The 223,357-nt window shown below is 63.6% G+C and carries 214 protein-coding genes and 1 other RNA gene (2 of these 215 cut by a window edge); 125 read left to right on the forward strand and 90 right to left on the reverse strand.

From position 1 onward, the window contains the following. On the reverse strand, positions 1 to 353 hold the 5' portion of the coding sequence (dut, locus tag L1O02_RS00785) for a dUTP diphosphatase (protein ID WP_060841716.1). 103 nt of this gene lie to the left of the window's left edge; only the first 353 of its 456 coding nucleotides appear in the window; it begins with the start codon at positions 351 to 353; its stop codon lies beyond the left edge, outside the window. Positions 354 to 358: 5 nt separating this feature from the next. Continuing rightward, positions 359 to 1,567 carry a bifunctional phosphopantothenoylcysteine decarboxylase/phosphopantothenate--cysteine ligase CoaBC gene (gene coaBC / locus L1O02_RS00790; RefSeq protein ID WP_060841715.1) on the reverse strand — a complete coding sequence of 403 codons (1,209 nt, stop codon included), beginning with the start codon at positions 1,565 to 1,567 and terminating at the stop codon, positions 359 to 361. Positions 1,568 to 1,699: 132 nt separating this feature from the next. On the opposite strand from coaBC, the gene radC reads away from it, so the two are divergent. After that, entirely contained in the window at positions 1,700 to 2,374 is a 675-nt protein-coding gene (gene radC, locus L1O02_RS00795; RefSeq protein WP_060841714.1) for a DNA repair protein RadC, read from the forward strand. Between the two features lie 48 nt (positions 2,375 to 2,422). On the opposite strand, the gene L1O02_RS00800 is transcribed toward radC, so the two are convergent. Beyond that, positions 2,423 to 4,006: an ABC transporter substrate-binding protein gene (locus tag L1O02_RS00800; RefSeq protein ID WP_060844960.1), complete on the reverse strand. Its 1,584-nt coding sequence runs from the start codon at positions 4,004 to 4,006 to the stop codon at positions 2,423 to 2,425. 476 nt (positions 4,007 to 4,482) lie between these two features. Here L1O02_RS00800 and rpmB point away from each other — a divergent pair, with 476 nt between their 5' ends. Next, on the forward strand, positions 4,483 to 4,719 hold the full coding sequence (rpmB, locus tag L1O02_RS00805) for a 50S ribosomal protein L28 (protein ID WP_011064219.1): 237 nt from the start codon (positions 4,483 to 4,485) through the stop codon (positions 4,717 to 4,719). Between the two features lie 11 nt (positions 4,720 to 4,730). After that, positions 4,731 to 4,886 (forward strand): 50S ribosomal protein L33, encoded by a 156-nt coding sequence (rpmG, locus tag L1O02_RS00810; RefSeq protein ID WP_003177274.1) that lies wholly within the window; start codon positions 4,731 to 4,733, stop codon positions 4,884 to 4,886. Positions 4,887 to 4,944: 58 nt separating this feature from the next. On the opposite strand, the gene L1O02_RS00815 is transcribed toward rpmG, so the two are convergent. Next, a complete protein-coding gene (locus L1O02_RS00815; protein WP_060841712.1) occupies positions 4,945 to 5,307 on the reverse strand; it encodes a cupin domain-containing protein in 363 nt (120 codons plus the stop codon). Positions 5,308 to 5,545: 238 nt separating this feature from the next. Between L1O02_RS00815 and L1O02_RS00820 the strand changes: the two genes are divergently transcribed. The 3 genes from L1O02_RS00820 to L1O02_RS00830 all read left to right on the forward strand — a co-directional run bounded on the left by L1O02_RS00820 (position 5,546) and on the right by L1O02_RS00830 (position 8,799). Further along, entirely contained in the window at positions 5,546 to 7,039 is a 1,494-nt protein-coding gene (locus L1O02_RS00820) for an aldehyde dehydrogenase (protein ID WP_060841711.1), read from the forward strand. Positions 7,040 to 7,202: 163 nt separating this feature from the next. Further along, entirely contained in the window at positions 7,203 to 8,351 is a 1,149-nt protein-coding gene (locus tag L1O02_RS00825; RefSeq protein ID WP_060841710.1) for an MFS transporter, read from the forward strand. 34 nt (positions 8,352 to 8,385) lie between these two features. Beyond that, a complete protein-coding gene (locus L1O02_RS00830) occupies positions 8,386 to 8,799 on the forward strand; it encodes a hypothetical protein (RefSeq protein ID WP_146189191.1) in 414 nt (137 codons plus the stop codon). A gap of 15 nt (positions 8,800 to 8,814) precedes the next feature. Here L1O02_RS00830 and L1O02_RS00835 read toward each other — a convergent pair whose 3' ends face one another. Both L1O02_RS00835 and L1O02_RS00840 read right to left on the reverse strand, forming a co-directional pair. After that, on the reverse strand, positions 8,815 to 10,380 hold the full coding sequence (locus L1O02_RS00835; RefSeq protein ID WP_060844958.1) for a phospholipase D family protein: 1,566 nt from the start codon (positions 10,378 to 10,380) through the stop codon (positions 8,815 to 8,817). A gap of 66 nt (positions 10,381 to 10,446) precedes the next feature. Continuing rightward, positions 10,447 to 11,871: a PLP-dependent aminotransferase family protein gene (locus L1O02_RS00840; protein ID WP_060841707.1), complete on the reverse strand. Its 1,425-nt coding sequence runs from the start codon at positions 11,869 to 11,871 to the stop codon at positions 10,447 to 10,449. A gap of 180 nt (positions 11,872 to 12,051) precedes the next feature. Here L1O02_RS00840 and L1O02_RS00845 point away from each other — a divergent pair, with 180 nt between their 5' ends. Then, positions 12,052 to 12,294 (forward strand): DUF1127 domain-containing protein, encoded by a 243-nt coding sequence (locus L1O02_RS00845; protein WP_108545011.1) that lies wholly within the window; start codon positions 12,052 to 12,054, stop codon positions 12,292 to 12,294. A 27-nt stretch (positions 12,295 to 12,321) separates the two neighbouring features. Here the strand turns inward: L1O02_RS00845 and L1O02_RS00850 are convergent, their stop codons facing one another. Further along, positions 12,322 to 13,614: an FAD-binding oxidoreductase gene (locus L1O02_RS00850; RefSeq protein WP_235759426.1), complete on the reverse strand. Its 1,293-nt coding sequence runs from the start codon at positions 13,612 to 13,614 to the stop codon at positions 12,322 to 12,324. Positions 13,615 to 13,762: 148 nt separating this feature from the next. Here L1O02_RS00850 and L1O02_RS00855 point away from each other — a divergent pair, with 148 nt between their 5' ends. After that, positions 13,763 to 14,116, forward strand: a complete 354-nt coding sequence (locus L1O02_RS00855) for a YkgJ family cysteine cluster protein (RefSeq protein ID WP_060841704.1) — start codon at positions 13,763 to 13,765, stop codon at positions 14,114 to 14,116. 57 nt (positions 14,117 to 14,173) lie between these two features. Here L1O02_RS00855 and L1O02_RS00860 read toward each other — a convergent pair whose 3' ends face one another. Then, complete coding sequence (locus L1O02_RS00860) at positions 14,174 to 14,662, reverse strand: Lrp/AsnC ligand binding domain-containing protein (RefSeq protein WP_011064210.1); 489 nt, start codon at positions 14,660 to 14,662, stop codon at positions 14,174 to 14,176. A gap of 157 nt (positions 14,663 to 14,819) precedes the next feature. Between L1O02_RS00860 and dadA the strand changes: the two genes are divergently transcribed. From dadA to L1O02_RS00890, 6 genes are all read left to right on the forward strand, one after another. Next, positions 14,820 to 16,121: a D-amino acid dehydrogenase gene (gene dadA, locus L1O02_RS00865; RefSeq protein ID WP_060841703.1), complete on the forward strand. Its 1,302-nt coding sequence runs from the start codon at positions 14,820 to 14,822 to the stop codon at positions 16,119 to 16,121. Then, positions 16,093 to 16,446: a RidA family protein gene (locus tag L1O02_RS00870; RefSeq protein ID WP_060841702.1), complete on the forward strand. Its 354-nt coding sequence runs from the start codon at positions 16,093 to 16,095 to the stop codon at positions 16,444 to 16,446. Before dadA ends, L1O02_RS00870 begins: the two co-directional genes overlap by 29 nt. Before the next feature lie 92 nt (positions 16,447 to 16,538). Next, complete coding sequence (gene alr / locus L1O02_RS00875; RefSeq protein ID WP_060841701.1) at positions 16,539 to 17,612, forward strand: alanine racemase; 1,074 nt, start codon at positions 16,539 to 16,541, stop codon at positions 17,610 to 17,612. Positions 17,613 to 17,744: 132 nt separating this feature from the next. Then, positions 17,745 to 18,293: a cupin domain-containing protein gene (locus L1O02_RS00880; protein WP_015637462.1), complete on the forward strand. Its 549-nt coding sequence runs from the start codon at positions 17,745 to 17,747 to the stop codon at positions 18,291 to 18,293. A gap of 181 nt (positions 18,294 to 18,474) precedes the next feature. Further along, complete coding sequence (locus L1O02_RS00885; protein ID WP_011064205.1) at positions 18,475 to 18,891, forward strand: c-type cytochrome; 417 nt, start codon at positions 18,475 to 18,477, stop codon at positions 18,889 to 18,891. Positions 18,892 to 19,027: 136 nt separating this feature from the next. Then, positions 19,028 to 20,959: an acetyl-CoA hydrolase/transferase C-terminal domain-containing protein gene (locus L1O02_RS00890; protein ID WP_108545013.1), complete on the forward strand. Its 1,932-nt coding sequence runs from the start codon at positions 19,028 to 19,030 to the stop codon at positions 20,957 to 20,959. Between the two features lie 113 nt (positions 20,960 to 21,072). Here the strand turns inward: L1O02_RS00890 and L1O02_RS00895 are convergent, their stop codons facing one another. Further along, entirely contained in the window at positions 21,073 to 21,645 is a 573-nt protein-coding gene (locus L1O02_RS00895; protein ID WP_016968070.1) for a xanthine phosphoribosyltransferase, read from the reverse strand. Positions 21,646 to 21,700: 55 nt separating this feature from the next. Then, a complete protein-coding gene (rep, locus tag L1O02_RS00900) occupies positions 21,701 to 23,710 on the reverse strand; it encodes a DNA helicase Rep (protein WP_060841699.1) in 2,010 nt (669 codons plus the stop codon). A 267-nt stretch (positions 23,711 to 23,977) separates the two neighbouring features. On the opposite strand from rep, the gene L1O02_RS00905 reads away from it, so the two are divergent. Beyond that, a complete protein-coding gene (locus L1O02_RS00905; RefSeq protein ID WP_060841698.1) occupies positions 23,978 to 25,651 on the forward strand; it encodes a bifunctional diguanylate cyclase/phosphodiesterase in 1,674 nt (557 codons plus the stop codon). A gap of 41 nt (positions 25,652 to 25,692) precedes the next feature. Here L1O02_RS00905 and L1O02_RS00910 read toward each other — a convergent pair whose 3' ends face one another. After that, positions 25,693 to 27,093 carry a NorM family multidrug efflux MATE transporter gene (locus L1O02_RS00910; protein WP_181321592.1) on the reverse strand — a complete coding sequence of 467 codons (1,401 nt, stop codon included), beginning with the start codon at positions 27,091 to 27,093 and terminating at the stop codon, positions 25,693 to 25,695. Positions 27,094 to 27,252: 159 nt separating this feature from the next. Here L1O02_RS00910 and L1O02_RS00915 point away from each other — a divergent pair, with 159 nt between their 5' ends. Further along, positions 27,253 to 28,173 carry a LysR substrate-binding domain-containing protein gene (locus L1O02_RS00915; protein ID WP_060841696.1) on the forward strand — a complete coding sequence of 307 codons (921 nt, stop codon included), beginning with the start codon at positions 27,253 to 27,255 and terminating at the stop codon, positions 28,171 to 28,173. Between the two features lie 193 nt (positions 28,174 to 28,366). Then, positions 28,367 to 30,343 (forward strand): methyl-accepting chemotaxis protein, encoded by a 1,977-nt coding sequence (locus tag L1O02_RS00920; protein WP_108545015.1) that lies wholly within the window; start codon positions 28,367 to 28,369, stop codon positions 30,341 to 30,343. Between the two features lie 26 nt (positions 30,344 to 30,369). On the opposite strand, the gene L1O02_RS00925 is transcribed toward L1O02_RS00920, so the two are convergent. Then, the gene (locus tag L1O02_RS00925; protein ID WP_108545016.1) at positions 30,370 to 31,383 is read right to left on the reverse strand and encodes an ABC transporter six-transmembrane domain-containing protein; all 1,014 of its coding nucleotides are present in this window, start codon (positions 31,381 to 31,383) and stop codon (positions 30,370 to 30,372) included. A gap of 26 nt (positions 31,384 to 31,409) precedes the next feature. Here L1O02_RS00925 and L1O02_RS00930 point away from each other — a divergent pair, with 26 nt between their 5' ends. Beyond that, positions 31,410 to 31,988, forward strand: coding sequence for a TetR/AcrR family transcriptional regulator (locus L1O02_RS00930; RefSeq protein WP_060844953.1), 579 nt, complete (start codon positions 31,410 to 31,412; stop codon positions 31,986 to 31,988). A 113-nt stretch (positions 31,989 to 32,101) separates the two neighbouring features. Next, on the forward strand, positions 32,102 to 33,316 hold the full coding sequence (locus tag L1O02_RS00935) for an aldose 1-epimerase family protein (RefSeq protein ID WP_060841692.1): 1,215 nt from the start codon (positions 32,102 to 32,104) through the stop codon (positions 33,314 to 33,316). 4 nt (positions 33,317 to 33,320) lie between these two features. Here the strand turns inward: L1O02_RS00935 and L1O02_RS00940 are convergent, their stop codons facing one another. Further along, a complete protein-coding gene (locus L1O02_RS00940; protein ID WP_060844952.1) occupies positions 33,321 to 34,814 on the reverse strand; it encodes a YifB family Mg chelatase-like AAA ATPase in 1,494 nt (497 codons plus the stop codon). A 189-nt stretch (positions 34,815 to 35,003) separates the two neighbouring features. Further along, the gene (locus tag L1O02_RS00945) at positions 35,004 to 35,264 is read right to left on the reverse strand and encodes an accessory factor UbiK family protein (RefSeq protein WP_016965457.1); all 261 of its coding nucleotides are present in this window, start codon (positions 35,262 to 35,264) and stop codon (positions 35,004 to 35,006) included. A 415-nt stretch (positions 35,265 to 35,679) separates the two neighbouring features. Between L1O02_RS00945 and glnK the strand changes: the two genes are divergently transcribed. The 4 genes from glnK (at position 35,680) to sutA (ending at position 38,451) form a co-directional block, all read left to right on the forward strand. Next, positions 35,680 to 36,018: a P-II family nitrogen regulator gene (gene glnK, locus L1O02_RS00950; protein WP_002555808.1), complete on the forward strand. Its 339-nt coding sequence runs from the start codon at positions 35,680 to 35,682 to the stop codon at positions 36,016 to 36,018. Between the two features lie 33 nt (positions 36,019 to 36,051). Continuing rightward, positions 36,052 to 37,389, forward strand: a complete 1,338-nt coding sequence (locus L1O02_RS00955) for an ammonium transporter (RefSeq protein WP_235759428.1) — start codon at positions 36,052 to 36,054, stop codon at positions 37,387 to 37,389. Positions 37,390 to 37,599: 210 nt separating this feature from the next. Beyond that, positions 37,600 to 38,025, forward strand: a complete 426-nt coding sequence (locus L1O02_RS00960; RefSeq protein ID WP_060841688.1) for a secondary thiamine-phosphate synthase enzyme YjbQ — start codon at positions 37,600 to 37,602, stop codon at positions 38,023 to 38,025. Between the two features lie 102 nt (positions 38,026 to 38,127). Further along, complete coding sequence (sutA, locus tag L1O02_RS00965) at positions 38,128 to 38,451, forward strand: transcriptional regulator SutA (protein WP_016965454.1); 324 nt, start codon at positions 38,128 to 38,130, stop codon at positions 38,449 to 38,451. A 128-nt stretch (positions 38,452 to 38,579) separates the two neighbouring features. On the opposite strand, the gene L1O02_RS00970 is transcribed toward sutA, so the two are convergent. Genes L1O02_RS00970 through L1O02_RS00995 form a run of 6 tightly spaced genes read right to left on the reverse strand, consistent with a single transcriptional unit; the run spans position 38,580 to position 43,163 of the window. Beyond that, a complete protein-coding gene (locus tag L1O02_RS00970) occupies positions 38,580 to 39,275 on the reverse strand; it encodes an HAD family hydrolase (protein ID WP_060841687.1) in 696 nt (231 codons plus the stop codon). Continuing rightward, positions 39,275 to 40,171 (reverse strand): tyrosine recombinase XerC, encoded by an 897-nt coding sequence (gene xerC, locus L1O02_RS00975; protein WP_235759430.1) that lies wholly within the window; start codon positions 40,169 to 40,171, stop codon positions 39,275 to 39,277. Before xerC ends, L1O02_RS00970 begins: the two co-directional genes overlap by 1 nt. Positions 40,172 to 40,173: 2 nt before the next feature. After that, positions 40,174 to 40,899, reverse strand: coding sequence for a DUF484 family protein (locus L1O02_RS00980; protein ID WP_060844951.1), 726 nt, complete (start codon positions 40,897 to 40,899; stop codon positions 40,174 to 40,176). A gap of 13 nt (positions 40,900 to 40,912) precedes the next feature. Continuing rightward, positions 40,913 to 41,743 carry a diaminopimelate epimerase gene (gene dapF, locus L1O02_RS00985; RefSeq protein WP_047306595.1) on the reverse strand — a complete coding sequence of 277 codons (831 nt, stop codon included), beginning with the start codon at positions 41,741 to 41,743 and terminating at the stop codon, positions 40,913 to 40,915. A gap of 4 nt (positions 41,744 to 41,747) precedes the next feature. Continuing rightward, complete coding sequence (gene lysA, locus L1O02_RS00990; RefSeq protein WP_108545018.1) at positions 41,748 to 42,995, reverse strand: diaminopimelate decarboxylase; 1,248 nt, start codon at positions 42,993 to 42,995, stop codon at positions 41,748 to 41,750. Positions 42,996 to 43,004: 9 nt separating this feature from the next. Beyond that, positions 43,005 to 43,163, reverse strand: a complete 159-nt coding sequence (locus L1O02_RS00995; RefSeq protein ID WP_082729310.1) for a lipoprotein — start codon at positions 43,161 to 43,163, stop codon at positions 43,005 to 43,007. 239 nt (positions 43,164 to 43,402) lie between these two features. Here L1O02_RS00995 and cyaY point away from each other — a divergent pair, with 239 nt between their 5' ends. From cyaY to rnk, 3 genes are all read left to right on the forward strand, one after another. After that, entirely contained in the window at positions 43,403 to 43,735 is a 333-nt protein-coding gene (cyaY, locus tag L1O02_RS01000; RefSeq protein ID WP_060841683.1) for an iron donor protein CyaY, read from the forward strand. A 4-nt stretch (positions 43,736 to 43,739) separates the two neighbouring features. Then, on the forward strand, positions 43,740 to 43,973 hold the full coding sequence (locus L1O02_RS01005) for a DUF1289 domain-containing protein (RefSeq protein WP_016966946.1): 234 nt from the start codon (positions 43,740 to 43,742) through the stop codon (positions 43,971 to 43,973). Positions 43,974 to 44,115: 142 nt separating this feature from the next. Then, positions 44,116 to 44,529: a nucleoside diphosphate kinase regulator gene (gene rnk / locus L1O02_RS01010; protein ID WP_011064182.1), complete on the forward strand. Its 414-nt coding sequence runs from the start codon at positions 44,116 to 44,118 to the stop codon at positions 44,527 to 44,529. A 6-nt stretch (positions 44,530 to 44,535) separates the two neighbouring features. On the opposite strand, the gene L1O02_RS01015 is transcribed toward rnk, so the two are convergent. The 3 genes from L1O02_RS01015 to L1O02_RS01025 all read right to left on the reverse strand — a co-directional run bounded on the left by L1O02_RS01015 (position 44,536) and on the right by L1O02_RS01025 (position 48,275). After that, entirely contained in the window at positions 44,536 to 47,382 is a 2,847-nt protein-coding gene (locus L1O02_RS01015) for a class I adenylate cyclase (protein ID WP_060841682.1), read from the reverse strand. 169 nt (positions 47,383 to 47,551) lie between these two features. Continuing rightward, positions 47,552 to 47,797: a TIGR02647 family protein gene (locus L1O02_RS01020; RefSeq protein ID WP_016966944.1), complete on the reverse strand. Its 246-nt coding sequence runs from the start codon at positions 47,795 to 47,797 to the stop codon at positions 47,552 to 47,554. Positions 47,798 to 47,990: 193 nt separating this feature from the next. Next, positions 47,991 to 48,275, reverse strand: a complete 285-nt coding sequence (locus L1O02_RS01025; protein WP_060841681.1) for a hypothetical protein — start codon at positions 48,273 to 48,275, stop codon at positions 47,991 to 47,993. A 125-nt stretch (positions 48,276 to 48,400) separates the two neighbouring features. On the opposite strand from L1O02_RS01025, the gene L1O02_RS01030 reads away from it, so the two are divergent. After that, complete coding sequence (locus L1O02_RS01030) at positions 48,401 to 49,060, forward strand: glutathione S-transferase (protein WP_060844949.1); 660 nt, start codon at positions 48,401 to 48,403, stop codon at positions 49,058 to 49,060. A gap of 64 nt (positions 49,061 to 49,124) precedes the next feature. On the opposite strand, the gene argH is transcribed toward L1O02_RS01030, so the two are convergent. After that, a complete protein-coding gene (argH, locus tag L1O02_RS01035) occupies positions 49,125 to 50,519 on the reverse strand; it encodes an argininosuccinate lyase (protein WP_060841679.1) in 1,395 nt (464 codons plus the stop codon). A gap of 625 nt (positions 50,520 to 51,144) precedes the next feature. Between argH and L1O02_RS01040 the strand changes: the two genes are divergently transcribed. The 7 genes from L1O02_RS01040 (at position 51,145) to L1O02_RS01070 (ending at position 57,470) form a co-directional block, all read left to right on the forward strand. Next, complete coding sequence (locus L1O02_RS01040; RefSeq protein WP_060841678.1) at positions 51,145 to 51,891, forward strand: LytTR family DNA-binding domain-containing protein; 747 nt, start codon at positions 51,145 to 51,147, stop codon at positions 51,889 to 51,891. Positions 51,892 to 52,017: 126 nt separating this feature from the next. After that, complete coding sequence (gene hemC, locus L1O02_RS01045) at positions 52,018 to 52,959, forward strand: hydroxymethylbilane synthase (protein WP_108545019.1); 942 nt, start codon at positions 52,018 to 52,020, stop codon at positions 52,957 to 52,959. After that, a complete protein-coding gene (locus L1O02_RS01050) occupies positions 52,956 to 53,723 on the forward strand; it encodes a uroporphyrinogen-III synthase (protein WP_060844946.1) in 768 nt (255 codons plus the stop codon). Before hemC ends, L1O02_RS01050 begins: the two co-directional genes overlap by 4 nt. Positions 53,724 to 53,739: 16 nt before the next feature. Further along, complete coding sequence (locus L1O02_RS01055) at positions 53,740 to 54,879, forward strand: uroporphyrinogen-III C-methyltransferase (protein ID WP_108545020.1); 1,140 nt, start codon at positions 53,740 to 53,742, stop codon at positions 54,877 to 54,879. Next, entirely contained in the window at positions 54,876 to 56,114 is a 1,239-nt protein-coding gene (locus L1O02_RS01060; RefSeq protein ID WP_060841674.1) for a heme biosynthesis protein HemY, read from the forward strand. Before L1O02_RS01055 ends, L1O02_RS01060 begins: the two co-directional genes overlap by 4 nt. 166 nt (positions 56,115 to 56,280) lie before the next feature. Continuing rightward, entirely contained in the window at positions 56,281 to 56,802 is a 522-nt protein-coding gene (locus L1O02_RS01065; RefSeq protein WP_060841673.1) for a disulfide bond formation protein B, read from the forward strand. 209 nt (positions 56,803 to 57,011) lie between these two features. Then, the gene (locus tag L1O02_RS01070) at positions 57,012 to 57,470 is read left to right on the forward strand and encodes an Rsd/AlgQ family anti-sigma factor (protein ID WP_060841672.1); all 459 of its coding nucleotides are present in this window, start codon (positions 57,012 to 57,014) and stop codon (positions 57,468 to 57,470) included. 59 nt (positions 57,471 to 57,529) lie between these two features. Here the strand turns inward: L1O02_RS01070 and L1O02_RS01075 are convergent, their stop codons facing one another. Continuing rightward, positions 57,530 to 58,195, reverse strand: coding sequence for an FKBP-type peptidyl-prolyl cis-trans isomerase (locus L1O02_RS01075; protein WP_060844944.1), 666 nt, complete (start codon positions 58,193 to 58,195; stop codon positions 57,530 to 57,532). A 193-nt stretch (positions 58,196 to 58,388) separates the two neighbouring features. On the opposite strand from L1O02_RS01075, the gene L1O02_RS01080 reads away from it, so the two are divergent. Further along, positions 58,389 to 59,453 (forward strand): AlgP family protein, encoded by a 1,065-nt coding sequence (locus tag L1O02_RS01080; RefSeq protein WP_108545021.1) that lies wholly within the window; start codon positions 58,389 to 58,391, stop codon positions 59,451 to 59,453. Here the strand turns inward: L1O02_RS01080 and L1O02_RS01085 are convergent. Continuing rightward, positions 59,450 to 59,914 (reverse strand): TIGR02444 family protein, encoded by a 465-nt coding sequence (locus tag L1O02_RS01085; RefSeq protein ID WP_108545022.1) that lies wholly within the window; start codon positions 59,912 to 59,914, stop codon positions 59,450 to 59,452. The genes L1O02_RS01080 and L1O02_RS01085 overlap by 4 nt on opposite strands. Positions 59,915 to 59,964: 50 nt before the next feature. On the opposite strand from L1O02_RS01085, the gene L1O02_RS01090 reads away from it, so the two are divergent. From L1O02_RS01090 to L1O02_RS01100, 3 genes are all read left to right on the forward strand, one after another. Beyond that, complete coding sequence (locus tag L1O02_RS01090; RefSeq protein WP_108545023.1) at positions 59,965 to 61,875, forward strand: ATP-binding cassette domain-containing protein; 1,911 nt, start codon at positions 59,965 to 59,967, stop codon at positions 61,873 to 61,875. Then, positions 61,875 to 62,456: a mechanosensitive ion channel family protein gene (locus L1O02_RS01095; protein WP_025130900.1), complete on the forward strand. Its 582-nt coding sequence runs from the start codon at positions 61,875 to 61,877 to the stop codon at positions 62,454 to 62,456. Before L1O02_RS01090 ends, L1O02_RS01095 begins: the two co-directional genes overlap by 1 nt. A 191-nt stretch (positions 62,457 to 62,647) precedes the next feature. Next, positions 62,648 to 63,280, forward strand: a complete 633-nt coding sequence (locus tag L1O02_RS01100; protein WP_060841668.1) for a LysE family transporter — start codon at positions 62,648 to 62,650, stop codon at positions 63,278 to 63,280. A gap of 58 nt (positions 63,281 to 63,338) precedes the next feature. On the opposite strand, the gene L1O02_RS01105 is transcribed toward L1O02_RS01100, so the two are convergent. Genes L1O02_RS01105 through L1O02_RS01120 form a run of 4 tightly spaced genes read right to left on the reverse strand, consistent with a single transcriptional unit; the run spans position 63,339 to position 66,584 of the window. Beyond that, the gene (locus L1O02_RS01105; RefSeq protein ID WP_060841667.1) at positions 63,339 to 64,082 is read right to left on the reverse strand and encodes a penicillin-binding protein activator LpoB; all 744 of its coding nucleotides are present in this window, start codon (positions 64,080 to 64,082) and stop codon (positions 63,339 to 63,341) included. Positions 64,083 to 64,085: 3 nt separating this feature from the next. Next, the gene (gene lpoB, locus L1O02_RS01110; protein WP_060841666.1) at positions 64,086 to 64,673 is read right to left on the reverse strand and encodes a penicillin-binding protein activator LpoB; all 588 of its coding nucleotides are present in this window, start codon (positions 64,671 to 64,673) and stop codon (positions 64,086 to 64,088) included. A gap of 33 nt (positions 64,674 to 64,706) precedes the next feature. Next, on the reverse strand, positions 64,707 to 65,078 hold the full coding sequence (locus L1O02_RS01115; protein ID WP_060841665.1) for a YcfL family protein: 372 nt from the start codon (positions 65,076 to 65,078) through the stop codon (positions 64,707 to 64,709). Positions 65,079 to 65,090: 12 nt separating this feature from the next. Then, on the reverse strand, positions 65,091 to 66,584 hold the full coding sequence (locus L1O02_RS01120) for a hypothetical protein (protein ID WP_108545024.1): 1,494 nt from the start codon (positions 66,582 to 66,584) through the stop codon (positions 65,091 to 65,093). Between the two features lie 385 nt (positions 66,585 to 66,969). Between L1O02_RS01120 and L1O02_RS01125 the strand changes: the two genes are divergently transcribed. Beyond that, on the forward strand, positions 66,970 to 68,868 hold the full coding sequence (locus tag L1O02_RS01125) for a cytochrome c/FTR1 family iron permease (RefSeq protein WP_108545025.1): 1,899 nt from the start codon (positions 66,970 to 66,972) through the stop codon (positions 68,866 to 68,868). A 77-nt stretch (positions 68,869 to 68,945) separates the two neighbouring features. Then, positions 68,946 to 69,401, forward strand: a complete 456-nt coding sequence (locus tag L1O02_RS01130) for a YaiI/YqxD family protein (protein WP_060841661.1) — start codon at positions 68,946 to 68,948, stop codon at positions 69,399 to 69,401. 144 nt (positions 69,402 to 69,545) lie between these two features. Here L1O02_RS01130 and elbB read toward each other — a convergent pair whose 3' ends face one another. Both elbB and L1O02_RS01140 read right to left on the reverse strand, forming a co-directional pair. Then, positions 69,546 to 70,211 (reverse strand): isoprenoid biosynthesis glyoxalase ElbB, encoded by a 666-nt coding sequence (gene elbB, locus L1O02_RS01135; RefSeq protein ID WP_060841660.1) that lies wholly within the window; start codon positions 70,209 to 70,211, stop codon positions 69,546 to 69,548. A 51-nt stretch (positions 70,212 to 70,262) separates the two neighbouring features. After that, positions 70,263 to 70,889 (reverse strand): DedA family protein, encoded by a 627-nt coding sequence (locus tag L1O02_RS01140; RefSeq protein ID WP_060841659.1) that lies wholly within the window; start codon positions 70,887 to 70,889, stop codon positions 70,263 to 70,265. A 207-nt stretch (positions 70,890 to 71,096) separates the two neighbouring features. On the opposite strand from L1O02_RS01140, the gene hemB reads away from it, so the two are divergent. Further along, entirely contained in the window at positions 71,097 to 72,110 is a 1,014-nt protein-coding gene (gene hemB / locus L1O02_RS01145) for a porphobilinogen synthase (protein ID WP_060841658.1), read from the forward strand. Positions 72,111 to 72,128: 18 nt separating this feature from the next. Beyond that, on the forward strand, positions 72,129 to 74,342 hold the full coding sequence (ppk1, locus tag L1O02_RS01150; protein WP_016965639.1) for a polyphosphate kinase 1: 2,214 nt from the start codon (positions 72,129 to 72,131) through the stop codon (positions 74,340 to 74,342). Between the two features lie 168 nt (positions 74,343 to 74,510). On the opposite strand, the gene ppx is transcribed toward ppk1, so the two are convergent. The 5 genes from ppx to L1O02_RS01175 all read right to left on the reverse strand — a co-directional run bounded on the left by ppx (position 74,511) and on the right by L1O02_RS01175 (position 79,011). Further along, entirely contained in the window at positions 74,511 to 76,013 is a 1,503-nt protein-coding gene (gene ppx / locus L1O02_RS01155; RefSeq protein ID WP_060841657.1) for an exopolyphosphatase, read from the reverse strand. 154 nt (positions 76,014 to 76,167) lie between these two features. Next, positions 76,168 to 76,902, reverse strand: coding sequence for an amino acid ABC transporter ATP-binding protein (locus L1O02_RS01160; RefSeq protein WP_060841656.1), 735 nt, complete (start codon positions 76,900 to 76,902; stop codon positions 76,168 to 76,170). Beyond that, on the reverse strand, positions 76,889 to 77,539 hold the full coding sequence (locus tag L1O02_RS01165) for an amino acid ABC transporter permease (RefSeq protein WP_060844941.1): 651 nt from the start codon (positions 77,537 to 77,539) through the stop codon (positions 76,889 to 76,891). The genes L1O02_RS01160 and L1O02_RS01165 overlap by 14 nt, the downstream gene beginning before the upstream one ends. Then, positions 77,536 to 78,204, reverse strand: a complete 669-nt coding sequence (locus L1O02_RS01170) for an amino acid ABC transporter permease (RefSeq protein ID WP_108545026.1) — start codon at positions 78,202 to 78,204, stop codon at positions 77,536 to 77,538. The genes L1O02_RS01165 and L1O02_RS01170 overlap by 4 nt, the downstream gene beginning before the upstream one ends. A 21-nt stretch (positions 78,205 to 78,225) precedes the next feature. Further along, a complete protein-coding gene (locus tag L1O02_RS01175; RefSeq protein ID WP_108545027.1) occupies positions 78,226 to 79,011 on the reverse strand; it encodes a transporter substrate-binding domain-containing protein in 786 nt (261 codons plus the stop codon). A gap of 254 nt (positions 79,012 to 79,265) precedes the next feature. Between L1O02_RS01175 and L1O02_RS01180 the strand changes: the two genes are divergently transcribed. From L1O02_RS01180 to L1O02_RS01205, 6 genes are all read left to right on the forward strand, one after another. Next, positions 79,266 to 79,970 carry a FadR/GntR family transcriptional regulator gene (locus L1O02_RS01180; protein ID WP_060844939.1) on the forward strand — a complete coding sequence of 235 codons (705 nt, stop codon included), beginning with the start codon at positions 79,266 to 79,268 and terminating at the stop codon, positions 79,968 to 79,970. 120 nt (positions 79,971 to 80,090) lie between these two features. After that, positions 80,091 to 80,420, forward strand: a complete 330-nt coding sequence (gene trxA / locus L1O02_RS01185) for a thioredoxin TrxA (protein WP_060841651.1) — start codon at positions 80,091 to 80,093, stop codon at positions 80,418 to 80,420. 246 nt (positions 80,421 to 80,666) lie between these two features. Then, positions 80,667 to 81,926: a transcription termination factor Rho gene (rho, locus tag L1O02_RS01190; protein ID WP_016967176.1), complete on the forward strand. Its 1,260-nt coding sequence runs from the start codon at positions 80,667 to 80,669 to the stop codon at positions 81,924 to 81,926. Positions 81,927 to 82,051: 125 nt separating this feature from the next. Next, complete coding sequence (gene ubiD, locus L1O02_RS01195; RefSeq protein WP_060841650.1) at positions 82,052 to 83,518, forward strand: 4-hydroxy-3-polyprenylbenzoate decarboxylase; 1,467 nt, start codon at positions 82,052 to 82,054, stop codon at positions 83,516 to 83,518. Then, positions 83,518 to 84,486 carry a CDP-6-deoxy-delta-3,4-glucoseen reductase gene (locus L1O02_RS01200; RefSeq protein ID WP_060841649.1) on the forward strand — a complete coding sequence of 323 codons (969 nt, stop codon included), beginning with the start codon at positions 83,518 to 83,520 and terminating at the stop codon, positions 84,484 to 84,486. The genes ubiD and L1O02_RS01200 overlap by 1 nt, the downstream gene beginning before the upstream one ends. A gap of 212 nt (positions 84,487 to 84,698) precedes the next feature. Then, entirely contained in the window at positions 84,699 to 85,349 is a 651-nt protein-coding gene (locus L1O02_RS01205) for a gamma-glutamylcyclotransferase (RefSeq protein WP_060844938.1), read from the forward strand. Positions 85,350 to 85,361: 12 nt separating this feature from the next. Here the strand turns inward: L1O02_RS01205 and L1O02_RS01210 are convergent, their stop codons facing one another. After that, positions 85,362 to 86,339: an NADPH:quinone oxidoreductase family protein gene (locus L1O02_RS01210; RefSeq protein ID WP_060841647.1), complete on the reverse strand. Its 978-nt coding sequence runs from the start codon at positions 86,337 to 86,339 to the stop codon at positions 85,362 to 85,364. A 158-nt stretch (positions 86,340 to 86,497) separates the two neighbouring features. Between L1O02_RS01210 and L1O02_RS01215 the strand changes: the two genes are divergently transcribed. Beyond that, the gene (locus L1O02_RS01215) at positions 86,498 to 86,905 is read left to right on the forward strand and encodes a flagellar basal body-associated protein FliL (protein ID WP_060841646.1); all 408 of its coding nucleotides are present in this window, start codon (positions 86,498 to 86,500) and stop codon (positions 86,903 to 86,905) included. 101 nt (positions 86,906 to 87,006) lie between these two features. On the opposite strand, the gene L1O02_RS01220 is transcribed toward L1O02_RS01215, so the two are convergent. The 4 genes from L1O02_RS01220 to L1O02_RS01235 all read right to left on the reverse strand — a co-directional run bounded on the left by L1O02_RS01220 (position 87,007) and on the right by L1O02_RS01235 (position 92,438). Next, positions 87,007 to 88,125, reverse strand: coding sequence for an ABC transporter permease (locus tag L1O02_RS01220; protein WP_060841645.1), 1,119 nt, complete (start codon positions 88,123 to 88,125; stop codon positions 87,007 to 87,009). Then, the gene (gene rbbA / locus L1O02_RS01225; RefSeq protein ID WP_108545028.1) at positions 88,125 to 90,845 is read right to left on the reverse strand and encodes a ribosome-associated ATPase/putative transporter RbbA; all 2,721 of its coding nucleotides are present in this window, start codon (positions 90,843 to 90,845) and stop codon (positions 88,125 to 88,127) included. The genes L1O02_RS01220 and rbbA overlap by 1 nt, the downstream gene beginning before the upstream one ends. Further along, positions 90,842 to 91,807 (reverse strand): HlyD family efflux transporter periplasmic adaptor subunit, encoded by a 966-nt coding sequence (locus tag L1O02_RS01230; protein ID WP_060841643.1) that lies wholly within the window; start codon positions 91,805 to 91,807, stop codon positions 90,842 to 90,844. Before L1O02_RS01230 ends, rbbA begins: the two co-directional genes overlap by 4 nt. A gap of 181 nt (positions 91,808 to 91,988) precedes the next feature. Beyond that, positions 91,989 to 92,438, reverse strand: a complete 450-nt coding sequence (locus tag L1O02_RS01235; RefSeq protein WP_060844934.1) for an EVE domain-containing protein — start codon at positions 92,436 to 92,438, stop codon at positions 91,989 to 91,991. 197 nt (positions 92,439 to 92,635) lie between these two features. Between L1O02_RS01235 and L1O02_RS01240 the strand changes: the two genes are divergently transcribed. Beyond that, the gene (locus tag L1O02_RS01240) at positions 92,636 to 92,782 is read left to right on the forward strand and encodes a hypothetical protein (protein WP_085984450.1); all 147 of its coding nucleotides are present in this window, start codon (positions 92,636 to 92,638) and stop codon (positions 92,780 to 92,782) included. A gap of 33 nt (positions 92,783 to 92,815) precedes the next feature. Here L1O02_RS01240 and L1O02_RS01245 read toward each other — a convergent pair whose 3' ends face one another. The 4 genes from L1O02_RS01245 to L1O02_RS01260 form a co-directional block, all read right to left on the reverse strand. Further along, a complete protein-coding gene (locus tag L1O02_RS01245; RefSeq protein ID WP_060841641.1) occupies positions 92,816 to 93,421 on the reverse strand; it encodes a 5-formyltetrahydrofolate cyclo-ligase in 606 nt (201 codons plus the stop codon). An 89-nt stretch (positions 93,422 to 93,510) separates the two neighbouring features. After that, positions 93,511 to 93,689: non-coding RNA, 6S RNA (gene ssrS, locus L1O02_RS01250), on the reverse strand. A gap of 23 nt (positions 93,690 to 93,712) precedes the next feature. After that, the gene (locus tag L1O02_RS01255; RefSeq protein ID WP_016962902.1) at positions 93,713 to 94,036 is read right to left on the reverse strand and encodes a cell division protein ZapA; all 324 of its coding nucleotides are present in this window, start codon (positions 94,034 to 94,036) and stop codon (positions 93,713 to 93,715) included. Next, positions 94,033 to 94,242: a TIGR02449 family protein gene (locus L1O02_RS01260; protein WP_011064144.1), complete on the reverse strand. Its 210-nt coding sequence runs from the start codon at positions 94,240 to 94,242 to the stop codon at positions 94,033 to 94,035. The genes L1O02_RS01255 and L1O02_RS01260 overlap by 4 nt, the downstream gene beginning before the upstream one ends. Before the next feature lie 235 nt (positions 94,243 to 94,477). Here L1O02_RS01260 and L1O02_RS01265 point away from each other — a divergent pair, with 235 nt between their 5' ends. From L1O02_RS01265 to gcvH, 9 genes are all read left to right on the forward strand, one after another. Continuing rightward, a complete protein-coding gene (locus L1O02_RS01265) occupies positions 94,478 to 95,035 on the forward strand; it encodes a YecA family protein (RefSeq protein ID WP_016962903.1) in 558 nt (185 codons plus the stop codon). Positions 95,036 to 95,058: 23 nt separating this feature from the next. Further along, a complete protein-coding gene (gene pepP / locus L1O02_RS01270; RefSeq protein WP_235759432.1) occupies positions 95,059 to 96,393 on the forward strand; it encodes a Xaa-Pro aminopeptidase in 1,335 nt (444 codons plus the stop codon). Beyond that, positions 96,390 to 97,577 carry a 2-octaprenyl-6-methoxyphenyl hydroxylase gene (gene ubiH / locus L1O02_RS01275; RefSeq protein ID WP_060844932.1) on the forward strand — a complete coding sequence of 396 codons (1,188 nt, stop codon included), beginning with the start codon at positions 96,390 to 96,392 and terminating at the stop codon, positions 97,575 to 97,577. The genes pepP and ubiH overlap by 4 nt, the downstream gene beginning before the upstream one ends. Then, on the forward strand, positions 97,570 to 98,055 hold the full coding sequence (locus L1O02_RS01280; RefSeq protein ID WP_108545031.1) for a DUF4442 domain-containing protein: 486 nt from the start codon (positions 97,570 to 97,572) through the stop codon (positions 98,053 to 98,055). Before ubiH ends, L1O02_RS01280 begins: the two co-directional genes overlap by 8 nt. Before the next feature lie 9 nt (positions 98,056 to 98,064). After that, the gene (locus L1O02_RS01285) at positions 98,065 to 99,282 is read left to right on the forward strand and encodes a 2-octaprenyl-3-methyl-6-methoxy-1,4-benzoquinol hydroxylase (protein WP_173664448.1); all 1,218 of its coding nucleotides are present in this window, start codon (positions 98,065 to 98,067) and stop codon (positions 99,280 to 99,282) included. Positions 99,283 to 99,419: 137 nt separating this feature from the next. Further along, a complete protein-coding gene (locus L1O02_RS01290) occupies positions 99,420 to 100,421 on the forward strand; it encodes an extracellular solute-binding protein (protein ID WP_235759434.1) in 1,002 nt (333 codons plus the stop codon). Between the two features lie 241 nt (positions 100,422 to 100,662). Continuing rightward, positions 100,663 to 102,279 (forward strand): iron ABC transporter permease, encoded by a 1,617-nt coding sequence (locus tag L1O02_RS01295; protein WP_060844928.1) that lies wholly within the window; start codon positions 100,663 to 100,665, stop codon positions 102,277 to 102,279. 154 nt (positions 102,280 to 102,433) lie between these two features. Then, a complete protein-coding gene (gcvT, locus tag L1O02_RS01300; protein WP_235759436.1) occupies positions 102,434 to 103,516 on the forward strand; it encodes a glycine cleavage system aminomethyltransferase GcvT in 1,083 nt (360 codons plus the stop codon). Positions 103,517 to 103,568: 52 nt separating this feature from the next. Further along, a complete protein-coding gene (gene gcvH / locus L1O02_RS01305; RefSeq protein ID WP_060841634.1) occupies positions 103,569 to 103,952 on the forward strand; it encodes a glycine cleavage system protein GcvH in 384 nt (127 codons plus the stop codon). A 61-nt stretch (positions 103,953 to 104,013) separates the two neighbouring features. Here gcvH and L1O02_RS01310 read toward each other — a convergent pair whose 3' ends face one another. Further along, positions 104,014 to 105,153, reverse strand: a complete 1,140-nt coding sequence (locus L1O02_RS01310; protein ID WP_060841633.1) for a DegT/DnrJ/EryC1/StrS aminotransferase family protein — start codon at positions 105,151 to 105,153, stop codon at positions 104,014 to 104,016. A gap of 188 nt (positions 105,154 to 105,341) precedes the next feature. Between L1O02_RS01310 and gcvP the strand changes: the two genes are divergently transcribed. Beyond that, on the forward strand, positions 105,342 to 108,215 hold the full coding sequence (gene gcvP / locus L1O02_RS01315; protein WP_235759438.1) for an aminomethyl-transferring glycine dehydrogenase: 2,874 nt from the start codon (positions 105,342 to 105,344) through the stop codon (positions 108,213 to 108,215). Positions 108,216 to 108,222: 7 nt separating this feature from the next. Here the strand turns inward: gcvP and L1O02_RS01320 are convergent, their stop codons facing one another. The 6 genes from L1O02_RS01320 to L1O02_RS01345 all read right to left on the reverse strand — a co-directional run bounded on the left by L1O02_RS01320 (position 108,223) and on the right by L1O02_RS01345 (position 114,575). Then, positions 108,223 to 109,155 (reverse strand): fumarylacetoacetate hydrolase, encoded by a 933-nt coding sequence (locus tag L1O02_RS01320; protein ID WP_235759440.1) that lies wholly within the window; start codon positions 109,153 to 109,155, stop codon positions 108,223 to 108,225. 6 nt (positions 109,156 to 109,161) lie between these two features. Beyond that, positions 109,162 to 110,439 (reverse strand): MFS transporter, encoded by a 1,278-nt coding sequence (locus L1O02_RS01325; protein ID WP_060841630.1) that lies wholly within the window; start codon positions 110,437 to 110,439, stop codon positions 109,162 to 109,164. A 111-nt stretch (positions 110,440 to 110,550) separates the two neighbouring features. Next, positions 110,551 to 111,600, reverse strand: coding sequence for a type III polyketide synthase (locus L1O02_RS01330; RefSeq protein WP_060841629.1), 1,050 nt, complete (start codon positions 111,598 to 111,600; stop codon positions 110,551 to 110,553). Positions 111,601 to 111,807: 207 nt separating this feature from the next. After that, positions 111,808 to 112,248, reverse strand: a complete 441-nt coding sequence (locus tag L1O02_RS01335; RefSeq protein WP_060844923.1) for an OB-fold domain-containing protein — start codon at positions 112,246 to 112,248, stop codon at positions 111,808 to 111,810. Between the two features lie 12 nt (positions 112,249 to 112,260). Next, positions 112,261 to 113,457, reverse strand: coding sequence for a thiolase family protein (locus L1O02_RS01340; protein WP_102862171.1), 1,197 nt, complete (start codon positions 113,455 to 113,457; stop codon positions 112,261 to 112,263). Between the two features lie 29 nt (positions 113,458 to 113,486). Beyond that, positions 113,487 to 114,575: a hydroxymethylglutaryl-CoA synthase gene (locus L1O02_RS01345; protein ID WP_108545035.1), complete on the reverse strand. Its 1,089-nt coding sequence runs from the start codon at positions 114,573 to 114,575 to the stop codon at positions 113,487 to 113,489. A 462-nt stretch (positions 114,576 to 115,037) separates the two neighbouring features. On the opposite strand from L1O02_RS01345, the gene L1O02_RS01350 reads away from it, so the two are divergent. Continuing rightward, positions 115,038 to 115,640 (forward strand): TetR/AcrR family transcriptional regulator, encoded by a 603-nt coding sequence (locus L1O02_RS01350; protein ID WP_016966053.1) that lies wholly within the window; start codon positions 115,038 to 115,040, stop codon positions 115,638 to 115,640. 53 nt (positions 115,641 to 115,693) lie between these two features. Here the strand turns inward: L1O02_RS01350 and L1O02_RS01355 are convergent, their stop codons facing one another. Next, the gene (locus tag L1O02_RS01355) at positions 115,694 to 116,578 is read right to left on the reverse strand and encodes a hypothetical protein (protein ID WP_060841626.1); all 885 of its coding nucleotides are present in this window, start codon (positions 116,576 to 116,578) and stop codon (positions 115,694 to 115,696) included. A gap of 142 nt (positions 116,579 to 116,720) precedes the next feature. On the opposite strand from L1O02_RS01355, the gene L1O02_RS01360 reads away from it, so the two are divergent. Further along, positions 116,721 to 117,395 carry a TetR/AcrR family transcriptional regulator gene (locus L1O02_RS01360; RefSeq protein WP_060841625.1) on the forward strand — a complete coding sequence of 225 codons (675 nt, stop codon included), beginning with the start codon at positions 116,721 to 116,723 and terminating at the stop codon, positions 117,393 to 117,395. A gap of 70 nt (positions 117,396 to 117,465) precedes the next feature. On the opposite strand, the gene L1O02_RS01365 is transcribed toward L1O02_RS01360, so the two are convergent. The 6 genes from L1O02_RS01365 to L1O02_RS01390 form a co-directional block, all read right to left on the reverse strand. Further along, a complete protein-coding gene (locus L1O02_RS01365) occupies positions 117,466 to 117,783 on the reverse strand; it encodes a DUF2388 domain-containing protein (protein WP_016966055.1) in 318 nt (105 codons plus the stop codon). A 71-nt stretch (positions 117,784 to 117,854) separates the two neighbouring features. Continuing rightward, a complete protein-coding gene (locus tag L1O02_RS01370; protein ID WP_060841624.1) occupies positions 117,855 to 118,304 on the reverse strand; it encodes an NfeD family protein in 450 nt (149 codons plus the stop codon). 10 nt (positions 118,305 to 118,314) lie between these two features. Next, positions 118,315 to 119,235, reverse strand: coding sequence for an SPFH domain-containing protein (locus tag L1O02_RS01375; protein ID WP_047306628.1), 921 nt, complete (start codon positions 119,233 to 119,235; stop codon positions 118,315 to 118,317). 124 nt (positions 119,236 to 119,359) lie between these two features. Beyond that, positions 119,360 to 120,967: a methyl-accepting chemotaxis protein gene (locus L1O02_RS01380; RefSeq protein WP_108545036.1), complete on the reverse strand. Its 1,608-nt coding sequence runs from the start codon at positions 120,965 to 120,967 to the stop codon at positions 119,360 to 119,362. A 77-nt stretch (positions 120,968 to 121,044) separates the two neighbouring features. Further along, positions 121,045 to 122,823 (reverse strand): GspE/PulE family protein, encoded by a 1,779-nt coding sequence (locus tag L1O02_RS01385; RefSeq protein WP_235759442.1) that lies wholly within the window; start codon positions 122,821 to 122,823, stop codon positions 121,045 to 121,047. A 111-nt stretch (positions 122,824 to 122,934) separates the two neighbouring features. Beyond that, on the reverse strand, positions 122,935 to 123,264 hold the full coding sequence (locus L1O02_RS01390) for a hypothetical protein (RefSeq protein WP_108545038.1): 330 nt from the start codon (positions 123,262 to 123,264) through the stop codon (positions 122,935 to 122,937). A 123-nt stretch (positions 123,265 to 123,387) separates the two neighbouring features. Here L1O02_RS01390 and L1O02_RS01395 point away from each other — a divergent pair, with 123 nt between their 5' ends. Next, positions 123,388 to 123,858: an Lrp/AsnC family transcriptional regulator gene (locus L1O02_RS01395; protein ID WP_016967645.1), complete on the forward strand. Its 471-nt coding sequence runs from the start codon at positions 123,388 to 123,390 to the stop codon at positions 123,856 to 123,858. Positions 123,859 to 123,868: 10 nt separating this feature from the next. Here L1O02_RS01395 and L1O02_RS01400 read toward each other — a convergent pair whose 3' ends face one another. Beyond that, positions 123,869 to 125,236 (reverse strand): CYTH domain-containing protein, encoded by a 1,368-nt coding sequence (locus L1O02_RS01400; RefSeq protein ID WP_060841620.1) that lies wholly within the window; start codon positions 125,234 to 125,236, stop codon positions 123,869 to 123,871. A gap of 159 nt (positions 125,237 to 125,395) precedes the next feature. Here L1O02_RS01400 and argE point away from each other — a divergent pair, with 159 nt between their 5' ends. From argE to coaA, 11 genes are all read left to right on the forward strand, one after another. Then, positions 125,396 to 126,550, forward strand: coding sequence for an acetylornithine deacetylase (argE, locus tag L1O02_RS01405; protein ID WP_108545039.1), 1,155 nt, complete (start codon positions 125,396 to 125,398; stop codon positions 126,548 to 126,550). A 141-nt stretch (positions 126,551 to 126,691) separates the two neighbouring features. Beyond that, positions 126,692 to 127,990, forward strand: coding sequence for an amino-acid N-acetyltransferase (gene argA / locus L1O02_RS01410; RefSeq protein ID WP_016967643.1), 1,299 nt, complete (start codon positions 126,692 to 126,694; stop codon positions 127,988 to 127,990). A gap of 499 nt (positions 127,991 to 128,489) precedes the next feature. Continuing rightward, the gene (locus tag L1O02_RS01415) at positions 128,490 to 129,833 is read left to right on the forward strand and encodes an OprD family porin (protein ID WP_016967642.1); all 1,344 of its coding nucleotides are present in this window, start codon (positions 128,490 to 128,492) and stop codon (positions 129,831 to 129,833) included. 273 nt (positions 129,834 to 130,106) lie between these two features. Then, positions 130,107 to 130,745: a peroxiredoxin gene (locus L1O02_RS01420; RefSeq protein ID WP_060841617.1), complete on the forward strand. Its 639-nt coding sequence runs from the start codon at positions 130,107 to 130,109 to the stop codon at positions 130,743 to 130,745. 313 nt (positions 130,746 to 131,058) lie between these two features. Continuing rightward, positions 131,059 to 131,652 (forward strand): NADPH-dependent FMN reductase, encoded by a 594-nt coding sequence (gene ssuE, locus L1O02_RS01425; protein WP_060841616.1) that lies wholly within the window; start codon positions 131,059 to 131,061, stop codon positions 131,650 to 131,652. 91 nt (positions 131,653 to 131,743) lie between these two features. After that, the gene (locus L1O02_RS01430) at positions 131,744 to 132,709 is read left to right on the forward strand and encodes a sulfonate ABC transporter substrate-binding protein (RefSeq protein ID WP_060841615.1); all 966 of its coding nucleotides are present in this window, start codon (positions 131,744 to 131,746) and stop codon (positions 132,707 to 132,709) included. Between the two features lie 24 nt (positions 132,710 to 132,733). Further along, positions 132,734 to 133,882 (forward strand): FMNH2-dependent alkanesulfonate monooxygenase, encoded by a 1,149-nt coding sequence (gene ssuD / locus L1O02_RS01435; RefSeq protein ID WP_108545040.1) that lies wholly within the window; start codon positions 132,734 to 132,736, stop codon positions 133,880 to 133,882. 9 nt (positions 133,883 to 133,891) lie between these two features. After that, positions 133,892 to 134,680 carry an aliphatic sulfonate ABC transporter permease SsuC gene (gene ssuC / locus L1O02_RS01440; protein WP_108545041.1) on the forward strand — a complete coding sequence of 263 codons (789 nt, stop codon included), beginning with the start codon at positions 133,892 to 133,894 and terminating at the stop codon, positions 134,678 to 134,680. Beyond that, positions 134,677 to 135,483 (forward strand): aliphatic sulfonates ABC transporter ATP-binding protein, encoded by an 807-nt coding sequence (gene ssuB, locus L1O02_RS01445; RefSeq protein WP_060841612.1) that lies wholly within the window; start codon positions 134,677 to 134,679, stop codon positions 135,481 to 135,483. The genes ssuC and ssuB overlap by 4 nt, the downstream gene beginning before the upstream one ends. A gap of 109 nt (positions 135,484 to 135,592) precedes the next feature. Next, positions 135,593 to 135,808: a TOBE domain-containing protein gene (locus L1O02_RS01450; protein WP_011064106.1), complete on the forward strand. Its 216-nt coding sequence runs from the start codon at positions 135,593 to 135,595 to the stop codon at positions 135,806 to 135,808. A 198-nt stretch (positions 135,809 to 136,006) separates the two neighbouring features. Beyond that, a complete protein-coding gene (gene coaA / locus L1O02_RS01455) occupies positions 136,007 to 136,843 on the forward strand; it encodes a type I pantothenate kinase (RefSeq protein ID WP_231978988.1) in 837 nt (278 codons plus the stop codon). Positions 136,844 to 136,847: 4 nt separating this feature from the next. On the opposite strand, the gene L1O02_RS01460 is transcribed toward coaA, so the two are convergent. Next, positions 136,848 to 137,486 (reverse strand): TetR/AcrR family transcriptional regulator, encoded by a 639-nt coding sequence (locus L1O02_RS01460; RefSeq protein ID WP_060841610.1) that lies wholly within the window; start codon positions 137,484 to 137,486, stop codon positions 136,848 to 136,850. Between the two features lie 136 nt (positions 137,487 to 137,622). Continuing rightward, the gene (locus L1O02_RS01465) at positions 137,623 to 138,999 is read right to left on the reverse strand and encodes a glutamine synthetase family protein (RefSeq protein WP_047306546.1); all 1,377 of its coding nucleotides are present in this window, start codon (positions 138,997 to 138,999) and stop codon (positions 137,623 to 137,625) included. A gap of 278 nt (positions 139,000 to 139,277) precedes the next feature. Here L1O02_RS01465 and L1O02_RS01470 point away from each other — a divergent pair, with 278 nt between their 5' ends. The 8 genes from L1O02_RS01470 (at position 139,278) to L1O02_RS01505 (ending at position 148,461) form a co-directional block, all read left to right on the forward strand. Beyond that, entirely contained in the window at positions 139,278 to 140,060 is a 783-nt protein-coding gene (locus L1O02_RS01470; RefSeq protein WP_060841609.1) for a gamma-glutamyl-gamma-aminobutyrate hydrolase family protein, read from the forward strand. A 38-nt stretch (positions 140,061 to 140,098) separates the two neighbouring features. After that, positions 140,099 to 141,457 (forward strand): glutamine synthetase family protein, encoded by a 1,359-nt coding sequence (locus L1O02_RS01475; RefSeq protein WP_060841608.1) that lies wholly within the window; start codon positions 140,099 to 140,101, stop codon positions 141,455 to 141,457. A 53-nt stretch (positions 141,458 to 141,510) separates the two neighbouring features. Then, positions 141,511 to 142,878: an aspartate aminotransferase family protein gene (locus tag L1O02_RS01480; RefSeq protein ID WP_181321590.1), complete on the forward strand. Its 1,368-nt coding sequence runs from the start codon at positions 141,511 to 141,513 to the stop codon at positions 142,876 to 142,878. A 183-nt stretch (positions 142,879 to 143,061) separates the two neighbouring features. After that, entirely contained in the window at positions 143,062 to 144,159 is a 1,098-nt protein-coding gene (locus L1O02_RS01485) for a polyamine ABC transporter substrate-binding protein (protein ID WP_060841606.1), read from the forward strand. A 189-nt stretch (positions 144,160 to 144,348) separates the two neighbouring features. Then, positions 144,349 to 145,443: a polyamine ABC transporter substrate-binding protein gene (locus L1O02_RS01490; RefSeq protein WP_060844910.1), complete on the forward strand. Its 1,095-nt coding sequence runs from the start codon at positions 144,349 to 144,351 to the stop codon at positions 145,441 to 145,443. 71 nt (positions 145,444 to 145,514) lie between these two features. Next, a complete protein-coding gene (gene potA / locus L1O02_RS01495; protein WP_060841604.1) occupies positions 145,515 to 146,657 on the forward strand; it encodes a polyamine ABC transporter ATP-binding protein in 1,143 nt (380 codons plus the stop codon). Positions 146,658 to 146,692: 35 nt separating this feature from the next. Continuing rightward, positions 146,693 to 147,574, forward strand: coding sequence for an ABC transporter permease subunit (locus L1O02_RS01500; RefSeq protein ID WP_173655965.1), 882 nt, complete (start codon positions 146,693 to 146,695; stop codon positions 147,572 to 147,574). After that, positions 147,571 to 148,461 carry an ABC transporter permease subunit gene (locus L1O02_RS01505; protein ID WP_060841603.1) on the forward strand — a complete coding sequence of 297 codons (891 nt, stop codon included), beginning with the start codon at positions 147,571 to 147,573 and terminating at the stop codon, positions 148,459 to 148,461. Before L1O02_RS01500 ends, L1O02_RS01505 begins: the two co-directional genes overlap by 4 nt. A gap of 189 nt (positions 148,462 to 148,650) precedes the next feature. Here L1O02_RS01505 and L1O02_RS01510 read toward each other — a convergent pair whose 3' ends face one another. Both L1O02_RS01510 and L1O02_RS01515 read right to left on the reverse strand, forming a co-directional pair. Continuing rightward, positions 148,651 to 151,059 carry a penicillin acylase family protein gene (locus tag L1O02_RS01510; RefSeq protein WP_108545043.1) on the reverse strand — a complete coding sequence of 803 codons (2,409 nt, stop codon included), beginning with the start codon at positions 151,057 to 151,059 and terminating at the stop codon, positions 148,651 to 148,653. 105 nt (positions 151,060 to 151,164) lie between these two features. Beyond that, entirely contained in the window at positions 151,165 to 151,743 is a 579-nt protein-coding gene (locus L1O02_RS01515; protein ID WP_060844908.1) for a DUF6436 domain-containing protein, read from the reverse strand. 110 nt (positions 151,744 to 151,853) lie between these two features. Between L1O02_RS01515 and L1O02_RS01520 the strand changes: the two genes are divergently transcribed. Then, entirely contained in the window at positions 151,854 to 152,792 is a 939-nt protein-coding gene (locus tag L1O02_RS01520) for an alpha/beta hydrolase (protein ID WP_108545044.1), read from the forward strand. Between the two features lie 93 nt (positions 152,793 to 152,885). On the opposite strand, the gene L1O02_RS01525 is transcribed toward L1O02_RS01520, so the two are convergent. Further along, entirely contained in the window at positions 152,886 to 153,638 is a 753-nt protein-coding gene (locus L1O02_RS01525; RefSeq protein ID WP_016963463.1) for a DUF2059 domain-containing protein, read from the reverse strand. A 162-nt stretch (positions 153,639 to 153,800) separates the two neighbouring features. Here L1O02_RS01525 and L1O02_RS01530 point away from each other — a divergent pair, with 162 nt between their 5' ends. Further along, positions 153,801 to 154,433, forward strand: a complete 633-nt coding sequence (locus tag L1O02_RS01530; RefSeq protein ID WP_060844906.1) for a 2OG-Fe(II) oxygenase — start codon at positions 153,801 to 153,803, stop codon at positions 154,431 to 154,433. Positions 154,434 to 154,435: 2 nt separating this feature from the next. Further along, a complete protein-coding gene (locus tag L1O02_RS01535; protein WP_108545046.1) occupies positions 154,436 to 154,924 on the forward strand; it encodes a DUF523 domain-containing protein in 489 nt (162 codons plus the stop codon). Between the two features lie 151 nt (positions 154,925 to 155,075). On the opposite strand, the gene L1O02_RS01540 is transcribed toward L1O02_RS01535, so the two are convergent. Further along, entirely contained in the window at positions 155,076 to 155,861 is a 786-nt protein-coding gene (locus L1O02_RS01540) for a transporter substrate-binding domain-containing protein (RefSeq protein WP_060841597.1), read from the reverse strand. 132 nt (positions 155,862 to 155,993) lie between these two features. Here L1O02_RS01540 and L1O02_RS01545 point away from each other — a divergent pair, with 132 nt between their 5' ends. Beyond that, positions 155,994 to 156,431 (forward strand): DUF4399 domain-containing protein, encoded by a 438-nt coding sequence (locus tag L1O02_RS01545; protein ID WP_060841596.1) that lies wholly within the window; start codon positions 155,994 to 155,996, stop codon positions 156,429 to 156,431. A gap of 115 nt (positions 156,432 to 156,546) precedes the next feature. Here the strand turns inward: L1O02_RS01545 and serA are convergent, their stop codons facing one another. After that, a complete protein-coding gene (gene serA / locus L1O02_RS01550; protein WP_016963474.1) occupies positions 156,547 to 157,776 on the reverse strand; it encodes a phosphoglycerate dehydrogenase in 1,230 nt (409 codons plus the stop codon). Between the two features lie 204 nt (positions 157,777 to 157,980). On the opposite strand from serA, the gene L1O02_RS01555 reads away from it, so the two are divergent. The 4 genes from L1O02_RS01555 to L1O02_RS01570 all read left to right on the forward strand — a co-directional run bounded on the left by L1O02_RS01555 (position 157,981) and on the right by L1O02_RS01570 (position 162,186). Next, a complete protein-coding gene (locus L1O02_RS01555; RefSeq protein ID WP_060844903.1) occupies positions 157,981 to 159,375 on the forward strand; it encodes an FAD-binding oxidoreductase in 1,395 nt (464 codons plus the stop codon). A gap of 43 nt (positions 159,376 to 159,418) precedes the next feature. Further along, positions 159,419 to 160,084, forward strand: a complete 666-nt coding sequence (locus L1O02_RS01560; protein ID WP_060844902.1) for a fumarylacetoacetate hydrolase family protein — start codon at positions 159,419 to 159,421, stop codon at positions 160,082 to 160,084. A 164-nt stretch (positions 160,085 to 160,248) separates the two neighbouring features. Next, positions 160,249 to 161,175: an SdiA-regulated domain-containing protein gene (locus L1O02_RS01565; protein WP_235759444.1), complete on the forward strand. Its 927-nt coding sequence runs from the start codon at positions 160,249 to 160,251 to the stop codon at positions 161,173 to 161,175. A gap of 102 nt (positions 161,176 to 161,277) precedes the next feature. Continuing rightward, the gene (locus L1O02_RS01570) at positions 161,278 to 162,186 is read left to right on the forward strand and encodes an SdiA-regulated domain-containing protein (protein ID WP_060841592.1); all 909 of its coding nucleotides are present in this window, start codon (positions 161,278 to 161,280) and stop codon (positions 162,184 to 162,186) included. A gap of 85 nt (positions 162,187 to 162,271) precedes the next feature. Here L1O02_RS01570 and rpiA read toward each other — a convergent pair whose 3' ends face one another. Continuing rightward, on the reverse strand, positions 162,272 to 162,943 hold the full coding sequence (gene rpiA, locus L1O02_RS01575; RefSeq protein WP_016963479.1) for a ribose-5-phosphate isomerase RpiA: 672 nt from the start codon (positions 162,941 to 162,943) through the stop codon (positions 162,272 to 162,274). A gap of 226 nt (positions 162,944 to 163,169) precedes the next feature. Between rpiA and ilvA the strand changes: the two genes are divergently transcribed. The 4 genes from ilvA to L1O02_RS01595 are packed head-to-tail and all read left to right on the forward strand — an operon-like array spanning position 163,170 to position 166,900. Beyond that, positions 163,170 to 164,684 carry a threonine ammonia-lyase, biosynthetic gene (ilvA, locus tag L1O02_RS01580; RefSeq protein ID WP_060841591.1) on the forward strand — a complete coding sequence of 505 codons (1,515 nt, stop codon included), beginning with the start codon at positions 163,170 to 163,172 and terminating at the stop codon, positions 164,682 to 164,684. Positions 164,685 to 164,724: 40 nt separating this feature from the next. Further along, a complete protein-coding gene (locus tag L1O02_RS01585) occupies positions 164,725 to 165,153 on the forward strand; it encodes a DUF2269 family protein (protein WP_060841590.1) in 429 nt (142 codons plus the stop codon). Positions 165,154 to 165,179: 26 nt separating this feature from the next. Next, entirely contained in the window at positions 165,180 to 166,436 is a 1,257-nt protein-coding gene (locus L1O02_RS01590) for an SDR family oxidoreductase (RefSeq protein ID WP_060841589.1), read from the forward strand. Continuing rightward, positions 166,433 to 166,900, forward strand: coding sequence for a DUF2269 domain-containing protein (locus tag L1O02_RS01595; protein ID WP_108545049.1), 468 nt, complete (start codon positions 166,433 to 166,435; stop codon positions 166,898 to 166,900). Before L1O02_RS01590 ends, L1O02_RS01595 begins: the two co-directional genes overlap by 4 nt. 50 nt (positions 166,901 to 166,950) lie before the next feature. On the opposite strand, the gene L1O02_RS01600 is transcribed toward L1O02_RS01595, so the two are convergent. Next, a complete protein-coding gene (locus L1O02_RS01600) occupies positions 166,951 to 167,607 on the reverse strand; it encodes an HAD family hydrolase (protein WP_060841587.1) in 657 nt (218 codons plus the stop codon). Between the two features lie 144 nt (positions 167,608 to 167,751). Between L1O02_RS01600 and L1O02_RS01605 the strand changes: the two genes are divergently transcribed. Continuing rightward, entirely contained in the window at positions 167,752 to 168,231 is a 480-nt protein-coding gene (locus L1O02_RS01605) for an RNA pyrophosphohydrolase (protein ID WP_011064073.1), read from the forward strand. 22 nt (positions 168,232 to 168,253) lie between these two features. Beyond that, entirely contained in the window at positions 168,254 to 170,533 is a 2,280-nt protein-coding gene (gene ptsP, locus L1O02_RS01610; RefSeq protein ID WP_060841586.1) for a phosphoenolpyruvate--protein phosphotransferase, read from the forward strand. Between the two features lie 61 nt (positions 170,534 to 170,594). Here ptsP and L1O02_RS01615 read toward each other — a convergent pair whose 3' ends face one another. Next, positions 170,595 to 171,341, reverse strand: coding sequence for an NRDE family protein (locus L1O02_RS01615; protein ID WP_060841585.1), 747 nt, complete (start codon positions 171,339 to 171,341; stop codon positions 170,595 to 170,597). 123 nt (positions 171,342 to 171,464) lie between these two features. On the opposite strand from L1O02_RS01615, the gene L1O02_RS01620 reads away from it, so the two are divergent. The 4 genes from L1O02_RS01620 (at position 171,465) to L1O02_RS01635 (ending at position 174,934) form a co-directional block, all read left to right on the forward strand. After that, positions 171,465 to 172,247, forward strand: coding sequence for a sulfite exporter TauE/SafE family protein (locus L1O02_RS01620; RefSeq protein WP_060841584.1), 783 nt, complete (start codon positions 171,465 to 171,467; stop codon positions 172,245 to 172,247). Between the two features lie 81 nt (positions 172,248 to 172,328). Next, positions 172,329 to 173,138: a prolipoprotein diacylglyceryl transferase gene (gene lgt, locus L1O02_RS01625; RefSeq protein ID WP_016967543.1), complete on the forward strand. Its 810-nt coding sequence runs from the start codon at positions 172,329 to 172,331 to the stop codon at positions 173,136 to 173,138. Between the two features lie 46 nt (positions 173,139 to 173,184). After that, positions 173,185 to 174,156 carry a thymidylate synthase gene (locus L1O02_RS01630; protein WP_015637397.1) on the forward strand — a complete coding sequence of 324 codons (972 nt, stop codon included), beginning with the start codon at positions 173,185 to 173,187 and terminating at the stop codon, positions 174,154 to 174,156. A 190-nt stretch (positions 174,157 to 174,346) separates the two neighbouring features. Next, on the forward strand, positions 174,347 to 174,934 hold the full coding sequence (locus L1O02_RS01635; protein ID WP_060841583.1) for an undecaprenyl-diphosphatase: 588 nt from the start codon (positions 174,347 to 174,349) through the stop codon (positions 174,932 to 174,934). Between the two features lie 15 nt (positions 174,935 to 174,949). Here the strand turns inward: L1O02_RS01635 and cadR are convergent, their stop codons facing one another. Further along, complete coding sequence (cadR, locus tag L1O02_RS01640; RefSeq protein WP_060844898.1) at positions 174,950 to 175,399, reverse strand: Cd(II)/Pb(II)-responsive transcriptional regulator; 450 nt, start codon at positions 175,397 to 175,399, stop codon at positions 174,950 to 174,952. A gap of 89 nt (positions 175,400 to 175,488) precedes the next feature. Between cadR and L1O02_RS01645 the strand changes: the two genes are divergently transcribed. The 7 genes from L1O02_RS01645 (at position 175,489) to L1O02_RS01675 (ending at position 184,744) form a co-directional block, all read left to right on the forward strand. Further along, positions 175,489 to 177,798 (forward strand): heavy metal translocating P-type ATPase, encoded by a 2,310-nt coding sequence (locus L1O02_RS01645; RefSeq protein ID WP_108545050.1) that lies wholly within the window; start codon positions 175,489 to 175,491, stop codon positions 177,796 to 177,798. 143 nt (positions 177,799 to 177,941) lie between these two features. Next, a complete protein-coding gene (locus tag L1O02_RS01650) occupies positions 177,942 to 178,805 on the forward strand; it encodes a LysR family transcriptional regulator (protein WP_235760230.1) in 864 nt (287 codons plus the stop codon). A 233-nt stretch (positions 178,806 to 179,038) separates the two neighbouring features. Then, the gene (locus L1O02_RS01655) at positions 179,039 to 180,115 is read left to right on the forward strand and encodes a putative 2-aminoethylphosphonate ABC transporter ATP-binding protein (protein WP_108545051.1); all 1,077 of its coding nucleotides are present in this window, start codon (positions 179,039 to 179,041) and stop codon (positions 180,113 to 180,115) included. Between the two features lies 1 nt (position 180,116). After that, positions 180,117 to 181,841, forward strand: a complete 1,725-nt coding sequence (locus L1O02_RS01660) for a putative 2-aminoethylphosphonate ABC transporter permease subunit (RefSeq protein ID WP_108545052.1) — start codon at positions 180,117 to 180,119, stop codon at positions 181,839 to 181,841. A 48-nt stretch (positions 181,842 to 181,889) separates the two neighbouring features. Then, on the forward strand, positions 181,890 to 182,915 hold the full coding sequence (locus L1O02_RS01665; RefSeq protein WP_060841578.1) for a putative 2-aminoethylphosphonate ABC transporter substrate-binding protein: 1,026 nt from the start codon (positions 181,890 to 181,892) through the stop codon (positions 182,913 to 182,915). A gap of 144 nt (positions 182,916 to 183,059) precedes the next feature. Then, entirely contained in the window at positions 183,060 to 184,193 is a 1,134-nt protein-coding gene (locus L1O02_RS01670) for a TIGR03364 family FAD-dependent oxidoreductase (RefSeq protein ID WP_108545053.1), read from the forward strand. Then, positions 184,193 to 184,744 carry a phosphonate degradation HD-domain oxygenase gene (locus L1O02_RS01675; protein ID WP_060841576.1) on the forward strand — a complete coding sequence of 184 codons (552 nt, stop codon included), beginning with the start codon at positions 184,193 to 184,195 and terminating at the stop codon, positions 184,742 to 184,744. The genes L1O02_RS01670 and L1O02_RS01675 overlap by 1 nt, the downstream gene beginning before the upstream one ends. 117 nt (positions 184,745 to 184,861) lie before the next feature. Here L1O02_RS01675 and L1O02_RS01680 read toward each other — a convergent pair whose 3' ends face one another. Together L1O02_RS01680 and L1O02_RS01685 are read right to left on the reverse strand one after the other, a co-directional pair. Next, positions 184,862 to 186,241 carry a GTPase/DUF3482 domain-containing protein gene (locus tag L1O02_RS01680; protein ID WP_108545054.1) on the reverse strand — a complete coding sequence of 460 codons (1,380 nt, stop codon included), beginning with the start codon at positions 186,239 to 186,241 and terminating at the stop codon, positions 184,862 to 184,864. After that, positions 186,234 to 187,613, reverse strand: coding sequence for a DUF2868 domain-containing protein (locus L1O02_RS01685; RefSeq protein ID WP_108545055.1), 1,380 nt, complete (start codon positions 187,611 to 187,613; stop codon positions 186,234 to 186,236). Before L1O02_RS01685 ends, L1O02_RS01680 begins: the two co-directional genes overlap by 8 nt. Positions 187,614 to 187,710: 97 nt before the next feature. Here L1O02_RS01685 and L1O02_RS01690 point away from each other — a divergent pair, with 97 nt between their 5' ends. Then, entirely contained in the window at positions 187,711 to 188,223 is a 513-nt protein-coding gene (locus L1O02_RS01690) for a dihydrofolate reductase (protein ID WP_108545056.1), read from the forward strand. Positions 188,224 to 188,301: 78 nt separating this feature from the next. On the opposite strand, the gene L1O02_RS01695 is transcribed toward L1O02_RS01690, so the two are convergent. Further along, entirely contained in the window at positions 188,302 to 189,693 is a 1,392-nt protein-coding gene (locus L1O02_RS01695; protein WP_108545057.1) for an L-cystine transporter, read from the reverse strand. A gap of 242 nt (positions 189,694 to 189,935) precedes the next feature. Here L1O02_RS01695 and L1O02_RS01700 point away from each other — a divergent pair, with 242 nt between their 5' ends. From L1O02_RS01700 to L1O02_RS01715, 4 genes are all read left to right on the forward strand, one after another. Beyond that, on the forward strand, positions 189,936 to 190,991 hold the full coding sequence (locus tag L1O02_RS01700) for a hypothetical protein (RefSeq protein ID WP_047306514.1): 1,056 nt from the start codon (positions 189,936 to 189,938) through the stop codon (positions 190,989 to 190,991). Positions 190,992 to 191,801: 810 nt separating this feature from the next. Beyond that, positions 191,802 to 193,202 (forward strand): MBOAT family O-acyltransferase, encoded by a 1,401-nt coding sequence (locus tag L1O02_RS01705; RefSeq protein ID WP_231978987.1) that lies wholly within the window; start codon positions 191,802 to 191,804, stop codon positions 193,200 to 193,202. Further along, the gene (locus tag L1O02_RS01710; RefSeq protein WP_235759446.1) at positions 193,189 to 194,334 is read left to right on the forward strand and encodes an SGNH family hydrolase; all 1,146 of its coding nucleotides are present in this window, start codon (positions 193,189 to 193,191) and stop codon (positions 194,332 to 194,334) included. Before L1O02_RS01705 ends, L1O02_RS01710 begins: the two co-directional genes overlap by 14 nt. Before the next feature lies 1 nt (position 194,335). Then, complete coding sequence (locus L1O02_RS01715; protein ID WP_108545058.1) at positions 194,336 to 195,559, forward strand: SGNH/GDSL hydrolase family protein; 1,224 nt, start codon at positions 194,336 to 194,338, stop codon at positions 195,557 to 195,559. Between the two features lie 598 nt (positions 195,560 to 196,157). On the opposite strand, the gene ilvD is transcribed toward L1O02_RS01715, so the two are convergent. Next, positions 196,158 to 197,999 carry a dihydroxy-acid dehydratase gene (ilvD, locus tag L1O02_RS01720; protein ID WP_060844889.1) on the reverse strand — a complete coding sequence of 614 codons (1,842 nt, stop codon included), beginning with the start codon at positions 197,997 to 197,999 and terminating at the stop codon, positions 196,158 to 196,160. A 312-nt stretch (positions 198,000 to 198,311) separates the two neighbouring features. On the opposite strand from ilvD, the gene L1O02_RS01725 reads away from it, so the two are divergent. Continuing rightward, positions 198,312 to 198,878: a hypothetical protein gene (locus tag L1O02_RS01725; RefSeq protein ID WP_060841566.1), complete on the forward strand. Its 567-nt coding sequence runs from the start codon at positions 198,312 to 198,314 to the stop codon at positions 198,876 to 198,878. On the opposite strand, the gene L1O02_RS01730 is transcribed toward L1O02_RS01725, so the two are convergent. Continuing rightward, positions 198,860 to 200,050, reverse strand: a complete 1,191-nt coding sequence (locus tag L1O02_RS01730) for an MFS transporter (RefSeq protein ID WP_108545059.1) — start codon at positions 200,048 to 200,050, stop codon at positions 198,860 to 198,862. The two genes, L1O02_RS01725 and L1O02_RS01730, sit on opposite strands and share 19 nt — an antisense overlap. A 114-nt stretch (positions 200,051 to 200,164) precedes the next feature. Next, positions 200,165 to 201,361 (reverse strand): class I SAM-dependent rRNA methyltransferase, encoded by a 1,197-nt coding sequence (locus L1O02_RS01735; RefSeq protein ID WP_060841564.1) that lies wholly within the window; start codon positions 201,359 to 201,361, stop codon positions 200,165 to 200,167. A 214-nt stretch (positions 201,362 to 201,575) separates the two neighbouring features. On the opposite strand from L1O02_RS01735, the gene L1O02_RS01740 reads away from it, so the two are divergent. Both L1O02_RS01740 and mutM read left to right on the forward strand, forming a co-directional pair. Then, positions 201,576 to 202,388, forward strand: coding sequence for an HDOD domain-containing protein (locus tag L1O02_RS01740; protein WP_235760231.1), 813 nt, complete (start codon positions 201,576 to 201,578; stop codon positions 202,386 to 202,388). Between the two features lie 33 nt (positions 202,389 to 202,421). After that, the gene (gene mutM / locus L1O02_RS01745) at positions 202,422 to 203,234 is read left to right on the forward strand and encodes a bifunctional DNA-formamidopyrimidine glycosylase/DNA-(apurinic or apyrimidinic site) lyase (protein ID WP_060841562.1); all 813 of its coding nucleotides are present in this window, start codon (positions 202,422 to 202,424) and stop codon (positions 203,232 to 203,234) included. A 63-nt stretch (positions 203,235 to 203,297) separates the two neighbouring features. Here mutM and L1O02_RS01750 read toward each other — a convergent pair whose 3' ends face one another. The 5 genes from L1O02_RS01750 to L1O02_RS01770 form a co-directional block, all read right to left on the reverse strand. After that, on the reverse strand, positions 203,298 to 203,549 hold the full coding sequence (locus L1O02_RS01750; protein ID WP_007921257.1) for a YfhL family 4Fe-4S dicluster ferredoxin: 252 nt from the start codon (positions 203,547 to 203,549) through the stop codon (positions 203,298 to 203,300). Positions 203,550 to 203,683: 134 nt separating this feature from the next. Continuing rightward, a complete protein-coding gene (gene coaD / locus L1O02_RS01755) occupies positions 203,684 to 204,163 on the reverse strand; it encodes a pantetheine-phosphate adenylyltransferase (protein ID WP_003176711.1) in 480 nt (159 codons plus the stop codon). A gap of 115 nt (positions 204,164 to 204,278) precedes the next feature. After that, positions 204,279 to 205,874: a GMC family oxidoreductase gene (locus tag L1O02_RS01760; RefSeq protein WP_060841561.1), complete on the reverse strand. Its 1,596-nt coding sequence runs from the start codon at positions 205,872 to 205,874 to the stop codon at positions 204,279 to 204,281. Between the two features lie 172 nt (positions 205,875 to 206,046). Next, on the reverse strand, positions 206,047 to 206,592 hold the full coding sequence (locus L1O02_RS01765) for a hypothetical protein (protein ID WP_060841560.1): 546 nt from the start codon (positions 206,590 to 206,592) through the stop codon (positions 206,047 to 206,049). Between the two features lie 27 nt (positions 206,593 to 206,619). Next, a complete protein-coding gene (locus tag L1O02_RS01770) occupies positions 206,620 to 208,050 on the reverse strand; it encodes a coniferyl aldehyde dehydrogenase (protein ID WP_060841559.1) in 1,431 nt (476 codons plus the stop codon). Between the two features lie 144 nt (positions 208,051 to 208,194). Here L1O02_RS01770 and L1O02_RS01775 point away from each other — a divergent pair, with 144 nt between their 5' ends. Beyond that, positions 208,195 to 208,866: a TetR/AcrR family transcriptional regulator gene (locus tag L1O02_RS01775; protein WP_060841558.1), complete on the forward strand. Its 672-nt coding sequence runs from the start codon at positions 208,195 to 208,197 to the stop codon at positions 208,864 to 208,866. Positions 208,867 to 208,899: 33 nt separating this feature from the next. Next, positions 208,900 to 209,754, forward strand: a complete 855-nt coding sequence (locus L1O02_RS01780) for a sulfurtransferase (protein WP_108545061.1) — start codon at positions 208,900 to 208,902, stop codon at positions 209,752 to 209,754. Positions 209,755 to 209,906: 152 nt separating this feature from the next. Here the strand turns inward: L1O02_RS01780 and L1O02_RS01785 are convergent, their stop codons facing one another. The 5 genes from L1O02_RS01785 to L1O02_RS01805 form a co-directional block, all read right to left on the reverse strand. Then, positions 209,907 to 210,737: an AraC family transcriptional regulator gene (locus L1O02_RS01785; RefSeq protein ID WP_235759449.1), complete on the reverse strand. Its 831-nt coding sequence runs from the start codon at positions 210,735 to 210,737 to the stop codon at positions 209,907 to 209,909. Next, the gene (locus tag L1O02_RS01790; protein WP_060844885.1) at positions 210,730 to 211,731 is read right to left on the reverse strand and encodes a hydrolase; all 1,002 of its coding nucleotides are present in this window, start codon (positions 211,729 to 211,731) and stop codon (positions 210,730 to 210,732) included. Before L1O02_RS01790 ends, L1O02_RS01785 begins: the two co-directional genes overlap by 8 nt. A gap of 74 nt (positions 211,732 to 211,805) precedes the next feature. Then, positions 211,806 to 212,426, reverse strand: coding sequence for a 16S rRNA (guanine(966)-N(2))-methyltransferase RsmD (gene rsmD / locus L1O02_RS01795; RefSeq protein ID WP_060841554.1), 621 nt, complete (start codon positions 212,424 to 212,426; stop codon positions 211,806 to 211,808). Further along, a complete protein-coding gene (locus L1O02_RS01800) occupies positions 212,426 to 213,916 on the reverse strand; it encodes a pitrilysin family protein (RefSeq protein WP_060841553.1) in 1,491 nt (496 codons plus the stop codon). The genes rsmD and L1O02_RS01800 overlap by 1 nt, the downstream gene beginning before the upstream one ends. Then, positions 213,909 to 215,264: a pitrilysin family protein gene (locus L1O02_RS01805; protein ID WP_060841552.1), complete on the reverse strand. Its 1,356-nt coding sequence runs from the start codon at positions 215,262 to 215,264 to the stop codon at positions 213,909 to 213,911. The genes L1O02_RS01800 and L1O02_RS01805 overlap by 8 nt, the downstream gene beginning before the upstream one ends. Before the next feature lie 355 nt (positions 215,265 to 215,619). Between L1O02_RS01805 and ftsY the strand changes: the two genes are divergently transcribed. The 4 genes from ftsY (at position 215,620) to rpoH (ending at position 219,783) form a co-directional block, all read left to right on the forward strand. Next, positions 215,620 to 217,128, forward strand: a complete 1,509-nt coding sequence (gene ftsY / locus L1O02_RS01810) for a signal recognition particle-docking protein FtsY (protein ID WP_235759451.1) — start codon at positions 215,620 to 215,622, stop codon at positions 217,126 to 217,128. Then, positions 217,125 to 217,796, forward strand: a complete 672-nt coding sequence (gene ftsE / locus L1O02_RS01815; protein ID WP_060841550.1) for a cell division ATP-binding protein FtsE — start codon at positions 217,125 to 217,127, stop codon at positions 217,794 to 217,796. The genes ftsY and ftsE overlap by 4 nt, the downstream gene beginning before the upstream one ends. After that, entirely contained in the window at positions 217,793 to 218,815 is a 1,023-nt protein-coding gene (gene ftsX, locus L1O02_RS01820) for a permease-like cell division protein FtsX (RefSeq protein WP_016967615.1), read from the forward strand. Before ftsE ends, ftsX begins: the two co-directional genes overlap by 4 nt. A 113-nt stretch (positions 218,816 to 218,928) precedes the next feature. After that, positions 218,929 to 219,783: an RNA polymerase sigma factor RpoH gene (gene rpoH, locus L1O02_RS01825; protein ID WP_016967616.1), complete on the forward strand. Its 855-nt coding sequence runs from the start codon at positions 218,929 to 218,931 to the stop codon at positions 219,781 to 219,783. A gap of 146 nt (positions 219,784 to 219,929) precedes the next feature. Here the strand turns inward: rpoH and mtgA are convergent, their stop codons facing one another. Then, entirely contained in the window at positions 219,930 to 220,652 is a 723-nt protein-coding gene (gene mtgA / locus L1O02_RS01830) for a monofunctional biosynthetic peptidoglycan transglycosylase (RefSeq protein WP_060841549.1), read from the reverse strand. Between the two features lie 74 nt (positions 220,653 to 220,726). Between mtgA and L1O02_RS01835 the strand changes: the two genes are divergently transcribed. From L1O02_RS01835 to trmB, 4 genes are all read left to right on the forward strand, one after another. Then, complete coding sequence (locus L1O02_RS01835; protein ID WP_060841548.1) at positions 220,727 to 221,107, forward strand: DUF423 domain-containing protein; 381 nt, start codon at positions 220,727 to 220,729, stop codon at positions 221,105 to 221,107. 71 nt (positions 221,108 to 221,178) lie between these two features. Continuing rightward, the gene (gene thiS, locus L1O02_RS01840) at positions 221,179 to 221,379 is read left to right on the forward strand and encodes a sulfur carrier protein ThiS (RefSeq protein WP_060844880.1); all 201 of its coding nucleotides are present in this window, start codon (positions 221,179 to 221,181) and stop codon (positions 221,377 to 221,379) included. Positions 221,380 to 221,541: 162 nt separating this feature from the next. Further along, on the forward strand, positions 221,542 to 222,336 hold the full coding sequence (locus L1O02_RS01845; protein WP_011064024.1) for a thiazole synthase: 795 nt from the start codon (positions 221,542 to 221,544) through the stop codon (positions 222,334 to 222,336). A 9-nt stretch (positions 222,337 to 222,345) separates the two neighbouring features. Beyond that, positions 222,346 to 223,071, forward strand: a complete 726-nt coding sequence (trmB, locus tag L1O02_RS01850; RefSeq protein ID WP_016967620.1) for a tRNA (guanosine(46)-N7)-methyltransferase TrmB — start codon at positions 222,346 to 222,348, stop codon at positions 223,069 to 223,071. Between the two features lie 90 nt (positions 223,072 to 223,161). Here the strand turns inward: trmB and L1O02_RS01855 are convergent, their stop codons facing one another. Then, positions 223,162 to 223,357 carry the 3' end of an RNA 2'-phosphotransferase gene (locus L1O02_RS01855; RefSeq protein ID WP_108545065.1) on the reverse strand. The gene runs 353 nt beyond the window's last position, so only the last 196 of its 549 coding nucleotides appear in the window; its start codon lies beyond the right edge, outside the window — the gene reads right to left on this strand; the stop codon is at positions 223,162 to 223,164.

A 223,357-nucleotide genomic window follows, 5' to 3' on the forward strand; every position in this document is an offset into this window, starting at 1 on the left:
TGGGCAATGCGTTCGCCGACGGCGATATTGAAGGCGGTCTGGCCACGGTTCCAGCAGGACACCATCAGTTCGCCCTGGTAGTCCGAGTCGATCAGGCCCACCAGATTGCCCAGCACAATCCCGTGCTTATGGCCGAGGCCCGAACGCGGCAGGATCAGCGCCGCCAGGCCCGGATCGCCGATATAGACCGACAGGCCGGTTGGAATCAGCAGGGTCTGGCCCGGTTCCAGGACGGTGTCCTGCTGGAGCATGGCCCGCAGGTCGAGCCCGGCGGAGCCCGGCGTGGCGTACTGCGGCAGGGGGAATTCGTTGCCGATGCGTGGGTCGAGGATCTTGGCTTGTAAAGCGTGCATGCGAGTTAAACCTGGTTCAGCCGTTCGGCGATGAAAGAGATCAGTTGGCGGGCGATCTTGCCCTTGCTGGTCTGGGCGAAGAGAGTTGCGTGCAACTCCCGGTCAATCACGCTGCAGGCGTTTTCCTCGCTGTTGAAGCCAATGCTCGGGTTGGCCACGTCGTTGGCGACGATCAGGTCGAGGTTCTTGTCCTTCAATTTGCGTGCAGCGTAGTCGAGCAGATTCTCGGTTTCGGCGGCGAAACCGACACTGAAAGGGCGATCCGGCCGGCTGGCGATGGTGGCCAGGATGTCTGGGTTGCGCACCATCTGTAGTAGCAGGCCGTCACCTTTCGTAGGGTCTTTCTTTAATTTCTGTGGGGCGACGACTTCCGGGCGGTAGTCCGCGACCGCCGCCGAGGCGATGAAAACGTCGCATGGGATGGCCGCTTCACAGGCCGCGAGCATGTCGCGAGCGCTGACCACGTCGATCCGCGTGACTCTGTCGGGGGTTGGCAGGTGCACCGGTCCGGTGATCAGAGTGACCCGGGCACCGGCCTCGACAGCGGCCTCGGCCAGGGCGAAGCCCATTTTTCCTGAGCTATGGTTGGTGATGTAGCGCACCGGATCGATGTTTTCCTGAGTCGGTCCGGCGGTGATCAGCAGGTGTTTGCCGGTCAGTGCCTGGTGCTGGAAGCAGTCGGCGGCGCACAGCGCCAGATCGTTGGCTTCCAGCATGCGGCCCAGGCCGACGTCGCCACAGGCCTGGCTTCCGGAGGCCGGGCCGAAGACCCGCAGGCCGCGACTTTGCAGCAGTTGGGTGTTGGCTTGGGTGGCAGGATCACGCCACATGGCCTGGTTCATGGCTGGAGCGATGGCGACTGTGGCGTCGGTCGCCAGGACCAGGGTCGTCAGCAGGTCGTCGGCGATGCCCTGGGCCAGACGGGCGATCAGGTCGGCGGTAGCGGGAGCGATCAGGACCAGGTCGGCCCATTTGGCCAGTTCGATATGGCCCATGGCGGCTTCAGCGGCCGGATCCAGCAGGTCGAGGTGAACAGGGTGCCCGGAGAGGGCCTGCATGGTCAGCGGGGTGATGAATTCACTGCCGCCCCGGGTCATGACCACGCGCACTTCGGCGCCCTGGTCGAGGAGTCGGCGAACCAGCTCCGCGCTCTTATAGGCGGCAATGCCGCCGCCGACGCCGAGCACGATGCGTTTCCGATACAGCCGCTGCATAGGCCTGTCTTTCCGTTCAGTGATTGCTGCGTGGCATGCCCCCTCCCCAGGTGAAATACCACGCAAAAAGAGGGTGGCTAAGATAGCACAGCGCCCGCTGTGGAACAGCGGCGCCATGCACAGGGAGGTGTGATGAGCATTCGTGATTGGCCCGCGGCGGAGCGCCCGCGGGAGCGGCTTCTGGAGCAGGGCGCCATCAGTCTTTCCGATGCCGAGCTGCTGGCTATTTTCCTGCGAAGCGGGGTGGCCGGAAAAAGCGCGGTGGACCTGGCGCGGCACTTGTTGCAGCGTTTCGGCAGCCTGCGTCGGCTGCTGGAGGCGGATCAAGTGACCTTCACCCGGCAACTGGGGCTAGGCCCGGCCAAGTACGCTCTGCTGCAGGCCGTGCTGGAGATGGCGCGCCGGCATCTGGCGGAAAGGCTCCACCGCCAGTCAGCGCTGGAGAGCCCGCTGGTGGTGCGCGATTACCTGAAGTCGATGCTGCGACACCAGCCCCACGAGGTGTTTGGCTGTCTGTTTCTCGACACCAAGCATCGGGTCCTGGCCTTTGAGGTGTTGTTTCAAGGGTCGATCGACAGCACCACGGTTTACCCGCGACAGGTGCTCAAGCGCACCCTGGCGCATAACGCGGCGGCGGTGATTCTCTGCCATAACCATCCGTCGGGCATCTGTGAGCCCAGCCCGGCCGATCGGATCGTCACCCGGCGCTTGCAGGAGGCGCTGGAGTTGATTGATGTCCGGGTGCTGGACCACTTCATCGTTGGCGAGGGTGATCCGTTGTCCATGGCCGAGTACGGCTGGATATGAGCCTGGTGCGCCTCAAGGCCGGTGTTGGCCCCGAGGCGCCCCCGGGGTTCATTTGACGCTGACCTTCGAGTAGTCCTGGCGGCCGAAGGGGCTCACCTGATAGCCCTCGACCTGCTGGCGGGTCAGGGCGAAAGCGGTCGGATGGGCCAGGGGCAGCCACAGCGCCTGCTGCTGGATCTGGGTCTGGGCCTGCTGGTACAGCTTGCTGCGCACACCCTGTTCGCTGGTGGTCTTGCCGGCGGTGATCAGCTTGTCCAGGTTCTGGTCGCAATAGCGGGCGAAGTTGGTGCCGGACTTGACGGCTGCGCAGGTGAACTGCGGTGTGAGGAAGTTATCCGGGTCGCCATTGTCGCCGGACCAGCCCATGAACAGCAGGTCATGCTCGCCGGCCTTGGCCCGGCGGATCAGCTCGCCCCATTCGATCACGCGGATCTCTGCCTGGATCCCCACTTGGGCCAGGTCGGCTTGCAGCAGTTGTGCGCCCAGGCTGGGGTTGGGGTTGAGCAGGCTGCCGGAGGGGCGGGTCCAGATGGTGGTCTCGAAACCGTTTTTCAGGCCGACCTTGGCCAGCAGTTGGCGCGCTTTTTCCGGGTCGTGGGCGTAGCCGGGCAGTTCCTTGGCGTAGCTCCAGGTGTTGGGTGGATACGGGCCGTTGGCGGCCTCGGCGGTGTCTTCGAACACGGCCTTGAGGTAATGGGGCTTGTCGAAGGCCAGGTTGATGGCCTGGCGCACTTCTGGCTTGTCCAGGGGCGGATGCTGGCTGTTGATCGCGACGAAGGCGGTCATGAATGCCGCGGTTTTCTCGACCTTCAGCGTGGGGTCTTCACTGGCTGCCTGGACGTCCAGGGGCTTGGGTGACAGGGCGATCTGGCACTCGTTGCGCCGCAGTTTCTGCAGGCGCACGTTGGCGTCCGGGGTGATGGCGAAGATCAGCGAGTCCACTGCCGGTTTGCCAGCAAAGTAGTCGCGGTTGGCCTTGTAGCGGATTGACGCGTCCTTCTGGAAGCGCCCGAAAATGAAGGGGCCGCTGCCGATCGGCTGGCTGTTGAGCTTCTCCGGGGTGCCGGCCTTGAGCAGTTGGTCGGCGTATTCCGCAGAGTAGATCGAGGCAAAGCCCATGCTCAGGGTGGCGAGGAAGGTCGAGTCGGCGTGATCCAGGGTGAAGCGCACGGTCAGCGGATCCAGGGCGTCGATTCTCTTGATCAGGCTGGGCAGCTGCAGGGACTGGGCGTGCGGGAAACCGCTCTGGGTGACCTTGTGCCACGGGTGGGCCGGATCGAGCATGCGCTCGAAGCTGAACTTCACGTCTTCGGCGCTCAGCTCGCGGCTGGGGGTGAAGTAGTCGGTGCGGTGGAACTTGACCTTGGGGTGCAGCTTGAAGACATAGCTCAGGCCGTCGGCGGACACCTCCCAGCTGTCGGCCAGGCTGGGGACCACCTTGCCGCTGGCGGCATCGAACTCCACCAGGCGATTCATCAGCACGTCGGCGGACGCATTGGTGGTGGTCAGCGAGTTGTACTGCACCACGTCGAAGCCTTCCGGGCTGGCTTCGGTACAGACGCTCAGTGCGGCGGCCTGGGCCAATGGGCTCAGAAGTGGGGCGAGCAGGAGCGGGAGGGCGGCGAGACGCATGGTCGGGTTCCTTGTGCAGATCGAAGGCCCATCTGCGAGTGCAGTCTGGAAATGCCCTACCCTAGTGGCCTCTTTATGAAATGACTATCCCCTTTTGTATCCGGGGCCAAAACCTGGGGTTGCGCCTGCGCCCCGAAGGTATTCCCGGGTCGATCTGGCGTCGCGGGCGTGGCGAATTCTCTGTTGGAGAATGTCGCAAATATATTCTGCGACGAGCGGTAGATTTCTGCGGTAGCCTTTGCCGCAGGCGTCCGGCGCAAGAAAATCAGGACTTTTCATCATCCTGCGCACAGCGGCTGTTGTTGCTATGGGGTCTTTCTGGTATAAAGCAGCGCTCTTTTCTAGGGGCCCGGTTCCTTCGCTTGTAGGTGTAGCCGGTAAGACCCTAAAGAAACGCGGCGCCTGGCGCCAAATGACTGAGAGATTAAGCGGCCAACCCATGCCGGGTTGGGCATGTGGTTTTAGAGGGCTGAGGCATGTCTAGAGTCTGTCAAGTTACCGGTAAGGGTCCGGTGACTGGGAATAACATTTCCCACGCAAACAACAAAACCCGTCGTCGTTTCCTGCCGAACCTGCAGCATCACCGCTTCTGGGTTGAGTCCGAGAAACGCTTTGTGCGTCTGCGCGTATCTGCCAAAGGCATGCGTATCATCGACAAGCGCGGCATTGATGTCGTGCTGGCCGAAATCCGTCGCGATGGCGGCAAGGTTTAAGGGAGCTAATCATGCGTGAATTGATTCGTTTGATCTCGAGCGCCGGTACTGGTCACTTCTACACTACCGACAAGAACAAGCGTACTACTCCGGACAAAATCGAGATCAAGAAATATGATCCGGTTGTTCGTAAGCACGTGATCTACAAGGAAGGCAAAATCAAGTAATTGATTTTTCTTCTGACAAAAAAACCCGCCTTCAAGCGGGTTTTTTTGTGCCTGGCATTCAGGCTTTCTGTTCGAAGGCCACGTAGACCTTGCGGCAGGGCTCCAGCACTTCCCAGGTGCCCTTGAAGCCGGCCGGAATCACGAAGCGGTCGCCGGCACGCAGGGTCTTGGCGTTGCCATCGTTGTCCCGCAGCACCGACACGCCCTGAAGAATCTCGCAGTATTCGTGTTCGGTGAAGTTCACCGTCCATTGGCCCACGGCGCCTTCCCAGATCCCGGCGTTGAGCTGCCCGCAGGGGCTGCCGTAATGGTTGAACACCGCTTGTTCGGGATCGCCCTTGAGGACTTTCTCTGGAGCAGGGCGGTAGCGTTCGCCCTCGGTGTTGGCCTGGCTGAAGTCGACGACGTTGTGGATGCTCATTCTTGTAATCCCCCGTGATTGCGGCGCGAGTGGCTATGAAGGCCAAAGTCTATGTTTATTAAAATGCACATAGCAATGGCGTTTGCCCGGGCTTTGTCAAATATATTGAAAGTACAGGTGTCGCTGGTTTAGGGTGGCGGGTGCCTTTGGCCGAAAACAGGCTGGCCGGGCAGAATTCTTCATGAGTGCCGGCGTAGTTCGCGTGGCGCTTGTATTCAAATAAGAGGAGGACACTCGTATGACCACCCTGACTCGTGCCGACTGGGAACAACGTGCCCGCGACCTGAAAATCGAAGGCCGCGCCTACATCAACGGTGAATACACCGCAGCCGTTTCCAACGACACTTTCGAGTGCATCAGCCCGGTCGACGGCCGTGTACTGGCGAGCATTGCCAGCTGTGATGCCGTCGATGCCCAGCGCGCCGTGGACAATGCCCGCGCCACCTTCAATTCCGGCGTCTGGTCGCGCCTGGCGCCGGCCAAGCGCAAGTCCGTGATGATCCGTTTTGCCGGCCTGCTCAAGCAGCACGCCGAGGAGCTGGCGCTCCTGGAAACCCTGGACATGGGCAAGCCCATCAGCGACTCCCTGCAAATCGACGTTCCCGGCGCGGCGCAAGCCCTGAGCTGGAGCGGCGAGGCCATCGACAAGATCTACGACGAAGTGGCCGCCACCCCCCATGATCAGCTGGGCCTGGTGACCCGTGAGCCAGTGGGCGTGGTCGCGGCCATCGTGCCGTGGAACTTCCCGCTGATGATGGCCTGCTGGAAACTGGGCCCGGCGCTGTCCACCGGCAACTCGGTGATCCTCAAGCCTTCGGAAAAATCCCCGCTGACCGCCATCCGCATCGCCGCCCTGGCCGTGGAAGCCGGGATCCCGGCTGGCGTGTTCAACGTGCTGCCCGGCTACGGCCACACCGTGGGCAAGGCCCTGGCCCTGCACATGGACGTGGACACCCTGGTGTTCACCGGTTCCACCAAGATCGCCAAGCAGCTCTTGGTCTACTCCGGTGAATCCAACATGAAGCGTGTCTGGCTGGAAGCCGGTGGCAAGAGCCCGAACATCGTGTTCGCCGATGCCCCGGACCTGCAGGCCGCCGCCGAATCGGCCGCCAGCGCCATTGCCTTCAACCAGGGCGAAGTCTGCACCGCCGGTTCCCGCCTGCTGGTGGAGCGTTCCATCAAGGACAAATTCCTGCCGCTGGTGATCGAGGCCCTGAAAGCCTGGAAGCCGGGCAATCCGCTGGACCCAGCCACCAACGTCGGTGCCCTGGTGGACACCCAGCAGATGAACACCGTGCTGTCCTACATCGAGGCCGGTCATGCCGATGGCGCCAAGCTGGTGGCCGGTGGCAAGCGCACCCTGCAGGAAACCGGCGGCACCTACGTGGAGCCGACGATTTTCGATGGCGTCAGCAACGCCATGAAGATTGCCCAGGAAGAGATCTTTGGCCCAGTGCTGTCGGTGATTGCCTTCGACAGCGTGGAAGAGGCGATCCAGATCGCCAACGACACCCCTTACGGACTGGCGGCCGCCGTGTGGACCGCGAACATCTCCAAGGCCCACCAGACCGCCAAGGCCCTGCGTGCCGGCAGCGTCTGGGTCAACCAGTACGACGGCGGCGACATGACTGCGCCCTTCGGCGGCTTCAAGCAGTCGGGCAACGGTCGCGACAAGTCGTTGCATGCGTTTGACAAGTACACCGAGTTGAAAGCGACCTGGATCAAGCTCTGAGCCTTCGGGTTTGAGGTGATGCGCCCCCCCCCGGGGGGCGCTTTCACCGGCCAGCCGGCTTTCAGCCGCAGCCCTCGATCCACAGCGCAGCCGGACTTTCCGCCAGGGAAGTCCGGCTGTGTTGTCTGTGCCTTGCAGAACAATGATCCACAGGAGCGTGGAAATGCGTTGGGCGACCTATTTCGCCGTTTTGGCCGCTGTCCTGAGTGTCGGCCTGGCCCTGGGCGTCAGCATGCCGCTGGTGTCGTTTCGCCTGGAAAGCTGGGGTTATGGGCCCTTTGCCATTGGCGTCATGGCCTCGATGCCGGCCTTTGGCGTGTTGCTTGGGGCCAAGCTCGCCAGCCGCCTGGCGGCGCGTTTCGGCACCGCGGGCCTGATGCGCCTGTGCCTGTGGGGCGGGGCGCTGTCGATTGCATTGCTGGCGTTGTTGCCCAATTACCCGCTGTGGCTGGTGCTGCGCCTGGGCCTGGGCACGGTTCTGACCATCGTCTTCATCCTGGGTGAAAGCTGGATCAACCAGTTGGTGGTCGAGCAGTGGCGTGGGCGGCTGGTTGCGCTGTATGGCAGTTGTTATGCCTTGAGCCAGTTGGCCGGGCCCTTGCTGCTGGGAGTCCTGGGCACCGAGACCGACCACGGCTTCTGGGTCGGGGTCGGGCTGCTGGTGGTATCGCCCTTGCTGTTGATCGGCCGCAGCGGCGCACCGGTCACCGAAGCCTGCAGCGTGACCCTGGTCGACCTGGGGCGCTTTTGCCGTGGGCTGCCGGCGATCGCCTGGGCCGTGGCGCTGTTTGCCGCCTTTGAGGCGATGATCCTGACGCTGTTGCCGGTGTATTGCCTGCGCCAGGGCTTTGCCGAAGACATCGCCCTGGCGATGGTCAGCACCGTGGTCGTCGGCGATGCGGTGCTGCAACTGCCGATTGGCGCCTTGGCTGATCGCTTGTCGCGGCGCTCCCTGTTCACCGGTTGCGCGGTGGCACTGCTGTTGTCGAGCCTGGCGATTCCGCTGTTGCTCCACACGGTGCTGATCTGGCCGTTGTGGGTGCTGTTCGGTGCCAGCGCCGGGGGCTTGTTCACCCTGTCGTTGATTCTGATCGGCGAGCGTTATCGCGATGACGCCCTGGTGCGCGCCAACGCGCATGTGGCGCAGCTTTGGGGGATTGGTTGCCTGATCGGGCCGCTGGTGGCGGGGGCGGGCAGCCAGTGGGTCAGCGGCCATGCCTTGCTGTGGCTGATGGCGGCCGGGGCCCTGGGGCTGATCGTGCTGTTGCTGCGCCAGGGGGCATTGGGTGCTGCGATGCCGCAATCGGTATAGGCTTCTGGGCTGCTGGTTCAATCAGGACGCTCAGATGACGCTCAAGACAAGGATGGGGTTCGGCGCAGCGCTGTGGGTGCTGACGTTTTCGCTCGCCGGCTTCGCCGAGGCGGCGCCCAAGGGCCCGTCGGTGGAGCGGCTCAAGCAGTTGGCGCTCAAGGAGTGCCTGGACGATAACTACGAGCGTTTGCAGTTCTACAAGGCGTTCGACCTGCACGACGCTTCCTACTTCGTCGATCGGGTGCAACTGGACCGCGACGGCTCCGGCCGGCGCCCCCAGGCCCTGAGCCACTTCGTCAAGCGGCAGACGGGCCACTTCCATGTCGGCGGGCCGCCGATGAAGAACGAGGCCGGTTACCCGATCAACGCGATTTTCGAGCGCTGCATGGGCTTCTATCACTCGCCGGGGCTGGAGGCTTTTATCCAGAACCAGCTGCTCAAGCGCTGACCGGCCCGCGTCGGCCTAGAGCATGCGCTCCAGGCCGACGCGGTTGCTCAGCCAGGCGTTGATGCGCCGCCACCAGTTGCCCGGTTCCCGGCTCAGGCTGTGCAACTGCTGGTTGTCTTCGGTCACCCAGATGATCTTGCCGTCCTGCAGCCTGGCCTCGTAGCTCAGGGCCGGAGCCATGCCTTGCAGGGCCAGGGCGCGCAGGTGTCCGGCCAGTTCCGGGCTGTCCACCAGGACCCCGACTTCGGTGTTCCACAGTACCGAGCGCGGGTCGAAGTTGAACGAGCCGACAAAGGATTTCTGCCGGTCGAAAATCATCGCCTTGCTGTGCAGGCTCGAGTCCGAGCCGCGCCAGGTACTGCGCAACAGATGCGGGCCGCTGCCGCCGTGGTCGCCGGGCTGGCGGCGCAATTCGAACAGCCGCACCCCGTGCTCCAGCAGGGCCTTGCGGTAAGGCGCGTAGCCGCCGTGCACCGCGGGCACGTCGGTGGCCTCCAGGGAGTTGGTCAGGAGGCTCACGTGCACCCCGGCGTCGGCGCGTCCGGTGAGGTACACCAGGCCCGGCTGGCCGGGCACGAAGTAGGCCGAGACCATGATCAGCTCCTTGCTGACCCCCTTGAGCTCCGGCGCCAGCTGGGTGGTCAACAGCAGGTGCGGGTCGGGATCGCCCTTGGCCAAGACCTTGGTCGGTGCGTCCCACAGGGCCTGGTTCCAGGCCCAGATCAGCTCCTTGCGCCAGATGTCCATGCGCGGCCGGGTCTGGTAGGTCTTCAGTTGCCGGTACAGCGCCTGGTTTTGCCGGCGGTTGTCCTGCAGCGACTCCTCCAGGCGCTGGCGTGTGTTGTCCAGGGCCCTGGCCGAAGGGGCGCTGGACAGGAATTCGCCGATGGGTCGGCTCAGGGCGCTGTTCCAGTACTGGTCGAAGCTATGGCCCAGTTGCTCGGCCACCGGCCCCACGCTGAGCATGTCGATGTCGGTGAAGTTCAGGTTGGGTTCGGCATCGAAATACTCGTCCCCCAGGTTGCGCCCGCCGACGATGGCCACGCTGTTGTCCGCCAGCCACAGCTTGTTGTGCATCCGCCGGTGCTGCTGCGACAGGTTGAACAGGCGCCCCATGGCCCGGGTCAGGCCGGTGCTGCGGCCCAGGTGCAGCGGGTTGAACAGGCGGATCTGGATCTGTGGGTGGGCGGCCAGGGTGGCGATGATCTGGTCCAGGCCGTCGCTGGTGGTGTCGTCGAGCAAGATGCGCACCCGCACGCCACGGTCGGCGGCCTTGAGCAGCTCGTCCACCAGCATGCGCGTGCTGACCCCGTCGTGGACGATGTAGTACTGCAGGTCGAGGCTGCTCTGCGCGCTGCGGATCAGCTCGGCGCGGGCCATGAAGGCTTCGGTGCTGTTGGACAGCAGGCGAAAGCCCGAGCGCCCCTGGTGGGGGGCGGCCTGGGCCCGGATCGACTGGGCAAAGGTGGAGTCGCTGGCGGGCAGGGCCTGGCTGGGCTGGTAGGGCACTTCCAGGGTGGCGCAGCCGCCCAGCCCGAGGCTCAGCAGCAAAAGCCAGGTGAATGCCTGTAAACGGCTCAAGTCAGGTCATCTCGTATCACGGCACGGGTTGGCATGGGGCGGCCGGCTTCCTGCAACGGCTCGGGATCAGTCCGGGGTCTCGCTGAGCAGCTTGATGGCCGCGGCTCCGACCTTGCGTACCGCGTCTTCGATCTGCGCGGTTGGCTTGGCAGCGTAGTTCATCCGCAGGCAATTGCGGTACTTGCCCGAGGCGGAAAAGATGCTGCCCACGGCGATCTGCACGCCCTGGTCCAGCAGCACCCGATTGAGCTTCAGAGCATCAAACCCCTCGGGAAGTTCGATCCACAGCATGAAACTGCCTTGTGGGCGACTGGCGCGGGTGTCGGCGGGGAAGTAGCGGCTGACCCAGTCGAGCATCAGGTCGCGATTGCGCTGGTACTGAGTGCGCATCTTGCGCAAATGGGGCTCGAAGTGGCCACTCTTGAGAAACTCGGCGATGGCCACCTGCGGCTGCGGGGCCGTGGAGCCGGTGCTGATGTATTTCATGTGCAGCACCCGCTCCAGGTAGCGGCCGGGGGCAACCCAGCCGATGCGCAGGCCCGGGGCCAGGGTCTTGGAGAAGGAGCTGCACAACAGCACCCGGCCGTCGTCGTCGAAGGACTTGATGGTGCGCGGGCGCGGGTAGGTGTAGGCCAGCTCGCCGTACACATCGTCCTCGATGACTGCCACGTCGAAGCGCTGGGCCAGGGTCAGCAGTGCCCGCTTGCGGGACTCCGGCATGATGTAGCCCAGGGGGTTGTTGCAGTTGGGGGTCAACTGTATGGCCTTGATCGGCCACTGTTCCAGGGCCAGTTCCAGGGCTTCCAGGCTGATGCCGGTAATCGGGTCGGTGGGGATTTCCAGGGCCTTCATGCCCAGGCCCTTGAGGGTCTGCATGGCGCCGTGAAAGCTCGGCGAGTCGACGGCGATGATGTCCCCCGGCTCACAGATGGCGCGAATGCTGGTGGACAGCGCCTCGTGGCAGCCGGTGGTGATCACCAGGTCACCGGCCCCCAGCTGGCAGCCGGAATCGAGCATCAGCCGCGCCACCTGCTCGCGCAGCTCAAGCACGCCGTAGATGTTGTCGTAGTGCAGGCCGGGCATGTCCTGGCGCCGGCTGAGGCGGGCCAGGGCTCGCAGCAGGGGCTTCATGGTCGGCGTGGTGATGTCCGGCATGCCGCGGCCCAGCTGCACCACGTCCTTGCGCGGTACGGCGCGGATCAGCTCCAGGACCTGGTCCCATTGAGAGATTTCCACCGGCCTTTGTGCCGGACGCCCGACCGCCGGCAAGGCGGGCAGCTCGCGACTGGGGGGGACGAAGTACCCGGACTTGGGCTTGGGCATCGCCAGCCCGTTGTCCTCCAGCAAGCGATAGGCCTGCTGCACGGTGCTCAGGCTGACCCCATGCTCGACGCTCAGGGCGCGTACCGAGGGCAGGCGATCTCCCGGTCGGTAGAAGCCCTGTTCGATGCGGGTGCCCAGGAGTTCGGCGAGGTTCACATAGAGGGTCATGGCGTGGGCTCGAGGTGACGGTGGCTGAGAACCAGTACAGATGGGGCAAAAATACAGGATTCAGCGCCATTTTTGGCAAAACTGTATGGAGTTAATACCGCTGTTTTGAGTCTGTAATGGTTTTGTGGCGCCACGCATCATGTCTGCTCATGGCAATTTGAGCAAACAGGAGCAATGCAAATGAACGGCTTGAGCGATGTGCGGCTGTCGTTACGCGGTCAGGAGCTGGAGGCGGAGCAGGAATGGTCGGCGGCGACTCTGCCGCGCCGCGCGCCGCCGGGCTTGAGCACCTGGGGGCTGTACTGGCATCGGCTGCGCACCCGCAAGGTGTTGCTGGAGCTGAGCGCCGAGCAGTTGCGTGATGTCGGACTCAGCCCCGAGCAGGCACGGGCCGAGGGCCTCAAGCCGTTCTGGCGTCTGTGACCGGCGGCGACTGGCTGGAGCTGGGCGTCAGACCAGCTCCTTCAGGCGATGCCAGAGCATGCCCAGGGCCAGCAGGGGCGAGCGCAGGTGCTTGCCGCCGGGGAAGGTGATGTGCGGCACCTTGGCGAACAGATCGAAGCCCCCCCCGTGCTGGCCGCTGATCGCCTCGCCCAGCAGTTTGCCCGCCAGGTGCGTGGCATTCAGGCCGTGACCGGAATAGGCCTGGGCGTAATACACATTGGGTTGGTCCTTGAGCCGGCCGATCTGCGGCAGGCGGTTGGCGCCGATGCCGATCATGCCGCCCCATTGGTAGTCGATCTTCACTGCGGCCAGTTGCGGGAACACGTCCAGCATCTTGGGCCGCATGTAGGCGGCAATGTCCTTGGGGTCGCGTCCCGAGTAGTGGCAGGCACCACCGAACAGCAGTCGGCGGTCGGCCGAGAGCCGGTAGTAGTCCAGGGCCACGCGCTGGTCGCAGACCGCCATGTTCTGTGGCAGCAGTTCCCGGGCCTGGGCCGGGCTCAAGGGCTCGGTGGCGATGATGTAGCTGCCGGCAGGCAGGACCTTGCCCCCCAGCTCCGGGTTGAGGTCGTTGAGGTAGGCGTTGCAGCCCAGGACCAGGGTCTTGGCGCGGACCGTGCCTTGGGCGCTGTGCACCTTGACCTCGGGGCCGTAGTCGATGCGGGTGACGGCCGAATGCTCGAACAGTTGCACACCCATCTGCTGCGCCGCCCGGGCTTCGCCCAGGGCCAGGTTGAGCGGGTGCAGATGGCCCGAGCCCATGTCGATCAGGCCGCCAACGTAGCGCTTGGAGCCCACCACGCTGTGCATCTCATCGGCTTGCAACAGGCGGGTTTCATGGCGATAGCCCAGGCTGCGCAGCTCCTCGGCATCTGCGGCGAAGCCTTCAAGGTCCGCCGGCTTCTTGGCCAGGTCGCAGTAGCCCCAGGTCAGGTCGCAGGGGATCTGCAGGCGCTCGATGCGCTGGCGGACGATGTCCACGGCTTCCAGCCCCATGAGCTTCATCTGTCGCACGCCGTCGCTGCCGATCACCTTGGTGAACTGCTCGAGGCCGTGGCCGACCCCGCGGATCAGTTGCCCGCCGTTGCGTCCACTGGCGCCCCAGCCGATCTTGCGGGCCTCCAGCAGGACCACGCTGAACCCGCGTTCGGCCAGTTCCAGTGCGGTATTGAGCCCGGAGAACCCGCCGCCGACCACGCATACGTCCGCCGTCAGCTCGCCCGCCAACACCGGATAGTCGGGCTGCGGCAGGCTGCTGGCGGCGTAGTAGGAAGCGGCGTGCTGAGGGCTGGCGGGCATGGAAAGCGTCCTGATTGTGGCGTCTGGAAAAATGCACGGAGCATAAGCCGGGGCTTTCCGTCGCGGCAACCGCGGGACGCCCGGCCCTGTCTGCTGCGGGGCATTTGAGGCAGAATCCCCGGCTATTCCAGTCCCGGTAGCCTTTTTCATGAGCTGTAACCGTCAAATCGTCCGCAGCCTGCGTCAGCAGATTCCCTCGTTCGAGTGCGTTCCCGGTTGTCACGACTGCTGCGGCCCGGTGACCACCTCGCCAGAGGAAATGTCCCGACTGCCGCGCAAGACCGCCGCCGAGCAGGAGGCTGCCATGGACGAGCTCAACTGTGTGCACCTGGGACCCGATGGTTGCACGGTGTATGACGAGCGTCCGCTGATCTGCCGTCTGTTCGGCACTACGCCGAGCCTGCCGTGCCCCAACGGTCGGCGCCCGGTGGAGATGATCCACCCTCGGGTCGAGAAGCAGATCCACGCCTACATGGCTGGCAATCGCCAGGTCCTGGTCTAGCCGCTCGCACTCCGTAGGAGCCGGCTTGCCGGCGACAGCGCCTGGCGCCGCCTCGACTCAGTCCGGAATCGGCAGGCTCAGGCTCTCCTTCACTTCTTCCATGACGATGTAGCTCTTGGATTCGCGCACGTGGGGCAGCTTGAGCAGGATGTCCCCCAGCAGCTTGCGATAGGACGCCATCTCCGAGATTCGCGCCTTGACCAGGTAGTCGAAGTCGCCGGAGACCAGATGGCACTCCAGCACGTGGGGCAGCTTCAGCACCGCCCGGCGAAACTCCTCGAAGGTATCGCCGGACTTGTAGTCCAGGCTGATCTCGACAAACACCAGCAGGCTGCCCTTGAGGTGCTGCGGGTTGAGGCGGGCGTTGTAGCCCATGATGATTCCCTCGCGCTCCAGGCGCCGCACTCGCTCGGTGCAGGGGGTGGTGGACAGTCCGACCCGCTCTCCCAACTCGGTGAAGGAAATGCGTCCATCGGCCTGGAGAATCCGCAGGATATTGCGATCTATCTTGTCCAGGGCACGACGAGTCTGATGATTGGTGCGCATAGGGGATGCCCCTCCGTGAAAAGCGATATTGCCGAGAATTCTCGCCAAATATAGGCGGTTATATAGTGAAAATCACTGCTCAATGTTTCTTACACTGCACCCATCTGTGCTCTGAATAACAAACGTCAGCGGTCATGCCGCGATGAGGGAAATGAAAATGCGCGTTCTGGTCTTGGGCAGTGGCGTTATCGGAACTACCAGTGCCTATTACCTGGCCCGGGCCGGGTTTGAAGTGACCGTGGTGGACCGCCAGCCGGCTGCAGCCATGGAAACCAGTTTCGCCAACGCCGGCCAGGTATCGCCTGGCTATGCCTCGCCCTGGGCTGCCCCGGGCGTACCGCTCAAGGCCATCAAGTGGCTGCTGCAACGCCACGCGCCGCTGGCGATCAAGGCCACCGCCGATATCGATCAATACCTGTGGATGGCGCAGATGCTGCGCAACTGCACCGCCAGCCGCTATGCAGTGAACAAAGAGCGCATGGTGCGTCTGTCCGAGTACAGCCGCGACTGCCTCGACGAACTGCGGGCGGAAACCGGCATCGCCTACGAAGGCCGCAGCCTGGGCACCACCCAGCTGTTCCGTACCCAGGCGCAACTGGATGGCGCAGCCAAGGACATCGCCGTCCTCAAGGAGTCCGGCGTGCCGTTCGAGTTGCTGGATCGTGACGGCATTGCCCGGGTTGAACCGGCCCTGGCCAGCGTCACCGATATCCTTGCCGGTGCCCTGCGCCTGCCCAACGACCAGACCGGCGACTGCCAGATGTTCACCACGCGCCTGGCGGAAATGGCCAGCAAACTGGGTGTGGAATTCCGTTTTGGCCAGGACATCCAGCGCCTCGACTTCGCCGGTGACCGGATCAACGGCGTGTGGATCGACGGCAAGCTGGAAACCGCCGACCGCTACGTGCTGGCCCTGGGCAGCTACTCGCCGCAACTGCTCAAGCCGCTGGGCATCAAGGCTCCGGTGTACCCGCTCAAGGGCTACTCCCTGACCGTGCCGATCACCAATCCGGCCATGGCCCCGACGTCGACCATCCTCGACGAGACCTACAAGGTCGCAATTACCCGTTTCGACAACCGCATCCGTGTTGGCGGCATGGCTGAGATCGCCGGTTTTGACCTGTCGCTGAACCCGCGCCGGCGTGAAACGCTGGAGATGATCGTCAACGATCTCTATCCTCAGGGCGGCAATCTGGCCGAGGCCAGTTTCTGGACCGGCCTGCGTCCGACCACGCCGGACGGCACGCCGATTGTTGGCGCGACGCCGTTCAAGAACCTGTTCCTCAACACCGGTCACGGCACCCTTGGCTGGACCATGGCTTGCGGTTCCGGTCGTTTGCTGGCGGATCTGATGGCCAAGAAAAAGCCGCAGATCAGCGCCGAAGGCCTCGATATTTCCCGTTATGGCAACCCTCAGGAGTCAGCTAAACATGTCAATCCAGCGCCAGCTCACCAATGAGCGCATGAGCCAGATCGTCGTTCACGGCGGTACGGTGTATCTGTCCGGGCAGGTCGGCGATGACATGAGTGCCGGGATCGAACAGCAAACCCGGGAAACCCTGGCCAACATCGAGCGTCTGCTGGACCTGGCGGGCACCGACAAGAGCAAGCTGCTGTCGGTGACCATCTACCTCAAGGACATCGATGCCCACTTCGCGGGCATGAACAGTGTCTGGGACCAGTGGCTGCCAAAAGGCGTGGCCCCGGCCCGGGCCACTGTGGAGGCCAAGCTCTGCGAGCCGGAAATCCTCATCGAGCTTTCCGTGGTGGCTGCTCTGCCTTAAGCGACAAGATCCCTCTCCCGGTGCCGGTGGCGGCCAGCCGTCATCCAGCACCGGTTTTTTATTCCCCCATGACCGCCTAGAAGTCTGCCGCCATGCGTCCTGCCCGTGCCCTGATCGATCTCCAAGCCCTGCGTCACAACTACCAACTGGCCCGTGAAGTCTCGGGTGTCCGCGCCCTTGCGGTGATCAAGGCCGATGCCTACGGTCATGGCGCGGTGCGTTGCGCCCAGGCGCTGGAGGCCGAGGCCGACGGCTTTGCCGTGGCCTGCATCGAAGAAGCCCTGGAACTGCGCGCCGCCGGTATTCGTGCGCCGATCCTGCTGCTGGAAGGTTTCTTTGAACCCTGCGAGCTGGCGCTGATCGTCGAGCATGATTTCTGGTGCGTGGTGCATTCCCTGTGGCAGCTGGAAGCGATCGAGCAGACAGCCGTGGCCAAGCCGCTGACGGTCTGGCTCAAGCTGGATTCGGGCATGCACCGGGTCGGTCTGCATCCCAAGGATTATCAGGCGGCCTATCAGCGCCTGCAGGCCAGCGGCAAGGTCGAGAAGATTGTGCTGATGAGCCACTTCGCCCGCGCGGACGAGCTGGACTGCCCGCGCAGCAGCGAGCAGGTCGCGGTCTTCGAGGCGGCTCGTCAGGGGCTGGGGGCTGAAATCAGCTTGCGCAACTCGCCGGCGGTCATGGGCTGGCCGAGCGTGCCCAGTGACTGGGTGCGTCCCGGCATCATGCTCTATGGCTCTACGCCGTTCGAAGAAAACAACTCCGTGGCCGAGCGGCTGCAGCCGGTCATGACCCTGGAGTCCAAAGTGATCTGCGTGCGTGAGCTGCCCGCCGGCGAGCCGGTGGGCTACGGCGCCAAGTTCGTCACCGACAAGCCGATGCGCGTCGGCGTGGTCGCCATGGGGTACGCCGACGGCTATCCGCGCCATGCGCCGACCGGCACGCCGGTGCTGGTGGAAGGCCAACGCAGCCGCCTGCTGGGGCGCGTCTCCATGGACATGCTGTGTATCGACCTGACGGACGTGCCGCAGGCCGGGTTGGGTTCCAGGGTGGAGTTGTGGGGCAAGAACATCCTCGCCAGCGAGGTCGCACTGGCCGCCGGGACCATTCCTTATCAGCTGTTCTGCAACCTGCGCCGGGTGCCCCTGGTGTACTGCGAAGGCTGAGATTACGCGGCCTGTACCGAAAGTCGCCTGCCTTTGGGGGAATCGGGACCAAGTGTTGTAAATACTGAACGCTGTCGCCATGATAACGCTCAATTACAACAACGCCTGATTCCCGCCTAGGAGGCTGCCGCATTGGACGTCGGTGAACGACTGCAATCCATCCGTAAACTGAAAGGTCTTTCCCAGCGTGAGCTCGCCAAGCGTGCGGGCGTCACCAACAGCACCATTTCAATGATCGAAAAGAACAGCGTCAGTCCTTCGATCAGCTCGCTGCGAAAGGTGCTGGGTGGCATTCCCATGTCCATGGTCGAGTTCTTTTCCGAGGAAATCCTCCAGGAAACGCCTTCTCAGATCGTCTACAAGGCTCATGAACTGATCGACATCTCCGATGGCGCGGTCACCATGAAGCTGGTGGGCCGGGCTCATCCGAGCCGTGCCATCGCCTTCCTCAATGAAATCTATCCGCCAGGTGCCGACACCGGCGAAGAGATGCTCACCCACGACGGCGAGGAAACCGGCATTCTTCTCGAAGGTCGCCTGGAGCTGGTGGTAGGGCTGGAAACTTTTGTCCTCGAAGCCGGTGACAGCTACTACTTTGAGAGTACGAAGCCACATCGTTTCCGCAATCCGTTCGATGTTCCGGCGCGACTAATCAGCGCAGCCACTCCGGCGAACTTCTAGCTCAAGAGGCGTCCTGCAAGGCTTGCCATGAAGCCCCAGCGACATTTTGCCGCGAATAAGACCCCTTCGACTTTGGGGTTGTTTCAGTGTGGCGGGCTAACCGTTATACTTTCGCCCGCCTGCGAAACCGTGGCCGCAGGCGTGACTAGCCACCATTGAGGGTGTACGCGTGAACCTAATTATGAAAATGCTGGCCGCACCAGCAACCGTATTGGCCCTTTGGGCAGTCAGCGCTCAAGCTGCGACTAATGACGACATTGCCAAGCGTCTTGAGCCTGTCGGCCAGGTCTGCGTCCAGGGGCAGGAATGCAAGGGTATGGAAGTGGCCGCCTCTGCGGGCGGCGGTGGTGGCGCGAAGTCCCCGGATGACGTGATTGCCAAGCACTGCAACGCTTGCCATGGCACTGGCCTGTTGGGCGCACCGAAAATCGGTGACACCGCGGCCTGGAAAGAGCGCGCCGATCACCAGGGCGGCCTCGACGGCATCCTGGCCAAGGCCATCACCGGTATCAACGCCATGCCGCCTAAAGGCACTTGCGCCGATTGCTCCGATGACGAGCTCAAAGGCGCAATCCAGAAGATGTCCGGTTTGAAATAAGCCGCCATCTGCAGCGAAAAAGCCGCTTACGAGCGGCTTTTTTGTGGGCGCAATTCGCCCCGCGCACTGTTCAACGCAGCAAACTCCCGGCAAGCTCGGTCCAACCTCAATACATGGACGGTCCCTGGAGGGTCAGATGCTGCAATCCTGTACTATCGAGCATGCGGTGGATGAAGTGCTTGCCCGTTTGCCGCAACACATTCACCTGGGCATGCCCCTGGGCCTGGGCAAACCCAATCGTTTCGCCAACGCCCTGTACCGGCGCATTGCCCAGTTGCCGGAACGCCAACTGACGATCTACACCGCCCTGAGCCTGGGTCGGCCGTCCCTGGGCGACGGTTTGCAGAAGCGCTTTCTCGAGCCTTTTGTCGAGCGGGTGTTCGGCGATTACCCGGAACTGGACTTCCTCGCCGATCTGCATCGCGACCGCCTGCCGCCGAATATCCGTGTCCAGCAGTTCTTCATGCAGCCCGGCAGCCTTTTGCACAGCGACTCGGCGCAGCAGGACTATGTCAGCAGCAACTACAGCCACGCCGCCCGCGACATCAATGCCGCCGGCCTGAACCTGGTGGCGCAACTGCTGGCCCGTGATTCGCACCACCCCGAACGCCTGAGCCTGAGCTGCAACCCGGACATCACCCTCGACCTGCTGCCGATGATTGCCAAGCGCCGTGCGGCGGGGGAAACCATCCTGATCCTTGGCCAGGTCCACAGCGACCTGCCTTACATGCCGGGGGACTCCGAAATCGACGCCGCGGACCTCGACCTGCTGATCGATGACGAAGAACGCAGCACCCTGTTCTCCACGCCCAACATGCCGGTGGGCATTCAGGATCATTGCATCGGTCTGCATGCCAGCACCCTGGTGCGCGACGGTGGCACCTTGCAGATCGGCATTGGCTCAATGGGTGATGCGCTGACCGCAGCCTTGCTGGCGCGGCAGGCCGACAACCAAGGGTATCGCGCCCTGCTGGCGGATCTGCAGGTGGACCATTGGCAGGCGCTGATCGACCGCGAAGGCGGCGTCCAGCCCTTTGCCCAGGGGCTCTATGGTTGCAGCGAAATGTTCGTCAACGGCCTGCTGGCCCTGGCGGATGCCGGGGTTGTGCGGCGCAAGGTCTACCCGACGCTGGAGCTGCAACGGCAAGCCAACGCCGGCACTCTGGATCCGACGACAGCGCCTGGCGGGGTGTCGATCCACGGCGGATTCTTCCTCGGGCCGCGCAGTTTCTATCAGCGTCTGCGGGAACTGCCCAAGTCCAAGCTGGCGGAGTTCAACATGACCGCCATCAGCTTCATCAACGAGCTGTATGGCCATGAAGAGCTCAAGCGCCTGCAACGCCGGGATGCGCGGTTTATCAACAGTGCCTTCACCATGACCCTGATGGGCGCCGCCGTGTCCGATCAGTTGCAGGGCGGGAAGGTGCTCAGTGGCGTGGGTGGGCAGTACAACTTCGTTGCCCAGGGCCATGCCCTGGCGGATGCTCGCTCGGTGCTGATTCTGCGCAGCTGGCGCGAGTCGGCGGGGGAGGTGAGCTCAAACATCGTCTGGGAGTACGGCCATTGCACCATCCCCCGTCATCTGCGGGACATCGTGATCACCGAGTACGGCATCGCCGACCTGCGAGGCAAGACGGATGCGAAGGTGATCGAGGCGCTGCTCAATATCAGCGATTCACGCTTTCAGCCCGGGTTGCTGGAGCAGGCGCAGAAAGCCGGAAAGCTGCCGAAGGATTTTCGTCTGGATCCGCGTTTTACCGACAACAGCCCACAGCGTCTGCAGAGGATTCAGGCGCGTCATCGCCACCTGTTTCCGGAGTATCCGTTGGGCAGCGATTTCAGCGACGAGGAGCGTGATCTGCTGCGGGCGCTGAACTGGCTCAAGAGCAAGTTCAAGCTCAGCGAGATCCTCGAACTGGGCAAGGCGGCACTCGATGCGCCGGAGCCTGAGGCCTTTGCGGCGCACCTTGAGCGCATGGGGCTGGAGCAGCCCGATGGGCTGCGCGAGGAGCTGTATCAGCGCTTCCTGCTGGCCGGTCTGCAGGCCACTTCGCCAACGCTGTCGTAGGAGCCGGCTTGCCGGCGAATGGGCCATTAAGTCTTGCATTGCTCTCAAGGGCGTCTTCGCTGGCAAGCCAGCTCCTACACAAGCCAGCCTCTACGCAAGGCTGGCGGGCGAGGTTACTCGATGAAGGTGACCACGCCGCCAGCCAGGGATTTGACCCGGGCCAGGGATTCCACGCGGTAGCCCTGGGCGTCCAGTTCGGCGCGGCCGCCCTGGAAGGACTTCTCGATGACGATGCCCAGGCCGGCCACGGTGGCGCCGGCCTGCTTGATGATCGAGATCAGCGCCTGGGACGCCTTACCGTTGGCCAGGAAGTCGTCGATGATCAGCACGCGGTCGCTGCTGGTCAGGTGCCGTGGCGAGATGGCCACGGTGCTTTCCACCTGCTTGGTGAAGGAGTACACGGTGGCCGACAGCAGGTTCTCGGTCAGGGTCAGGGACTGGTGCTTGCGGGCGAAGATCACCGGCACGCCCAGATTGAGGCCGGTCATGATGGCCGGGGCAATCCCCGAGGCTTCGATGGTGACGATCTTGGTGATGCCCGAATCCTTGAACAGTGTGGCGAATTCGTCGCCGATCAGCTTCATCAACTGCGGATCGATCTGATGGTTCAGAAAGGCGTCGACTTTCAGTACTTGATCGGAAAGCACGATGCCTTCTTCGCGAATTTTCTTGTGCAGTGCTTCCACGGAGCTTCCTCAAATAGCGCCAATTGCGCCAAAGGTCAGTTAAAAATAGTCGATTTTAGCGCTTTAACATCGCGCGTATATCCGCCAAAGCGCTATTGCCGCGAACGGCTTTGACTTCGGTCGGCGTGTCGTCGTTGCCTTCCCAGGCGAGATCGTCCGGGGGCAGTTCATCGAGGAAGCGGCTGGGCGCGCAGTCGATGATTTCACCGTATTGCTTGCGCTTGGCGGCAAAGGTGAAGGCCAGGGTCTGGCGGGCGCGGGTGATGCCCACGTAGGCCAGGCGGCGTTCTTCCTCGATGGTGTCGGCTTCGATGCTGGAGCGGTGGGGAAGGATTTCCTCTTCCATGCCCATGATGAACACGTAGGGAAACTCCAGGCCCTTGGAGGCATGCAAGGTCATCATCTGAACACCCTCGGCGCCTTCTTCCTCTTCCTGCTGGCGTTCCAGCATGTCCCGCAGGACCAGCTTGCCGATGGCGTCCTCGACGGTCATTTCGCCGTCTTCGTCTTTTTCCAGGGTGTTCTTCAAGGCCTCGATCAGGAACCAGACGTTGCCCATCCGGTAGTCCGCGGCCTTGTCGCTGGAGCTGTTGGTGCGCAGCCAGTTCTCGTAGTCGATGTCCATGACCATGCTGCGCAGGGCGGAGATCGGGTCTTCGCCGGCGCATTGTTCACGGACCCGGTCCATGAAGCGCTTGAAGCGCGCCAGGCGATCGGTAAAGCGGCTGTCCAAGTGTTCGCCCAGGCCGATCTCGTCGGTGGCGGCGTACATCGAGATCTTGCGTTCGGTGGCGTAGTTGCCGAGTTTTTCCAGGGTCGTGGAGCCGATTTCCCGGCGCGGCACGTTGATCACCCGCAGGAAGGCGTTGTCATCGTCCGGGTTCACGATCAGGCGGAAGTAGGCCATCAGGTCCTTGACTTCCTGGCGTCCGAAGAAGCTGTTGCCGCCGGACAGGCGATAGGGCACCTGATGGTGCTGCAGCTTGAGTTCGATCAGCTTGGCCTGGTAGTTGCCCCGGTAAAGGATGGCGAAATCGCTGTAGGGCCGGTCGGTGCGCAGGTGCAGGCTGAGGATCTCCATGGCCACTCGCTCGGCCTCGGCATCTTCGTTGCGGCAGCGGATCACGCGGATCTCGTCGCCGTGGCCCATCTCGCTCCACAGCTGCTTTTCGAACTCGTGGGGGTTGTTGGAGATCAGCACGTTGGCGCAGCGCAGGATGCGGCTGGTGGAGCGGTAGTTCTGCTCCAGCATCACCACCTTCAGCGACGGGTAGTCGTCCTTGAGCAGCATCAGGTTTTCCGGCCGCGCGCCGCGCCAGGCGTAGATCGACTGGTCGTCGTCGCCCACCACGGTGAACTGGTTGCGCTTGCCGATGAGCATTTTCACCAGCAGGTACTGGCTGGCGTTGGTGTCCTGGTATTCGTCCACCAGCAGGTAGCGCACCTTGTTCTGCCATTTCTCCAGGATGTCGGCGTGTTCTTCGAACAGCTTCACCGGCAGCAGGATCAGGTCGTCGAAGTCCACCGCGTTGAACGCCTTGAGCGTGCGCTGGTAGTGGGTGTAGACGATGGCTGCGGTCTGTTCCTTGGGGTTGCGGGCATTCTCCAGGGCTTGGGCCGGCAGGATCAGGTCGTTCTTCCACGCGCCGATCATGTTCTTGATCTCGTCGACGCCGTCGTCCCCGGAGTACTCCTTCTGCATGATGTCGGTCATCAGGGCCTTGACGTCGGTTTCGTCGAAGATCGAGAAGCCCGGCTTGTAGCCCAGCCGCGCATGCTCCTTGCGGATGATGTTCAGGCCCAGGTTGTGGAAGGTCGACACCGTGAGGCCGCGGCCTTCGCCGGCGCGCAGCAGGGTGCCGACCCGTTCCTTCATTTCTCGCGCGGCCTTGTTGGTAAAGGTCATGGCGACAATGTACTGGGCGCGGATACCACAGTTCTGGATCAGGTGCGCGATCTTGCGGGTGATCACGCTGGTCTTGCCGGAGCCTGCACCGGCGAGCACCAAAAGAGGGCCGCCGACATAGTTCACGGCTTCTTGCTGCCGGGGATTGAGTCGGGACATGACAGTAAAAGGAGATCGGTTGCGAAAAGGGCGGGCATTTTAACAGGCTGGACGGATTCTGCTGCTGTCTCCGACTTGTGACGCACAACGCGATCTAAATTTGCCGGTTTTGATACTTTCCCTCAGGATGCTCGCTGAATATGCGCCTAATGTTCGAGTTAGAGCGGTACAAGAAATTGCGCATGATAATCAATACCATTTGTTATTGTTTATTCGCGCGCCATAATGCCCGCCGCCAACTTATTTTGCAGAGTCTAGGGAGCTAGCTTGTCTAAGCCTGTCGAACCCTTGCGTTTGCTGCTACTGGCCGAAGAGCCTGTGTGGACAGCGTTGTTGCGCGAGTGTGTCGCTCCGTTGGGAGACTCGGTGGTATTGATCAGCGCTCCCAGCTGGGAGTCGGTCAGCCGTTTGTTTGAAGACGACCGCAATGCGGTCTTGTTGACCATTGCCCAACTGCAGCCCGGCCCCGGGCGTTGCAGCCTGCCGACCATTCTGTTGCTGGACCAGGAGCCCGAAGTGGCCCCGGTGGGCGTCAGCGATTGGTTGGTGGGTTCCTGCCTGAGCACCGATGCCTTGCGCCGCTGCCTGCGCCACGTGCGCGAGCGCGGCGTGCTGGAAACCACCCTGCAGCGCCTGGCCGAGCAGGACCCCCTGACCGGCATCGCCAACCGCCAGGGCTTCCAGACCCTGCTGGCCGCGCGCCTGGCGGAAAACGACGGTCGCGGCCTGGCCTTGGGGCATCTGGACCTGGACAACTTTCGCCACGCCAACGATGCCCTCGGTCATCAGGCCGGTGACCGCCTGATCCTGCAGGTGGTGTCGCGGCTCAAGAGCCAATTGGAGGCCGGTGATCAACTGGCCCGTCTGGGCAGCGACGAATTCGCCTTGCTCATCGACACCCGCCGCGCTCCCCAGCGTGCCGAGTGGATGGCCGAGCGCATCACCGAAGCCATGGCCGAACCCTACTGGGTCGACGGTGAAAGCCTGTTGATCGGCTGCAGCCTGGGGATTGCCCATGCCCGGGCCAATGCCGGCGCCGACCCGCTGATGTGGCATGCGCACATCGCCATGCAGCAGGCCAAGAGCACCCAGGGCTGCACCTTTCACATCTTCAACGAGCGGATCAACCGCAATGCCCGCAGCCTCGCCGACCTGGAAAGCGAACTGCGCCGGGCCCTGCGCCGTGACGAGCTGGAGCTGCACTACCAGCCCCGGTTGAACCTGCACGATGGCAAGATCGTCGGCCTCGAAGCCCTGGTGCGCTGGCGCCACGGCGAGCGCGGCTTGCTGCCCCCCAGCGAGTTCGTGCCGCTGGCCGAGCAGAGCGGGCTGATCGTGCCCCTGGGCTACTGGGTGATTTCCCGGGCCCTGCGCGACATGCAGGCCTTGCGCGAGCGCGGGCTGCCGCCGCTGCACATGGCGGTCAACCTGTCGTTCCGTCAGTTCCAGGACAGTCAGTTGCTGTCGACCCTGAGCCGGCTGATTGCCGAACGCGGCGTCGAGGCGCAGTGGCTGGAGTTCGAACTGACGGAAACCGCAGTGATGCGCCGCAGCGATCTGGTGAAGCAGACCATGGATGCCCTCGGGCGCCTGGGGGTGCGTTTTTCCCTGGACGACTTCGGCACCGGGTTTTCCTCCTTCGTCCACCTCAACAGCCTGCCGATCACCCTGCTCAAGGTCGACCGGAGCTTTGTCGGCGGCATGGAGCAGCGGGAGGAGAACCGCAAGCTGGTACACGCCATGATCAACCTGGCCCACAACCTCAACCTGGATGTGGTGGCCGAAGGGGTGGAAACCGCAGAGCAACTGGCGCTGCTGCGGGGCTTTGGCTGCGATCAGGTCCAGGGCTACCTGATCAGCAAGCCGTTGCCCCTGGCGCAACTGATGGATTACCTGACCTTCGGCAGCAGCCAGCAGTCGTTGCAGGACGGCAGGGCCTGAGGCGCCGCTTCACCGCCATGGCCGGCGGTGCGCGGCGCCTGTCACTCCGCGGCGCCGGCCGACAGGCTCGCGGTCCTGACGCGGGGCTCGCGCTTGATCATGCGGTGCATCCGCCATTCGAACGCCAGGGTCAGGCTGATGGCCGCACAGGCCAGGCCCAGGGCCAGTCCCCACCAGACACCGGTCGGTCCCCAGCCCAGGGTAAAGGCCATCAGCCAGGCCGCGGGCGCGCCGATCAGCCAGTAGCAGCCCAGCCCCACCAGGAAGGTGGTCTTGGCGTCCTTGAGGCCGCGAATCGCGCCCATGGCGATGGTCTGGGTGCCATCGAACAGCTCGAACCAGGCCGCCACCGCTAGCAGACTCACCGCCAGTCGGATCACCTCGGCGAACGCCGGGTCGTTGTGGTCGAGGAACAGCCCGATCAGTTGGTTGGGCAGCAGCCAGAAGACCATGGCGAACCCGAGCATCGCCACCGCGCCGAAGGCGATGCCTACCCGCCCGGCCAGCCGCGCATCGGGCAGTTGCCCGGCGCCGTAATGCTGGCCGATGCGCATGGTGATGGCGTAGGAGATACCCGCCGGCACCATGAACGCCACTGACACGATCTGCAGGGCGATCTGGTGCGCCGCCAACTGGGTGCTGCCCATGGTGCCCATGCACAGCGCAGCGAAGGCGAACAACCCGACTTCCACGGCATAGGTGCCGCCAATGGGCAGGCCCAGGCGCCACAGCTCCCGCAGGTACCGGGTATTCAAGCGGGCCAGGCCCCGGCGCAGCGGGTAGGCGGCGTAGGCCGGATGGCGCTTGATGTGCCAGGCCAGGGCCAGGGCCATGCAGTTGGCGACGATGGCAGTCACCAGGCCGATCCCCACCAAGCCCAGTTTCGGCAGGCCGAACATGCCGGTGATCAACGCATAGTTGAGCAGGAAGTTGGCCACCGTCCCCGCCAGGCTGATGACCATCACCGGGGTTGCCCGGCCAATGGCGCTGGTGAAGCCGCGCAGGGCCATGAAACTCAGGTAGCCGGGCAGGGCAAATGGCAGGATCAGCAGGAACTGGCCGGCGGCCTGGACGTTGCTCGGGGTCTGGCCGAACAGCAACAACAGCGGTTTGAGGTTCCACAGCAGCAGGCCGGCGACCAGGGCCATGATCCAGGCCAGCCACAGTCCCGCCTGGGTCAGGCGCGCGGCGCCCTCGATGTCTCCGGCGCCCTGACGAATCGCCACCAGGGTGCCTACCGCGGCAATCACGCCGATGCAGAAAATCGAGACAAAGGAATAGCTGGCGGCACCCAGGCCGCCGCCGGCCAAGGCTTGCGGGCTGATGCGGGCCATCATCAGGGTGTCGGTGAGGACCATCAGCATGTGCGCCAGTTGCGAGGCGATCAACGGCCCCGCCAGCCGCAGGATGGCCCAGAGTTCGGTGCGTGCTGGATGCTGCATGGTCATCAGGCTCGATTCTTGAAAATTCGGGAAGAGCGCTGATTCTCGGTGCTTACAGCGCATAGCACAAAAGGATAAAAATACTTGCTGGCATGATAAAAACTCATGCGAAGCCATTTTCTGCCAGTCTGGCGCCCTGGTGTTGTCCGGAGCACATCCATGTCTCGTCGTTTGCCTCCTCTGTATGCCCTGCGTGCCTTTGAAGCGGCGGCACGCCACAGCTCGTTCACCCGTGCCGCCGAAGAACTGTCGATTACCCAGAGCGCCGTCAGCCGGCATATCCGCACCCTGGAGGAGCATTTCGCCTGCCGACTGTTCCAGCGCAGCGGGCGCAACCTGCAACTGACCGAGGCGGCACGCCTGCTGTTGCCGGGCATCCGTGAAGGCTTCGGCGCGCTGGAACGGGCCTGCAATACCCTGCGCGCCGAAGACGGCATCCTGCGCATGAAGGCGCCCTCGACCCTGACCATGCGCTGGCTGCTGGCGCGCCTCAGCCGCTTCCGCCACCTGCAGCCGGGCAACGAGGTACAGCTCACCAGCGCCTGGATGGACGTGGACTCGGTGGATTTCAACCAGGAACCCTTCGACTGCGCGGTGTTGCTGAGCAATGGCCACTTTCCCCCGGACTGGGAAGCCAGCTACCTGTTCCCCGAGCTGTTGATCCCGGTGGGGGCGCCGAACCTGCTCAACGACCAGCCCTGGGATGTGGCGCGGCTGGCGGCCACCGAGCTCTTGCACCCCACGCCGGACCGCCGTGACTGGCGCAGCTGGCTGGAGCACATGGGGCTCACCGATCAGGTCTCGCTCAAGGGCGGGCAGGTGTTCGACACCCTGGAGCTGGGGATGATCGCGGCGGCTCGGGGTTACGGCGTGTCCATGGGGGATCTGCTGATGGTGGCCGAAGATGTGGCTCAGGGTCGCTTGAGCCTGCCCTGGCCGACGGCTGTGGCCAGTGGCTTGAACTATTACCTGGTGTGGCCCAAGACCCGGCCCGGAGGCGAACGTTTGCGTCGCCTCAGCGACTTTCTCCAGGGCGAGGTCCAGGCCATGCAATTGCCCGAGGTAGAGCGCCTCGGCTGAAACGATGCAGTGCCCGGCCGGCGGGGGCGCGCAGATATCCTTGCAAGGCGCTCAAGTATTTGCCGGCGCCGCCGAATCCATGGGTTATGGAACCAGCGTTCAGGAAGGTCCTAAATTACTAAAAATCCTAGAATTATGACTGCCGAGCGTGCTGACCGATCAGGATGATCCGCCTTCTCGGCAAGGAGCCATCATGTCCCAACCCCGTGCCCGCATAGCCTCCCAGCTTGGGCTTGCCCTTGCCCTGATTCTTGCCCTGGTCATCAGTGGCAGCACCCTGTTTGCCCTGCGCTCACTGGATTCGGCGAACCTCGATACCCGGGAAGAGCACCTGGCCAGCGAGGCGCGGCTGTTGGCAGACCAGCTCAACACCTTCCACGGCAGCCTGCGCGAGAGCACCCAGCGCCTGAGCGGCCTGTTCGAAAACCGCTTCAGCGGCGGCCTGAGCCTGCACCCCGAGCAACCGGTGAGTGTGGCCGGGGTCCAGACCCCGGGCCTGCACCTGGGGGACGTGGTGCTCAACAACAACTTCGAGGAAGTGGACGAGTTCAAGCAGATGACTGCCGGGGTGGCGACCCTGTTCGTGCGCAGCGGCGATGACTTCATCCGGGTCAGTACCTCCCTGAGCAAGCAGGACGGCAGCCGGGCCATCGGCACCTTGCTCGATCATGCCCACCCGGCCTATCAGAAACTCATGGCGGGCCAGGGCTATGTCGGTCGCGCCCTGCTCTTTGAACGCTTCTACATGACCCAGTACACCCCGGTGATGGATCGCGGCGGCAAGGTCATCGCGGTGCTGTTTGTCGGTTTCGATTACACCGATGCGCAGAATGCCCAGTTCGACAATCTCAAGCGTTTTCGCATCGGCCAGAGCGGTTCCCTGGCCCTGCTCGACGAGCAGGACAAGTGGCTGGTGCCGCCGGCCGGTGTGCAGGGGCTGGACCAGGCCGCGCAGGTCATGGCCACTGCGGCGAAGGAACCGGGCAAGGGCCGCTTCTGGAGCGATCAGGGCGAGGACTTCTACAGCCTGGCGGTGCCGTTTGCCGGTGGTCCCTGGTCGGTGGTGGCCAGCATGCCCAAGGCCGAGATCCGTGCGGTGACCTGGAGCGTGGGGATTCGCCTGGTGATCGGCAGCCTGCTGGCGATGCTGCTGGCGGTGGGGGCCACGGTCTGGCTGCTGCGCAGCAAGCTGGCGCCCCTGAGCGATCTGGTGCGCCAGGCCCAGGCCCTGGGGGGCGGCGACCTGAGCGCGCGGCTGAATGTCTCCAGCCATGACGAAATCGGCCAGCTGGCCCGCAGCTTCAACCAGATGGGCGAAGCCCTGTCGACCATGGTCGAGCACATTCGCCGTTCCGCTGCCGAGGTCAATGGCCGGGCCCAGGCCTTGTCCGGTCTGTCCAGCGGCGCCTATGAAGGCATGGAGCAGCAGTCCGGCGAGATCACCAGCATGGCCGGTGCGGTGGAGCAGTTCAGCGCCACTTCGCTGAACATCGCCGACAACATGGGCAGCACCCAGCGTCTGGCTCAGGAAAACGCCGAGCAGACCCATATCGGCCTCGAATCCATGCAGCAGGCTTCGGCGTCCCTGGAGCAGATTGCCGGGGCCCTCAACAGCACGGCCACGGTGATCAATACCCTGGGCCAGCGTTCCCAGGAGATTGGCGGGATTGTCGGGGTGATCACCGCCATTGCCGATCAGACCAACCTGCTGGCCCTCAACGCCGCCATCGAGGCCGCGCGTGCCGGCGAGCAGGGGCGCGGGTTTGCTGTGGTCGCCGATGAGGTGCGCAACCTGGCGTCGCGCACCCGCGAGGCCACTGATGAAATCTCGCAGATGATCAACAGCATCCAGCAGGAAACCGGCAACGCCATCGAAACCATGGAACAGGGCAACCGCCTGATGCAGGAAGGCTTGTCGCGCAACGCCAATGTCGCCTCGGCCCTGGCCCTGATCGACGAGCAGAGCCGCAGCGCCGGTGAACAGTTCGCCGCCATCACCACCGCGACTCAGGAACAGAGCAGCACCGCCACGGTGCTCAGCAGCAACCTGCAGAGCATTGCCCAGGCCAACAGCGAGCAGCGTGAAGTGGTGTCCAACCTGGCGCTCACCGCCCGTGAGCTGGAAACCCTGGCCGCCGACCTGCGCCAGGAGGTCGACCGCTTCCGCTGATCTGGCCCAGCCGGCTGTGCCGGGGCTCAGCGGGGCTCGGCTGACTCAGCCAGGCCCGGATCCACGCGCTTGCCGATATCCCGCAGGCGCGCCAGCTGGTCGACCATGGTGGGCGCCTCATCGACGCTGCTGACGAAGGTCCACAGGTAAGTCATCACCGCATACACGTGGCCGGCCTTGACCTCGGGTGCCAGCGCCAGCTGGCTGATGGCGATGACGAACAGCAGCGCGGCGACCGCACCAAGGAACAGATAGGCCGTCGCTTCCCGGTCCGAGAGGCCGATGCGCAGCCGCGACAGCAGGCGATAGTGGCGCTGTAGCGAGACGGCACCGACCTTGGCCACCAGGCCGATTTCCTTTTCCAGCCGGTTGTTCAGGCGTTCGTGCAGTTGCTGGTTGCGGCGGGCAAAACGCGGCAGCAGGGTCACGCACAGCAACAGCGCCGTGAGGCAGGAGAGGCCGATCCAGGGTTCGATCACCAGCAGCATCACCGCTGCGCCGACGATCGACACCAGGGCCGTGGCGATGGTCGGAACGTGCTTTTCGAAGAAGTCGACGAACTCCCGGGCCAGCACCACCCGCGCCGCGGCGGTGGACGTGTCCTGTTGTTGCAGGCGCTGGTTGAGGATCACCGGCACCGCGAGGTCGGCGTAGATGCGGGTGAACGTGCGGGTGTCCACCGCCCGCCGCGCCGCGCCCACCACCCAGAAGCCCAGCACCACCAGGGCGTAGATCAGCGCATGGGCGGCGTCGCCGCTCAGGATCGAGTCCACGGCAAAGCCGGCAAACAGCGGATAGGCCAGCAACAGGGCGTTCTCCAGGGCCACCAGGGACAGGGTGCCGAACAGCTTGCCCGGATAGGCCCTGGCTATGGCCTTGAGAGTCTGGCCGGCGGACTGTTGGCCGATTTTCTGCTTTGGATCCACGGCAATGAGTGGGGTAGCGGCGGGCATGAGTGCACCACAAGAATGATTGGGGTTAATATTGAGCGACTGCTCAATTATCTTTGAGCGATCGCTCAAAATGCAAGCGCCGTCCATCCTGGCGCCAAGAGGCCCGATTGCCCATGTCGCGTAACGACCGCAAAGACCAGATCATCCAGGCCGCCCTGGAATTATTCCGCAGCAAGGGTTTCGCCGAGGTTTCCACCCGGGACCTGGCCGAGCATGCCGGCCTGTCCCGCAGCCACGTTTATCACTACTTCAGTGATTTCAAAGAGCTGCGCCGCGAAGCCTTCGTCCATTTCGCCAATCAACAATTGGAAGCGGTGGGCGGGCCCTTGCGCGGTGCGGCGCCGATGGACGCTTTGCAAGGATTCATCCGTGACTGTCTGCCCGATTGTGCCGAAGACGGCTGGGCCTTGTGGCTCGATGCCTGGGACGAAGCCATGCACGACGCCGAGCTGGCCGAGACTTACCTGAGGATCAATGGCCAGTGGCAGGCAATGCTGGCCGGCATCATTGTCGATGGAGTCGAGACGGGGGTGTTTCACTGCGCCAACCCCCAGCGCGCGGCCCGGCAGTTGCTTGCGCAGACCATGGGCTACACCGATGACCTGCTGCTGCGGGCTTCTCCCGAGTCGGCCCGGGCTGCGTTGCAGGAAGTCATGGAAGTGGCGGGCCTGCTGCTGGGATTCAAGGCCTGAAAGGCAAAGCCGGGCAGTGGCGGAGTTGTGCGGTCAATCGCGAATTTGTAGCTTGCTGAAACGATTCTTCAGCGCTATAAAAACCGCACAACTCCAATAAAGGCAGCCCTTCCATGACATCCCTCAAACTGCTGGTCACCCTCGGCGCGCTGACCGCCGCCTCCCACGCCATGGCCTGGGACTATGTGCTGCTCGACACCGACAAGGCCGCTGAAAACCTGCATATCACCAGCGAGCAGTTGGGTCTGAAGACCGCGCAACCCTTCTCCGTGACCTTGCGCACCTTGCATGGCGGCCGCCAGGAAGGGGTCAGCATCGTCGATATCGACAACGGCCAGATGAAGCTTTCGCTGGTGCCGACCCGAGGCATGAATGTGCTGCAGGCCTCGGTGGGCGACGTGCGCCTGGGGTGGGATTCACCGGTCAAGGAAGTGGTCAATCCGGCCTTCATCGAACTCAATGGCCGCGGTGGCCTGGGCTGGCTGGAAGGCTTCAACGAGCTGGTGACGCGCTGCGGTTACGAGTGGGTCGGGCACCCGGGCATGGATAACGGCGAATTGCTGACCCTGCATGGCCGCGCCGCGAACATTCCGGCCAGCAAAGTCACCCTGCACATCGACGAACAGCCGCCCTATGCGATTCATCTGCGAGGCGAACTCAAGGAGCAGGCGTTCAAGAAGGTCGACTTCAGCGTGGCCACCGAGCTGGTCACCGAGCCCGGCAGCACCAGCTTCACCCTCAACGATCGCCTGACCAACAACGGCGATTATGCGAAGGAATATCAGGCGCTGTACCACAGCAACTTCAGCACCCCGTTCCTTGAACAGGGGGCAAAATTTGCCGCGCCGGTCAAACAGGTGTCGCCGTTCAACGACAAGGCCAAGGCCGATCTGGGCGATTGGCAGACCTACCGCGGCCCGACCCGCGACTATGACGAAACCGTGTACAACGTGGTGCCTTATGCCGATGCCCAGGGTGAGACCCTGGCGGTGCTGCACAACAAGGCGGGCAGCCTCGGGGTGTCCCTGGGCTTCAATACCCGACAGTTGCCGGTGTTCTCGCTGTGGAAAAACACCGACACCCAGGGCCAGGGCTATGTGACCGGGTTGGAGCCGGGCACCAGTTTTTCCTACAACCGCCGTTATCAGCGTCCATTGAATCTGGTGCCGACGATTGGTCCCAAGGAGCAGCGGGAGTTTCAGATCCGCTACAGCCTGTTGGCGGACAAGGTTGCGGTGGACAACGCCTTGAATCGTGTCAGTCAGATCCAGCAAGGGCGTCAGACCGAAGTGCGGCCAACGCCGCTGGTGGATCTGTCCAAGGAGTGAACCTTCAATCGGCGCCGGGACGATAGTGCAGCGCCTCTGCCAGATGGTCGCGACTGATGCTTGCCGCCTGCTCCAGGTCGGCCAGGGTCCTGGCCACCTTGAGCAGGCGGTGAGCGGCGCGCAACGACAGGTTCAAGCGTTCGCAGGCCGCTTCCAGCCAGTGCTCGTCGGCTGTGGATAACTGGCAATGGCGCCGCAGGCCGGGCAGGTCGAGAAAGGCGTTGGCACAGCCCTGGCGCTGGCCTTGCAGCTGGCGTGCCCGGGCGACTCTGGCGGCGGCTTCGGCGCTGTCGTTGCCCGGTTGTGGCCTGGGGTTGAGGGCGGTGACCTCGCGGGCCACGGTCAGGTGCAGGTCGATGCGATCGAGCAGCGGGCCGGACAACTTGTTGCGATAGCGCTGGATCTGTTCCGGCGTGCAGCGGCAGCGTCCGCTGGGTTCGCCAAGGTATCCGCAGGGGCAGGGGTTCATCGCCGCGACCAGTTGGAAGCGTGCCGGGAACTGCACCCGGTCGCGGGCCCGGGAGATGATGATCTGCCCGGACTCCATGGGCTCGCGCAGGACCTCCAATACCTTGCGATCGAACTCCGGTAGCTCATCGAGAAACAGCACGCCGTGATGGGCCAGGGTGATTTCCCCGGGTTGGGGTTTGGAGCCGCCTCCGACCAGCGCCGCCCCCGAAGCCGAATGATGAGGCTGACGAAACGGCCGCTGGGGCCAGTGGCGCAGGGGCGTGTGGCTGGTCACCGATTGAATCGCCGCCACTTCCAGGGCCTCGTCCTCCTGCAAGGGGGGCAACAGGCCGGGCAGGCGGCTGGCCAGCAGGGTCTTGCCGGTGCCTGGCGGGCCGCTGAACAGCAGGTTGTGGGCACCGGCCGCGGCGATCAGCAAGGCGCGCTTGGCGGCGAGCTGGCCCTGTACTTCGCGAAGATCGGGGTAGGGGGAGTGGCTCTGTGTCAGGCCGTCGCTGATGTAAGGCGCTATCGGTGCCTGGCCGTTGAGATGGGCCACGGCTTGCAGCAGATGCTCGACCGCGATCACCTCCAGGCCACTGGCCAGGCAGGCTTCTTCGGCATTGGCGCGGGGCACCAGCAGGGTGCGTCCGGCGTCGCGCGCCGCCAGTGCGGCAGGGAGTACGCCGCGCACCGCCCTTACTGCTCCGGACAGCGCCAGTTCCCCCAGGCATTCGATGTTGTCCAGGGCCTGCGCCGGTACTTGCACGCTGGCGGCGAGGATGCCCAGGGCGATGGCCAGGTCGAAGCGCCCGCCATCCTTGGGCAGGTCCGCCGGAGCCAGGTTGAGGGTGATGCGGCGCGCGGGGAAATCGAACCCGGCGTTGAGAATGGCGCTGCGCACCCGGTCCTTGCTTTCCTTGACTGCAGCTTCCGGCAGGCCCACCAGGGTCAGGCTTGGCAAGCCATTGGCCAGGTGCACTTCAACGCTGACCGCCGGTGCCTGCACGCCGACCTGGGCACGGCTGTGAATGATCGCCAGGGACATGGGGAGTTCTTCCTTGAGACAGCGGAACCGCTTCCTGCGGGGCTGCTGCAAGGATAGTTGAGGGGGGTGGCGGCAGAGCTGCCAGAATGGGCACAGGATATGTCGCCGGCGTTGCGGCCTTGGTTGGCCAGTCGGCGCCTACGGCACGGGGCTGCAGGAGCCGACTTGCCGGCGAACCGGCGGTTCAGCTCAGTCTTGTGCCGGATTCAGCCGCGCTTCCAGCTCCGCCACTTTGGCTTCGAGGCTTTCCAGGCGTGCGCGGGTGCGGGCCAGGACCACCATCTGGCTGTCGAATTCTTCCCGGCTGACCAGGTCGAGCTTGCTGAAGCCGCTTTGCAGCAGGGCCTTGAATTGGCTTTCGATTTCGTTGCGGGGCAGGGGCGTATCACCGCTGAGCAAACGCGAGGCGTGGCCGCTCAGGGCATCGAGAAGGTCTTTGGGCGCGAGCATGGGAGAGTCCTGAATTGCAGTCGGCCCGCAGTGTATCACGCAGCAACAGCGCTCCAGGCGAGCCTGGGTTGCACGTTTTTCGCGCATCCGGCCGGGCGCCGACGCACTGTTTTTGTGCGTATGCCGGGCCCGGTTTTCCGGTATTCGCCGCCAGCGCCAGGCAAAGGACTGAAATCACTGAATTTTCCCGAGCTGGCAAGCTTTCTGCTTAGACCCTGGTGACCCATGCACTGATGCAGTCGCTGTGACGAATGCAGTGCGGCAGCCTGCGCGGGGGGTGTTTCGTCAGGAGCGGTTAGCTGGCGTCGGTCTGGCTGAGTAAGGCCGACGATGCGTTACAAAGCCAGGCACTGCGCTTAGACTTGAGTCGGGTTTGTTTTCCTGGGGCAAGTCCACCAATTCGGGAGAGAGTTTCATGAAGCTAGTCACTGCCATCATCAAGCCGTTCAAGTTGGACGACGTGCGCGAGTCGCTGTCCGAAATCGGCGTGCAGGGCATTACCGTTACTGAGGTCAAAGGCTTCGGCCGGCAGAAAGGTCACACCGAGCTGTATCGCGGTGCGGAGTACGTGGTGGATTTTCTGCCCAAGGTGAAGATCGATGTCGCCATTGACGACAAGGATCTTGACCGGGTTATCGAGGCGATAACCAAGGCCGCCAACACCGGCAAGATCGGTGACGGCAAGATCTTCGTGGTCAATCTGGAACAGGCTATTCGCATCCGTACCGGCGAAACCGATACCGACGCCATCTAAGCCGCCAAACCCAACGCCCCAGGAGAAAACAATATGACTCTGCGTAAATTCGCAGGGCTAGGAGCCCTGTTGTCCCTCGTAATGCCTGGCCTGGCCTTGGCGGCAGATCCGGTGCCCCCTCCAGTGCTCAACTCCGGCGACACCGCGTGGATGCTGACCTCCACGGCCCTGGTGCTGTTCATGACCATCCCCGGGCTGGCGCTGTTCTACGGCGGCATGGTGCGTTCGAAAAACATTCTTTCCGTGATGATGCAGTGCTTCGCCATCACCGGTCTGGTCACTGTCCTGTGGTTCATCTATGGCTACAGCATGGCGTTCGATACCACCGGGATGGAAGCTGGCGTCGTCAATCTCAATTCCTTCGTGGGCGGCTTGTCCAAGGCCTTCCTGGCGGGGGTCACCCCGGCCAGCCTGACCGGCCCGGCGGCGTTGTTCCCCGAGGCGGTGTTCGTCACCTTCCAGATGACCTTCGCCATCATCACTCCGGCACTGATCGTCGGTGCCTTTGCCGAGCGGATGAAGTTCTCCGCGATGCTGATCTTCATGGGCGTCTGGTTCACCCTGGTGTACGCGCCAATTGCCCACATGGTCTGGAGCGGTCCGGGTTCTCTGCTGGGCGACTGGGGCGTGCTGGACTTCGCCGGCGGCACCGTGGTCCACATCAACGCCGGTATCGCCGGGCTGGTGGCCTGCCTGGTGCTGGGCAAGCGCAAAGGCTTCCCGACCACGCCCATGGCGCCGCATAACCTGGGCTACACCCTGATGGGCGCGGCCATGCTGTGGGTCGGCTGGTTCGGTTTCAACGCCGGTTCCGCGGCTGCCGCCAACGGCACCGCCGGCATGGCCATGTTGGTCACGCAGATCGCAACGGCTGCCGCCGCCCTGGGCTGGATGTTTGCCGAGTGGATGACCCACGGCAAGCCAAGCGCGCTGGGCATCGCTTCGGGCGTGGTGGCCGGCCTGGTCGCCATCACCCCGGCCGCCGGTACCGTGGGCCCGATGGGTGCCCTGATCATTGGCCTGGCGGCAGGTGTGGTGTGCTTCTTCTGCGCCACCAGCCTCAAGCGCAAGCTGGGTTATGACGACTCCCTGGATGCCTTCGGCGTTCACGGCATCGGCGGTATTCTCGGGGCGATCCTCACCGGCGTGTTCGCTGCACCGTCCCTGGGCGGCTTCGGCACCGTCACCGATATCGCGGCACAGGTCTGGATCCAGGCCAAGGGCGTCGGCTTCACCGTGATCTACACCGCGATCGTCACCTTCATCATCCTCAAGGTCCTGGATGCGGTCATAGGGCTGCGTGTCACCGAGGAAGAAGAAGCGGTCGGCCTCGACCTGGCGCAACACAACGAGCGTGGTTACAACCTGTAATCGCGTGGGGAAAAAAGCCCGGCTCCGGCCGGGCATTTTTTTGCCTGACGTTTGTCATTGAAAAATGGCTGAAAGGATTTTCTGACAAGCATTGGCGTGTTTGCCGTGGCGATTTCCAGCAGGACAAATGCTTACACTAAAGCAGGATTATTCGGCGCTTTGTTTTTTCACTGAGCGCGCTAGAATGCGCGCCGAAGCGTGGAGATCGGTATGTGGCAGCAGACCCTGATTACCTTGCGGGCCAGGCCCCGGGGCTTTCACCTGGTGACGGACGAGTTGCTCGCCGGCCTGCCCGAGTTGAGGGCGTGTCGGGTTGGTCTGCTGCATTTATGGCTGCAACATACCTCGGCCTCGTTGACCATCAACGAGAACGCCGATCCGGCGGTCCGGCGTGACTTCGAACGTTTCTTCAACACCCTGGTGCCTCAAGGCATGGCCGGGTACGAACATAACGACGAAGGCGAAGACGACCTTCCGGCGCACTTCAAGGCCAGTTTGCTAGGCTGTCAGCTGACTTTGCCGGTAGCGGCGGGACGCTTGGCGCTAGGCACCTGGCAAGGTGTTTATCTGGGCGAGCATCGCGATCATGGCGGTGCTCGCAAAGTCCTTGCCACCCTGCAGGGTGATAGGGCATAAGCCGCTGAGTATCAGTGGACGTTGATTTTTTTCCGGCGGCCTTCGACAGTCGGCGCAGCTGGGCTATAACTAATCTGCTTTTCGCAAGTCATGAGGTAGAACATGAGCGACGATGATCTGGAAAACGACGACCTCGAAGTAGGTGACGAAGACGATACCGAAGAAGGTCTTGAAGCGGCCGCCGACGATGTGGTGGAAGACGATGGCAGTGATGTTCCTGCTCCGACCGCCAAAGGCAAGGCCAAGGCTGCCGTTTCGGTAGACGAGCTGCCGAGTGTCGAAGCCAAGAACAAGGAGCGTGATGCACTGGCGCGTGCCATGGAAGAGTTCCTGGCCCGTGGCGGCAAAGTGCAGGAAGTCGAGGCCAATGTGGTCGCCGATCCGCCCAAGAAGCCTGATAACAAGTACGGCAGCCGGCCTATCTGAGCCTTGCTACTTGCTTGCTGAAAAAGCCCGCCGTCGCTGCGGGCTTTTTCATGGAAGAAAGACAGGCAGCGGCAAGTTACGAGCTGCAAGCTATAAGTTCGAGGCTTGAGGCTGCGGCGGCCAGCCGCCTATTTCCAGCTGGCCAGCAGTCGTGGCAGTTCAATCAGGCTGCGGATCTCGGCATCTGGTGCGCGCTCGGCTTCCCAGGTCTTGCCGCTGGGATTGAACCAGATCGCGCGCAGGCCCGCCTGCTGGGCGCCGGCAATGTCGTCGCCCGGGTGATCGCCGATATGCACGGCGGTATCGGCCGTTGCGCCACCGCGCTGCAGGGCTTCATGGAACAGTCGGGCATCCGGTTTGGCGACCCCGATGTCTTCGGCGCACAGGGCGAACTTGAAGTAGTCCGCCAGGCCCAGGCGGCGCACGTCGGCATTGCCGTTGGTGACCACCCCCAGGGCGAAGTGATTGGCCAGGGCTTCCAGGGTCGGCAGCACCTCGGGAAAGATCTCCAGTTGATGCCGCGCGTGCAGGAATACTTCGAAGCTCTGATCGGCCAGCTGGCTGGCTTGACTGTGCTCGTACCCGGCCTCTTCCAGGGCATGGAACAGTACCTGGCGGCGCAGGGCGCTGATTCGGTACTTGAGGTGCGGTTGTTCGAGCAGCACGCGTTCGCGAATGCTCCACAGATGCTCCACCGGCACGCCGCCGAGATTCGGTGCATGCTCGGTCAGCCACTGACGCAGGGTGGCCTCGGCGCTGACGATCACCGGGGCGGTGTCCCAGAGGGTGTCATCAAGGTCGAAGGTGATCAGTTTAATGGTCATTACTCACCGCCTTTGTTGCGTTTGGCCCGAGGGTGGGCGCTGTCGTAGACCGCTGCCAGGTGCTGGAAGTCCAGGTGGGTGTAGATCTGTGTGGTCTTGATATCCGAGTGCCCGAGCAACTCCTGCACGGCACGCAGGTCCTGGGAAGACTCCAGCAGGTGGCTGGCAAAGGAATGACGCAGCATGTGCGGATGCAGGTTCTGCCCCAGCTCGCGCTCTCCGGCGGCCTTGACCCGCAGTTGGATGGCGCGCGGCCCCAGGCGCCGGCCCTTTTGACTGACGAACAGGGCGCCGTCCGGCGGGTTGCTCAGGGCGCGCAGCGGTAGCCACAGTGCCAGGGCCTCCCGGGCTTTTTTGCCCACGGGCAGCACGCGGGTCTTGCTGCCCTTGCCCAGGACCTGCACCAGTCCGTCCGCCAGATCCAGTTGCTCGAGGTTCAAGCTGGTCAGTTCGGAAAGACGCAGCCCGCAGGAGTAGAACAGCTCCAGGATCGCCTGATCGCGATGGGCCAGGAAGTCATCCTCCACTGCGCCATCGAGCAGCTGCAGGGCGCGATCGGTGTCCAGGGTCTTGGGCAGGCGGCGCTCGCCCTTGGGCGGCGCCAGGCCGTTGGCCGGGTCGTGATCGCACAGCCCTTCGCGGTTCAGGTAGTGATAGAGCCCGCGCACCGCGGACAGCAGGCGGGCCAGGCTGCTGGACGACTGACCCTGCTGGTGCAGACGGGCAATCATGCTGCGCAGGCCCTGGACATCCAGGTCGGTCCAGCTGCGAACCTGCTGTTTCTCGCAAAACCCCAGCACCTTGTCGAGATCGCGTCGATAGGCCTGCAGGGTGTGGGGCGACACCTGGCGCTCACTGCGCAGGTGTGCGCAGTAGGCATCCAGTTGCTGCTGCATGGTCAGCGTACCGAGCGCAGCGAGTGGGTGAAGCGCGGCAGGACCCGGCCGGTGACTTCGGCGATGTAGTTGAGGAACAGGGTGCCGACCGAGCTCTTGTAGTGCTGCGGGTCACGGCTGGCGATGGCCAGGACTCCATGCAGGCCCTGATGCGCCAGAGCGACCACCGCGGTGGAGCCGATCTGCTTGCGCTGTTCTTCGCCGAAGAGGAAGTCCAGTTCATGTTCGCGCAGGCTGCCGCTGACACTCTTGCCTTCCGAAAGCAGGCCGCCGATGGCGCCCTGGGCTTCGGCGGCCGAGACCCAGCGACCCACCGGCATGGCGTTGTCGCTGAACAGGATCAGGCTGACGAAGGGTACCTGGAAGTCCTGACGCAGGCTGTCCTCGACACTCATGACCACTTCTTCCAGGCTGCTGGCGTCCATCAGCGCCAGAATCAGGCGGCGAGTCTTGTCGAACAGGCGGTCGTTGTCCCGGGCCACGTCCATCAGTTGCGACAGGCGGTGGCGCATCTCGATGTTGCGCTCGCGCAGGATCTTCATCTGTCGCTCCACCAGCGACACGGTATCGCCGCGCTGGTGGGGAATGCGCAAGGCCGGGAGCAGCTCGTCGTGGTCGACGAAGAAGTCCGGATGGGCCTCCAGGTACGCAGCGACGGCGGCTGCGTCCAGGTCGGCAGAAGGCACTGGGTCGGGCTTTGCGGCGGGAGCCTGGGGCTGATCAGTCATGGGTTTCGCTCACTTAAAGACGCACCTGTCCTTCGTATACGCGTACTGCCGGGCCGGTCATCATCACCGGTTGGCCTGGACCTGCCCATTCGATGGACAGGCGCCCGCCTGGCAGGTCGATCAATAGTGGCGAATCCATCCACCCCTGGCTGATCGCGGCCACTGCAGCTGCGCAGGCACCGGTGCCGCAGGCCTGGGTTTCCCCGGCACCGCGTTCCCAGACCCGCAATTGCGCGCGCTGACGGTCCAGCACCTGGAGAAAACCGACATTGACCCGCGCCGGGAAGCGCGGGTGATGCTCGATCTTCGGCCCCAGCTCGTGCACCGGCGCGCTGTTGATGTCATCCACCCGCAGCACGGCGTGGGGGTTGCCCATGGACACGGCGGCCAGCTCGACCTGGACGCCATCGACGTCCAGCGTGTAGCTGTTGGCCTGGGCCGGTGCCTGGAACGGGATATCCGCCGGCACCAGGCGTGGCGCCCCCATGTTGACGCTGATCTGACCGTCGTTGCGCACGTCCAGTTCGATCACGCCGCTCTTGGTCTCGACGCGGATCTGGCGCTTGGTGGTCAGGCGCTTGTCCAGCACGAAGCGGGCGAAGCAACGGGCACCGTTGCCGCACTGTTCCACTTCGGAACCATCGGAGTTGAAGATCCGATAGCGGAAATCCACGTCCGGGTTGCTCGGGGCCTCGACGATCAGCAACTGATCGAAGCCGATCCCGGTGTTGCGATCACCCCATTGCTTGGCGTGCTTGGGCAAAATATGCGCGTGCTGGCTGACCAGGTCGAGAACCATGAAGTCATTGCCCAGGCCGTGCATCTTGGTAAAACGCAGCAGCATGGTCTTACTCCGGCAGCAGGCTTTCGCCAGCGAATAACTCGGCTACCGTCTCGCGGCGACGCACTTCAACAGCCTGGCCGCCATCGACCAGCACTTCAGCGGCACGGCCGCGGGTGTTGTAGTTCGAGCTCATGACGAAACCATAGGCGCCAGCGGAATGCACCGCCAGCAGGTCGCCCTCGGCCAGGGCCAGGGAGCGTTCCTTGGCGAGGAAGTCGCCGGTTTCACAGATCGGGCCGACGATGTCGTAGGTACGGGGTTCGGCGTCGCGTGGTTGCACGGCGCTGACGTCCATCCAGGCCTGGTACAGCGCCGGGCGGATCAGGTCGTTCATGGCCGCGTCGACGATGGCGAAATCCTTGTGTTCGGTGTGCTTGAGGTACTCGACCCGGGTCAGCAGCACGCCGGCGTTGGCGACGATGAAACGGCCCGGTTCGAACACCAGGGCCAGGTCGCGGCCATCCAGGCGCTGGCGCACGGCCTTGACGTAGTCGGCGGCCAGCGGCGGCTCTTCGTCGCGATAACGCACGCCCAGGCCACCACCCAGATCGATGTGGCGCAGGTAGATGCCGCACTCGCCAAGGCGATCCACCAGGTCCAGCAGGCGGTCGAGGGCGTCGATGAAGGGTTCCAGGGTGGTCAGTTGCGAGCCGATATGGCAGTCGACCCCGACGATATCCAGGTTCGGCAGTTGCGCGGCGCGGATGTACACATCCTCGGCCGTGGCAATGTCGATGCCGAACTTGTTTTCCTTGAGCCCGGTGGAGATGTAGGGGTGGGTGCCGGCGTCGACGTCGGGGTTGACCCGCAGCGAGACCGGCGCGCGAACTCCCAGCTCGGCGGCGACCTGTTGCAGGCGCTCCAGTTCTTCGGCGGATTCGACGTTGAAGCAGTGGACGCCGACTTCCAGGGCGCGACGCATGTCGTCACGGGTCTTGCCGACACCGGAAAAGACGATCTTGTCGGCCTGGCCACCGGCGGCCAGGACCCGCTCCAGTTCGCCCCGGGAGACGATGTCGAAACCGGCGCCCAGGCGGGCCAGGACATTCAACACGCCCAGGTTGGAGTTGGCCTTTACCGCGAAGCAGACCAGATGTGGCATGCCGGCAAGTGCCTCGGCATAGGCCAGGTACTGGGCCTCGATATGCGCTCGGGAATAGACGTAGGTCGGCGTGCCGAAACGCTCGGCAATGGCGGACAGGGCTACGCCTTCCGCGAACAGCTCACCGTCGCGGTAGTTGAAAGCGTCCATGGTGAGCCCTTAGTAGGTGTCGTGCTTGTGCGACTTCGATTGCGACTTGGCCTGCTCTTCAGGGGATTTGCTGTCATCAGGCAGATACAGCGGGCCTTTCTGGCCACAGGCAGTAACAAGGCAGGCAACCGCGACGAGCGCAGCAAGGGAAGAGATCAGGCGCTTCATGGCGAAATCCTTGAGAATGCGTAAATTGCGCCCGAGTATACCGGCCACCCGGCAGCTTGCCTATGCAGCGTAACTCCCGTCCAGCGGGCCTTTGCCAGGCCCTGTTCAGGGGCTTTGGATGGCTGGCGGCGCAATGGACGTCGCATTTGTCCGCCTGTTCGGTATCCTTTGCATTCGCCGGGGAGCGCCCGTATCTTGCGGCGCTTGAGCGTGAGTAGACACTATTCGAGGTTCCCGCAATGAGTTTGACCGAAGCCCGTTTTCACGACCTGGTGGACGCTACCCAGCAGACGCTGGAGGATATTTTCGATGAGAGCGACCTGGACATCGACCTGGAAAGCTCGGCCGGTGTACTCACCGTCAAGTTCGACAACGGCAGCCAGGTGATCTTCAGCCGCCAGGAACCTCTGCGCCAACTGTGGCTGGCGGCCCGATCCGGTGGTTTCCACTTCGATTACGACGAGGAAAGCGAGCGCTGGATGTGCGACAAGAGCGAGGAGCAGTTGGGCGAGATGCTGGAGCGTATCGTCTTCGAACAGGCGGACATCAAGCTTGAGTTCGAAGGGCTCTGAGATCGTGACCGAGCCCGCTGCCGTGCGCCCGCCCAAGCCCCTCTACAGCAACGTCAGTCCGGCGGTGAGTTCGCCGTGCATCAGCCTGTGCCGTCTCGATGAGCAGAAGGTCTGTCGCGGTTGCTTTCGTCATGTCGAGGACATTCGCGAGTGGCGCTCGGCCGATGATCAGCGTCGGCGAGTGATCTGTGCCCAGGCGTTGCTGCGCAAGCAGAGCGTGGCCGCGGAGGGACTTTAGGTTCGTACTCGTACGGTTTGTTTATTCAGTGTGCTGTGATAGTGTCCGGCTTCGCCTCGCTACATCGAGGCCGGTGAGAACCCCGTCTTATTTGGCGGGGTTTTGCTTTTTTGTGCAGAAAAAATAGGAGTCAGCCAGGATCATGAGTACTGCACCATCCATCATCCTTACCCGCCTTGACGTGCAACGTCTGGAGCGTCTGATCGACAGCCTGGACGACTCGCTGCCAGGCGTCATCGCACTGCAAACCGAGTTGGATCGTGCCGAAACGCTGGTGGGTCACGATGAAGTTCCGGCCGGTGTCGTCACCATGAATTCGCGTGTGCACTGCCGTGAAGAAAGCAGCGGCAAGGACTATCACCTGACTCTGGTTTATCCACAGGACGCCAATGCCGACGAGGGCAAGATTTCGATCCTCGCGCCAGTGGGCAGTGCCTTGCTGGGCCTGCAGGTCGGTCAATACATCGACTGGCCGGCCCCGGGCGGCAAGACCCTGAAGCTGACGCTGCTGGAAGTGGAATACCAGCCGGAAGCCGCCGGCGACTACCACCTCTGATAGCGGCTAGACCTGCTCGAGCGCGTCATTCAGCGCGCGCTCCAGGCTGGCCTTGTAACGCAGGTAGAGAATGCTCGGACTCTGTCCATCACCGAGCAGGCCGGACAGGTCCAGGTCGGTGATGTAGCAGCGATAGCGCTGCGGTTCGCGGCGCTGGGCGACGATGTCCTGAGCCACTGCGCCAAACAGCTGATCGCCATATTCCAGCTCGGAAAACTCCCGTTGATTGCAGTACAGCGAGACTTGCACCTGACCCGGTGCGGCCTTGCCGATGATCGCCTGCACGTCATAAAAGGCCTTGTCGACCGGCGTCGGCGGTGCCGGCCGCGGCTCAACCCGGCGTGCCCGGCCGCTGCCCGAGGGCAATACCTGAAAGTAGAGTGTGTCCAAAGGTTTCTCGCCTGGGTTGCTGCTCATCGGCAACAGCGCATCGCGACGGTAGAGAATCGACTGCAGGAAACGCTGCAGTGGCACCAGCAGGCTGTGCTCGTCGTGATAGGGCAGGGTCTGCTGCCACAGGGCATTGTGCTCGTCGAGCAGATACAGCTCGGCCTGCTCGTCGACGATTCGGTAGAACACCTGGATGCAGCCCGGCTGGCCCATGGGCAGGATCAGCGCCAGGTCGTGATCTTCCAGGGCCATCGGGTCCAGGTGCAGGGGGCTGTAGCAGGCCTGTTCCTGGCCCAGGTATTCCAGCAGTGCGGCAGGATTGGCCATGGCCTGGTGCCGTACCTGGCCAGCCACCAGTTCCAGGACGTGATAGTGCTGCTGCACCTGGATCAGGTAGCGGTAGTTGAGCTGGCTGAGCAACAGGTGCTGCGCGGTTTCGAACAGCTCCTCTACCCGCCGGGCGATGAATTGCGCGCGGTTGTGGCAGAAGCAGCGGACCCTGAGGCGCGGCTGGGGCCCGGCAGGCAGGCTGTTCAGGTAATCGCGCAGGCAATCGAGCAGTGCATGCTCGGCGTCGTAGCGGTCGACCATGACCTCGTTCCAGCTATTGAGGGTGACCTGATCCAGGGTCAGCACCAGATTCTCCCGGACCCCGGCATAGCTCAGGGAGTCGGTGCGTTCGGTGGTCATGAGAATGTTCAGGTCGCGGTGATGCTTGAGGGGGTCGACTCCGACGTTCACCAGAATCAGTACTTCGCTGGGGACGCTGGCGTGCAGTAGCTGGTCTTCGTCCGCCGTGGCCAGTGGCAGGGCCACCGTCTGCTGCAGGCTGCCCAGCAGGTTGAACAGTTCGAACTCGCTCAGATCGCTGCTGCCAGGGTGCAAGGCCAGGCGCGTACTGCTGTCGATCACTCCGTTGCGATGACACCAGGTGAGCAGCTCCAGCAGTTCCCGGCTGCGCTTGATCGGGGCGAAATGTTCCCATTCCAGTGCGGTCAGGTTGCCGTTGTACAGGCCCCAGTAGGTTTGTCCCGGTTCTTTCTTGTTCGGCGACTGCACCAGGGTCAGGGTGTCTTCCGCGAGGTCCGGGGCGATGCCGGGATTGATGAACTCGATCTTCCCGGCCTTGCGTTCGAAGGCGGCGTACAGGCGTCGGCCCAGCACGTTCAAATCACGCTTGTTGATCAGGCTGGCGGCCTGTTCGGTGCGGGCGAACTGGGTCAGGAAGCGATAGCTGTAGTTGAGCTCGTTGACCAGGGCCCGGCGTTCGCTGCTGACCTGGCGCACCTTCCATTGGCTGCGGCTGTCCAGCAGGGCCAGCTGGCGCTGATCCCAGCCCCACTCGCTGGCCAGGCGCTCCAGCAGGGCCCGCTGCCAGTTCGGGCTGCGGGCGCCATTGCCATGGGTGAGCTTGCGATTGACCTTGAGGTACAGGCTGCGTCTGACCAGCTCCAGGCGTTCCGGCTCTCCCCGGGCCTTGAGGTACTCCTCGATGCGTCGGTAGACCACGATGTAGGGGTCGAGCTCGTCCAGGTCCAGGCGGTTGGCGAACACCGCCTGCTTGAAGCGCAGGCTCAGGCACTGGACCCTGGGATGCTCGCTGGCATAGACCTCGATCAGCAGCAGCTTGAGTACCGATTTGTAGGGAGACTCGATGCCCTTGAACAACTGCCAGAGTCCGGCCCCGATGAACTCGCCGGGCGGAATGCGTGCCATGTGGCCCAGGTCCAGATTCTCTTCGGCGGGTACGAAGCGCTTGGAGAGCAGGGTGTGGATGTAGCGCTCGTAGCGGGACTCCTCGTACACCGGCACCAGCCACCACAGCGGCGTGCGTCCGGCCAGCCAGATGGCGGTGCGGTAGAACTCGTCCAGCAGCAGATAATGCTGGGTGGTGCCGCAATCATCCGAGCTGAGCTGGGTGTCGCGTTCGCCGCGGACAAAGCGGCTGGGGTCGATCAGGAAGAAATGAGCTTCGGCGCCCTGGCTGGCAGCCCAGGCTTCCAGCAGCTGGCATTTCTTCTGCAGTTCGGCCAGCTCGGTTTCACTCAAGTCTGCGGCGTGGCAGACCCAGACATCCATATCGCTCTGGTCGGCCTGGGCCAGGGTGCCCAGGCTGCCCATGAGAAACAGCCCGTGAATCGGCCGCGGCGGGTTGCCATGGCGCGGCTTGTAGGAAAAGGATCGGGTCAGGCGCTGGGCTTCGGCCAGGGCCTGCGGATCGGGTTCATAGTTGGACAGCCCCGCCGGGGTAGCGCCGGAGACATAGCCGGGCAGCAGCGGGTGATTGACGTGAAAGAACAGCGGCAGCAGGTTGAGGACCAGTTGCTGGCGTGCCGACAACCCCTCCATGGCCCGAGCCAGGCGTCCTTGATTGACGGTAAGGAAGCGCGTGCGCAGTCGACTGAGAACCTTGCGATCGATTCCTTCATCCAGAACGGGACGGATTTCATGGGTATGGGGCATTTCAAGCGGAGCTCGAAGGTGACGGGGTTCGGAACGGCAGCAGTTTAGCGTCAGACAGGGCCGAGTCTTAAGCTCAATTTATTTTTTTGACGCCAGATTTCTAGCGTATTGGCGGGAGGGTGCCTACGGAATCCGACAGACGGGAACCCCGCAGGCCGAGGAACGATGTTCAGGCTGTTTCTTTGACGCTCAGGATGGTCAGCAGGCCTTGGGCGTGCTCGGCGGCGTCGCGGCCAAGACTGGTCAGGTAGCCTCCATCGGCTTGGGTAATCAGTTCTTTGTCGAACAGGCGTTGGGCAGCGGCAATGGCGGAAGGGGCAGCGGTCTGATGGATTTTCAGGCCTTCCTGGGAGTTGTCCAGATTGAAGAGTGCAAGGATTTCCAGTTCGGCAACCAACTCAGGGGTATACGACATAAGGACTCCAGACTTTCTAGGAATGAGAGGTCAGCGTTCCTAAGGTGACCGCAGAACGGCGGCGTGTCCAGCGTTCGCTGAGGACTTTTGTACCTGGGGGTGGCGGTGTTTGGCCGCAGGGTGCCTGCAGTGTAGTCGGGGCGGGAGCGCGGCGCCGGAGCGTTGCGGCGGGCAGCGCTCCGGTGCTGCGGGCTCAGGACTTCTCGGGCGGCAGTTGCGGCAGGGCGCGCAAGGCGGCTTCGTACCATTGGGTATCGAAGGCGCGGTCTTCCTCGAGAATCGCGTCGATCTCGATGGCCAGGACGTGAGCCATGAGATTGAGGATTTCTTCCCGTTCGTAACCCACCAGGGTCAGTTTGTTGAACGTGGCTTTGGCTGCCGGCGGGTTGTCACTTTCGATCTGGTTTTCGATCGCTTCGATCAGGGTGTTTTCGGCGAACTCTTCTTCGTCGTTGTCGATATCGGTTGGCTCGCTCATGGCAGGCTCCTCAAGGAAAGGTCGCCAGTTTACTCGTATTCAGGGTGGTGATGCTGCTGGCCAGAAGTGCATTGGGCTTCTATAAAAAATGCTGCCAACCCCCTGCACGGCCTGGAGGCTATGTGATGCTCAAGCTTTACGGTTTCTCTGTCAGCAACTACTACAACATGGTCAAGCTGGCGTTGCTGGAGAAAGGCCTGCCTTTCGAAGAGGTGCCTTTTTCCGGTGGCCAGACTCCTGAGGCATTGGCCATCAGTCCACGGGGCAAGGTTCCGGTGCTTGAGGTCGAGCAGGGGTACCTGAACGAAACCAGTGTGATTCTCGAATACCTGGAGCACACCCAACCAGGTCGGGCGCTGTTGCCCAGCGATCCATACCAGCGTGCCCAGGTGCTGGCGCTGGCCAGGGAGATCGAACTGTATATCGAGCTGCCGGCGCGGGCCTGTTACCCCGAGGCGTTCTTCGGTATGTCGGTGGCCCCGGCGATCCAGGAAAAGTCCAAGGCTGAGTTGCTGCTAGGGTTTGCCTCCCTGGCGCGGCACGGCAAATTTGCGCCTTATGTGGCCGGCGACAGCCTGAGTGTGGCGGATCTGTATTTTCTCTACAGCGTGACCCTGGCCCGGGCGGTCGGGCACAAGCTGTTCGGGGTGGACTTTCTGGAGGGGATGCCGGCGGCGAAAGCCTTGCTGGAGCGCCTGGAACAGTTGCCCAATGCCCAGCGAGTAGCAGCGGATAGAGAGGCGGCGATGCCGCAGTTCCTGGCCATGGTGGCGGCCAGGAAGTAGCGTCGCTCAAGGTGGCGCGGGTGACTGGTGAGCCTGCTGATGCAGCAGGCTCACCGGCGACGGCCTAGCGACTGGCCAGCAAGGCCTGTCCGCGAACCACGGCCGCCCGGACCTGGGCCGGTGCGGTGCCGCCGATGTGGTTACGGGCATTCACCGAACCTTCCAGGGTCAGCACGGCGAACACGTCCTGCTCGATCTGGTCGCTGAACTGGCGCAGTTCATCCAGGCTCATTTCTGCCAGGTCCTTGCCGGTTTCCACGCCGTACTTCACCGCGTGGCCGACGATTTCGTGGCAGTCGCGGAATGGCAGGCCACGGCGCACCAGGTAGTCCGCCAGGTCGGTGGCGGTGGAGAAACCGCGCAGTGCCGCTTCGCGCATGATGGCGTGCTTGGGCTTGATGGCCGGGATCATGTCGGCGAAGGCCCGCAGCGAGTCGCGCAGGGTGTCGGCGGCGTCGAACAGCGGTTCCTTGTCTTCCTGATTGTCCTTGTTGTAGGCCAGGGGCTGGCCCTTCATCAGGGTCAGCAGGCCCATCAGTGCGCCGAACACCCGGCCACTCTTGCCCCGCACCAGTTCCGGTACGTCGGGGTTTTTCTTTTGCGGCATGATCGAGCTGCCGGTGCAGAAGCGGTCCGGCAGATCGATGAACTGGAATTGCGCGCTGGTCCACAGCACCAGTTCTTCGGAGAAGCGCGACAGGTGCATCATTGCCACGCTGGCGGCGGCGCAGAATTCGATGGCGAAATCGCGGTCCGAAACGCTGTCCAGGGAGTTGCCGCCCACGGCTTCAAAGCCCAGTAGCTGGCAGGTCAGCTCGCGATCGATCGGATAGGTGGTGCCGGCCAGTGCGGCGCTGCCCAGGGGCATGCGGTTGGTGCGCTTGCGGCAGTCCACCAGGCGCTCGTAGTCACGGCTGAGCATTTCGAACCAGGCCAGCATGTGGTGGCCGAAGGTCACGGGCTGGGCGGTCTGCAGGTGGGTGAAGCCCGGCATGATGCTTTCGGCTTCGCGCTCGGCCAGCTCCAGCAGGCCTTTTTGCAGGCGGGTGATCTCGGCCAGGATCAGGTCGATCTCGTCCCGCAGCCACAGGCGGATGTCGGTGGCCACCTGATCGTTGCGGCTGCGACCGGTGTGCAGCTTCTTGCCGGTGATGCCGATGCGATCGGTGAGGCGCGCCTCGATGTTCATGTGCACGTCTTCAAGGTCCACGCGCCAGTCGAAGCTGCCGGCCTCGATCTCGCCCTGGATGGTCTTCAGGCCGTCGATGATGCTGTCGCGCTCGGCGTCGGTGAGCACGCCGACCTTGGCCAGCATGGTGGCGTGGGCGATGGAGCCCATGATGTCGTGGCGATACAGGCGCTGGTCGAAAGTGACAGAGGCGGTGAAGCGGGCGACGAAGGCGTCGACGGGTTCACTGAAGCGGCCGCCCCAGGACTGATTGGTCTTGTCAGTGCTCATGAATTCGCTCGTGATCTGCTGAAGGAAGATGGCGTGAAAAACAGGCGCCGATGATAACAGGGTTGCCTCGGCTGTCGCTGGCACTGGTCGGCAGCTTTTTTCTTCGGGGCGCCGCCGCATGGCTTGTCGCCGGTCATGAGGGCGCAGAGACTGGCACCGGGACAATCCGTGGCGCGTCAGGGGCAGGAAGCCTTGAGTGTGGAAGGTGATATCGATCAAACGATATTTGTCGATTGAGCAATATCGTCTTGGCAACCGTCTACAGTTGGACAGGAGGACCGGCACAATTGCGTAACACCCCCTCGCGTGTTCGCAGTGGGCCTGTCCATCGAGTTCACACCGCGCAGGTCCTGGCAATCCGCCCATGAAACGAGGTGGGTGCGGACAAGGTGGACGCCGACCACAGTCACGAGGGGGGCTTTGTGTTGAATACCAGCATTCCCTGCGGCACCGTCGCGCAGCCACCGACCTTGGGCGGTATCGGGCAGGTACGGGTAAATATTGGTGCCCGACTTGCGGCACTTTTTGGCCTTCGCACTAGTCTTAGCGTGGATCGCGGTGACGGACGTCACTCCACCTGTCTACGCTATCCTTGTGCGAGACTCACGCAGGAATCCAGCGCAATATGAATGTCCTGATCGTTGATGACGAACCCCAAGCCCGCGAGCGCCTGAGCCGGATGGTCAGTGAGCTTGAGGGGTACAGTGTCCTGGAGCCCAGCGCCACCAATGGCGAAGAGGCATTGAGCCTGATCGACAGCCTGAAGCCGGATATCGTTTTGCTCGATGTCCGCATGCCGGGTCTGGATGGGCTGCAGGTTGCCGGTAAATTGTGCGAACGCGAGACGCCTCCGGCTCTGGTGTTTTGTGCGGCTCCGGATGAATTCGCCCTTGAGGCCTTCAATGCCAGTGGCGTCTGCCATCTGGTCAAGCCCGTGCGCCCCGAGCTGTTGCTCGAAGCCTTGAAAGCGGCCGAAAAGCCCAACCGTGTGCAACTGGCGGCCCTGACTCGGCCGGCAGCGGAGAGCGGCAACGGTCCGCGTAGCCACATCAGCGCGCGAACCCGTAAGGGCATCGAACTGATTCCCCTGGCTCAGGTGGTGTATTTCATTGCCGACCACAAGTACGTGACCTTGCGTCACGAAAGTGGCGAAGTGCTTCTGGACGAACCCTTGAAGGCCCTGGAAGACGAATTCGGTGATCGCTTTGTGCGTATTCACCGCAATGCATTGGTGGCCCGCGAGCGGATCGAGCGCCTGCAACGAACGCCGCTGGGGCATTTCCAGCTGTACCTCAAGGGGCTCAATGGCGATGCCCTGATCGTCAGCCGGCGCCACGTAGCGGGCGTGCGCAAGATGATGCAACAGCTCTAGCGCGATCGTTTGCTCGCTTATCAAAGCAGGCCCGACGTCGGGAGGACGCTGCGTTTCTGATACAAGTCAAAGCTGCTTTGGCTGAGCTGTTATTATCTGCCGTATCTATTCAGTACGGATTGATCCATGTCCTCTCGCGAAATCCGCATCGCTACCCGCAAAAGTGCTCTGGCCTTGTGGCAGGCCGAATACGTCAAAGCCCGTCTGCAAGAGGCCCATCCGGGCCTTGTCGTGACCCTGGTGCCCATGGTCAGCCGCGGTGACAAACTGCTGGACTCGCCCCTGTCGAAAATTGGCGGCAAGGGGCTGTTCGTCAAGGAGCTGGAAACCGCACTGCTGGAGAACCAGGCCGACATCGCCGTGCACTCGATGAAGGACGTGCCCATGGACTTCCCCGAAGGTCTGGGCCTGTTCTGCATCTGTGAACGCGAAGATCCGCGCGACGCCTTTGTCTCCAATACCTACGAAAGCCTTGAACAGTTGCCGCCAGGCAGCGTCGTGGGTACCTCCAGCCTGCGCCGCCAGGCCCAGTTGCTGACCCGTCGCCCTGACCTGCAGATCCGTTTTCTGCGGGGCAACGTCAATACCCGGCTGGCCAAGCTGGACGCCGGCGAATACGACGCCATCATCCTGGCTGCAGCCGGTCTGATCCGTCTGGGATTCGAAGAGCGCATCAGCTCCTCCATCAGTGTCGACGATAGCCTGCCTGCCGGTGGCCAGGGCGCGGTCGGCATCGAATGTCGCAGTGCCGACACTGAAATCCACGCTCTGCTGGCCCCTCTGCATCATGCCGATACCGCCAGCCGGGTCACGGCCGAGCGCGCGCTGAACAAGCACCTCAACGGTGGTTGTCAGGTGCCGATCGCCTGTTACGCGGTGCTCGAAGGCGAACAGATCTGGCTGCGCGGCCTGGTGGGCGAGCCTAGCGGCGGCCTGCTGCTCAGCGCCGAAGCCCGTGGCCCTAGAGCATCTGCCAGCGAGCTGGGGGTGCAAGTGGCGGACGACCTGCTGGCCCAGGGCGCCGATGACATCCTGCGCGCGGTGTACGGCGAGGCGGAGCAAGAGTGACCGGCTGGCGCCTGCTGCTGACCCGGCCGAGCGAGGATTGTGCTGCACTGGCAGCGATCCTGGCCGACGCCCAGGTGTTCAGCAGCAGCCTGCCGTTGCTGGAGATTCAGGCCTTGCCCGTCACTGACGCGCAACGCGCAACCCTGCTTGAACTGGATCGTTACTGTGCGCTGATCGTGGTCAGCAAGCCGGCGGCCCATCTTGGCCTGAAACTGCTGCGCGCCTATTGGCCAGAGCCCCCGTCCCAGAGCTGGTTTACCGTGGGCGCCGGTACCGGGCAGATCCTTGCGGACGCCGGTTTGCAGGTGTTCTACCCACAGGCGGGGGATGACAGTGAAGCCTTGCTTGCCCTTCCCCAATTGCGCGAGGCTATCTGCCGGCCCGATCCCCGGGTGCTGATCGTGCGTGGCGAGGGTGGTCGTGAGCTGCTCTCTGAGCGCTTGCGCGACCTAGGTGCTAGTGTCGATTATCTGGAACTCTACCGCCGGTGCCTCCCGCGTTACGCCGAGGATGCGCTGTTGCGCAAGATTGCGGGGGAACGCTTGAACGGGCTGGTGGTCAGCAGTGGACAGGGTTTCAGCCATTTGCTGCAGCTGGCCGGAGCGGACTGGCCGCAGTTGGCGCGGATGCCGTTGTTTGTTCCAAGCCCCCGGGTCGCCGACATGGCGCGTGCCGCCGGGGCGGAAAAAGTTGTGGATTGTCGCGGCGCCAGTGCCGCGGCTTTGCTAACGGCGTTACGGGAGCAACCCGTGCCCGTTCTCTAACGCAAAGGATGGATACGTGAGCGAAACAGCCTTGCCTAAAGATGAAGTCCAGCCGGTGTCCGAAACACCTGCTGAGCCCACGACCCCAACCGTTGAGCGTCGTGGCAACGGGTTGGCGCTGCTGGCCCTGCTGCTGGGGGCGGCGGGTGTCGCGGCCGGTGGCTGGGGGATCTGGCAGGTGCGCAGCCTGCAAGCCAATCACCAGCAGCAACTGAGTCAGTTGCAGGCCCTGGGGGATCAGGCCCAGAGCTTCAAACTCAGTGAACAGCGCCTGAGTGCGCGCCTTGAGCAGTTGCCGCCCGCCGACGAGCTGGAAGACCGGCGGCGTCTCGTGGCCCAGCTGCAAGGTGATCAGCAGCGTCTGAGTCAGCGCCTGGAAACCGTGCTGGGGGCCAGCCGCAAGGACTGGCGCCTGGCCGAAGCCGAACACCTGTTGCGCCTGGCCAGTCTGCGTCTGTCCGCGCTGCAGGACATCAGCAGTGCCCAGGCCCTGGTCCAGGGCGCCGACGATATCCTGCGTGAGCAGAACGACCCGGGCTCTTTCGCTGCACGCGAGCAGTTGGCCAAGAGCCTGGCGGCCTTGCGCAGCACCGAGCAGCCGGATCGCACCGGTCTGTTCCTGCAGTTGGGCGCCCTGCGCGATCAAGTCCTGGAGCTGAGTGCGGTGGCACCGGAATTCAAGGACCGCGGCGAATCATTACTGGGGCTGACCGCCGACGGCGATGGCGCAAGCCGCTGGGCGCAGTGGTGGGATCAGATCTCCCGCTACTTCCGTATCGACTTCAATGCCGACAAGAACATCCGTCCGCTGCTGGCGGGGCAGGGCCTGACTCAGGTGCGCCTGGCCCTGAGTCTGGCGCTGGAACAGGCCCAGTGGGCGGCCTTGAATGGTCAGGCGCCGGTTTATACCCAGGCGCTGACCGAGGCCCGGGATGTGCTGGTCGGTAACTTCAATCAGGACAATCCGCAGAGCAAGATCATGCTCGAGCGCCTGTCCGAACTGAGCAAGCAGCCGGTGACCGTGGTCACTCCAGACCTGGCCAAGACCCTGAGCGCGGTCCAGGCCTATCTTGAGCGGCGCAACTTCAACGCTGAGGACTCCATCAAGCCTCTGGCCAAGCCTGCGGCGAACACCGCCCAGGAGACCAGCCCATGAAACGCGCCTACGTGATTGTGCTGTTGGTCATCGCCGCCATCGGCTTGCTGGGGCTGGCCATCGCCGAGCATCCCGGCTACGTGCTGATCGCCTACAGCAATTTCCGTTATGAATCGAGCTTGTGGGCGACCCTGGCCCTGGTGGCGCTGATCTGGCTGGTGATCTGGGGTATCAAGCTGTTGATCGAGCTGGTGATGGTTTCCGGTGGCGTGGTCAATCCCTGGTCGCGCCGCAACCGCAGTCGCCGGGTGCAGATCGCCATCGAGCAGGGCCAGATGGACCTGGCCGAAGGTCGCTGGGCCAGCGCGCAAAAGCACCTGCACCGTGCCGCCGAGGCCGAGCGCCAGCCGTTGCTGTACTACCTCGGTGCGGCCCGTGCCGCCAACGAGCAAGGGCACTACGAAGAGTGCGACCGGTTACTGGAGCGGGCGCTGACCCGGCAGCCCCAGGCGGAGTTGGCGGTGGCCTTGAGTCATGCTCAGTTGCAGACCGATCGGGGCGACACCGAAGGCGCCCTGAGCACCCTGCAAGCCATGCACGAGCGTCATCCGCACAGCGTTCAGGTGTTGCGTCAGTTGCAGCGTTTGCATCAGCAGCGTGGCGACTGGTCGGCGCTGATCCGCTTGCTGCCCGAATTGCGCAAGGACAAGGCGCTGCCGGCCAGCGAGTTGCAGGAGCTGGAACGTCGGGCCTGGGGCGAGAACCTGAGCCTGGCGGCGCGTCGTGAAGAGGATCAGGTGGCGGGCTTGCAGTCTCTCAATCGCGCCTGGCAACAACTGACCTCGGCGCAACGTCAGGAGCCGCAACTGGTGCTGGCCTACGCCGAGCAGTTGCGTCAGCTGGGGGCTGGTGCCGAAGCCGAAGAGGCGCTGCGTACCGCCATCAAGCGCAAATACGAAAGCCATCTGGCGCGGCTTTACGGCCTGGTGCGTGGTAGCGACCCGTCCCGTCAGTTGCAGACCGCCGAGCACTGGCTGAAGGAGCATGCTGACGATCCCGGTCTGCTGCTGACCCTGGGGCGCCTGTGCCTGCAGAACAGCCTGTGGGGCAAGGCCCGGGACTACCTGGAAAGCAGCCTGCGTCTGCAGCGCAATCCTGAAACCTGTGCCGAGCTGGCCCGGTTGCTGGCACAGTTGGGCGATACCGATCGCAGCAACCAACTGTTCCAGGAGGGCCTGGGCATGCTCGACGAGCGTCTGTTGGCCTCACCGTTGCCGGTTCCGGCGCGGGCCTGAAGCGCTGTCAGGGCCGGTTGCCTGTAATGGGCAACCGGCCTTTTTTTGCCCGGTTTGCAGAACTTGCTCGCTGACTCTCGTCGATCGACTGCGGCATAGCGCTTCTTGAAAGCCGCGAGCGCTTTCTCTACCGTGGCTGCCTGTTTCTTTGTGTTACGGATATCTCATGTCGCTGGCAGGCTCCCGCGTGCTGTTCTCCCTGGTGTTCCTGGCGGGGGCCTTGGCCTCATGGGCGGCATTCAACCTGCAAACCGGTGGCGGCCTTGAGTCCTGCCCGTTGTGGGGCGTGCAGCGCTTGTTGCTGCTGATGTTCGGCGGGGTCAACCTGCTGGCTGTGGTGCAAGGGCCGGGGCGTGTCGGGCGAGCGCTCTACTGGGGATTCAACCTGGTGCTGGGCCTGCTAGGGGTGATCACCGCCGGGCGTCATGTGCTGTTGCAGAACATTCCGTCCGAGCAACTCCTGGCCTGTCTGCCGGACATGCCTTTCATGCTGCGCCAGCTGTCCTGGTGGCAGGCGCTGCAGCTGACCTTCAGGGGCACCTCGGATTGCGCCGAGGTCACCTGGACGCTGTTGGACATGAGCCTGCCCGAATGGAGCCTGCTGTTTTTCCTGATCATGCTGATCTTCAGCGGTTATCGTCTGCTGTGCATGATGCGGGCTGCACGCAGGGTTGAGGCGTTGCCCTGAGTCAGTGTTTGGTGGCAGGCCGCGGATTAAACGCTTGTATGAACTTTATCTCCTGCGTACCTTGATGCTGTTGTCGAGCGGGCATAATCTGGCCCGCACCTGTCACCGGAATTATGTTGCTCGATGCTGTTGTGTCCGACCGGATCCAGAGTCTCCAACAAGGGGGGCGGCGGGCAGACGGCATGACCCATAAGGGAAGAGAGATCACCATGCTCGAAAGTTGTCAGAATGCTCAGGAACGCTGGGGTGGAGTGCATCTGCTGATCGATCGCTGGTTGCAGGAGCGTCACGAACTGGTTCGAGCCTATGATGCGCTGGGCGCCGAGCCGGAGGCGTTGAGCGAGAGCAAAAAGCCCCTGCAGGAGTTCTGCGGGATTCTGGTGGACTATGTTTCCGCCGGACATTTTGAAATCTACGAACAGCTGACCAGCGAAGCCAAGGCCTTTGGCGACAAGCGCGGTCTGGAACTGGCCGATACCCTCTATCCGCGTATCGACGTGATCACCGAAAAGCTCCTGGCGTTCAACGATCTGTGCGATGCGGGTCAGTGTGTGGCGCAGAAGTTCAAGGAACTGGGCGGCCTGTTGCACGAACGCTTCGAACTGGAAGATTGCCTGATCGAAGTGTTGCACAACGCCCACAAGCAGGACGCGGTCGCTCAGGCCTGAATACAGGTTCGAGCAGCAGAAATCGGCACGCCAAGGCGTGCCGTTTTTGTTTCTGCGACTCAGCCGGCAACGCCCAGCAATTCGATATCGAACACCAGCGGCGTGTAGGGCGCGATCAGGTCGCCGGCGCCTTCGGTGCCATAGGCCTGGTCCGAAGGAATCACCAGCCGCCATCTGGCACCGGTGGGCATCTGCGCCAGGGCGATGCGCCAGCCGGCAATCACGCTGTCCAGGCGAAACCATTGAGGCTGTTGTGTCTGATCGAACACGGTGCCGTCAGGCAGGCGCCCGGTGTAGCGCACCTGGACCGAACCGTTGGGGCTGGCCTTGTTGCCGCTGCCCGGTGCCAGCTCGGTCAGCAGGATGCCGTCAGCCAGCTGGCGCACGCCGGGCTTGGCTTTTTCCTGATCGAGAAAGCGTCGTTCGTTTTCCAGCGCCGTCTCGATCTGCGACCGCGCCGACTGTTCGCTGATCTGCGCTTCGTGCTGGGCCAGGAGCTGCTCGATGCGCTCGCTCTTGAGGGCCAGCGGCTTGCCTTGGTAGGCGGCTTTCAATCCCTCCACCAACGCCTGGATCTGCAGGTCGGGGACTTCGTCGCGCAGTCGTTCGCCGAGGCTCGCGCCCAGGCTGTAGGCAAGATCATGAGCGTCGTTGGGCGGTGCTTCGGCAGCAGCCTGCGCCAGGGGCAAGAACAGGCTCAAGGACAAAAACAGGTAACGCGACATGGGCACTCTCCGGCCTGAGTAGCGGTGGATTATGCCAGCGACAAAGGGCGGGTTGGTGAGCAACTTCGATGGCGGCGAAGAACATTTTCCGTCGGCTGCAACGCCGGGCTTTCGATACTGTCAACATGCCCTAGCGGCGGTAACAGCAGAGGTCTAGTATGAGCCGCAACTCACGTCAGCCAGGAGGTAAACCATGTCGGCCAATAAGAAGCCTGTAAATACTCCGTTGCATTTGCTCCAACAGTTGTCGGGCAGCTTGCTCGAACATTTGGAAAACGCTTGTTCCCAAGCCTTGGCTGATGCTGAAAAACTGCTCGCCAAGCTGGAAAAACAACGAGGCAAGGCACAGGAAAAACTGCACAAGTCGCGCACCAAATTGCAGGATGCCGCGGCGGCCGGCAAGGCCAAGGCACAAGCCAAGGCCAAGACCGCGGTCAAGGAACTCGAAGACCTGCTGGACGCATTGAAAGAACGCCAGGCCCAGACCCGCAGCTACATTCTGCAACTCAAGCGCGATGCCCAGGAAAGCCTGAAATTGGCTCAAGGTGTTGGTCGTGTGAAGGAAGCGGTTGCCAAGGCATTGAGCACTCGTGATGCCAAGCCGGACACCGTGGCGGCGAAGAAGCCGGCAGCCAAGCCTGCGACCAAGGCGCCGGCCAAATCCGCTGCCAAGCCAGCAGCCAAACCCGCTGCGAAAAAACCTGCTGCCGCCAGCGCCGCCAAACCTGCGGCGAGCAAGCCCGTAGCGGCTAAGCCTGCTGCTGCCAAACCGGTTGCCACCAAGACCGCTGCCGCCAAGCCAGCAGCCAAAACCGCCGCCAAGCCTGCTGCCAAACCCGTGGCCGCTAAACCAGCCGCCAAGCCAGCAGCCACCAAAACCGCTGCTGCCAAACCGGCAGCGAGCAAAACTGCCGCTAAACCTGCGGTAGCAAAAGCCCCGGCAAAAACTGCGGCCAAGCCTGCCAGCAAACCGGCAGCGGCGGCCAAGCCTGCGGCGGCATCGGCAGCGAAACCTGCGGCCAAGCCAGCAGCCAAGCCTGCAGCGAAACCAGCGGCAAAACCTGCCGCGAAAAAACCGGCGGTCGCCAAGCCAGCCGCCACCAAAACCGCCACTCCAGCGGCCAAGCCGGCTGCACCTGCGCCTGCTGCGGCCAAACCTGCTGCTCCGGCGCCCGCGGCGTCTTCAACTGCTCCGGCGAGCACCCCAGCCGCCGCGCCTGCACCGGCTGCTGCCGGCACTCCCTCCAGCGCTTCCTAAGCGCCGGTCACCGCGACGCGCAGCACCTGCAGCGCGTTGCGGTTGCGTTCGGCGGCTTCGGCCGCCAATCCCTCCAGCCAGTCGTCCAGGCTCTTTGCCTGAGAGTCCGGCCATGGCCGTACCCGCTCCTGCAAGCGCAACAGCAATTGCCGTTCGGCTTCCAGCTCCAGGGTCTTGACCTGTTCGCGCAAGGCGCTCAATTCACTGTCCTCGCGGGCCGCCTGGCGCCAGCCGGTGCGCAAGTCGCGCAAGGGTTGAATCACGTCGCGCTGCCAGGGCGCCGCCAGCGTCTGCAACTGCTGCAAACGCTGAGCGTCGCAACTGACGCCTCGCTGGCCCAGCCAGGCGCCACAGAGCAACAGGCAGACATTGGCGCCACTGTCCTGCAGTTGCAGGCAGGCCTCCTGCACGCCGGGAAGGGCATAGGTGCTAAGGGAAAAACTCCACAGGTCAGAGGACATAGTGCTACTCGCGCCAGTTGCGAACGAAGCTGGTAGACTCCGCCGCCATTATGATTCGACTTCAGAACCTGACTTTACAGCGTGGCCCGCAACGTCTGCTAGAAGACGCCGAGCTGACCCTGCACGCCGGCCAGAAAGCCGGCCTGATCGGTGCCAACGGCGCCGGCAAATCCAGCCTGTTCGCCCTGCTGCGCGGGGAGCTGCACCCGGATTCGGGTGACTGCTTCCTGCCCGCCGATTGGCGCATTGCCCACATGCGTCAGGAGGTCGATACCCTCGAGCGCCTGGCGGTGGACTATGTGCTCGACGGCGACCTGCGCCTGCGCCAGGTGCAACGCGACCTGGCCGCCGCGGAAGCGGCCCACGACGGCGCCGCGCAAGCACGTCTGCATGCCGAGCTGGACAGCGCCGACGGTTACACCGCCGACGCCCGGGCGCGCAAGCTGCTGGCCGGCCTGGGCTTCACCAACGAGCAGATGGACCGCCAGGTCGGCGACTTCTCCGGGGGCTGGCGGATGCGCCTGAACCTGGCCCAGGCGCTGATGTGTCCCTCGGACCTGTTGCTGCTCGACGAACCGACCAACCACTTGGACCTCGACGCCATCATCTGGCTCGAAGACTGGCTCAAGGGTTACCCCGGCACCTTGCTGCTGATCTCCCACGACCGGGATTTCCTCGATGCCGTGGTCGATCACGTCGCCCATGTCGATCAACGCAAGATCACCCTCTATCGCGGTGGCTACAGCGCCTTCGAGCGCGCCCGTGCCGAGCGGCTGGCCCAGCAACAGCAGGCCTACGAGAAGCAGCAGGCGCAGCGCGCGCACATGGAAAGCTACATCGCCCGCTTCAAGGCTCAGGCCACCAAGGCTCGTCAGGCCCAGAGCCGGATCAAGGCCCTGGAGCGCATGGAGGAGCTGTCGGCGGCCCACGTTGATTCGCCGTTCGACTTCACCTTCCGTGAGTCGACGAAGATTTCCAGCCCGCTGATCGACCTCTCCGATGCCCGTCTGGGGTATGGCGAGCGCACGATCCTGGAGAAGGTCAAGCTGCAGCTGACCCCGGGCGCGCGGATCGGTCTGCTGGGCCCCAACGGCGCCGGCAAGTCGACCCTGATCAAGAACCTCTCCGGCGAACTCCAGCCGTTGTCCGGACGCCTGACCCGGGGCGAGAACACCGTGGTCGGCTACTTTGCCCAGCATCAGCTCGACTCCCTGGATTCCAAGGCCAGCCCCTTGCTGCACTTGCAGCGCCTGGCCCCCACCGAGCGCGAGCAGACCCTGCGTGATTTCCTCGGCGGTTTCGACTTCCGGGGCGCCCGGATCGACGAGCCGGTGCTGAACTTCTCCGGCGGCGAAAAAGCCCGCCTGGCCCTGGCGCTGATCGCCTGGGAGCGGCCGAACCTGTTGCTGCTCGACGAACCCACCAACCACCTGGACCTGGAGATGCGCCTGGCCCTGACCATGGCCCTGCAAGAGTTCAGTGGCGCGGTATTGGTGGTGTCCCACGATCGCCATCTGCTCAAGAGCACCACGGACAACTTCTTCCTGGTGGCCGACGGCAAGGTCGAGGAGTTCGACGGCGACCTGGACGACTACACCCGTTGGCTGGTGGATTACCGCCAGCGCAATGCCCCGGTCAGCAACACCCCGGTCAACCCGGACAAGACCGACAAGAAGGCCCAGCGCCAGGCCGCCGCGGCGTTGCGTCAGCAACTGGCGCCACACAAGCGCGAGGCCGACAAGCTGGAAGCCGAGTTGGGCAAGGTGCATGAGCGCCTGGCCAGGATCGAGACCAGCCTGGGCGACAGCGGTCTGTACGAGGCTGTGCGCAAGGATGAGCTGCGGGATCTGTTGGCTGAACAAGCCAAGCTCAAGACCCGTGAGTCCGAGCTGGAAGAAGCCTGGATGGAGGCCCTGGAGCTGCTGGAAAGCATGCAGGCGGAGCTGGAGGCGCTCTCCTGATGGAAGCGCTGCAGTTGCCGTTGCCGGCGCAGTGGATCGGTCCGCTGTGGGTGGGTGTGCAGATCCTGCTGATTCTCCTGGCGGGCTACCTGGCCCAGCGCTTTGTCGCTCGCGGCCTGACCCGCCTGGGCGAGCGTTACCCGTTCCCGCCGCAGTTGCTGATGCCCCTGCGCGGTGGCTTGCGCTGGCTGATCATGGGCAGCGCGGTGATCTTCGTCCTGGAGCGCCTGGGGGTTTCCGCCACGGTGTTGTGGACCGCACTGTCCGGCTTCGTCGCCGTGGCGGCGGTGGCGTTCTTCGCCATGTGGAGCGTGCTCTCCAACCTGCTGTGCGCGATCCTGATCTTCACCGTCGGCCCGTTCCGCCTTGGCGACGTGGTGGAGCTGGTGGACACCGTCGACAAGCCTGGGGTCAAGGGCCGGGTGGTGGCGATCAACCTTTTGTACACCACCCTGATCGAGTCCGAAGAAGCCGGTACCGGCAGCGCCATGGTCCAGGTGCCCAACAGCCTGTTCTTCCAGCGCTCGGTACGTCGCTGGCGCGGCAGCGATGTGCTGCCGGTAGGAACTGGCGAAAAGTAGTCCCTTCCTCCGTAGCCGCTGCCGCAGGCTGCGAACGGCTGCGCAGCTATTGCCCCTGGTCCTGCGGACCTATCGCAGCCTGCGGCAGCGGCTACAGGGCCGTGAATCAGCTTTGGGCGAAAAAAATATAGTCAGCCGCGGGTCGGAGGATTAGCTTAGGCAGTCACGACCAATTCGATCCGAGGTGTGCAATGGTGCTTGAGACATGGCTGGCGTTCTTTGCCGCCAGTTGGGTAATCAGTCTTTCTCCGGGAGCCGGCGCGATTGCGTCGATGTCCTGCGGCCTGCAATACGGCTTCTGGCGCGGTTACTGGAACGCCCTGGGCCTGCAGCTGGGCCTGGCCATGCAGATTGCCATTGTCGCCGCCGGTGTCGGTGCCATCCTCGCGGCCTCGGCTACCGCCTTCTATGCCATCAAGTGGTTCGGTGTGGCCTACCTGGTGTACCTGGCGGTCAAGCAATGGCGTGCGCTGCCCAGCGATCTGAGCGATGACGCCGCGGTCCGTCCCATCGGCAAGCCCCTGGCCCTGATGTTCCGCGGCTTCCTGGTGAACATCAGCAACCCCAAGGCCCTGGTGTTCATGCTGGCGGTGCTGCCGCAGTTCATCGATCCCCATGCGCCCCTGGTCAAGCAGTACCTGATCCTCGGCGCCACCATGATCGTGGTCGACCTGATCGTCATGGCCGGCTACACCGGGCTGGCGTCCAAGGTCCTGCGCCTATTGCGCACCCCGGTCCAGCAGCGGCGCATGAACCGCACCTTCGCCGGCCTGTTCCTCGGTGCCGCGGGCTTTCTGGCGACCATCCGCAAAGCGGCGACCTAGGTTTTGCAGGAACAAAAAAAGGCGACCCAGCGGGTCGCCTTTTTCGTTTGCATACGGCTTAACGCAGGATCACGGGGGCAGTGTCCCGCGGCAGGTTGTTGCGCATCGGCGCCTGCCCCGGTTGCTCGTAGCCACCGCGACCCAACTGCTCGGCCATTTGCCGGGTGACGTCCTCGCCCAGGGCCTTGGAGACTTCACGCACCACCCGCGGACGGTTCAGCGAGACACGGATGTCCCGGCTGTTCACCAGCTTGGTGTCCTGGCCTTCGCCCATGGCGGTGAACGCCGAGGTGATCTCGAAGGTGCGGGTGTTGATCAGGCTGAAATCCGCCACCAGGGTCAGGCCCAGCACCGCCGAGTAGCTGTCGGTATTGGCCAGCTCGTTGATGTCCTGGGTGAAGTCGATGTCCGACACGGTGCCGAACAGCACGTAGTCGGCACCCTTGAAGTTGCCGGCCTTGATGCGCTTGATGATGTCGTAGACGTTGGTCTTGGACGCGTCGGTGTGGGGCGAGCCCTGCACCAGCTGGAACATCCCGGACTTGAGGATCCCGCCCTTGATATCACCGGTGAACTTGCGCAGTTCGCCTTCCTCGATGTAGCTGGTGCTCGATTCCAGTTCGTTGTAGCTGGCCGAGCCGCTGGAGCTGTAGTAGCCCTCGCGGTAGCTCTGCTGGGCCGAGACCACGTGAATGTATTCCTGCACACGTTCCTGGTAGGCCAGGTCCATGACTGCGACTTTCGGGGCCGCCTGCGCGCTGAACGCACAGGCCAGGGCCAGGATGCCAATCCATGCACGCATTGCTTAGCGCTCCGTGGTCTTGCGGATCTCTTTCTCGTCCATCCACTCGGCCAGACCGCTCTCGACGTCGATCAGTTGCAGGCTGAATTTGTAGAAGACGTCCTTGTAGTCGCTGCTGCGCTTGACGATGGAGCTGATGGAGCCCTCAAGACGGTACTTGGCGGCGACCATGTTGCCGGTCTTGGCCACGGTGGACTTCTTGTACAGGCCGCTCTGGTTCTGCAGCTTGAGCTGGTCGACCTGGCTCTGCATCGCGGTGTTGTCGCTGGCGAAGCGGGCGGTGCCGGATTTCATCAGCTGGGTCTTGATCGAGGTGGTGATCTCGCGGGTATCGATGTACTCGCTGGTCTTGTTCTTCACGTCGTAGACCTGCACCACCGGGCGGCCCTGGAGGATGCCGGACTGGGCCAGGGAGCGGGTCATGGATTCGGCGATCATCTGCAGGTCGGTGGAACCGAACTCGTTGGTCACCAGCTCCACGGCCTTGCTGTCGCCGTAGCTGATGTTCTTGCCGCCCAGGACGGGGGAGTTGTTGGCGCAGCCGCTGGCCAGCAGGGCGACCACGGCGAGGAAGGAAAAGCGTGCAAACATGGAAGTGCTCTCTTGATCGGGTTCAGGGACGGCTTATTGGGTTTTGACTTCCAGGCGGAAGTCGGTGGCCTTGGGCACCGGCGCAATGGCCGGCAGGAAGGTGGCCTGGGCCGCGTACAGGTTGAAGACTTTCCAGCTTTCTTCGTCGGCCACCGGGAAGCCGTCGTCGCCTAGCCAGACGAAGCGGTAGTACATCGTCATGTTGGTGTGGCTGGTGTTGTTCAGCGCCACCTTGACCGTCAGGAAGCCGTTTTCACGGGCGACCCGCATCGCGCCGATGGCGATGTTGTTGAACTTGTTCATCACCACCACCTTGCTCGCGGCACTGCCGGGGGCGGGAGGAGGCGGGGTGGCGCAACCGGCCAGTAGGGCCAGTGCGGCGACAGCGAGAAGTTTCAAGCGCATGGGGGGCTCCGCTTAAGGACGTTGGTTGCTGGCCATGTTCTGGCCGGCGTTGTTCGGGATCACTTGTGCGGCCAGACCGCTGCTGAATACCTGGTTGCCGACGACCCGCAGGGCGATGACCTGGTAGCGCTGGTCCACTTTGACCTGCACCTGGGTGCCGCCCTGGGCGTTGGCCAGGTTCAGGCGGTGTTCGCCCCGCTTCAGGCGCAGGCGGGCCACTTGGGTGTTGTCCGGCAGGGTGCGCCAGGTGCGGGTGTCGGCACCTTCGGTCACCGCTGAAGCCAGGCCCACGGCCAGGCCGGCCAGCGGGTTGACCTCATTGAGGTTCTTCTGCGCCACGCCACGGGTCACGGCGCGCACGGTGGTGCGCAGGATGATCCCCGGCATGTCGTCGCGCAGGGCGCGGCGGGACATGGCGGTGGTGCTGTTGAGCAGGGTCAGGTTCTGCGGCTGGCCGTCGATGCCGATCTGGGCGAGGGTCTGGGTCGAGTTGTCGGGCTTGATCACCGGGAACGACAGCGGGGTGATCACCAGATTGCCGTTGATCGGCAGCGGCAGGGGAATGCGCACCGAATCCCGGGCCGGGGCCAGGCCGCTTTGCACCACGATCAGTACGTCGCTTTCATCTTCAGCCAGGGCTGGCACCGCCGGCGCCTTGGCGGGGGCCTTGGCCGCAGCCTTGCGCTTGGACTTGGTCGAAGACTTGCTCGGGGTCTCGACTTTGACCGGCTCCACCGGGGCGTCCAGGTTCAGCAGGGCCTGTTCCAGCAGGGGCGTGTTGGGGCGCAGTTCGGCGGCCTTGCGGTAGCCGGGCGCGGCCAGGTCCTTCTCGCCCAGGGCTTCGTAGACGAAGCCGGCCAGGTAGTGGCTGAAGGCGCTCTGGTAGCTGTTTTTCAGGTTGACCACGTCCGGCGCGTCGAGGGCCTCCACCGGATAGCCCTTGAGGTCCTTGTACTCGGTCTTGACCCCTTGCTTCTCGGCTTCGTCCTCGCGCTTGAGGTATTCCTTGTCGCGCAGTTCGGCGATCACCGCTTCGCGTTCGTGGGTCTTCTTGATCGCCATGCGGGCGCCGTCGAAGTCATTGCCGGCCAGCAGGTTCATGGCCATCTGGGTGGTCAGCATGACTTTTTCATAGTCATAGCCTTCGTAGCGGCGGACCTTGTCGTTGACCAGGAAGCTGCCGAACTGGGCCAGGTACTTGTCGGTATCGAGCTTGACCGAGTCTTCCCAGCTGGCCACCACCTGATCGGCATGGCCCCAGGCGGCCTGGCTGCCATTGAGGTCGCCCTTGGCCCGCAGCAACTCACCCTTTTCGAAGTAGTAGAGCAGGTCCTTGTCTTCGCCCTTGTTGTTCTTTTCCAGCAGGATCAGGGCGGCATCGAGGTTGCCGGCGCGCAGTTGCTGGTTGGTTTCCTGGAGCTCGTTGTCGTAGCTGCGGAAGGCCGAACAGCCTGCAAGCAGAGTGACTGCGCCAAGCGCAATCGAAGTGAGGGCGCGGGATGCCATGGGTACTTCTTCTTCCCTGAATGAGACAGCCGGGCGTGCGGGTCGGGCTGGACGAACCCACTGGCAGGAGCGCTGGCTACCATGCCAATTCCTCATAAAAAGAGGAGCTTAAATGCCATCTCGCGATAACGAGGGCGCGGCATTATAAACGTGGTTCCGGGTGATGTAATGGCTTTTTAAGGTCAGATTGATATGTAGTTGGCCACTATGTGAGCGGCTGCGCATTGATGGCTCAAGACGTTTTGCAGTGGGGTGTTTGGCGCAGGGCTGGGAGCCAGGAGGCACAGTCGATCAGCGGAAGTGTTTCAACAGACGGATAAGCCTTGAGTGAAACTCACTGGGAGTGAACAATATGTTACTTCGTATTTCCATTTGAGATTCGTTCATGACTGGCCCTTCCCGTTTACTGGCCTTGCTGGTGCTGCCGGTACTCGCGCTCTGCAGCTTCAACCTGCTGGCCGAGACTGTCGATGGCGCGCCCAAGGCTCTGCATTTGCTGGATTACATCGGCGCCGATTACCCGCCCACGGTTGAAGCCGGCAAGGTCGTCGACGAGTCCGAATACCGCGAGCAGGTGGAGTTTCTCGGGGTCTTGCAGGGGCTGATCGTCGAGCTGCCGGCCAAGCCGGAGAAGGCCGAGCTGGAGCAGGGCATCGCCAGCCTGCGCAAGGCGGTGGACGAGCGTGTCGAAGGCAGCCAGGTGGCACGTCTGGCGCGGCAGATGGGGGCCAAGCTGGCGGTGGCCTATGAGGTCAGCCAGGCGCCGGTGATCACCCCGGATCCGAGCCGCGGTGCGCCGCTGTATGCCCAGCATTGCTCGGTGTGCCACGGCGAGAAAGGCGCCGGCGATGGTCCGGCCGGCGTCGGCATGACCCCGCCGCCGGCCAACCTGCGGGATGCCGAGCGTCTTGATCGCCTGAGCCTGTACGCGGTCTACAACACCCTGGGGCTGGGGGTCGAAGGCACGGACATGCCGGCCTTCGCCGATCAGCTGGATGACCGTCAACGTTGGGATCTGGCCACCTACATTGCCGGGTTCAGCGCCGACCCGGCGGCGGCCAAGGGCGAGCAGGGCTTCAACCTGGCCGATCTGGCCCGGCAGACGCCCGCTGAAGTGCTGGCCGCCCAAGGCCCGCAGGCAGCCGCCACCTTCCGCGCCCAGCGGGCCCAGCCGCCTCAGGTCAAGCGTGGTCCGGGGCAGTTGCTCGACTACACCGCATCGACCCTGGACAAGAGTCTCGCGGCCTATCGCAACGGCGATCATGAACAGGCCTATGACCTGTCGGTAGCGGCGTACCTGGAAGGTTTCGAGCTGGTGGAAAGCTCCCTGGACAACGTCGATGCCACGGTGCGCAAGGACACGGAAAAAGCCCTGATGGCCTACCGTCAGTCGTTGCAGGACGGTTTGCCGGTGGCTCAGGCCGAGCAGCGCCTGGATGCGGCCAAGGCCAAGCTCAAGGAGTCGGCCGGGCTTTTGGGCGGCGACAGCCTGAGTTGGTCGCTGAGCTTTATCTCCGGTTTGCTGATCCTGCTGCGCGAAGGCCTGGAAGCGATCCTGGTGCTGGCGGCGATCCTTGCCTTCCTGCGCAACACCGGCCAGCAATCGGCGGTGCGCAGTGTCAACGTTGGCTGGGGCCTGGCGCTGCTGGCGGGCTTGGGCACCTGGGCTCTGGCGGCTTATGTGATCGACGTCAGCGGTTCCCAGCGCGAGCTGCTGGAAGGCGCTACCGCGCTGTTCGCCAGCGTCATGGTGCTGTGGCTCGGGGTGTGGATGCACGACCGCCGGCATGCGGCGGCCTGGCAGGACTACATCAAGAGCAGCCTGGTGGGCGGTGGCGGGCGTTTCGGCTTTGCCGTCCTGGCGTTCTTCTCGGTGTATCGCGAGCTGTTCGAGGTGATCCTGTTCTACGAAACCCTGTGGCTGCAGGCGGGACCTGCGGGGCACAACGCGGTACTGGCTGGCGGCGCCACCGCCCTGGTGCTGCTGGTGGGCCTGGCCTGGGTGATCCTGCGGGGTTCGGCCAAGCTGCCGCTGGCGCTGTTCTTCGGCATCAACGCGGCGCTGCTCTGCGCCTTGTCGGTGGTGTTCGCCGGGCACGGGGTCAAGGCCTTGCAGGAAGCCGGTATCTTCGGCACCCGGCCGGTGCCGTTCTTCGACTTCGATTGGCTGGGGATCCATGCCGACGCCTACTCGCTGGGAGCCCAGGTGGTGGCGATACTGGCGATCGTGGTGCTTTATAGTCGCAGTCGCCTGAGTGAGAAGCGGCGTTTGCAGGCTTCTTGACGCTGCGCGGTTGATCGCGGGCAAGCCAGCTCCACGGGGCGGCTTGCCCGTTTTGCATTCTGGAAGGAGAACACTCGATGCGTGTGTGGATCGATGCCGACGCTTGCCCCAAGGCGGCCAAGGATCAGGTGGTGCGCTTCGCCCTGAAGCGTCAGTTCGAGGTGGTGCTGGTGGCCGGGCAGGCGCAGATCAAGCCGGCGTTTGCCTGCGTCAGGCTGATCGTGGTGCCCAGCGGTCCGGATGCCGCCGACGATTACCTGGTGGAGCACGCGGTGCCGGGCGAATTGGTGATCTGCAGCGATGTGCCGCTGGCCGACCGCCTGGTGAAAAAGGGCGTGGCCGCCCTGGACCCGCGGGGCAAGGAGTTCGACGCGCAGAACATGGGCGAGCGCCTGGCGGTGCGCAATCTGTTTACCGATCTGCGGGAGCAGGGGCAGGTCAGCGGCGGGCAGGCGCCCTATGGCGATCGGGAGAAGCAGGCATTTGCCAATGCGCTGGATCGGATTCTGACCCGGCTGTCGCGTCAGGCCTGAAGGGCCTGATGTGCCGGGGGAGTCTGGGGGTATGTGCAGCCGGCGGGGAGCCGGCTGCAGTGCGGTGTTCGGGTGTGCGGCCGTTTAGCGGCCCGGCTTGAACCCCTGTGCTCGCCACAGGAGGCTGTCCCTGTGGCGGGGCGGTTATTCGCCTTCGTGCGTCAGTTCCAGCACCCGGTCCACCAGCTTGTTGATGCCCGAGGCGGCTTCGCTGATGGACTGCGCCAGCATGTAGGCGGGGGTGCTCACCAGCTTGCGCGCCTTGTCTTCGATGATGTCGCCCACCGCGCATTCGGCGTGGCTGGCGCCCATCTTGCCCAGGGCCGCCGCGGTATCGGCGTCGTTACCGATGGTGCAGGTTACGCCCGGACCGTAGATCTTCGCCGCCAGGGCCGGGGCGATGCACATCAGGCCTACCGGCTTGCCTGCTTCGGCAAAGGCTTCGGCCAGGGCCAGGACGTCGGCCTGGACCGTGCAGGCGGCACCTTCGGTGGCGAAGCTGGAGAGGTTCTTGGCTGCGCCGAAGCCGCCGGGAATGATCAGCGCGTCGAAGTCGTCGACGCTGGCTTCAGCCAGGTCCTTGACCTGGCCGCGGGCAATGCGCGCCGATTCCACCAGCACGTTGCGGGTCTCGGCCATGGTTTCGCCGGTCAGGTGGTTGAGCACATGCATCTGCGGGATGTTCGGGGCAAAGCACTGCACCTGGGCTCCACGCTGGTCGAGGCGCAGCAGGGTGATCACGCTCTCGTGGATCTCGGCACCGTCGAACACGCCGCAACCGGAAAGGATCACTGCAACTTTTTTGCTCATGGTTGTTTCTCCAGGTTAAGGGTGCCGAGAGCATGCCAAATGACGGGCGTGTCACTCCACCGGTGTGGTCGAAGCCTTGGTCTTGTCTTGCGCGGCGGCTTGTTCGGCCTCGTAGATCTGCTTGGCCAGGCGGGCGTTCTTGAAACGCCGACGCACCCACAGGCCGAAGCCCAGCACCAGCAGGGCGCCCAGGACCCACAGCTCGTACTTCTTGATGCTGCCGAGCATGCCTTCCATGACCGCGCCGAAATGATAGGCGGCCTGGGCCAGGGCCACGGCCCAGATGGCCGCGCCAATGCCGTTGAGCAGCAAATAGCGGCCCGGCGGATAGCCGGACAGGCCAATGGCCACCGGCATCACGGTGCGCAGGCCATAGACGAAGCGGAAGCTCAGCACCCAGATATCCGGATGCTTGCGGATATGTTCCAGCGCTCGATCGCCCATCATTTGCCAGCGCGGCTTGCGCGCCAGCAGCTTGCGGCCATGCTTGCGCCCCAGGAAGTACCACAGCTGGTCGCCGGCGTAGCTGCCGAGGAAGGCGACGATCATCACCAGCTTGATATCCATGTATCCGCGGAACGCAAGAAACCCGGCGAGAACCAGAATGGTTTCACCTTCGAAAAACGTGCCGAGAAAGAGGGCGAAGTAGCCGAAATCCTGAAGAAATTGTTGGAGCATTGTCTGGATGCTGGCGAAATGAACGCGCAGCCTACCCCTTCGACGACGTTCGGGAAAGTATCGAAATGTGTCTCGACGTGAACAATTGGGCCAATGACAATGAGTGTTGCTGCCGGTCAACAGCTTGAGCACAACTGTCATCTGTTCGTCATAATGCCCGCTTATAACTGTTCCGCTCGCCCGCCAGCGCGGGCCCTGGAGTCCGCCGTGAGCTTTACCCCTGCCAGCCGCCTGTTTCCAGCCACTCGTCTGCGGCGTAATCGTCGCGATGATTTCTCTCGCCGTCTGGTGCGGGAAAACCGGCTGAGCGTCGACGACCTGATCCTGCCGGTATTCGTGCTTGACGGTGAGAACCGCCGCGAGGCGGTGGCGTCGATGCCCGGCGTCGAGCGCCTGACCATCGACCTGCTGCTGGAAGAGGCGGCGCACTGGGTCGAGTTGGGGATTCCGGCCCTGGCGCTGTTTCCGGTGACCCCGGCCGGGCTCAAGTCCCTGGACGCGGCCGAAGCCTGGAACCCGGAGGGCATCGCCCAGCGCGCCACCCGTGCCCTGCGCGAACGCTTTCCGGCACTGGGGGTGATCACCGACGTCGCTCTGGACCCGTTCACCACCCATGGCCAGGACGGCATCCTCGACGAACAGGGTTATGTACAGAACGACATCACCGTCGATGCCCTGGTGCGTCAGGCGCTGTCCCACGCCGAGGCTGGCGCCCAGGTGGTGGCGCCGTCGGACATGATGGACGGGCGGGTCCAGGCGATCCGCGAGGCCCTGGAGCTGGCGGGGCACGTCAACGTGCGGATCATGGCCTATTCGGCCAAGTACGCCAGCGCCTACTACGGCCCTTTCCGCGATGCGGTGGGTTCGGCGTTGAACCTGGGCAAGGCCGACAAGGCCTCGTACCAGATGGACCCGGCCAACGGTGACGAAGCCCTGCATGAAGTGGCGGCGGACCTGGCGGAAGGGGCGGACATGGTCATGGTCAAGCCAGGCATGCCGTACCTGGATATCCTTTTTCGGGTCAAGGATGAATTCAAGGTGCCGACCTTTGTCTATCAGGTCAGCGGCGAATACGCCATGCACATGGCGGCGATCCAGAATGGCTGGTTGGGTGAAGGGGTTATTCTTGAATCCCTGACCGCCTTTAAACGTGCGGGTGCCGATGGCATCCTGACTTACTTTGCCGTCCGTGCTGCTCAATTGTTACGAGAGCAAAAATAGCCCTCCCAGGAACACGCGATGAATACTGAAGGACTCTCAGAAGTTGCCGTAAAAGACGCTCAGCCGGTGGTCGAGCCAGTGGTTGAAACCCCGCCGGAGCTCGAACCCGCGCCTGCGGTGGCCGAGGCGCCACCGGCGCCGGCCATTGTCATCCCCAACCTGGATGACAGCAGCCTGTACATTCACCGCGAGCTGTCGCAGCTGCAATTCAACATCCGCGTGCTGGAACAGGCGCTGGACGAGTCCTACCCGCTGCTGGAGCGCCTGAAGTTCCTGCTGATCTTTTCCAGCAACCTGGACGAGTTCTTCGAGATCCGCGTCGCCGGCCTGAAGAAGCAGATCACCTTCGCCCGTGAGCAGGCCGGAGCCGACGGCCTGCAGCCGCATCAGGCGCTGGCGCGGATCAGCGAGCTGGTGCACGGTCACGTCGACCGCCAGTACGCGATCCTCAATGACATCCTGTTGCCGGAACTGGAGAAGCACCAGATCCGCTTCATCCGTCGCCGCTACTGGACCACCAAGCTCAAGACCTGGGTACGCCGCTACTTCCGCGACGAGATCGCGCCGATCATCACCCCGATTGGCCTGGACCCGACGCACCCGTTCCCGTTGCTGGTGAACAAGAGCCTGAACTTCATCGTTGAGCTGGAGGGTATCGACGCCTTCGGTCGCGATTCGGGCCTGGCGATTATCCCGGCACCACGCCTGCTGCCGCGGATCATCAAGGTGCCGGAAGAAGTCGGCGGCCCTGGCGACAACTATGTATTCCTGTCGTCGATGATCCACGCCCACGCCGATGACCTGTTCCAGGGCATGAAGGTCAAAGGCTGCTATCAGTTCCGCCTGACCCGTAACGCCGACCTGGCGGTGGACACCGAGGACGTCGAAGACCTGGCCCGCGCCCTGCGCGGCGAGCTGTTCTCCCGGCGCTACGGCGACGCAGTACGCCTGGAAGTGGCCGACACCTGCCCCAAACACCTGTCGGACTACCTGCTCAAGCAGTTCAACCTGCACGAGACCGAGCTGTACCAAGTCAATGGTCCGGTGAACCTGACGCGGCTGTTCAGCATCACCGGCCTGGACAGTCATCCGGAGCTGCAATACACCCCGTTCACCCCACAGATTCCCAAGCTGCTGCAGAACAGCGAGAACATCTTCAGCGTCATCAGCAAGCAGGACATCCTGCTGCTGCACCCGTTCGAATCCTTCACCCCGGTGGTCGACCTGCTGCGCCAGGCCGCCAAGGACCCGCACGTGCTGGCGGTGCGCCAGACCCTGTACCGCAGTGGCGCCAACTCGGAAATCGTCGACGCCCTGGTGGACGCGGCGCGCAACGGCAAGGAGGTCACCGCGGTGATCGAGCTGCGTGCGCGCTTTGACGAAGAGTCCAACCTGCAGATGGCCAGCCGCCTGCAAGCGGCCGGCGCGGTGGTGATCTATGGCGTGGTGGGCTTCAAGACCCACGCCAAGATGATGCTGATCCTGCGTCGCGAAGCCGGCGAGATCGTGCGTTATGCCCACCTGGGTACCGGCAACTACCACGCGGCCAACGCCCGTCTGTACACCGACTACAGCCTGCTGACCTCCGACGACGCCTTGTGCGAAGACGTCGGCAAGCTGTTCAGCCAGCTGATCGGCATGGGCAAGACCCTGCGCATGAAGAAGCTGTTGCATGCGCCGTTCACCCTGAAGAAGGGCATGCTCGACATGATCGCCCGGGAGACTCAGTTCGCCCTGGACGGCAAGCCCGCGCACATCATTGCCAAGTTCAACTCGTTGACCGATCCGAAGATCATTCGCGCCTTGTACAAGGCCAGCCAGTCCGGCGTGCGCATCGATCTGGTGGTGCGTGGCATGTGCTGCCTGCGGCCGGGGATTGCCGGTGTATCGCACAACATCCACGTGCGCTCGATCATCGGTCGCTTCCTGGAGCACACCCGGGTGTTCTACTTCCTCAACGGCGGCGAGGAGCAGATGTTCCTCTCCAGCGCCGACTGGATGGAGCGCAACCTCGATAAACGAGTCGAGACCTGCTTCCCGGTGGAAGGCAAGAAGCTGATCCTGCGGGTCAAGAAAGAGCTGGAAAGCTATCTCACCGATAACACCCACAGCTGGAGCCTGCAGTCCGACGGCCGTTACATTCGCAACACGCCGACCGGCAACCAGAACCCGCGCAGCGCCCAGGCGACCTTGCTGGAGCGTCTTGGCAGCCCGGTATTGCCGGTGCGCTAAGCGCGGCAGGCGTCAATGAAAAAGGCCAGCCCGATCACCGGGCTGGCCTTTTTTGTGCGGTTTGCAAGAACTGTGGGAGCTGGCTTGCCAGCGAAGACGTCCCTGCGAGTGATGCAAGGTTTCGCGGCCTCTTCGCCGGCAAGCCGGCTGCTACAGGTCCGTGGCAGGTCAGCGGACGTTGAGCACGATGCCGACCCGGGTCAGCCATTCGGCTTCCAGGGCGAAATCGGCCTGGGTCAGCTGGTTCTCATCCAGCCAGTGCTCCGGGAACTCCAGATCCAGGTGGTCGCCCTGGGCGCGCAGGCTCACTTGGGGCATCTGCTGGGTGCCACGGATGTGGTGGAACAGGATGGCGAAACGCAGCAGCACGCACAGGCGGATCAGCTTGATGCCGTCGTCGCCGAACTCGGCGAATTTCTCCTTGGGAATGTTGCGGCGGTGGCCGCGTACCAGCAGCGCCAGCATTTGCTGGTCTTCCCGGGAGAATCCGGCCAGGTCCGAGTGCTCGATCAGGTAGGCGCCGTGCTTGTGGTAGTGGTAGTGGGCGATGTCCAGGCCCACTTCGTGGACCTTGGCCGCCCAGCCCAGCAGTTCGCGCCAGACGCCGTCTTCCAGGTCCCAGTCCGCGGCGACCTGGTCGAAGGCGCGCAGGGCCTTGCCTTCGACTCGCGAGGCCTGTTCCAGGTCGACGTGGTAACGCTCCATCAGCGAGCTGAGGGTGCGTTCGCGGACGTCTTCGTGGTGGTGACGGCCCAGCAGGTCGTAGAGCACGCCTTCACGCAGGGCGCCTTCGCAGTGGTCCATGCGTTGCAGTTCCAGGGCGTCGAAGATCGCTTCGAGAATCGCCAGGCCCGCCGGGAAGATCGCCCGGCGATCGGGCTTGATGCCTTCGAAGTCGATCTTCTCGGCATCCCCCAGCTTGAACAGCTTGCGCTTGAGCCAGGCCAGGCCTTCGGCGTTGACTTCGCCACTGCCCTGGCCGCCGGCCTTGAGGGCCAGGCCGATGGCGCGGATGGTCCCGGACGAGCCGATGGCTTCGTCCCAGGTCAGGCGATGCAGGGCATGCTCGATGCTCATGATCTCCAGGCGCGCGGCGGTGTAGGCCTGGGCGTAGCGGGCCGGGGTGATCTTGCCGTCGCGGAAGTAGCGCTGGGTGAAGCTCACGCAACCCATTTGCAGGCTCTCGCGCAGCAGCGGTTCGAAGCGCTGGCCGATGATGAATTCGGTACTGCCGCCGCCGATGTCGGCCACCAGGCGCTTGCCCGGGGTATCGGCCAGGGTGTGGGACACCCCGAGGTAGATCAGCCGGGCCTCTTCACGGCCGGAGATGACCTCCACCGGGTGGCCGAGGATCTCTTCGGCGCGGCGAATGAACTCGCCACGGTTGCGCGCCTCGCGCAGGGCGTTGGTGCCGACGATGCGCACCGTGCCCGGCGGCATGCCATTGATCAGTTGGGCGAAGCGCTTGAGGCAGTCGAGCCCGCGCTGCATGGATTCTTCGTTGAGCTGGCGTTCTTCGTTGATGCCGGCGGCCAGTTGAACCTTTTCACCGAGCCGCTCGAGAATGCGGATTTCACCGTTCCGGGCCTTGGCCACGACCATGTGAAAGCTGTTGGAGCCCAGATCGATCGCGGCGATCAGGGACAGATTCTTGGCTTGGGATTGGGGCATGGTTGGGGGTCTCGGTCGATAACCTCGCCATCCTGCCACGATCAACGGCCTGCGCCAACGCGCAGTGTCCAATGCGTTGATTCAACGCACAAAACCTGCGCCAGGCGCTGCTGTCGCTGTTCGCCGGCCAGCCGGCCCCTGCGACCGGGCCGCCTCAAGCCTGCTCGGTGCTGCCAATGAAGTTCGCCAGCTCGGCCGTCTGCGGGTGGGCGAACAATTGCTTCGGATCGCCCACTTCGTGCACCTTGCCCTGGTGCATGAACACCAGTTTGTCGCCGACCTCCCGGGCAAAGCGCATTTCATGGGTGACCATGATCAGGGTCATGCCGTCCCGGGCCAGTTGGCGCACCACGCTGAGCACTTCATTGACCAGTTCCGGATCCAGGGCCGAGGTGATCTCGTCGCACAGCAGCACCTTGGGCGACATCGCCAGGGCCCGGGCAATCGCCACTCGCTGTTGCTGGCCACCGGACAGCCGGTCTGGAAAGGCGTCGAACTTCTCCGCCAGGCCGACCCGCGCCAGCATCTGCCGCGCCAGCTCGGCAGCCCGGGCCTTGGGCACTTTCTGTACCACCTGCGGGGCCAGCATCACGTTCTCGCCCACGCTCAGGTGGGGGAACAGATTGAACTGCTGGAACACCATGCCGACCTTCTGTCGCAGGCTGCGCAGGTCGGCGCGGGCGGCATCCAGGTATTCGCCATCGACTTCGATGACCCCGTCGTTGATCGACTCCAGGCCGTTGAGGGTGCGCAGCAGGGTGCTCTTGCCCGAGCCGCTGCGTCCGATGATCGCCACCACCTGGCCTTCCTCGATGCTCAGGTCGATGCCTTTGAGCACATGGTGGTCGCCGTAGTATTTATGCAGGGCGGAAATTCTAAGCAGAGGCATGCAGTCTCCTTTCCAGGTAGCGGGCACTGAGGGACAGGGGGTAGCAGAGCAGGAAGTAACCGAGGGCCACCAGGCCGTAGACCATGAAGGGCTCGAAGGTGGCGTTGGCCAGCATGCTGCCGGTCTTGGTCAGCTCGGTGAAACCGATGATCGAGGTCACCGCGGTGCCTTTGACCACCTGCACCGAGAAGCCCACGGTGGGCGCCACGGCGATGCGCAACGCTTGCGGCAGGATCACGTGGCGCAGCTGTTCATAAGGGCTCAGGGCCAGGCTTGACGAGGCCTCCCACTGACCGTGGGGAATCGACTCGACGCAGCCGCGCCAGATCTCCGCCAGGTAGGCGCTGGTAAACAGGGTCAGGGCGATGGCGGCGGCCAGCCAGGGCGAGATATCCACCCCCAGCAGGGCGATGCCGAAGAACACCAGGAATAGCTGCATCAGCAGCGGTGTGCCCTGGAACAGTTCTATATAGGTGCGGGCGCAGGAGCGGGCCCAGCCCTTGTCGGAGATCCGCAGGGTCATGATCAGCAGGCCGATCAGGCCGCCGCCGATAAAGGCCACCAGGGACAGCAGCAGGGTCCACTGCAGGCCGCTGAGCAGGTTGCGCAGGATGTCCCAGAAGCTGAAGTCGCTCATCGGCTGTTCCTCAGGATGTAGCGCTGACCGATCCAGTTCAGCAACTGACGGATCAGCAAGGCCATGCACAGGTAGATCAGGGTGGTCAGTGCGTAGGTTTCAAAGGCGCGGAAGTTGCGCGACTGAATGAAGTTGGCGGCGAAGCTCAGCTCTTCGGTGGCGATCTGCGAGCACACCGCCGAGCCCAGCATGACGATGATGATCTGGCTGCACAGGGCCGGCCAGACCTTGCCCAGGGCCGGTAGCAGCACCACGTGGCGAAACGCCTCGAAACGGCTCATGGCCAGCGCCGCGGCGGCTTCCAGCTGGCCCTTGGGGATTGCCTGGATGCCGGCGCGGATGATTTCCGTGGAATAGGCGCCGAGGTTGATCACCATGGCCAGCACGGCCGCCTGCCACTCGGAAATCTGCAGGCCCAGGGACGGCAGGCCGAAGAAGATGAAGAACAGCTGCACCAGGAACGGGGTGTTGCGGATCAGCTCGACGTAGACGCCGAACACCGCCGCCAGGGGCTGAATCCTCCAGGCCCGCACCAGGGCGCCGATGATCCCCAGGCTGACCCCGAGCAGCGTGCCGATGGCGGTCAGCTCCAGGGTGAACAGCGCGCCGCGCAGCAGCAGGCCGGTGTTTTCCAGCACCGGCAGGAAGTCGAACTGGTAAGCCATGCTCAAGCTCCGGGAGGGCGGTCAAAGGTCGGCCGGCAGCGGCTCCTTGAGCCACTGCTGGGAGTTTTTCTCCAGGGCGCCGTCGGCCTTGGCGGCCGTGAGGATCTGGTTGACCTTGTCCAGCAGCTCCGGCTCGTTCTTGTTGACCCCGACGTAGACCGGCGAGTCCTTGAGCTTGATCTTCATCGCCGGGATGCGCTTCGGGTTGCGCTGGCTGATGGCGACCATCACCACGTTGCCGCTGGCGATCAGGTCGACCTGGCCGGCGAGGTAGGCGGCGATGGTCGAGTTGTTGTCCTCGAAGCGCTTGATGGTCGCGCCCTGGGGCGCCACGGCGGTCAGCTCGATGTCCTCGATGGCGCCGCGGGTGACGCTGATGGTCTTGCCCTTGAGGTCGTCGAGGCTGGCGATGGCGGCGTCGGGCGGGCCGAACACCGCGAGGTAGAAGGGCGCGTAGGCCCGGGAGAAGTCGATGACCTTTTCCCGTTCCGGGTTCTTGCCGAGGCTGGAAATCACCAGGTCGACCTTGCCGGTGGTGAGGAACGGGATGCGGTTGGTGCTGTTGACCGGAGTCAGCTCCAGCTTGACCTTGAGCTGTTCGGCCAGCAGGCGTGCGGTGTCGATGTCCAGGCCGCGGGGCTGCATGTCCGGGCCCACCGAGCCGAACGGCGGGAAATCCTGGGGCACGGCCACCTTGAGGGTGCCGCGGGCGATCACGTCGTCCAGGGCGCTGGCCTGGGCCGGGGCCTGGCTCAGCAGCAGGCTGGCGAACAGGGCAGAGAGCAGGGCGCAACAGCGTTTGGTCATGGCGAATCTCCGCAAGTCTTGGGAAGTGAATGCTGTGTGGCGACAGAGCACAGGCCATGCCAATACCGGGAAAAGGCCGTGGATACGCGGTTTGCAGTGGTTTTTTCGGTCTTACTGGTCTGAACAGTTGGGCTTATTTTCGCACCTGGATCGAGCATCGCGGGGCCGTGCCGAACCCCCGTGGGGCACGACTTGCCGGGTTCGGCGAATAGCTTTACAAGGGAGCTTTTCCTGCACCGGTCAGCCGCCAATCCATGAATTCGATCACCCGTGCCGTACCCGAACTGGCCCTGCAAGCCATTCGCCAATTGATCATCGAACGGGGCTTCGGTCCGGGGGATGCGCTGCCCTCGCAGCGGGAGCTGGCGGTGCAATTGGGGGTCAGCCGGGCGTCGCTGCGCGAGGCTCTGTCCTCCTTGAGCGCCCTGGGGCTGATCAGTGTGCAGCCGGGCAAGGGAGTGTTCGTCCAGGCACCTGAAACGGTTCCGGCCGGTGCCGGATTGAGCTGGCCGTTCGCCGCCCAGGCCTCGCCGGTGGATATCTTTCAGTTGCGCTATGCCCTGGAGGGGTTCGCTGCGGGCCTGGCGGCGGTGACCCTGACCGCCGATGAGCTGGATGCCCTGGAAGATAATGTGCAGGCCATGCGCCGTGAGTTGCGGGCCGGGGATTTCGAGGCGGCGGCGCGGCTGGACTTCGAGTTTCACCAGAAGATCCTCCTGGCCAGCGGCAATCAGGCGATGCTGAGCATCCTCAGCGCCAGTGCCGAGATCTTCCTGGAGAGTCAGAAGCTACCGTTCATCCGACCCGAGCGGGCCATGGAAACCTGGCAGGAGCACCGCAAGATCCTCCGTGCCCTGGTCCGGCACGCTTCCGGAGCGGCACACAAGGCCATGCAGGAGCATGTGCGCAATGCTGCCCTGCGCACTGGAATCGCCTTTGTCACCCCCGCATCTTCCTGAGCTGAGCTATACCCAAACTCATGGGGGACCATAGTGAGAGTCAATCATCTCCGGCTTCCTGAACGCGGGAAGGGCAGATATGATGGGCCACGTTTTTTTGCTTACAACCTGGAGAATTCCATGAGCAGCGATCTTATCAAACACGTCAGCGACGCCAGCTTCGAGACCGACGTACTCAAAGCCGAAGGCGCTGTACTGGTCGACTACTGGGCTGAGTGGTGCGGCCCATGCAAGATGATCGCTCCGGTTCTGGACGAAATTGCTGAAACCTACAAAGGCAAACTGACCGTTGCCAAGCTGAACATCGACGAAAACTCGGAAACCCCGGCCAAGCACGGCGTGCGTGGTATCCCGACTCTGATGCTGTTCAAGAACGGCAACGTCGAGGCCACCAAGGTCGGCGCACTGTCCAAGTCGCAATTGGCCGCTTTCCTCGACGCCAACATCTAAGCGTCGATTTCAGTGCCCTGGAAAAGCCCCGCAAAATGCGGGGCTTTTTCGTAATTGAGGGCTAGACGCTCCGAAACTCAGGTGTTACATTCGGCCCCGCACTGGTTTCTCCAGTGCCCCCTGCAAGCTGTCGCCGACGCTCTCCTTTTCGAATAAGTACGCGATCCTGTCGCCTTCTCTGCGGCGCGGCCTCATTAAGCCAAAAGCTTAATTTCCCCCCTCTATAAATGATTACGTCATTCCTATATGAATCTGACTGAACTCAAGCAAAAGCCGATTACCGAACTGCTCGAATTGGCCGAACAGATGGGCATAGAAAATATGGCCCGTTCGCGCAAGCAGGACGTGATTTTCTCCCTGCTGAAAAAGCACGCGAAAAGCGGTGAGGAAATCTCCGGTGATGGCGTGCTGGAGATCCTCCAGGACGGCTTCGGCTTCCTTCGCTCCTCCGACGCCTCCTACCTGGCCGGCCCGGACGATATCTACGTCTCGCCAAGCCAGATCCGTCGCTTCAACTTGCGCACCGGTGACACCATCGTTGGCAAGATCCGCCCTCCCAAGGAAGGCGAGCGTTACTTCGCGCTGCTCAAGGTCGATACCATCAACTACGACCGTCCCGAGAACGCCAAGAACAAGATTCTGTTCGAAAACCTGACGCCGCTGTTCCCGACCGTGCGCATGAAGATGGAAGCCGGCAACGGTTCCACCGAAGACTTGACCGGTCGTGTCATCGACCTGTGTGCGCCGATCGGCAAGGGCCAGCGTGGTCTGATCGTTGCTCCGCCGAAGGCGGGCAAGACCATCATGCTGCAGAACATTGCTGCGAACATCACGCGCAACAACCCAGAAGTTCATCTGATCGTGCTGTTGATCGACGAGCGTCCGGAAGAAGTGACCGAGATGCAGCGCACCGTGCGCGGCGAAGTGGTCGCCTCCACCTTCGACGAGCCGCCAACCCGTCACGTGCAAGTGGCCGAGATGGTGATCGAGAAGGCCAAGCGCCTGGTCGAGCACAAGAAGGACGTGGTGATCCTGCTGGACTCCATCACCCGTCTGGCCCGCGCCTACAACACCGTGATCCCGAGCTCCGGCAAGGTCCTGACCGGTGGTGTCGATGCCCACGCCCTGGAGAAGCCGAAGCGTTTCTTCGGTGCTGCGCGCAACATCGAAGAAGGCGGCTCGCTGACCATCATCGCGACCGCGCTGGTTGAAACCGGCTCGAAGATGGATGAAGTGATCTACGAAGAGTTCAAGGGTACCGGCAACATGGAGCTGCCCCTGGACCGCCGTATTGCCGAGAAGCGCGTATTCCCGGCCATCAACATCAACAAGTCCGGCACCCGCCGCGAAGAGCTGCTGACCGCCGATGACGAGCTGCAGCGCATGTGGATCCTGCGCAAGTTGCTGCATCCCATGGATGAAGTCGCTGCCATCGAGTTCCTGGTCGACAAGCTGAAACAGACCAAGACCAACGATGAGTTCTTCCTGTCGATGAAGCGCAAGTAAATCGATCAGGCCAGCAAGAGCCGGGGAAACCCGGCTTTTTGCTATCTGACATTCTCTATTCTGAACCTGTGGGTTCGGCGCTAAACTGCCTGCCCCGAATGCCACGGCGAAAACGAGGCTCACGCATGCAGTATCGCGACTTGCGCGACTTTATCAGCGGCCTGGAACAGCGCTCGGAACTCAAGCGCATCCAGGTCCCGGTGTCCCCTGTGCTGGAAATGACCGAGGTCTGCGATCGCACCTTGCGTGCCAAAGGCCCGGCCCTGCTGTTTGAAAACCCCACCGGTTATGACATTCCCGTGCTCGGCAACCTGTTCGGCACCCCCGAGCGCGTGGCCCTGGGCATGGGCGCCGAAGCCGTTAGCGAACTGCGGGAAATCGGCAAGCTGCTGGCCTTCCTCAAGGAGCCCGAACCGCCCAAGGGGCTCAAGGACGCCTGGTCCAAGCTGCCGATCTTCCGCAAGATCATTTCCATGGCGCCCAAGGTGGTCAAGGACGCGGTCTGCCAGGAAGTGGTGATCGAGGGCGACGACGTCGACCTGGGCATGCTGCCGGTGCAGACCTGCTGGCCCGGCGACGTCGGGCCGCTGATCACTTGGGGCCTGACGGTGACCAAGGGGCCGAACAAGGACCGGCAGAACCTGGGCATCTATCGTCAGCAGGTGATCGGCCGCAACAAGGTGATCATGCGCTGGTTGAGCCACCGTGGCGGCGCGCTGGATTACCGCGAATGGTGCGAGAAGCACCCGGGCAAGCCGTTCCCGGTGTCCGTGGCCCTGGGCGCGGATCCGGCAACCATTCTCGGCGCGGTGACCCCGGTGCCGGACAGCCTCTCCGAATACGCCTTCGCCGGCCTGCTGCGGGGCAACCGCACGGAGCTGGTGAAGTGCCGCGGCAACGACCTGCAAGTGCCGGCCACTGCCGAAATCATTCTTGAGGGGGTGATCCATCCCGGCGAGATGGCCGATGAAGGTCCCTATGGCGACCACACGGGTTATTACAACGAGGTCGACAGCTTCCCGGTGTTCACCGTGGAGCGCATCACCCATCGCACCAAGCCGATCTACCACAGCACCTACACCGGTCGGCCACCGGATGAGCCGGCGATCCTCGGCGTGGCGTTGAACGAAGTGTTCGTGCCGATCCTGCAGAAGCAGTTCCCGGAGATCACCGACTTCTACCTGCCGCCCGAAGGCTGCTCCTACCGCATGGCGGTGGTGACCATGAAGAAGCAGTACCCGGGCCACGCCAAGCGCGTGATGCTGGGTGTCTGGTCGTTTTTGCGACAGTTCATGTACACCAAGTTCGTTATCGTCACCGACGACGATATCAATGCCCGGGACTGGAACGACGTGATCTGGGCCATCACCACGCGCATGGACCCCAAGCGCGACACGGTGATGATCGACAACACCCCGATCGATTACCTCGACTTCGCCTCGCCGGTGTCCGGCCTGGGTTCGAAGATGGGGCTCGACGCCACTCACAAGTGGCCCGGAGAAACCACCCGAGAGTGGGGCCGGGTCATTGTCAAGGATGAGGCGGTCACCCGCCGGATCGATGCCATCTGGAATCAGTTAGGAATAGATTGATGCGTGTAACCTTGCAGCCCTCCGGAGCAGTGCTTGAGACGCTGCCCGGCGAGCGGATTCTCGATGCGGCGCGGCGCCTGGGCTATGAATGCCCGCAAAGCTGTCGCAATGGCAACTGTCATGTGTGTGCCGCGCTGCTGGTGGAGGGCAGCGTGCAGCAAGCCGGCGATGTGCGTGATCACGGCGAGTTCTACACTTGCATTGCAGAGCCGCTGGAAGACTGCATCGTGCTGTGGGATGGCGTCCTTGCGCTGGGAGAGTTGCCGGTGCGCAGCCTGTCGTGTCAGCTCACTGAATGCCTGGAAGTCGGCGGCGATGTCTGGCGGGTCAGGCTGCGGGCTCCGGCCGGCAAGCCACCGCGCTATCACGCGGGCCAGTACCTGATGCTGGAGCGCGATAACGGCGAGAAGTCGGCGTTCTCCCTGGCTTCGGCGCCCCATTGCGGGCGGGATCTGGAGTTGCACGTACTGGTGCGCGAAAACAGTGCGCAAAGCCTGATGCAGCAGTTGCAACGCGAGCGCATGGCGCGGATCGAGATGCCGTTCGGCGATACCCACCTGGCCGAGCTGCCGGACGGTCCGCTGGTGCTGATCGCCGCCGGGACCGGCATGGCGCAGATGCACAGCCTGATCGAGCACTGCCGGGCCAAGGGCTTCAAGCACCCGGTGCATCTGTATTGGGGCGTGCGCCGGCCGGAAGACTTCTACCAGCTGGAACACTGGGATGAATGGCAGCAGTTGCCCAACCTGTATCTGCACAAGGTGGTCAGCGACCTGTGCGGCTGGGAGGGACGCTGCGGCATGCTGCACGAGGCGGTGTGCGAGGACATCACCGACCTGTCCTCGGTGCATGTCTATGCCAGCGGCTCGCCGGCCATGATCTACGCCACCCTGGATGCACTGGTGAATGCCGGGATGGACGCCCATCAGATGCGGGCCGACGTGTTCGCCTACGCTCCGCGCCCCTGACGGCATCTGATCGGGGCTGTTCTTTATAACTCTGTATATAGCCCATCGGTATTTATCTAATTAAATAAATGCCGGTAGGTTATATATAAGCCTTCAACTTGAGTGCCGCTCTAATGGCACTTAACTTGCCTTGAAACTTTTGTGTCTTGTAGTTACTGCCAGGCGTTCTATTAAGTAACTTCTTTTACGCGGGGAGCCGAACGCTATTCGCCATGACAGCCCTTGAATCCAGTTATCTGAATCTGGCTTACCCTCCGCGGCTCGATCTGGGGCCGCAGCTGACCCACGAACAACTTCGCAGCTCCATGCAATCCACCATGGCGCGGCACAAGGGTGGTCCGGTCTGGCTGTTCGCCTACGGTTCATTGATCTGGCGCCCGGAGTGTTCGGCGGTCGAGCGCATGCGCGGACGGGTGCACGGCTATCATCGCGGTCTGTATCTATGGTCACACGAGCATCGCGGCACGCCGGAAATGCCGGGCTTGGTGTTCGGCCTGGATCGTGGCGGCTCCTGCAGCGGCTTCGCCTACCGTCTGCCTGAGGAGCATCTGGACGCCTCGCTGTATGCCCTGTGGCAACGTGAAATGCCTTATCCCTCTTACCGTCCGCACTGGCTCAACTGCCGTCTTGAGGATGGCAGCCAGGTCCAGGCCCTGGGATTCGTGCTGGAGCGGCACCTGCCCAGCTATGCCGGCAACCTGCCGGATCATGTGCTGAGCCAGGTGTTCGAGAGCGCTTGCGGGCGTTATGGCACCACCCGCGATTATGTCGAGCAAACGGTCCAGGCCCTGCGCAGCCACGCCATGCCGGATCGCAATCTGGAGGCACGGCTCAAGCGCTGCAAGGGCGTTGCGGCCCATTGACGAAAGCCGGCCTCAGCGGACCTGCACCACCACTTTGCCCACTGCCTTGCGCTGCCCCAGATCATCGATGGCCCGGGCGGCTGCCGTCAGAGGATAGACCTGGGACACCAGCGGCTTGAGCTTGCCTTCGGCGAACCAGCCGAACAGCTGCTGGAAGTTCGCCGCGTTGTCCTGAGGCTGGCGCTGAGCGAAGGAGCCCCAGAACACGCCCACCACCGCCGCGCCCTTGAGCAGCGCCAGGTTCACTGGCAATTCGGGAATGCGTCCGCTGGCAAAACCCACCACCAGCAGGCGACCGTTCCAGGCGATGGAGCGAACGGCCTGATCGAACAGGTCGCCGCCCACCGGGTCGTAGATCACGTCGGCGCCGTTGCCATCGGTCAGGCGCTTGATCTCGTCCTTCAGGCTGCTTTCGCTGTAGTTGATCAGCTCATCGGCGCCGGCGGCCTTGGCCACGGCGAGCTTTTGCGCGCTGCTGGCGGCGGCGATCACCCGGGCGCCCATGGCCTTGCCGATTTCCACCGCCGCCAGTCCGACTCCGCCCGAGGCGCCGAGCACCAACAGGGTTTCACCGGGCTGTAGGTTGCCGCGCTGCTTGAGGGCATGCATCGAGGTGCCGTAGGTCATGCTGAACGCGGCGGCGGTGTTGAAGTCCATGGCGGCGGGAATCGGCAGCACGTTGTAGCCCGGCACCGCCACCTGTTCGGCAAAGCTGCCCCAGCCGGTCAGGGCCATGACCCGGTCACCGACCTTGAGATGGCTGATTTTCTCGCCCACCGCGCTGACGACCCCGGCCGCCTCGCCACCCGGGGAGAAGGGGAAGGGGGGCTTGAACTGGTATTTGCCCTCGATGATCAGGGTGTCCGGAAAATTCACCCCAGCGGCATGCACGTCCAGGAGGATCTCGTTCTTCTTCGGCACGGGACTTGCGACCTCTTCCAGCACCAGCGTTTCGGCGGGGCCGAAGGCTTTGCACAGCACGGCTTTCATCAGGGCTATTCCTTTGGGGTTGGTGGCCGATAAGTGTAGGAGTGTGAATCAGGCGGTCAACGAGCATGCCCGGCCCTGATGGGCAGCCATAAGCTTGTGCTTGGGCTCAGGCGGGCGGGCCTTTATGCTAGGCCGCAAACCGGATTAAGGAGCGAATTGTGAAAGCGTGGATCATGTTGCTGCTGGCCCTCTCTCTGCCGATGGCAGCGATGGCCGAAGAGGCCAAAGAAGGTGAAGCACCGAAAGTCAGCTACATCAGCCTGAGCCCGCCCTTTGTCGGCAACTACGGCCTGGATGGCGGCCCGAAGCTCAAGGTCTACAAGGCTGACGTGGCCCTGCGAGTGACCGGCGATGCCTCGGCCCAGGCGGTCAAGGCCAATGAGCCGCTGATTCGCAATCAGTTGGTGGCGCTGTTTGCCCAGCAGACCACCGAGACCATGAACAACGTCGAGGCCAAGGAGAAGCTGCGCCAGGAAGCCCTCAAGCAGGTGCAGCAAGTGATGAGCGATGAAACCGGCAAGCCGGTAGTGGAAGACCTGTTGTTCAACAACCTGATCATCCAGTAACCCTGCCCGCCGTAGGAGCTGGCTTGCCAGCGAAGACGCCCGAGAGGGCGATGCAGGGCTGAGGCCCCTTCGCCGGCCAGCCGGCTCCTACAAGGCGTGGCTCACGAGGCCAGGCTCTTGCGAAAGCGCGCCAGGGCGATGGCGAAGAACACCAGCCCGATTGTCGCCAGGGCCAGCAGGTCGGGCCAGACCACACTGACGCCCGCATCACGAAACAGGATCGCCGCGCTGAGGCTGACGAAGTGCGTGGATGGCGAGCCCTGCATCACCCACTGCAGCCACTGCGGCATGCTGTCCAGCGGTGTGCTGCCGCCGGACAGCAGCAGCATCGGGATGATCACCGGGATCGCCAGCAGGCCGAATTGCGGGGTCGAACGGGCCAGGGTGGCGAGGAAGATGCCCAAAGCGGTGCTGGCGAACAGATACAGCGCCGTGACCATCAGGAACAGCGCCATCGAGCCCGCCAGAGGCACCCCCAGCACGCCCTTGACGATCACCTCCAGCGATATCCAGGTGCACAGCACCACCACCAGCATGTTGCTCCAGACCTTCGCCAGCATGATTTCCAGCGCCGTCAGCGGCAGCACCAGCAGATGATCGAGGGTGCCGTGCTCGCGTTCGCGCAGCAGCGCGGTGCCGGTGAGCACGATGGCCAGGATGGTGATGTTGTTGACGATCTGGATCACCGCCAGGAACCAGCCGCCTTCCAGATTGGTGTTGAACAGGGCGCGGGTGGTCAGCAGGGCCGGGGCCTTGCTTGCGGCATCCGCCTGATTGGCATAGCTGAGCAGCTCGCGCTGGAAGATCCGACCGATGTAGCCGGCGCCCATGAACGCCTGGCTCATGGCGGTGGCGTCGACGTTGACCTGCACCGCCGGCTGGCGGCCGGCCAGCAGGTCACTCTGGAAGTTGGCGGGAATGTTGATCACGAAGGTGTACTGGCCGCTGTCCATCACTTCGTCCAGTCGGTTGTAGGGCAGCGACACCGGGGCCTGGAACTCCGGTGGCTGCAGGGCTTCGGCCAGCTGTCGCGACAGTGCGCTGTGGTCCTCGTCCACCAGCGCCACGCTGGCATTGTGCACCCCGATCACCGAGCCGGCGGCGGGCATGTAGATGGCCACGGTGAAGGCATACATCAAGAACAGCAGCAGGACGCTGTCGTGGCGCAGGCTGGTGAGCTCCTTGAGACCCAGGCGCAGGATATGGGCGAGCCGGTTCATCAGACCTCCTGCTTTTTCAACATGACCAGGCTGAGCCCGGTGAAGCCAAGGAAGAACCCGATCAGGGCCAGGCATTGAGGCCAGAGCTCACGCAGGTCCAGGGCCTTGGTGAAGGTGCCGACGGCAATGTCGAGGAAGTGCCCGGCGGGGAACAGTTGGCCCATGATCGCCGCCGCTCCTTCCAGGGACGAGCGCGGCACGATCAACCCGGAGAACTGGATGGTCGGCAGGCTGGTGATGATCATGGTGCCGAGGATCGCCGCGATCTGGGTGCGGGTGAAGGCCGAGATCAGCAGGCCCATGCTGGTGGTGGCCAGCACGTAGAGCACCCCGCCCAGGGCCAGGGTCAGGCCGCTGCCCTTGAAGGGTACGCCGAACAGCCAGCGGTTCATGGCCACCAGCAAGCCCAGGTTGATCAGGCTCACCACCAGGTAGGGCGCCTGCTTGCCCAGGAGAAATTCCAGGCGGGTCAGGGGCGTGGCATAGAAGTTGGTGATCGAGCCCAGTTCCTTCTCGCGCACGATGCCCAGGGCGGTGAGCATGGCCGGAATGAACGCCAGGATCAGCGCCATGACCCCGGGCCCGATGGCGTTCACGCTGACCACGTCCTGGTTGTAGCGAAAGCGCGTTTCCAGCTTGGCGGCAGGTCTTGAGTTCAGTGCCGGGCTGCTGTGTTCAGCCAGCAGTTCGAGGTTGGCCTGGTGGACCGCCTCGACATAGTTGCGGCTGGTTTCCGCGCGAAACGGCATGCCGCCGTCCAGCCAGGCGGCCACTGTCGGTTGGCGCCCGGCATACAGATCGCGGCCAAAGCCGGGAGGGATTTCCAGGGCCAGCTTGATCTCCGAACGCTGCAGGCGCCGGTGCAGTTCAGGGGCGCTGCGGATGCTCGGTTTTTCCTCGAAGTAGCGTGAGCTGCGAAAAGCCTCCAGATAGGCGCGGCTTTGCGGTGTCTGGTCCTGGTCGTAGACGGCGAAGGCCAGCTTTTCCACGTCCAGGGAAATGCCGTAGCCGAAGATCACCATCATGAAGATCGCCCCCAGCAGGGCGAAGCCCAGGCGTACTTTGTCCCGCAGCAGTTCCTTGCCTTCGCGGGTGGCCACCGCCAGCAGCCGGGCCAGGCTCAGGCCCGAGCGCGGAGGGGCGATGGCGTGGCTCGAGGCAACCGCCGGAGGCGGCGCTGGCGCTGCATCCGCGGCTCCTTGGGCGTCTTCCAGGCAGCGGACGAAGGCGGCTTCCAGGGTGTCACCGGCAAACTGCTGTTGCAGCGTCGCGGGCGTGTCGCAGGCCAGCACCTTGCCGGCGTGCATCAACGAAATGCGGTCGCAGCGCTGGGCTTCGTTCATGAAGTGAGTGGAGAGGAAGATGGTCACGCCCTGTTCCCGGGACAGCTCGATCAGCAGGCGCCAGAAGTCATCACGGGCGGCCGGGTCGACCCCGGAAGTGGGCTCGTCGAGGATCAGCACTTCCGGCCGGTGCAGCACCGCCACTGCCAGGGACAGGCGCTGGCGCAGGCCCAGGGGAAGGGCGCCGGACTGTTGCTCGGCAATCGCCCCGAGATCGAAGCGCTGGATCAGTTCCTCGATGCGCGGGCCGCTTTCCGCCGGTGGCAAGTCGAACAGGCGGGCGTGCAGGTCCAGGTTCTGGCGCACGCTGAGCTCGCCGTACAGGGAAAAGCTCTGGGACATGAAGCCGACCCGTTTGCGGGTGGCCAGGTCCTTGGCGTCCACCGGGTTGCCCAGCAGTTTGGCGCTGCCTTCGGTGGCGGGCATCAGTCCGGTGAGGACCTTCATGGTGGTGGTCTTGCCGCAGCCGTTGGAGCCGAGGAAGCCGAATATCTCCCCGCGCCCGATGGCGAAGCTGACTTTGTTGACCGCGGTGAAGTCGCCAAAGCGCAGGGTCAGTTCGTGGGCCTCGATGGCGATGTCGTGGTTGTCGCCGGAGCGGGGCGGAATGACCAGCGGCTGATTGTCGTGGCCCGTGTCGCCCTGGAAGTGGGTGAAGGCGTCATCCAGCTTGCCGCTGGCCGTCACTTTCGCCAGTTCCTGGCTCAGGCCCTGGGCAATCATCCGGCCCTTGTCGAGCATCAGGCAGTGTTCGAACTGCTCGGCTTCCTCCATGTAGGCGGTGGCCACCAGCAGGGTCAGTTGCGGACGCTGCTGGCGCACGTCTTCCACCAGTTCCCAGAAGCGCCGCCGGGACAACGGGTCAACCCCGGTGGTGGGCTCGTCGAGAATCAGCAGGTCCGGTTCGTGGATCAACGCGCAGCACAGGCCGAGTTTCTGTTTCATCCCGCCGGACAGCTTGCCCGCCGGGCGCTCGGCAAAGCGCAGCAGGTCGGTGGCCAGCAGCAGGCTGTGCATGCGCTGTTCGCATTCGTCACGGGGCAGGCCGAACAGGGTGGCGAAGAAACGGATGTTTTCGCTGATGGACAGGTCGGGGTACAGGTTGCCCCCCAGGCCCTGGGGCATGAAGGCGATGCGCGGATAAAGGCTGCGGCGGTGGCGGCGCTGGGAAATGGCCCCGCCGAGCACTTCAAGCTCGCCCTGCTGGAGCTTCTTGACCCCGGCGATCAAGCCCAGAAGGCTCGACTTGCCGGCGCCGTCCGGCCCGATCAAGCCGCAGCGGGTGCCCGCCGGCAGGTTGAAGCTGATATCGATCAGGGCCTGCTGTGAGCCGTAGCGATGGCCAATGCCGCTTGCCTGCAGCGCCAGGCCGCTCATTTCAGGTTGGCCGGCCAGTCCACGGGAGCCGTGCGCACATAGCCGGCACCGGGCATTCCCGGTTTGGCCTGGGGCACGGCGGCAGGTTGAGTCAGGCGCACCTTGACCCGAAACACCAGCTTCTGGCGCTCGTCCCGGGTTTCCACTTCTTTGGGGGTGAACTGGGACTTGGCGGCGACGAAGCTGATCTTCGCCGGCAGTGGCTGGTTGGGCAGGGCGTCGAGGAGGATTCGCGACTCATCGCCAACGGTCAGGCGACCGGTCACCGAGGCTGGCAGATAGAGGTTCATGTATTGATCGTTGGGGTCGATCAGCAGCAGCACCCGGCCACCGGCACCCAGGACTTCGCCGGGCTCGGCCAGGCGCAACTGAATGATGCCGTCGATGGGCGCCCGCAGGCTGCTGTCGTCAATCTCGCTGGTAAGCTGGGCCACCTGGGCCTGAGCGGCGCCAATGGCGGCCTTGACCGCCGCGACCTGGGCCTGGGCGGCCAGTACCGCAGCGTTGCCGGTGGTCAGGCGGGCTTGCTGCTGGTCGATGAGTTGCTGGCTGGCGAAGCCGCGGCGGAACAGTTCCTGGGAACGCTTGAGCTCCTGGTTGGCCAGCAGTTGTTCGCTCTGGCGCAACTGGACGTTGGCTTCGGCGGCCGACAGGTTTTCCCGCGCCCGCAGCACCTCGGCCTCGGCCTGGTTGCGCTGGGCCTCCAGGGTGCGGGTATCCATGCGGGCCAGCAGTTGCCCCTGGAGCACTTTGTCGCCTTCGTTGACACGCACTTCCGCCAGGCGTCCGGGGATCTTGCTGGCGATCTGCACCTCGGTGGCCTCAAGGCGGCCATTGCCCATGCTCAGGCCTTCCGGCAGGCGATCCTGGAGTGACTTCCAGTAGCCGAAGCCACCGGCGGCGAGCAACAGAATCAAGAGGGAAACAGCGAAAATGCGGGAAGAACGGTGGTTCGTCGACATGTATTCTGCGTCCTGCGGCTATAGCGTCCAAGTCTGACAGAGCCAGGCTCTCGCCCGCTTGATGCTCGTCAAATGAAAGGGGCAAGACTAAACCTATTGTCCGCAGGCTGCATGGCGATCGGGGCAAAATAACCGCCACTGCCGCCGTGGCCCGGATCAGGCCCGGCGACTCGGGGAAGGCTCAGAGCAGGGCGAGGACGGCAGCCCATTGCTCGGCGGTGACCGGCATCACCGACAGGCGGCTGCCCTTTTGCACCAGGGGCATCTCGGCGAGGGCGGCCTGCTGCTTAAGGTAGTCCAGGCGCAGGACCTTGTCGAAGGTCTGCACGTGGGCCACGTCGATTGCGCTCCAGGCATTTTTTTCGGCGCTGGCCTTGGGGTCGAAGTAGTGGCTGTCCGGTTCCAGGGCGGTCGGGTCCGGGTAGGCCGCCTTGATGATCCGGCCGATACCGGCGATGCCGGGTTCCGGGCAACTGGAGTGATAGAAAAAGAACTCATCACCGACGGTCATGGTGCGCAGAAAATTGCGCGCCTGATAGTTGCGTACGCCATCCCAACGGGCTTGGCCTAGCTGCTGCAGGCCGAGGATCGAGAGTTCGTCCGGCTCGGATTTCATCAGCCAATAGGCCATGTTTCTTACCCTCCAAAGGGTGATTGGGCAGGTTGCCGGAGGATTTTATGACAAACCGACGGTCGGTTGACGCCAGCGTTTGCGTGTCGGTTCACGTTATCGCAAAATGCCGGGATTTTAAGCTTGACGCTGCTGCACGGCCTGTTATGGAAACCGTTGCTGTCATCGTGTGTGACTTGCCCGAGGGGGGGCAATCGATGAAACGCCAACCGGATTTACTATGGATTTTGGTTATTTTGTTCGGTTTGGGCGTTGTAACCACCGGTTATGCGCAAAGCTTGTGGGCCAACAAGACCGATGCTCCGATCGAGATCGCCCAACAGCCGCAACCCTTCAAGCGCTGAACCTGCCCGGGCGTCGCTGAGCGAACGCGACGTCTATCGGGCGCAGTACCATCCCTGATCCGTCACGGTGCCTTGCAGCGGCACATCCCAGCTGGCCTGATCCAGTCTCGCGACTTTCTGGCACTCATGAGCCAGGCCCAGCAGTGTCGGCTTGCGCCAGTTCTGGCGGCGCGCCAGGTACGCCAGGCTGCGGTCGTAGAAGCCACCGCCCATTCCCAGGCGACCTCCCTCTTCATCGAATCCCACCAGGGGCAGGAGCACCAGATCCAGTGCCCAGACCTTGCGCTGGCGTGCGGCGTTGATCCGCGGTTCGAGAATGCGAAAGCGGTTGGGGCGCAGTTTTTCTCCGGGGCGGATGCGCTGGAACACCATCTTGGTTCGTGGCCAGGCACTGAGCACAGGCAAGTAGGTGGCCTTGCCCCGGCGTTGGGCGGCACGCAGCAGCAGGCGCGGATCGATTTCGCCATCGGTGGGCAAATACAGGGACAGGTGTCGGGCCCGACGAAACACCGGGTTCTGCGCCAGTTGGCGGTACAGGTCACGGGCGGCCTGGCGTTGCTGGGCTGGTGTGAGGGCACGACGGGCTTTACGCAGCATGCGTCGAAGTTGCGGGCGGGAAAGCGGCGCAGGTTCGGTCATGGAGGAGGCTATGGAGAGTCGGACATGGCAGAACAGCCTACCCGGAAAAACCAATGCCAGCATGGATAACTGGCATTGGCTGACAATTCAGGCTCCCCAGGCGAACCGCTGTCGACTTAGCCCTTGAACCCGAAAGTTCAAGGCGGAAGATGCAGCAGGCTTTAAGGCTTTCCGTCTAGCGGACATGCACACCAGCCCAACGTGCAACTTCCAGGGTAGTGCGAATCGGCTCAGGGACATCGCCAACTGGCAAGCACCCCAGGGAGTGGCGCGAGTATACCGCAACCGCTGTCAGGAATCAGCTTTGCTTGCGTCCGAATCGGTGGCCAGGACCAGGTCAACACGCTCCAGCAGATCCCGTACCTGTTCGCGGGTGGTGGCGCTGGCCTGCACATCCGGACGCTCCTGGCGGTGCAGCAGATCGTGGGTGATGTTCAGCGCGGCCATGACCGCAATGCGATCGGCGCCGATGACTTTGCCGCTGCTGCGGATCTCGCGCATCTTGCCGTCCAGGTAACGGGCGGCGCTCACCAGATTGCTGCGTTCTTCCTGGGGGCAGATGATCGAATATTCTTTGTCGAGGATCTGCACGGTAACGCTATTGCTTGAACTCATGAGTCTTGCTCCAGGGCCTTGAGGCGCGAAATCATCGATTCGACCTTACGCCGGGCGATTTCGTTTTTTTCAATGAGGTGCGCGCGTTCCTCGCGCCAGGTCTTTTCCTGAGCTAATAAGAGTGCATTTTGACTCTTTAGTTGCTCGACCCGGGTAATAAGCAGTTCGAGTCTGGCCATCAGTGCGTGCAGGTCGGTGTCTTCCATTGTGTCCCACTGAAGTTGGTCTGATGAGTGGCAACTGGCTGGACAGCGCCTGGGTGGCCTGAACGGTCCTTGCGCATTCGGTGCTGTCCGGTCGGCAATCTGTCCGTCGCCCAAGGCCCGGCGGACCGCTGTAACGGGGCGCTAGGCGCAACGCGGCGCTGGCAATGAATGATGACACGCCCTACGATACAAGGCCTTCATTCTAGACATTGCGCCGCTTGGCGCCTAGCTGCCCATGCCCATTCAGAATTCCCCGTACAACGCCTTCGCCACCCTGCTCAGCAGCAGTGGCCATCCTGTTTCTCCTGCCGAATTGCACGGCCTGTTGCTGGGTCGCAGCTGCGCCGGCGCCGGGTTCGAGGTCGACGGCTGGCTGGTTGACGCCGCCGAGCTGCTCGAAGGCGAGCCGCAGGACAACGTGCGCAACGCCTTGATCGGCCTGCAGGAAATGGTCAAGGGCGAACTCACCAGCGACGACATGACCGTGGTCCTGCTGCTGCCCAGCGACGACGCTCCCCTGACCGAGCGTGCCGCGGCCCTGGGCCAGTGGTGCCAGGGCTTCCTCGCCGGCTTCGGCCTCAACTCCCGTGACAGCAGCGCCCTGAGCGCCGAGGCCACTGAAGTGTTGCAGGACCTTGCCGCCATCGCTCAGGTCCAGGATGCGCTGGAAGAGTCCGACGACGGTGAAAGCGACTACATGGAAGTGATGGAGTACCTGCGGGTCGCGCCGTTGCTGCTGTTCACCGAAACCAACAAGACCGTTGCACCGGCTGCCAAGCCTTCTCTGCACTGATCGACAGGGAACTGCATCTGCCCATGATTCATATCCCTAAAACGGAATACAGTCGTCGCCGCAAGGCGCTCATGGCGCAGATGGAGCCCAACAGCATTGCGATCCTGCCGGCGGCAGCCGTGGCCATTCGCAACCGCGATGTGGAGCATGTCTACCGCCAGGACAGCGATTTTCAGTACCTCAGCGGCTTCCCCGAGCCCCAGGCCGTGATTGTGCTCATGCCCGGTCGCGAGCATGGCGAGTACGTGCTGTTCTGCCGCGAGCGCAATGCCGAGCGCGAGCTCTGGGATGGCCTGCGGGCAGGCCAGGAAGGCGCGATTCGCGACTATGGCGCGGACGATGCGTTCCCCATCACCGACATCGACGACATTCTCCCGGGCCTGATCGAAGGTCGCGACCGGGTCTATTCGGCCATGGGCAGCAACCCTGAATTCGATCGTCATTTGATGGAGTGGATCAACGTGATCCGCTCTAAAGCGCACCTTGGCGCCCAGCCGCCGAACGAATTCGTTGCCCTGGATCATCTGCTGCACGACATGCGCCTGTATAAATCGGCGGCGGAAGTGAAGGTGATGCGCGAAGCCGCACGGATATCCGCCCAGGCCCATATCCGCGCCATGCAGGCCAGTCGCCCCGGATTGCACGAGTTCAGTCTGGAGGCCGAGCTGGATTACGAGTTCCGCAAGGGCGGGGCGAAGATGCCGGCTTATGGTTCCATCGTCGCGGCGGGGCGCAACAGTTGCATCCTGCACTACCAACAGAATGACGCCCTGCTCAAGGATGGCGATCTGGTGCTGATCGACGCCGGTTGTGAAATCGACTGCTACGCCAGCGATATCACCCGGACCTGGCCGGTCAACGGCAAGTTCTCGCCCGAGCAGAAGGCGATCTATGAACTGGTGCTGGCGGCCCAGGAAGCGGCGTTTGCCGAGATCGCCCCGAACAAGCACTGGAACCAGGCCCACGAGGCGACGGTTCGGGTCATCACCGCCGGTCTGGTGAAGTTGGGCCTGCTGGAAGGCGCGGTGGATGAGCTGATAGCTAGCGAGGCCTACAAAGCGTTCTACATGCACCGTGCCGGACACTGGCTGGGCATGGATGTACACGATGTCGGCGAGTACAAGGTCGGCGGCGAGTGGCGGGTGTTGGAGGTCGGCATGGCGCTGACCGTGGAGCCGGGCATCTATATCTCCCCGGACAACCAGCAGGTGGCTAAGAAGTGGCGCGGCATTGGCGTGCGCATCGAGGACGACGTGGTAGTGACCAAGCAGGGCTGTGAAATTCTGACGGGCGGCGTGCCGAAAAGCGTCGCCGAGATCGAGGCGTTGATGGCCGCTGCCCGGGTCCAGGCGTTATGAGCCGGGTCAATCTGGCCATCATCGGTGGCGGCCTGGTCGGAGCCAGCCTGGCCCTGGCCCTGCAGGCCGGAGCCAAGGCCCGGGGTTGGAAGATCGTGCTGATCGAGCCGTTCGCCCCCGGCGACAGCTTCCAGCCCAGCTACGATGCACGCTCTTCGGCGCTGTCCTTTGGCGCCCGGCAGATCTACCAGCGCCTGGGCCTGTGGCAGGCGATTTCCCGGCGAGCCGAGCCGATCAAGCAGATTCACGTGTCCGACCGCGGGCGCTTCTCCACGGCGCGCTTGTCGGCCATGGAAGAAGGCGTTCCGGCCCTGGGCTATGTGGTGGAAAACGCCTGGCTCGGCCAATGCCTGTGGCAAGGCCTGGACAAGGACGTGATCAGTTGGCGCTGCCCGGCGGAAGTCACCCGCCTTGAGCCCCTGCAGGGCGGCTATCGCCTGACCCTGAATGACGAAACCACCCTGGAATGCGACCTGGCGGTGCTCGCCGATGGCGGGCGCTCCGGCTTGCGCGAACAGTTGGGGATCGGGGTCAGGAATCGCCCTTACAACCAGAGCGCGCTGATTGCCAACATCACCCCCAGTGAAGCCCACAACGGCATGGCCTTCGAGCGCTTCACCGATGATGGCCCGATGGCGCTGCTGCCCTTGCCGGACAACCGTTGCGCGCTGATCTGGACCCGCCAGGGCATGGACGCCCAGCGGCTGGCCGATCTGGATGAGCGCAGTTTCCTCAGCGAACTGCAGGGCGTGTTCGGTTACCGCCTGGGCACCCTGAAACAAGTGGGGGCACGGCATCTGTATCCGCTGTCCCTGGTGGAGGCCGAAGAGCAGGTGCGCCCCCATCTGGTGGTGCTGGGCAACGCCGCCCACAGCCTGCATCCGATTGCCGGCCAGGGCTTCAACCTGTCGCTGCGTGACGCTCAGGCCCTGGCGGATGCCTTGCTGGCCAGCGAGCGCTTGCCGGGGGATTTTGCCGTGCTGCAGGCCTATCGCGAGCGCCAGCGCTTGGACCAGAGCCTGACCGTAGGCTTTTCCGACCAGGTCACCCGGCTGTTCGGCAGCAAGCTGCCGCTGCTGTCGGTGGGGCGCAACCTCGGCTTGCTCGGACTGGACCTGCTGCCCCCGGCCAAGCGCTGGTTTGCGCGCCAGGCCATGGGCCTGGGTACTCGCCCGGATGCGTGAGTGGCTGACCCGACGGTTCGGCAAGGCCCGCCTGTTGCGCTGCTTGATGAGCCTGTATCCACCCTACCTGGGGGCCGGAGTGCGGGTCCGCCGGATCAGCGCGGATTTTCGCGAGGTCGAGGTTCGCATGGGCCTGGGCTGGTACAACCGCAACTATGTCGGCACCCAGTTCGGCGGCAGCCTGTATTCGATGGTGGACCCGTTTTTCATGCTGATGCTGATGGAGAACCTGGGGCGCGACTACATCGTCTGGGACAAGGCGGCAGCCATCGATTTCATCGCCCCGGGTAGGGGGCCGGTATTTGCCCGGTTCAGTCTCGACCCGGCGCTGCTTGACGAGATCCGCCGGCAGACAGCCAGTGGCGAGAAGTACCTGCCGCAGTTGCAGGTCGAGATTCATGACGGCTCCGGCACCCTGGTGGCGCGGGTCGATAAAACCCTTTATGTGCGGCGCAAGCCGCAAGCGAGACAGGCCTAAAGCATGGAAATGCGCGCAGATGTGCTGATTGTCGGAGCCGGAATGGTCGGCAGTGCCTTGGCGCTGGCGTTGCAGGGCAGCGGCCTGGAAGTGCTGCTGCTCGATGGCGGCTCCTTGAGTGTCAAACCCTTCGCCGCCGAGTCGGCGTTCGAACCCCGGGTCAGCGCCTTGTCGGCGGCCAGCCAGCGTATCCTCGAACGCCTTGGCGCCTGGGACGGCATCGTCCGGCGTCGCAGCAGCCCCTACTGCGACATGCAGGTCTGGGATGGCAGCGGCACCGGGCAGATCCACTTCTCGGCGTCCAGCGTGCATGCCGAGGTGCTGGGGCATATCGTCGAGAACCGGGTGGTGCAGGACGCCCTGCTCGAACGTCTGCACGAATGCGATATCGGCCTGCTGGCCAATGCCCGCCTGGAGCAGATGCGCCGCTCCGGCGATGACTGGCTGCTGACCCTGGCCGATGGCCGGGTGTTGCGGGCACCGCTGGTGATCGCCGCCGACGGCGCCAACTCGGCGGTACGCCGCCTCACCGGTTGTGCCACCCGCGAATGGGACTACCTGCACCACGCCATTGTCACCAGCGTGCGCAGCAGCCGGCCTCACCAAATGACCGCCTGGCAGCGCTTCACCGATACCGGCCCGCTGGCCTTCCTGCCCCTGGTGCGGGATGGGCAGCAGGATTGGTGCTCGATTGTCTGGTCCACCACGCCCACTGAAGCCGAGCGCCTGATGGCCCTGGACGACGAGAGCTTCTGCGTTGAGCTGGAGCGCGCCTTCGAAGGCCGTTTAGGCAAGGTGCTCGGTGCCGACCCGCGGCTCTGCGTACCGCTGCGCCAGCGGCATGCCAAGCGCTATGTGGCCGAAGGCCTGGCGCTGATCGGCGACGCTGCCCACACCATCCATCCGCTGGCGGGGCAGGGGGTCAACCTGGGCTTCCTCGATGCCGCGGTACTGGCCGAAGTGCTGCTGCAAGCGGCCGATCGTGGCGAGCGCCTGGCCGAGGTCAAGGTCCTCAGCCGTTTCGAGCGCCGGCGCATGCCTCACAACCTGGCGCTGATGGCGGCCATGGAAGGCTTCGAACGGCTGTTCCAGGCCGATCCGCTGCCACTGCGCTGGCTGCGCAACACCGGCCTCAAGGTGATCGAGCAAATGCCCGAGGCCAAGGCGGTCTTTGTGCGCCAGGCCCTGGGCCTGAGCGGCGATCTCCCTGAGCTGGCCAGAGCCTAGGAGCCGGTTCGCCGGCGAAGCGTGCCGGAGGAGGGTTCCACGCAACATCTGGTAACGCCTCGGCGCCGGGTTCGGTTGAGATGGCAAATGGGAGTCCTTATCATTTCGCCTCATTTTGAAATCGAGAGACTGCTCCCATGTTGGCACCGAAGCGTCTACTGACCGCCCTGGCCCTCACCCTCATCGGCAGCGCCGCCCAGGCCGCCGATGAAGTCGTGGTCTACTCCTCGCGTATCGATGAGCTGATCAAGCCGGTGTTCGATGCCTACACCCAGAAGACCGGGGTGAAGATCAAGTTCATCACCGACAAGGAAGCGCCGCTGATGCAGCGGATCAAGGCCGAAGGCGAGAACGCCACCGCCGACCTGCTGCTCACCGTGGATGCCGGCAACCTGTGGCAGGCCGAGCAAATGGGCATCCTCCAGCCGTTCACTTCCAAGGTCATCGACAGCAACATTCCCCTGCAATATCGCTCTTCCAACCACGCCTGGACCGGCCTGAGCCTGCGGGCGCGGACCCTGGCCTACTCCACCGAGCGGGTCAAGCCTTCCGAGTTGACCACCTACGAGGCCCTGGCCGACAAGCAGTGGGAAGGTCGCCTGTGCCTGCGCACCGCGAAGAAGGTCTACAACCAGTCCTTGACCGCCACCCTGATCGAAACCCACGGCGCGGCGAAGACCGAAGAGATCGTCAAGGGCTGGGTCAACAACCTGTCCACCGATGTGTTCTCCGATGACATCGCCGTGCTGGATGCGATCAACGCCGGGCAATGCGACGTCGGCATCGTCAACACCTACTACTACGGTCGCCTGCACAAGCAGAAGCCGAACCTGGCGGTGAAGCTGTTCTGGCCGAACCAGGGCGACCGCGGGGTGCACGTCAATCTGTCGGGCATCGGCCTGACCAAGCACGCGCCGCATCCGGAAGCGGCCAAGGCCCTGGTGGAGTGGATGACCACGCCCGAGGCACAGAAGATCTTCGCCGACGTCAACCAGGAGTTCCCGGCCAACCCGGCGGTGGCACCTTCGGAAGAAGTGGCCAGCTGGGGCAAGTTCGTGGCCGACACCCTGCCGGTTGAAATCGCCGGCAAGCGCCAGGCCGAAGCCATTCGCATGATGGACCGCGCTGGCTGGAACTGAGCCTGCCGTTATACTGCGCCCCGCTTTTGCGGGGCGTTTTGTTTAACGGTTGGGCTTTTGTGGCGAGGGAGCTTGCTCCCGTTCCACCGCGTAGCGGTGGCAAGCCCTGAATACGTGATTCAACTGGCGTAACGTGGTTGCAGCCGTTGGGGCGGCCATGGCACCCAGCGGGAGCAAGCTCCATCACCCCAGGCGCTTTGCGCAAGTATTTTTGTCTGTTCCACCTGCCCGAGAGTTCTTTGTGGCCCATCCCGCCCAACGTCGCTGGTATCCCCTGGTCTTTGCCGTAGCGGCCCTGGTCCTGCTGCCGCTGAGTGTGCTGCTGCTGTCCTGGCAGGCGGTCGATGCGCAGATCTGGTCCCACCTGTGGGACACGCAGATGACACGGTTGCTGAATAACACCCTGACCCTGGTGCTCGGGGTGGGCGTTGGCGTGACCCTGCTGGGGGTGAGCCTGGCCTGGCTCACCAGCCTCTGTGAGTTCCCCGGGCGGCGCTGGCTGGACTGGGCGCTGATGCTGCCCTTCGCGATCCCGGCCTATGTCCTGGCGTTCGTCTTCGTCGGCCTGCTGGACTTTTCCGGGCCGGTGCAAAGCCTGCTGCGGGAATGGTTCGGCAGCGGCCTGCGACTGCCGCGGGTACGTTCCACCGGCGGGGTGATCCTGGTGCTGGTGCTGGTGTTCTATCCCTATGTCTACCTGCTGGCGCGCAACGCCTTCCTGGCCCAGGGCAAGGGGTTGATGGAGGCCGCGCGGGTGCTCGGCCAATCGCCCTGGCAGGCGTTCTGGCGCGTGGCGCTGCCCATGGCGCGGCCGGCCATCGGTGCCGGCGTGGCCCTGGCGCTGATGGAGACCCTGGCGGATTTCGGCGCGGTGGCTGTGTTCAACTTCGACACCTTCACCACCGCCATCTACAAGACCTGGTATGGCTTCTTCAGCCTTTCCAGCGCAGCGCAGCTGGCCAGCCTGTTGCTGCTGGCGGTGATGCTGGTGCTGTACGGCGAGCGTCGCGCGCGGGGCGCCAGCCGCACCGGCAACGAGCGGCCCCGGGGCAAGGCCCTGTATCACCTGCGGGGGATCAAGGCCGTGGCGGCCACGGGCTGGTGCCTTCTGGTCTTTGCTTGCGCCTTCGTGATTCCGCTGCTGCAGCTGCTGGCGTGGTTCTGGCAGCGCGGGCGCTTCGATCTGGACGAGCGCTACGCCGGATTGATCGTGCATACCCTGTACCTGGGGGGCATGGCGGCGTTGATCACTGTCAGCGTGGCCCTGCTGCTGGCCTTCGCCCGTCGCCAGGCGCCGACCCGGGGAATCCGCGCCGGGGTCAGCCTGGCCAACCTGGGCTACGCCTTGCCCGGTTCGGTGCTGGCGGTGTCGATCATGCTGGCCTTCAGTTACCTGGATCGCGAACTGGTGATCCCGTTGTCCGGCTGGTTGGGCGGGGCCGGCAAGCCGCTGTTGCTGGGCAGTCTCTCGGCCCTGCTGCTGGCCTACCTGGTGCGCTTCATCGCTGTGGCCTACGGACCGCTGGAAAACAGCCTGGAGCGGATTCGCCCGTCGCTGCCCGAAGCCGCGCGCAGTCTGGGGGTGGGTGGGCCGCGACTGTTTTTCAAAGTGTATCTGCCGCTGTTGCTGCCCGGGACCTTGAGCGCCGCCCTGCTGGTGTTCGTCGATGTGCTCAAGGAAATGCCCGCCACCCTGCTGATGCGCCCGTTCGGCTGGGACACGCTGGCGGTGCGGATCTTCGAGATGACCAGCGAAGGGGAGTGGGCCCGGGCGTCGTTGCCGGCGCTGACCCTGGTGCTGGTTGGCCTGCTGCCGGTGATTGGCCTGATCCGCCGCTCGGCCCATCGAATCGGTTAGGTGCCAGCCTTGCACCTTGCAGCTACAATGCGCGGCATTCGGTGCGGCCTGTTGTTTGGCCGGGACGCTGAAGTCGGCTGCAAGCCATCTATTTCAAGGCTTTCACCCTAGCAGCGCCAGTCCGCACCCTCGCCACGCCCGGAAGGAGAAACCCATGGGACAGCGTACGCCTCTGTATGACCTGCATCTCGCCCTCGGCGCGAAAATGGTCGATTTTGGCGGTTGGGATATGCCTTTGCATTACGGTTCGCAGGTCGAGGAGCACCATCAGGTGCGACGTGATTGCGGTGTGTTCGATGTATCCCACATGACCGTGATCGATGTCAGCGGCGCTCAGGCCAAGGTCTGGCTCCAGCACTTGCTGGCCAATGATGTCGAACGTTTGCAGCACCCTGGCCAGGCCTTGTACAGCACCATGCTCAATGAGCGCGGCGGCATCGTTGACGACATGATCGTCTATCGCCTCGAAGACGCTTACCGTCTGGTGGTCAACGCCGCCACGCGTGATCAGGACCTGGCCTGGATGCAGGCGCAACTGGGCGAGTTCCAGGTGCAACTGCGCGAGCGCCCGGAACTGGCGATGCTGGCCATCCAGGGGCCCCAGGCGCGGCACAAGATTGCCGAGCTGGTGACCCAGTCCCGCGGCACCCTGATCCAGCAGCTCAAGCCATTCGAAGCCGGCAGCGACGGCGACTGGTTCATTGCCCGCACCGGCTATACCGGCGAGGACGGTCTGGAGATTGTCCTGCCCGCCGACCAGGCGCCGGGCTTCTTCAACGACCTGGTGGGCGCGGGGATCTCGCCCATCGGCCTGGGCGCTCGGGATACCCTGCGCCTGGAAGCCGGCATGAACCTCTACGGTCAGGATATTCACCAGGATGTCTCGCCCCTGGCGGCAAACATGGCCTGGAGCATTGCCTGGGAGCCTTCCTCGCGCAAATTCATCGGGCGCACGGCCCTGGAGGCCGAGCGAGCATCCGGGGTGAAGCACAAACTGGTGGGCCTGGTGCTGGAGGAGCGTGGGGTTTTGCGCGCGCATCAGGTGGTTCGCATCGCGGATGTTGGCGAAGGTGAGATCACCAGTGGTAGTTTCTCCCCTACGCTGAGTAAATCGATCGCACTGGCGCGGGTGCCGATGGCCACCGCCGACCGTGCCGAAGTGGAAATCCGCGGCAAGTGGTACCCGGTCCGGGTGGTCAAACCGACCTTCGTGCGCCACGGCAAGACCTTGATCTAACTATTTCCAGCCGGCATTGCGCCGCTGACACTTCTTCTTGAGGACACAGAACATGAGCGATATCCCTGCCCACCTGCGTTTTGCCGATAGTCACGAATGGGCCCGTCTGGAAGCCGACGGCAGCGTGACCGTGGGTATTAGCGACCACGCTCAGGAAGCCCTGGGCGACGTGGTGTTCGTCGAGCTGACCGAAGTCGGCAACGTGTTTGGCGCAGGGGACCAGGCCGGTGTGGTGGAGTCGGTGAAAGCCGCTTCCGACATCTATGCGCCGGTTGCCGGCGAGGTGATCGCGGTCAACGAAGAGCTGAGCACCAGCCCCGAGCTGCTCAACAGCGAGCCTTACGACGCCTGGATCTTCAAGCTCAAGCCAAGCAACCCGGCCGATCTGGAGAAACTGCTGGACGCCGCCGGCTACAAGGCCGCCATCGGCGAGTAAGGCATTCCTGCAGGCAGGCCCGCTCCCGTTTTTGCAGGAGCGGGCTGGCCCGCGCAGGTGCTTAAGCCTGCAACACCTCTTTTACGGCCGCCACCGCACGTTCCACGTCGGCCTTGTTCATGGCCGTGAACATCGGCAACGAGACGATCAGTCGACCGACCCGTTCCGCCACCGGGAACATCCCTTCCTTGAAACCGCGCTCGCGGTACAGGCTCAGCAAATGAATCGGCGGGTAGTGATAGCCGATGCCGATCCCCCGTTCCTGCATCTGCTCCATGAAGGTGGCGCGGGCCGGCTTGCCGTCTTTGCGCTCCGGCAGCACCAGCTGGAACAGGTGCCAGTTGCTGTTGCTGAAATCCGCCGGCGGTAGCTGGGCGCCATAGCGGGCCTCGAAGTCGCTGCCGAAGCATTCGAAGTAGTGCCGGGCCAGCTCACGGCGATGGGCGGTGATCGCCTCGATATGGGCAAACTGCCCGAGGCCGATGGCCGCGGCCACGTCGGTCATGTTGAACTTGCCGCCGAGCACGTCCACGTCCAGGCCGTCGAAGCCGCTGCGGGTCACGCCTTGCAGGCGGTACTTCTCCGCCAGGCGCACTTCCTCCGGGGTATTGAGTACCAGGCAGCCGCCCTCGGACGAAGTGACGTTCTTGTTGGCCTGGAAGCTGAAGGACACGAAGTCGCCAGCGGCGCCGATGCGCTGGCCATTCCAGCTGGAGCCCAGGGCCTGGGCCGCGTCTTCCACCACCCGCAGGCCGTGTTTCTGGGCCAGGGCGTACAGGCGAGTCATGTCCACCGGCAAGCCGGCCAGGAACACCGGGATGATGGCCTTGGTGCGCGGGGTGATCGCCGCTTCGACCTGGGCCAGGTCGATGTTGCGGGTGACCGGATCGATGTCGGCGAACACCGGCGTGGCGCCCACTTCGAGAATCACGTTGGCGGTGGCAACCCAGGAAATCGGCGTGGTGATGACTTCATCCCCGGGGCCTATGCCGGCGATGCGCAGGGCGATCTCCATGGTGCAGGTGCCGGAGTTGAAGGTGCGTACCGCGCGTCCGCCGAAGAACTCCGAAAGCTGGGCTTCGAAAGCCTGGACCTTGGGACCGCTGGTGATCCAGCCCGAACGCAGCACTTCGCCGACGGCGGCGATGGTGGATTCATCGATGGTGGGTTTGGAGAACGGCAGGAATGGCAGTTGGCTCATGACAGTGGGACACCCGATAAGCGGACGATGGAAGCAGGGTTGAGGCGCGCCGGGGCTGGCGCGCGAACGCCCTGCATGATGGTACCGATTGCCTCGGGACGCCAGTGCGTCGAGCGGTGGAATCGGCTGCTATGCTGCTTTGCACCCTGTTGCATCGACGCTGAGCGCCGCTTATCGGAGAGCCTGCCATGTCCCAGTCGCCATCCCTGAGCCAGTTACGCGAGCCCAACGCTTTTCTCAACCGGCACCTGGGTCCCGATGCCGAGGAGCAGCAGGCGATGCTCGCCAGCCTCGGGCTGGGCAGCCGCACCGAGCTGATCGAGCAGACCGTGCCGCCGGGAATCCGCTTCAACCGCCCCCTGGAGCTGCCACCGGCGCTGGATGAACAGGCCGCCCTGGCCCGGCTCAAGGGCTATGCCGCGCAGAACCAGGTCTGGACCAGTCTGATCGGCATGGGCTATCACGGCACCCTGACGCCCACCGTGATCCTGCGCAACGTGCTGGAGAACCCCGGCTGGTACACCGCCTACACGCCCTACCAGCCGGAAATCGCCCAGGGCCGGCTCGAAGCGCTGCTCAACTTCCAGCAGATGACCATCGACCTCACCGGCCTCGACCTGGCCAACGCTTCATTGCTCGACGAGGCGACGGCGGCCGCCGAAGCCATGGCCCTGGCCAAGCGCGTGACCAAGTCCAAAAGCAATCTGTTCTTTGTCGATGAACACTGCCATCCGCAGACCATTTCCGTGGTGCGTACCCGGGCCGAAGGGTTTGGCTTCGAACTGATCGTCGACGCTGTGGATAACTTGCCCGCGCACCAGGTGTTCGGCGCGCTGTTGCAATACCCGGATACCCACGGCGAGATCGTCGATCTGCGGCCGCTGATCGACCACCTGCACGCACAGCAGGCCCTGGCCTGTGTCGCTGCCGATCTGCTCAGCCTGCTGTTGCTGACCCCGCCCGGCGAGCTGGGGGCCGACGTGGTGCTGGGTTCCTCCCAGCGCTTCGGCGTGCCCATGGGCTACGGCGGTCCGCATGCGGCGTTTTTCGCCTGCCGTGACGAGTACAAGCGCGCCATGCCCGGGCGCATCATCGGCGTGTCCAAGGATGCCCGGGGCCAGGTGGCGCTGCGCATGGCCCTGCAAACCCGCGAGCAACATATTCGTCGCGAAAAGGCCAACTCCAACATCTGCACCGCCCAGGTGCTGCTGGCCAACATCGCCGGCTTCTATGCGGTCTATCACGGTCCGGCGGGGCTCAAGCGCATTGCCCAGCGGGTGCACCGGCTGACCTGCATTCTCGCCGCCGGCCTTGAGCGCAAGGGGATCACCCGGGTCAACCGGCACTTCTTCGACACCCTGACCCTGGAGGTCGGGGGCAGCCAGACGGCGATCATCGAGAGCGCCAGGGCGCTGCAGATCAACCTGCGGATTCTCGGGCGCGGCCGGCTGGGCCTGAGCCTGGATGAAACCTGCGACGAAACCACCGTGGCCCGGTTGCTGGATGTGTTTCTCGGTGCCGACCACGGGCTGGACGTCGCTGAACTGGACGCCGAGGCGCTGGAGTCGGGACTGCCCGACGAACTGCTGCGGCGCAGCCCCTGCCTGCCCCATCCGGTGTTCAACGGCCATCACAGCGAAACCCGGATGCTGCGCTACCTCAAGCAGCTGGAGAACAAGGACCTGGCGCTCAACCAATCGATGATCCCCCTGGGCTCCTGCACCATGAAGCTCAACGCCAGCAGCGAGATGATCCCCATCACTTGGCCGGAATTCGCCAACCTGCACCCTTTCGCCCCGCGGGAGCAGGCCGTCGGTTACACCTTGATGATCGAGGAGCTGGAGCGTTGGCTGTGCGCCATCACCGGTTTCGATGCGGTCTGCATGCAGCCCAACTCCGGGGCCCAGGGCGAGTACGCCGGGTTGCTGGCGATTCGTCGCTACCACGAGAGCCGCCAGCAAGGCGGGCGGCACATCTGCCTGATACCGGCCTCGGCCCATGGCACCAATCCGGCGTCGGCGCAGATGGCCGGGATGCAGGTGGTGATCGTCGAGTGCGACGAGTCCGGCAACGTCGATCTCCAGGACCTGAAGGCCAAGGCTGCCGAAGCCGGCGATCGCCTGTCCTGCCTGATGGCGACTTATCCGTCGACCCACGGTGTCTATGAGGAGGGCATCAGCCAGGTCTGCGAAGTTATCCACAGCCACGGCGGCCAGGTGTACATGGATGGCGCCAACCTCAACGCCCAGGTGGGCCTGGCCAGGCCGGCGGACATCGGCGCCGACGTCTCCCACATGAACCTGCACAAGACCTTCTGCATTCCCCACGGCGGTGGTGGGCCGGGCATGGGGCCGATCGGCGTGCGCGCCCATCTGGCGCCCTTTGTCGCCAATCACCCGGTGGTGCCGATCGACGGACCGCTGGCGGACAACGGCGCGGTCAGCGCGGCGCCCTGGGGCAGCGCCAGCATCCTGCCCATCAGCTGGATGTACATCGCCCTGATGGGGCCGCAACTGGCGGATGCCAGCGAAGTGGCGATTCTGGCCGCCAATTACCTCGCCGATCAGCTGAGCGGGGCCTTCCCGGTGCTCTATAGCGGGCGTAATGGCCGGGTGGCCCATGAATGCATTCTCGACCTGCGACCGCTCAAGGCCCTGACCGGCATCAGCGAGGAGGATGTGGCCAAGCGCCTGATGGACTACGGTTTCCATGCCCCGACCATGTCGTTCCCGGTGCCGGGCACCTTGATGGTGGAACCCACCGAAAGCGAGTCCAAGGCCGAGCTGGATCGCTTTGTCGAGGCCATGCTGAGCATCCGCGCCGAGATCGCCCAGGTCCAGGAGGGCAACTGGCCGGCCGAGGACAATCCGCTCAAGGGCGCGCCCCATACCCTGGCGGATATCGCCGGGACCTGGGAGCGGCCTTACAGCATCGAACAGGCGGTGCTGCCCAGTGCCCACACGCGGGCCCACAAGTACTGGCCGACGGTGAACCGGGTGGACAACGTCTACGGTGACCGCAACCTGTTCTGTGCCTGTGTCCCGGTGGCGGCCTATCGCTGAGTCCGCCTCAGTAGTGCTGGCGTAGCCGCGTCGGGCGGGTGCCGTGGGCGCGGCCCCTGTGTGGCTGGCTCTCCAGGGGGTAGAGGTGCAGCAGCTCTTCCTCGCTGACCTGGTTGCTCAGGCCCAGCTCCAGCTCCGGGCAGTCCAGGTCCAGCCAGTCGCCGTGCTGCAACTGCAGTTCGTTCTCGCGCCGGCTGGCGCTGTGGAACACATAGTGGACCATGCCCGGTTGCAGGAACTGCTCGTGCTGTTCGAGGAACGTCTGGGAGTACTTGCGGATCGCCCACCAGTTCTGCAGATCCAGGTGGTAGCTGAGGTAGGACAACTGCGCGCCCTGGCGTTCCACCCGGACATTGAGTGACAGGCTGTGCTGCAGTTCGCCAAGGATCAGCGCCGGGGTGATGGCGCATTGGCGCAGCCGCGATTGCGCGCAGGAACTGGCGTCCTGGCGGCTCAGCAGCGGGTCGTGGATGTCCTGGCCCAGGCTGAATCCGACAAACCGCAGTTGCTTGAAGTGATCCACCAGGTACACGCAGACCACCCCCGGTTGACTGCTGATGCTCAGGGCGTGGTAGGGGATCGTCAGCGCCTCGCCATCGGTCTTGAGCAGGTTGCCGTTGCCCTTGTAGAACCAGCCCTGGTGCGTGTGCGGGGTGTTCAGGGTGACCTCGCAGACCTGGGCCAGCAGGTTGTCGCTGGGCTTGAGCGGCGGACGCAGCGGTCCTTGCGCAAGGCCTTCGACAGGCAGCCGGGGATGGGCCGGGAGGCTGCGCAGGTGCTCGCTCCAGCTCAGATGGCGACGGGCGCAGAACTGCAGGGTTTCGTACAGTCCGCCATGTTCGGAAAGGGCGCGCAGGCTCTGGCCATTGTGAAAATCGAACAGCCCGATGGCGCGCTGATCCTTGTGGCAGACATCCAGCAACAGCAGGTAATCGTCCATGATTCTCTAGTCCTTGAGGGGCAAGCGGGCGGGGAGGATAGGCAACGGCCCGGAGGCCAGCGCGCGTTGGGGCTGGCGCGCACTGTCCTTGAGCAGCAATGACAGGAACAGGCCGGCCAGGCTGCCGCTCAGGGCCACGTACAGGATCGACGGGAGGCCGAAATGGCTGGCGGCAAACCCGGCCACCGCCGGGGACAATCCGCCGCCGAGGATCTCGCCGAAACCCACGACGATCCCGGTCGCCGTCGGCAACAGGGCGGGGGCCACGGATTCGCTGGTCAGCGGGCCGACCGTCATGCAGATCAGGCTGAAATTGAAAAACGACAGCAGGAACAGCAGCAGGAACAGCAGCCAGGGAATCGCCGGGCTGACGATCAGCAGGCCCACCAGGGTGCTGCTGGTCATGAAGCACATCGACACCACCGGCTTGCGCCCGAGGCGGTCGGACAGGCCGGGAATGATCAGCTGGCCGATGAAGCCGCCCAGGCCGATGGCCGAGATGACCAGGGCCATGGACAGGTTCTGCAGGTGCAGATGGTCGGTCAGGTAGCTGGGCAGCATGGCGCAAAGCACGAACTGGCAAGTGAGGATGCAGAACATGATGAGGATGTTCAGGCTGACGTTGCCGCTCTTGAAGGCCGCCAGCCATTGGCGCCCGGCGCTGGCGTCGGCCCCTGTACGGGGCGTTGCCGGCAGCGGCCGGTAGGCCTTCCACAGGTAGCCGGCCAGGAGCAGGCCGGGCAGGGCGATGATGGCGAAGACCGCACGCCAGGAACCGGTCAGTTGCAGCAGGCCGGCAGCGATCAGCGGCCCCAGGCACAGGCCGAGAATCGGAAACAGCGCCTGCTGGATGCCCAGGTTCAGTCCGCGCCGGTCGGGGCGCGAGACTTCGTTGGTGACAATGATGCTGGTCGGGGTGAAGGCGCCTTCGCAGATGCCCATCAGCCCGCGCAAGATGACCAGCCCGAGTACCCCGGTGGCCAGCGCGGAGAAGCCGGACAGCAGCGACAGTACGGTGATGGAGATCACCAGCACGCGGCGGGTACCCAGGCGCTCGATCACGCTGCCCATGCCCAGGGCGGACAGTCCCCAGGTGAAGGCCAGTGCGGCGGACAGGTAGCCCAGGTCCTGATAGTCCAGTTGCAGGTCGTGCATGATCACCGGGAACAGCGGCAGGATGATGAAGCGGTCCAGCCCCACCAGCCCGAAGCTCAGTGACAGCAGCAGCACCATGGTTCTTTCGTAACGGCTGTCGGCAGCCGTGGTTGGTATTCCAGCGTTCATCGCTCAGCTTCCTTGTGAAACCATGAACCCGGCGCGGTGCGCCGTGAGGGTGCGACCCGAGGTGGCCATGCAGCCCGGCAACCTCGGGTCGGACAGACGCAGGGCGCTACCTCAGGCGGTCCACTCGCCCACCGCCATTTCTGCGGTAAAGCCCGGGCCAAAGGCCGCCAGCAGGCCGATGTCGCCCTGATTCAGATTGGAATCGAACTGGCGCTTGAGCACGTCGAACACCACCACGCTGGCGATGTTGCCGGCTTCCGACAGGCTGCTGCGCGATTGCGCCACCCGGTTCGAGGCCAGGTCCAGGTGCATCACCAGTTCGTCGAGGATCTTGCGGCCGCCGGTGTGGAAGATGAAGAAGTCGTTGTGCGCGCAGTTCTGTTCGAAGCTGTCGTAGTTGAGCTTCTCCATCACCGGCGCCACATCCTTGATGGAGTTCATCACCGCCTTGTCGAGGGTGAAGTGGAAGCCGGTGTCCTTCACGTCGTACTTGATGTAGTGCTCGCTCTTGGGCAGGAAGAACGACTCGGTCTTCTTGATCTTGAAGCCGCCGGCCTGGTCATCGGCGCGCAGCACGCAGGCCGACACCGCATCGCCGAACAGGGCCGCGGAGATGAAGGCGTGCAGCTTGGTGTCGTCCGGCTGATAGCACAGCGAAGAGAACTCCAGGGACACGATCAGCACGTGGTTGCGCGCATCGAGCCGGGCGAAATCGTTGGCCCGGTTGATGGCCGCGGCGCCGGCAACGCAGCCCAGCTGGGCGATGGGCAGTTGCACGGTGGAGTTGGGCAGGCCGAGGTCGTTGATCAGGTGCGCGGTCAGCGACGGCATCATGAAGCCGGTGCAGGAGGTGACGATCACCATGCGGATGTCGCTGATCTGCAAGCCGGCATTCTCGATGGCCTGGCGCGCCGCAGCGGACGACATCTGCCGGGCTTCACGCTCGTAGACGATGCTGCGGTGGGTAAAGCCGGTGTGCACCGCCAGTTCGTCGATCGGCAGCACCAGATGGCGCTCGTTGACTTCGGTGTTGGCGATCATGCGCTTGGCCAGGGCCATGCGCGGATGGTCGCCGTGCAGGTTCTCCAGGTGATCAATCATCTGTTGTTGAGTGATCTTGTGTTGCGGAAACATGACGTGTGGGAGGCAAAGAGTAGACATGATGGGTCCTTGGCTCTAAGTAAGCCAATAAGTTAAGGGTGGGGAAAGTCCCCGTTCATAGGCACAGGAATCTGTAGGCCCTAAAGGAAATCAGGACCTTAAGGCAACTTCGAGGCGTGAAGCGGCCGTTGATGTAACTTTTAAGTTGGATTTTATTTTAATGGCTAACTTCAAGGTGCCTTATATAAAGGCACCTTGAACAACAACTTATATATCCAGTACGAACTTATAAGCGTATTGCCAGGCCAGGTTGCTTTCGCGCACGTGCTTGCGAATCACCATGCGCACCGGCGCGCCGACTTTCAGCTGTTGCGGGTCGCAGACGTCGACGATTTCCGAGGCGATCACCAGACCGTCATCCAGGCGCACCATGGCCATCATGCGCGGCACGGTTTCGCCATAACCCATGGCGGCCAGGACCGGGTTCTCGGCGTGGGCCATGACTTCGATCTTGCCCGTGCGCTTGCAGCGGTAAGGCTTCACGCTCAGGGAGTTGCAGGCGCCGCAGACGGTACGCCGGGGGAAGAAGATCTCGTTGCATTCTTCACACTGGCTGCCTTCGAGGCGGTATTTGCCGCCATGCTCGCGCCATTCGCGAAGCATGCTGGCAGTGGTCATTCTGTGGATCTGTTCTGGGTACATGGACATGGTCCGGGCTCCTTAGTCGTTCGAGAGGACAATCACTGAGTTGTGCGCCGCATAACCGCCAAGGTTCTGCGACACGCCGATGCGTGCGCCCTTGACCTGGTTGTCGGATTCACCCCTCAGCTGCCGGAACAGCTCGGTGATGTGCAGGATGCCGTCGCAGCCGGACGCGTGGCCGCGGCCGATGTTGCCGCCGTCGGTGTTCAGCGGCAGTTGGCCGTCCAGGGCGATGCCGCCTTCGAGCACGAAGTCGCCGGCCTGGCCCTTGCCGCAGATGCCCATGGATTCCATCTGGATCAGCCCGGCGCCGAGCAGGTCGTAGACCTGGGCCACGTCGATGTCCTTGGCGGTGATCCCGGCTTTCTTGTAGGCAATTTCCGCGCAGGCGATGGAGTTGGCCGAGACGGCCATGCCCACGTCCTTGGGCAGGCCCGGATGGTGCAGGGTCGGGTTGTGAAAGCGTGTGCCGAAGTAGTGGGAGACCCCGGTGTAGGCGCAGCCTCGCACGAACACCGGTTTGTCGGTGTACTTGTGGGCCAGGTGCTCGGCCACCAGGATCGCGCAGCCACTGGCTTCGCCCCAGGCCAGCATCGAACCGCAGGCTTCGCTGTTCTTCAGCGCTTCCAGGGTGGGAATCGGCTGGCCATAGCGGGTGGCGGTCGGGGTGTTGTGGGCATAGATGCGCATCTGCCGGCCAAATGTGGCCAGTACATCAGCCTCGCGACCGGCGTAGCCGAACTTCTGGAAGTACTCGGCGGTGGCCAGGGCGAAGGCGTCGGTATGGGAGATGCCGAGGAAGTAATCGTATTCACATTCAGTGCTGGAGCCGATGTACTCGGCGTAGTTGAAGTGATCGGTCATTTTCTCGAAGCCACCGCACAGGACGATGTCGTACTCACCGGATGCCACCATCTGGTGACCCATCTGGAACGACACCGAACTGCTGGTGCAGTTGGCGGTGCTCATGAAGGTCGGCGCCGGACTGATGCCCAGGGCGTCGGAAATGGTCGGCCCCAGGCCGCCATATTCGGAAATGCCTTCACCGTGATAGCCGTAGGCGACCCCCTGGATTTCCCGGGGGTGCATCTTGGCGTCCTTGAGGGCTTTATAGGCGGACTCGACGATCATTTCCTTGAACGTCTGCCGAACTCGTGAACTTCCGGGCTTCGGCGTATAGGCGGCCGAAACGATTGCAACACGACGTGCGCACATGTGCATGCTCCTTGCGTAGACAGGCGTAATCAGAGATAGGCGGTCAGGGCGTAGTCAGCCCGCAGGTACTTGAATTCGTACTTGATGGAGGTGCCGTAATCGACGTAGGTCTTGGCTTCGAGCAGTTCGCGCAGGGGTTTGTTGTGCTTCTGGTACTGCTCGATGGCGTCGGTGACGGTCAGGGCGATGGCGTCACTGCCGGCCCCGAAACCATAGGACACCATGAGGATCTTCTGCCCTGGACGGGCCTGGTCCAGCACGTTGATCAGGCCGAGCAGCGGGCTGGCGGAGCCAGTGTCGCCCACATCGCCGGCATAGATGCCCGGTTCGATCTGCTTGGTGCTGAAGCCCAGGTGCTTGCCCAGGGAATAGGGCGTGGACACCAGGTTCTGCTGGAACACCACGTAGTCATAGTCGGCGGCGCTGGTATGCAGCTTGGCCATCAGGCCTTCGGCGGCGCGGCGGGTCTGGTCTTCCAGGCCGATGCTGTTCTTGTCCGAGCCCAGGCCCATTCCGGAACGGATGTAGCGATCGCCTTGGGGGCGGATGTTGTCGGCGATATCGGCGGCGCAGGAGAAGCTGGCGTCGAACTCGGCGATGACGTTCTGATTGCCGATCAGCAATGCCGCGGCTCCGGCCCCGGCATAGGACTCGGTCAGGTCGCCGGGTGCGGTATTGCGGTTGATGGTGTCGGCGCCGATGGCCAGGGCGCTGCTGGTCATGCCGGATCCCACCAGGGCCTGGCAGATCTGCAGGGCGGAAGTACCGGACTTGCCGGCGAACTGGACGTCGGCGCAATAGGCGTCGTAACCGCTGCCGAGCATTTCCAGGATGATCGAGGCCGAGGCACGTGAATCGTAGGGGTTGGTGCAGGTGCCCAGATAGAGGGCCTGGAGCTCATGGCCGGGGACTTTGTCCAGGGCCCGTTGCGCTGCTTGCACGCCGAGGGTGATGACATCTTCATCCGGCTGCAGCACCGCTCTTGCGCTGACGCCGAGGTTTTCCTCTACCAGCTTCAGATCAGTGTTTTTCCAGACGTTGATGACGTCCTGAACTTTGAGACGGCATACCGGAACAGCCGCGCCATAGCTGACAATGCCTACTTTTTTCACGTTCATTTTCCTCTTGATTCCATTCTTTTTGAGAAAACTGGGTCGTGCTTGCTCAGAAGCACCCTTGAAACATACGGAAAACAGTTTTTGCTGCCCGACTCTGGCCAGCACCGCGTAAACCCTCAGCCCAGAGGGTTTTTGCAGCAGGCTCCAAAGAGGGGAAAACCCACTCGAAAGCTGTTTTTCTTCACCTCTCTGTGCTATGATACGGAACGTTTCGTTTAATAATAATTTCAGACGATCCAGTCTCTTGAGAGGAAAGGCTTCAAGTCTCGAATTCGAGGAACTCAGAGTTACAAGGCCTGATCCGCTCAACCCTTACGAGAAATTTCAAGAACTAGATGGATCGGTGCAAGAATTTCATGATTCTTTCAAGAATGAAACGAAACGGACCGTTTCATTTCGATTCGAGGGAATCCTATACCCTGCGTTGCGTTTGTCAAGCGCCCTGCCTGGAGATTTTTTATTGTGGCTCGTACCCCATCTCGCAGCTCCATCGGCTCTTTGCGAAGTCCGCATACCCACAAAGCCATCCTCAGTTCCACCATCGAGATCCTCAAGGAATGCGGTTATTCCGGGCTCAGCATTGAGTCGGTCGCACGCCGGGCGGGTGCCAGCAAACCGACGATCTATCGGTGGTGGTCGAACAAAGCGGCGTTGATCGCGGAAGTCTATGAAAACGAGAGCGAGCAGGTGAGAAAGTTTCCTGATCTCGGCTCGTTCAAGGCCGATCTCGACTTTTTGCTGCGTAATCTCTGGAAAGTCTGGCGGGAAACCATTTGCGGCGAGGCGTTTCGCTGTGTCATTGCCGAGGCCCAGCTGGATCCTGCGACGCTGACTCAGCTCAAGGATCAGTTCATGGAGCGCAGAAGGGAGATGCCGAAAAAGCTGGTGGAAAATGCCATCAGCAATGGTGAGCTGCCCAAGGACACCAATCGCGAATTGCTGCTCGATATGATTTTCGGTTTTTGCTGGTATCGGTTGCTGACTGAGCAGTTGACTGCAGAACAGGATATTGAGGAATTCACTGATTTACTGATCAACGGTGTCTGTTCTGGCGCACAACGTTGATCCCTTTACAGCATTGAGCCCGCACATGATGCGGGCTCAATGACATGGGACTCTCAGGCTGAAGCGGTACCGAACTCGCGATACAGGTCCGGCAGAAAGCTGGCCAGGTGATTGAACTCGCACATGTCGTGAACGGCGAACTCATAGGCCAGGGTTTCCAGCTCGGCTTCGCCGAAACCACTCTCCTTGAGCAGCGCCGAGGCTTTTTCTGCCCCGGGAAAGCGGGCCATCGACGGGTGCGAACCGACCCAGTAGCGGCTGGTCAGGTACATGCCGCCCGGGACCTCCTTGAACAGATGCACCATCAGTGACACCGGCACCTGCGGATGTTCGGCCAGACTCATCAGGGCGCTGACGCTGCCATCGATTTTCGCTTCGCGATACAGGTCGGCGTCCAGGCCCAGGCTGGCCGGCTCCTTGAAATCGATATGCAGGTGCATCAGGCGGTCGCCGACATATTCCGAGGCGCAGAAGGTGTTGCCGTACAAACGCTCTTCGAAACTCAAGGACGCGTCACCCAAGCGCTGGTGGTTCACGCATGGATTGCTCACGTGAGCGTAGGGGAACCACAGGGTGTAGCGCTCCGCTTCCGCGGGGTGCCACATGAACCACCACTTGAACATCTGCGCGCTGCAGCCGGGGAAGAACTTGCGGCTCTGCACATAGGCCATCGGGCCCGGCAGCAGGGCGTAGCCGGATTCTTCGCTGACGAAGTCCGGGTCGAGCAGGCGATTGATGTCCTCCACACTCGGGGTCAGGGTGTCTTTGAGGTCCATGGGGCCTTGCTGGATCTTGCGCACGGCGGACAGCGGCACGCGCATTTCCGAGCGGAAATATTTGGCATAGGGCTTGTTCCTGACCGCGGCCTGGTTGCGTAGGAACAGCTTCTGCATGGGCAGGGAGAAGTAGGTGAAGGGGGTCATGACGCGCGCTTCCATGCTGATATCCTTTGGCTTGACTAGACGAGTGGCCGGCATCTTCCTGTACTCCCTCAAACGTGGTTGCACGAGAAACTGGCGCTTTGTAGCTAAGCAGTGCATAAACAAAAGTCAAATTTGAATTTAACTTAGTGAGAAAGCCATGGCTCTTTCCGCTTCCCCGCAGACGCCTGCGGCCCGTGCACCGCGCCAGGATGGTCAGGCGACTCGCCAGCAGATCCTGGAAACGGCCGGCCAGCTGTTTGCCGAGCTGGGGTACGCCAACACCACCAGCAAGCAGATCTGCGAGAACTCCAAGGCCAACAACGCCTCGGTCAATTATCACTTCGAGAACAAGGACGGCCTGTATCGGGCGGTGTTGCGCGAGGCCCATGACCGCCTGCTGCGGATCGAGACCATGATCACCCTGAGCGAGAGCCAGGACCGTGCCGAGGACAAGCTGCGAGCCATCATCACCGTGCTGATCGAGGGGCTGGCCAACCAGCGCGAGGGCTGGGCGCTGAAGGTGCTGACCCGCGAGCTGCTGTCGCCCTCGTCGGTGTTGCCGGAGGTGCTGGAGCAGCAGGCCTTTCCCAAGGCGCAGATCGTGCGCAACATTCTCGGGCAGATCATGCAATTGCCACCGGACGACCCGGCCACGCTGCGCAGCGCGGTCAGCGTGTTTGCGCCCTGCCTGTTCCTGCTGATTGCCCATGAGCCGCTGACGCGCCATGTGTTGCCCGGGTTGGCGCTCGATCCGCCGGCGTTGATCGAGCACATGATGAGTTACGCCCTGGCCGGCCTGGCTGCCGTGTCTCGGGCTTCGACCCCCGTATAGGCCGTTGTCCGGGCAAAAAAACGCCGACCCAGAGGTCGGCGTTGCTGTTCGGCGATTCCCGGGCCGGTTCTTACTCCTGGGCGACGGCGTTCTTGGCCAGGATGGCGTTGGCCAGTTCCATGTCGGTGGCTTTGAGGCCGGGGTTGTCGGCGCGGACTTTCTGCATGGCGGCTTCCAGGTAAGGGCCGCGGATGCTGCCTTCGCTGGCCACGAAGCTACCGGCGTCGTCCTGCGCGGCGACGATCAGTTTGTGATCCTTGAAGGTCAGGTAGGTGGAACCGGTGGTGGCACCGGAGGAAATGACGTTACGCCAGAAGGTGTCGGCCATTGCCGAACCAACGGGAAGGGAAAGCAGGGCAAGGGTGGCGACAGCTATTTTCAGACGCATGATGGGTGACTCCAACTGGGGGGTATCTGCACAGTTTGATTCTAGATACCCCAGCGGAGTTCCGTGACCCGTCAGTCAAGGTTTTCGACCAGCAGGACGGCGCCCTCCTGGCCTATCACCCGCACCCGGGCCCCCACCGGCGCGTCGGCGCCCTTGGCGATCCACACCCCGTCGGCGACCTTGATCCGGCCGCGGCCGTCGATGATCGCCTGGTGCACGACGAAGGTCTTGCCGATCAGTTCCTGGCCCCGCAGGTTCAGGTTCGGCTGGTCGCTGGGGCGGACCACGCTGCGCTGGCGTCGCCACCAGTACAGGGCCGTCAGCACCGACAGCAGGCCGAACAGGAAAAACTGCACCTCCCAGGACAGCCCGGGAATCAGGAAGGTCAGGGCCCCGACGAAAGCGGCTGCCAGTCCGATCCACAGCAGGTAGCCGCCGGCGCCGAACACCTCGAAGATCAGCAGGAGGGTGCCCAGGGCGAGCCAGTCCCAGAACGACAGGGTTTGCAGGTATGCCAGCATGGTGCGTGCCTCAGCCTTTCTTGCCGTCGAACGTGGCCTTGACGATTTCGCCAATGCCGCCCACGGCGCCGATCACCTGACTGGCCTCCAGCGGCATCAGAATCACCTTGCTGTTGTTGGCCGCCGCCAGCTTGCCCAGGGCATCGATGTACTTTTGCGCCACGAAGTAGTTGATCGCCTGAACGTTGCCGCTGGCGATCGCCTCGGACACCACCTGGGTCGCCCGGGCTTCGGCTTCGGCTTGACGCTCCCGGGCTTCGGATTCGAGGAACGCCGCCTGGCGCTCGCCCTCGGCTTCCAGAATCTGCGCCTGTTTCTTGCCTTCGGCCGTGAGGATGGCCGCCGCCCGCAGGCCTTCGGCTTCGAGGATCTGTGCGCGCTTGACCCGTTCGGCCTTCATCTGCCCGGACATGGCCGCCATCAGGTCGGCAGGAGGGCTGATGTCCTTGATTTCGATCCGGGTGATCTTGATGCCCCAGGGCGCGGTGGCTTCGTCGACGGTGCGCAGGAGTTTCTCGTTGATGCCGTCACGCTGGCTGAGCATCGCGTCCAGTTCCATGGACCCGAGCACGGTGCGGATATTGGTCTGCAGCAAGTTGCGGATGGCGTGCTCGAGGTTGTTGACCTCGTAGGCGGCCTGGGCCGTGTTGACCACCTGAAAGAAGCACACGGCGTCGATTTGCACCGTGGCGTTGTCGGCGGTGATGACTTCCTGGGGAGGGATGTCCAGCACGCTTTCCATGACGTTGATCTTGCGACCGATGCGGTCCATCACCGGAATGATGATGTTCAGCCCCGGCTTGAGGGTGTTGGTGTAGCGGCCGAAGCGCTCCACGGTCCATTGATAGCCTTGGGGCACGACCTTGAAGCCCATGAACACCAGGGCCACCGCCAGGGCGACGAAAAGTAACAGTACGCTTCCGATCTGCATCACATTCACCTGCTCAGTCATTGCTCAAGGGGACGGCGAGCACGAGTGTAGGGGGCTGCCCGTTCTGGCGTTGGGATACCTGGGCCCTTGCATCATCAGGACACACAACACCGCTTCGATCCGCTCAAAGCTGGAAGCGGGTGACCGACGTCTGCAAAGTGGCCACGGAGTTTTCCATCTGCTCCACCGTGAGGGTCAGGTCCCGCATGGCCTGGCTGTTGCGCCGTGCCACCTGGCTGATCATTTCCACCCGCTGGGCCACTTCGCTGCCGGCCTTGGACTGTTCGCCGATGGTGTGGGAAATCTCTTCCACCATCAGTGCCGAGCGCTGGGCGCCCTGGCGAATCTCGTTGATCGACGTCCCCGCCTGTTGGGCCATGTGCACTCCGTCGTTGACCCGGCTGACCCCGGTTTGCATGCTGCTGACCGCCTGTTCGGTGGTTTCGCGGATGCGCTGGATCATGCCGGTGATCTCCCGGGTGGATTGCGCGGTGCGCGCCGCCAGGTTGCGCACCTCGTCGGCGACCACGGCAAATCCGCGTCCGGCCTCGCCGGCCCGGGCCGCCTCGATGGCGGCGTTCAGGGCCAGCAGATTGGTCTGCTCGGCAATGCCATTGATCACCTGGATGATCGAATGGATCTCTTCCGAGGACTGTCCCAGGGCGGTGATGCTCTGGGACGAATTGTTCACCGCTTCGGCAATGTGGCTCATGCCGTCCACCACCCCGAGGATGACCTGGCCACCGCTGCCGGCCAGGGATTCGGACTGGGCGGCGATGCTCTGGGCGTTGCGCGCATGCTCGGCAACCTGGGCAATGTTGCTGATCATCTGTTCCATGGCGGCGGCCATGTTGGTGGCGCCGTCGGCCTGCTCGGTGGCGCCGTCGGCAATGCCCAGTGAGGTGTCGCTGAGGCTGTGGGAGCGTCCTCGCAGCTCCTCGCTCTCGTGGCGGATGGTGGTGATCATCTGCCGCAGGTTGTCCTGCATTTCACCCAGGGCTTGCTGCAACTGCCCCGCTTCGTCCCGGCTGTCGATACTGATGACGGTGGTCAGGTTGCCCTGGGCGATGGCCCGGGCGGTGGCGACGGACTTCTCCAGGGGCTTGAGTACCCGGATGAGCAACTGGCGGGTCAGCAGGCACAGGATCAGGGCGGCAATCAGGCTGCCGCCAATCAGCCACCCGGCCGCCTGGCGCACGGCATGTTCACTGTCCTGGCGAGTTTGGGCGGAGCTGGCTTCGATCTTGCTGCTCAGTGCCGTGTTGCGGGATTCCACTTCGCTGAAGCGCTGGGAAAACTCCTGCATGTGCTGGCGTGCCGCCTGCGGATCCTTGAGGGCCTGTTCGGCGATGCTTTCGGCGGCATGAATGTAGCTCTCCAGGACCGGCTGCAGCTCGCTGATGGCATCGCGGATATCCGGCGCCAGGGGCAGTTTGGCGTTTTCCGCCAGCGCCTTGCGGAACCAGTCGCCGTGTTCCCGCAGGCTGCTACGCACCTCCTCGCCGGCCGCAGTGTCGCCGGGTTCGCTGCTGAGCGCCTCCAGCACATCGGCCCGCAGGGCGTCGTGCATCATGTCCGCCTCCAGGTGGTTGCGCAGGGCGCTGGCATTGAGTTCATTGTCCTGCAGGGCGCCGGCCAGGCGCGATTGTCCCCACAGACCGAGGCCCGCCACCAGGGCAATGGCCAGTAGGCTGAGAACCCCGGAGGCGATCATGTTTTGACGAATATTCATGCCTGGCTTCCTGCTCGTTTTGGCGGTAACTGAAGCGTAGTCCAGCGCTCGCGGTTCGCCGCTGGTCGAGTGCTCGGTTATCCGCCCGGGTTCTGCGGCGTGACCCGCAATACCTCCTCGAAACTGGTCAGGCCTTCGGCGAGTTTGCGTGCGGCGGCCTGGCGCAGGCTGTGCATGCCGTCCTCGGCGGCCTGACGGCGCAGATCGGCGAGATCGAGGTCGCTTCGGATCAGGGCCCGGAGCGCGGCGCTCAAGGGCATGACTTCGTAGACCGCAGTGCGTCCGTGGTAGCCGGTGCCCCGACACTCGGCGCAGCCCACGGCGCGCATGCTCTGGCGCGGTGGTGGCGCTTGCCGGGGATGGATCAGGTTCTGCCAGTCGTCGCTGGCGAGTGCGGCGGGGGCCTTGCAGTGTCGGCATAGGGTGCGTACCAGGCGCTGGGCCATGACCCCGACCAGGGTGGCCCTGAGCAAATAGTGCGGCACGCCCAGTTCCAGCAGGCGGCTGATGGCGGCCGGGGCGTCGTTGGTGTGCAGGGTGGACAGCACCAGGTGCCCGGTGAGCGCGGCCTGGATGGCCATTTCCGCTGTTTCCAGATCACGGATCTCGCCGATCATGATGATGTCCGGGTCCTGGCGCATCAGGGCCCGTACGCCGCTGGAAAAACTCAGGTCGATGTTGGGCTGGACCTGCATCTGGTTGAATGCCGGTTCGATCATCTCGATCGGGTCCTCGATGGTGCAGAGGTTGATTTCAGGCGTCGCGAGCTGCTTCAGGGTGGTGTAGAGGGTGCTGGTCTTGCCCGAACCGGTGGGCCCCGTGACCAGGATGATGCCGTGGGCCTGGGAGGTCATGGCCTGCCAGCGGCTCAGGTCGTCGGCGCCAAAGCCCAGTTGGTCGAAGTCCTTGAGCAGCACCTGGGGATCGAAGATGCGCATGACCAGTTTTTCGCCGAAGGCCGTGGGCAGGGTCGACAGGCGCAGCTCGATTTCGCTGCCTTCGGGAGGGCGGGTCTTGATCCGGCCGTCCTGGGGCTTGCGCTTTTCTGCGACGTTCATGCGTCCCAGGCTCTTGAGGCGGCTGACCATGGCCAGGGTGACCTGGGGCGGAAACTGATAGACGTTGTGCAGCACACCGTCGATGCGAAAGCGCAGGGTGCCGTGTTCGCGGCGTGGTTCGATATGAATGTCGCTGGCCCGTTGCTGGAAGGCGTACTGGAACAGCCAGTCGACGATGTTGACGATGTGGGCGTCGTCGGCATCCGGTGCCTGATCGTTGGCTCCCAGCTTGAGCAGTTGTTCGAAGCTGCCCGGGCCGCTGGTCTTCTGTTCGCTGCTGGCGCCGCTGACCGACTTGGCCAGGCGATAGAACTCCAAGGTCAGGCGCTGGATATCCGCCGGGCTGGCCACGACCCGGCGGATCGGGCGCTTGAGCACATGGACCAGATCGGCCTCCCAGCCCCTGACATAGGGCTGGGCGCTGGCCACGGTAACGCTGTGGGCATCCACCGCCACGGCAAGGATCTTGTGCCGTTGGGCGAAGGCGAAGGAGATCAAGGGGGTGATGCCGGCCACGTCGATCCGTAACGGATCGATGCGCAGGTAGGGCTGCCCCGCCTGCCGCGCCAGCCAGGCGGTGAGGCTGTTCAGATCCAGGTGTTGCCCAGGGTGCTGTCGGTCGGGCAACTGCCGGCTGGCGATGAACTCAAGAGGATGCAGGCTCGGGTCGGCCCCCTGGCGAGCGGCGCTCATGGCCTGTTCGGCGGCGTCCTGGCTGATGCGCTGCTGGGCCAGCAGCTCACTCAGCAGCTCGCTGAGATCCAGCCAGCGGTCCGGGGACACCTGGGCGGCGTTCATGGGGACTCCTCGGCAGCGTGGCCCAGAGTCGGGTCTCTGGTCGCAAACTGCCAAGAATAGTCGCATCGGACGGCATGGCCGCCGGCCAAGGGTTGCAGGGTTTTACCGGCCTCAGCCAGCGGCCTGCAGGCGCGAGGCCTCCACCAATTGCAGCTCCACCGAGCTGACACTGATCAGGTTGCGCAGCTTGTCGCCGATCACCCGGGCCCGGTGCCAGCTCAGGCCCTCGAGCTCCACTTCCATATGCAGCGTGTCGTCCTGCTGGATGACCGCGACCCGGTGCGGCACCAGGAGCTGCAGGGCGAAATGGTTGAGTACCCGGCACAGCACGTCGGCCTCGACATCGGCGAGCAGCTGGTAGTGCACGTGGCACGGGGCATTGTCGGGGTTCCAGACATCGGCGCGGGTCGCAGGGCTCGGGGCGGGGCTGTGAAAGGGCATGGCGGTCTCCAGGTCAGTGGAGAAATTTTTACATTCGGTTTCGGGTTTTTCTTATCTAAGATGCAGACAATTCGCCTGTTTTCGAATTAGATAATTCGACTTTTAATAATTTGGGGGTTGATTATGCAAAGCGAGCTGGATGCCTACGATCGTCGGATCCTGGCGTTGCTGCAAGACGACGCGTCGCTTTCCAGCGCCCAGATTGCCGAACAGGTGGGGTTGTCCCAGTCGCCTTGCTGGCGACGGATTCAGCGCATGAAGGATGAAGGGGTGATTCGCGGCCAGGTGACCTTGCTCGACCGCAAGAAGATCGGCCTGAACACGCAGATCTTTGCCGAGGTCAAGCTCAACGCCCATGGACGCTCCAACTTCACCGAGTTCACCGAAGCCATTCGCGGTTTTCCCGAGGTGCTGGAGTGTTATGTGCTGATGGGGGCGGTGGACTTCCTGTTGCGCATCGTGACGGCGGATATCGAAGCCTACGAGCGGTTCTTCTTCGAGAAGCTGTCCATGGTGCCCGGCATTCAGGAGGTGAACTCGATCGTCGCCCTGTCGGAGATCAAGTCCACCACCAGCCTGCCGGTATTGCGCTGAGGGCGAGCGATTACAGGCGCAGCAGGGTCTTCCAGGCGCGGTTCTGGAACACCGCGATGGCTTGCTGCTTGCGAGCATCGAGGGCTTCGTCGGTGATCGGTTCGTTGGCCAGTTGGGCCAGCTTGTTCAGTTCACCGTAGAGGCGGTCCAGCTCGGCGATGTCCAGTGCGGCGCGGGCATGGTGCAACCAGGCCTGGATGCGTTCGATCCGTGGCAGTTGCTCGGCCAGGTCTTCGGGCTGCTGCTGGTAGCGCGGCAGTTGCAGCGAGGTGGCTTCTTCGGCCAGCAGGCGTGGCAGCCAGCTGCCCAGTTGCGCCGCGCCCTGGCGGTTGCCACGGGTGTTGCGCTCGGCAGTCCAGGAGCGGGCCAGCAGCCAGCGCGAAGTGTTCAGGGAGAACAGGCCCCAGCGCACGTCCTGCAGCTCTTCGATGAATTGCTCCGGCGCGGCCTTGCGCACGTCTTCATCGTCGAGGCCGGCTTGCACCAGCGGGCGCCAGTCTTCCAGCAGGGCATCCAGGGCACTGCGCAGTTCGGCAGTGGACTGGCGCGGCGCGGCCTGGCCCAGGCTGCTGGCCAGGGCCCGCAGTTCGGCGAGGTTGTCCACCCAGTCCTGCAGCAGGCGCCAGTGGCCGTTGAAACGATACTGTTCGGCCAGGCGCTGGCTGCTGCCCAGCAGATGCCAGGCCAGGGCGGCGAAAGCGTCGTCCAGCGGGGTTTCGGCGCTCAGCTGTGGCGCCGGCAGGCTCAGGGAGTAGCTGCCGGCATCGAACAGGCGATAGCCGCGCTCGGCCTTGCTGATGTCGCAGGGCATCAACGGCAGGGTGAGGGCCAGTTCCGCGGCCAGTTCCAGAAGCGCGGCCGGTTCGCCTTCGCGCAGTTCCAGCTCCAGCTCGCAGATTTCTTCCTTGTGCTTGCCGGCAATCACCTGGCCCAGGTCCAGGGCGGCTTCGATCACCACCTTGGTCTTGCCCCGGCCCCAGGCGATTTCTGCACGCTCGCGGACAAAGTCGGTGGTGAACAGCGGCTTGAGGGTCTTTTTGTCCAGCTCGGCGAGGGCGTCGGGCCAGCATTCGCCGTCGAGTTTCTTCAGGTCGAGCTTGGCCTTGGCCAGTTGCCAGTCGTATTCGTTGCGCTCGGACAGGCCGGCGACGCTCTGGCCGCTGGTCTTGAGGGTCTGGATCACCGCGTCACCGTCGCGGCGCAGGCGCAGGGCGACTTTGGCCCGGGCCAGATCGCGTTCTGGGGTGTCGAAGTACTGGTTCATCAGCTCACGGCGTTCCCAGCCACTTTTGTTGCGTTTTTTCAGGAGCGGGTGCTCGCGCAGCGCGGCGAGGGTTTCGCGGCTGACGCGGAGTTTGATTTCGGTTTCTTTCTGCATGGCCGGAAAATCCAGGATCGGGAGTGCAGCCGGAGGAAGAGTTGGCTGCCAAGGCCGTGCAGTGTACAGGACCGGGCGCGTGGAGGCGCCACGACGGTTCCTTCCTCTCGCCCGATGCCTCTATGATGCTGCTCATCTTGGGATTTCCGGAGCCAGCTCATGCCATTGCCGTCCTTGAAGGAGCAGTTCGCCGCACTGATCGCCGCGCCGTCGGTGAGCTGCACCCAGCCTGCGCTGGACCAGTCCAACCGTGAGGTGATCGACTTGCTGGCCGGCTGGCTCGGCGACCTGGGGTTCAACTGCGATATCCAGCCGGTCAGCCCCGGCAAGTTCAACCTGCTGGCCAGCTACGGCAGTGGTCCTGGTGGACTGGTGCTGGCCGGGCACAGCGACACCGTGCCGTTCGACGCCGCGTTGTGGCAGACCGATCCGCTGAAACTGACCGAGGTCGACGGCCGCTGGGTCGGTCTGGGCAGTTGCGATATGAAGGGCTTCTTCGCCCTGATCATCGAAGCAGTGCGGCCTTTGCTCGAGCAGCCGTTCAAGCAGCCGCTGCTGATCCTGGCAACTTGCGACGAAGAGAGCTCCATGGCCGGGGCGCGGGCCTTGGCGGAAGCCGGGCGTCCCCTGGGGCGCGCGGCGGTGATTGGCGAACCCACGGGGCTCAAGCCGATCCGCCTGCACAAGGGGGTGATGATGGAGCGCATCGATATCCTCGGGCGCAGCGGGCACTCCTCCGACCCGAGCCTGGGACGCAGTGCCCTGGAAGCGATGCACGACGCCATCGGCGAGCTGCGGGGGCTTCGGCTGCTGTGGCAACGCGAGTACCGCAATCCGCAGTTCAGCGTGCCGCAGCCGACCCTGAACTTCGGCTGCATCCATGGTGGCGACAATCCCAATCGCATTTGTGGCCAGTGTTCCCTGGAGTTCGACCTGCGCCCCTTGCCAGGCATGGACCCGCAGCTGTTGCGCGAGGCCATTCGTCAGAAGCTGGCGCCGATTGCCCAGCGCCATGGAGTGCAGATCGACTATGCCCCGCTGTTTCCCGCCGTGCCGCCGTTCGAGCAGCCCGAGGACGCGGAGCTGGTGCGGGTGGCGGAGCGGTTGACCGGGCATCGCGCCGAAGCAGTAGCGTTTGGCACCGAAGCGCCTTATCTTCAGCGCCTTGGCTGCGAGACCCTGGTGCTCGGTCCGGGTGATATCGCCTGTGCCCACCAGCCGGGGGAATACCTCGAAATGTCACGCTTGCAGCCTACCGTGCATCTATTACGAGAATTGATCGAACATTACTGCCTGACACCGGCCCAGCTTTAAGTAAATTGCCGGTGTTCCTGTCCGTACCCATTGAGGAGAGTAAGCGTGTTGCCAAGCCTGTTCCGACGATAACCATCAGCCCGCCGTGCGTTTTCCGTTTCGTCCTTTTATAGGCTGCTATTTATTTACAGGCTCAGGTTCATGCCCGAATACGTCAATTGGCTTCGCCACGCGTCTCCCTACATCAACGCTCACCGGGATTGCACCTTTGTGGTCATGCTCCCCGGCGACGGTGTTGAACACCCCAACTTCGGCAATATCGTTCACGACCTGGTGCTGCTGCACAGCCTGGGGGTGCGTCTGGTGCTGGTGCACGGTTCCCGCCCGCAGATCGAAGCGCGCCTGGCGGCTCGTGGCCTGACGCCGCATTACCATCACGGCCTGCGCATCACCGATGCGGCGACCCTGGAGTGCGTGATCGACGCCGTCGGCCAGCTGCGCATTGCCATCGAGGCGCGCCTGTCCATGGACATGGCTTCTTCGCCGATGCAGGGCTCGCGGTTGCGGGTGGCCAGCGGCAACCTGGTGACGGCGCGTCCGATCGGGGTGCTGGAAGGCGTCGATTTCCATCATACCGGCGAGGTACGCCGGGTCGATCGCAAGGGCATCAACCGCCTGCTGGATGAACGCTCCATCGTGCTGCTGTCGCCCCTGGGTTATTCGCCCACCGGTGAAACCTTCAACCTGGCCTGTGAGGACGTGGCGACCCGTGCCGCCATCGACCTGGGTGCCGACAAGCTGCTGCTGTTCGGTGCCGACCCCGGGTTGCTGGATGAAAACGGCAAGCTGGTGCGCGAACTGCGTCCGCAACAGGTGCCGGCCCACCTGCAGCGCCTGGGCAGCAACTACCAGGCCGAACTGCTGGATGCCGCCGCCGAGGCCTGCCGTGGCGGGGTGGGGCGCAGCCATATCGTCAGCTATGCCGAAGATGGCGCACTGTTGACCGAGCTGTTCACCCGTGATGGTGGCGGCACCCTGGTGGCCCAGGAGCAGTTCGAGCGGGTGCGCGAGGCGGCGATTGAAGACGTCGGCGGGTTGCTGGATCTGATCAGTCCGCTGGAAGAGCAGGGCATCCTGGTGCGGCGTTCCCGCGAGGTGCTGGAGCGCGAGATCGAACAGTTCAGCGTGGTCGAGCGCGAGGGCATGATCATTGCCTGCGCGGCCTTGTATCAGATTGCCGATTCCGATGCCGGCGAACTGGCCTGTCTGGCGGTGAACCCGGAATATCGCCATGGCAAACGTGGCGATGAACTGTTGGAAAGGATCGAGGCCCGGGCCCGGGCCCAGGGCCTGAAAACCTTGTTCGTTCTCACCACCCGCACCGCGCACTGGTTCCGTGAGCGGGGCTTTGTGCCCAGCAGCGTCGAGCGCCTGCCGTCGGCCAGGGCTTCGCTGTACAACTATCAGCGCAACTCGAAGATCTTCGAGAAGGCTCTCTGAGCCTTCCGCTCGTCCCGCAAACGGCAACGCCTCGGTCCCTGGATCGAGGCGTTGTGCTTTGTGGACATGTCAGAAAAATTTCATTTCGATACAAAAACTGTAACAAATTGACGGGAGGATAGGCTCTTAGCCATGATTGCGTCGCTTTTTTGATCCTGTTTGACGTTTTGCGCCCAAAACGCATCGGATCATGGGCCGCGGGAGTGGGAAAAATCTTTTCAGTCATAAGCTCGTGAGCGTCTACGCTGGGACGTTCAGCGTATTAGTGGCGAGCTTTATTCCTGAAAGGCATGAAAAAGAATTAAACAATTCTTTTTGGGTTTATGAGTAATTCATTACCCTGCAGGGACCAAATTACGGCGATTAGACCATGGTCGTAGACACAGATCGTTACGATTGACTTATCAGTCACGGTCTGGCGCTAATCGCGCATCTGTGGCACCCGGGCGTTCGATCCGGGGCCAGGAACCACAAGAATTAGAAACGAGAGGAGCGAAACATGAACAAGTCCACCTTGGCCCTGGCTGTGGCCGTAGGGGTTTTGGCGCAGCAGGCAGGCGCCGCCGGTTTCATCGAAGACAGCAAGGCCACCTTGGGGCTGCGTAACTTCTATATCAATACCGATAACCGTGATGGCCACCCATCCGCTACGTCTAACACTCGTAGCAAGAATGCGGAGTGGGGCCAAGGCTTCGATCTGCGCTTTATCTCGGGCTACACCCAAGGCACTGTCCAGTTCGGTGTGGATGCTATTGGTCTGTATGGCGTGCGACTGGACTCTAGTCGTGCTAACCACGGGAACTACACTGGCACAGCCTCTGGTGGCACTGTATTCCCAAGCGATGGCAACGAGGCTGTTCATGATTTCGCCAGCCTGGGTCTGACCGGCAAGGTCAAGATTTCCCAGACCGAGCTGAAGATCGGCACCCTGATGCCGAACAACCCGGTGATCAAGGCCAACGATGGTCGTCTGCTGCCACAAACCTTCCAGGGTGGCCAGATCACGTCGAACGAGATCAAGGACCTGACCCTGACCGCGGGTCAGATCGAACACGCCAAAGGGCGTAACTCGAGCAACAACGAAGGCCTGTCGATTGCGAACGCTAATGCCAGTTCCAACTACGACAAGGGCGAGTTCACCAACAAGTTCTACTACGCGGGTGCCGACTACAAGGTCACCAAGGATCTGACAGCGTCGTACTACTACGGCGAGCTGAAAGATTTCTACACCCAGAACTTCCTGGGTCTGGTGCATAACTGGGCTATCGGCCCTGGCGTTCTGAAAAGCGACCTGCGTTACTACCGCAGCCGTGATACCGGTGCCAATGGTGATACCGCGTCCTACTACACATCTGGTTACTACGGCGGTAGCGTTACCAAAGGCAAGGTCGACAACAACCTGTACAGCTATCTGGCTTTGTACTCGGTTGAAGGTCACACCTTTGGCGGTGGCTACCAGTACACCAATGGCGACAGCGACTTCCCTTGGCTGAACCAGGGTGACGGTTCGTCCGCCAGCATCACCACTGACATGCAGATCCAGAAGTTCGCCCGTGCTGGCGAGCGCACCTGGCAGGCTCGTTACGGTTATGACTTCGCCAAGCTTGGTGTACCTGGCCTGACAGCGAACGTTGTTTACCTGCGCGGTAACAACATCCAGACCACTGTTGGCGACAAGACCGAGTGGGAGCGCGACCTGACCGTTGCCTACGTTATCCCTGAAGGTCCGCTGAAGAACCTGGGCTTTGCGTGGAAAAACGCCATGTGGCGCACCGACCTGGCCAGTACTCGTTCCCAAGACGAAAACCGCCTGATCGTCAGCTACTCGATCCCGCTGCTGTAATAGCGTGATAAAGCCTCGCCCGGCGCAATGCCGGGCGAGGTATTGCTTCAAGTCAGGCCCACCCCCGTGAGCCCTTCCTGATTTCCCCTCTTTGTACAGCGACTCAAGGCCTTCTCGAACCTTGTTGAGAAGGGTGGTCTTCGCCGGTGCGCGCGTCCAGTGAAGAGATTTTTAATATTCTTTGTAGTTCTTAATAAATCGATATTTATTCTTTTTAAATAAGCTCAGGCGCAGGCAGAGTAGCTCCATCACGCACTCACAGGAGCAGCAGCCATGAGCCTCAGACTGGGCGATATCGCCCCCGACTTCGAACAGGATTCCAGTGCCGGCAAGATTCGTTTCCACGAGTGGCTGGGCGACAGCTGGGGCGTGCTGTTTTCCCACCCGGCGGACTTCACCCCGGTGTGCACCACCGAGCTGGGCTTCACCGCCAAGCTCAAGGATGAATTCGCCCAGCGCGGGGTGAAAGCCATTGCCCTGTCGGTGGACCCGGTGGATTCCCATCACAAGTGGATCGAAGACATCAACGAAACCCAGAACACCCGGGTCAACTTCCCGATCCTGGCGGACGCCGATCGCAAGGTGTCGGACCTCTACGACCTGATCCACCCCAATGCCAGCGACACCCTGACCGTGCGTTCGCTGTTCATCATCGACCCGAACAAGAAGATTCGCCTGACCATTACCTATCCGGCCAGCACCGGGCGCAACTTCAACGAAATTCTCCGGGTCATCGACTCGCTGCAACTCACCGACAACTACAAGGTGGCCACGCCGGCCAACTGGCAGGACGGTGACGAAGTGGTGATCGTGCCTTCGCTCAAGGATGAAGACGAGATCAAGCGCCGCTTTCCCAAAGGCTATCGCGCAGTGAAGCCTTACCTGCGCCTGACTCCACAACCCAATCGCTGACCCGCTCACCGCTGCAGGGGCCGGCTTGCCGGCGAAGGCGGCGGTGAGACCGGTGCAAATTTCGCCGATCCTTTCGCGGGCAAGCCCGCTCCTGCGCTGAATGCAGGGGGGTAACAGAACCATAAAGCAGGGGTTTTAAGGCCGTTTCGACGGCCTATTTTTTTGCCTGGAAATCACCATTACTTATATTCGTTTAAGGAATAAACAAATGAAAAAATAAGATTTATGGATATATAAATAGGCTGTTAAGGTCTGTGCAGTCCGGCGAGATCGCATCCCGCGAATCGCTTCTCTAGTTCAAGGAATCCCCCGAATGCTGGTGGTCTCTCTCGGTGGCAGTCCCAGTCAGCGATCCCGTTCCGGGGTGCTGCTGGAGTTGGCCAAGCGCTGGTTACAGCACAACGGCGTGGAAGTGGTCAGTTACCAGGTGCGGGACTTCCCGGCCGAGGATCTGCTTCACGCCCGCTTCGACAGCCCCAAGGTCATCGACTTGCTGCAACAGATCGACCAGGCCGATGGCCTGTTGATCGCTACGCCGGTGTACAAGGCGTCGTTTTCCGGGGCATTGAAAACCCTGCTCGACCTGCTGCCGGAGCGTGCCCTGAGCCACAAGGTGGTATTGCCCATGGCGACCGGCGGCAGCATCGCCCATATGTTGGCGGTGGATTACGCCCTAAAGCCCGTGCTCTCGGCGCTCAAGGCCCAGGAAATGCTCCAGGGCATCTTTGCCGAGGACAGCCAGATCGCCTACGGCGAAGGCAGTGTCCAGCCGCAGCTGGCCGAGGCCCTGGAACTGCGCCTGCGTGAAGCACTGGAGCAGTTCCACAGCGCCATGGCGCGCCGCCCCAAGCCGCTGGATCCACACCTGTTGAATGAACGTCTGTTGAGTGCTCGCTGGAGCATTTGAGCCACACCCCTGATGTGAATTACTGACCTTACTCGCCCGCCAACGGGCAAGCAGGTGCAGCCACAACCCCCACAGCAAAAAGGAGAGCGCCATGCGCCCTGTCATTTTGCGTCGCGGTCTGGTCGCTCTGTTTGCTGCGGCTGTGTCCTTCGGCGCCATCGTTCAAGCTCAAGCCGAAACCCTGCGTATCGGTTATCAGAAGTACGGCACCCTGGTGCTGCTCAAGGCCAAGGGCACCCTGGAAAAGCGCCTGGCGCAGCAAGGCGTGGACGTGAAGTGGACCGAGTTTCCGGGTGGTCCGCAGTTGCTGGAAGGGCTGAACGTCGGTTCCATCGACTTCGGCGTGACCGGCGAAACCCCGCCGGTGTTCGCCCAGGCCGCCGGTGCCGACCTGCTCTACGTGGCCTACGAACCACCGGCGCCCCATAGCGAGGCGATCCTGGTGCCCAAGGACTCGCCGATCAAGTCGGTGCAGGACCTCAAGGGCAAGAAAGTGGTGCTGAACAAGGGCTCCAACGTTCATTACCTGCTGGTCCGCGCCCTGGAAGACGCCGGCCTCAAGTACAGCGACATCCAGACCGTGTTCCTGCCGCCGGCCGATGCCCGCGCTGCGTTCGAGCGTGGCAGCGTCGACGCCTGGGTCATCTGGGACCCTTACCAGGCGGCGGCCGAGCAGCAACTGCAGGCGCGCACGCTGCGCGATGGCAGCGGCATCGTCGACAACCACCAGTTCTACCTAGCGACCAAACCCTATGCGCAACAGCACCCCGAGGTGATCAAGGCCCTGGTGGAAGAAGTGCGGGCGGTGGGCGAGTGGTCCAAGGCCAATCCGCAGGAGGTCACCGAGCAGGTGGCGCCGCTGCTCGGCCTGCCCACTGAGATCACCCTGACCTCGGTGAAGCGCCAGGGCTACGGCGCGGGCTTCCTGACTCCGGAGGTGATCGCCGCGCAGCAGAAAATCGCCGACAGCTTCTATCAGCTCAAGTTGATTCCCAAGCCGCTGAGCATCAAAGACGTGATCTGGACGCCCACCGCCGCCGTGGCCAAAGCGCCGTAAATCGACCCCTTAGGAGACAACTCCATGAGCCTCAACATCTTCTGGTTTCTGCCCACTCACGGCGACGGCCATTACCTTGGCACCGCCGAAGGCGCCCGCGCCGTGGATCATGCTTACCTGCAGCAGATCGCCCAGGCCTCCGACCGCCTGGGGTTTGGTGGCGTGCTGATCCCCACCGGACGCTCCTGCGAGGATTCCTGGCTGGTGGCGGCTTCGCTGATTCCGGTGACCCAGCGCCTGAAGTTTCTGGTCGCCCTGCGCCCCGGGATCATTTCCCCGACGGTGGCGGCGCGCCAGGCGGCGACCCTGGATCGGCTGTCCGGCGGCCGGGCGCTGTTCAACCTGGTGACCGGTGGCGACCCGGACGAACTGGCCGGTGACGGCCTGTTCCTCGACCATGAAGAGCGTTATCAGGCGTCGGTGGAGTTCACCCGTATCTGGCGCCGGGTGCTGGAAGGCGAAACCGTGGATTACGACGGCCAGCACATCAGTGTGAAGGGCGCCAAGTTGCTCTATCCGCCGCTGCAGCAACCGCGCCCGCCGCTGTATTTCGGTGGCTCTTCGGAAGCCGCTCAGGACCTGGCCGCCGAGCAGGTGGACATGGTTCTGACCTGGGGCGAGCCGCCGGCTGCCGTGGCCGAGAAGATCCGGCAGGTGCGTGACAAGGCCGCCAAGCTTGGACGCTGCGTGCGCTTCGGCATCCGCCTGCACGTGATTGTGCGGGAAACCAATGCCGAAGCCTGGCAGGCCGCCGAACGCCTGATTTCCCATCTGGACGACGACACCATCGCCCGGGCCCAGGCGTCCCTGGCGCGCTTCGACTCCGTTGGGCAGCAGCGCATGGCGGCCCTGCATGGCGGCCGTCGCGATCGGCTGGAAGTCAGCCCCAACCTCTGGGCCGGTGTCGGCCTGGTGCGTGGCGGGGCCGGCACCGCCCTGGTGGGAGACGGCCCGACCGTGGCGGCGCGGATGAAAGAGTACGCGGACCTGGGCATCGATACCTTCATCTTCTCCGGTTATCCACACCTGGAAGAGTCCTATCGCGTGGCCGAGTTGCTGTTCCCGCACCTGGATATCGAACGGCCCAAGCTGCCTGAAGCCGCCGGTTACGTCAGCCCGTTCGGGGAGATGGTCGCCAACGACATCATTCCCAAAGCCGCGTCCCAGAGCTGAGGTGCGGCCATGAATGGACAACGCATAGTGCAGCGTCTGGCGCCCTGGGCCCTGCCCTTGCTGCTGCTCGCGGTGTGGCAACTGTCGGTGTCGGCGGGTTGGCTGTCGACCCGCATCCTGCCGGCTCCCAGCGCAGTGATCGAAGCCGGGATCAGTCTGGTGCGCAGCGGTGATATCTGGACCCACCTGGCCATCAGTGGCTGGCGTGCGGGGCTGGGGTTTGTCATCGGTGGCGGTATCGGCCTGGCGCTGGGCTTCATCACCGGTCTGTCGAAGTGGGGCGAGCGGCTGCTGGACAGTTCGGTGCAGATGATCCGCAACGTGCCGCATCTGGCGCTGATCCCCCTGGTGATCCTGTGGTTCGGCATCGATGAGTCGGCGAAGATTTTCCTGGTGGCCCTGGGCACCCTGTTTCCCATCTACCTCAACACCTACCACGGCATCCGCAACGTCGATCCGGCGCTGGTGGAGATGGCGCGCAGTTATGGCCTGTCCGGCTTTGCGCTGTTTCGCCAGGTGATCCTGCCGGGGGCCTTGCCCTCGATCCTGGTGGGCGTGCGCTTTGCCCTGGGCTTCATGTGGCTGACCCTGATCGTCGCCGAAACCATCTCCGCCAGCTCCGGCATCGGCTACCTGGCGATGAACGCCCGGGAGTTCCTGCAGACCGACGTGGTGGTGCTGGCCATCGTCATGTACGCGGTGCTCGGCAAGCTGGCGGATCTGGCCGCGCGTGGCCTGGAACGGGTCTGGCTGCGCTGGCATCCGGCCTACCAAGTGGCCAAAGGCGGTGTCCAATGACGGCTCAACAACCTCCACGGCTGCTGCGGGGCATTCCCCTGGCCGTGCGCAAACTGCAAAAGACCTTCGGCTCGCGCCAGGTGCTGCGGGAAATCGACCTGCACATTCCCGCCGGCCAGTTCGTCGCGGTGGTGGGGCGCAGCGGTTGCGGCAAGAGCACCTTGCTGCGCCTGCTGGCCGGACTCGACCAGCCTTCGGGCGGGGAGTTGCTGGCGGGCTCCGCGCCCTTGAGCGCCGCCATCGAAGACACCCGGTTGATGTTCCAGGAAGCGCGTTTGTTGCCCTGGAAGAAAGTCATCGACAACGTCGGACTCGGTCTGGCGGGCCACTGGCGGCCCCAGGCCCTGGAAGCCCTTGAGGCGGTGGGCCTGGCCGATCGCGCCAATGAGTGGCCGGCGGCGCTGTCCGGTGGCCAGAAGCAGCGTGTGGCGCTGGCCCGGGCCCTGATCCATCAACCGCGGCTGTTGTTGCTGGACGAACCGCTGGGGGCGCTGGATGCCCTGACCCGGATCGAGATGCAGCAGTTGATCGAACGCCTCTGGCAGCAGCACGGTTTTACCGTGTTGCTGGTGACCCACGATGTCAGCGAGGCGGTGGCGATTGCCGATCGGGTGATCCTGATCGAGGACGGCGAGGTGGGGCTGGACCTGCACGTCGAGCTGCCGCGTCCGCGCGTGCGCGGTTCCCATCGCCTGGCGGCCCTGGAAACCCAAGTCCTCAACCGCGTGCTGTCACTGCCCGGCTCGCCGCCGGAACCGGAACCTGTTTCACCCTTGCCCACGCAGTTGCGTTGGGCGCTTTAGAGCAGCGGCAAGTTTTCAGCTGCAAGCGGCAAGCAAGAGCGTCGCGCTTGTGCTTGCCGCTGAGTGCTTGAAGCTTGCAGCTCTGTTTTTCGACCCTAGGAGAAATACCATGACCATCAAAGCCATCAACGTACGCAACCAGTTCAAGGGCACCATCAAGGAAATCGTCGAAGGCGACGTGCTCTCGGAAATCGATGTCCAGACCGCTTCCGGGATTGTCACTTCGGTGATCACCACCCGTTCGGTCAAGGAGCTGGAACTGTCCATCGGCAGCGAAGTGATTGCCTTTGTGAAGTCCACCGAGGTGTCGATCGCCAAGCTATGAGCGATGCCAGAGATCAGCCCCGAAGGGTGCGAGCCCTTCGGGGCTTTTTCATGGGCGCTGTAAATACCGGTCAGATTTGATACTTTCCCTGCTTTCGGCAAGACCTGAACAGTAAACATGACAACAGAGCAGGGTCCAAACGCAGGGTATCTGGAGTTCGATCGCGACCACTGGTCGGCGTTGCGGGCCGGAGAACCCATGAACCTGTCGCCGTCCGAGATGGACTCGCTGACCAGCCCGACCCAGCCCATGGCGTCCGAAGAGGTGCGGCAGATCCTGCTGCCCCTGTCGCGCCTGCTGCATTTGCATGCAGCCCAGGTGCAGTCGCTCAAGGTGCCCCAGGCCGGCTTCAAGGCCCCCTATGTGATCGGTGTGTCCGGCAGCGTGGCGGTGGGCAAGAGCAGTTTTGCCCGGGTCCTGGCGGCCCTCCTGGCCTATTGGCCGGGCAAGCCCAATGTGCACCTGGTGACCACGGATTCGTTTCTGTTCCCCCTGGCCACCCTGCAGGAAAAAAATATCCTGCATCGCAAGGGGTTTCCCGAGTCCTACGATGAGCCGCTGTTCGTGGATTTTCTCCAGGCCGTGTGCCGCAGGGGCGAGGCGGCGCGGATTCCCATCTATTCCCATGTCCGCTACGACATCCTGGCCGATGAGGCGCAGTCGGTGGAGGCGCCGGACATCATCATCCTCGAAGGCCTGAATGTGCTGCAGGGGGAGCGGGGCCAGGGCTTGAATCCCCTGGACTTCATCGACTTCTCCATCTATGTCGACGCGTCCGAGGAAGCGATCAAGGCCTGGTATCTGGAGCGTTTTGTCTACTTGAAGAACACCGCTTTCCAAGCGGCAGATTCCTATTTCAACAAGTACAAGGGGCTTTCGGACCCCGAGGCGTTGTCGGTGGCGTCCGATACCTGGGATAGGGTTAACCTGAAGAACCTTATCGAAAACATCCTGCCGACCCGGGAACGGGCCAACCTGATCATTCACAAATCAGCGGATCACAGCATCGACAGGCTGCTACTGCGGCAAGCTTGAGCGCTCAGAGTGGCGCTGGGCGCTTGGGCAGGTAGGGCGGTAGATACAGGCTCAGGTAGGCATCGAACACGCGCATGCCTTCCTCGGCCATGCGCGGGGTGATCTGCCCGTGCTGCTGCACCGAGCGGGCATACACCCGGTCCCCGAGCTCCATGGCCAGGGCGAACACGTCCACGTCGGCGGGCAATCTCGGCAGTTCGAAGTGTTGATTGAACAGTGTGTGCATCAGGTCCCCGAGCTCAAGGTCGTGCTGGCGATCGGCCTGGGTGACTTCGGTCAGTCCGTGCTGGGCGAGGATCAGCTGGCGGGCCGCCGCGTCCGCGCCGTAGATGTCGAGCATGCGCTGTTCCACCAGGCGTGACAGGTCACGCCAGCCCTGGAGCCGGTGGTGGTCGATGGGGGCTTGCAGGCAGGCACGAAACGCAGCGTGCACATCGGCGGTCAGGGCCTCCAGCAGGGCCGGGACGCTGGCGAAGAAGTGATAGACCGATGAGGGTGGAATCTGCGCCCGTTCGGCCACGCTGTAGATCGACAGGCTGGCCACGCCCTCGCTGGCCAGCAGGGTCCGGGCGGCCTCGAGTATCGAGTCGATCCGGGCCTGGCTGCGTGCACGGGGTTTGCGAAGCGGGGCGGTGCGCGTCATCGGTGTCTCCTACTGGGCAGCGGGCATTGTACGCGACAGTGCGAGGATTCCTGAATCCGCCGGCCATGGATCCGAGCCCCAAAAAAAACGCCGCGAGCGGTGAGCTGCGCGGCGTTCTTTATTTTGCGACAACCGCTTACACGGTGTGCAGGTACCAGTTGTACTCGAGGTCGGAGATGGAGTGTTCGAACTCCTCCAGCTCGCTCTCTTTGCAGGCCACGAAGATATCGATGTATTTCGGATCGATGTACTTGGCCATCACTTCACTGTCGTCCAGCTCGCGCAGGGCATCGCGCAAGTTGTTCGGCAGGCTTTGTTCGTTCTGCTCGTAGCTGTTGCCTTCGGTCGGTGCCGGCGGCTCGATCTTGTTGGTCAGGCCGTGGTGCACGCCCGCCAGGACCGATGCCATCAGCAGGTACGGGTTGGCGTCGGCACCGGCGACCCGGTGCTCGATGCGCACCGCATCAGCGGAGCCCGTCGGTACGCGAATGGCCACGGTACGGTTGTCCAGGCCCCAGCTCGGCGAGTTCGGCACATAGAACTGGGCGCCGAAACGACGGTAGGAGTTGACGTTCGGGCAGAGGAAGGCCATCTGCGCCGGTAGGGTCTCGAGCACACCGCCGATCGCGTGACGCAGTGCGGCGTTCTGCTCGGGATCCTCGCTGGCAAAGATGTTCTTGCCATCTTTATCCAGAACCGAAATGTGGACGTGCAGACCGTTGCCCGCCTGGCCCGGGTAAGGCTTGGCCATGAAGGTGGTGTCCATCTCATGGTCGTAGGCGATGTTCTTGATCAGGCGCTTGAGCAGTACCGCGTAGTCGCAGGCCTTGATCGGGTCGGCCACGTGGTGCAGGTTCACCTCGAACTGCGCCGGGGCACTTTCCTTGACGATGGCGTCGGCCGGGATGCCTTGCTCCTTGGCACCTTCCAGAATGTCCTGGAGGCAGTCGACGTATTCGTCGAGATCGTCGATCAGGTAGACCTGAGTGGAATGCGGGCGTTTACCGGAGATCGGCGAGCGTGGAGGCTGTGGACGGCCGTTCACGTTCTCCTGGTCGATCAGGTAGAACTCCAGTTCGAAGGCTGCGCAGATGGTCAGTCCCAGTTCGTCGAACTTGGTCACGACCTGACGCAGCACTTCCCGTGGATCGGCGAAGAACGGATCGCCTTCCAGCTCGTGCATGGTCATCAGCAGCTGCGCGGTAGGGCGCTTCTGCCAGGGTTCATTGCACAGGGTATCGGGGATCGGATAGCAGATTCGGTCAGCATCGCCGATGTCCAGGCCCAGGCCGGTGCTTTCCACCGTAGAGCCATTGATATCCAGGGCAAAGAGGGAGGCCGGCAGGTTGATGCCTTTCTCGTAAACCTTGTGGAGGCTGGTGCGTTCGATGCGCTTGCCGCGCACCACACCATTCATATCCGCAATCAGAAGGTCAACGTACAGAACCTCAGGATGTTCCTTAAGGAACGCGTTCGCTTCGTTAAGCTGAACGGCACGCGGGGGTACCGACATGATGCAACACCTTTGTTGTTAAAAATATCAATCATTGATCTTTTCTGGTTTCAGTCAACCCGAACGGCATGCCGAAGTCAAGTAAGGCTCTTTACGCCCTAATAAAGGGCTACCAAGGCTCTTTTGGGGCAAAACAGGGCATTTTTTGGGACTCGACTGCCTCGGGTAGCGCAGGCTTGAGCGGGCCGTGTTGTATTTTTTACGGGGGTGTTGTGTAAAAAAATGAACAAGGCTAAGCTCGAATCAAACCCATAACAGCAATAATACCGGGGTGTTTCATGTCTCGCCTGCCGTTAATCGGCATCACCGCCTGCTCCAGGCAGATCGGTCTGCATGCTTATCACATCAGTGGCGACGAGTATGTCCAGGCAGTAGCCAGCGCAGCCCAGGGCGTGCCGGTGATTCTTCCATCCCTGGCGCAGCTGCTTTCCCCGTCCGATATTCTGGACGGCCTGGACGGCATCCTCTTTACCGGCTCTCCCTCCAATATCGAACCTTTCCATTACCAGGGGCCCGCCAGCGCGCCCGGCACTGCTCATGATTCTGCACGGGATGCAGCGACCCTGCCCCTGCTGGACGCTGCCGTTGCCGCGGGCGTTCCCGTGCTGGGCATCTGCCGCGGGTTTCAGGAAATGAACGTCGCCCTGGGCGGCAGCCTCCACCAGAACGTGCATGAAGTGCCGCCGTTCATGGACCACCGCCATGATGAAGAGGCCGACCAGCCCCTGGATGCCTGGTACGCACCGGCCCATGACGTGCATGTCCAGGCCGGTGGTGTCCTGGCGGGCCTGGGCCTGCCGCAGACGATCCAGGTCAACTCGATTCATGCTCAAGGCGTTGAACGTCTGGCGCCGGGGCTGCGGGTCGAGGCGCTGGCTGTCGACGGCCTGGTCGAGGCCGTTTCGGTCGAAGCAAGCAAGGCTTTTGCGTTGGGGGTGCAATGGCACCCCGAATGGCAGGTAAGCTGCAACCCTCACTACCTGGCCATTTTCCAGGCTTTTGGTGATGCCTGCCGCCAGCGGGCAAAACAACGCGACGCCGAAGCGTCACACAACGCCTGACTTAATAGAGAGTCAGGAAACTCAGCCTAGAGGCATTTATGAGTAACAACCTCGACCAGCTCACCGATTGGTTGAAAGACCACAAGATCACAGAAGTCGAATGCATGATCGGCGACCTGACCGGTATCACCCGGGGCAAGATCTCGCCGACCAACAAGTTCATTGCCGAAAAAGGCATGCGCCTGCCCGAGAGCGTGCTGTTGCAGACCGTGACCGGCGACTATGTCGAAGACGACATCTACTACGAGCTGCTGGACCCGGCAGATATCGACATGGTCTGCCGTCCGGACCATAACGCGGTGTACCTGGTGCCCTGGGCCATCGAGCCCACGGCCCAGGTGATCCACGACACCTACGACAAGCAGGGCAACCCCATCGAGCTGTCGCCGCGCAACGTCCTGAAGAAAGTCCTCAAGCTCTACGCCGACCACGGCTGGCAGCCCATCGTGGCGCCGGAGATGGAGTTCTACCTGACCAAGCGCAGTGACGACCCCGACTACCCGCTGCAGCCGCCGATCGGCCGTTCCGGCCGCCCGGAAACCGGTCGCCAGTCGTTCTCCATCGAAGCGGCCAACGAATTCGATCCGCTGTTCGAGGACGTCTACGACTGGTGCGAACTGCAGGAACTGGACCTGGATACGCTGATCCACGAGGACGGCACGGCGCAGATGGAAATCAACTTCCGTCACGGCGATGCCCTGTCCCTGGCCGACCAGATCCTGGTGTTCAAACGCACCATGCGCGAAGCCGCGCTCAAGCACGACGTCGCCGCCACCTTCATGGCCAAGCCCATGACTGGCGAGCCCGGCAGTGCCATGCACCTGCACCAGAGCATCATCGACATCAACACTGGCAAGAACGTCTTCTCCAACGAGGACGGGACCATGAGCCAGCTGTTCCTCAACCACATCGGCGGCTTGCAGAAGTTCATCCCCGAGCTGCTGCCGCTGTTCGCTCCCAACGTCAACTCGTTCCGCCGCTTCCTGCCGGACACTTCGGCACCGGTGAACGTCGAGTGGGGCGAGGAGAACCGCACCGTAGGCCTGCGGGTGCCGGATGCCGGTCCGCAGAATCGTCGGGTGGAAAACCGCCTGCCGGGTGCCGACGCCAACCCCTACCTGGCGATCGCCGCCAGTCTGTTGTGTGGCTACATCGGCATGGTCGAGGGCCACAACCCAAGTGCGCCGGTGGTCGGGCGCGGCTATGAACGCCGCAACCTGCGTTTGCCGCTGACCATCGAGGACGCCCTGGAACGCATGGAAAACAGCAAGACCATCGAGAAGTACCTGGGCCAGAAGTTCATCACCGGCTACGTCGCGGTGAAGCGGGCCGAACATGAAAACTTCAAGCGCGTGATCAGTTCGTGGGAGCGGGAATTCCTGTTGTTCGCCGTCTGATTCGCCGGGCGCCACTGCCCGCCAGTGGCGCCTTCACTGACACTTAGGAGAGATTGATGACTCAAAAAAACCCGCAAACCCGCGAGTGGCAAACCCTCAGCAGTGATCACCACCTGGCGCCCTTCAGTGATTTCAAGCAATTGAAAGAAAAGGGGCCGCGGATCATCACCCACGCCAAAGGCGTGTATCTCTGGGACAGTGAAGGCAATCAGATTCTCGACGGCATGGCCGGTCTATGGTGCGTCGCCATCGGCTATGGCCGTGATGAGCTGGCCGATGCCGCCAGCCAGCAAATGCGCGAACTGCCGTACTACAACCTGTTCTTCCAGACCGCGCATCCGCCGGTGCTGGAGTTGTCCAAGGTGATTGCCGAGATCGCGCCGCAAGGCATGAATCATGTGTTCTTCACCGGTTCTGGTTCCGAAGGCAACGACACCATGCTGCGCATGGTCCGCCATTACTGGGCGATCAAGGGCCAGCCGAACAAGAAAACCATCATCAGCCGGGTCAATGGCTACCACGGCTCCACCGTGGCCGGCGCCAGCCTCGGCGGCATGACCTACATGCACGAACAGGGCGACTTGCCGATCCCGGGCATCGTCCATATCCCGCAACCCTACTGGTTCGGCGAGGGCGGCGACCTGAGCCCCGACGAGTTCGGCATCTGGGCGGCCAATCAACTCGAAGCAAAGATCCTGGAACTGGGCGTGGACAACGTCGGTGCCTTTATCGCCGAGCCGATCCAGGGCGCCGGTGGCGTGATCGTGCCGCCAGACAGCTACTGGCCGCGGATCAAGGAAATTCTCGCCAAGTACGACATCCTGTTTGTCGCCGACGAGGTGATTTGTGGCTTTGGTCGTACCGGTGAGTGGTTCGGTAGCGATTTCTACGACCTCAAGCCCGACATGATGACCATCGCCAAGGGCCTGACCTCCGGCTACATCCCCATGGGTGGCCTGATCGTGCGTGACGAAGTGGTGGCGGTGCTCAACGAGGGCGGCGACTTCAACCACGGTTTCACCTATTCCGGGCATCCGGTAGCCGCTGCCGTGGCCCTGGAGAACATCCGCATCATGCGCGAGGAAAAAATTATCCAGCGCGTCCATGAAAAAACGGCACCTTATTTGCAGAAACGTCTGCGTGAGCTAAACGACCATCCGTTGGTGGGCGAGGTTCGCGGGGTGGGTCTGCTGGGGGCGATCGAGCTGGTCAAGGACAAGGCCACCCGGGCGCGCTATCAGGGCCGGGGCGTGGGCATGATCTGTCGGCAGTTCTGTTTCGACAACGGTCTGATCATGCGTGCCGTGGGCGACACCATGATCATTGCCCCGCCGCTGGTGATCAGCGAAGCGGAGATCGACGAGCTGGTAGCCAAGGCGCGCAAGTGCCTGGACCTGACCTTGAGTGCCCTGCAGGGCTGAGTGCTAGGCTTTGATCGCGGTGCTTGCGGGCGCCCTGTTCGAAGCAGGCATAAAGGCCGGTCTTTCCTTGAAAGCCGGCCTTGGATCTTGCCAGACTACCCGCCGTTTTGGTTGCCCGGATATTGGCCGCTGAACGAGTGGTTAAAAAGAATAATTGGAGCATTACGCATGAAGGCATTAGGTATGAAGTTAGCTGGCAAGACCCTCCTCGCCATGTCCCTGATGGGCGTGATGGCGGCGGCAGCACAGGCGGACGATAAAGTGCTGCACGTTTACAACTGGTCCGACTATATCGCTCCGGACACCATCAAGAAGTTTGAAGCCGAGTCGGGCATCAAAGTGGTCTACGACGTGTTCGACAGCAACGAAACCCTGGAAGCCAAGTTGCTCGCCGGCAAATCCGGCTACGACGTGGTAGTGCCTTCCAACAACTTCCTGGCCAAGCAGATCAAGGCTGGCGTCTATCAGGAGCTGGACAAGTCCAAGCTGCCGAACTGGAAGAACCTCAACGAATCGCTGCTCAAGGCGGTATCGGTGAGCGACCCGGGCAACAAGCACGCATTCCCTTACATGTGGGGCTCGATCGGCATCGGTTTCAACGCCGAGAAGGTCAAGGCGGTGTTGGGTGCCGACGCACCGACCAACTCCTGGGACCTGCTGTTCAAGCCGGAAAATGCCGAGAAGTTGAAGGCCTGCGGCGTCAGCTTCCTCGATTCGCCAACCGAGATGATTCCGGTGGCGCTGCACTACCTGGGCTACCCGACCGACAGCCAGGACAAGAAACAGCTGGCTGAAGCCGAAGCGCTGTTCCTCAAGATCCGTCCTTCGATCGCCTACTTCCACTCCTCCAAGTACATCTCCGACCTGGCCAACGGCAACATCTGCGTCGCCGTGGGCTACTCGGGCGATATCTACCAGGCCAAGGCCCGTGCTGCCGAAGCCGGTGACAAGGTCAAGGTCAGCTACAACATTCCGAAAGAAGGTGCTGGCAGCTTCTACGACATGGTCGCCATCCCTAAAGACGCGGAAAACGTCGAAGGCGCCTACAAGTTCATGACCTTCCTGCAAAAGCCTGAAGTCATGGCCGAAATCACCAACGCCGTGCGTTTCCCCAACGGTAACGCGGCTGCAACCCCACTGGTCGATAAAGACATCACCAGCGACCCGGGCGTTTACCCGCCAGCTGAAGTCCAGGCCAAGCTGTACGCGATTGCCGACCTGCCGGCCGCGACCCAGCGCATCCTGACCCGCAGCTGGACCAAGATCAAATCCGGCAAATAAGCCGATTTGCAGCACGACCTGTTGCCGTCGTCATGGCGAGGGCGGCAACAGGAAACAATTAAATGACAGAAAGTTTTGCTGGATTGGTTTATCGAGGGTAAGTTGCGCGCCGGTTTTGTTGCTGGGCAGCTCGGAGGCTGTCAGGTAGCGCGGGGCAACTTGGGCCCAACTATTGAAGAGGACCTCCACTTGCCTATTTCTTTATTTCGCAAAGCCATGCTGGTCGCCGCCAGCCTGACGCTGGTGGCTGGCGTCCAGGCTGCACCGTCCGTGCATATTTATAACTGGTCCGACTACATTGGGAAAAACACCCTGGCCGAGTTTGAAAAGGCCACGGGCATCAAGCCGGTGTATGACGTTTTCGATTCCAACGAAACCCTGGAAGGCAAGTTGCTGGCCGGTCGTACCGGTTATGACGTGGTGGTGCCGTCCAACCACTTCCTGGGCAAGCAGATCAAGGCCGGCGCGTTCCAGAAGCTCGACAAGAGCCTGCTGCCGAACTACTCGAATCTCGATCCGGCGCTGCTCAAGCGCCTGGAAATGAACGACCCGGGCAACCAGTACGCAGTGCCGTACCTGTGGGGCACCAACGGCATCGGCTACAACGTCGACAAGGTCAAGGCCGTGCTGGGCGTGGACAAGATCGACTCCTGGAGCGTGCTGTTCGAGCCGGAGAACATCAAGAAGCTCAACAGCTGCGGGGTGGCCTTCCTCGACTCCGCCGATGAAATGCTGCCCACGGTCCTCAACTACCTGGGCCTGGATGCCAACAGCACCAACCCCCAGGACTACAAGAAGGCCGAGGCCAAGCTGCTGGCGGTGCGTCCCTACGTGACCTACTTCCATTCGTCCAAGTACATCTCGGACCTGGCCAACGGCAATATCTGCGTGGCCATCGGCTTTTCCGGCGATGTGTTCCAGGCCAAGGCCCGGGCCGCCGACGCCGGCAAGGGCGTGAACATCGCCTACGCCATTCCGAAGGAAGGCGGTGCCCTGTGGTTCGACATGCTGGCGATCCCCAAGGACTCGACCAACGTCAAGGAGGCTCACGCCTTCATCAACTATTTGCTGCAACCTGAGGTGATTGCCCAGGTCAGTGACTACGTCGGTTATGCCAACCCCAACCCCGGGTCGGACAAGCTGATGGAGCAGTCCATTCGCACCGACGAAGCGGTTTATCCACCGCAAGCCGTACTCGACAAGACCTACGTGTCCATCGAGTTGCCACCCAATATCCAACGCTTGATGACCCGCAGCTGGACCAAGGTCAAGACGGGTAAATAGTTCCACAGGCTCAAACTATCCAAGGTCCGCCCGCATGGGGCGGGCTGCAAATTTTGTTGGGAGTTTCGCAAATGGCAGTTGCCTCCGGCGCCTATAAGAAAGCCCTCGAGGGCGACCAGACACCTAAGCAGGTGCTGGTCAAAATCGACCGGGTCACGAAGAAGTTCGACGAGACGGTTGCCGTGGACGATGTGTCCCTGGAAATCAAGAAGGGCGAGATCTTCGCCCTGCTCGGCGGTTCGGGTTCGGGCAAGTCCACCTTGCTGCGGATGCTGGCCGGTTTCGAACGGCCAACGGAGGGGCGAATCTTCCTCGATGGTGTGGACATCACCGACATGCCGCCCTACGAGCGGCCGATCAACATGATGTTCCAGTCCTACGCGCTGTTCCCGCACATGACCGTGGCCCAGAACATCGCCTTCGGCCTCAAGCAGGACAAGATCCCGCCGGCGGAAATCGACGCACGGGTGGCAGAAATGCTCAAGCTGGTGCAGATGAGCCAGTACGCCAAGCGCAAGCCGCACCAGCTGTCCGGTGGCCAGCGCCAGCGCGTGGCCCTGGCCCGTTCCCTGGCCAAGCGTCCCAAGCTGCTCTTGCTGGACGAACCCATGGGCGCCCTGGACAAGAAACTGCGTTCGCAGATGCAGCTGGAGCTGGTGGAAATCATCGAGCGTGTCGGCGTGACCTGCGTGATGGTGACCCACGACCAGGAAGAGGCCATGACCATGGCCGAGCGCATCGCCATCATGCACCTGGGCTGGATCGCTCAGATCGGCAGCCCGATCGACATCTACGAGACCCCGGTCAGCCGCCTGGTCTGCGAATTCATCGGCAACGTCAACATCTTCGAGGGTGAAGTGGTGGACGATGCCGAGGGTCACGCGCTGATCACCTGCAAGGACCTGGATCGCAACATCTACGTCGGCCACGGCATCAGTACCTCGGTGCAGGACAAGTCGGTGACCTACGCGATTCGTCCGGAGAAGCTGCTGGTCACCGCCGAAATGCCGACCTGCGAATACAACTGGTCCAGCGGCAAGGTGCATGACATCGCCTACCTGGGCGGGCATTCGGTGTTCTACGTCGAGCTGCCGAGCGGCAAGCTGGTGCAATCCTTCGTCGCCAACGCCGAGCGCCGTGGCGCGCGGCCGACCTGGGGTGACCAGGTCTACGTCTGGTGGGAAGACGACAGCGGCGTGGTACTGCGCTCATGAACATGCGAAAGCTCAAGCGCCGACTCAATCGAATAATTCCCGGTGGCCGTCAGATGGTCATCGGGGTTCCGTTCATCTGGCTGTTCCTGTTTTTCATGCTGCCGTTCTTCATCGTCCTGAAGATCAGCTTCGCCGAAGCGGACGTGGCCATTCCGCCGTACACCGAGATCTACAGCTACGTCGACCAGAAGCTGCAGGTGCTGCTCAACCTGGGCAACTACGCCATGCTGGGGGACGACGAGCTGTACATCGCCGCCTACCTCGGCTCGCTGAAGATGGCGTTCTTCAGCACCATCCTCTGCCTGCTGATCGGCTACCCGATGGCCTATGCCATCGCCAGTGCCCGCAAAGAGCTGCAGACCGTGCTGGTGCTGTTGATCATGATGCCGACCTGGACCGCGATCCTGATCCGCGTCTATGCCTGGATGGGCATCCTCAGCAACAACGGCCTGCTCAACGGCTTCCTGCTGTCCATGGGCTGGATCAACGAGCCGCTGCAGATCCTCAACACCAACATCGCGGTGTACATCGGCGTGGTCTATTCCTACCTGCCGTTCATGATCCTGCCGCTGTACGCCAACCTGGTGAAGCACGACACCAGCCTGCTGGAGGCCGCTGCCGACCTGGGCTCGAGTACCTTCAACAGCTTCTGGAAGATCACCGTGCCGCTGTCCAAGAACGGCATCATCGCCGGCTGCATGCTGGTGTTCATCCCGGTGGTGGGCGAGTTCGTGATTCCGGAACTCCTGGGCGGCCCGGAAACCCTGATGATCGGCAAGGTGCTGTGGCAAGAGTTCTTCAACAACCGTGACTGGCCGGTGGCGTCCGCCCTGGCGGTGGTGATGCTGGCGATCCTGATTGTGCCGATCATCCTGTTCAACCGCAGTCAGGCCAAGGAAATGGAGGGCAAGGAATGAAGCGCTTCAGTTTCTCCAGCCTGATGCTGGTGTTGGGCCTGTTGTTCATCTACCTGCCGATGCTGATCCTGGTGATCTACTCGTTCAACGCCTCGAAACTGGTGACCGTTTGGGGCGGCTGGTCGATCAACTGGTACGTCGGCCTGCTGGATAACACCCAGCTGATGGGCTCGGTGGTGCGTTCCCTGGAGATCGCCTGCTACACCGCGGTGGCGGCGGTGGCCCTGGGCACCCTGGCGGCGTTCGTGCTGACCCGGATCACCCACTTCAAGGGGCGCACCCTGTTCGGTGGCCTGGTGACCGCGCCGCTGGTGATGCCCGAGGTGATCACCGGTCTGTCGCTGTTGCTGCTGTTCGTGGCCATGGCCCAGGCTGTGGGCTGGCCGCAGGAGCGCGGCATCGTCACCATCTGGATCGCCCACACCACGTTCTGCGCGGCCTATGTGGCGGTGGTGGTGTCGGCTCGCTTGCGCGAGCTTGACCTGTCCATCGAAGAGGCGGCCATGGACCTGGGCGCGCGGCCGTGGAAGGTGTTCTTCCTGATCACCATCCCGATGATCGCGCCCTCGCTGGCGGCCGGCGGCATGATGTCCTTTGCCTTGTCCCTGGATGACCTGGTGCTGGCCAGCTTCGTTTCCGGCCCGGGTTCCACCACCTTGCCGATGGAGGTGTTCTCGGCGGTGCGCCTGGGGGTCAAGCCGGAGATCAACGCCGTGGCCAGCCTGATCCTGCTGGCGGTGTCCCTGGTGACCTTCCTGGTCTGGTTCTTCAGCCGTCGCGCCGAAGAATCCCGCAAGCGCGCGATCCAGCAGGCCATCGAAGAAAGCGCCGCCGACTCGTGGAAGCAGCCGGACGTGCGCCGAGCCCAAGCGCCGGAAGCGGTCTGACCTCAGGTTCGCAACACCTCAGGTTCGCAATAAAAAAAACCTCGCCCCGTAACCGGGAGCGAGGTTTTTTATTGCCTCATGCCGCCTGTTTCGCCGTAGGAGCCGGCTTGCCGGCGAAAGCGTTCGCGAGATGCACGCCAGGCTTGCAAGCCTCTTCGCTGGCAAGCCAGCTCCTACGGGGCGGGGTGCTCAGGGGCGGCGCGCCGGCAGCAGCTTCAGGGTGCTGCGGGTATTGGCGGTGACTTCCTCGTCGCTGAAGTGAGCCTGTTGGTAGACGCCTTCGATGTAGGCCTCGGCCTGGTCGTCGTAGTGCTTGTCGAACAGCACGCCGCTCTGGCCCACCGGGTTGATGGTCAGGCTGTGGGCCGGGTCGGCGAAGTCGATGATGCGTCGGGTCGAGGGACCGTAGACCACCGACCAGGGCGCCGGCCCGATCTTGGCGGTGAGGTTGTTCGGCACCTCATGGCTGCCGGGAGCGTCCAGGGGGCCGACGTTGAATACCCGGTCCAGAGGCTTCTGCATTCCGAGGGGATGGCCGTGGGTCAGGGTGTGGGCGCTGCCCCAGCGCCACTGGGCCGGGTTGGCGCCGAGGGTCAGCCGCAGGTGGTCGATGCTGGCGCGCCAGGCCACCCTGACCGTGTCGGCCCGGCTTTCGCGCTGTGGCGTGGTGCGGTTGTCCCACCAGGGCGAGTCGGGATCGGCCGCCAGCCGGGGCAGGGCGGCATCCACCACCCGGGCCTGGATCAGCGCGTCGAAGTAGGCGTCACCGAGTTTTTCATGGAAGGTGGCGTTGGCCAGCTCGAACAGGAACTGGTTGAACAGGGTGGCGCTGGTGGAGTCCAGCGGGTAGTCGCCCTGCCACTTGGCCAGTTGCTCCACCAGCTTCAGTTCCTCGGGGTCGCCGACCACGTCCCGCAGCACGGGCAGCAGCGGTGCCAGCAGGCGCGGCCCGTAGGCGGTGGTCGTGCCCAGTTGCAGCTTCTGGGTGTTTTCCAGGTCCCATTTCACGCTCTTGTCGCTGAGCTGGCGATCCAGTTGCTGGCCGCGGTCGGCGAGGTTGTAGTAGCCGGGAATCTCCATGCCGGTAGGGGAAACCGGTTGGAAATTGGCCGAGACAATGTAGCCCCGGGCCGGATTCTCTTCCTGAGGGTTGGCACTGAAGGGATAGAAGCCTTCCTTGTCGGCCATGGCCGTGCTGCCGTCGAGCATGAACGCCGGCTTGGCCCCGGCCGGGCGCTTGGGCAGCAGCGCCGCCGCCCACCAGCCGATATCGCCCTTGGCGTTGGCCCAGATGATGTTGAGACCGGGGGCATGGACCTTGGCCGCCGCAGCGCGGACCTTGGCCAGGGTGTCGGCGCGGTTGAGCTGGTAGAAACCGTCGAGGATCGGGTTCGGGGTTTCCAGGAAACCCCACCACATGGCCACCGGGGCCTTGCCCACGGTGGTGCCGAGCATGTCGTTGATGATCGGTCCGTGGGGCGAGCGGCGCAGGGTCAGGGTGACCGGGGCCTGGCCCTTGACCGCAATCTGCTGCTCGCTGCTGATCAGGTCGACCCACTGGTCACGAAACCAGACCTGATTGGCGTTCTGCGGGTTGACCTTCTCGGCGATCAGGTCGAGATCGTCGTTCTGGAACATGGTCAGGCTCCAGCCGAAATCCAGGTTGTGGCCCAGGAAGGCGAAGGGCACCAGGGCCTGATGATGGCCATAGAGCTCGAAGCCCGGCGCCGACAGCTGCGCCTCGTACCACACCGACGGCAGGGAATAGCGGATGTGCGGGTCGCCGGCCAGCAGGGGGCGCCCGCTTTTGGTCCGCGTGCCGGCCACGGCCCAGGCGTTGCTGCCTTCGAATTGCGGCAGTCCGGCGTCGCTCAGGGCATCCTGGCTCAAGCGCGAGATCCGGCCCAGGTCCTGCCAGTCGACCGCGGCCAGGGGCAGCGCCGGTTGCGGCTTGCCCTTGGCCAGCACGCCCTTGGGCTGCCAGTCGAGGTCGAAGACTTTCAGGTAATCGTTGCCCAGCTGATCGCGGATGTAGGTCAAGAGCGGTTCGGTGCGAAAGGCCATGGCGAAGCTGTAGGCCATGAAGCCGGCGACGCTGACCGTGTCCTCGGCGGTGAACGGCCGCTTGTGGATGCCCAGGGCATCGAACTCCATGGGGCTGGCGTGGCTGTCCTGATACTGGTTGATGCCGTCCAGATAGGCTTCCAGGGCCTTCCACGCCGGAGACTGGCGGTCAAGGCCGGCCACGTAGCTGTCGGCGCGCTCGCGGATGCGCAGGCTGCGGAACAGCTTGTCGGTGTCCAGCAGCTTGGGGCCGAGGACTTCTGCCAGCTCGCCCCGGGACAGGCGGCGCAGCATTTCCATCTGGAACAGCCGGTCCTGGGCGTGGACGTAACCCAGGGCGCGATACAGGTCGGCTTCGTTTTCCGCACGGATGTGCGGGACCCCGCGCTCGTCGTAGCGCACGGTCACCGAGCCCTGCAGGCCACGGATTTCCACCTGGCCCTGACGCGTCGGCTGCTTGCTGTACAGATAACCGGCGGCACCCGCCAGCAGGGCGAGGATCAGAACGGCGACCAGAGTCAGGCTGCGTTTCATGCGGGCTCCTTGCTGTTGTTGTCAGTGCCGCCTTGAGAGCTGCAGAGATTTAGCACAAGTCTTGGGCCTCGGGCAGGAGGCGGTCCTTGAATAGTCGCGAATGCCTTAGTGGGTACTGGCCGGCCAGGGACAATAGCAGCCTACCGCCAGGGTATGGGTGGCATTGATCTGGCGATCGCTGGCCAAGGCCTGGAGGATGGGCTCGATGAAGCTGTTGCTGGAATTGCAGGTCAGGCCTTCGCTGTAGGGCCCGAAGTAGGCCAGCTTGCCGTTGCGATCCCAGATCGCCACCGCCGGACTGGCGGGGATCTGTTCGGCGCCGGGCAGGTGGTCGAGGGGCTTCAGGGCGCTCAGGGTCGCGGGCAACTGGCCGTGACTGCCGGGTTTCTGCACCGAATAGAACTCCACGCCTTGCGAGCCGTAGGTGGCGATCAGTTCGGCCAGGTGCTGCTGGTTGCCGACGTTGCAGGGGCAGGCCGGATCCCAGAAGTGCACCAGGCGAATGGCGCCAGGGCCGGCCAGTTCGGCGGGCAGTTGCAGCGGGTCGCCGGAAAATACCGCGGTGTGTTCACTGAACGCCCGCAGATAGCGCCCCTGGAACCAGTCGTAGGCGCTCCACAGCACAACGGCGCACATCAGGACGAGCAGGCTGGCAAGCAGGGGCGTGCGGTAAGACTGGCGCATTAAGATCGGTCCTCGAAGGTCGCGTAGCTTGCCATGCTTGTCGCGACAGATGAATATCGCAGGCCCAGAAAGCCCGTTTTGTCTCAATGCCCTCCGTTTTGGAAAACCCCATGTCCGTGAACTTCGACCCCGACCATCTGCGTGCCAGCCTGCAACCCCTGGTGGCCGGGCAGCCCTTGTCGGCCGAGGCTCAGGCCTATCAACGCTTCTACGGGCTGGACTTTGCCGGACGGGCGCTGGTGCCCCGCAGTCGCCTGGGCCGTATCCAGGTGGACGACTACGAGGTGGTCTGCCAGGTCTGGTGGCCGGAGCAGCCGCGGGCGACGCTGTTTCTGTTCCACGGCTTCTACGATCACATGGGCTTGTACCGGCATGTGATCGAATGGGCGCTGCAGCGCCGCTTCGTGGTGATCTCCTGCGATCTGCCAGGGCATGGCCTGTCCAGCGGCGAGCGCGCCAGCATCGATGATTTCGCGGTGTATCAGCGGGTGCTGCAAGGCCTGTTCGGCGAGGCCCGGGCCCTGGACCTGCCCCAGCCCTGGCACCTGTTCGGGCAAAGTACCGGCGGCGCCATCATCATGGATCACCTGCTCAACCAGGGCGCCGAGAGTCCGGCCCAGGGGCGGGTGGTGCTGCTCTCGCCCCTGGTGCGGCCGCGGGCCTGGGGCTGGTCGATGCTCAGCTACTACGTGCTGCGGCCCTTCGTCACTGGCATTGCCCGACGCTTCAGCGAGAACTCCAATGACCCGGATTTCCTTGCCTTCCTCCAGGCCGACCCCTTGCAACCGCAGCGCTTGCCAACGGCCTGGGTGGGGGCGCTGTCGCGCTGGATCAAGCGCCTGGAAGCGGCGCCACGCAGCTCCAGGCAGCCGCTGATCGTCCAGGGCGACGCGGACATGACCGTGGACTGGCAGCACAACCTGCAGGTGATTCGCGGCAAGTTCGCCGCGCCCGAAATCCTCATGCTGGCGCAAGCGCGGCACCACCTGGCCAATGAAATTGCGTCATACCGCGACCAGTATTTCGCCTTTCTTGACCGGTATTTCTGAGTCGCCGCGGCGACCGCCCGCGAGCGTTGCGCGCAGCAGCAATCTGCTGCGCGGCCCTGGGCAGTCGCTACGAGGGGGCTTTGCGTGCCGGGCTCAGGGGGCGAGGCTGGAGGTGCTCTGGCCGACGGCCAGGCCGGCGCGAATCGCTGCCAGGGCCGCCTGGTAGTAGGCCTTGCCTTCGCTGGATTCGGCGAAGGTGGCGAACTCTTCGAGTTCGGTGTCGGACAGATCCCGATAGACGTAGAGCAAGGTGTTGTTCAGGTCGTTGCCGATCTGCTGCATCAATCGCTGGCGCTGGCCATTGAGCATGCCCTGGGCCTGGCCGCCTCCCAGCAGTCCGGGAATCATCTGGCTCAGGCTGTCGGCGGCGACCCCGGCAATCGCCAGGCTGACTTCCGCCCCGGCTTCCTTGGCCGGCAGGGCCTGGGCCAGGTGGCCGATGATCAACTGGCGGGTGTCGCTGGCCTGCATCTTGGGCAGGCCCTGGGCGTTCTTGGCCAACTGGTCGCGACGGGTGGCCAGCAGTTCGGCGGCAACGATCTTGCGTCCCAGGGGCGATTGGAAGAAGGCCAGGGCCGGTGCGGGATCGGCCAGGTGCTGGCGCAGTTGGGCTTCGGCACGGCGGTCCACGGCCTGGGGCGCAAAGCGCTGATTGCTGTTGTCCACCAGGGCCTGGTAGACCGCTGGCGGCAAGCTGTTCTGGTAGCGCTGCTGGGCGGCGCTGAGGGCATCGTTGAAATGCGCGCGCTGTTCCGGCCAACCGGCGACCTTGTACAACTGGTCGTGGCTGTCTGCCCAGGCAGGCAAGGCGCAGAACATCAACAGTGAGAAAAGCAAACGGCGCATAAGGACTCCTGTCAGCAGGCGACTATTCTCCGGGGCAAGGCGATGGTTGTCGAGAATTCGTATCAGGATCGCCAGCTAAAGTCATGAGTGGAAAGTGCATTGGAAAAAAATGCTCGATCCTCCGCTCTGCGGCTCTGTCAGATTTATCTGATGCTGGATACTATGCGCGCCATGCAAATACCCTCTGATCATCCGCTGTTGTTGAACATTGTCGACGACCTGGCCACCCGTGGCTGGTCGCAGCAAAATGTCTTTCTGTCCGAGGCTCTGACCCTCGAACTGGCGGCTGAGTGCCGTAAACGTGCACTCGAAGGTGAACTGGCGCCTGCGGCGGTGGGGCGTGGCCCGGCCCAGGAAATACGCGAAGCGATTCGCGGTGACCATATCCAGTGGCTCGAGCCCGGTCAGGCCGAGGCCAGCGATACCTATCTGGGGTTGATGGACAGCCTGCGCGAGGCCCTCAATCGCGGCCTGTTCCTGGGGCTGGAGGACTTCGAGTGTCACTTTGCGATGTACCCGCCAGGGGCTTTCTACAAACGCCATGTGGACCGTTTTCGCGACGATGACCGGCGCATGGTGTCGGCGGTGATCTACCTCAATGAACAGTGGCTGCCCGAGCATGGCGGGCAGTTGCGCATGTACCTCAATGACCAGGGGCAATACGACGTGGTCCCCGTCGGGGGCCGGCTGGTGGTGTTTCTTTCCGGCGAGGTGCCCCATGAAGTCCTGCCCGCGACCCGGGAACGCCTGTCCCTGACCGGTTGGTTCCGGCGTCGTGGCAACGAGCCGTTCTGAACATGCACAAGATCCTGGTCAGCCGCTGCCTGTTGGGCCACCGCGTACGCTACGACGGCGGCGCCAGCGGCCCGTTCGATCAACTGGCCGCCTGGCTGCAAGAGGGGCGGGTGGTTGCGCTCTGTCCGGAAGTGGCCGGTGGCTTGCCGACGCCACGGGCGGCGGCGGAGATTCCCGGTGGTCAGGGCGGCGATGTGCTTGCAGGGCGGGCACCGGTGATGACCACGGAAGGCGAAGATGTCAGCGCCCAGTTCCTCTCGGGGGCGCGCCAGGCGCTGGAGCTGGTGGAACAGCACGGGATTCGCGTTGCCGTGCTCAAGGCCAACAGCCCATCCTGCGGCAACCTGCTGACCTACGACGGCACCTTCAGTGGGGTCAAGGTCTCGGGAGAGGGCGTCACCGCGGCGTTGCTCAAGCAGCACGGCGTGCAAGTCTTCAGTGAGTTGCAACTGTCCGAAGCCGCCAGCGCCCTCGCCGCATTGTCCTTGTAGCCGCTGCCGAGCCCCGGCGAGGCTGCGAAAAGGCTCGCAGAGCCTTGCCTGGCGGTCTCTCGCCGACCTCTAGCGGCCAAATCCCTGCGTCCCTTCGGGCCGTTCGCAGCCTGCGGCAGCGGCTACAGGTCAATCCGGCAGGTTGTGTCGTTTACTGCCCGGCGTCGCTCTTGGGCGGTTTGCTGGCATCCATGCCGAACCATTTTTCCGACAGGGCCATCAGCCGACCATCGGCCTTGATCCGCTGCAGGGCGCTGTCCAGGCTGGCCTGGAACGCCGGGTTACCTTTCTGGAACGGAATCGCCAGGCTCAGGGTCGGCCCCACCTTGGCCCCTTCCTTCACCGGCAGGCGGCTGTCGCGAATGGCGTAGGGAATCAACAGGCGATCGCTGATGGCGGCGTCGATCTGTTTGTCCGCCACGTCCTTGATCGGCTGCTGGGCATCGGCATAGCTGCGCAGGTTGATCCCTTCCACGGTGCGCGCCTGGTCGACGAACTGGCTGCCCTGAGCCACGCCCAGGGCCTGGCCGCGCAGGGCCTGCAGGGAAAACAGCGGGCGCTGCTCTTCCTTGCGCACGATCAATTGGGCGCTGGAGTAGCTGTAGGGTTCGCTGAAATCGAAACGATCCTTGAGTTCCGGGGTCACTGCTATGTGGTTGATGGCCACGTCGAAGCGGCCGCTTTCCACACCGGGCAGCAGTTCGGCGGCAGCCGTCACCACGAAGTCCGGGCGCACATCCAGTTCACTGGCCAGCAACTGTCCCAGCTCCACCTCGAAACCGGTGAGTTTGCCGTCATCCTTGAAGTTGAAGGGTGGCGCATTGGCTTCCAGGGCGATGCGCAGTTCCCCGCGGTCATTGATGTCGTCCATCAGTTCGGCTTGAGCGTAAGTGCTCACAAGGGGCAGCAAAAGTATCAGGCCAGGCAGGAAACGCATGGTCACTCCTTGAATTTATATGAGCGATGCGCCGTTCAGGCTCGCTTTGCTAAGGTGTTGAGTGCCTTCGACAACGAATCGCCACGAAGTTGTCATAACCGTAAAAGAATTGCGGAAAAACTGGAGAAGATAATGAAAATTTTTATGTCTCGTGCGGCCCTGGCCGGGCTGTTGCTTGGTGCCTCGATGCTGGCCGGCGCAGCGGAAATACCGCGGACTGCAGCCCCCGCCGGCGCCAAGGTGTTTATCGTTTCTCCCGCTGACGGGGCCGTTGTGGACAAGACCTTTACCGTCAAGTTCGGCGTTGAGGGCATCGCCCTGGCCCCAGCCGGCGATCAAACCGCCAACACCGGCCACCATCACCTGTTGATCGACGTCGACCAGCTGCCGGCGGAAAACCTGCCGATCCCGATGGACGCCAACCACCTGCACTTCGGCAAGGCCCAGACCGAAACCGAAGTGACCCTGACTCCCGGCAAGCACACCCTGCAACTGGAGCTGGGAGACAAGAACCACGTGCCGTTCGACCCGGTCATCGTCTCCAAGAAAATCACAGTGACAGTGAAATAATCGTAAATGCCGCGCAAAAAAAGGGAGCCTTGAAAGGCTCCCTTTTTTGTCCGGCTGGCTGCGAGTCAGAGCGGGCTCTGGCTTGCAGCTTGAAACTTGCCGCTTGAAGCTGCTCTTAGAACAGCACGCGGCAACGGATGGTGCCGTTGATGTGCTGCAGCTTCTCTTGCGCCAGGTCCGAGTACTCGGCGTCGACGTCGATCACCACGTAGCCGACCTTTTCGTTGGTCTGCAGGAACTGACCGGAGATGTTGATGCCGTTTTCGGCGAAGACCTTGTTGATCTCGCTCATCACGCCCGGGATGTTCTCGTGGATGTGCAGCAGACGGTGCTTGCCAGGGTGGGCCGGCAGCGCCACTTCCGGGAAGTTGACCGAGGACACCGAGGTGCCGTTGTCGCTGTACTTGACCAGCTTCTCTGCCACTTCCAGACCGATGTTGGCCTGGGCTTCAGCGGTGGAACCGCCGATGTGCGGAGTCAGGATCACGTTGTCCAGGCCGCGCAGCGGGCTCTCGAACTCTTCGTCGTTGGAACGCGGCTCGACCGGGAAGACGTCGATGGCCGCGCCGATCAGGTGCTTGTCCTTGATCGCGTCCGCCAGGGCGTCCAGCTCGACCACGGTGCCGCGAGCGGCGTTGATCAGGATGCCGCCCTTCTTGATGGCGCGAATTTCCTTCTCGCCGATCATCCACTGGGTGGCCGGGGTTTCCGGTACGTGCAGAGTGACGATGTCGGACATGCCCAGCAGTTCGTGCAGGTTGCCCACTTGGGTCGCGTTGCCCAGCGGCAGCTTGGTCACGGTGTCGTAGAAGAACACCTGCATCCCCAGGCCTTCAGCCAGGACCGACAGTTGGGTACCAATGGAGCCGTAACCGACGATACCCAGCTTCTTGCCGCGGATTTCGAAGGAGTTGGCCGCGCTCTTGATCCAGCCGCCACGGTGGCAGGAAGCGTTTTTCTCGGGGATGCCGCGCAGCAGCAGGATGGCCTCGGCCAGCACCAGCTCGGCGACCGAACGGGTGTTGGAGTAAGGCGCGTTGAACACCGCAATGCCGCGCTCGCGAGCGGCAGACAGGTCAACCTGGTTGGTGCCGATGCAGAAGCAGCCCACAGCGACCAGTTTCTTCGCGTGGTCGAAGATCTCTTCGGTCAGTTGAGTGCGGGAGCGAATGCCGATGAAGTGCGCATCGGCGATCTTTTCCTTGAGCTGGGCTTCCGGCAGAGAACCGGTGAGGTACTCGATGCTGGTGTAGCCGGCGGCCTTGAGGACGTCGACAGCGGATTGGTGGACGCCTTCGAGGAGAAGGAACTTGATCTTGCTCTTATCGAGAGAAGTCTTGCTCATCTGCGTAAACCTGTGTCCCGGAGAAAAATGGCAGGGAAATGGACAGCTTGAGCTGACCTGGACGGCATGCAACCGCCACCGCGGGAAGGCCCTTGGGCACTCTCCTGCGGGGGCGGTATGCTAGCATACGCGCCCCGCTAAACACTCATTCCTGCGACGTGAAGCGTTCTCAGGATGACCATGAATTGTTCGAGAGTTCTGTCGATGACCAATCCTGCCCTGATTGATGAACTGAAGACCCTGGTTGAGCCTGGCAAGGTGCTGACCGACGCTGACTCCCTGGACGCTTACGGCAAGGATTGGACCAAGCATTTCGCCCCGGCCCCCACGGCCATCGTGTTTCCCAAGACCATCGAGCAGGTTCAGGCCATCGTGCGCTGGGCCAATCAGCACCGGGTGGCCCTGGTGCCTTCCGGCGGACGTACCGGCCTGTCGGCCGCCGCCGTGGCAGCCAATGGCGAAGTGGTGGTGTCTTTCGACTACATGAACCAGATTCTCGACCTGAACCTGACGGATCGCACGGCGGTGTGTCAGCCGGGCGTGGTCACCGAGCAGTTGCAGAACCTGGCGGAAGAAAACGGCCTCTACTACCCGGTGGATTTCGCTTCCGCAGGTTCCAGCCAGATTGGCGGCAACATCGGCACCAATGCCGGTGGAATCAAGGTCATTCGCTACGGCATGACCCGCAACTGGGTGGCCGGCATGAAAGTGGTGACCGGCAAGGGCGACCTGCTGGAACTGAACAAGGACCTGATCAAGAATGCCACCGGCTACGACCTGCGCCAGCTGTTCATCGGTGCGGAAGGCACGCTGGGGTTCGTGGTCGAGGCCACCATGCGCCTGGATCGGGCGCCGAAGAACCTCACCGCGATGGTGCTCGGCACCGCCGACTTCGATTCCATCATGCCGGTGCTGCACGCCTTCCAGAGCAAGCTTGATCTGACCGCCTTCGAGTTCTTCTCCGACAAGGCCCTGGCCAAGGTCCTGGCCCGTGGTGACGTGCCGGCGCCGTTCGAATCCGAATGCCCGTTCTACGCGCTGCTGGAATTCGAGGCCACCACCGAGGAGGTGGCCAACCACGCCCTGGAAACCTTCGAGCACTGTGTCGAGCAGGGCTGGGTTCTGGACGGGGTGATGAGCCAGAGCGAAACCCAGCTGCACAACCTGTGGAAGCTGCGCGAGTACATCTCCGAAACCATCTCCCACTGGACACCCTACAAGAACGACATCTCGGTCACCGTGTCGAAAGTCCCGGCCTTCCTCCAGGAAATCGATGCCATCGTCGGCAAACACTACCCGGATTTCGAAATCGTCTGGTTCGGCCACATCGGCGACGGCAACCTGCACCTGAACATCCTCAAGCCGGACAACCTGAGCAAGGACGAGTTCTTTGCCAAGTGCGCCACGGTCAACAAGTGGGTGTTCGAAACCGTCGAGAAGTACAACGGTTCGATTTCCGCCGAACACGGCGTGGGCATGACCAAGCGTGACTACCTGACCTACAGCCGCTCGCCGGTGGAGATCGAGTACATGAAGGCGGTCAAGGCGGTGTTCGATCCCAACGGCATCATGAACCCGGGCAAGATCTTCGCCGTTTGAGCGCAAGCGGCACCCTGATGAAGCACACAAGCAGGAGTCGGTAATGAGCTATCAGCACCAGTATGTCGACGGTACCCGGATTCATTTTCCGGTAGGCAAGTTGGTATGCATCGGCCGCAACTACGCCGAGCACGCCCGGGAGTTGGACAATCCGGTTCCTACCGAACCCCTGCTGTTTATCAAGCCGGGCAGTTGTGTGGTGCCGCTGGAAGGGGGGTTCGCCATTCCCACCGAGCGTGGCTCGGTGCACTACGAAGCGGAGATCGCGGTGTTGATCGGCAAGCCGCTGTCCACCCAGCCCAGCCGCGAAGAGGTGCTGGACGCCATCTCCGGTTTCGCCCCGGCGCTGGACCTGACCCTGCGGGACAAGCAGGCCGAGCTGAAGGCCAAGGGCCTGCCGTGGGAGATCTCCAAGTGCTTCGATGGGGCGGCGGTCCTCGCGCCCTTCGTGGTGAGCAGCAGCTTTGCCGACCTGACCGACATCGGCATCCGCCTGACCATCAATGGTGAAGTGCGCCAGGACGGTAACAGCAGCGTCATGCTCAATCCCATCGTGCCAATGATTCAGTACATGGCCGGTTGCTTCTCCCTGCAGGCCGGCGACGTCATTCTCACCGGCACACCGGTGGGGGTTGGTCCACTGAATGTCGGTGATGAGCTGGTGCTGGAGCTGCCGGGCGTCAGCCGTTTCACCAGCAGCGTCCGTTGATCTGAAGCGCTCTGCGCTGTCCCTCTAATCCGGGGCGCGGCGCAGAGAGCTCAGCGAGCTTTAACCGGTTTTTCACATTTACTCCGGATAATTCCGATGTTTATGGTTCGCGGATCCGAAATTCGTGTGCTATTACCATTGGCCGAGCTTCTGGAATCTGTGTGATGGACGCCCACTCCCTACCCAAACCTCACCCCATCCACCGCCTGCGTTTGCGCATGCGCTGGTACTCTTGGCTGCTGCTGGCCGGCGTGATCTGCTATGGCGTTGCCAGTGTCATGCACTGGGATGATCGTGGCGCGCTTTGGGTTCAGGAAGGTTTTGTCAGCAGCGCCGAGCGCGACGCCAGCGTCTGGCTGCCCAGCTACCGGGCGGTCATCGATGCCAAGGCCCTGCCGGGGATGGAGCGCGATGAAGCCTCCGACCTTGCCTACAATCCGCAAACCAAAACCCTGTTTTCAGTGATGGGCAAGAATCCGTTCCTGGTGGAGCTGTCCCTGCAAGGCGACGTCCTGCGCAAAATGCCGCTGGTGGGTTGGAGCAATCCGGAAGGGGTGGCGGTCCTGGAAAACGGCCTGCTGGCGATCGTCGATGAGCGTCAGCACTCGCTGGTGATCGTCAAGGTCGATGCCAACACCCAAGCGCTGAACATCGCTGATTTCCCCCAATACGACCTGGGCCCTTCGAAAGACCAGAACAAGGCGTTCGAAGCCATCGCCTGGAACCCGCGCAAGCAGCAACTGCTGCTGGGCGAGGAGCGTCCTCCGGCGCTGTTCACCTGGAACAGCGATGGCAGTCAGGTGCTCAAGGGCGACAAGCAGAAGCTGGCCAGCGACGAACTCGACCTGCGCAACCTGTCGGCCCTGGGCGTCGACCCGCGTACCGGTCATGTGTTGGTGCTGTCCGCCGACTCCCACCTGCTGCTGGAGCTGGACGAGCAGGGCGAGCAAGTCAGCTTCATGGCCCTGCTCGGTGGCTTCAACGGCTTGAAGAAAACCATTCCCCGGGCCGAAGGCGTGGCCATGGATGAAGCCGGCAACCTGTACATGGTCAGCGAACCCAATCTGTTCTACCGCTTCGAGAAGCAGTGAATCCCGGGCTCGGCCCCCGAGCCGGGCCGTCCCGCGCATTAAGCTTGAATTCAGTCGGCTGTGATATTTCATTCGCCTGTCCTGATTTCGAGCCTGCCCACCATGTATCGCCTGACCCGTCTGCAACCCCTCTACCTGATTCTCGGCCTGATGGCCGTGCTGCTGGCGGCGTTTGTCCACAACCACCGCTTGTGGCAGCGCGCCTGGTTCGACTGGCAAGCCTACTGGCAGGTGGCGGCCCCTGAATCGCTGGGGCTGGGCGACTATCGGGCGGTGCTGGAGGCGCAGCCGATCAAGGGTTTGGATGAAGTCTCGGCGCTGACCTACGACCCCTTGCGCAATAGCCTGTTTACCGTGACCAACAAGAATGCCGAGCTGGTCGAGCTGTCCCTGGACGGTCAGGTCCTGCGGCGCATCGCCCTGGTGGGCTTCGGCGATCCGGAGGCGGTGGAGTTCATCAGCGCCAATACCTACGTGATCAGCGACGAGCGTCAGCACCGGCTGATCAAGATCCAGCTGGATGACGAAACCACCGTGGTGGATGCGGCAGAGGCCGAGCAGATCACCCTCGGCGTGCACCTCTCAGGGAACAAGGGCTTCGAAGGGCTGGCTTACGATTCAAAGGGCCAGCGGTTGTTCGTCGCCAAGGAGCGCGACCCGATGCTGATCTATGAAGTACAGGGCTTTCCCCATCACGATCCGGAAAAATCCTACGGCGTGCACGTGCTGAATAACCCCAAGCGCGATGCCGGACTCTTTGTGCGTGATCTCTCCAGCCTGCAATACGACGAGCGCAGCGGCCATCTGCTGGCCTTGTCGGACGAGTCGCGGTTGGTGGTGGAGCTGGACGTGGATGGGCGCCCGCTCAGCACTCTGGCCCTGGGGCGGGGCCGCCAGGGTTTGAGCAAGGCGGTGCCCCAGGCCGAAGGAATCGCCATGGATGACGCCGGCAGCCTGTACCTGGTGAGCGAGCCGAACCTGTTCTACGTCTTCAAGAAATCGACCCAATAGACGCTGGCGGGTGCAGGAGCGGGCTTGCCAGCGAAGCGGCTCAAGAGCGCCTTCACCCGCCCGCTGGCTCCTACGCCCGGCCGGCTCAGGCCTTGAGGGTTTTCACCCCTTCAGCGGTGCCCAGCAGCAGTACATCGGCAGGGCGTGCGGCGAACAGGCCATTGGTGACCACGCCGACGATGGCGTTGATCTGGCTTTCCAGTTCCACCGGGTTGGTGATCTGCATGTTGTGCACGTCGAGGATGATGTTGCCGTTGTCGGTGATCACGCCTTCGCGGTACACCGGGTCGCCGCCCAGTTTCACCAGCTCACGGGCCACGTGGCTGCGGGCCATCGGGATCACTTCCACCGGCAGCGGGAAGTTGCCCAGCACCGGCACCAGCTTGCTGGCGTCGGCGATGCAGATGAAGGTCTTGGCCACGGCGGCGACGATCTTTTCCCGGGTCAGGGCGGCGCCGCCACCCTTGATCAGGTTCAGGTGCTCATCGCTTTCGTCGGCGCCATCGATGTAGAACTCCAGATCGCTCACGGTATTGAGTTCGTACACCGGAATGCCGTGGCCCTTGAGGCGTGCGGCGGTGGCTTCGGAGCTGGCCACGGCGCCGTCGAAGGCACCCTTGTGCAGGGCCAGGGCATCGATGAAGCAGTTGGCGGTGGAGCCGGTGCCGACCCCGACGATGCTCTTGTCATCGAGTTTCGGGAGGATAAGGTCGACGGCGGCCTGGGCGACAGCCTGTTTGAGTTGATCCTGGGTCATGCGGGCTCCGAAGCGGGCAAGGGGGGCACAAAGGCCGGCATTATAGGCGCCGCGGCAGATCAGGTCATTGCCCGTTTGGCTAATCGGCCGGGGTGGACGGGCCGTTCGCATGGTGGGGAAGGGGTGGCGAGGGCGCCGGCTAAAACCTCGGTATTCGTGTGGTCGCCCGGGCAAACGCTGGGTTAGACTCCTTGGCCCTGCCCAACCCGCTCAGTGATGCTTTCCGATGCTCGAACAGTACGTCAAGAAGATCCTCACCTCGCGCGTTTATGACGTTGCCGTAGAAACCCCATTGCAGACTGCCCGCCAGCTCTCCGAGCGGCTGGGCAATCAGATCTGGCTCAAGCGCGAAGACTTGCAGCCGGTGTTCTCGTTCAAGATCCGTGGCGCCTACAACAAGCTGACCCAGCTCAGCGACGCCGAGCGCGCCCGTGGCGTGGTCACCGCGTCGGCCGGCAACCACGCCCAGGGCCTGGCCCTGGCGGCCAAGGTGCTGGGGGTCAAGGCCACCATCGTGATGCCCAAGACCACCCCGGAGATCAAGGTCGAAGGCGTGCGCTCCCGTGGCGGCAAAGTGGTGCTGCACGGCGATACCTTTCCCGAGGCGCTGGCCTATTCGCTGAAGCTGGTGGATGAAAAGGGCTACGTCTACATCCACCCCTACGATGATCCCCACACCATTGCCGGGCAGGGCACGGTGGCCATGGAGATTCTGCGCCAGCACCCGGGACCGCTGGACGCGATCTTCGTTCCGGTCGGTGGCGGCGGGCTGATTGCCGGCATCGCCGCCTATGTGAAGTACCTGCGCCCGGAGATCAAGGTGATCGGCGTCGAGCCGGACGACTCCAACTGCCTGCAGGCGGCCATGGCCGCGGGCGAGCGTGTGGTGCTGCCGACCGTGGGGATCTTTGCCGACGGCGTGGCGGTGGCGCAGATCGGCCAGCACACCTTCGATATCTGCAAGCACTATGTGGATGAAGTGATCACGGTCAGTACCGACGAGATCTGCGCCGCAATCAAGGATATCTACGACGATACCCGCTCGATCACCGAACCTGCCGGGGCCCTGGGAGTGGCCGGGATCAAGAAGTACGTCGAGCAGCGGGGCATCAGCGGGCAGACCCTGGTGGCCATCGATTCCGGGGCCAACGTCAACTTCGACCGCCTGCGCCATGTGGCCGAGCGCGCCGAGCTGGGTGAGGGCCGTGAAGCCATCATCGCCGTGACCATTCCCGAGAAGCCGGGCAGCTTCAAGGCGTTCTGCGAGGCGGTGGGCAAGCGCCAGATCACCGAGTTCAACTACCGCTACAACACCGGCAGCGAAGCGCACATTTTCGTCGGGGTGCAGACCCACCCGGAAAACGATCCGCGCAGCGCCCTGATCGCCAGCCTGACCGAGCAGGGCTTTCCGGTGATCGACCTGACCGACAACGAACTGGCCAAGTTGCATATCCGCTACATGGTCGGTGGCCATGCCGAGAAGGTCAGCGACGAAGTGGTGCTGCGCTTCGAGTTCCCGGAGCGTCCGGGTGCGCTGTTCAACTTTCTCAACAAGCTGGGCGGGCGCTGGAACATTTCGATGTTCCACTACCGCAACCATGGCGCGGCGGACGGCCGGGTGGTGGCCGGCCTGCAAGTGCCGGCCGAGGAGCGTCACCTGGTGCCGGCGGCCCTGGAGCAGATCGGTTATCCGTACTGGGATGAAAGCGACAACCCGGCGTACCAGCTGTTCCTGGGCTGAACGACTACGCTGAGGAACGGAGCCTTAAGGAAGCGAGAACATGGAAACACTGACCACGCTGAAGACGCTTCATGTACTGGCCACGGTGCTGCTGTTGGGCAGCGCCCTGGGGCTGGCGATCTGGGTCTGGCGCCTGCGTCGCCAGGGCGATGCCACGGTTTACAGCCGGGTATTGCAGCGTCCGGGGCTGTTCGGCTGGTTGCTGCTGGCCATCGGACTGCTGAGCCTGCCGTTCAGTGGCTGGTGGATGGTGCATCGGGTGGGCTGGCCGCTGGGCCAGGCCTGGCTCCTGGGCTCCAGCGTGCTCTATACCTTGGGTGCCCTGGCCTGGCTGTGGCTGATGGTGCGACTCAATCGCCTGCGGCGGGCCAAGGCCGCCAGCGGCCTGACCTTCACCCTGGTGCTGGCGGTGTTCAGCCTGGTGTGTTTTGTCGCCATTGCCGGCCTGATGGGCGCCAAGCCGGTCTGATCCCGGCGTGAACCTTAAGGATTGCCATGAAGGTTGTTCTGGTGGGGGCCACAGGGTTTGTCGGCCGCCATCTGCTGGCGGCTCTGCACGCCGCCGGTCATCAGTTGATCGCCACCAGTCGTTATCCACAGCCGCGCGGCCTGCCGGGGGTGGAATGGCGACAACTGGACCTCGATCGCCTGGGGCATGAGCCCCAGCCCTTTGTCCTGCCTGCCGATACCGATGTGCTGATCAATGCCGCCGGGTTGTTGAGCACCGATGCCCGGGCGCTGACCCTGACCCAGGACCTGGGCACGCGTGCCCTGTTCGACCTGGCGCAGGCCCGTGGCGTGCGGGTGCTGCAGATTTCCGCATTGGGTGCCGGCACCCAGCCCCATGTGCCATTTCTGGCCAGCAAGGCCGCGGCAGATGATTACCTGCTGCGTTCGGGTATTGCGGCCGTGGTGCTGCGGCCGTCGCTGGTGCTTGGCGCCGGCGGTGCCAGCAGCGGCTGGCTGGCGAAGATGTCGCCCTGGCCGCTGCTGGGGTTGTTGTCCACCCAGGCGCAGATGCAGCCCCTGCATGTCGAGGACTTGAGCGCGGCGGTGCTGGCGCTGCTCAGGCAATGGCCGCAGGAATCCATGGTCCTGCCCCTGGTCGGCCCGGAACGCCTGACCATGGCGCAGTTGCTGGATCGCCTGCGGGCGGCCCAGGGCTGGGCCCCGGCCCGTTACTTCCAGTTGCCTTCGATACTGCTCAGGCTGGCGGCTGGCGCCGGTGATCGCCTGGGCTGGCGCGCCTTGAACCGACAAAGCCTGGCCATGGCCCGCACTGACAACCTGGCCGATCCGGAGGTGCTGGCTTCGGTCTGCGGTTATCACGCGGCGCCCCTGGCGGCCCGCCTGCAGGCCTGGCCGCAGGCGGCGCAAAGCACCCAACTGGCCCTGCGGCCGTTGCTGCTTGCGGTGATGGTGTTGATCTGGCTGGGCACGGCGCTGGTGTGCATCGGCCCGGGCTACGATTGGGGCCTGCGGATCATGGCCGAGGCCGGCGTACAGGGCGTCTGGGCGGCGCTGGCGGTGATCGCGGGCTCGCTCTGCGACGCCGTGCTGGGTGTCGGCCTGCTGCTGCGACGCTGGCGCCGTCGGGCCTTGCAGGCACAGTTGGGGCTGATGCTCGGCTACACCCTGATCATCAGCCTGATCCTGCCGCATTTCTGGTTTGACCCTTATGCCGCCGTGGCCAAGAACCTGGTGCTGATGGTGGCGACTCTCTGGCTGTTGTGGACCGAACCCCGTCGATGAGCGCTTATCTGCTGTTGAAAACCCTGCATATCCTGTCCTCGACCGTGCTTTTCGGCCTCGGTGCCGGCTCGGCCTATTACGCCTTGCGGGCCTGGCGCAGCGGCCGGGTGGAAGTGATTGCCGTGACCTTCAAGCACCTGGTGTTCGCCGATTGGGCCTTTACCGCCACCACGGCGGTGTTCCAGCCGTTGAGCGGCCTGGGACTGGTGCACCTGGCGGGCTGGCCGATCCAGCAGGCGTGGCTGCTGTGGAGCCTGGGGCTTTATGGGGTGGCCGGGCTGTGCTGGCTGCCGGTGGTCTGGTTGCAGATCCGGGTGCACAAGATGGCCGAGCAGGCATTGCATGACGGGGTGCCGATGCCGATCCGGGCCAACCTTTATATGCGCTGGTGGTTCGCCCTGGGCTGGCCGGCGTTTCTGGCCTTCATGGTGATTTTCTACCTGATGGTGGCCAAGCCGGTGTAGGGCCTGTCGCTGGCAAGCCGGCGAATGCAGCCGGCTCGCCGACGAGTTGGTCAATCGCGCAGGCTGATGACCTGCCATCCGCGTTTCTCGGCTTCGGCCCGCAGGTTCGGGTCGGGATCGACGGCCACCGGGTTGCTGACTTGTTCCAGCAGCGGCAGGTCATTCATCGAGTCGCTGTAGAAGTAGCTGTCTTCCAGGTCGTGGCCGGTTTCTTCCAGCCAGCGCTTGAGGCGGATTACCTTGCCTTCGCGGAAACAGGGCACGTCGGTGCTGCGCCCGGTGTAGCGGCCCTCATGCATCTCGCATTCGGTGGCGATCAGGTGTTCGACCCCCAGGCGCTCGGCGATCGGTGCGGTGATGAAGCGATTGGTGGCGGTGATGATCACCAGCTTGTCGCCGGCCTCGCGGTGCTGATCCAGCAGCGCCTGGGCCTTGGGCAGGAGGATGGGCTCGATGCAGTCGCGCATGTAGTCGCGATGCCATTGTTCGAGCACGGCCATTTCGGTGCGGCCGAGGATTTCCAGGCAGAAGTTCAGGTACGCGGCGTTGTCGAGTTGGCCGGCCAGGTAGTCCTGGTAGAACTCGTCGTTGCGGGTCTTGTAGGCGACGGCGTCGAGGAAGCCCCGCTCGCACAGGTAGTCGCCCCAGGCGTGGTCGCTGTCGCCGCCAAGAAGCGTGTTGTCCAAGTCGAATAAAGCCAGGCGCATTGCAGTTACTCACTGAAAAGTCGCGGAAAAAGGTGCCCAGAATACGGTCTTTTCACAAGAGTGCACATAAGCTAAGCAGCCTCGTTGCTGCATTCCCAAGCTTTGTGGAACAATGCGGCGACATGCGTTTGCGAGGTTGTAGCCGTGATCGACCCCGATGGTTTCCGCCCCAATGTCGGGATCATTCTGACCAATGATGCCGGACAGGTGCTATGGGCTCGCCGTATCAATCAAGATGCCTGGCAGTTTCCTCAAGGCGGGATCAACCCCGACGAGACGCCGGAAGACGCCTTGTATCGCGAGTTGAACGAAGAAGTGGGGCTGGAGCGCGAAGATGTGCAAATTCTCGCCTGCACCCGGGGCTGGTTGCGCTATCGTTTGCCGCAGCGTCTGGTCCGAACGCACAGCCAGCCGCTGTGCATCGGCCAGAAACAGAAATGGTTTCTCCTGCGCCTGATCTCCAACGAGCAGCGGGTGCGGATGGATTTGACCGGTAAACCGGAATTCGATGGCTGGCGCTGGGTCAGTTATTGGTATCCGTTGGGCCAGGTGGTGACATTCAAGCGCGAAGTGTATCGCCGCGCTCTCAAAGAGCTTGCCCCGCGCCTTTTAGTGCGCGACTGACGACGGAGTTCGACCCCGAGCCATGCTCAATACGCTGCGCAAGATCGTCCAGGAAGTTAACTCCGCCAAGGATCTCAAGGCGGCGTTGGGGATTATTGTATTGCGCGTCAAAGAGGCCATGGGCAGCCAGGTCTGCTCGGTCTACCTGCTGGACCCGGAAACCAACCGTTTCGTGCTGATGGCCACCGAGGGCTTGAACAAGCGCTCCATCGGCAAGGTCAGCATGGCACCCAACGAAGGCCTGGTAGGCCTAGTGGGCACCCGGGAAGAACCCCTCAACCTGGAAAACGCCGCCGATCACCCGCGCTATCGCTACTTCGCCGAGACCGGTGAAGAGCGTTATGCCTCGTTCCTGGGGGCTCCGATCATCCACCACCGTCGGGTGGTCGGGGTGCTGGTCATCCAGCAGAAGGAGCGTCGCCAGTTCGACGAGGGCGAAGAAGCCTTCCTGGTGACCATGAGCGCTCAGTTGGCCGGGGTAATTGCCCATGCCGAGGCCACCGGTTCGATCCGCGGCCTGGGTCGCCAGGGCAAGGGTATTCAGGAAGCCAAGTTCGTCGGCGTGCCCGGTTCCCCTGGTGCCGCGGTGGGCAGCGCGGTGGTGATGCTGCCGCCAGCCGACCTGGACGTGGTGCCGGACAAATACATCACCGACATCGATGCCGAGCTGGCGCTGTTCAAGACCGCGCTGGAAGGGGTGCGCGCCGATATGCGCGCGCTGTCGGAAAAACTCGCCACCCAGTTGCGCCCGGAAGAGCGCGCGCTGTTCGACGTCTATCTGATGATGCTCGACGACGCTTCCCTGGGCAGCGAAGTGAAGACCGTGATCAAGACCGGGCAATGGGCCCAGGGCGCCTTGCGCCAGGTGGTCACCGATCACGTCAACCGTTTCGAATTGATGGACGACGCCTACCTGCGCGAGCGCGCCTCGGACGTCAAGGACCTGGGGCGCCGGCTCCTGGCCTACTTGCAGGAAGAACGCCAGCAGACCCTGGTCTACCCCGACAACACCATCCTGGTCAGCGAAGAACTGACCCCGGCCATGCTCGGCGAAGTGCCCGAAGGCAAGCTGGTGGGGCTGGTGTCGGTGCTGGGTTCGGGCAACTCCCACGTGGCGATCCTGGCCCGGGCCATGGGTATTCCCACGGTGATGGGCCTGGTGGACCTGCCGTATTCCAAGGTCGACGGCATCCAGATGATCGTCGACGGCTACCACGGCGAGGTCTACACCAACCCCAGCGAAGTGCTGCGCAAGCAGTTCGCCGATGTGGTCGAAGAAGAGCGACAACTGGCCCAGGGCCTGGACGCCTTGCGCGATCTGCCGTGCGTGACGCCGGATGGGCACCGCATGCCGTTGTGGGTCAACACCGGTCTGCTGGCCGACGTGGCCCGCGCGCAGAAGCGCGGGGCCGAGGGTGTTGGCCTGTACCGCACCGAAGTGCCGTTCATGATCAACCAGCGCTTCCCCAGTGAAAAAGAGCAGCTGGCGATCTATCGCGAGCAACTGGCGGCATTCCATCCGCAACCGGTGACCATGCGCAGCCTGGACATCGGCGGCGACAAGTCGCTGTCGTATTTCCCGATCAAGGAAGACAACCCCTTCCTTGGTTGGCGCGGCATCCGCGTGACCCTCGACCACCCGGAAATCTTCCTGGTGCAGGCCCGGGCCATGCTCAAGGCCAGCGAGGGCCTGAACAACCTGCGCATCCTGCTGCCGATGATTTCCGGCATCCACGAGCTGGAGGAGGCCCTGCACCTGATTCACCGGGCCTGGGGCGAAGTGCGTGACGAAGGCACCGACGTGCCCATGCCGCCGGTGGGGGTGATGATCGAGATTCCGGCGGCGGTGTATCAGACCCGGGAACTGGCGCGCCAGGTGGACTTCCTCTCGGTGGGCTCCAACGACCTGACCCAGTACCTGCTGGCGGTGGACCGCAACAACCCGCGGGTCGCCGATCTCTACGACTACCTGCACCCGGCAGTGCTGCAAGCCCTGCAGAACGTGGTGCGCGATGCCCATGCCGAAGGCAAGCCGGTGAGCATCTGCGGCGAGATGGCCGGCGATCCGGCGGCCGCGGTGCTGCTGATGGCCATGGGCTTTGACAGCCTGTCGATGAACGCCACCAACCTGCCGAAAGTGAAGTGGATGCTGCGCCAGATCAGCCTGAGCAAGGCCAAGGAACTGCTGGACGAGATGATGACCATCGACAACCCGCAAGTTATCCACAGCTCGCTGCAACTGGCCCTGAAGAAGCTCGGGTTGGCGCGGATGATCAATCCGGCTTCGAGCAAGACCTTGTAATCGCGGCGTTTTCTTCGCCGGCAAGTCGGTTCCTGCAGGAGCCTTCTTGCCGGCGAACGCTTCAGAGCTTCAGCTCGACCTCCCCCAGATGCCCGCCATAAGGGCCAAAGCTGCGTTCGACCAGATGCCGCGAGCCGTCGGCGTTGACGATCAGCGCGGTGCTGGCCCGTGTGCCGTAGCTGGGGCTGGCGATGAATACGCTGGACAGCAGGCTTTCCGTGGCCAGCCCCACCCCGGTGTCCGGCAACTCGGCGAAGGGTGCAGTCTGCGGATCGCTCAAGAGCGCCAGCAGCGCCTGGGGCTTGGGGTCATCCATCACTTCTTGCAGCGCCGCTCTGGCCTTGAGCAGTTTTGGCCAGGGCGTGTTGAGCCCGGCATTGGACAGGCCGTAGACGCCGGGCTGGAGCAATTGGGGCTCCAGGTCCTGGGCGTTGTAGTGCCACAACTGATCGCCGGTGCCCAGTAGCAGGTTGAAGCCGGCGTACTCCACCGAACGGCCGACTACATCGCGCAAGTAATCTTCCAGGGGCATGCCTCCGGCGAGAAAGCGCGCCACCAGTTCGCCCCGGGAGCGCCGCGCGGGCGGTTGGTGCGGGTTGCGGATGTTGGTCAGGGCGGCAAATCGCCCGTCGGCACCAACCCCAAGCCAGGTGCCGCCTGCCTCCAGGTCACGTCCGGCGTGGATCTGCGGCGACTCGGGCCATTGCCCCAGGGGCAGGCTGGGGCGAGCGTAGAACTCGTCACGGTTGGCCGCGACGATCAGTGGCTGGGCGTGGCCCGGCCTCCAGGCGAAAACGATCAAGCACATTGAGGTGGCCCCCTGGGTGTTTTTGCTCACTCTACGCACACAACCCCGGGGTATCCATCGCCATCCAGTGGAGTCCGGGGCGGCGCATCCGTTACCATGCCGCTCTCATTTTCGGATGCTCCCATGGAATTTCTGCTCTATCTGCTGTTGGGCGCCTGTGCAGGCGTGCTGGCCGGGCTGTTCGGCGTGGGCGGCGGGATCATCATCGTCCCGGTGCTGGTGTTCAGTTTTACCCTGCAAGGCTTCGATGCCTCGGTACTGACCCATCTGGCGGTCGGCACCTCCCTGGCCAGCATCATCTTCACCTCGGTCAACGCGGTTCGTGAGCACCATCGGCGCGGCGCGGTGCGTTGGCCGATCTTTGCCTGGATGGCCGCAGGCATCCTGCTGGGGGCCGGCTTCGGTGCGCTGACGGCGGAAGCCATTTCCGGCCCGCATCTGCAGAAGATCATCGGCGTCTTTGCCCTGCTGGTGGCCCTGCAGATGACCCTGGAACTCAAGCCCAAGGCCAGTCGCCAGGTGCCCGGCAAATTGGGCCTGGCCGCGGCCGGTGGGGTGATCGGTTGGGCCTCGGCGATCTTTGGCATCGGTGGTGGCTCGCTGACCGTGCCGTTTCTCACCTGGCGCAGCGTGCCGATGCAACAGGCGGTGGCCACCTCTTCGGCCTGTGGCCTGCCCATCGCCCTTGCCAGTGCCTTAAGTTTCATGATTCTGGGCTGGCATGATCCGCTGCTTCCGGCTCATAGTCTCGGCTTCGTGTATTTGCCGGCGCTGTTGGGCATTGCCCTGACCAGTATGGTGTTCGCCCGTATCGGCGCGCGCCTGGCCCACAGGTTGTCGCCGCGCCTGTTGAAGCGGATGTTCGCCGCGCTACTGTTTTGCGTGGGCATCAGCTTCCTGTTCTGAGTGACGACGCAATCCTGGCTTAATCCCGGTCTGGCAGTTTGCCCGGGAATCTTTGAGTTCTAACCCTGACGAGGAGTCGCAATGCTGCCTTACCCGCAGATTGATCCGGTGGCCCTGGCCATCGGCCCGCTGAAAATCCACTGGTACGGCCTGATGTACCTGATCGGCATCGGCGGTGCCTGGCTGCTGGCCTCGCGCCGGCTGAACCGTTTCGATCCGACCTGGAGCAAGGAGAAGCTCTCGGACATGGTGTTCTGGATGTCCATGGGGGTGATCGTCGGCGGCCGTCTGGGTTACGTGCTGTTCTACGACCTGAGCGCCTACCTGGCCAACCCGACCCTGATCTTCGAAGTGTGGAAGGGCGGCATGTCGTTCCATGGCGGTTTCATCGGGGTGATGCTGGCGGCCTGGTGGTTCGGCAAGCGCAACAACAAGAGCTTCTTCGAGCTGATGGACTTCGTCGCGCCGATGGTACCGATCGGCCTGGGTGCCGGGCGGATCGGCAACTTCATCAACGCCGAGTTGTGGGGCAAACCCACCGATGTGCCCTGGGCGATGATCTTCCCGCCGTTCAGCGATCCGGCGCAGTTGCCGCGTCACCCGTCGCAGCTGTATCAGTTCGCCCTGGAAGGTGTGGCGCTGTTCCTGATTCTCTGGCTGTTCTCGCGCAAACCGCGGCCGACCATGGCGGTTTCCGGTATGTTCGCGCTGTTCTACGGGATCTTCCGTTTCATCGTTGAGTTCGTCCGGGTGCCGGACGCGCAGCTGGGCTACCTGGCATGGAACTGGCTGACCATGGGTCAGGTTCTGTGTGTGCCGATGATTCTCGGCGGCCTGGGGCTGATCTGGCTGGCTTATCATCGCGCTCCGGCCCAGAGCGCGGCGCAATAAATTCGAACCCCGGGGCGTGCCCCGGGTTCAAGGATGCAGGTAATTCATGAAGCAATATCTTGATCTGGTGGCCCACGTCATCAACAACGGCACCAAGCAGGCCAACCGCACCGGTGTGAACACCATCAGCTTTCCCGGGGCGATGCTGCGCTACGACCTCAAGGAAGGTTTCCCGGCCATCACCACCCGCAAGATGGCCTTCAAGTCGGCAATCGGCGAAATGGTCGGCTTCCTGCGTGGGGTGAACAACGCCGCCGAGTTCCGCGCCCTGGGCTGCAAGGTCTGGGACCAGAACGCCAACGAAAACGCCCAGTGGCTGGCCAACCCGTTTCGCCAGGGCGACGACGACCTGGGCGAGATCTACGGCGTACAATGGCGCAAATGGCCGGCCTACAAGCAGATCAAGACCAGCAACCAGGCGGCCATCGACCTGGCGTTGAGCCAGGGCTACCGGCAGATCGCCGCCGGCGAAGAAGACGGCCAGGGCTACGTGGTGCTGTACAAGGCCATCGACCAGGTGCGCCAGTGCGTCGACACCATCATCAATGACCCGGGCAGCCGGCGGATCCTGTTCCACGGCTGGAACTGCGCCCAGCTGGATGAAATGGCCCTGCCGCCGTGCCACCTGCTGTATCAGTTCCACCCCAATGTCGAGACCCGGGAAATCTCCCTGACCCTCTACATCCGCTCCAACGACCTGGGGCTGGGGACGCCGTTCAACCTCACCGAGGGCGCGGCGCTGCTGAGCCTGATCGGCCGCCTGACCGGCTACACGCCACGCTGGTTCACCTATTTCATCGGTGATGCCCATGTCTACGAAAACCACCTGGACATGCTCAACGAACAGCTCAAGCGCGAGCCGTTCCCGATGCCCAAGCTGGTGATTTCCGAGCGCGTGCCGGAGTTCGCCAAGACCGGCGTCTACCAGCCGGAGTGGCTGGAGCTGATCGAACCGAGCGACTTCTCCCTGGAAGGCTACGAGCACCACGCGCCGATGACCGCGCCGATGGCCGTATAAGCCTCCGTCTGCTGTGCCAGGGGCCGCGCGGCTGACACCGCGTGGCCCCTGTCGATTGAACCTGTTGTCTTTATCGACCTGTGTCCGGAATCGTTCCGGGCCTGACTGTGCCTGGCGGCCAGCTACGCTCTGAAGAGTGACCCCGCCAGACACAGGGCGTCGCCCTTGTGAACTTCAACGTGAGCCGCGAATGGAAGAACTCAATCAAAGCCTGTTCCTGGCCATCAACGCCAGTGCCGGGGCATCAATGCCGATGCGTACACTGGCGGTTTTCCTCGCGCAATGGCTGGTGCTCAGCGTGCCGTTGCTGCTGGCGGTGCTTTGGGTTTTCGGTGAGCGCCGCCAGCGCATGATCGTGCTGCTTGCGACCCTTGGCATCGTGCTGGCCCTGGCCAGCAATGTGCTGATCCGTGAGCTGTGGTTCCATCCACGGCCGTTCATGATCGGCCTGGGGCAGAACTTCCTTGCCCACGCGCCCGGCGCGTCCTTCCCCAGTGATCATGCCAGCGGCATGTTCGCCATGGCGTTCGCGCTGATTCTCGCGCCCCTGCGCAAGACCGGGCTGGTGATGCTGGGCCTGGCGCTGCTGGTGGGCTGGGCCCGGGTCTACCTCGGGGTGCATTTCCCCTTCGATATTCTCGGCGGGTGCCTGGTGGGGCTGTTCAGCGCCTGGCTGGTGCGCCAGGCCCTGGCCTGGCGGCAGCTTGACCAGCGGCTGCTGACGATGCTCGAAGGGGTTTATCTGCGGTTGATCGGCAGCCTGTGGCGCGGCGCCTGAGGCCGCGCCCGGGGTTCAGTGGCCGTGGCTGCGGCCGACATGTGAGGGTTCGGCTTCATTGGGGGTCACCGAGCCGCTGACTTCCAGGCGCTGGAGGATGCCACAGTGCTCCAGGTCCGGGCCTTCGCTGCAGCGCTGGCGCAGGTCCAGCAGTTGTTCCTGCAGGGCCAGCAAACCGTCGATGCGCGCCTTGACGTGATGGATATGCTCGTCGATCAGGGCGTTGACGCTGGCGCACTGGTCCTGGGGACTGTCGCGCAGGTTGAGCAGGCTGCGGATTTCCTCGAGGGTCATGTCCAGGCTGCGGCAATTGCGGATAAAGGTCAGGCGCTCGGTGTGGGCCTGGGTGTAGAGGCGGTAGTTGCCTTCGCTGCGGGCCGGTTCCGGCAGCAGTCCTTCGCGCTCGTAGTAACGGATGGTTTCGACCTGACAGTCGGTGAGTTTCGCCAGTTCGCCAATCTTCATTGCCGTCGTCTCCGAATGGGTGCTTGACCCTATAGTGGCTACAGGGTGTTCACTTGGCAATAAGCACCTCTATTCGGACGCGACCCCTTATGAGCGACTCCATTCACAACCCGCGCAAGCCCGACGCCCAGCACACCCATGCTGAACACGATCACGATCACAGCCATGCCCACGCCCCGACGGGCAAGCTGCAGCCGGTCAAGGCCCACGACCACGCCGCCCATGGCGCTTCCTGCTGCGGTGCCGCCGTCCCTTCGCCGTCCAGGGTCACCCTGAGCGAAACCCCGACCGCCGGCGCACGCTTGAGCAGCTTTCGCATCGAAGCCATGGACTGCCCCACCGAGCAGACCCTGATCCAGAACAAGCTGGGCAAGCTGGCCGGGGTCCAGGCCCTGGAATTCAACCTGATGAACCGTGTGCTGGGGGTGACCCACGACCTGCCGAGCACCGCGCCGATCATCGAGGCGGTCAAATCCCTGGGCATGCACGCCGAGCCCCTGCAGCAGGAGGGCGCCGCAGCCGCGCCTGCCGCCGCGCCGGTGAAGAAAGCCTGGTGGCCGCTGGCGCTGTCCGGGATCGGTGCGCTGGCCGCCGAAGTCATTCATTTCACCCAGGCCGCCCCCGATTGGGTGGTGGCGTTGATGGCCCTGGTGTCGATCCTCAGCGGCGGCCTGGGCACCTACAAGAAGGGCTGGATCGCCCTGAAGAACCGCAACCTCAACATCAATGCGCTGATGAGCATCGCGGTGACCGGCGCGGTGCTGATCGGCCAGTGGCCGGAAGCGGCGATGGTGATGTTCCTGTTCACCGTGGCCGAGTTGATCGAGGCGCGCTCCCTGGATCGGGCGCGCAACGCCATCAGCGGCCTGATGCAGATGACCCCGGAACAGGTCACGGTGCAGCAGGCCGACGGCAGTTGGCGCGAAGTGGAGGCGAAAAGCGTCGAACTGGGGGCATTGGTACGGGTCCGTCCCGGCGAGCGCGTCGGTCTGGACGGCGAGGTGGTGTCCGGCAGTTCCACCATCGATCAGGCGCCGATCACCGGGGAAAGCCTGCCGGTGGAAAAGACCGTGGGCGACAAGGTGTTCGCCGGCACCATCAACCAGGCCGGCTCCCTGGAATACCGGGTGAGCGCCGCCGCCAACAACTCGACCCTGGCGCGGATCATCCATGCCGTGGAACAGGCCCAGGGCGCGCGGGCCCCGACCCAGCGCTTCGTCGATACCTTCTCGAAGGTCTACACCCCGGCGGTATTCGCCTTCGCCCTGGCCGTGGCGCTGATTCCACCGCTGTTCATGGCCGGCGCCTGGTTCGACTGGATCTACCGCGCCCTGGTGCTGCTGGTGGTGGCCTGCCCCTGTGCCCTGGTGATCTCCACTCCGGTGAGCATCGTCAGCGGCCTGGCGGCGGCGGCGCGCAAGGGCATCCTGGTCAAGGGCGGGGTCTACCTGGAGGGTGGCTACAAGCTCGACTACCTGGCCCTGGACAAGACCGGCACCATCACCCACGGCAAGCCGGTGCAGACCGATTTCCTGGCCCTGGACCCACTGGCCCAGGACACGGCTCCGGCCCTGGCCGCGAGCCTGGCGGGGCGTTCCGACCACCCGGTGTCCCTGGCCATTGCTCGCGCGGCTGTGGATAAACAGCTGGCCATGCACCCTGTGGATAACTTCGCAGCCCTGGCCGGGCGCGGAGTCCGCGGTGAAATCAACGGCCAGCTCTATCACCTGGGCAACCACCGCCTGGTGGAAGAGCTGGGCCTGTGCTCGCCGGCCCTGGAAGAAAAACTCTTCGCCCTGGAGCAGCAGGGCAAGACCGTGGTCCTGTTGCTGGACAGCAACGGGCCGCTGGCGCTGTTCGCGGTGGCCGACACGGTCAAGGAATCCAGTCGCGAAGCCATCCGGCAGTTGCACGAGCTGGGGATCAAGACCCTGATGCTCACCGGCGACAACCCGCACACTGCACAGGCCATCGCCGCCCAGGTCGGTATCGACCAGGCCCGGGGCGACCTGCTGCCCAGCGACAAGCTGCAAGCCATCGAAGACCTGTACGCCCAGGGCCACCGGGTCGGCATGGTCGGCGACGGCATCAACGACGCCCCGGCCCTGGCCCGGGCCGAGATCGGCTTCGCCATGGCCGCGGCCGGCACCGACACCGCGATTGAAACCGCGGATGTCGCCCTGATGGACGATGATCTGCGCAAGATCCCGGCATTCATCCGCCTGTCGCGCCAGACCTCGCGGGTGCTCAAGCAAAATATCGCCCTGGCCCTGGTCATCAAGGCGATCTTTCTTGGGGTAACCTTTGCCGGGCTCGCCACCATGTGGATGGCGGTGTTTGCCGACATGGGCGTCAGCCTGCTGGTGGTGTTCAACGGTCTGCGCCTGCTGCGCAAATAGGACACTGTAGCGGCAAGCGGCAAGCGGCAAGCGGCAAGCGGCAAGCAACAAGCAACTGAGGTGAGAAGCAGAGTGATGAACCCATACCCACCCGCTCCAGCGTGTGGCTTGGCGCTGCAAGCGTGCTGCTGCGACAAGCCGCCATGCTGAGCGCGGAGCTGAAGGCCTTTTACATGGTCGCCCGCCTGGGCAGCATCACCCTGGCGGCGAAGAAGCTTGGCCTCAGTCAGCCGACCGTGACCACGCAGATCCGCAACCTGGAAAGCCAGTACTCGGTGGAGCTGTTCTACCGCGGCGGTCGGCGCCTGAGCCTGAGCGACGAGGGCGCGCGCCTGCTGCCGATGGTCAAGGAGCTGTTGCAGAAAGAAGCCGACATCGAGTTCTTCCTGCGTAACAGCGGCCAGGTACAGGGCACCTTGCGGATTGCCGCCACGGCGCCGTACTACATCCTCGATCTGGTGAAAACCTTCCGCCAGCGCCTGCCCCAGGTGGACGTGTCGGTGGAGATCGGCAATTCCCAGCAAGTCCTCGAAGCCCTGGAGGACTACCGGGTGGACGTGGCGGCCTCGTCACAGTTGCTGGAGGATTCGCGCCTGATCCGTCGGGTGCTGGGCAGCGACCCGCTGGTGCTGGCGGTGCACCGCGACCATCCCCTGGCGGCGCTGGAGCACGTGCCCCTCAATGCCCTGGCCGGGCATACCCTGCTGATGCGCGAGCCGGGTTCCACCACCCGCAGCCTCACCGAAGCCCTGCTCAAGGACGCCAACGTCAGCGGTGGCCCGCTGCTGGAAATCGGCAGTCGCGAATCGATCCGCGAGGCGGTGCTGCGCAACATCGGCATCAGCATCATTGCCCGCCAGGAAGTGCCCCACGACCCGCAGCTGCGGGTGCTGACCATCGAGCATGCGCCGCCGATCGTCGAATACCTGTACTGCCTCAAGGAGCGCAAGAACGCGCGCCTGCCCGCGGCGTTTCTCGGATTGGCGCAGGAGATGGCTCCCGCCTGAAGGATCTGCATCGGCCATGCCGATGGCTTCGCGAGCAAGCTCGCTCCTACAGGGGAGAGTGCATTTCAACGTAGGAGCGCGCTTGCTCGCGAAGGCGTCAGATCAGCCAGCACATGACTGGCAGGTTGAACCAAAATCCCCGAATACCACTATCGGTCGTTTTTGCCTTACTGCCATATGACCGACGCATTACAACTCTAGGATTGGCCCCATCTGCTTGATGAGGTCCATCCATGAACCACTCCACTGCAACTGCCCTGAGCAACCCCGGCGCGCCGATGAAGGTGCGCGGCGTCCAGAAGCGCTTTGGCGCCTTCACCGCATTGGACAACGTGTCCCTGGACGTCGCCGCCGGCGAGCTGGTGTGCCTGCTGGGCCCGTCCGGCTGTGGCAAGACCACGCTGCTGCGTTGCATCGCCGGCCTGGAGCGCCAGGACCAGGGCGAGTTGTGCCTGGGGGATCGGGACGTTTCGCTGCTGGCGCCGCAAGCCCGGGACTACGGCATCCTGTTCCAGTCCTACGCGCTGTTTCCCAATCTCACGGTAGAAGCCAACATCGCCTACGGCCTGGCCGGTAGCGGCCGTGAGGAAGTGCGCAAGCGCGTGGCGCAAATGCTGGAACTGGTGGGCCTGAGCGGCAGCGAGAAGAAGTACCCCGGCCAGCTGTCCGGCGGCCAGCAGCAGCGCGTGGCCCTGGCCCGCGCCCTGGCACCGGCACCGTCGTTGCTGTTGCTCGACGAACCGATGTCGGCCCTGGACGCCCGGGTCCGCGAGCACCTGTGCACCGAGCTGCGCCAACTGCAACGGCGCCTGGGCATCACCACCCTGATGGTCACCCACAATCAGGACGAGGCCATGCTGATGGCCGACCGCATTGCCGTGATGAACAACGGCAGGGTCGAGCAGTACGCCACGCCCCAGGAAATCTACGATCGTCCGGCCACGCCCTTCGTCGCCGAGTTCGTTGGCCAGGGCAACTGGCTGCCCTTCAGCCGCAACAGCGACAGCCATGCCCAGGTCGGCGGAATGAATGTGCGCTTGGCCGACGACTCGGCCAAGGCCGCTTCGGGCCGGCTGTTCTGCCGTCCGGAAGCGATCAGCGTGAACCCGCCAGTGCATGAGGAAAACCTGTTCCCGGCCAAGGTCCGCGAGATCACCTTCCTCGGCAACCGCTGCCGCATGAGTTTTGAACTCGATCAGCTGCCGGGGCATGCACTGCTGGCGGAACTGGCCCCGGAAGCCATGCCGCGCCTGGGCGCCCGGGACATCTGGGTCGCCTTGCCGCCGCGCAGCCTCCAGGTGTTTGCCTGAGATGAGCCTGCCCATGTCCCTGCCGCTACCTGCCAAGCGGGCGCGCCAGGCTTCTCGTGCCCAGATCGGCGACCGTATCTTTGTCGTCGGCGGCAAGGTTCTGCTCCTGGTCCTGCTGGGTGTATCGGTGCTGTTGCCGCTGCTGGCGATCTTCTGGCGCGGCTTCAGCTCCGAGGCCGGGCAGGGCGGTGGCTGGCTGGCGGCCCGCGAGCTGGTGAACAGCGCCAACTTCCACTGGTTGCTGGGCAACAGCCTGAAAGTCTCCCTCAGCGTCGCCGCCATCGTGGTGCCCCTGGCCTACCTGTTCGCCTACGCCCTGCAACGCACGCTGATTCCCGGCAAGGGCCTGTGGCGTGGCCTGTCGTTGTTGCCGCTGATGGCGCCGTCGATGCTGCCGGGGATTGCCCTGGTCTATCTGTTCGGCAACCAGGGCCTGCTCCGCGGCCTGTTCGCCGAGAACATCTACGGCTTCTGGGGCATCGTCCTCGGTGAGGTGATCTACACCTTTCCCCATGCCCTGATGATCCTGCTCTCGGCCCTGTCCCTGGCGGACGCGCGGCTGTTCGACGCCGCATCGAGCATGGGCGCCAGTCCCGCCAGGGCCTTTCGCAGCATCACCTGGCCGGCGACCCGGCAGGCGGTGTTCGCCGCCTTCTGCCTGGTGTTCACCCTGACCATCACCGACTTCGGCGTGCCGGTGGTGGTGGGCGGCGACTATCAGGTGCTGGCCCTGGAAGCCTACAAGGCGGTGGTGGGGCAGCAGCAGTTCGGTCGCGGCGCCTTGATCGGCATGGTCCTGCTGTTGCCGGCGCTGTTGAGCTTCGGCGTCGACGCCTGGCTGCGCCGTCGCCAGGGCGATTCCATGAGCGGTCGCGCCCAGGTGTTCCGGCCTGCGCCATCGCGGCTGCGGGACGCCTGCTACCTGGCCATCGTGCTGCTGATCTGCGCCGCGCTGCTGCTGGTGTTCGGCATGGCGGTGTATTCGTCCCTGGTGAAGTTCTGGCCCTACAACCTGTCGCTGTCGCTGAACCACTACCAGTTCGACGACACCGCCGGCGGTGGTTGGCTGGCCTACCGCAACAGCTTGAGCATGGCCCTGTGCACGGCGCTGATCGGCAGTGTGCTGATCTTCACCGGTGCCTACCTGATGGAGAAAACCCGCGGCCAGCGCGGCCTGAACCTGGCGCTGCGCCTGCTCAGCTTCGTGCCGATGGCGGTGCCCGGCCTGGTGCTGGGCCTGGGCTACGTGTTTTTCTTCAACCTCAACGGCAACCCGCTGCATGTGTTCTACGGCAGCCTGACCCTGCTGGTGGTGTGCACCATCGCCCACTACCTGACCACCGCGCAGATGACCGCCACCACCGCCCTGCGCCAGCTGGATGCCGAGTTCGAGGCCGCCGCGCTGTCGCTCAAGGCGCCGCTGTACCGGCATTACCTGCGGGTCACTGTGCCGATCTGCCTGCCGGCGCTGCTGGACATCGTGCGCTACCTGTTCGTCTCGGCGATGACCACGGTGTCGGCGGCGATCTTCCTCTACAGCCCGGACACCATCCTCGCCGCCGTGGCCGTGCTGAACATGGACGACGCCGGCAACGTCGGCGGCGCCGCGGCCATGTCGACCCTGATCCTGTTCACCTCGGCCGGCGTCTCGCTGCTCCTGGCCTGGGCTTCGCGCGGCTTGCTGCGCCGCTCCCAGGCCTGGCGGCAGACCGCGCCGGGTCAATGATGCCTCGTTCACCCACCCTCTGATCCGCACTCACCAAGGAACCGCACCATGTTCAAGCCCCTGGCTCTTGCCGCTGCCGTCCTCTCTGCTGTCAGCCTGAATGCGTTTGCCGGGAAAACCGAGCTGACGGTCTACACCGCCCTTGAAGCCGAGCAACTGAAGACCTACAAGCAGGCCTTCGAAAAGGCCAACCCGGAGGTGGAGATCAAATGGGTGCGTGATTCCACCGGGATCATCACCGCCAAGCTGCTGGCGGAAAAAGCCCGGCCGCAAGCGGACGCGGTCTGGGGCCTGGCGGCGTCCAGCCTGGCGATCCTCGACCAGCAGGGCATGCTGCAAAGCTATGCGCCCAAGGACCTGGGCCAGATCGGCCCGAACTACCGCGACGCCGCCAACCCGCCGGCCTGGGTCGGCATGGACGTCTGGGCCGCGACCATTTGCTTCAACACCGTGGAGGCCGAGAAGCAGGGCCTGAGCAAGCCGGTGAGCTGGCAGGACCTGACCAAGCCCGAGTACAAGGGCAAGATCGTCATGCCCAACCCGGCGTCCTCGGGCACCGGTTTCCTGGATGTCAGCGCCTGGTTGCAGACCTTCGGCGAGAAACAGGGCTGGCAGTACATGGATGAGCTGCACCAGAACATCGGTCAGTACGTCCATTCCGGCTCCAAGCCGTGCAAGCTGGCCGCCGCCGGTGAATTCCCCATCGGCATCTCCTTCGAATACCCGGCCGTGCAGCTCAAGCGCCAGGGCGCGCCGCTGGACATCGTCCTGCCCAAGGAAGGCCTGGGCTGGGAAATCGAAGCCACGGCGGTGATCAAGGGCACCCCTCATGAAGAGGCGGCGAAGAAGCTCGCCGACTTCTCCGCCAGCCCCGCGGCCATGGAGCTGTACAAGGAAAACTTCGCCGTGCTGGCCCAGCCGGGCATCGCCAAGCCGCAGACCGAACTGCCGGCGGACTACGAGCAGCGCCTGATCAAGAACGACTTCGCCTGGGCCTCGAAGAACCGCGACCAGATCCTCGCCGAATGGCGCAAGCGCTATGACGGCAAGTCGGAAAAGGTTGCCAAGCAGTAACGCCAGGGGCTGCTGTGGCGAGGGAGCTTGCTCCCGCTGGGCGGCGCAGCGGCCCTGAATCCCGACCGTGCGGTGCATCTGCCTGGGAGTGCTGCGCACTCCCGCGGGAGCAAGCTCCCTCGCCACAAACAACGAGACATGAACATGAACCATCACAGCGATCTGCTGATCGTCGGCGCCGGCATCCTCGGCCTGTCCCACGCCTACGCCGCCGCCAAGCGCGGTTTGCGGGTGCAGGTATTCGAGCGCAGCGCCACGCCCCTGGGCGCCTCGGTGCGCAACTTCGGCCAGGCCCTGGTCACCGGCCAGCCGCCGGGCATCATGCTGGAGCTGGCCCGAGCCAGCCGCGAAATCTGGGCCGACTGGCAGCAGCTGGCGGGCCTGTCACTCAAGCGCAACGGTTCCTACCTGTTCGCCCGCAGCGAAGCCGAGGAGCAGTTGCTGGAAGCCTTCTGCGCCGGGCGCGCGCGGGAGCACGGCTACCGCGTCGAACTGCTCCGGGGCGCGGCCCTGAATGACCTGTATGGCGGCCAGTTCCGCCATCATCGGGCGGCCTTGCACGGCCTGGACGACCAGCAAGTGTATTCCCGCGAGGCGCTGCCGCTGCTGATCGACTACCTGCGCCGCGACCTGGGGGTGCAGTTCCACTTCTCGACCCTGGTCCGGGACATCCAGCCGGGCCGGCTGCAGAGCACCGCCGGCAGCTTTCATGCGCCGCAGATCGTGCTGTGCTCGGGCCACGACTATCAGACCCTGCTGGCCGAGCCGATCGCCACCCTGCAACCGCAGGTCTGCCGCCTGCAGATGCTCCGTGCCCGGCCCCAGGTCTACCTCAACCTGCAACATGCCTTGCTCACCGGGCTGAGCTGTGTGCACTACGGCGCCTTTGCCGATCTGCCGGAAGCAGCCGCCGTGCAGGCGCAGATCCTGCGCGAGGCGCCACACCTGCATGAGCACGGCATTCACCTGTTGATCAGCCCAACCCCCTACGGCGAGTTGATCATCGGTGATTCCCACGACTACGGCAGCGATCCGTCGCCGTTCAACGCCGAACAGGTGGATAACTGGCTGATCGAGCTGGCCGAGCAGACCCTGGGCTGCAAGGTCCAGGTGGTGGAGCGCTGGCAGGGCGTGTATGGCGCTCGCGGACCCGGGCCGTTCTCCTTCCTGGAAGCCGCGCCCGGGGTGCATGTGGCGCTGATGCACACCGGCGTGGGCATGAGCGTCGGTCCGGCCATGGCCGAGGGCAATATCGCCCGGCTGCTGGAGCACGCGTGATGAATCGACAGCAACGGATCATCGACGAGGTTTTCGGCCTGTACGAACGCTTTGGCGACTGCGACTACATTGGCGAGCCCGTGTCGCAGATCGAACACATGTCCCAGGCCGCGCAACTGGCCCTGGCCGAAGGGCATGACGACGAAGTGGTGCTGGCGGCGTTCTTCCACGATATCGGGCATATCTGCCAGCAGGATGCCGAGAACATGGGTGGTTTCGGCGTGGTCAGCCATGAGCGCCTGGGGGCCGATTACCTGCGCCGGGCGGGCTTCAGCGAGCGTCTGGCGCGGCTGGTGGAATACCACGTCCAGGCCAAGCGCTACCTGACCTTCAAGGAACCCGAGTATGACCAGCGGCTGAGCGAGGCCAGCCGCCGCACCCTGGAATACCAGGGCGGGGCGATGAGTGCGGCAGAAGCGGCGGCCTTCGAGCTCGACCCCTTGTACGCATTGAGTCTGCGCCTGCGCCACTGGGACGAGCAGGCCAAGGAGCTGTGGGTGCCGGTGATGGACCTGCAGGTGCTCAAGGACAAGGCCATGGCGCTGCTTTGAGCAGAGTGCTTTTTGTAGCCGCTGCCGCAGGCTGCGAACGGCTCCGCAGGAGGCGCCGCTTTGGGGAGTGTTGAAGGTCCTGCGGCCCTTGGCGCAGCCTCGCGGGCTCGGCAGCGGCTACAGGATATGTTGGGCCAGGGCCTCGATCTGCTCCTGGCGCTCGGCCTGGCTCAGGCGTTTGTGCGGGTTGAGCGATGACCACTGCGGATGCGCCCGGGCCTTGTTCAAGGCTTCCGGCAACTTGCCCTCGCGCCAGCTCTTATCCTCCGGGGTGGCCAGGCGGATGCTATCCAGCGCCGCATGCCCGCGCCGGTTCAGCGCCTGCACCAACTGCCGTTGGCGCAGGGCCAGCAGGCGCAGCACGCTGTCGTCCAGGGTCAGCTCGCGCTGGCCCTTGAGCTTGCCCAGCAAGCGGCTGCCATAACTGCGGGCGGTCTGCAGCGCGCCACCGGCAATCGCCCCAGCCAGGGCCGCGGCACCCAGGGTCAGGCCGCCCACCAGCAGGTCGACCCCGGCACCGGCCGCCGCGCCCGCGGCAATGCCGCCGCCGACGCGCACTCCCAGTTGCTTGAGGGTTTCCGGGTTGAACAGGTCGTCGCCCCAGCGCCCATCGAGCAGCGGCAGGTCGCTGGCGGCAGCGTCTTCGGGGCGGAAGGCATAGAGCTTGAGCAGGGCTTCGACACAGCGCTGCTCGCGCTGGCGGATGGCCTGGCGCAGTTCGCCGATGGCCTGTTGCTCCAGCTCAGCATCGCTGGCCACGCTGCGGCGGCAGGCGGCGCAGTCCACCAGCAACTCGGCAATCAGCCGCGCGGCGCTGTGCTGGCGCGCCAGGCGCTGGGCCTCCTGGTCGTCGATCAGCCGTTGCAGGGCCGGGCGGGCATGTTCCAGCAGCAGGGCCAGGCTTTCATACAGGCGCCGCTCGCCATCTTCCGGCGGCGCCACGCTGTCGAAGCGCACCAGGGCGTGCAGCCCGAGGCGGGCCAGGGCTTCGCGCCAGTCGCCTTCGCGCTGCTCGGCGCTGCTGACGAAATTCAGCACTGGCAGCAGCGGCTTGCCGCAACCGGCCAGGACTTCCAGTTCATCCCGGTACTTGGCCAGCACCGGCTCCCGGGCGTCGATCACATACAGGCCGGCGTCCGAGGCCAGCAGTTGGCGCAGGACCTTGGCCTCCTGCTCGAAACGTTGCCGAGCCTCGCTGCCATCGAGAAAGCGCGCCAGTCGGGCCGGGCCGTCCAGGCGTTCACCGGGGCGCTCCAGGCGCTCCAGGTAATCCAGCAGGGCGATGGCGTCTTCCAGGCCGGGGGTGTCGTAGAGCTCCAGCAGGGGTTGGCCATCCACCGAGAGGCGGGCGCCTTCCACGTGCCGGGTGGTGCTGGGGCGGTGGGAGACTTCGCCAAAGCCCACGTCCCGGGTCAGGGTGCGCAGCAGCGAGGTCTTGCCGACGTTGGTGTGGCCGACCACCGCGAGTTTCAGCGGCTTTTGGCGAGCATCAGTCATGACCGTTCTCCAGCCAGTCGAGTGGCGCGCAATCGGCGAAGGGCAGTTCCAGTTGTTGCAGGGCGCTGTGCCAGTCGCCCAGGCGGTCGGCATCCAGGGCCTGGCCGGGTGGGGCTTGCAGCAGCCAGACCCGGGTCGCGCTGGCGTTGCGCGCCAGTTCGGCGATCAGCCCGAGGCTGCCGCGGTCCGGCGAGCGCCGTGGATCGCAGGCGATCAACAGGCGCGCCGGGGGGAAGCGGCTCATCTGCTCCAGCAGGCGGTTGCGTGACTCGCGGCTGTCGAGGATGCCGGCGTCCTTGACCTTGTCCGGCAGCTGCGGCGGCCAGGGGCGCTGGTCGTCCAGCTCGATGGCCACCAGCAAGGCGCCGCTGCTGTCCTCGGCGCTGACGCCGCCTTCGACCCGGTGCAACTGCTCGGGGGCCGCGTCATTGACTCCCAGGCGTTCGCTGCTGGGCATCAGGCGTTCGCGCAGTGAGGCGTAGCCCGGCAGGTTGAGGTCCAGTTGCAGGCGCGCCTGCCCGTGTTTCCAGCGCCAGCGGCAGAACAGCATCAGCAGCAGGCGCGGCAGCACGCCGTAGATCACCACCAGCACCACCAGCCAGATGGCCCAGGACTGGCGGATCAGCTCGGTGTTGTAGACGTCCCGGGTGCTGGCCTGGATGGTCGCCACGCTCGGTGCGCCGAAGCCCAGGCCCCGGGGCAGGGCGCTGAGGGCGTTGGTAATGGCCACGAAGGCATCGCTGCCCAGCAGGGTGCTTTCCCAGACGAAGCTGTAGCGGTGGGTGGTCAGCAGCACCAGCAGCATGACCACGGCGCTGAACAGGGCCAGGCACCACAGGCCGTTGATCAGGCTGCCCAGGGCCCAGCGGTTGAGCTTGCGCCGCTGCAGCAACAGCAGCAGTGCCGGCGGCAGCTGCGCGGCCTTGGCATCGCGGGAGAATTTTTCGCTGAGCCACAGCCACAGGCGGCCCAGGCCGGCCCCGTGTTCACCGGCAAACAGCAGGCCGGCCAGCCAGCTCAGCAGCAGGATCAGGTTCAGGCCCAGCAGACTGCCCAGGGCCCAGAACACATTGACCGGTTGCTGGGTGCTGCCCAGGGCGCTGAAGGCCAGACCGGCGCCGCTGATGACCGCCAGGACCGAGAGCGCCAGCAGCGCCAGGCGCGCGCCCTGCAGCCAGTGCAGCAGGGCACTGTGCAGGCCGTCGCGCTGGGCCAGCCACAGGGCGCGGTTCTGGATGCGGGTGGCCAGGTCGCCGCCCTGGTTGCGGGCCAGGCGATTGGCTTCCTGATCCTCCAGCGGGCCGGCGTGTTCCTCGCGCAGGCGCACGGTTTCGGTCAGCCACAGTCGTTGCAGGGGAGTCAGTGCAGTCACGCGTCATTCCATCGCTTACAAAGTGCGCTGAGCATAACTGCTGCAGCGGTGGTCGGGTGAAGTTGCCAGGCTTGGGGCCTCTGGTATCCTCGCCGGCATGAAAAAATCTCTCCCTCTCAGCCTGATCGCGGCCCTCGCACAAAACCGCGTGATCGGCGTCGACAACAGCATGCCCTGGCATTTGCCGGGGGATTTCAAATTCTTCAAGGCCACCACCCTGGGCAAGCCGATCATCATGGGGCGCAAGACCTGGGATTCCCTCGGCCGGCCCTTGCCCGGGCGCTTGAACATCGTGGTCAGTCGTCAGACCGGCCTGGTGCTCGAAGGTGCCGAGGTCTACCCATCTTTGGAGGCCGCCGTGGCACGGGCCGAGGAATGGGCCCTGGAGCAGGGCGCCAGCGAGCTGATGCTGATCGGCGGCGCGCAGCTTTACAGCCAGGGCCTGGAGCAGGCGGATCGCCTGTATTTGACGCGGGTGGCCCTGAGCCCGGAAGGCGACGCCTGGTTTCCGGAATTCGACGAGCAGCAGTGGAAGCGGGTGTCAGAGGTGCCGAATCCGCCGGAAGGGGACAAGCCGGCGTACAGCTTCGAGGTGTGGGAGAGAAGGTGACAGCTTCAAGCCGCCAGCTACAAGCTACAAGTAAAAGCCGACTGGCTCTTTCTTGCGGCTTGTAGCTTGCAGCTGCTTTTACACGTGGTGCAGCTCCGAATGCTCATCGGCGTCCAGCAGCGCCTTGTCGGTCTGCTGCATCACCTGGCTGGTGATGGCGCCGGCGGTCATCGAGCCGCTGACGTTCAGCGCCGTGCGGCCCATGTCGATCAGCGGTTCCACGGAAATCAGCAGCGCTACCAGTGACACCGGCAAGCCCATGGCCGGCAGCACGATCAGCGCGGCGAAGGTCGCGCCGCCGCCCACGCCCGCCACGCCGGCGGAACTCAAGGTCACGATGGCCACCAGGGTGGCGATCCACAGCGGGTCCAGCGGGTTGATGCCCACGGTCGGGGCAACCATCACCGCCAGCATCGCCGGGTACAGGCCGGCGCAGCCGTTCTGGCCGATGGTGGCGCCGAACGAGGCGGCAAAGCTGGCGATGGACTGGGGAATGCCCAGGCGCCGGGTCTGGGCTTCGATGCTCAGGGGAATGCTGGCGGCGCTGGAGCGGCTGGTGAAGGCGAAGGTCAGTACCGGCCAGACCTTGCGGAAGAAGCGCAGCGGGTTGATCCCGGCCAGGGCCACCAGCAGGCCGTGGACCACGAACATCAGGCCCAGGCCGAGGTAGGACACCACCACGAAACTGCCGAGCTTGATGATGTCCTGCAGGTTCGAGCCGGCCACCACCTTGGTCATCAGCGCCAGCACGCCATACGGGGTCAACTTCATCACCAGGCGCACCAGGCGCATCACCCAGGCTTGCAGGGTGTCGATGGCGTTGAGCACTTTCTGCCCTTTGTCGGCGTCATCCTTGAACAGCTGCAGCGCGGCCACACCGAGGAAGGCGGCGAAGATCACCACACTGATGATCGAGGTCGGCTTGGCCCGGGCCAGGTCGGCGAAAGGGTTCTGCGGGATGAACGACAGCAGCAGCTGCGGCACGTTGAGGTCGGCGACCTTGCCCGCGTAATCGCTCTGGATCACTTGCAGGCGAGCCATTTCCTGGGTGCCGGCCACCAGCCCTTCGGCGCTCAGGCCGAACAGGTTGGTCAGGCCGATGCCCACCAGCGCGGCGATGGCGGTGGTGAACAGCAGGGTGCCGATGGTCAGGAAGCTGATCTTGCCCAGGGACGAGGCGTTGTGCAGGCGGGCCACGGCGCTGAGGATCGAGGCGAACACCAGGGGAATCACGATCATCTGCAGCAACTGCACGTAGCCATTGCCCACCAGGTCGAACCAGCTGATGGAGGCCTTGAGCACCGGGTGGCCGGCACCGTACAGGCTGTGCAGGGCAATGCCGAAGACCACGCCCAGCACCAGGGCCAGCAGGACCTTCTTGGCCAGGCTCCAGGTGGTGTGGCGGGTTTGTGCCAGGCCCAGCAGCAGGGCCAGGAACACCAGCAGGTTGAGGATCAGCGGCAGATTCATTGGGACTCCGATAAGACGTGTGCCAATCGCGGCTCGGGGCGATTGCGAACCGGCAAGCCTAACAGCTTGAAATCTAATGAATTAATAACGATATCGCATGGCAACTGTCGTTTTTGGAATAAGCCGCTGACGCTCAGGCGCATGTGGCTGGCGCTCTCGGGACGCAAGCGGTCGCGTGGAGACGAGAACTGTCACAGGGATTTGTTAGCGTCGAAGGCTTTCACTCAGGGAGAAAACCGTCGATGAAACTTGCTCCGAAATTGCTCGCAGTCGCACTCTGCCTGGGCCTCGCCGGCCAGGCCCTGGCCACCGAGTTGAAGCATTGGCCCGCCGAACAGGCCAAGCAACTGGACGCGATGATCGCGGCCAACGCCCACAAGGGCAACTTCGCGGTGTTCGACATGGACAACACCAGCTACCGCTACGACCTGGAGGAGTCCCTGCTGCCCTTCATGGAAAACAAGGGGCTGATCACCCGCGACACGCTCGACCCGTCGCTCAAGCTGATCCCGTTCAAGGACACCGCCGAGCACAAAGAAAGCCTGTTCAGCTACTACTATCGCCTGTGTGAAATCGACGACATGGTCTGCTACCCCTGGGTGGCGCAGGTGTTCTCCGGCTTCACCCTCAAGGAGCTCAAGGGCTACGTCGATGAGCTGATGGCCTCCGGCAAGCCGGTGCCCAGCACTTATTACGACGGTGACGTGGTCAAGACCATCGAGGTCAACCCGCCCAAGGTCTTCACCGGCCAGGCCGAGCTGTACAACAAGCTGATGGAGAACGGCATCGAGGTCTATGTGATGACCGCCGCCTCCGAAGAGCTGGTGCGCATGGTCGCCGCCGATCCCAAGTACGGCTACAACGTCAAGCCGCAGAACGTGATTGGCGTGACCACCCTGCTCAAGGACCGCAAGACCGGCGCCCTGACCACCGCGCGCAAGCAGATCACCGACGGCAAGTATGACGAGCAGGCCAACCTCGGCCTGGAACTGACGCCGTACCTGTGGACCCCGGCCACCTGGATGGCGGGCAAGCACGCGGCGATCCTGACCTACATCGACGAGTGGAAGAAACCGGTACTGGTGGGCGGCGACACCCCGACCAGCGACGGCTACATGCTGTTTCATGGCGTGGACGTGGCCAAGGGCGGCATCCACCTGTGGATCAACCGCAAGGACAAGTACATGACCCAGCTCAACGGCATGATGGCCAAGCATGCCGCGGCCCAGGCCAAGGAAGGCCTGCCGGTGACCGCCGACAAGAACTGGGTGATCGTCAAGCCCGAAGACATCCAGTAACCCCAGCCTCCCCACCGTTGCAGGAGCCGGCTTGCCGGCGAACAGGCCTTTGGGTCTGGCGTCGCCCTCGCGGACGCTTTCGCTGGCAAGCCAGCTCCTACGGTAAACCGATCCGCCAAGCCGCTTTCATCCGTAGGAGCCGGCTTGCCGGCGAAGAGGTCCTTGGATTTGGCATCGCCCTTGTGGGCGCCTTCGCTGGCAAGCCAGCTCCTGCGGTAAACCGATCCGCCAAGCCGCTTTCATCCGTAGGAGCCGGCTTGCCGGCGAAGAGGTCCTTGGATCAGGCATCGCCCTCGCGGACGCTTTCGCTGGCAAGCCAGCTCCTGCGGTAAACCGATCCGCCAAGCCGCTTTCATCCGTAGGAGCCGGCTTGCCGGCGAAGAGGTCCTTGGATCTGGCGTCGCCCTCGCGGACGCTTTCGCTGGCAAGCCAGCTCCTACGGTAACCCGATCCGCCAAGCCGCTTTCATCCGTAGGAGCCGGCTTGCCGGCGAAGAGGTCCTTGGATTTGGCATCGCCCTTGTGGGCGCTTTCGCTGGCAAGCCAGCTCCTACGGTAACCCGATCCGCCAAGCCGCTTTCATCCGTAGGAGCCTGCTTGCCGGCGAACAGGCCTTTGGGTCTGGCATCGCCCTTGCGGACGCTTTCGCTGGCAAGCCAGCTCCTATGACAGGCCGTTAGCGCCATGGGCGGCGAATGTTTCAACTTGTGACTGCCAAACCCCCTCTGCCATAATCGCGCCCGTTTCCTGTCCCCCCGCCTGCTCTCCCTTGTGCCGGGTTTGTCCCCGATTGCACGTAATGGACTACGTTGTGAGCTATCTCTCGATCGAATTCGGCCTCTGCTTCATCCTGTTCTTCATCGTCTATTGGAGCCTGGGCTTCAGCCTGCGTCTGCAGAACGGCCTGCTGCTGGCCGCCAGCTACGCGATCCTCGCCAGCTTCAGCCTGAACTTCCTCTATATCCTGCTGGGCTACACGGCCCTGGTTTACCTGCTCGGCCTGTTGAGCCAGCGTTACCCCGGCAGGGGCTGGGTCAATGGCCTGATGCTGTTGCTGGTGCTGGGGGCTTTCTACCTGTTCAAGTACCAGGACTTCTTCACCAGCACGGTGCAGAACGCCTTCGCCCAGTTTGGCGTGGAGGTGTCGCTGCCGCTGCTGGAGGTGCTGCTGCCGGTGGGGCTGTCGTTCTATGCCTTCCACTCGGTCAGCTATCTGGTATCGATCAATCGCCGTGAGCTGACCCCGGGCTCGCCCTTCGACCTGGCGCTGTACCTGGCGTTTTTCCCCAGCCTGATTGCCGGCCCCGTGAACCGGGCGATCCCGATGCTGGAACAGATCAACCCGCCGCAACTGCGCCAGGTGCTGGAGCCGCAACGGGCCCTGGGCCTGATCGCGGTGGCGGTGGTCAAGCTGTTCTTCCTCAGTTCGTGGCTGGCCAACGAGTGGGTCGACCCGGTGTTCGACAGCCCGGTGGCCTTCTCGGCCGAGCAGATCCTGCGGGCGGTCTACGGCTATTCGTTCCTGATCTACTTCAACTTCAGCGGCTACACCGATCTGGTGACCGGCATCGCCCTGTTGCTGGGCTTCCGTCTGCCGCTGAACTTCAACTACCCCTATGCGGCGCGCAATCTCAAGGAGTTCTGGGGCCGCTGGCACATCAGCCTGTCGACCTTTATCCGTGATTACGTGTACATCCCGCTGGGGGGCAACCGGGGTCCGGTGTGGCGCGGCAACCTGAACATGCTGCTGGCCATGCTGATTTCCGGCTTGTGGCACGGCGCCAGCGCCAACTTCATCATCTGGGGCGCGCTGCATGGCGTGGGCCTGGCGCTGTACAAGTTCTGCAGCCCGCTGCTGGCCCGGGGGCCGAGCTGGATCGGTTCGGACCTGGCGGCCCGCCTGCTGACCTTCCACTACGTGGCACTGGCCTGGATCTTCTTCCGCTGTGCGACCTTGTCCGATGCCATGGACATGCTCAGCGGCCTGGGCGGCCTGTCCTTCAGCGGCTTGGCCGGCAGCGCCCTGAGCCTGTTGGGCTGCCTGCTGTTCGTTGCGTTCTACCCACGGATCGTGGCGCTGCTGCAGCGCCTGTTCACGGCCGCCACAAGCTTGCCGTGGCTGTTCTACCCAGTGCCGTTGGGGCTGTTCATCTGCGTGGTCATCTTCGCCTCACCGTCGGGCGTGCCGGGGTTCATTTATGCCAGCTTCTAACCGTTCGCCCTTGTCGGTCAGCCTCGGCAGCGCAGCCAAGGTGTTCTATGCGCTGGTGGTGACCAGCCTGTTGCTGGTGTGGTTCAACCAGCAGTCGATCCGCCTCTACTGCCAGCAGAAGTACCACGATGACTGCGAGATCCCGGGGCTGTCGCAGAACCCGCAGTGGCGCTTTGGCGCCCAGCTCAACCAGGCGCTGGAGAATGCCCGGGTGGCCTTTGTCGGCACCTTTGCCGCCACGGCCGACCTGACGCTGGTGGCCCAGGCCGAAGCGGCGGCAGACGACGAGCCGGAGCCGTTGCCGAAGGTCGCCGCCGCGCCGGTGCCGGAGCATCCGCCGCTGAGCGCCGCCCATGCAGCCCCCGCGCATGCGGCTCCCCAGGGCCCGGCCCCGGTCGCTCCGCAGCCGGTGGCCGTGGCTCCGGCGCTCAACCATGGGCCCAAGGTCCAGCAGGCAGGCATGGCGCCGCTGATGGCCAGCCTGGCCACTGGCGACGAGGTGTTCTTTGTCGGTGACTCGCTGATGCAGGGCGTGGCGCCGCACATGGCCAACACCCTGCGCAAGCGCTACAACGTCAAGAGTCTGAACCTCAGCAAACAGAGCACGGGGCTGGCCTATCCCAGTTTCTTCAACTGGCCCAAGACCGTTGAGAGCACCCTGGCCAGCAACCCGAACATCCGTCTGATGGTGATCTTCCTCGGTCCCAACGATCCGTGGGACATGCCGGTGGCCAAGGGCAAACCGTTCCTGCGCTTCAAGACCCCGGACTGGGAAGAAGCCTATCGCCAGCGCATCGATTCGATCCTCGACACCGCCCAGGCCCACAATGTGCAGGTGATCTGGGTCGGCCCGCCGAACATGGAGAAGCCCAAGCTGTCTACGGCCATGGCTTACCTGAGCGACCTGTACAAGAGCCAGATCGAGCGCTATCAGCAGCATTTCGTCTCGGCCAACGAGATTCTCGGCTATCAGAACGACGAGTTTTCCTATTACCGCACCACCGGCGACGGCAAGAAGGTCAAGACCCGGGTCGATGACGGTATCCATTTCACCACCACTGGGCAGAAGTTGATCGCTGAGCGTGTGATCTCGCTGATCAGCTTTCCCAGCCAACAATTGACGGAGCACTGATATGGGGCGACTGCAAGGCATTGCGCTGTTGCTGGGCATCACCTTGCTGAGCAGTTGCAGCCCGACCACCGAGGTCCAGGCCACTCCGGCCTCGGCCCTGGCCCGGTCCGGGAGCGGAACCAAGAAAGTCGTGACCACCGGCACCGACCCGAACCTGGCACTGCTGGCGCGCAAGTTCAGTACCTCCAACCGCACCCCCATCAATATCGTGCAACTGGGTGACTCCCATACCGCCGCCGACCTGTTCAGCGGCGAGATGCGTCGCCTGCTGCAAGCGCAGTACGGCGATGGCGGCATCGGTTTCGTGGCGGCCACGCCGGTGCCCGGCACCCGCTATGAGCGAGTGATCCTGGGAGCGGCCAAGCGCCAGTGGTCCCTGGTGTCGGCGCGCAACCAGCAAAGCAACCAGTTCCCTCTGGGGGGCTACCTGTCGTTGCCGATGACCCCGGGAGCCCGGGTGCATATCGCCGAGCGCCAGCCGAGCAACCAGCAGTACCGGATTTCCGCGCTGTACCAGGCGTCCAGCAACAACACCCTGACCGCCCGGGACAACCTCAACAAAAGCAGCCGCATGCTGGCCGCCACCGGTGGACAGTGGCGCTTCAGTCCGCCGTTCAACAACCTGACCCTGCCCCTGGACCTGAACGTGGCCAACAACCAGGGCCTGGCCCTGGGCGGCTGGAACATCCTCGGGCAGAAGAGCGCCGGGGTGATCTACTCCTCCCTGGGCATCAATGGCGCGCGCCTGGATGTGCTGGACAAGTGGCAGCCCGGCTGGCTGGAAACCCTCAAGGCCCTGCGCCCGGACATGGTGGTGCTGGCCTACGGCACCAACGAAGCCTTTGATGACGATCTGGATCTGCAGCTCTACCGCAGCCAGTTGCAGGAAAAAGTCATGCTGCTGCGCAAGAACCTGCCCAAGACCGTGATCCTGCTGGTGGGTCCGCCGGATTCCATCAAGCGCCGCAATGCCGGCAGCTGCGCGGCTTCCCAGCCGCAACCGCTGCGGCAGATCGTGCAGATCCAGAAGGACGTGGCCAAGACCAGCCGCACCCTGTTCTGGGACTGGCAGGCGTTCATGGGCGGCGACTGCTCCATCAGCAAATGGCAGGGCAGCGACCTGGCGCGCAACGACCTGGTGCACCTGACCGCCGACGGTTATCGCAAGAGCGCCGACGGCCTGTACCGTTTCCTGCGCGGGCAGTTGGGCGAACGCATGCCCTGAGAACCCGGAACCGGCTCCTATGCTGGCGCCACCACCACCCCGAATGCTGCTGTGGGAGCTGGCTTGCCAGCGAAGGCGCTCGCGAGGGCGATGCGAGGTTCAAAGGCCCATTCGCCGGCAAGCCGGCTCCTACGGTGGCGGCGCCAGCACCCCGAATGCTGCTGTAGGAGCTGGCTAGCCAGCGAAGGCGCTCGCAAGGGCGATGCAAGGTTCAAAGGCCCATTCGCCGGCAACCCGGCTCCTACGGTGGCGGCGCCAGCACCCTGAATGCTGCTGTGGGAGCTGGCTTGCCAGCGAAGGCGCCCGGAAGGGCGATGCGAGGTTTAAAGGCCCATTCGCCGGCAAGCCGGCTCCTACGGTGGCGGCGCCAGCACCCTGAATGCTGCTGTAGGAGCTGGCTAGCCAGCGAAGGCGCTCGCGAGGGCGATGCAAGGTTCAACGGCCCATTCGCCGGCAAGCCGGCTCCTACGGTGGCGGCGCCAGCACCCCGAATGCTGCTGTAGGAGCTGGCTAGCCAGCGAAGGCGTCCGCAAGGGCGATGCAAGGTGAAAAAAATGCCCCGCACTTGGCGGGGCATTTTCATTTCAGGGTGATGCGATCACAGGCCGTCGAGCATGGCCTTGTTGCGTACCGCGCCCTTGTCGGCGCTGGTGGCCAGCAGGGCGTAGGCTTTCAGGGCGGTGGTCACTTTGCGTGGACGCGCTTCCACCGGCTTCCAGCCTTTCTTGTCCTGTTCGATGCGGCGCGCCGCCAGCTCCTCGTCGCTGACCAGCAGGTTGATCGAGCGGTTGGGGATGTCGATCAGCACTTTGTCGCCGTCCTGCACCAGGCCGATGGCGCCGCCGGCCGCCGCTTCAGGCGAGGCGTGGCCGATGGACAGGCCCGAGGTGCCGCCGGAGAAGCGGCCGTCGGTGAGCAGGGCGCAGGCTTTGCCCAGGCCCTTGGACTTCAGGTAGGAGGTCGGGTAGAGCATTTCCTGCATGCCCGGGCCGCCTTTTGGACCTTCGTAGCGGATGATCACGATGTCGCCTTCCTTCACTTCGTCGGCGAGGATGCCGCGCACGGCGCTGTCCTGGCTTTCGAAGATCTTGGCGTTGCCTTCGAAGACGTGGATCGACTCGTCGACGCCGGCGGTCTTCACCACGCAGCCGTCCAGGGCGATGTTGCCGTAGAGCACGGCCAGGCCGCCTTCCTTGGAGTAGGCGTGCTCGACGCTGCGGATGCAGCCGTTCTCACGGTCGTCGTCGAGGCTGTCCCAACGGGTCGACTGGCTGAACGCGGTCTGGGTCGGGATGCCCGCCGGGCCGGCCTTGAAGAAGTGGTGCACGGCTTCGTCGCTGGTCTGGGTGATGTCCCAGCGGGCGATGCCTTCGGCCAGGGTCTTGCTGTGCACGGTGGGCAGGTCGGTGTGCAGCAGGCCGCCACGGGCCAGTTCGCCGAGGATGCTGAAGATGCCGCCGGCGCGGTGCACGTCTTCCATGTGGTACTTCTGGATGTTCGGCGCCACCTTGCACAGCTGCGGCACATTCCGCGACAGGCGGTCGATGTCCCGCAGGTCGAAGTCGATCTCGGCTTCCTGGGCGGCGGCCAGGAGGTGGAGGATGGTGTTGGTGGAACCGCCCATGGCGATGTCCAGGGTCATGGCGTTCTCGAACGCCTTGAAGTTGGCGATGTTGCGCGGCAGGACCGACTCGTCGTTGTCGCCGTAGTAGCGCTGGCACAGCTCGACGATGGTACGCCCGGCCCGCAGGAACAGCTCTTCGCGGTCGCTGTGGGTGGCCAGGGTCGAACCGTTGCCCGGCAGGGCCAGCCCCAGGGCTTCGGTCAGGCAGTTCATGGAGTTGGCGGTGAACATGCCGGAGCACGAACCGCAGGTCGGGCAGGCGCTGCGCTCGTACTCGGCGACCTTCTCGTCAGAAGCGCTGGAGTCGGCGGCGATGACCATGGCGTCCACCAGGTCCAGGCCGTGGCTGGCCAGCTTGGTCTTGCCGGCTTCCATCGGGCCACCGGAAACGAAGATCACCGGGATGTTCAGGCGCAGGGCGGCCATCAGCATGCCGGGGGTGATCTTGTCGCAGTTGGAGATGCAGACGATGGCGTCGGCGCAGTGGGCGTTGACCATGTACTCCACGGAGTCGGCGATGATCTCGCGGCTCGGCAGGGAATACAGCATGCCGTCGTGGCCCATGGCGATGCCGTCGTCCACGGCGATGGTGTTGAATTCCTTGGCCACGCCACCGGCGCGTTCGATCTCGCGGGCCACCAGCTGACCCAGGTCCTTCAGGTGCACGTGCCCCGGGACGAACTGGGTGAAGGAGTTGGCAATGGCGATGATCGGCTTCTTGAAGTCGGCATCTTTCATCCCCGTGGCGCGCCACAGGGCGCGGGCGCCGGCCATGTTGCGGCCGTGGGTGGATGTTTTCGAGCGGTAATCAGGCATGGAGCACTCCGGGCGGCTAATCAGGGAACAAATGGGGAGTGAGCTTCTATTGACCTTGGGAACACTCAGAAATGGCCGTGTGTCCGAAAGCTGCCGATGACGTCGCGGGATCGCCGCGCGCCTCAGCCTGAGCTCATAAACCCGCCGGGGGATGACTGGCGATGAATTCGCCGATTCTACACCGCTGGCGTCAGGAAGGAATGCCGTGGCCGCTCTGCGGCGTGCGATTGCCTGGATATCACTGAGCGCTGCCAGCACGGTGGTTCCTGGTTTAGACTCGCCGCCCCTCGAACATCATCCAATGGAGCTGGAATGTCCGCGAACATGCGATCCCTGAGGTTCTACCTGGGCATCGGCCTGCTGCAGGGGCTGTTGCTGATGTGGCTGGTGCTCCATAGCGACTGGCCCGGCAGCACCATGGCCGTGGTGGGCGCGGCCCTGCTCACGGGCGGCGGCTTCGTGCAGCTGCTGGCCGGGCAGCGGCGCCAGTGGCGCACCTGGAAGGCCGCGCTGCTGCTGGCCTTCGCCGCGGCGGTGGTGGTCCAGGCCAGCAGTGAGTTGCCCTTCACGCGTGGGGTGATCTACAGCGTGGTGGCGCTCCTGCTGCTGATGACGCTGCTCAGCGCCACCGGGCTGCCGGGACGCGAGGGCTTCGAGCGGCGGCTGCTGGGTGACGGCAGCTGGATGCTGGTGGCCCTGTCAGCGTCATGGCTGGTCCAGGCGCTGTTCGATTTCTGGACCCACGAGTGGCATCTGGATCCCTTCAAGAGCGGGTTCCTGTCCCTGCGCTACTTCACCGGGCCACCCCTGGCATTCTCCTTTGTCCTCTACCTCAGGGACTTGTGCCGCTTGCGCGATCTTCAGACGCAAGCGCCCTGATAGCGGCGATTGATCAGGCTGTTCAGGCCCAGGGCGATGGCACTCAGCCCCAGGAAGCACAGCCCGAGCGCCATCACCAGATTGCTGGCGCTCAGGCTGATGAACCCGCTGATCAGGCCGCCAGCGATAAAGACGAGCATGTTGCCCGCCGACGCCGAGGTCCCGGCGTTGTGCGCAAAGATGCCCATGGCCCGCGAGGTCGCCACCGGGCGGGTGATGGTGGTGCCGGCGGTGCAGACGATCATCGGCACCAGGACCGTGGCGACGGACAGCTCGAACGGCTGCAACAGCAGCATCAGCAGGCCGGATAGGGCGATCAGCCCCAGGCCGGTGACGATCTGGGTGTTGGCCTGCAGGTAGCGGTTCATCACCCCGGCGCCGGCCCCGCCTAGCACATAGGCCGCCCCATACAACAGCAGCGCCAGGGAGTACTGGTAGGGCGTGAGCTGCAACTGCTCCATGAAAATGAGCGGGGAAATGACGATGAACGAAAAGTGGCAGGCGAAGGCCAGCGCCGAGATCAGCCAGTAGCCGACAAACGACAGGTCGGCAAACACCAGCCGGTAGGCCGCGAGGATATGCCTCTGGCCTGGCGCCGTGCCTGGCCTGTTCTCCAGCAGGACCCAGGCCTTGAGGATGACCAGCAGGCCGAGGCCGACGAACACACCGAAGCTGCCCTGCCAGCCCAGGTGGGCCTGCAACCAGGTGCCCAGCAGTGGGGACAGGGAAATGAAGATGCCGCTGGCGGTGACCAGGGCGATGCGCAGGCGCTCCTGCTGCCGGCCGACGAACAGGTCCTGCACCAGCGCCTGGGACAGCACGAAGCAGCCACACCCCACGGCCTGGACCACGCGAAACAGCAGGAACCACGGGTACTCGGTGGCGGCCATGCAGCCCAGCGCCCCGGCGATGGCCACGGCCATGCCTGCCAGTAGCAGCTTCTTGCGCCCCAGGGAGTCTGATAGCGGCCCGATCACCATCAGGGAAAACGACAAGCCGATGGCGAACAGGCTGACGGACAGCGCGATATCGGCGCTGGAGGTATTGAAGCGTTCGGCCAGGGCGGGAAAGGAGGGGAGGATGACGTCCAGCGGGAAGACCCCGAGCAGGGTCATGGTCAGCAACAGAATGACGGCCGCGGTGTTTTTCGGGGTGGCGGGGGAGTGGTCCATGGTGCCGCGCTCTCGGTCCTTGAGAAGGTGCCGAGAATCGAGTCGTGGCCGCGCAAAGTCAATCGCTGGCGCTGGCCATTCCCGCGTCGGGCGGGAATGGCCGTCGGCCGGGGCTCAGCTGTTGGGCAGCAGGCGGCAGGTGATGCTCTTGATGTAGCGGGTTTCCGGGATGGCCGGGTGCACCGGGTGATCCGGGCCCTGGCCGCCGCGTTCCAGCAGCTGGATATTGCGGTCCAGGTGGCGGGCGCTGGTCAGGAGGATGTTCTGCAGATCGTCCTCGGGCAGGTGCATCGAGCACGAAGCGCTGACCAGGATGCCGTCCTTGCTCAGGAGGCGCATGGCCTGTTCGTTGAGGCGGCGGTAGGCGCCTTCGCCGTTCTTCAGGTCTTTCTTGCGTTTGATGAAGGCGGGCGGGTCGGCCACGATCACGTCAAAGCGTTCTTCGGCGGCCTTCAGCTCTTTCAGGGCTTCGAACACGTCGCCTTCGACACAGGTGACCTTCTCGGCAATGCCATTGAGCGCGGCGTTGCGCTCCACGCCATCGAGGGCAAAGCCCGAGGCATCGACGCAGAACACTTCGCTGGCGCCGAACACGCCGGCCTGCACGCCCCAGCCGCCGATGTAGCTGAACAGGTCCAGCACCCGCTTGCCCTTGGCGTAAGGCGCCAGGCGCGCGCGGTTCATCCGGTGGTCGTAGAACCAGCCGGTCTTCTGGCCTTCCATCACCGGGGCTTCGAACTTCACGCCGTTCTCTTCCAGGGCGACCCACTCCGGCACTAGGCCGAACACGGTTTCGACGTAGCGGCCCAGGCCTTCGGCGTCACGGGCGGCGGAGTCGTTCTTGAACAGGATGCCGCTGGGCTTGAGCACCTGGACCAGGGCGGCGATCACGTCGTCCTTGTGCTGTTCCATGGTGGCCGAGGCCAGCTGGACCACCAGGATGTCGCCGAACCGATCCACCACCAGGCCCGGCAGCAGGTCGGAGTCGCCGTAGACCAGGCGGTAGAACGGCTTGTCGAACAGGCGCTCGCGCAGGGACAGGGCCACGTTCAGGCGATGCACCAGCAGCGACTTGTCCAGGGCCAGCTTGGCATCGCGCGACAGCAGGCGAGCGCAGATCAGGTTGTTCGGGCTCATGGCCACGACCCCCAGAGGCTTGCCGCCGGCGGCTTCCAGCAGCGCCTGGTCGCCTGCCTTGAAGCCGTGCAGTGGGGTGGCGGCCACATCGATTTCGTTGCTGTAGACCCACAGGTGGCCGGCGCGCAGGCGGCGATCGGCGTTGGCTTTGAGGCGCAGGCTTGGCAGGGACATGACGTCGCTCCGGAAAAAAGGGCGCGATTATACCTTGCTGCGCAACTTCAGCGACGGCCAATGGACCTGCGGCTAAAGGCGCAGGGTAAAGTTCCTGTCCGTTCGCCCAACATTGGCACGTTAGGGGTTAGAATCGCCGCCTCAGCCAGAGTGTGTACTTATGTCCCAAGAGCTATCAGCCGAACAGATTCAGCAGGCCCTGCAAGGCATCAGCGTGCCGCCTCAGCCGCAAATCATGGTGGATTTGCAGATGGAGCAGTACATGCCCGATCCCGATCTGGAGGTGATCGCCAAGCTGATCTCCCAGGACCCGGGCCTGTCTGGGGCGTTGCTGAAGATCGTCAATTCGCCGTATTACGGGCTGAGCAACAAGATTGCTTCGATCCAGCGGGCGGTGAACCTCCTGGGCAGCCGCTCGATCATCAACCTGATCAATGCGCAGTCGATCAAGGGCGAGATGAGCGATGAAACCATCGTCACCCTCAACCGCTTCTGGGACACCGCCCAGGATGTGGCCATGACCTGCCTGACCCTGGCCAAGCGCACCGGCTCGCAAGCGGTGGACGAAGCCTACGCCCTGGGCCTGTTCCATGACTGCGGCGTGCCGCTGATGCTCAAGCGCTTCCCCGACTACATGGCGGTGCTGGAAGAGGCCTACGGCAGTGCCGGACCCGAGCAGCGGGTGGTGGACACGGAAAACCGTGCCTTCAACACCAATCACGCGGTGGTCGGCTATTACACCGCCAAGTCCTGGCGCCTGCCAGAACACGTGACCAACGCCATCGCCAATCACCACAATGCCCTGGCGATCTTCAGCGACGAGTCGTCGCGCAACAGCCAGCTGAAGAACCTGCTGGCGATCCTGAAGATGGCCGAGCACATCTGCGCCTCCTACCGGGTGCTGGGCAACCAGACCCAGGATTTCGAGTGGAACAGCATCGGCCACCTGATTCTCGATTACGTCGGCCTGTCGGACTACGACTTCGAGAACCTCAAGGAAACCGTGCGCGAGCTGGGCGCACACTGACTGTTCATATCGCAATGAGTGCCTGAGTCGAAGATGCCTGAATTACCGGAAGTCGAAACCACCCGGCGCGGGATCGCGCCGCACCTGGAAGGCCAGAAGGTCAGCCGGGTGATTGTTCGTGAGCGACGTTTGCGCTGGCCGATTCCCGAGGATCTGGACGTGCGCCTGTCCGGGCAGCGCATCGTCCAGGTGGATCGTCGGGCCAAGTACCTGCTGATCAACGCCGAAGTCGGCACCCTCATCAGTCATCTGGGCATGTCGGGCAATCTGCGTCTGGTGGAGATCGGCCAGCCGGCGGCCAAGCATGAACATGTGGACATCGAACTGGAGTCGGGCCTAGCCCTGCGCTACACCGACCCGCGCCGGTTTGGCGCCATGCTCTGGAGCCTGGACCCGCTGAACCACGAGCTGCTGGCGCGCCTGGGGCCGGAGCCGCTGACCGATCTGTTCGACGGCGAGCGCCTGTTCCAGCTGTCCCGGGGCCGCTCCATGGCGGTCAAGCCGTTCATCATGGACAACGCGGTGGTGGTCGGGGTGGGCAACATCTATGCGACCGAGGCGCTGTTCGCCGCGGGCATCGATCCGCGTCGTGAAGCCAAGGGCATTTCCCGCGGTCGCTATCTGCAACTGGCGATCGAGATCAAGCGCATCCTGGCGGCGGCCATCGAGCGTGGCGGCACCACCTTGCGCGACTTTATCGGCGGTGACGGCCAGCCGGGGTACTTCCAGCAGGAGCTGTTCGTCTACGGGCGTGGCGGGGAGCACTGCAAGGTCTGCGGCACGGGGCTGCGGGAAATCAAGCTCGGCCAGCGGGCCAGCGTCTATTGCCCGCGTTGCCAGAGCTGAGGCGCTTGGCCGGCCTGCCGGCTCCTACAAGGGGTTGTGGGAGCCGAAACGAGTTTCCATCACTCAAGCCTTGCCGGTGATCTTCCGGTACTTGGCCATCAACTCTTCTTCGGTTTCCGGGTGCGCTTCGTCCAGCGGAATGCAATCCACCGGGCACACTTGCTGGCACTGCGGCTCGTCGTAGTGGCCGACGCACTGGGTACACAGGTTCGGATCGATGACGTAGATCTCTTCGCCTTGGGAGATCGCCGCGTTGGGGCACTCGGGTTCGCAGACGTCGCAGTTGATGCAATCGTCGGTGATGATCAGGGACATGGGGGACTCCGGCCTGGGCGGCAGGCCCGGGCATGTAAAAACGAATGCGCGCAATTGTGCCGTATTGACGCCCGCAGTGCACGCGGGCGTGATGGCTGGCGTCTGGCAATGGCCCCGCAGCGGGGCCAAGGGGCTTACTTCTTGAAGCGCAGGGTCAGCGCGTCGGCGACGGCGGGGTGGACGAACTTGGTGATATCGCCACCCAGGGCGGCGATTTCCCGCACCAGCGTCGAGGAAATGAACGAGTAGCGTTCCGACGGAGTGAGGAACAGGCTTTCCACGTCCGGCGCCAGTTGGCGGTTCATGTTGGCCAGCTGGAACTCGTATTCGAAGTCCGAAACCGCCCGCAGGCCGCGCAGGAAGACATTGGCGTTCTGCTCCTTGGCGAAATGCGCCAGCAACGTGGAGAAGCCGACGACCTCAACGTTGGGCAGGTGCTTGGTCACCTCGCGCGCCAGTTCCACGCGCTGCTCCAGGGGGAACAGCGGGTTTTTCTTGGGGCTGGCGGCAACGGCGATGATCACGTGGTCGAACAGCCGCGAGGCGCGCTCGACCAGATCGCCGTGGCCCTTGGTAATAGGGTCGAAGGTACCTGGGTACAACACTCGGTTCATCGCGTCGTCCTGGCGGGAATCCGTTGGGGAGTCGGATGGTATCGCAGCCTTCCCGGTCGGCCAAGTCGCCTTTTAGAGAAGAAAGCCCGATGGACGCCGAAATTTCCCGGCTGTTTCACGCCGTTTTCAAGCGCTGGGCCAGGGCCGTGGCCAGTTGCGCCGTCAGGCCGTACACCGACAGCTGCGGGTTGGCGCCGATGCTGGTGGGGAACAGCGAGCCGTCGTGGATCGACAGGTTGTGCAGTTGATGGTGGCGCCCGAGGCTGTCGGCCACGGCGATTTTCGGGTCTTCGCCCATGGCGCAGCCGCCCATCACGTGGGCGCTGCCCAGGCGGGTGCGGTACAGGGCCAGGTCCAGGCCGTCGATCTGCGCACGCACTTCGCCCAGGGTCTTGGCGAAGCGGGCATCGCTGTGCAGCGGCTTGACCGCCTTGGCGCCACCGGCGAACTGGATCTCCGCCATGCTGTGGAAGGCCCGGCGCAGGCCATCCCAGGCGTAGGGTGAAACCTGATAGTCGAGCACCGGGGTGCCATCGCCGCGCAGCTCGACGTTGCCGCCGGTGCTGTCGGGGTGGAAGCCGTCCCGCAGCAGGGCCAGCATGGCGTGGGTGTGGGGCAGTTGCTCCATGGACAGCCCGCTCTGCGGCCCGAAACCGCCCAGCAGGGTGCTGGCCAGGGCCGGTTGCAGGGGCGGCACTTCAAGTTTGTAGGACATCTTGCCGGTGGTGCCGTCCTGCCACTGGAAATGGTCGGAATAGATCGATTGCGGCGCGCCGTAGAACGGGTTGATCACCTCGTCGAACTGCCCGGCGGAGAAGTTCACTAGGTGCAGGAAGGTGCGCTTGCCCAGCCGCGAATGCGGGTCCGGGGCATCGGAGCGCAACAGCAGGGCCGGGCTGTTGATGCCGCCGCCGGCCAGCACGTAGTGCCTGGCCTTGACCGTGATGGTGCGCCCGGTGGGGGCGACGCAGCGGGCGTCCATAGCCTGGCATTGCAGGCCGCTGACCTTGTCATCCTTGATCAACAGGCGCTCGGCCCGGGCCAGGTAAAGCAGTTCGCCGCCTTTCTCCAGGGTCGCCGGAATGGTGGTCACCAGCATCGACTGCTTGGCGTTGGTCGGGCAGCCCAGGCCGCAATAGCCCAGGTTCCAGCAGCCACGCACGTTGCGCGGAATCACGTGCCAGCTGTAGCCCAGGGCTTCGCAGCCCTTGCGGATCACGTCGTTGTTGGCATTGGGCGGCATGACCCAGGGCGCGACACCCAGGCGCTGTTCCATCTTTTCGAACCAGGGCGCCATCTCGGCCGAGCTGTGGCCCACCACCCCGTGCTCCCGAGCCCAGTGTTCCAGGGTCGGGTCCGGGGTGCGAAAGCTCGATGTCCAGTTGATCAGGGTGGTGCCGCCCACGGCCCGGCCCTGGAGGATGGTGATGGCGCCGTCCTTGCTCATGCGCCCGATGCCTTCCTGATAAAGGCTGGTGTAGGCCTGGTCCTCGAGCATCTTGAAGTCGTCGCTGGTCTTGAGCGGGCCTTCCTCGATCAGCAGCACCTTGAAGCCGGCGGCGCTGAGGATTTCGGCGGTGGTGCCGCCACCGGCGCCGCTGCCGATGATGGCGACATCGGCTTCCAGGGTCAGGTCCTGCTCCAGCTGCGCGCCGTTGTAGGTTTTCCAGCCACGGTTCAGGCCTTCGCGGAACAGATCAGGTACAGGCATATCGGATGCTCTCTTATTATTGAAGGCTCGGCGCGGATCCACTGTAGCCGCTGCTGAGCCTGCGAAGCTGCGAAAAGGCCCGCAGGGCCTTGCTTGACGATCCCCAGCCGCTGCCCCATCGCCCCGCGAACCCAGCGCTCGCGCAGCCAGTGGCAGCGTCTACACCACCCGATCAGACCTTCGGTGGCCCGGGATAACCGCAATGGGCCCAGGACTCGGGGCGGGTGTACCAGGCCATCATCACCAGTTGCAGCAACGAGGCATGGCCCATGCGCAGCAGGGCCAGGACGCTGTTTTCCCAGCGGCTGAGGAAGTGCCGGATGTCGTCCGCGCTGGCGTTCTCCCAACTGCCCCAGATCCCCGTCAGCGGGCCGCGGGTCACCGCCATGCCCAGCACATCGAACAGTTGCTGGGTGAGCTTGAACATCTCCGGCGAGAGGTGGTTCAGGGCATTGTCCAGGCTGGCCAGGGTGCCCTCGACGGCGGCGGGCATCTTGTCCGCCGCCACTGCGCCTTCGAGCATCACCGGAATCAGCGCCCGCAGGAATGGCAGGTCATGGCTGCGCAGCATGCTGAAACCGCTGGCGGGGGTACTGGCGGAGCAACCGCTGAGGCTGGCGCCGAGCCCGGCGGTGGCCAGGAAGGCGCTGGCGCAAAGGCCGATTTTCAGCAGGCCGCGCCGTGACAGTGCGGGTGTTGCAGACAGGCTAGGGGTCATTGTTGTTATTACCCGGCGTTGTACTGGTTAACGAATGAACAGCTTCTGGATGAGCTTCTGGATCGACTTGCCATAGGGCGGGTAGATCAGGCGCGCGGCATTGAAGCGCTGCTTGATGAACACGCCCTTGGCCTTGCTGAAGGTCAGGAAGCCTTCGTGGCCGTGGTAGTGGCCCATGCCGGACGGGCCGATGCCACCGAACGGCAGGTCGTCCTGGGCCACATGCAGCAGGGTGTCGTTGAGGCACACGCCGCCGGAGTGGGTTTCGTTGAGCACCCGCTGCTGTTCGGCCTTGTCGTAACCGAAGTAGTACAGGGCCAGGGGACGCGGGCGCTGGGTGATGTAGGCAAAGGCCTGATCCAGGGTCCGGTAAGGCACGATGGGCAGGATCGGACCGAAGATCTCGTCCTGCATCACGCTCATGTCGTCCGTGACGTTGAGCAGCAGGCTGTGGCCCAGTCGGCGCTCCTGGCTCTGCTCGAACAGCGGCACCAGCAGCGCGCCCTTGCTGGTGGCGTCGCTCAGGTAGCCATTGAGCCGGTTCAACTGGCGCTGGTTGATGATCGCGGTGTAGTCGGGGTTGTCCGCCAGGGTCGGAAAGAAGCCGCGGACCGCCTGGCGATAGGCTTCGACAAAGGCGCCGACCCGTTCTTCCGGCACCAGCACGTAGTCCGGGGCGACGCAGGTCTGCCCGGCGTTCAGGGTCTTGCCGAAGGCAATGCGTTCGGCGGCGTCCTTGAGCGGCACGCTGCTGGAGACGATGGCCGGGGATTTGCCGCCCAGTTCCAGGGTCACCGGTGTCAGGTTTTCCGCGGCGGCGCGCATCACATGCTTGCCGATGCTGGTGGCGCCGGTGAACAGCAGGTGGTCGAAACGCAGCTTGGAAAACGCCATGCCCACTTCGGCCTCGCCCAGCACCACGCACACCAGGTCCTCGGGGAACACCCGCGCCAGCAGTTGCTTGAGCAACTGGCCGGTGGCCGGGGTGGACTCGCTGAGCTTGAGCATCACCCGGTTGCCGGCGGCCAGCGCCCCGACCAGCGGGCCCATGCACAGGTACAGCGGGTAGTTCCACGGCACGATGACCCCGACCACCCCCAGGGGCTGGTAGACCACCTTGGCCGAGGCCGGCTGGAAGGCCAGTCCCACGGCGCGGCGGGACGGCTTCATCCATTTCTTCAGGTGTTTGCGGGCGTAGTGGATGCCGTGCAGGCTGGGCATCAGCTCGGCCAGCAGGGTTTCATCGGCGCTGCGGTTGCTGAAGTCCTGGCTGATGGCGTCGATCAGTGCCTGGCGCTCGTTGTTGAGCAGATCGTGCAGCGACTTGAGCCATTGCTGGCGCTGCGCGGCGGGCGGCATGGGGTTGGCGGCAAAGGCCCGGCGCTGGGCTTCGAACAGTGTTTGCAGCGCGTCCTGTTGCTGAAGGGAATCCTGCAGGTAGGCGATTTCGGCAGACATGGACGGGCTCCGGTTTCAGGGGGTGGCTAGTTTTTTAGAGCTTATGCTCTAAATTGTCAAATACCATCCGGTGCCGGTCGCGATTTATCCCCAGGGGGATAGAACGTAAGATGCACCCCAGCCTTCTGATTAAAGCCCACACCCATGGCCCCACGCATAAAAACCCGCGAACGCATCGTCCAGTTCAGCCTCGAACTCTTCAACCAGCAAGGCGAACGCAACGTCAGCACCAACCACATTGCGGCGCACATGGAGATTTCCCCGGGCAACCTGTACTACCACTTCCCCAACAAGCAGGCGATCATCGCCGTGCTGTTTGCCGAGTACGAAAGCCTGGTGGACAGCTTCCTGCGCCCGCCGCCCGGGCGCGCGGTCACCGTGCAGGACAAGCGCTATTACCTGCAGGCGCTGCTGGCGGCCATGTGGCGCTACCGTTTTCTGCATCGCGACCTGGAGCACCTGCTGGACAGCGACCCGGAACTGGCCGCGCGCTACCGGCGTTTCTCCCAGCGCTGCCTGATCCAGGGCATGGCCATCTACGGGCGCTTCGTCGACGCCGGAATCGTCGCCATGGACAAGGTGCAGATCGAATCCCTGACCCTCAATGCCTGGATCATCCTCACCTCCTGGGTACGCTTTCTGTGCACCACCCGGGAAAACTCCACCCACCTGAGCGAAGAAGCGATCAAGCGCGGCGTCTATCAGGTGCTGGTGCTGGAAGCCGGCTTTGTCACCGAGCAGGCCCGTGAAGCGGTCAATGCGCTGTTCGAAGAGTTTTACGTGCCCCTGGCCCAAGCCCTGGAAGAAGTGCAGTAGGATCAACCTCCGACTTATTCACAGGAGCCCGCTATGCCCCTTGCGCAGTTGATCAGCCCGCTTGCCCTGGACCAGAAGAAGCAGCAGCCCGGCCTGGTGATTCTGGATTGTCGCTTTGCCCTTGAAGACCCCGATTACGGCCAGCGCAGCTACGCCAACGGACATATTGCCGGGGCGCATTTCGCCGATCTGAACCGCGACCTGAGCGCACCGGTGATCAAGGGCGTGACCGGCCGGCATCCGTTGCCGGATCCCGCGCAGTTGCTGGCGCGCCTGCGGGCCTGGGGCATCGATAACGACAGCCAGATCGTGCTCTATGACGACGGTCCCGGTGCCTACGCTGCTCGCGCCTGGTGGTTGCTGGCCTGGCTGGGCAAGCGTGAAGGCGTGTTCATTCTCGATGGCGGCCTCAACGCCTGGCACGCTGCCGGCCTGCCCCTGAGCCTGGATGCCCCCGACAGTGTGAGCGGGCACTTCAGCGGTCAGCCCGATCACGCTTTGCTGCTGGATGCCGAGCACCTGAAGCAGCGTCTGGGCCAGCCGGACCTGACCTTGCTGGACGCCCGGGCCTTGCCGCGTTTTCGCGGTGACGTGGAGCCGATCGATCCGGTGGCCGGGCACATTCCCGGGGCGCAATGCGCGGCGTTCACGGACAACCTGGACAGCGACGGGCGCTTTTTGCCGGCGCAGCAGCTCAAGCAGCGTTTTGCCGAAAAACTCGCCGGGCGTTCTCCGGAGCACTTGGTGGCTTACTGCGGCTCCGGGGTCACCGCCTGCCACAACCTGTTCGCCTTGTGCCTGGCCGGCTATCCCCTGGCGCGGCTGTATGCCGGGTCGTGGAGCGAGTGGATCACCGATGCCCAGCGGCCTGTCGCCACGGGCGACTGACGGGCTGCCCCGGTCGGCCTCTTCGCTGGCAAGCCAGCTCCTACTGTCCGCAGGCCCCCACGAACCTGTAGGAGCGAGCTTGCTCGCGAAAGCGTCGACAGGGACAGGTGGGCGGCAGCAGGCGCGAACGTGCTCGCGAAAGCCGCGCCGTCCTACTGCAGGACGGCGCTGCGATAAGCCGCCGGCGCCACCCCATAGACCTGCTTGAACTGCCGACTCAGGTGACTCTGGTCGGCAAATCCCAATTGCGTGGCCACTTCCAGCGGCAGGCAGCCATCGCGCAACAGGGCCCGGGCCTTGGCGATGCGCTGCTGCATCAGCCAGGTGTGGGGCGGAATCCCGGTGGCCCGGCGAAACACCCGGGCGAAGTGGAACGGCGACAGGTTTACCGCCGCCGCCAGCTCCTCCAGTGACGGCGGCGCGGCCAGTTGCGAGTGCAGCAATTCCTTGGCCTGGACAATTGCCCGGTGCTCTTGCCCGGGCGCACCCGGCGCCCTGACCCCGGCGTGTCGCTGCAACAGCAGGAGCAGCATTTCTCGCCATTGGGTCTGTTGCTGCAGGGCGGTGGCCGGGCTTTCCAGCAGGTGGTGCAGGCGGGCAAACCCCTGCACCAGGTCCGGGTCGCGATACAGGGTCGCGCCGAAGGTCGGCAGGCTGCCGTTGGGCAGCTCCAGTTCGCCCAGCAGGCCGAGGATCTGCCGGTTGTCCGGGTAGAAGGCCCGGTACAGCCAGCCGTCCTCGACGCCCTTGGCACCGGTGTGCAGTTCGTCCGGGTTGATCAGCACCAGGGTGCCGCTGCCCGCCAGGTGCTCGGCCCCGCGATAGCGGTAGCGCTGGGCGCCGGCCATGATCATGCCGATCACATAACCCTCGTGCACATGAGGCACGAAGCGCTGTTCGATATAGCGCGCGGCCAGCAACTCGACCCCGGCCAGGGGCTCGCTCTGCCAGAAACGGATCGACTCCCGGGTGGGCTTAGCCATGGCGGTCCAGGTCCATCAGCCATTGCGGAATGCGCTGTTCCAGGTAGTAGCGCGGATGTTTCAGGCTGCCACCGACAAAACCCACGTGGCCGCCCTTGGCCTGCAGCTCGAAGCGGGTGCTGGCGGACAGTTCACGGGCTTCGGGCAGGCTGTGGCGAAACACGAAAGGGTCGTCCGCGGCCTGGATGATCAGGGTCGGGGTGCGGATTTCGCCGAGAAAATAGCGGCTGGAGGCGCGGCGGTAATAATCCTGGGCATCGGCAAAGCCGTGCAGCGGCGCGGTGACCCGGCCGTCGAAATCCCAGAAGGTGCGCATCTTGGTCAGCGGGCCCAGTTGCGCCAGGGTGGCCAGGCCGTCGTGGCGGCCGTCGTGCTGGAACTGGCGCTGCTTGTCCTTGATGTAGGCCAGCATCTCGCGCATGAAGTGCGCCTGGTAAATCTTCGAAAAGCCCTGGCCGATGCGGTCGGCGCACTGGTCCAGGCGAAACGGCACCGATACCGCCGTGGCGCCCTGCAACGGGCTTTCGCTGCCGCTTTCCCCCAGGTACTTGAGCAGCACATTGCCCCCCAGCGAATAGCCCACCGCATACAGCGGCGCCTGAGGGCGCTGGGCCCGCAGGTGGGCGATGGCCGCAGCCAGGTCTTCGCTGGCGCCGGAGTGGTAGCTGCGCGGCAGCAGGTTGGGCTCGCCGGAGCAGCCGCGCCAGTTCAGGGCCGCGCTGGCCCAGCCCCGAGCGGCGAGGGCCTGTTGCAGGCCGGTCACATAAGGCGAGTTGGACGAGCCGGTCAGGCCATGCAGCACCAGCACCAGCGGGGCTTCGGCGCTATGGGGGCCGTGCCAGTCCAGATCGAGAAAGTCGCCGTCATCCAGCCACAGGCGTTCGCGCTGGCGCTCCAGCTCAGTGGCCGGGCGCCACAGCGGGCCCCACAGGGTCTGCAGGTGCGGGTTGCCAAGGCCGAAGGCGGGAATGAAACGATCAGGCGAGTCGGGCACGGGGAGGATCTCGATGCAGCGGCGCGCAGCCCGGGCGGGGTGCGCGCCTTGTTCCGGCCGAACGTAGGCGGGTGCTACGCGGCGTTGTCTGCCATACGTTGCCACAGCGAGTAGTACACCTGCCCGGATTTTTGTTCACGGTGCAGGCGCCAGCGTCCGGGCAGGCCCAGGGTTGATGGCGCGGTTTCGCTTTCGGTGTAGATCCAGGCGTCGTCCGCCAGCCAGCCGCGCTCTTCCAGCAGGGCGCAGGCGGCGGGCAGCAGGTTCTGGTTGAACGGCGGGTCGAGGAAGGCCAGGTCGAACGGCGTCGCCGGCTGGGTTTCCAGGTAGCGCAGGGCGTCGGCGGTCTGCGCCTGGCCCACGGTGCAACGCAGGGTGCCCAGGTGCTCGCGCAGGCTGGAGATGGCTACGCTGCTGCTGTCCAGGGCCAGGCCCGTGGCGGCGCCGCGGGACAGGGCTTCGAGGAACACCGCGCCGCTGCCGGCGAACAGGTCGATGACCTTGGCCCCGGCGACATAGGGCGCCAGCCAGTTGAACAGGGTTTCGCGCACCCGGTCCGGGGTCGGGCGCAGGCCCGGCAGATCGGGAAAGCTCAGTTTGCGGCTGCGCCATTCGCCGCCGATGATGCGCAGCTGGCCCACGCCATTGTGCTGGTTGTGGACGGGTTTCTTGCTGGGACGGGCTGGACGGGCCATCAGTGCTCCGGAACCCCGAGCGGCTGCTCGGCGGGTTTGTCAGTGGGGGGCGGCAACGGCTTTTGCGCGACGGTGGGGCCGGCGCTGACGATGACCATCTTGTCGACACTCAGGTGCTTGTTCATGGCGGCCTTGACCTGTTCCACCGTCAGTTCTTGGGATTGACGCATGAAGTCTTCCAGGTAGCTCAACGGCAGATTGTAGAAGCCCATGGCCCCCAACTGGCCGACGATATCGGCGTTGCTGGCGGTGGACAGCGGGAAGCTGCCGGCCAGTTCACGCTTGGCGTCGTCCAGTTCCTTCTGGGTCGGGCCGTTCTTCAGGTAGTCGGCGAACACGTCCTGCACCAGTTTCAGGGTGCCTTCGCTCATTTCCGCGCGGGTCTGCAGGTTGATCATGAACGGGCCGCGGGCCTGCATCGGGGTGAAGGCGGAGTAGACGCCGTAGGTCAGGCCGCGTTTCTCGCGCACTTCGCTCATCAGCCGGGTGCCGAAACCGCCGCCGCCGAGGATCTGGTTGCCCAGGGATACGGCGGCGTAGTCGGGATCGTCACGGTCGATGCCCAGCTGCGCCAGCATCAGGTTGGTCTGGCTCGACGGGAATTCGATATGGCCGATGCTGGCCTTGGGTTCGGTGGGTTGCTCGACCTTGGCCAGGGCCGGGCCTTTGGGCAGGGCGGCGGAAACCTGCGCGGCAATCGCTTCGGCGTCGCTGCGCGAGAGGTCGCCGACCAGGGCGATCACCACGTTGCCGGCGGTGTAGGCCTTGGCGTGGAAGGCCTGCAGTTGCGCCAGGCTGATGCCCGGAACGCTCTTGGCATTGCCTTCGCTGGCGTGTGCATAGGGATGAGTGCCGTACAGGCGCTGCATCAGTTCCAGGCTGGCCAGCTTGCCGGGGTTCTGCTTCTGGTATTCGAAACCGGCGAGCAGCTGGTTCTTGATCCGCGCCAGGGAGTCGGCAGGGAAGGTCGGCTTGCCCACCACTTCGGCGAACAGCTTCAGCGCCGGTTCGCGTTTATCCACGGCGCTGAGGCTGCGCAGCGAGACCACGGCCATGTCCTTGTAGGCGCCGTTGCCGATATCCGCGCCCAGGCTCTCGAAGCCCCGGGCGATGGCGCCCACATCCTTGCCGGGCACGCCTTCGTTGAGCATGGCGTTGGTCAGCAGGGCCAGGCCGGAGGTGTTGCCGTCCTGGCTGCTGCCGGCGGCGAAGATCAGGCGCATGTCGAACATCGGCAGCTCGCGGGCTTCGACGAACAGCACCTTGGCGCCTTCGGCGGTGTTCCAGGTCTGCACATTGAGGTTGCGATGGCTGGGGGCCTTGCCATCCAGCTCGGCGAGGGATTGCAGCTTCTGGCTACTCTTGGCCTTGTCCAGGGCCTGGCTGGCATTGCTCTCGCCGGAGCGCGACAGGTAAAGGCCACCGGCGGTGAGCAGGGCGACCAGGGCCAGGCCCAGCAGGACCGGTGAAGCATTCTTGCGCTTACTCATGAGCGGACTCCTCAGGCAGTACGTGGGCCACGCTCATACGCTCCCGGGTGAAATAGGTGCGGGCGGCCTTCTGGATGTCTTCCGGGGTCACGCTTTGCAGTTCCGCCAGCTCGGTGTCCATCAGCTTCCATGACAGGCCGACGGTTTCCAGCTGGCCGATGGCGCTGGCCTGGCTGGTGATGGAATCACGCTCGTAGACCAGCCCGGCAATCACTTGGGCCCGGACCCGCTCCAGTTCCTCGGCGGACGGCGGGGTGGTCTTGAGTTGGTCCAGCAGGCGCCACAGCCCGGCTTCGGCCTGGGCGATGGTTTTCTTCTTCTGGCTGTTGGGGGTGGCTGAGAGCATGAACAGGCTGTCGCCCCGGGTGTAGGCGTCGTAGCTGGTGGAACCGTTGGACAGCAGCTCTTCGCCGCGCTCCAGCTGGGTCGGGATGCGCGCGCTGTAGCCGCCGTCCAGCAGGGCCGCGGCCAGGCGCAGGGCGTGCACCGAGCGCTGGTCCTCGGCGGTGGCGATGCTGGGCACGTTGAAGGCCAGCATCAGGCTCGGCAGTTGGGTCTTCACGTGCAGGGTGATCAGGCGCTCGCCGGGTTCGGCCAGCTCCATGGGGATCTTCGCCGGTGGCACGTCACGCTTGGGGATGGCGCCGAAGTAACGCTGGGCCAGGGTCTTCACTTCGTCGGGGGTGACGTCGCCGACCACCACCAGGGTGGCGTTGTTCGGCACGTACCAGGCCTGGTACCAGTGGCGCAGTTCCTCGACCTTCATCCGGTTCAGGTCGGCCATCCAGCCGATGGTCGGCGTGTGGTAGCCGCTGGCCGGGTAGGCCATGGCCTTGAAGCGCTCGTAGGCCTTGGACAGCGGCTTGTCGTCGGTACGCAGGCGGCGTTCTTCCTTGATCACTTCGATCTCGCGGGCGAACTCGTCGGCCGGCAGGCGCAGGCTGGCCATGCGATCGGCTTCCAGCTCCAGGGCCACGCCCAGGCGGTCGCGGGCCAGGACCTGGTAATAGGCGGTGAAATCGTCGCTGGTGAAGGCGTTCTCTTCGGCGCCCAGGTCCCGCAGGATCAACGAGGCCTCGCCGGGGCCGACCTTCTCGCTGCCCTTGAACATCATGTGTTCCAAGGCGTGGGACAAACCGGTCTGGCCCGGGGTTTCGTAGCTGGAGCCGACCTTGTACCAGACCTGGGACACCACCACCGGCGCGCGATGATCTTCGCGGACCACGACCTTGAGGCCGTTGTCGAGGGTGAATTCGTGGGTGGGTTGCGGGTCGGCAGCCAGGGCTGCAAGGGGCAGACAAACTGTGCTGAGCAGCAGGCCTGCGGCGCGGCGGGCTAGAGCATTCATTCGTTTTTAAACCTGTTGGGCTGCCCGCTTGGTCTTAGCCTGTGCGGGCGAGGAGGTGCTAGGATACTGATCCGTTTTACTGGCGGCCACGCCTATCAGGTCTTCGCGGATCAGCAGGTACTTGAGCAGGTTGTATGAGTTACCGGCAATAAGCCTTGATTTGTCAGCTAAACTGCGACTTTTCGCCGATTTTGCCGTTCCAGTCCTTTAGTAAAATCGATCCTTGAAGTGCTTTTGGGCATTTCGACAACATGTTGCGCGTGAACAAGCTGGAATAAACACAGTCTGTTCTGCATCGAATATTTATTTACCGAGGCGCCCAGTGGCGCATCGCTACCTTGAGATAGCCGTCTCCATGTTTGGTTCCAACGACGACAAAAAGACCCCAGCCGCGGCTGGCGAGAAGAAAGGCCTGTTCGGATGGCTGCGCAAAAAGCCGCAGGAACCCGTCGTCGAACAGCCGCAAGTGCCTGTCGAGCCAGCGCCGGCTCCGGCCATTGAAACCGCCCCCAGCGTAGCCCCGAGCGAGCCGGTGGTGCTGTCGACCGGCGAGCCGGTGCTGCAACCCCGGGTCGAGGCTGAGCCGGTAGCGGCCGTCGCCCCCGAGCTGCCCCTGACTCCGAGCCCGGAGCACAAGCCCTGGCTGACGCTGCCGGTAGCGGAAGAGCCGGTGGCCCTGGTGGAGGATACGCAGGCAGAACATGTCACGCCGCCGATCCCGGCCTTGAGCGCGGCGCCCGAGCCGGTTGTCGAGGCGGTTGTCGCGCCGGCCCCGGTGATCGAGGTGCAGGCTCCGCTGGCCCCGACCCCGGTCGCCCCCGAGCCTGTCGCTCCTGCTCCTGCTCCTGCTCCTGCTCCTGCTCCTGTTGCCGAGCCGGTTGTCCAGGTGGCGGAGCCTGTGGTCGAGCCGGTCCGTCCTGCTGAAGAGAACAAGGTCGGTTTCTTCGCCCGTTTGAAGCAGGGCCTGTCCAAGACCAGCGCCAGTATCGGCGAAGGCATGGCCAGCCTGTTCCTGGGCAAGAAGGCCATCGATGACGAGTTGCTGGAAGACCTGGAAACCCGTTTGCTGACCGCCGACGTCGGGGTCGAAGCCACGTCGGTGATCATCCAGAACCTGACCCAGAAGGTGGCGCGCAAGCAGCTCACCGATTCCGACGCGCTCTACGCTTCGTTGCAGGCCGAACTCACCAGCATGCTCAAGCCGGTGGAGCAGCCGCTGAAAATCGTCGCCCAGAACAAGCCTTTCGTGATCCTGGTGGTGGGCGTCAACGGTGCAGGCAAGACCACCACCATCGGCAAGCTGGCGAAGAAGCTGCAGCTGGAAGGCAAGAAAGTCATGCTGGCGGCCGGCGACACCTTCCGCGCCGCAGCGGTGGAGCAACTGCAGGTTTGGGGTGAGCGCAACAAGATCCCGGTGATCGCCCAGCACACCGGTGCCGATTCCGCCTCGGTGATCTTCGATGCGGTGCAGGCGGCCAAGGCCCGTGGCATTGACGTGCTGATCGCTGACACGGCAGGGCGCCTGCACACCAAAGACAACCTGATGGAAGAGCTGAAGAAAGTCCGTCGGGTAATCGGCAAACTGGATGCCGACGCGCCCCACGAGGTGCTGCTGGTGCTGGACGCCGGTACTGGCCAGAACGCCATCAACCAGGCCAAGCAATTCAACCAGACCGTGGAACTGACCGGCCTGGCCCTGACCAAGCTCGATGGCACTGCCAAGGGCGGGGTGATCTTCGCCCTGGCCAAGCAGTTCGGTCTGCCGATCCGTTATATCGGGGTCGGTGAAGGCATCGATGACCTGCGTACCTTTGAAGCCGAACCCTTTGTCCAGGCACTGTTTGCCGAGCGGGAGCGTTCATGATTCGTTTCGAACAGGTCGGTAAGCGCTATCCCAACGGCCACGTTGGCCTGCATGAGCTGAGCTTTCGCGTCCGTCGTGGCGAATTCCTGTTTGTCACCGGCCACTCCGGCGCCGGTAAGAGCACCTTGCTGCGCCTGCTGCTGGCCATGGAGCGTCCGACGTCGGGCAAGCTGCTGCTGGCCGGCCAGGATCTGGGGCAGATCAGCAATGCGCAGATCCCTTTCCTGCGGCGCCAGATCGGCGTGGTGTTCCAGAACCACCAGCTGTTGTTCGATCGCACGGTGTTCAATAACGTCGCGCTGCCGCTGCAGATTCTTGGGCTGTCCAAGGCGGAAATCGCCAAGCGGGTGGACTCGGCCCTGGAGCGCGTGGCGCTGTCGGACAAGGCCGACCTGTACCCCGGCGATCTGTCCACCGGCCAGCAACAGCGCGTGGGCATCGCCCGGGCCATCGTCCACCGTCCAGCCTTGCTGCTGGCGGACGAGCCCACCGGTAACCTCGACCCGCGTCTTGCGGCGGAAATCATGGGCGTGTTCGAAGATATCAACCGCCTGGGCACCAGCGTGCTGATCGCCAGTCACGACCTGGCGCTGATCGCGCGCATGCGTCACCGCATGCTGACCCTGCAGCGCGGCCGACTGATCGGTGATGGGGAGGCCGGCGTATGAGTGCAACACGTACCCCTAAAGTGGCGGAGCGCGTGGCGCCCAAGGCCTCCGAGGCGCCGCCGCCGAAGAAAAAACGCGACGAGGACGACGGTCCGGATTTCGCCACCCTGCTGCACGCCTGGATCGAAAGCCATCGTGCCAGCCTGCTGGACAGCCTGCGGCGCCTGGGCAAGCAGCCCATCGGCAGCTTCTTTACCTGCCTGGTGATGGCCGTGGCCCTGAGCCTGCCCATGGGCCTGTCGCTGTTGCTCAACAACGTCGAGCGCCTGGGCGGTTCCTGGCAGCGTGCGGCGCAGATTTCGCTGTACCTGGAGCTGGGCGCCTCGGCGGCCGAGGGCGAGAAACTCAGTACCGAGATCAAGGGCCTGCCCGGGGTCGCGGATGCCGAGTTCATCAGCAAGGAAAAGGCCCTGGAAGAGTTCCAGCAGCAGTCCGGGCTGGGGGAGGCCTTGCGCGAGTTGCCGCACAACCCGTTGCCGGGTGTGGTGCTGGTGACGCCGAACGAGGTGGACAAGGCTACGCTTGAAGCCTTGCGCCAGCGTTTGGCGGACATGCCCAAGGTGCAACTGGCGCAGCTGGACCTGGTCTGGGTCGAGCGACTGGCGGCGATCCTCAAGCTGGGGGACCGTTTTGTCTTCGGTCTGACGGTGCTGTTGGTTTCTGCATTACTTTTGGTGATAGGCAATACCATTCGTCTTCATATTGAAAACCGCCGCACCGAGATAGAAGTGATTAAACTCGTCGGCGGCACGGACAGCTATGTACGACGTCCCTTCCTTTATATGGGCGCGCTGTATGGCTTCGGTGCGGGGATTCTGTCCTGGGGGGTACTGGCGTTCGGCCTGGACTGGTTGAACGACGCGGTGGTCGGTCTGGCCGGCCTGTATGGCAGTGATTTTGCCCTTGCAGGAGTACCGGTTGCCGATGGTCTGTCGCTCTTGCTTGGGGCGGTGCTGTTGGGTTATATCGGTGCGTGGATTGCGGTGGCCCGCCACCTGAGGGAGCTGGCACCGAAGTAATGTCTTTTTGCTTGTATTGACCTTTCTGAATATTTGGGAACTTGTTTCGCGGTTTCCGGTCAATTTTCGCAGTGCTGAACTGCACGAGTTATGTGAGTCGGAGGTTTTTTCGTATGACCACTTCTTTGCAACCTGCTTACGCATTGGTTCCAGGCGCAAACCTGGAGGCCTATGTGCACACGGTGAACAGCATTCCATTGCTGACGCCCGAGCAGGAGCGTGAACTGGCCGAGAGTCTCTACTATGAGCAGGATCTTGAGGCGGCTCGGCAGATGGTGCTCGCCCACCTGCGTTTTGTCGTACATATCGCCCGCAGCTATTCCGGCTACGGGCTGGCCCAGGCCGACCTGATCCAGGAAGGCAACGTTGGCCTGATGAAAGCCGTGAAGCGCTTCAACCCGGAAATGGGCGTGCGCCTGGTGTCCTTTGCCGTGCACTGGATCAAGGCGGAGATTCACGAGTTCATCCTGCGTAACTGGCGGATTGTCAAAGTCGCGACCACCAAGGCTCAGCGCAAGCTGTTCTTCAACCTGCGCAGCCAGAAGAAGCGCCTGGCCTGGCTGAACAACGAAGAAGTGCACCGTGTGGCGGAAAGCCTGGGCGTCGAGCCCCGTGAAGTGCGCGAGATGGAAAGCCGGCTGACCGGCCAGGACATGGCCTTCGATCCAGCGGCTGAAGCGGATGACGACAGCGCTTTCCAATCGCCGGCCAATTACCTGGAAGACCATCGCTACGATCCGGCCCTGCAACTGGAAGACGCCGATTGGAGCGACAACTCCACCCACAACCTGCACGAAGCGCTGGAAGTGCTGGACGAACGCAGCCGCGACATTCTCTACCAGCGCTGGCTGGCCGAAGAAAAAGCCACGCTGCACGACCTGGCGCAGAAGTACAACGTTTCCGCCGAGCGTATCCGCCAGCTGGAAAAGAGCGCGATGAACAAGCTGAAGCTGTCCATCGCCGCTTAAGTCTGCAGCGTCATGCAAAACGCCCCGAGATGATCGGGGCGTTTTTGTTTGTGCGGCTGTCGCAGGCGCCGGCTTGGCGGCGAAACCCTGGCCCAACGTCCCTCTCGAACCCGCTCAGGCAGGGCAGGCGCTAGGCCGAATGCGGATTACTCCGCCCAGGGCGCCTTGCGCGACTCGTTCAATCGATTCAGATAATCGGCGCCACCGAGCAGGCTCATCTGCCGCCGAACCCAGCCGGCCCGCTGCAGCACATATGTACTGGGTCGCGCAGCGCTCAACACCCGTGGATTGGGCAGCACCGCGGCCAGCAGGCTGGCCTGCTGGCGCGACAGATTGGCCGCGCTGACGCCGAAATGATGGCGTGCGGCGGCCTCGGCGCCGAACACCCCTTCATCCCACTCGGCGCTGTTGAGGTAGACCTCGAGAATCCGCTGCTTGGGCCAGAGCACCTCGATCAGGGCAGTGAACCAGGCTTCCAGGCCCTTGCGCAGGTAGCTGCGGCCGGACCACAGGAACAGGTTCTTCGACACTTGCTGGCTCAGGGTGCTGGCACCGCGGATCGAGCCGCCACGTTCGTTGTGGGCCAGGGCCGCCTGGATCGCATCGATATCGAAGCCCCAGTGATCGGGGAATTTCTGATCCTCGCTGGCGATTACCGCCACCTTGAGGTTGTCGGAGATGTCGTCCCAGGGTTTCCAGGTGCGCTGCAGGTCGATGGGGTCGTTGTCGATCCAGGATTCGATCTTGCGTTCCACCATCAGGGCGGTGCCCGGTGGCGGCACGAAGCGAAACAGCAGCACCAGCAGCACGCTGCCGACCAGGAACCACATCAAGGCTTTTACAAGGCGACGAAACAGATAACGCAGCATAGAGATGGCTTGGCCGAACCCGTTGAGCGCGCCATTATACAGACCCTTTGCCCTGAATCTGACTGGAGTTCCTCATGCTGCGTGGCTTCCTGATGCTGGCCGCCTTCTTCGGTTTTACCGGGGTTGCCCTCGGCGCCTTCGCCGCCCACGGCCTGAAAAACCGCCTGAGCACGGAATACCTGGCGATTTTTCATACAGGCGTGACCTACCAGCTGGTGCACACCCTGGCCCTGTTCGGCGTCGCCTTGCTGGCGGCCCATGTTCCCGGGCGGCTGGTGACCTGGGCTGGCGCCGCGTTCACCCTGGGCATCCTGCTGTTCTCCGGCAGCCTGTATCTGTTGACCCTGAGCGGCATCGGCAAGCTGGGCATCATCACCCCCTTCGGCGGTCTGGCCTTCCTTGTCGGCTGGTTGCTGCTGGGGCTCGCCGCCTGGCGCCTGCAAGTCGCCGGCTGACGCTTGTAGCTGACCTTTGGGTCACGATCGGGCTAGAATGCTGGCCCCTAAAAATGATGGCGGCTTCGAGCATGCGCATTCAGTTGAACGGTGAATCCTTTGAACTGCCCGACGGCTCGACCGTTGCGGCCCTGCTGAGCCAGCTGCAATTGAGCGGCCGGCGGATCGCGGTGGAACTCAATCTGGATATCGTTCCGCGCAGCCAGCACGCCGAGACGGCCCTCAGCGAGGGCGATCAGGTGGAAGTGGTCCACGCCATCGGCGGCGGCTAGCCGCTGGCCTCGACAGCGCTGGCGCTCCCCTGCGCAGCGCCCAGGCCCGCCGCCGGGCCCTCTCATGGACGACTGCGTTCAGCGGCCCCGGAGCCTGGGTCAGCAGCGCCCCGGGCCTGATACAGAATTCTGCAAGAACCTCACCCCAACAGAGGATTTCCGATGAGCAACGTTCGTAGTGACAAGCCTTTCGTCCTGGCCGGTCGGACGTACCAGTCGCGTTTGCTGGTAGGTACCGGCAAGTACCGCGACATGGAAGAAACCCGCCTGGCCATCGAGGCCTCGGGTGCCGAGATCGTCACCGTCGCCGTGCGCCGGACCAATATCGGCCAGAACCCGGGCGAACCGAACCTGCTGGATATCCTGCCGCCGGATCGCTACACCATCCTGCCCAACACCGCCGGATGCTATGACGCGGTGGAAGCGGTGCGCACCTGCCGTCTGGCCCGTGAGCTGCTCGATGGCCACAACCTGGTGAAGCTGGAAGTCCTGGCGGACCAGAAGACCCTGTTCCCCAACGTGCTGGAAACCCTCAAGGCCGCCGAAGTGCTGGTCAAGGAAGGGTTCGACGTCATGGTCTACACCAGCGACGACCCGATCATCGCCCGCCAGCTGGCGGAAATGGGCTGCATCGCGGTGATGCCGCTGGCCGGACTGATCGGCACCGGGCTGGGGATCTGCAACCCGTACAACCTGCAGATCATTCTTGAAGAAGCCAAGGTTCCGGTGCTGGTGGATGCCGGTGTCGGCACCGCTTCCGATGCCACCATCGCCATGGAGCTGGGCTGTGAAGCGGTGCTGATGAACTCGGCCATCGCCCACGCGCAGCAGCCGGTCATGATGGCCGAAGCCATGAAACACGCGATTGTTGCGGGCCGCCTGGCGTACCTCGCCGGTCGCATGCCGAAGAAACTCTATGCCAGCGCCTCTTCGCCGCTGGATGGTCTGATCAAGTAAGAGCCATTGATGACTGAATCAAACGACACGCCAATCCAGCCGGAAGCCGGCGACGAGCGCCAACACCGCCGCATCAAGAGTTTCGTGATGCGCGCCGGGCGCATGACCGAAGGCCAGCAGCGCGGTCTGGACCAGGGCGCACCGCTGTACGTGCTGCCCCTGGCTGACGCCCCGGTGGACTACGACCAGGTGTTCGGCCGCTCGGCGCCGCGCTCCCTGGAAATCGGCTTCGGCATGGGCCACTCGCTGCTGGAAATGGCCGCGGCGGCCCCGGAGCAGGATTTCATCGGCGTGGAAGTTCACCGTCCGGGTGTCGGCGCGCTGCTCAATGGCGTGCTGACCCAGGGCCTGACCAACCTGCGGGTCTACGATTGCGACGCGATTGAAGTGCTCAACCGCTGCATCGCCGACAACAGCCTGGACCGGCTGATGCTGTTCTTCCCCGATCCATGGCACAAGAGCCGGCACCACAAGCGCCGCATCGTCCAGGCCTCCTTCGCCGAGCTGGTGCGCAGCAAGCTCAAGGTCGGCGGTATTCTGCACATGGCCACCGACTGGGAGCCCTATGCCGAATACATGCTGGAAGTGATGAACGTCGCCCCGGGTTATCGCAACCTGGCCGAAGACGGCAAGTGCGTGCCGCGCCCGGCCGAGCGCCCGATCACCAAGTTCGAGCGTCGTGGCGAGCGCCTGGGGCATGGCGTGTGGGATCTGAAGTTCGAAAAAATCGACTGAGCCGGACTCGCTGTTGTAGGAGCTGGCCGGGCGGTGTTCCGCTTGCCAGCGAAGAGGCCGGCAAGGACGTCTTCGCCAGCAAGCTGGCTCCTACAGGGCTAGGATGAAACTGACCGGCACCTGGTCGGTCAGCCACACCCCATTCTCGGCCTGATAGAAACTGAAGCCTTGGGCCTGCATGGCCTGGGCGTCGATCTGCAGGATCACCACCTTGCCATAGCGCTGGCCCACGGCCTTGGCGGTGTCGATCTCCTGGGACAGGTGCACGTGATGCCGTGAACCAGGG

The organism is Pseudomonas sp. BC42 (assembly GCF_021560055.1).
In the GTDB taxonomy this organism is placed as follows: domain Bacteria; phylum Pseudomonadota; class Gammaproteobacteria; order Pseudomonadales; family Pseudomonadaceae; genus Aquipseudomonas.

Coding starts and splice junctions, on each gene's coding strand:
- coaBC (WP_060841715.1), bottom strand. CDS start 1,567: ATGCAGCGGCTGTATCGGAAACGCATCGTGCTCGGCGTCGGCGGCGGC.
- radC (WP_060841714.1), top strand. CDS start 1,700: ATGAGCATTCGTGATTGGCCCGCGGCGGAGCGCCCGCGGGAGCGGCTT.
- L1O02_RS00800 (WP_060844960.1), bottom strand. CDS start 4,006: ATGCGTCTCGCCGCCCTCCCGCTCCTGCTCGCCCCACTTCTGAGCCCA.
- rpmB (WP_011064219.1), top strand. CDS start 4,483: ATGTCTAGAGTCTGTCAAGTTACCGGTAAGGGTCCGGTGACTGGGAAT.
- rpmG (WP_003177274.1), top strand. CDS start 4,731: ATGCGTGAATTGATTCGTTTGATCTCGAGCGCCGGTACTGGTCACTTC.
- L1O02_RS00815 (WP_060841712.1), bottom strand. CDS start 5,307: ATGAGCATCCACAACGTCGTCGACTTCAGCCAGGCCAACACCGAGGGC.
- L1O02_RS00820 (WP_060841711.1), top strand. CDS start 5,546: ATGACCACCCTGACTCGTGCCGACTGGGAACAACGTGCCCGCGACCTG.
- L1O02_RS00825 (WP_060841710.1), top strand. CDS start 7,203: ATGCGTTGGGCGACCTATTTCGCCGTTTTGGCCGCTGTCCTGAGTGTC.
- L1O02_RS00830 (WP_146189191.1), top strand. CDS start 8,386: ATGACGCTCAAGACAAGGATGGGGTTCGGCGCAGCGCTGTGGGTGCTG.
- L1O02_RS00840 (WP_060841707.1), bottom strand. CDS start 11,871: ATGACCCTCTATGTGAACCTCGCCGAACTCCTGGGCACCCGCATCGAA.
- L1O02_RS00845 (WP_108545011.1), top strand. CDS start 12,052: ATGAACGGCTTGAGCGATGTGCGGCTGTCGTTACGCGGTCAGGAGCTG.
- L1O02_RS00850 (WP_235759426.1), bottom strand. CDS start 13,614: ATGCCCGCCAGCCCTCAGCACGCCGCTTCCTACTACGCCGCCAGCAGC.
- L1O02_RS00855 (WP_060841704.1), top strand. CDS start 13,763: ATGAGCTGTAACCGTCAAATCGTCCGCAGCCTGCGTCAGCAGATTCCC.
- L1O02_RS00860 (WP_011064210.1), bottom strand. CDS start 14,662: ATGCGCACCAATCATCAGACTCGTCGTGCCCTGGACAAGATAGATCGC.
- dadA (WP_060841703.1), top strand. CDS start 14,820: ATGCGCGTTCTGGTCTTGGGCAGTGGCGTTATCGGAACTACCAGTGCC.
- L1O02_RS00870 (WP_060841702.1), top strand. CDS start 16,093: ATGTCAATCCAGCGCCAGCTCACCAATGAGCGCATGAGCCAGATCGTC.
- alr (WP_060841701.1), top strand. CDS start 16,539: ATGCGTCCTGCCCGTGCCCTGATCGATCTCCAAGCCCTGCGTCACAAC.
- L1O02_RS00885 (WP_011064205.1), top strand. CDS start 18,475: ATGAAAATGCTGGCCGCACCAGCAACCGTATTGGCCCTTTGGGCAGTC.
- L1O02_RS00890 (WP_108545013.1), top strand. CDS start 19,028: ATGCTGCAATCCTGTACTATCGAGCATGCGGTGGATGAAGTGCTTGCC.
- rep (WP_060841699.1), bottom strand. CDS start 23,710: ATGTCCCGACTCAATCCCCGGCAGCAAGAAGCCGTGAACTATGTCGGC.
- L1O02_RS00910 (WP_181321592.1), bottom strand. CDS start 27,093: ATGCAGCATCCAGCACGCACCGAACTCTGGGCCATCCTGCGGCTGGCG.
- L1O02_RS00915 (WP_060841696.1), top strand. CDS start 27,253: ATGTCTCGTCGTTTGCCTCCTCTGTATGCCCTGCGTGCCTTTGAAGCG.
- L1O02_RS00920 (WP_108545015.1), top strand. CDS start 28,367: ATGTCCCAACCCCGTGCCCGCATAGCCTCCCAGCTTGGGCTTGCCCTT.
- L1O02_RS00925 (WP_108545016.1), bottom strand. CDS start 31,383: ATGGACGGCGCTTGCATTTTGAGCGATCGCTCAAAGATAATTGAGCAG.
- L1O02_RS00930 (WP_060844953.1), top strand. CDS start 31,410: ATGTCGCGTAACGACCGCAAAGACCAGATCATCCAGGCCGCCCTGGAA.
- L1O02_RS00935 (WP_060841692.1), top strand. CDS start 32,102: ATGACATCCCTCAAACTGCTGGTCACCCTCGGCGCGCTGACCGCCGCC.
- L1O02_RS00940 (WP_060844952.1), bottom strand. CDS start 34,814: ATGTCCCTGGCGATCATTCACAGCCGTGCCCAGGTCGGCGTGCAGGCA.
- L1O02_RS00945 (WP_016965457.1), bottom strand. CDS start 35,264: ATGCTCGCGCCCAAAGACCTTCTCGATGCCCTGAGCGGCCACGCCTCG.
- glnK (WP_002555808.1), top strand. CDS start 35,680: ATGAAGCTAGTCACTGCCATCATCAAGCCGTTCAAGTTGGACGACGTG.
- L1O02_RS00955 (WP_235759428.1), top strand. CDS start 36,052: ATGACTCTGCGTAAATTCGCAGGGCTAGGAGCCCTGTTGTCCCTCGTA.
- L1O02_RS00960 (WP_060841688.1), top strand. CDS start 37,600: ATGTGGCAGCAGACCCTGATTACCTTGCGGGCCAGGCCCCGGGGCTTT.
- sutA (WP_016965454.1), top strand. CDS start 38,128: ATGAGCGACGATGATCTGGAAAACGACGACCTCGAAGTAGGTGACGAA.
- L1O02_RS00970 (WP_060841687.1), bottom strand. CDS start 39,275: ATGACCATTAAACTGATCACCTTCGACCTTGATGACACCCTCTGGGAC.
- xerC (WP_235759430.1), bottom strand. CDS start 40,171: ATGCAGCAGCAACTGGATGCCTACTGCGCACACCTGCGCAGTGAGCGC.
- L1O02_RS00980 (WP_060844951.1), bottom strand. CDS start 40,899: ATGACTGATCAGCCCCAGGCTCCCGCCGCAAAGCCCGACCCAGTGCCT.
- dapF (WP_047306595.1), bottom strand. CDS start 41,743: ATGCTGCTGCGTTTTACCAAGATGCACGGCCTGGGCAATGACTTCATG.
- lysA (WP_108545018.1), bottom strand. CDS start 42,995: ATGGACGCTTTCAACTACCGCGACGGTGAGCTGTTCGCGGAAGGCGTA.
- L1O02_RS00995 (WP_082729310.1), bottom strand. CDS start 43,163: ATGAAGCGCCTGATCTCTTCCCTTGCTGCGCTCGTCGCGGTTGCCTGC.
- cyaY (WP_060841683.1), top strand. CDS start 43,403: ATGAGTTTGACCGAAGCCCGTTTTCACGACCTGGTGGACGCTACCCAG.
- rnk (WP_011064182.1), top strand. CDS start 44,116: ATGAGTACTGCACCATCCATCATCCTTACCCGCCTTGACGTGCAACGT.
- L1O02_RS01015 (WP_060841682.1), bottom strand. CDS start 47,382: ATGCCCCATACCCATGAAATCCGTCCCGTTCTGGATGAAGGAATCGAT.
- L1O02_RS01020 (WP_016966944.1), bottom strand. CDS start 47,797: ATGTCGTATACCCCTGAGTTGGTTGCCGAACTGGAAATCCTTGCACTC.
- L1O02_RS01025 (WP_060841681.1), bottom strand. CDS start 48,275: ATGAGCGAGCCAACCGATATCGACAACGACGAAGAAGAGTTCGCCGAA.
- L1O02_RS01030 (WP_060844949.1), top strand. CDS start 48,401: ATGCTCAAGCTTTACGGTTTCTCTGTCAGCAACTACTACAACATGGTC.
- argH (WP_060841679.1), bottom strand. CDS start 50,519: ATGAGCACTGACAAGACCAATCAGTCCTGGGGCGGCCGCTTCAGTGAA.
- L1O02_RS01040 (WP_060841678.1), top strand. CDS start 51,145: ATGAATGTCCTGATCGTTGATGACGAACCCCAAGCCCGCGAGCGCCTG.
- hemC (WP_108545019.1), top strand. CDS start 52,018: ATGTCCTCTCGCGAAATCCGCATCGCTACCCGCAAAAGTGCTCTGGCC.
- L1O02_RS01060 (WP_060841674.1), top strand. CDS start 54,876: ATGAAACGCGCCTACGTGATTGTGCTGTTGGTCATCGCCGCCATCGGC.
- L1O02_RS01065 (WP_060841673.1), top strand. CDS start 56,281: ATGTCGCTGGCAGGCTCCCGCGTGCTGTTCTCCCTGGTGTTCCTGGCG.
- L1O02_RS01070 (WP_060841672.1), top strand. CDS start 57,012: ATGCTCGAAAGTTGTCAGAATGCTCAGGAACGCTGGGGTGGAGTGCAT.
- L1O02_RS01075 (WP_060844944.1), bottom strand. CDS start 58,195: ATGTCGCGTTACCTGTTTTTGTCCTTGAGCCTGTTCTTGCCCCTGGCG.
- L1O02_RS01080 (WP_108545021.1), top strand. CDS start 58,389: ATGTCGGCCAATAAGAAGCCTGTAAATACTCCGTTGCATTTGCTCCAA.
- L1O02_RS01085 (WP_108545022.1), bottom strand. CDS start 59,914: ATGTCCTCTGACCTGTGGAGTTTTTCCCTTAGCACCTATGCCCTTCCC.
- L1O02_RS01090 (WP_108545023.1), top strand. CDS start 59,965: ATGATTCGACTTCAGAACCTGACTTTACAGCGTGGCCCGCAACGTCTG.
- L1O02_RS01095 (WP_025130900.1), top strand. CDS start 61,875: ATGGAAGCGCTGCAGTTGCCGTTGCCGGCGCAGTGGATCGGTCCGCTG.
- L1O02_RS01100 (WP_060841668.1), top strand. CDS start 62,648: ATGGTGCTTGAGACATGGCTGGCGTTCTTTGCCGCCAGTTGGGTAATC.
- L1O02_RS01105 (WP_060841667.1), bottom strand. CDS start 64,082: ATGCGTGCATGGATTGGCATCCTGGCCCTGGCCTGTGCGTTCAGCGCG.
- lpoB (WP_060841666.1), bottom strand. CDS start 64,673: ATGTTTGCACGCTTTTCCTTCCTCGCCGTGGTCGCCCTGCTGGCCAGC.
- L1O02_RS01115 (WP_060841665.1), bottom strand. CDS start 65,078: ATGCGCTTGAAACTTCTCGCTGTCGCCGCACTGGCCCTACTGGCCGGT.
- L1O02_RS01120 (WP_108545024.1), bottom strand. CDS start 66,584: ATGGCATCCCGCGCCCTCACTTCGATTGCGCTTGGCGCAGTCACTCTG.
- L1O02_RS01125 (WP_108545025.1), top strand. CDS start 66,970: ATGACTGGCCCTTCCCGTTTACTGGCCTTGCTGGTGCTGCCGGTACTC.
- L1O02_RS01130 (WP_060841661.1), top strand. CDS start 68,946: ATGCGTGTGTGGATCGATGCCGACGCTTGCCCCAAGGCGGCCAAGGAT.
- elbB (WP_060841660.1), bottom strand. CDS start 70,211: ATGAGCAAAAAAGTTGCAGTGATCCTTTCCGGTTGCGGCGTGTTCGAC.
- L1O02_RS01140 (WP_060841659.1), bottom strand. CDS start 70,889: ATGCTCCAACAATTTCTTCAGGATTTCGGCTACTTCGCCCTCTTTCTC.
- ppk1 (WP_016965639.1), top strand. CDS start 72,129: ATGAATACTGAAGGACTCTCAGAAGTTGCCGTAAAAGACGCTCAGCCG.
- ppx (WP_060841657.1), bottom strand. CDS start 76,013: ATGCCCCAATCCCAAGCCAAGAATCTGTCCCTGATCGCCGCGATCGAT.
- L1O02_RS01160 (WP_060841656.1), bottom strand. CDS start 76,902: ATGCCTCTGCTTAGAATTTCCGCCCTGCATAAATACTACGGCGACCAC.
- L1O02_RS01165 (WP_060844941.1), bottom strand. CDS start 77,539: ATGAGCGACTTCAGCTTCTGGGACATCCTGCGCAACCTGCTCAGCGGC.
- L1O02_RS01170 (WP_108545026.1), bottom strand. CDS start 78,204: ATGGCTTACCAGTTCGACTTCCTGCCGGTGCTGGAAAACACCGGCCTG.
- L1O02_RS01175 (WP_108545027.1), bottom strand. CDS start 79,011: ATGACCAAACGCTGTTGCGCCCTGCTCTCTGCCCTGTTCGCCAGCCTG.
- L1O02_RS01180 (WP_060844939.1), top strand. CDS start 79,266: ATGAATTCGATCACCCGTGCCGTACCCGAACTGGCCCTGCAAGCCATT.
- trxA (WP_060841651.1), top strand. CDS start 80,091: ATGAGCAGCGATCTTATCAAACACGTCAGCGACGCCAGCTTCGAGACC.
- rho (WP_016967176.1), top strand. CDS start 80,667: ATGAATCTGACTGAACTCAAGCAAAAGCCGATTACCGAACTGCTCGAA.
- ubiD (WP_060841650.1), top strand. CDS start 82,052: ATGCAGTATCGCGACTTGCGCGACTTTATCAGCGGCCTGGAACAGCGC.
- L1O02_RS01200 (WP_060841649.1), top strand. CDS start 83,518: ATGCGTGTAACCTTGCAGCCCTCCGGAGCAGTGCTTGAGACGCTGCCC.
- L1O02_RS01205 (WP_060844938.1), top strand. CDS start 84,699: ATGACAGCCCTTGAATCCAGTTATCTGAATCTGGCTTACCCTCCGCGG.
- L1O02_RS01210 (WP_060841647.1), bottom strand. CDS start 86,339: ATGAAAGCCGTGCTGTGCAAAGCCTTCGGCCCCGCCGAAACGCTGGTG.
- L1O02_RS01220 (WP_060841645.1), bottom strand. CDS start 88,125: ATGAACCGGCTCGCCCATATCCTGCGCCTGGGTCTCAAGGAGCTCACC.
- rbbA (WP_108545028.1), bottom strand. CDS start 90,845: ATGAGCGGCCTGGCGCTGCAGGCAAGCGGCATTGGCCATCGCTACGGC.
- L1O02_RS01230 (WP_060841643.1), bottom strand. CDS start 91,807: ATGTCGACGAACCACCGTTCTTCCCGCATTTTCGCTGTTTCCCTCTTG.
- L1O02_RS01235 (WP_060844934.1), bottom strand. CDS start 92,438: ATGGCCTATTGGCTGATGAAATCCGAGCCGGACGAACTCTCGATCCTC.
- L1O02_RS01240 (WP_085984450.1), top strand. CDS start 92,636: ATGAAACGCCAACCGGATTTACTATGGATTTTGGTTATTTTGTTCGGT.
- L1O02_RS01245 (WP_060841641.1), bottom strand. CDS start 93,421: ATGACCGAACCTGCGCCGCTTTCCCGCCCGCAACTTCGACGCATGCTG.
- L1O02_RS01255 (WP_016962902.1), bottom strand. CDS start 94,036: ATGAGTTCAAGCAATAGCGTTACCGTGCAGATCCTCGACAAAGAATAT.
- L1O02_RS01260 (WP_011064144.1), bottom strand. CDS start 94,242: ATGGAAGACACCGACCTGCACGCACTGATGGCCAGACTCGAACTGCTT.
- L1O02_RS01265 (WP_016962903.1), top strand. CDS start 94,478: ATGCCCATTCAGAATTCCCCGTACAACGCCTTCGCCACCCTGCTCAGC.
- pepP (WP_235759432.1), top strand. CDS start 95,059: ATGATTCATATCCCTAAAACGGAATACAGTCGTCGCCGCAAGGCGCTC.
- ubiH (WP_060844932.1), top strand. CDS start 96,390: ATGAGCCGGGTCAATCTGGCCATCATCGGTGGCGGCCTGGTCGGAGCC.
- L1O02_RS01280 (WP_108545031.1), top strand. CDS start 97,570: ATGCGTGAGTGGCTGACCCGACGGTTCGGCAAGGCCCGCCTGTTGCGC.
- L1O02_RS01285 (WP_173664448.1), top strand. CDS start 98,065: ATGCGCGCAGATGTGCTGATTGTCGGAGCCGGAATGGTCGGCAGTGCC.
- L1O02_RS01290 (WP_235759434.1), top strand. CDS start 99,420: ATGTTGGCACCGAAGCGTCTACTGACCGCCCTGGCCCTCACCCTCATC.
- gcvT (WP_235759436.1), top strand. CDS start 102,434: ATGGGACAGCGTACGCCTCTGTATGACCTGCATCTCGCCCTCGGCGCG.
- gcvH (WP_060841634.1), top strand. CDS start 103,569: ATGAGCGATATCCCTGCCCACCTGCGTTTTGCCGATAGTCACGAATGG.
- L1O02_RS01310 (WP_060841633.1), bottom strand. CDS start 105,153: ATGAGCCAACTGCCATTCCTGCCGTTCTCCAAACCCACCATCGATGAA.
- gcvP (WP_235759438.1), top strand. CDS start 105,342: ATGTCCCAGTCGCCATCCCTGAGCCAGTTACGCGAGCCCAACGCTTTT.
- L1O02_RS01320 (WP_235759440.1), bottom strand. CDS start 109,155: ATGGACGATTACCTGCTGTTGCTGGATGTCTGCCACAAGGATCAGCGC.
- L1O02_RS01325 (WP_060841630.1), bottom strand. CDS start 110,439: ATGAACGCTGGAATACCAACCACGGCTGCCGACAGCCGTTACGAAAGA.
- L1O02_RS01330 (WP_060841629.1), bottom strand. CDS start 111,600: ATGTCTACTCTTTGCCTCCCACACGTCATGTTTCCGCAACACAAGATC.
- L1O02_RS01335 (WP_060844923.1), bottom strand. CDS start 112,248: ATGTCCATGTACCCAGAACAGATCCACAGAATGACCACTGCCAGCATG.
- L1O02_RS01340 (WP_102862171.1), bottom strand. CDS start 113,457: ATGTGCGCACGTCGTGTTGCAATCGTTTCGGCCGCCTATACGCCGAAG.
- L1O02_RS01345 (WP_108545035.1), bottom strand. CDS start 114,575: ATGAACGTGAAAAAAGTAGGCATTGTCAGCTATGGCGCGGCTGTTCCG.
- L1O02_RS01355 (WP_060841626.1), bottom strand. CDS start 116,578: ATGGAAGCGCGCGTCATGACCCCCTTCACCTACTTCTCCCTGCCCATG.
- L1O02_RS01360 (WP_060841625.1), top strand. CDS start 116,721: ATGGCTCTTTCCGCTTCCCCGCAGACGCCTGCGGCCCGTGCACCGCGC.
- L1O02_RS01365 (WP_016966055.1), bottom strand. CDS start 117,783: ATGCGTCTGAAAATAGCTGTCGCCACCCTTGCCCTGCTTTCCCTTCCC.
- L1O02_RS01370 (WP_060841624.1), bottom strand. CDS start 118,304: ATGCTGGCATACCTGCAAACCCTGTCGTTCTGGGACTGGCTCGCCCTG.
- L1O02_RS01375 (WP_047306628.1), bottom strand. CDS start 119,235: ATGCAGATCGGAAGCGTACTGTTACTTTTCGTCGCCCTGGCGGTGGCC.
- L1O02_RS01380 (WP_108545036.1), bottom strand. CDS start 120,967: ATGAATATTCGTCAAAACATGATCGCCTCCGGGGTTCTCAGCCTACTG.
- L1O02_RS01385 (WP_235759442.1), bottom strand. CDS start 122,823: ATGAACGCCGCCCAGGTGTCCCCGGACCGCTGGCTGGATCTCAGCGAG.
- L1O02_RS01390 (WP_108545038.1), bottom strand. CDS start 123,264: ATGCCCTTTCACAGCCCCGCCCCGAGCCCTGCGACCCGCGCCGATGTC.
- L1O02_RS01395 (WP_016967645.1), top strand. CDS start 123,388: ATGCAAAGCGAGCTGGATGCCTACGATCGTCGGATCCTGGCGTTGCTG.
- L1O02_RS01400 (WP_060841620.1), bottom strand. CDS start 125,236: ATGCAGAAAGAAACCGAAATCAAACTCCGCGTCAGCCGCGAAACCCTC.
- argE (WP_108545039.1), top strand. CDS start 125,396: ATGCCATTGCCGTCCTTGAAGGAGCAGTTCGCCGCACTGATCGCCGCG.
- argA (WP_016967643.1), top strand. CDS start 126,692: ATGCCCGAATACGTCAATTGGCTTCGCCACGCGTCTCCCTACATCAAC.
- L1O02_RS01415 (WP_016967642.1), top strand. CDS start 128,490: ATGAACAAGTCCACCTTGGCCCTGGCTGTGGCCGTAGGGGTTTTGGCG.
- L1O02_RS01420 (WP_060841617.1), top strand. CDS start 130,107: ATGAGCCTCAGACTGGGCGATATCGCCCCCGACTTCGAACAGGATTCC.
- ssuE (WP_060841616.1), top strand. CDS start 131,059: ATGCTGGTGGTCTCTCTCGGTGGCAGTCCCAGTCAGCGATCCCGTTCC.
- L1O02_RS01430 (WP_060841615.1), top strand. CDS start 131,744: ATGCGCCCTGTCATTTTGCGTCGCGGTCTGGTCGCTCTGTTTGCTGCG.
- ssuD (WP_108545040.1), top strand. CDS start 132,734: ATGAGCCTCAACATCTTCTGGTTTCTGCCCACTCACGGCGACGGCCAT.
- ssuC (WP_108545041.1), top strand. CDS start 133,892: ATGAATGGACAACGCATAGTGCAGCGTCTGGCGCCCTGGGCCCTGCCC.
- ssuB (WP_060841612.1), top strand. CDS start 134,677: ATGACGGCTCAACAACCTCCACGGCTGCTGCGGGGCATTCCCCTGGCC.
- L1O02_RS01450 (WP_011064106.1), top strand. CDS start 135,593: ATGACCATCAAAGCCATCAACGTACGCAACCAGTTCAAGGGCACCATC.
- coaA (WP_231978988.1), top strand. CDS start 136,007: ATGAACCTGTCGCCGTCCGAGATGGACTCGCTGACCAGCCCGACCCAG.
- L1O02_RS01460 (WP_060841610.1), bottom strand. CDS start 137,486: ATGACGCGCACCGCCCCGCTTCGCAAACCCCGTGCACGCAGCCAGGCC.
- L1O02_RS01465 (WP_047306546.1), bottom strand. CDS start 138,999: ATGTCGGTACCCCCGCGTGCCGTTCAGCTTAACGAAGCGAACGCGTTC.
- L1O02_RS01470 (WP_060841609.1), top strand. CDS start 139,278: ATGTCTCGCCTGCCGTTAATCGGCATCACCGCCTGCTCCAGGCAGATC.
- L1O02_RS01475 (WP_060841608.1), top strand. CDS start 140,099: ATGAGTAACAACCTCGACCAGCTCACCGATTGGTTGAAAGACCACAAG.
- L1O02_RS01485 (WP_060841606.1), top strand. CDS start 143,062: ATGAAGTTAGCTGGCAAGACCCTCCTCGCCATGTCCCTGATGGGCGTG.
- potA (WP_060841604.1), top strand. CDS start 145,515: ATGGCAGTTGCCTCCGGCGCCTATAAGAAAGCCCTCGAGGGCGACCAG.
- L1O02_RS01505 (WP_060841603.1), top strand. CDS start 147,571: ATGAAGCGCTTCAGTTTCTCCAGCCTGATGCTGGTGTTGGGCCTGTTG.
- L1O02_RS01510 (WP_108545043.1), bottom strand. CDS start 151,059: ATGAAACGCAGCCTGACTCTGGTCGCCGTTCTGATCCTCGCCCTGCTG.
- L1O02_RS01515 (WP_060844908.1), bottom strand. CDS start 151,743: ATGCGCCAGTCTTACCGCACGCCCCTGCTTGCCAGCCTGCTCGTCCTG.
- L1O02_RS01520 (WP_108545044.1), top strand. CDS start 151,854: ATGTCCGTGAACTTCGACCCCGACCATCTGCGTGCCAGCCTGCAACCC.
- L1O02_RS01525 (WP_016963463.1), bottom strand. CDS start 153,638: ATGCGCCGTTTGCTTTTCTCACTGTTGATGTTCTGCGCCTTGCCTGCC.
- L1O02_RS01530 (WP_060844906.1), top strand. CDS start 153,801: ATGCGCGCCATGCAAATACCCTCTGATCATCCGCTGTTGTTGAACATT.
- L1O02_RS01535 (WP_108545046.1), top strand. CDS start 154,436: ATGCACAAGATCCTGGTCAGCCGCTGCCTGTTGGGCCACCGCGTACGC.
- L1O02_RS01540 (WP_060841597.1), bottom strand. CDS start 155,861: ATGCGTTTCCTGCCTGGCCTGATACTTTTGCTGCCCCTTGTGAGCACT.
- L1O02_RS01545 (WP_060841596.1), top strand. CDS start 155,994: ATGAAAATTTTTATGTCTCGTGCGGCCCTGGCCGGGCTGTTGCTTGGT.
- serA (WP_016963474.1), bottom strand. CDS start 157,776: ATGAGCAAGACTTCTCTCGATAAGAGCAAGATCAAGTTCCTTCTCCTC.
- L1O02_RS01555 (WP_060844903.1), top strand. CDS start 157,981: ATGACCAATCCTGCCCTGATTGATGAACTGAAGACCCTGGTTGAGCCT.
- L1O02_RS01560 (WP_060844902.1), top strand. CDS start 159,419: ATGAGCTATCAGCACCAGTATGTCGACGGTACCCGGATTCATTTTCCG.
- L1O02_RS01565 (WP_235759444.1), top strand. CDS start 160,249: ATGGACGCCCACTCCCTACCCAAACCTCACCCCATCCACCGCCTGCGT.
- L1O02_RS01570 (WP_060841592.1), top strand. CDS start 161,278: ATGTATCGCCTGACCCGTCTGCAACCCCTCTACCTGATTCTCGGCCTG.
- rpiA (WP_016963479.1), bottom strand. CDS start 162,943: ATGACCCAGGATCAACTCAAACAGGCTGTCGCCCAGGCCGCCGTCGAC.
- ilvA (WP_060841591.1), top strand. CDS start 163,170: ATGCTCGAACAGTACGTCAAGAAGATCCTCACCTCGCGCGTTTATGAC.
- L1O02_RS01585 (WP_060841590.1), top strand. CDS start 164,725: ATGGAAACACTGACCACGCTGAAGACGCTTCATGTACTGGCCACGGTG.
- L1O02_RS01590 (WP_060841589.1), top strand. CDS start 165,180: ATGAAGGTTGTTCTGGTGGGGGCCACAGGGTTTGTCGGCCGCCATCTG.
- L1O02_RS01595 (WP_108545049.1), top strand. CDS start 166,433: ATGAGCGCTTATCTGCTGTTGAAAACCCTGCATATCCTGTCCTCGACC.
- L1O02_RS01600 (WP_060841587.1), bottom strand. CDS start 167,607: ATGCGCCTGGCTTTATTCGACTTGGACAACACGCTTCTTGGCGGCGAC.
- ptsP (WP_060841586.1), top strand. CDS start 168,254: ATGCTCAATACGCTGCGCAAGATCGTCCAGGAAGTTAACTCCGCCAAG.
- L1O02_RS01615 (WP_060841585.1), bottom strand. CDS start 171,341: ATGTGCTTGATCGTTTTCGCCTGGAGGCCGGGCCACGCCCAGCCACTG.
- L1O02_RS01620 (WP_060841584.1), top strand. CDS start 171,465: ATGGAATTTCTGCTCTATCTGCTGTTGGGCGCCTGTGCAGGCGTGCTG.
- lgt (WP_016967543.1), top strand. CDS start 172,329: ATGCTGCCTTACCCGCAGATTGATCCGGTGGCCCTGGCCATCGGCCCG.
- L1O02_RS01630 (WP_015637397.1), top strand. CDS start 173,185: ATGAAGCAATATCTTGATCTGGTGGCCCACGTCATCAACAACGGCACC.
- L1O02_RS01635 (WP_060841583.1), top strand. CDS start 174,347: ATGGAAGAACTCAATCAAAGCCTGTTCCTGGCCATCAACGCCAGTGCC.
- cadR (WP_060844898.1), bottom strand. CDS start 175,399: ATGAAGATTGGCGAACTGGCGAAACTCACCGACTGTCAGGTCGAAACC.
- L1O02_RS01645 (WP_108545050.1), top strand. CDS start 175,489: ATGAGCGACTCCATTCACAACCCGCGCAAGCCCGACGCCCAGCACACC.
- L1O02_RS01650 (WP_235760230.1), top strand. CDS start 177,942: ATGCTGAGCGCGGAGCTGAAGGCCTTTTACATGGTCGCCCGCCTGGGC.
- L1O02_RS01655 (WP_108545051.1), top strand. CDS start 179,039: ATGAACCACTCCACTGCAACTGCCCTGAGCAACCCCGGCGCGCCGATG.
- L1O02_RS01660 (WP_108545052.1), top strand. CDS start 180,117: ATGAGCCTGCCCATGTCCCTGCCGCTACCTGCCAAGCGGGCGCGCCAG.
- L1O02_RS01665 (WP_060841578.1), top strand. CDS start 181,890: ATGTTCAAGCCCCTGGCTCTTGCCGCTGCCGTCCTCTCTGCTGTCAGC.
- L1O02_RS01670 (WP_108545053.1), top strand. CDS start 183,060: ATGAACCATCACAGCGATCTGCTGATCGTCGGCGCCGGCATCCTCGGC.
- L1O02_RS01675 (WP_060841576.1), top strand. CDS start 184,193: ATGAATCGACAGCAACGGATCATCGACGAGGTTTTCGGCCTGTACGAA.
- L1O02_RS01680 (WP_108545054.1), bottom strand. CDS start 186,241: ATGACTGATGCTCGCCAAAAGCCGCTGAAACTCGCGGTGGTCGGCCAC.
- L1O02_RS01690 (WP_108545056.1), top strand. CDS start 187,711: ATGAAAAAATCTCTCCCTCTCAGCCTGATCGCGGCCCTCGCACAAAAC.
- L1O02_RS01695 (WP_108545057.1), bottom strand. CDS start 189,693: ATGAATCTGCCGCTGATCCTCAACCTGCTGGTGTTCCTGGCCCTGCTG.
- L1O02_RS01700 (WP_047306514.1), top strand. CDS start 189,936: ATGAAACTTGCTCCGAAATTGCTCGCAGTCGCACTCTGCCTGGGCCTC.
- L1O02_RS01710 (WP_235759446.1), top strand. CDS start 193,189: ATGCCAGCTTCTAACCGTTCGCCCTTGTCGGTCAGCCTCGGCAGCGCA.
- L1O02_RS01715 (WP_108545058.1), top strand. CDS start 194,336: ATGGGGCGACTGCAAGGCATTGCGCTGTTGCTGGGCATCACCTTGCTG.
- ilvD (WP_060844889.1), bottom strand. CDS start 197,999: ATGCCTGATTACCGCTCGAAAACATCCACCCACGGCCGCAACATGGCC.
- L1O02_RS01725 (WP_060841566.1), top strand. CDS start 198,312: ATGTCCGCGAACATGCGATCCCTGAGGTTCTACCTGGGCATCGGCCTG.
- L1O02_RS01730 (WP_108545059.1), bottom strand. CDS start 200,050: ATGGACCACTCCCCCGCCACCCCGAAAAACACCGCGGCCGTCATTCTG.
- L1O02_RS01735 (WP_060841564.1), bottom strand. CDS start 201,361: ATGTCCCTGCCAAGCCTGCGCCTCAAAGCCAACGCCGATCGCCGCCTG.
- mutM (WP_060841562.1), top strand. CDS start 202,422: ATGCCTGAATTACCGGAAGTCGAAACCACCCGGCGCGGGATCGCGCCG.
- L1O02_RS01750 (WP_007921257.1), bottom strand. CDS start 203,549: ATGTCCCTGATCATCACCGACGATTGCATCAACTGCGACGTCTGCGAA.
- coaD (WP_003176711.1), bottom strand. CDS start 204,163: ATGAACCGAGTGTTGTACCCAGGTACCTTCGACCCTATTACCAAGGGC.
- L1O02_RS01760 (WP_060841561.1), bottom strand. CDS start 205,874: ATGCCTGTACCTGATCTGTTCCGCGAAGGCCTGAACCGTGGCTGGAAA.
- L1O02_RS01765 (WP_060841560.1), bottom strand. CDS start 206,592: ATGACCCCTAGCCTGTCTGCAACACCCGCACTGTCACGGCGCGGCCTG.
- L1O02_RS01770 (WP_060841559.1), bottom strand. CDS start 208,050: ATGTCTGCCGAAATCGCCTACCTGCAGGATTCCCTTCAGCAACAGGAC.
- L1O02_RS01775 (WP_060841558.1), top strand. CDS start 208,195: ATGGCCCCACGCATAAAAACCCGCGAACGCATCGTCCAGTTCAGCCTC.
- L1O02_RS01780 (WP_108545061.1), top strand. CDS start 208,900: ATGCCCCTTGCGCAGTTGATCAGCCCGCTTGCCCTGGACCAGAAGAAG.
- L1O02_RS01785 (WP_235759449.1), bottom strand. CDS start 210,737: ATGGCTAAGCCCACCCGGGAGTCGATCCGTTTCTGGCAGAGCGAGCCC.
- rsmD (WP_060841554.1), bottom strand. CDS start 212,426: ATGGCCCGTCCAGCCCGTCCCAGCAAGAAACCCGTCCACAACCAGCAC.
- L1O02_RS01800 (WP_060841553.1), bottom strand. CDS start 213,916: ATGAGTAAGCGCAAGAATGCTTCACCGGTCCTGCTGGGCCTGGCCCTG.
- L1O02_RS01805 (WP_060841552.1), bottom strand. CDS start 215,264: ATGAATGCTCTAGCCCGCCGCGCCGCAGGCCTGCTGCTCAGCACAGTT.
- ftsY (WP_235759451.1), top strand. CDS start 215,620: ATGTTTGGTTCCAACGACGACAAAAAGACCCCAGCCGCGGCTGGCGAG.
- ftsE (WP_060841550.1), top strand. CDS start 217,125: ATGATTCGTTTCGAACAGGTCGGTAAGCGCTATCCCAACGGCCACGTT.
- ftsX (WP_016967615.1), top strand. CDS start 217,793: ATGAGTGCAACACGTACCCCTAAAGTGGCGGAGCGCGTGGCGCCCAAG.
- rpoH (WP_016967616.1), top strand. CDS start 218,929: ATGACCACTTCTTTGCAACCTGCTTACGCATTGGTTCCAGGCGCAAAC.
- mtgA (WP_060841549.1), bottom strand. CDS start 220,652: ATGCTGCGTTATCTGTTTCGTCGCCTTGTAAAAGCCTTGATGTGGTTC.
- L1O02_RS01835 (WP_060841548.1), top strand. CDS start 220,727: ATGCTGCGTGGCTTCCTGATGCTGGCCGCCTTCTTCGGTTTTACCGGG.
- thiS (WP_060844880.1), top strand. CDS start 221,179: ATGCGCATTCAGTTGAACGGTGAATCCTTTGAACTGCCCGACGGCTCG.
- L1O02_RS01845 (WP_011064024.1), top strand. CDS start 221,542: ATGAGCAACGTTCGTAGTGACAAGCCTTTCGTCCTGGCCGGTCGGACG.
- trmB (WP_016967620.1), top strand. CDS start 222,346: ATGACTGAATCAAACGACACGCCAATCCAGCCGGAAGCCGGCGACGAG.